We start from the raw sequence: 172,537 nt of genomic DNA on the forward strand, positions 1-172,537 counted from the left end.
CCGGCCGCCGCGTCCCCGGCGCCCACGGCGTGTCCGCCCAGGCGGTCCGCGAGCCGGCCCGCCAGGTCGGGGTCCCCGCACACGACCGCCGTGAACCGCCCGGCCGGGGCCAGCAGTCCCGTCACGGGGTCGTACAGGTCCCCGCCCGGCTCGAGGGCCTGCGCCGGCCCGCCGGCGGCGGGACCCGACGCGTCGTCCGAGCGCGTCAGCGACAGCACCCGGGCCGCCCGCTGCGCGGAGGGCCGCGAGAAGGAGTACGCCATCGCGATCTCCTCGAAGTGCCGCAGCGGATACAGCATCGTGGCCACCGCGCTGAAAGCGGCGACGAGCTCACCGACCGCCAGCCGGCCGTCCAGGACGAGCACGGAGCCGTACCAGACCACCGTCACCATCAGGGCCCCGGGGAGCACCACCTGGACCGCGGCGATCAGCGCCCACATACGGGCACTGCGCACCGCCGCCGCCCGGACCTCCTGCGAGGCCTCGCGGTAGCGGTCGAGGAAGAGTTCCTCGCCGCCGATGCCGCGCAGTACGCGCAGGCCCGCCACGGTGTCGGAGGCCAGCTCCGTGGCCCGGCCCGCCTTCTCGCGCTGTACGTCGGCGCGCCGGGTGGCCCGGGGCAGCAGCGGCAGCACGGACAGCGCGAGCACCGGGACGCCCGCCGCGACCACCACGCCGATCGCGGGCGCGTAGAAGAGCAGCCCGACGCAGATGGCGACGACGGCGAACGCGGCGGCGAGGAAGCGCGAGACCGCCTCGACGAACCAGCCGATCTTCTCCACGTCCCCCGTGGACACGGCCACCACCTCGCCCGCCGCCACCCGACGCGTCAGGGCGGAGCCCAGTTCGGCGGTCTTGCGGGCGAGCAGCTGCTGCACCCGCGCGGCGGCGGTGATCCAGTTGGTGACGGCGGTCCGGTGCAGCATGGCGTCGCCGGTCGCGATGGCGGCGCCGACCAGCAGGAGCAGCCCGCCGACCAGCAGCAGCCGCCCGCCGTCGCGGTCGACGGCCGCCCCGACGCCCAGGCCCACCGCGTACGGCAGCCCGGCGATCCCGCAGAAGTGCACCAGCCCCCAGGCCAGGCTGCGGGCCTGCCCGCCGAGTTGGCCCCGGGCCAGCCACCACAGGAAACGCGGGCCGGAGCGGGCGTCGGGGACCCCGGGATCCGGATACGGAAGGTCGCTGATCTGCATGACGCCCCATCACGGCTCGGTGAGTGCAAACCACGCAAGGTTCGCCTTCCGGTCGCGGCCCCGGCAATCGGTTTTCCGGCCGGGGGGCGCCGCCCGGCGCACACCGTGCGGGCCGGGGGCGCGCACGGCCGGGGGGGCGTGGGAGGGGCGTACGGAGGGGTCAGGGCCGCGTGGCGCGCTCCAGTTCGAGGAGGACCGAGGCGTAGGGGTGCCCGGTGGCCCGTTCCATGCCCACCTCGCACATCCGGTTCGCCGACAGGTACGCGTCGTACGGCCGCGCGGCGACCTCCGCCGCCTCCCGCTCCGTCGCCGAGGCCGTCAGCTCCGGGTGCAGCATCCCCCGGTCGCCGGCGAAGGCGCAGCAGCCCGCGTCGTCCGGGACCACCACCTCCTCGGCACAGGCCCCCGCCACCGCCCGCAGCTGCTCCTCGTCCCCCAGGTGCCGCATGGAGCAGGCCGGATGGAGGACCGCGGACCCGACCGTGCGCCGGACCTCCAGGTGCGGCAGCAGTTCCCCGGCCGCCCAGACGACGGAGTCCACGATCCGCAGCTCCGCGTGCAGGGCCCGGTTGTCCTCGCTCAGGTACGGGACCACCTCCCGGGCCAGCCCCAGGGCGCAGGACGAGGCGTCGACCACGAGCGGCAGGCGGCCCCCGGCCGTCCACCCCCAGGCGGCCGCCACGATCCGGTCGGCCATCAGCCGGTTGCCGGCCTCGTACCCCTTGGAGTGCCAGATCGTCGCGCAGCAGGTGCCCCGGACGTCGCGCGGGATCCACACCGGCCTGCCCGCCCGCTCCGCCAGGGCCACCACCGCCTCCGGCAGCGAGGGCCCGGGACGGTCCCCGGGACCGCCGAAGATCCGGTTGACGCAGGCCGGGTAGTACACGGCGGCCGCGCCCACCCGCCGGGTCGGGGGCAGCCGGCGCGCGGCCGCCCCGGGCATCGGCGGCAGCCACTGCGGCACCAGGTCGGGGCGCACGGCCCTGCGCACGGCCCGGGTGACGGCGGACGGCAGCCGGTCCCCGGCCCGGCCGGCGGCGGCCACGGCCAGCCGGGCGGCGGCCTCCACGGCGGCGAACCGGGCGGCGGCCAGGGCGGCGGCGCGCTCCTCGACCGGGCCGTGCCGGCGCCGGCGGAACTCCCGCATCAGGGCGCCGGTGTCGATGCCGACGGGGCAGGCGAGCGCGCAGGTGGAGTCGCCGGCGCAGGTGTCGACGGCGTCGTGGCCGTAGTCGTCGAGCAGCCGGGCGAGGACGGGGGAGCCGGGTGCCTGGCGCGTCATCTCGCGGCGCAGCGCGATCCGCTGGCGCGGAGTGGTCGTCAGGTCCTCGCTGGGACAGGCCGGTTCGCAGAACCCGCACTCGATGCAGGGGTCGGCCTCCGCCTCCACCCCGGGGATCGTCTTCAGGCCGCGCAGGTGCGCCCGCGGATCGCGGTCGAGGAGGATCCGCGGGGCGAGGATGCCCTCCGGGTCGATCAGCCGCTTGGTGCGCCACATGAGGTCGGTGGCGGCGGGTCCCCACTCCAGTTCCAGGAAGGGGGCCATGTTGCGGCCGGTGGAGTGCTCGGCCTTCAGCGAGCCGTCGAACCGCTCGACCGTGAGCCGGCAGAAGGCCTCCATGAAGGCCGCGTACCGGTCCACGTCCTCGGGCCGGGCGGCGTCGAAGGCCAGCAGGAAGTGCAGGTTGCCGTGGGCCGCGTGCCCCGCGACGGCCGCGTCGAAGCCGTGCTCCGCCTGGAGGGCCAGCAGCGCCTCGCAGGCCTCGGCCAGCCGTGACGGCGGTACGGCGAAGTCCTCGGTGATCAGGGTGGTGCCCGGGGGGCGGGCCCCGCCGACGGCGGTGACGAAGGCCTTGCGGGCCTTCCAGTAGCCGGCGATGACGGCCGGGTCGCCGGTGAAGGCGTTGGTGACGGAGGGGACCGGCGCGACCAGCTCCAGCGAGGGCAGCACGGCGGCCGCCCGGCGCTCGTACTCCGCGCGCCCGGCGGCGTCCGGCGCGCGGAACTCCACCAGCAGCGCCGCCGTGTCCCTGGGCAGCTCCGCCCAGTCGGCGGGCACCCCGGCGACACTGACCGAGGCGCGCAGGGTGTTGCCGTCCATCAGCTCCACGGCGAGCGCCCCGGCCTCGTTGAACAGCGGGACCGCGGCGGCGGCCGCCGGCAGGGAGGGGAAGAACAGCAGCGCGCTGGTGAGCTCGCGGTCGAGCGGCAGGGTGTCGAAGACGACCTCGGCGATGAAGGCGAGGGTGCCCTCGGAGCCGACCGCGAGGCCGCGCAGGATCTCGACGGGCGTGGTGCCGTCGAGGTAGGCGTCGAGCCGGTAGCCGGTGGTGTTCTTGATCTCGTACTTGGCGCGGATCCGCGCGACGAGCGCCGGGTCGGCTTCGATCTCCCGCTTGAGCTCCATGAGCCCGTGGCACAGGGCGGGTTCGGCGCGGGCCAGTTCCTCGTCGGCGAGCGGGTCGGCGGTGTCCACGACGGTGCCGGTCGGCAGGACCAGGGTGAGGGAGGACAGGGTGCGGTACGCGTTCCGCGTGGTGCCGGCCGTCATGCCGGAGGAGTTGTTGGCGACGACCCCGCCCAGGGTGCAGGCGATCGCGCTGGCCGGGTCGGGGCCCAGGATCCGGCCGTGGCGGGCGAGGGCGGCGTTGGCGCGGAAGACGGTGGTGCCGGGCCGGATCCGGGCGCGGCGGCCCTCGTCGAGGACCTCGACGCCCCGCCAGTGGCGGCGTACGTCGACCAGCACGTCCTCGCCCTGGGCCTGGCCGTTCAGCGAGGTCCCGGCGGCGCGGAAGACCACCTCGCGCTGTCTGCCGTGGGCGTAGGAGAGGACGGCGGAGATGTCGTCGACGTCCTCGGCGATCACCACGACCTGCGGGACGAACCGGTACGGGGAGGCGTCGGTGGCGTAGCGGACCAGGTCGGAGACCCGCCACAGCACCTTCTCGGCGCCGAGGAGCGCGGTGAGCTCCTCGCGCAGGGTCCGCGGGGTGCCGGAGGCCGACCGGTCCGGGACCCGGTCGGGGGCGGGGGCGCCGTGGCCGCGTGGGCGCAGGGCGTCCGGCTTCGGTTCGAACAGCGGCATGTGCGACCCCTCGTCCGTGCGGGCGCCCCGGTCCGCCGCACGCGGCGCCCCTCAGGGGGACCGTTTCAGCAGCGGCGCTCCGCCGGGACGTCCGCGAGCGCGTTGAGCAGACCGCCGAGTACCTCGCGCTGTTCGGCGGTCAACGGAGCCAGGATCTCCTCTGCCGCGTCGGTTCGCGCGTTGCGCAGACGGCGCAGCGTGGCGCGACCGGTTTCGGTGAGCTCGATCCGGATCACGCGCCGGTTCGCCGGGTCGGGCGCGCGGCGCACGCAGTCGGCCGCCTCCAGACCGTCGACGAGCGTGGTCACGGCGCGCGGGACGACCTCAAGGCGCGTGGCCAGGTCGGCCATTCGGGGCGGCGTGCCGTCCGCGTAGTGCGCCACGATCCGCAGCAGCCGGCCCTGGGCCGGGGTGATCCCGAGCGGCTCCATGTGGCGTTTCTGGATCCGGTGGAGCCGGCGGGTGAGGCGCAGCAGCTGCTCGGCCAGGACGCCGTCGGTCGAATCGCGGGTGTCGGTGTCGGAACCGGTGCTCATACTGGGAAACAGTAGCAGGACGGAATTCATTGTGAGCATAGGTAACAATGAGCTAGGCTCACCGGAGTCCCCGGCGAAAGGAGGCCCATGCACAGCGACGAGCCGAAGTGGACCCCGTCGAACGAAGCCCTCGACCCCAGCCGGCCGGCCCCCGCCGACCGCCCGCGCGAGCTGCGCCGCATCCTCGGCCTGTTCCGGCCCTACCGAGGCCGCCTGGCCGTCGTCGGCGCGCTGGTCGGCGCGTCCTCGCTGGTCGCCGTCGCCTCGCCGTTCCTGCTCAAGGAGATCCTGGACGTCGCGATCCCCCAGGGCCGGACCGGGCTGCTCAGCCTGCTGGCGCTCGGCATGATCCTGACGGCGGTGGTGACCAGCGTCTTCGGCGTCCTGCAGACGCTGATCTCCACCACGGTCGGCCAGCGCGTCATGCACGACCTGCGCACCGCCGTCTACGCCCAGCTCCAGCGCATGCCGCTGGCCTTCTTCACCCGCACCCGCACCGGCGAGGTGCAGTCCCGCATAGCCAACGACATCGGCGGCATGCAGGCCACCGTCACCTCGACGGCGACCTCCCTCGTGTCGAACCTGACCGCCGTGGTCGCCTCCGTCGTCGCGATGCTCGCGCTCGACTGGCGGCTCACCCTCGTCTCCCTGCTCCTGCTGCCCCTCTTCGTGTGGATCAGCCGCCGCGTCGGCCGGGAGCGCAAGAAGATCACCACCAAGCGGCAGAAGCAGATGGCCGCCATGGCGGCCACGGTCACCGAGTCGCTGTCCGTCAGCGGCATCCTGCTCGGCCGCACCATGGGCCGCTCGGAGTCCCTCACCGCCGCCTTCGCCGAGGAGTCGGAGAAGCTGGTCGGCCTGGAGGTGCGCTCCAGCATGGCCGGGCGCTGGCGGATGTCCACCATCGGCATCGTGATGGCGGCCATGCCCGCGCTCATCTACTGGGCGGCCGGCATCGCCCTCCAGACGGGCGCGCCCTCCCTCTCCGTCGGCACCCTCGTCGCCTTCGTCACCCTCCAGCAGGGCCTGTTCCGGCCCGCCGTGAGCCTGCTGTCGACCGGCGTGCAGATCCAGACCTCGCTCGCCCTCTTCGCCCGGATCTTCGAGTACCTCGACCTGCCGGTGGACATCACCGAGCGCGAGGACCCGGTCCGGCTGGGCCGCGCGAAGGGCGAGATCCGCCTGGAGGACGTGCACTTCGCGTACGAGGCCAAGACCGGCCCCACCCTCACCGGCATCGACATCACCGTCCCGGCGGGTGGCTCCCTGGCGGTGGTCGGCCCGACCGGCTCCGGCAAGAGCACGCTCAGCTACCTGGTGCCCCGGCTCTACGACGTGACCGGCGGACGGGTCTCCCTCGACGGGGTGGACGTACGCGACCTGGACTTCGACTCGCTGGCCCGCTCCATAGGCGTGGTCTCCCAGGAGACCTACCTCTTCCACGCCTCGGTCGCCGACAACCTGCGCTTCGCCAAGCCGGACGCCACCGACGAGGAGATCGCCGAGGCGGCCCGCGCCGCGCAGATCCACGACCACATCCAGTCCCTGCCGGACGGGTACGACACCCTGGTCGGCGAGCGCGGCTACCGCTTCTCCGGAGGCGAGAAACAGCGGCTGGCGATCGCCCGGACCATCCTGCGCGACCCCCCGGTGCTCATCCTGGACGAGGCCACCAGCGCCCTCGACACGCGCACCGAGCACGCCGTGCAGCGGGCCATCGACAACCTCTCCCGGGGCCGCACCACCATCACCATCGCCCACCGCCTCTCCACCATCCGGGACGCCGACCAGATCGTGGTCCTGGACGCCGGCCGCATCGCCGAGCGCGGTACGCACGAGGAGCTGCTCGGGGCCGGTGGCCGCTACGCCGCGCTGGTCCGCCGGGACCGGGACGCGGCGCACGCGCCCCAGCCGGAGCGGGCGCCCGGGCGGGACGAGGGCCGTGACGCGGATGCCGCGCCGACTCCGGTGAACGTGTGATCATACGACCGGAATCGGGTGTGGTGCCCGGAACCTGCACGTACGGGAGCTAGCGTGCCGACATGCCTCATGCGTACCAGCCGCCGCAGCGCCGCTCCCGGCTCACCCGCCGAGGCCGCCTGCTGCTCCTGTTCACCACGCTGCTCGGGATCGGGCTCGGGGCGGCGGTCCTCGTCCCCCTGCTGTCCCGCACGCAGCCACCCGAGACGCCGCGCCCCCTGCTGATCCCCGAGGGGTGGCGCGCCCCGCAGGTCTACGCCGCCGTCGACAAGGAGCTGCGGCTCCCGGCGGGCACCACCGCCTCGGCCGTCGCCACCGCCGGGCTCGCCCTGCCCGCCGAGGCGAAGGGCAACCCGGAGGGCTACCTGTTCCCGGCCACCTACCCGGTGACCTCGAAGACCACCCCGGCCGAACTGCTCGCGACCATGGTGCGGACGGCGAACCAGAAGCTCGCCACCAAGGCCGTCGCCGACGGCGGCCGGGCCCACGGCATGACCCCGTACCAGACGGCCACCCTCGCCAGCATCATCGAGGCCGAGGCCGACAACCCGGCGGACATGGGCAAGGTCGCCCGGGTGGTCCACAACCGGCTCGCGAAGTCGATGCCGCTCCAGATGGACTCCACCCTCAACTACGCGCTGAACCGCAACACCGTGGACGTCAAGGTCAAGGACACCCGCATCGACCACCCCTTCAACACCTACGAGCGCCAGGGCCTGCCGCCCACGCCCATCGACAGCCCCGGCCTCCAGGCCATGGCGGCGGCGGTGGCGCCGACCCCCGGCGACTGGCTGTTCTTCGTCACCGTGAAGCCCGGCGACACCAGGTTCTCCACCACCTACGAGGAACACCGCAAGCACGTGGCGGAGTTCAACCGGCTTCGCGCGGCGCCCTCCGCCAAGCCCGCCGCCACGGCGCCCGGCAGGCCGGCCCGCGCCCAGGCCGGCCCGCCGGCCCGGCCCGCCACCCCGGCGGCCCCCGTGAAATGAGAGGCGACCTCACCGGTACCCGCCTACGATCGGCGGCCGGTGCGGAGTGCGCACGGAGAGCGGGGGCGGGTCGTGCGATGGCCATGGGGCGCGCGAAGGCGCCGGGAAGCGGAGACCGGGGGAGCGCGGGCGGCGGCGGAAGAGGAGGACCCGGGCGACTGGGCGGACTGGCTGGCCCGCTCGCCCGAAGGCCGGGAACTGGTCGCGTGGTGGCGCGACGAGCGCAGCCTCACCGCCCGCTCCGGCGCCGGCCACTACCGTCAACGCCTGGCCGCCTTGCTCTCCCGGGCCGCTCCGCGCGACGTCGCCGCCATGGGCCTGGGCTGCTCCCGGCGCGTGGACCGTCCCTGCCGCGCCCCCGGTGTCTGCGGCCGGGACCCGGACCCCGCCGACGGGATCCGTCTGCGCTCCGGCCCCGTCCCGGGCGCCTGCAGCCGCTTCATCGACTGCTGGACCCCGCACGAGATCCGCGTCCACTTCACCGCCGACGACCGCCACCGCGCGGTGCTCCTGCTGCGCGGCGGGCCCGACGCCGCCCGGCTGTGGGTGGACGGCACGCCCGTCGGTGAGGGGGAGTGGCTCGACAACGGCGGCCACTGGGAGCAGGACCGGTTCTACGTGATCCGCGTCGGCGGCCCGGCGGACCATCCCGCGCAGGGGCTCGGCGACTTCGGGGACTGGCTGTACCGGATCGTCTCGCTCCTCGTCTACGACGCCGAGCGCGCCCTGGCGCACGTCCTCGTACCCGGTCCCGACGAGCACTGGACGGATCCGGTCCTGCGGATCGACGGAGGGACGGCCCACGTGTACGCGACCCCGGCCGCCGAGCAGGCCGCGACCCCCGACCGCCGTTTCCCCGTCGACGGCCCTGGGACGCCCCCCGGGGCCTGACCCCGCCCTCGGGCCCCGGGCCCCCGGGCCGGCCCCCGGCGGGTCAGACCAGGGCCGGGACCGCCGGTCCCCGGGCCAGCAGGCGGCGGATCTCGCGCACGGCGGCCCCGCCCGCCCGGTTGGCCCCGATGGTCGAGGCCGAAGGCCCGTAGCCCACCAGGTGGACGCGCTCGTCGCGGACCGCCCTGGTCCCCTCGATCCGGATCCCGCCGCCCGGCTCGCGCAGCCGCAGCGGGGCCAGGTGGTCGACGGCCGGCCGGAAACCGGTGGCCCACAGGATCACGTCCGCCTCCACCCGCCGCCCGTCCGCCCAGGCCACCCCGGTCGGGGTGACGCGGTCGAAGACCGGCAGCCGGTCCAGTACCCCGGACTCCAGCCCGGCCCGTACGGCCTCGTTCAGCGGCAGGCCGGTCACGCTGACCACGCTCCGCGGGGGCAGCCCCCGGCGCACCCGCTCCTCCACCAGGGCCACCGCCGCCCGGCCCTCGGCCTCCCCGAAGCCCCCGTCGCGGAAGACGGGGGGCCTGCGGGTGACCCAGGTGGTCTCCGCCGCGACCTCGGCGACCTCCAGCAGGTGCTGCACCGCCGAAGTGCCCCCGCCGACCACGATGACCCGGGCCCCGGCGAACTCCCCGGGCCCGGGGTAGTCCGCGGTGTGCAGCTGCCGCCCCCGGAACAGCTCCTGGCCCGGGTAGCGCGGCCAGAACGGCCGGTCCCAGGTGCCGGTGGCGTTGACCAGCGCCCGCGCCGCCCAGTTCCCGGACGCGGACTCCACGAGCAGTCGCCCGCCGCCGCCCTCGCGCACGGCCCGCACGTCCACGGGCCGCCGCACGCGCAGCCCGAACCGCTCCTCGTACGCCGCGAAGTACTCCCCGATCACCTCGGACGAGGGCCGCAGCGGATCGGCGCCGGACAGCTCCCACCCCGGCAGCGCGTGCATCCCGTGCACCTTGCCGTAGGTGAGCGTCGGCCACCGGAACTGCCAGGCGCCGCCCGGCCGCGGGGAGTGGTCCAGTACCACGTGGTCGATGCCCGCCCGGGCCAGGTGGTAGGCACTGGACAGCCCCGCCTGCCCGGCCCCCACGACCACCACGTCCACGTCCACCGCGTCCCGCGCCATTTCGTTCACGGTTCTACCAACTCGCGGGGTGCGCCGGATCTTCCCCCGGGCCTGAGGGCTCAGGCGGCGACCGGTGACAGGGAGCGGAGCTCCTCCAGGCGCAGCCGGGTCTCCTCGTCCAGCGGGACGAACGTCGTCAGGCGCGGGCCGGCCGCCGGGCCCAGCCACAGGCTGGTGTGCTCCAGGCGGAGCAGGCCCACATGGGCGTTGCGGATGTACTTCCTGTTGCTGCCCAGTCCGACCACCTCGTGCCGCGCCCAGATCTCCCGGAACTCCGGCGAGGCCGCCTCCAGCCGGGCCAGCAGGGCCTTCCAGGCCGGTTCGGCCAGATGCCCGGCCATCGACGCGCGGAACTTGGCCGCCAGCAGCCGGTTGACCTCCGGCATGTCGGCCAGCGACGCCCGCCACTCGGCGTTGGTGAAGGCCAGCCACAGACAGTTGCGGTCCTCGCGCGGCAGCCGGTCCAGGTCGCACAGGAGCCGCGCGTAGGTGGCGTTGTAGGCGAGGATGTCGTAGCGGCTGTTCTGCACGCACGCCGGGATCGGGTCCAGCTGGTCGAGCATGGCCCGCAGCGCGGGGGTCACGCTCGCACACCGGGTGTCCGGGGCGGGATCGGTGCTGCCCGCCAGGGCGAAGAGGTGCGCGCGCTCGGTGGAGTCCAGCAGCAGGGCGCGCGCCAGGGCGTCCAGCACCTGGGCGGACACCTGGATCTCGCGTGCCTGCTCCAGCCAGGTGTACCAGGTGACGCCGACGGCGGAGAGCTGGGCGACCTCCTCGCGGCGCAGCCCGGGCGTGCGCCTGCGGCTGCCGCGGGCCAGCCCGACCTGCTCGGGGGTGATCCGCTCGCGGCGGCTGCGCAGGAAGTCGGCCAGCTCGTGCCGGCGCAGGTCGCTCTGGGGGGCCACAGTGGTCATGATTCCAGCCTGCCCTATCGCTCAGCCGGTTTCCAGGTACTGGTGGTACCAGGATAAAGAGACTCTGGTACCAGGCTGAGCGGAGGAGGATCGTCTCTTCCGTGACCGAATCCACCGTACGAACGCCGACCCGTCCGTCCACCGCCGGGGCCGCTCCGGCCGGGGCCGCTCCGGCCGGGGCCGCCCCCGCCGGGATCTCGCCCCTCGGGCTGTTCACCGTCCTGCTGGGCGCGGCCCTCCCGCTCATCGACTTCTTCATCGTCAACGTGGCGCTGCCCGCCATCGACACCGACCTCGCCGCCGGCCCGGCCATGCTGGAACTGGTGGTGGGCGGCTACGGCGTGGCCTACTCGGTGCTGCTGGTGCTGGGCGGCCGCCTCGGTGACACGGCCGGACGGCGCCGGCTCTTCCTGATCGGCATGGCCGCCTTCGGCGTCACCTCCCTCGCCTGCGGCCTGGCCCCCACCGCCTGGACGCTGGTCGGCGCGCGGGTGGCGCAGGGCGCCGCCGCCGCGCTGATGCTGCCGCAGGTGCTCGCCACCATCCAGGCCACCACCCGGGGCCCGCGCCGGGCCCGCGCGATGAGCCTGTACGGGGCCACCGCCGGACTGTCGATGGTCGCCGGGCAGATCCTCGGCGGGGTCCTGGTCGCCGCCGACGTGGCCGGCTCCGGGTGGCGCTCGGTCTTCCTGGTCAACGTCCCGGTGGTGCTCGTCGGACTGGTGCTCACCCTCCGGGCCGTCCCGGAGACCCGCTCCGACCGCCCGGCGTCGGTGGACGTGCCCGGAACGCTGCTGCTGGGCCTGACGCTCGTGTCCCTGCTGCTGCCGCTGACGGAGGGCCGCGCGGCCGGGTGGCCGCTGTGGACCTGGCTCTCGCTGGCCGTCTTCCCGCCGGCCGCCGTGGCCTTCTACCTGGCCGAGCGCCGGGCCGACCGCCTCGGCCGGACCCCGCTGGTGCCGCCGAGCCTGCTGCGGCTGGTGTCGCTGCGCCGCGGGCTCGTGATGCTGCTGCCGTTCTCGATCGGCTTCAGCGGGTTCATGTTCGCCTTCGCCGTCGCGCTCCAGCAGGGCCTGCGCATGGGCCCGGTCGCGGCGGGTCTCGCCCTGGTGCCGATGGCCGTGGCCTTCTTCGCCGCCTCGCTCGCCGGACCCCGCCTGGTCGGGCGCTACGGCAGCCGGGTCGTCACCGCCGGAGGGGTCGTCCAGGCCGTCGGCATCGCCCTGCTGGTGGTCACCGTGTGGCGCGGCTGGCCGGACCTGGGGCTGGCCGCCCTCGCCCCCGGCGTGGCACTCGCGGGCCTGGGGCAGGGCCTCCAGCTGCCGGTGCTGATGCGGCTGATGCTCTCCGACGTGCCGGCCGACCGGGCCGGGGTGGGCAGCGGGGTCATGGTCACCACGCAGCAGTCCTCGCTGGCCCTGGGAGTGGCGACGCTCGGCAGCCTCTTCCTCGCGCTGGACGCCGCGCTCGGCATGCGCGACGCCCTCACCGTCACCCTGCTCGCGCAGCTCGGGCTGATCGCCCTGACCCTCGTCCTCAGCCTGCGCCTCCCGCGCACCATGGGCTGAACCCCCACCGCCGGACGGCAGCCCCCGGCCGCCACGGTCACGCGCCCCCGGCCCACCCGGCACCGAGCGAGCCCAGCCACTCCTCCGCCGCCGCCGCGCTGAACTCCGCCTGGCCGCCCGGGAAGAGCAGGCCCACGCCGGCGAAGGCCGGGTCGGCCGCGCCGTCCGTGACGTACGGGACCGCCAGGCAGGCCATCCCGGCGGCACGGGCCGCGAGCGCCCCCGGCGCCGCGTCCTCGACCACCACGCAGGAGGCGGGCGCGGCGCCGAGCCGACGGGCGGCCTCCAGGAACACGTCCGGCGCGGGCTTTCCCCGTTCGACCTCCTCGGCGGAGACCACCGTGCGCAGCAGGGCCGCCAGCCCGGTGCCCTCCAGTACGGCGTCGATCGCCTCCCGGGAGGATCCGGAGGCCACCGCCATCGGCACCCCCCGCGCGTGCAGTCGCTCCACGAGCGCCCGCATCTCGGGGAAGGCCTCCGTACGGGTCCGGGCCAGCTCCAGATAGGCGGCGTTCTGCTCGGCCAGCAGCTGCTCCACCGGCGGCCGGAGCCCGTAGTGCTCCTTGAGGAGCTCCAGCGTCTCGAGGGTCCCGATGCCGATGAACCGCGCGTGCTGTTCCCAGGTGAAGTCGGGGACGCCGTGCCGTTCCAGGGTGAGCCGCCCGGACTCGTAGTAGTTCGGCTCGCTGTCCACGAGGGTGCCGTCGAGATCGAATATGACGGAGATCATCCGCTGTGCCCGTCCTGCCGGTCGTGTCGCTGTCCGCCCCATCCTGTCAGGGTTTGCGTGCAGCTCGTCCCACGGCCTCGACCAGGGGCAGCAGCCGGTGTGCGACCCGCTCCCGCAAGGCCACCTCCGTCCGGGTGCGGACCACCCCGGGGAGCCGGATCAGCCGCTGGATCACGTCCTCCAGGTGCTCGTTGTCCCGGGCGGCGACCCGGGTCAGCAGGTCCCCGCCGCCGGTGATCGAGAACGCCTCGATGATCTCCGGCACGGCGGCCAGGGCGTCGCCCACGTCGTCCAGGTGCCCCTGGGTGACCTCGATGTGCACGAAGGCCAGCACCGGGTGGCCGAGGGCGGCCGGGGAGAGCACGGGCCCGCTTCCGGTGATCACCCCCGTGCGCTCCAGCCGGTCCAGCCTGGCCTGGAGCGTCCCGCGCGCCACGCCGAGGATCCGGGCGTACTCGCGGACACTGGTGCGCGGCTGCTCGATCAGCAGGCGCAGGATCCGGGTGTCGAGCTCGTCCACCGCCATGCCAGGACTGTACCAATGGTCCGACAAGCCCGGATTGTTGAGATTTCGGATGAGGGAGGCCGGCGCCGTGAAGACCGCCGTGGTCCTGTACACCAGCGACCTGCGCCTGCACGACCACCCGCCGCTGCGCGCCGCCCTCGCCACCTGCGACCGGGTCGTCCCGCTCTTCGTCCACGACCGGGCCGTCGAGCGCGCCGGCTTCGCCGCGCCCAACCGGACGGCCTTCCTCGCCGACTGCCTCGCCGACCTCGACGCCGCACTGCGCGAACGCGGCGGCCGCCTCGTACTGCGCTCCGGGGAGGTGGCCGACGAGGTCGGCGCCCTGGTCCGGGAGGCCGGCGCCGTCGAACTGCACCTCGCCGCCGGGGTCAGCGGCTACGCGCAGGCCCGCGAACGCCGCCTGCGCGAGGCCCTCCGGGGACAGGGGTGCGCCCTGCACGCGCACGACGGCGTGATCACCGCGGTCGCCCCCGGCGCGATCCTCCCCAGCGGCCGGGGCTCCGGCCACTTCGCAGTCTTCACCCCGTACCTGCGCCGCTGGAGCGAACTGCCGCCGCGCCGGGCGGCCGCCGCCCCGCGCGTCGTCCGCGTCCCCGAGGACATCGGATCCGAGGAGCCGCCCCGCCGCTCCGCCGTCACCGGCACCTCCCCCGGCCTGGCGCGCGGCGGCGAGCGCGAGGCCCGCCGGCTGCTGACCCGCTGGCTGCGCTCAGGCCTCGCCCGCTACGAGGACACCCACGACGACCTCGCCGCCGACGCCACCTCCCGCCTCTCCCCGCACCTGCACTTCGGCACCCTCTCGCCCGTCGAGGCCGCCCAGCGGGCCCGCGAGGCCGGCGGACCCGGAGCCGAGGCCTTCGTCCGCCAGCTGTGCTGGCGCGACTTCCACCACCAGGTCCTCGCCGCCCGCCCCGAGACCGCCACCGAGGACTACCGGCCCCGCCACGACCGCTGGCGCACCGGCCGCGACGCCGAGGAGGAGATCCGGGCCTGGAAGGAGGGCCGCACCGGCTACCCCGTCGTCGACGCGGCCATGCGCCAGCTGCGCCACGAGGGCTGGATGCACAACCGGGGCCGGCTGCTCGCCGCCGGCTTCCTCACCAAGACCCTCTACGCGGACTGGCGCACCGGGGCCCGCCACTTCCTCGACCTGCTCGTCGACGGGGACGTGGCGAACAACCAGCTCAACTGGCAGTGGGTGGCCGGCACCGGCACCGACACCCGGCCCAACCGGATCCTCAACCCCGTCCGCCAGGGCCTGCGCTACGACCCCGAGGGCCGCTACGTCCACCGCTGGGTGCCCGAACTCGCCGGCCTGCCCGCGCCCCGCGTCCACGAACCCTGGCGGCTGCCCGCCGCCGAACGGGCCCGGTACGACTACCCCGAGCCGGTGGTGGACCTCGCCGAGGGCCGGGCCCGCTTCCTCGAAGGACGGCGGGACGACGCCCCCTGACCGGTCCGGCACGTCCGGCGGTGACACGCCCGCCCCGCTCCACCGGGCCGACGTGCCGGGCGCGAGGACCGCCCCGTAGGGTCCGGGACATGAGTGATCTGCTGCTGGTGAGGCACGGGGAGACGGCGTGGAGCGCCAACGGGCGGCACACCGGGCTCACCGACGTCCCGCTGACCGCGCGCGGGGCCGACGAGGCCCTCTCGCTGGCCCCCTACTTCCGTGACCGCGACCCCGCCCTGGTGCTGACCAGCCCGCTGAGCCGGGCCGTGGCGACGGCCGAACTCGCGGGGCTGACCGACGGGGTCCCCGACCCCGACCTCCACGAGTGGGACTACGGCGGCTACGAGGGCATCACCACGGCCGAGATCCAGCGGACCCGGCCCGACTGGTCCCTGTGGACCGACGGCGTCCCGCCGGGCGACGCCCGGCACCCGGGGGAGGACGCCGCCCAGGTCGGCGCGCGCGCGGACCGCGTCCTGGCCCGGGCCGCGGAGGTGCTGCGCGCCGGCAAGGGGGACGTGGTCCTCGTCGCCCACGGCCACTTCCTGCGCGTCCTGACCGCCCGCTACCTGGGCCTGCCCCCGGAGGCGGGCCGCCTGTTCCTCCTGCGTACGGGCACGGTCAGCGAACTCTCCACGGAACACGGCCTCCCGGTGATCGCGGGCTGGAACACCCGCCCCTGAGACCCGGCCCGGCGGCCCGCCCCACCCCGCCCCGCCCGCGGCGCGGGCCGCCGCCACCCGGACGCCCCGTGCCGCCTCGCGCGCCACCGCCCCGCGCGTGACGATGCGTACATGGACCAGGGCGACCACGGCCGGCCGGAGGGCACCCTCCCCGGCGCCGACTCCGGCGAGGACACCCTCCAGGCCGGCGCGATCGGCTTCCTCGACGCGCTCGTCATCGGCCTGAACTCGACCTCGCCCGCGTACTCCCTGGCCGCCGTCATCGGCCCCATCGTCGCCATCGCCGGGATCTACGCCCCGGGCGTGATGCTGGCCTCGTTCGTCCCGATGCTGCTCATCGCCGCCGCCTTCTACTACCTCAACAAGGTCGACCAGGACTGCGGCACCACCTTCTCCTGGGTGACCCGCGCGATGGGCCCGTGGGCGGGCTGGCTCGGCGGCTGGGCCATCACCATGACCGGCGTCCTCGTCATCGGCTCCCTCGCCGACGTCGCCGTCCACTTCGGGCTGCTGGCCTTCGGCCTCGACGGCCTGGCGGCCAACACCGTGGTCCGCCAGACCCTCACCGTGGTGCTGATCCTCGCCATGACCGCGGTCTGCGTCATCGGCACCGAGCTGTCGGCCCACTTCCAGGACGTCCTCATCCTCGCCCAGGTCCTCTTCCTCCTGGTCTTCGCCGTCGTCGCCATCTACCGGGTCTACGCCGGCACCAGCACCCTCGACGCCCTCCACCCCTCCGTCACCTGGCTCAACCCCTTCGGCGCCGGCGGCAGCGCCCTCACCGGAGGCCTGCTGCTCGGCGTGTTCATCTACTGGGGCTGGGAGTCGGCCGTCAACCTCACGGAAGAGGTCGAGGACTCCGCCACCGCCCCCGGCAAGGCCGGCATCTGGTCCACCCTGGTGCTGCTCGTCACCTACCTGTCCGTCGGCTTCGCCATCGTCGCCTACGCGGGGACGAAGTTCCTGTCCGAGAACGCCGGCGAGGAGGAGGCGATCTTCGCCGTCCTCGCGCACGAGGTGATGGGCGGCTGGGACTGGATGGTCCTCCTCGCCGTCTGCACCTCCGCCCTCGCCTCCACCCAGACGACGATCATCCCGGCCTCCCGCACCGCCCTGTCCATGGCCCGCCGGCACGCCCTGCCCCCGCAGCTCGCCCACATCCACCACCGCTTCCACACCCCGGACGTCAGCACCTGGTGGGTGGCCGCCATCGCCATCGTCTGGTACCTGGCCGTCAACCAGATCAGCGAGAACGCCCTCCTCGACTCCCTCACCGCGCTCTCCCTGCTCATCGCCTTCTACTACGCCCTCACCGGCCTGGCCTGCGCCGTCTACTACCGCCGCCACCTGCTGGAGAACGCGCACAACCTCCTCCTGATCGGCGTCGGCCCGCTGGTCGGCGCCGGACTGCTGGCCTGGCTGCTGGTGGAGTCCGTCCAGGACATGTCCAACCCGCGGAACTCGGCCAGCGGGGTCTCCTGGTTCGGCCTCGGCCCGCCCCTGGTCATCGGCATCGGCATCGCGGTCGCCGGCGTCCTCCTGATGTGCTTCTGGCGGATCCGCGACGGCAGGTTCTGGCAGGAGCGCCGGGGCGTCGTCGACCCGGCCCTCGTCCGCGGGAAGAACAGAGGAGGCCCCGGATGTCCGTAGTCCTCGGGTACGACGAGTCGCCCGGCGCCGAGCGCGCCCTGCGCGTCGCGCTGGAGGTGGCCACCGCCTTCGGGGAACCACTGGTCCTCGTCTACGGCGCGGCCGCCCCCGGCGCCGCCGGCGAGGAGTACCGGGCTCACCGCGAGGCCGTACTCCAGGCGGGCCGCAGCGCCCTCGCCCGGGCCGTCGAAGCCGCCGACGAGGCGGGGGTCCCCTCGACCGTCGAGGTGATGGACGACAAGCCGGCCCAGGCACTGCTCGCCGCCGCCGCACACCACGACGCCCGGGTCATCATCGTCGGCACCTGGGGCGACAGCCCCATCCGGGGCGCCCTCCTCGGCTCGACCCCGCACAAGCTCCTGCACCTCTCCCCGGTTCCGGTGCTGTGCGTCCCCACCGAGCCGGAGCCGTAGCCGCACCCGTAGCCGTACCCGTCAGGCGAAGACCCCCGCGAGGTATCCGGCCAGCCCCGCGGCCGTCGGCGGGCACAGCCGGGCGCCCAGGTAGCCGTCCGGGCGGACCACGAAGGCCGTCGCCTCCCGCACCCCGTAGCGCAGCGCGAACTCGCCGCGCGCGTCGCGGTACACCGGGAACGGCGTGGCCCCGGCGGGCGCGGTCCCGCCCTCGGTGAGGACCGCGTACGCCGTGAGCCGCCCCGCCGGCAACCCGCCCGTCAGTGCGGCGAGTCGGGGAACGAACGAGTCCCACGCACCGTCGGTGTACACCAGCAGCACGTGCTCGCGGTCCCTCAGCAGGTCGTGGAGCCGCAGCGGATAGGCGGGGATCTCCCCGGCCAGCCCGCCGCAGTCGGGGGCCCGCTCGCCGGGCCCCGGCCCGGAGCCGTCGGCCGGCCTGGAGCCGTCGGCCGGCCCGGAGCCGTCGGCCGTCCCGGGATCCGGAGGCCGGACGACCGGGCTGTCGGGATAGCCCACCAGCAGCTGGGCCTCGCGCAGCAGCGCCGCCGTCTCCCGGCCGGCCGCCCCGGCGGTCAGGCGGGCGTGGCGCACCGTGCGGCCGACGACCTCCTCGCCGACCGGCCGGCGCTCGGCGTCATAACTGGCGAGCAGCCCCGGGTGCGCGCAGCCGCCGACGGCCAGGGCGAGCTTCCAGGCCAGGTTCCAGGCGTCCTGGATGCCGGTGTTCATCCCCTGCGCACCCGTCGGCGGATGGATGTGCGCCGCGTCCCCGGCGACGAAGACCCGCCCCTCGGAGTACCGGTCCACGAGGCGGTGGCTGATCCGGAACACCGACGACCAGCGCATCGCGGAAGCGGTGACCGGCCGGGGCGACATCCGGTCCAGGACCGCCTGGACGTCCCCGAGCGCGGGGGCCCGGGAGCCCTCCAGCCCGTGCCCCACCCCGTCGCCGGCCTCCGGCGCGGCCGCCGCGGAGAGCTCCGGCGGCACCAGCATGGACATCCGGTAGCGGCCGGGACCGGGCAGCGGGATGCAGACCAGCAGGTCGTCGACCTCCCCGCCGGCGTCGTGGTGCACCGCCCGGACGGTGTACCCGTACGGCAGGTCCCAGCCGACCTCGACGTCGGCCAGCATGTACTCCTCGGGGAAGGCCCCGCCCCCGAAGGACAGCCCCAGCCCCTTGCGCACGGTGCTGTGCGCCCCGTCGCAGCCCACCAGGTACCCGCTCCGCAGCTCCTCGCCGCCGTCCGGTCCCGTCAACAGGACGTTCACCCCGCCGTCGTCCTGCGTGAAGGACACCAGCTCGGTGCCGCGCTCGATCCCGGTGCCGAAGCGGGCCAGGAAGGCTTCCAGGATCCGCTCCGTCTCGTACTGCGGCAGCGCCGCGAACCCGTACGGCACCTCCGGCGGCAGCGCCATCCGCAACGTCTCCCGCTCTTCGCCGTCGACGTAGACCAGCTGCCCGCGCAGCGGGACCGCCGTCTCCAGCACGTCCGCGACCAGCCCCATCCGGTCCCACAGCTCCAGCGTGCGCGGCTGGATCCCCACGGCCTTCGCGTACGGCAGCCGCCCCGGCAGCCGGTCCACGATCCGGCAGGACACCCCGCGCCTGCGCAGCTCCACCGCCGCCGTCAGCCCCACCGGGCCCGCACCGACGACGAGCACGTCCACCGCCGCGCCCTTCATGCGTCCATCGTGGCCACCCGCGCCGCCGCCCCGCCACCGGGCGCGTCGGGGGAGCGCCGGGGGGAGCGCCGGGGACACCCCGGCGCGCAGCCGATCCGTTGGCCCGCCGGTGGCCGGAAATGTACGCACAGGGCGGGGCCAATGGCCCAGCGGGAGGAGCCCGCCTTGAGCCAATGCCCCTGCGGATGCTTATCTGTGTCGTATCCATGTACTTTCGGCGCCGCGCGACGCCGGCCGGCAACGACGCCGGACCGGAGCGCGGCGCCTTCGCCGTGCCCGTACGCTGCCCACCACCCCCGGGCGGACACCGGCACGGCGCGCACCACTCCGAGGGGGGCGGCACACCGCCATGAAGAGGATGTTCACGGCTCCGGATCCGGGGCACGCCAGGCTCAGGAACTCGACGCGCGCGGTGATCGGCACCGGGCTGGCCGTCGCCGTCGCCGAAGTGGCCGGGCTCTCGCTGACCGCGTCCATCACCGGCGGGCTCGCGGCCCTGCTCGCGCTGTTCACCGTCCTCGACGCGGACGTCCGGGCCCAGCGGGTGACCACCGCCCTGCTGCCCGTCGCCGGGTTCCCCGTCCTGGTCCTGGCCACCACCCTGCACGGCATGCCGCCCGTGCGCGACGCGGCCTGGCTCGCCGTCGTCTTCGCCGGGGTCTACGCCCGCCGGTGGGGGCCGCGCGGGCACGCCCTCGGCATCTTCGCCTTCATGATGTTCTTCGTCACCCAGTTCCTGCACGCCCGGCCCGCGCAGCTGCCCGAGCTGTTCGCCGCCGTCGCCCTGGCGCTCCTGTCGGCCGGCGCCGTGCGGTTCGTGCTGTGGCCCATCGAGCGCCGGACGCCCCCGGCCGCCGCCCCGCCGCCGCTGCCCGGCACCGGCCTCGCCCGGCCCACCACCCGCCAGGCCTTCCAGGCCACGGCCGCCTGCGGCTTCGCCCTGGCCATCGGCCAGATCCTGTCCGAGGACCGCTGGTACTGGGCCGTCGGCACCGCCTGGTGGATCTTCGTCAACACCGCCTCGCGCGGCGAGACCCTGGTCCGCGGCTTCCGCCGGGTCCTGGGCACCGTCACCGGCATCGCCGCCGGCCTGCTGATCGCCGTACCCCTGCACGGAGCGCCCGCGCCCACCGCCGCGCTGGTCGCCGTCTGCGTCTTCGGCATCTTCTACACGGCCGCCCCCTCGTACTCCTGGATGATGTTCTTCGTCACGGTCATGGCCGGACTGCTCTACGGGCTCCTCGGCGTCCTGCACCCCGGGCTGCTGCTCCTGCGCTTCGAGGAGACCGCCGTCGGCGCCCTGGGCGCGGCCCTCGGCGTCACCCTGATCCTCCCGGTCACCACGCACGCCGCCAACGACGCCTGGATCCAGCGCGCCCTGCACTGCGTACGGGCCTCCACCGCGGCCTCCCTCGACCGCCTCGCGGGCGACCCCGACGCCGACCCCGCCCCGCACGCCGCCGAGCTGGAGCTGCTCCTGGCCCGGGTGCGGATGGCGCTCGCGCCCCTGGTCCACCCGCTGAGCCCGCTGCGCGCCCGCAAGGCCCGCGCCCGCCAGGTCCTGGCCCTGCTCGACGACTGCGCCCGCGAGGTCCGCGGCCTCGTCTCCGTCGCCGCCGACCCCCAGGCCTCCCACGACGCCCGCCTCGCCGCCGCCTGCTGGCGGGTCGAGGCCGCCGTGGAGGCGCTCACCGCCCCGCAGGGCGCCACGGCGAACACCGCCCCCGCCACCCCGGCCGGTCCCGCCGGAGCCGAGCCGGCCCTGGCCCACCTGCACGGCCTGGAGACGGCCCTGGCCGCCCTCGCCACCCCGCTGCGCACCGACCCGCGCGCCCCGCTGGCCGTCACGGCCTGACGCGGACCGCCCCCGCCCGGCGGCGGTCGGGGGTACGGTCGGGGCCATGACCACCCCAGGCGCCCCGACCGTCGAGTTCCGCACCGCCCGCCCCGGGGACCGGGCGGCCATCGAAGCCCTCGACGGCTCCTTCCACACCCGGACCGTCTTCGAAGTGGACTGCTCCGCCACCGGGTTCACCCTCCGCGAGGTGCCGGTGGACCCGCCGCTCCACAAGGTCTTCCCGCCGGACGAGCCGGACGAGCCGGAGGAGCCCGGCGGTCCGGGGGAGCCGGAGGAGGACGGCACCGGGCACGCCCGCACCTTCGTCGCCCTCGACGGCGCCACCCTGTGCGGGTTCGCCGCCGTCCGCTACGCCCCCTGGAACCGGCGCCTGACCATTGAGGACATCGAGGTCGCCCCCGCCCACCGCGGCCGCGGCATCGGCCGGGCCCTGATGGACCGCGCGGCCGGCTTCGCCCGCGAACTCGGCGCCGCGCACCTGTGGCTGGAGGTCAGCTCCGTCAACGCCCCCGCCGTGCACGCCTACCGGCGCATGGGTTTCACCCTCTGCGGCCTGGACACCGCCCTCTACGACGGCACGCCGGCGGCGGGGGAGCGGGCGTTGTTCATGAGCCGCCCCTGTGACTGAGGCCCCGGTTCCGGCGATCCGGGATGCCGGGGATGGTACGCGGCCCCACCGCCCGACCGCAGGCCAACGCTTGAAGATCACTCGGAAGGGTGTTCCGTCCGCGCGAGGAGCCCGGCGCTGACCTGCCGCATGTACAACGGGTGATTGTTCATTGCACATTCATCCGGCAAGTACAGGGTGGATCTGTCCGGACAGGGGGTAACCGCCCGGAATGGAAATTCTGCAGAAGCACTCGAGCGACGCTCAGGTGTGGGAGGAAGCCGAGGAGTTCATCCGGCTCTTCCACCGGGAGAATCCGCAGGCCGGTGATCCGCGCGCCCGGCTCGCCGCCGTTCGGGCCGAACTCGCGGAGACCGGCACCTACCGCCACACCCCCGAGGAGCTGGTCCACGGGGCCCGGGTGGCCTGGCGCAACAGCAACCGCTGCATAGGCCGGCTCTACTGGAACTCGCTGCGCGTGCGCGACCGGCGCGGGCTGACGGACGCCGAGGACATCGCCGCCGAGTGCTTCGAGCACCTGCGCGAGGCGACGAACGGTGGCCGGGTCCGGCCCACCATCACGGTCTTCGCCCCGGACGCCCCGGGCCGGCCGGGCCCGCTGATCTGGAGCGAGCAGCTGGTGCGTTACGCCGGCTACGGGGACCACCCCTCGATAACCGTCGGCGACGCGCGCAACAGACGGCTCACCGAGGCCCTGCTGCGGCTCGGCTGGGAGGGCGGCCCGGGGACCCCCTTCGACCTCCTCCCGCTGGTGGTCCAGGGCGTCGACGACAAGCCCCGCTGGTTCGACACCCCCGCCGACGCCGTGCTGGAGGTGCCGATCCGCCACCCCGACGGGCGGGACGACTGGTCGGACTGGGGGCTGCGCTGGCACGCGGTTCCGGCCATCTCCAACATGTGCTTGGAGGTCGGCGGGATCCACTACCCCGCCGCCCCCTTCAACGGGTGGTACATGGGCACCGAGATCGGCGCCCGCAACCTGGCCGACACCGACCGCTACAACCTCCTCCCGGCCGTCGCCCGCAGGCTCGGACTGGACGTCTCCAGCGACCGCTCGCTCTGGAAGGACCGGGCCCTGGTCGAGCTGAACCGGGCCGTGCTGGACTCCTTCGACCGGGCCGGGGTCACCATCGCCGACCACCACACCGAGTCCCGGCGGTTCCTCTCGCACCTGGAGCGCGAGGAGCGCAAGGGCCGCGAGGTGGGCGCCGACTGGTCCTGGATCGTCCCCCCCATCTCCGGGTCGGCCACCCCCGTCTTCCACCGCACCTACGAGGACCGGCCGAGCGCGACCGCGTACGTCCACCACGAGGGCGCGCAGGAACGGGCCTGGGGGCGGGACTTGGTCTAGACCTTCTGTTACGGTCGGCTCGGAACGGATCCGGGACGACGGAGAGGGGCACCGGTGGACGGCGGCCACAGCACGGACCACGGCGGCGGACACCGGGCCTACATCGGCTCGTTCACCTCGGGGGGCGGCCGCGGTGTCATCACCGCGGCCGTGGATCCGGCCACCGGAGCGCTGACCCCGCTCTCGGCGGAGGGCTCCCTGCCGGACCCCTCGTACCTCGCGCTCGACCCCGCCACCGGCGTGCTCTACGCGGTGAGCGAGACCGAGCGGGGTACGGCGGGCGCCTTCCGCCCCACCGCCGGGGGACTCGTCCCGCTCGGCGCCCCCGTCCCGGTGGGCGGATCGGGCCCGACCCATCTCGCCGTGGCCGGGCGCCGGCTGCTGACCGCCCACTACACCTCCGGCAGCCTCGGCAGCCTGCCGATCGCCGACGACGGCGGCCTCTCCGGCCCCGCGGCCGTCCTCCCGTGCGAGGGCTCCGGCCCCGACCCCGAGCGCCAGGCGGGCCCGCACGCCCACCAGGTGCTGCCCGACCCCACCGGCCGCTGGGTCCTCGGTGTGGACCTCGGCACCGACACCGTACGGGTCTGCCTCCTCGACCCGGCCACCGGTGAACTCCGGGTCCACGCCCGGGCCGTGCTGCGCGCCGGGACCGGTCCGCGCCACCTCGCCTTCCACCCGGCGGGCGAGGTGGTCTACGTACTGCACGAGCTGGAGCCGCTGCTGACCGTCTGCCGCTGGAACGCGGACGCGGGGCTGCTCGACCCGGTCGCGGAGGTGCCCATCGCCCCGGAGGGCCTCCTGGACGGCGTACGGGCCTATCCCTCGGCGATCACGGTCTCGCCCGACGGCCGCTTCCTGTGGGCGGCGGTGCGCGGGGCCGACGCCCTGGTCACCTTCTCGCTCGCCGGCGGGCCCGGGGAGCCGCGCCCCGCCGGCACCGTCGGCTGCGGCGGCCGCTGGCCGCGCGACCTCGCGGCGGACCCCTCGGGCCGCCGCCTCTACGCGGCCAACGAGCGCTCGGGGGACGTCACCTGGTTCGACGTGGACCCGGACACCGGCCGCCTCGTCCGGGCCGGCTCCCTGGCCGCGCCGGCCGCCACCTGCGTGGTCTTCGGCTGAGGCCGGCCGGACACGCGCAAGGGCCCGCCCGGGAACATCCCGGGCGGGCCCTTCCCGAACGCCTTACTGGGCGGGAGCCCCCAGCTGGAGCCCGAGGGCCGCGCTGTACTGGGCGACCGCGAGCTTGCCGAGCGCCGAGTAGGCGCCGAGCACCTCGGCGGTGGCGCAGTCGGCCTCCTTGCAGGCCGTGTCCAGCAGCCCCTCGGCCGCCTCCGGGCCGATCAGGTAGGGCGCCAGCGCCAGCTGGACGGCCCCCGCGCCGCGCAGCTCGGCGGCGACGGCGGCCACCGAGCCCTCCTGGTCCAGGGCGGCGGCCATCACGGGCACCGCGAGCCGGGCGGCGAGCAGCATGCCGGTGATCCCGGCGGCCTGGACGGCCTCCTCGCCACCGGTGGTGGCCAGGATGATGCCGTCGGCGGCGGTGGCCACGGTGAAGAGACGGGCGCGGTCGGCGCGGGCCAGGCCGGCCTCCGAGAGGCGCACGTGCAGGCCCTCGGCCAGCAGCGGGTGCGGGCCGAGGACGTCGGCCAGCTCGGCGGCGGCCGAGGAGTCCATCAGAGCCTGGCGCATCCGGCGCAGCAGGTCGGCGTCCGGACCGGCCAGCAGGGGCACCACCACGGCGTCCGGCCCGGTGGGCGCGGGCACCTCGTGACCGGCGGCGCGGGCGAACTCCGCGCGCACGGTCCGCTCCTCGGCGACGGCGCTCAGCACGCCGGACAGCGAGGGGAACTCGCTCCCCTCGCCGTCCTCGCCCTCCAGGAATCCGATCCGGGCGTCCAGGCCGGGCAGCTCGGAGCGGCCGATGCTGAGGATCTCCTCGGCGAGGCTGCGCGAGGCGGACGAGGGGGCACCGGGCACGGCGAGCACCAGCGCGGGCGCGCCCTCGGGCGCCACCGCGGGCTCGGGCCGGCGGTGCCGTCCGGTCTGGCGGGGTCGCGGCATTCGTACGGGCAGGCCGTTTGCGGGCCCAGTGGGGGAGCTCATGGCGCCGCATGCTACTGGCTTATCGGAACCAGGTGTTCGGGCAGGGCCCGCCCAGGTGGCATCTGTCCTCATTTATCCGTTGAATGTCATACACGGTTCAACCGGATCAACTCACGGACGGCGAGCGGCGGTCGACGGAACGTACCGGTAACGCCCTGTCAGTGTGACCCAGTAGAGTGACGCAGCGTGGCACCACGACCCTTGAACGAACTTGTCGAAGCGGGCTGGGCGAAGGCCCTGGAACCCGTCGCGCACCGCATCGCGGGCATGGGGGACTTCCTCCGCGCCGAGATAGCGGCCGGCCGGACCTACCTGCCCTCCGGGCCGAACGTCCTGCGCGCGTTCCAGCAGCCCTTCGACGACGTCCGCGTGCTGATCGTCGGACAGGACCCCTACCCGACGCCCGGCCACGCCATCGGGCTGAGCTTCTCGGTCGCCCCCGAGGTGAGCCCGGTACCGGGCAGCCTGGAGAACATCTTCCGCGAGATGCACACCGACCTGGGCCTGCCCCGGCCCTCCAACGGGGACCTCACCCCCTGGACCAGGCAGGGCGTGCTGCTGCTCAACCGGGCGCTGACCACCGCCCCGCGCAAGACGGGCGGTCACCGGGGCAAGGGCTGGGAGGAGGTCACCGAGCAGGCCATCCGGGCGCTCGCCGCCCGCGGCAAGCCGCTGGTGTCCATCCTCTGGGGCCGCGACGCCCGCAACCTGCGGCCGCTGCTCGGCAACCTCCCGGCGATCGAGTCGGCGCACCCCTCGCCCATGTCTGCCGACCGCGGCTTCTTCGGCTCCCGCCCCTTCAGCCGGGCCAACGAACTGCTCGTCGGGGGCGGCGCCCAGCCCGTGGACTGGCGCCTGCCTTAAGGTCTCCGCCCGCCGGCCGCCGTCAGCGGACGGCGGCCAGGACGTGGCTCGGGCCGACCTGCCAGACGGCCCCCACGTGCGGGAACCCCGCCTCGCGCAGCAGCGCGACGTGGCCGGAAACCGTGAGGTCGTTGCCCTCGCAGGGGGCCCGCCCGCCCTCGCCGTCGCGCGAGAGCAGGGGGGCCAGCTCCGGGTCACCCGCCGCGCCCGACCACCAGGACTCCCAGTCCTCCTCGTACGCGCACACCGCGTGGCGCTCGGCGTGGCGGCGCCCGACGTCCCGGGCGAGCTCGGACACCCTGGCCGAGTCCGGGCTGATGTGGTCCCCGTTGACCAGGATCCCGCCGGGCCGCAGCAGCCCGGCCAGCTCCCCGTACACCTGCCGCAGCGTTCCCTCGCCCAGGTAGTGCAGGGCGGTCGCCGACACCACGGCGTCCGCCGGGCGGTCCAGCCCCAGCCGGCCGAGCCAGCCGGGCTCGCCGATCATCGCGTTGACGTAGCGCAGCGCCCGGCCGTAGTGGGCGCTGCCGAGCTCCAGCAGCAGCGGGTCCGAGTCGACCGCGACCACCTCCGCGCCCGGCAGCCGGGCGGCCAGCCGGGCGGCCAGGCACCCGGGTCCGCTGCCCAGGTCGAGCACCAGCGGGGCGGGCAGCCCGCCCGCCACCTGCTCGACGAGGTCGGCGATGACCGTGAACCTCTCCTCCCGGTCGACCGCGTACAGCCGCTGCTGGCGCTCCCAGCGCTCCACCCAGCGCGCCGCCGTCCCCGTACTCACACCGCTCACGCCCGCACCCACGCCCATGCCCGCGCCCATGCCCATGCCCATGCCGCTCGCACTGCCTCCGCCACCGAAGCCACGTCCCGCTCATGGAAATCATTGCAGACTGGCGAGGGCCGCGAGGAGTTCCCGTACCTCCTCCGGGGTGTTGTGGACGTGCAGGCTGACGCGCACCGAGCCCTCCCGCCCGTCGTGTCCGGCCTGACAGTGGCCGTCCGTCCGCACCATGAACCCGTGGCTGAAAAGGATGAACCCGAGGTCCCGTGAGTCGATCCCGCGGTGCCGGAAGGTGACCAGGCTGCGGCGCCGCTGGACCCGCGACCCCGCCGCCAGGCTGGTCCGGCAGCCGAGCACCTCGTAGGCGTCCATCCGGTCCAGCCCGTCGGTCAGCAGCGCCGTCAGCGCCACCGTCCAGCGCTCGATCCGGCCGGTGCCGGCGGCGTCCAGCCAGTCCAGCGCCGCCGTCAGGCTGGCGATCCCGGCCGTGTTGGGGGTGCCGCTCCAGCCGCCGGGCCGCAGGCGCGGCCCCCGCAGCCCGCGCGCCCAGACCGCACCGGTCCCGGGCAGCGCCATCGCCTTGTGCCCCGAGAACACCACGAAGTCCACGTCGAGGCCGGCCACCGAGACCGGCAGGTGGCCGACGCTCTGCGCCGCGTCCAGACAGATCGGCACCTGCGGGCCGACCACCTGCCGGATCCGGTGCACGTTCATGTCGACGCCGTAGACGTGGTGGACGTGCGTGGCGGCCACGAAACGGGTCCGCGGCCCGGTGACCGCCGCGAGCGCCCGCGGATCGTAGTCCCCCGAGGCCGCCTGGTACGGCAGCTCCCGGACCCGCACCCGCACCCCCCGGCGGGCCAGCAGGTCACGGGCCTCCAGCCACGGCGACAGGTTCGCCTGGTGGTCGGCGAACGGGACGACGATCTCGTCGCCGTCGACGAGCAGGGCCGGCAGCCAGTCCCGCGCGACGGTCCGCAGCCCCTCCGTGGTCCCGCTGGTGAAGTGGACCGAGGACCGCTCCGGGTCCGGATCGCCCAGGAAGCGCTTGACCCGCTCCCGGGCGTTCTCCACCAGCGCCGTCGTGGTGTTGGCCCAGGGGTAGGAGCCGCGGGCCGCGTTGGCGTTGGAGGTGGTCAGGTACGTCTGCACGGCGTCCAGGACGGGCTGTGGCTTCTGGGAGGTCGCGGCGCTGTCCAGATAGGTGAGACCCGGGTGGCCCTCGATGATCGGGAACTGGGCGCGCAGCGGACGCTGCCAGTCGGCGAGCGCCGCCAGCTCGGTGGCGGGAGCGGCCATGTCAGTCACGCACCAGGGGGGCACCGGCGTCCCGCCAGGCGATGATCCCGCCGGCCAGGCTGCGCACGTCGGGGTGGCCCATGCGGGTCAGCAGGGCCGCGTACCGGGCCGACTTCTCGCCGACCGGGCAGGCCAGCAGGACCGGCCGGCTCCGGCCGAACGGCAGCCCGCCCCGCACGAGTTCGTCGAAGAGCTCGTCCACGATGTTCACCGACCCCTCGATGTGCAGCGCGGCGTACGCGAACGGGCCGCGCAGGTCCACGACCAGCGGGTGCCGTTCCCCGATCCACGCGCGGGCCTCGTCGACGCCGATGACGGCGGCCGAGGCCACCTCGGCCTCGGTCAGCGTGGCGACCGAGTTCCGCACGGGCGGCAGCCCCAGCAGGTCCGGGCGGCGCCGGCGGATGTAGCCGACGTAGCTCTCCACCCGGTCGCAGACGATGAACACGGCCGTCCTGCGCTCCGTCAGCCCGGCGTCGAGCTCCCGCAGATGGCGCACCGCGCCGAAGTACGCGGCCCCGCCGGTCGGGCCGGCCAGCAGCCCGCAGCGGCGCAGCAGCGTCAGCATCCCCTCGATGGCCTCGTCGGAGGTCACCGGCTCCAGGGTGTCGTACGTGGCCGGGTCGAAGATCCCGACCTCCTGCACCTCGTCGATGGTGCGGATGCCCGGGATGAAGTCCGACTTCTCCCCGACCAGGCCGATGACGCGCACCGCCGGGTCGTGGGCGCGCAGCGCCCGCGCCACCCCGGTGGAGGAGCCGGCCGTGCCCACGCAGGCGACGAACCAGTCGGGGGCCCGGCCGTCGAGGTCCGCGATGATCTCCGGGCCGGTCCCGGCGGCGTGCGCCTCGGTGTTGAGGGCGTTGAAGTACTGGTCGGTGTGCAGGTGGGCGCTGCCGGGCAGGTTCAGCTGCCGGTGGAAGAGGGTCAGCGGATCGTCCTCGTCGGCCGGGTCGAGGCACTCGCTGCGGCCGGGGAGTTCCTCGATCTCGGCGCCGAGCAGCAGGAGCAGCTCCTTGACCTCGGGTATCCGCATCCGGTTGGTGACGCTCTTGAACGGCAGCCCGTGCAGGCCGGAGATCAGGGCCAGCGCTTTGGCGGTGTTGCCGCTGGAGAGCTCCACGACCGTCTCGCCCCGCTCGGCGGCACCGGCGAGCCGGTCGCGGGTCATGTTCCAGGCGGCCCGGTCCTTGAGCGAGCCGAAGGGGTTGAGCATCTCCAGCTTGGCGTAGAGGTCGATGTGGCGCAGGCCGTGGACGGCCGGGTCGATGCGGACCAGCGGTGTCCCGCCGATGGCCTCGGTGATGCTGTCGTACCTCATCCCTGAGCTTCCCCCGTACGTGTGAGCGGCCAGTACTGCTCGTCCAGGCACCACTGCCAGGCGCCGTCCTCCTCCCGGTGGACGGCCACCTTCCGTGCGATCGCCTGCCCCTGCGCGCGCGTGGCGCCGAAGTCCATGCAGTACCCGGCGGTGTTGGCGAAGGCGAGCAGGTCGCCGGGGCGCGGCGGCCGGGGCAGGAAGACCGTCCGGCGGGTGATCAGGTCCGATTCCAGGCAGAGGTTGCCCATGAGGTGCACCGCCACCGGGGCGTCCGCCGGCGGCGGGGCGGGGTCGCGGGGCAGGACCACCGGGTCCACGAGGACGCCGTGGTCCTCCAGGCTGACGTCCCCGGCGTTGAGCGCGAGGCGCACCAGCGGCTCCCCGGTGTCGGAGGGCCGCACCTCCAGCACCCTGCCCAGGGTGAGCCCGCACTGGTCGGCCAGGGCGCGGCCGGGTTCGGCGTAGAGGTCGTAGAGGCCCTCCAGGAGCAGGGTGCCCAGCGGGCGGCCCAGTCCCGGTGCCGGGTGCGAGAGGAGTTCGTCGAGGTAGCCGGGACCGGCGGTGGGCCGGTGGGCCGGGTAGAGGCCGAGCGCGCCGCGCAGGGTGCCGTTCTCGGCGCGCAGGCCGTAGCCGTGGCCACCCCAGGTGAGGGGCGGGCGGGCGCCCATGACGGCGCGGGTCAGCTCGGTGGTGTAGCGCTCCCACTGGGCGGCGTGGGCCAGGTAGCCGACGCCGAAGCCGCCGCCCACGTCCACGGCCCTCGGCGTGAAGCCCCGGACCCGTAACTCCTCCATCGCGTGCAGGCAGCCCTCCAGGGCCGCCGCCTTCTCCTCCACGCTGGTGGTGTCCAGGTGGTAGCCGACTCCGACGGGGTCCAGCTCGGCGCGGTGGCGGTCGAGGACGTCGAGCAGGTGGTGCAGGGACTTCACCGAGGTGCCGAAGCGGCTGCGGCGCGAGAGCCGCCGGGCCCCGGGCGCCTCGAACCCGGAGAGCCGCACCAGGACGCGCAGCTGCGGCAGTCCGCGGTCGCGGACGAGGGCCGCCGCCCGCTCCAGTTCGCCGGGGCCGTCGGCGTTGACCAGCGCCCCGGCGCGCGCGGCGAGCCAGAGGAACTCGGGGTCCTTGGGGCCGGTCGCCATGAGGTCGGCCCCGGCGAAGCCGGAACCGAGAGCGTGCTGCAACTCGGCGAGCGAGGCGGCGTCGAGGGCCGCGCCGGTGGTGGTCAGCCGGCGGACGAGGGCGCTGGAGCGGTTCGCCTTGTGCGCGAAGAAGATCCGCCCGGCGAGCTGGTGGCGGGCGAACACCGCGCGGAAGCCGCGGACGTTGTCGGCGATCTGGTCGGGCAGGATCACGTTGAGGGGGGAGCCGAGGGCGTCGACGAGGGTGTGCAGGAACGCCGGCGACCCCAGGAGGGCCGCCGTGCGCGGTGCGAGTCTCGGTTCCAGGTACAAGGGGGGTGACGAGGTGCCGCCGTGCGAAGGGTCGCCGTACGAGGGGTCGTTGCTCATCCCAGCTGTTCCTCTCCGCCGAGGAATGCGTACCGGTGTCGGCAAACGGTCATAAGACCGTAACCCCCGCGGGGCATTTTTGTCAGAGGACGAGGCTCATCAGGATCTCGTCCCGGTCGTCGCCGGGCGCGACCCGCAGGGCGCCCGGCCACCGGCCGACTTCCGTCCAGCCCAGCCGCCGGTAGAACTCCTCCAGGCCGGCGCCGCCCCGGACGGCGATCGCCAGCCGCTCCAGGCCCATCTCCTCGCGCGCGACGGCCGTGGCCCGTTCCATCAGGGCGGTGGCGATCCCGCGGCCGCGCAGCCGGGGCAGGGTCTGCACGTGGTTGACGGCGCCCCGGTGGGCCACGAGCGGGTGGCGGTCGCGGCGGACGACCAGCCAGCCGGCCAGCGCGCCGCCGACGGTGGCGACGAGCATCCGTCCGAGGCCGGGGTCGAGGGCGCGGACCAGCCCGTCGACCACGGGGGCGACGTCGGTCCGGCTCACGGGAGGCAGGGGGAACTCGGCGGCGATGACCGCGCCGCCGGAGTTGACCACCGCCTCCCAGCAGTCGATCAGCTCCTCCCGGAGCCGTGGGGTGACCTCGTCCGGGCGGGTCAACTGCCGCAGCTGCGGCGGCGGGTGGGCGTTCATGCCCGCCAGCCTCCCAGACGCGCGGCCCGCCGGGCGCCGGTCAGGGCAGTACGGCGGCGCGTACGCAGAGCACGTCCGGGAGGTGTCCGGCCAGCAGCCGCCAGGTGTCGCCGTCGTCGTGGCTGGCGTACAGCTCGCCGTTGCGGTTGCCGAAGTAGACGCCCGCCGGGTCGGCGTCGTCCGTGCACAGGGCGTCCCGCAGCACCGTGCCGTAGTGGTCCCCGTCCGGCAGCCCCTTCGCCAGCGGTTCCCAGGTGGCGCCGGCGTCGCGGGTGCGGAAGACGCGGCAGCGGTGCCCGGCCGGGACCCGGTCGGAGTCGGCGTTGAGCGGGAAGACGTAGGCGGTGTCCGGGCGGTGCGGGTGGGCGGCGACGGCGAAGCCGAAGTCGGAGGGCAGGCCGGAGCCGATGTCCGTCCACGCGGCGCCCGCGTCGTCGCTGCGGTAGACCCCCCAGTGGTTCTGGAGGTAGAGCCGGTCGGGGTCCCCGGCGTCCTGGGCGATCTTGTGGACGCACTGGCCGAACTCGGGGTGCGGATCGGGCAGGAACACCGCCGAGACCCCGTGGTTGGACGGGCTCCAGCTGGCGCCGCCGTCCCGGGTGCGGAACACCCCGGCGGTGGAGACCGCGACCGTCACCGCGTCCGGGTCGGCCGGGTCGGTGATCACCGTGTGCAGCCCCTCGCCGCCGCCTCCCGGCACCCACGCGGAGCGGGTGGGGTGCTCCCACAGCGGCCGTACCAGCTCGAAGGACTCGCCCCGGTCGGCCGAGCGGAACAGCGCGGCCGGCTCCGTCCCCGCGTAGACCACGCCGGGGGCCTCCGGGCCGGCCGGGTGCAGCTGCCAGACCCGCTCCAGGGAGGCGCCGGTGTCCTTGGGGAACTTCACGGCGGGCGCGGCGGGCTCCCGCCAGCGCGCGCCCAGGTCGTCGGAGCTGAAGACGGACGGCCCCCAGTGCGAGCTGTCGCCACCGACCAGCAGCCGGGGGGCCGGACCCCGGGTGTCGATGGCGACGGCGGAGACGGCCTGGGCGTTGAAATGCGGCCCGTCGAACTCCCACGGGCCGAAGTCCCGGCGGCGGCCGATGAACAGCCCCTTACGGGTCCCCGCGAGCAGTAGCACGTCGGTCATGGCCGACACCTCCGGACGTCCTTGTCCCGATACGGCGGTTTTCCCGCCAGTCTGCACCCACCCACTGACAACGCCCGCCGAGGCGGGGCCGACGGCCGTCCCACCCTCCCCGCCAAGGCTTGTACGGGAACTCTCGTACTACGAGAAAGTCCGTAGTACGGTGTCTCTCGTACTTAGCGCCGCGCCGACCCCCGGTGCGCGTCCGGTGACGTCTGGAGAACCCCATGAGTGCCGCACCCGCCGCCTTCGCCGCCCTTTTCCAGCCCTACACCCTCCGGTCGGTGACCGTCCCGAACCGGATCTGGATGGCGCCGATGTGCCAGTACAGCGCCGAGGCCTTCGGCCCGAACGCCGGCGTGGCCGGGGAGTGGCACTTCGCGCACTACGCGGCCCGTGCGGTGGGCGGCACCGGCCTGATCATCCAGGAGGCCACCGCCGTCTCCCCGGAGGGCCGGATCAGCCCCTACGACCTCGGCATCTGGAACGACACCCAGGTCGAGGCCCTGCGCCGGATCACCTCCTACGTCAGGTCCCGGGGTGCGGTGCCCGGCATCCAGATCGGCCACGCCGGCCGCAAGGCCTCCACCGACCAGCCCTGGAACGGCGGCGGACCGGTCGGCGAGGAGGCGCACGGCTGGGAGCCCAGCGCCCCCAGCGCGGTGGCGTTCGACGAGGGCCACCCGGTGCCGCACGAGCTGACCGTCGAGGAGATCCACGAGGTCACGGGCCAGTTCGCGGCCGCCGCCGGGCGCGCACGCGCCGCGGGCTACGAGGTGCTCGAGATCCACGGGGCCCACGGCTACCTCATCGGGGAGTTCCTCTCCCCGCACAGCAACCGGCGCACCGACTCCTACGGCGGCTCCTTCGAGAACCGCACCCGCTTCGCCCTCGAGGTCGTCGACGCCGTCCGCGCCGTGTGGCCCGAGGAGCTCCCGCTGTTCTTCCGGATCTCCGCCACGGACTGGCTGGAGGAGGACGGCTGGACCGCCGACGAGACGGTCCGGCTGGCGGCCCTGCTCGTGGAGCACGGCGTGGACCTGCTCGACGTCTCCACCGGCGGGCTCGCCCCCCGCGTGAAGATCCCGACGGGCCCCGGCTACCAGGTGCCCTTCGCGGCCCGCGTCAAGGCCGAGACCACCCTGCCGGTCGCCGCGGTCGGGCTGATCACCGAGCCGGAGCAGGCCGAGAAGATCCTGGCCAACGGCGAGGCCGACGCCGTCCTCCTCGGCCGGGAGCTGCTGCGCGACCCGTACTGGGCCCGCCGCGCGGCCGCGGAGCTGGGCGCGGAGCTCCCGGTGCCCGGGCAGTACCAGCGCGCCTGGTGAACGGCGTGCGGCGCGGTACGGCCGCTCCCGCGCCGCACCCGGCCCGGTCGTACGAAGGTTCTCGTACCATGGGAACCCCGGCCCCACGGCCCGGCCGGAACCCGAAGGAGCGGAGCAGGACATGACGGAACGTGACGCGCCCCGTGCCCTGGCCCACCCCGAGCGCGAGGAGATCCGCCTGGAGGGCGTCCTGCACGCCCTCTCCGACCCGCTGCGGCTCTCCATCGTCCGCGAACTGGCGGACCGGGAGGTCGAGCTGGCGTGCTCGGACTTCGTCCTGCCGGTCACCAAGTCGACGACCACCCACCACTTCCGCGTCCTGCGCGAGAGCGGGGTCGTCCGCCAGACCTACCGCGGCACGGCCAAGATGAACGGCCTGCGCCGCGAGGACCTCCAGTCCCTCTTCCCCGGCCTGCTCGACACCCTCCTGACGGCGGCCGCCGCCCAGGAGTCGAGGCGGGGCGAGCGGGTGGCCCGGGCCGTCGAGGGGGTTCCCGCACGGGGGGAAGGCCGCGCGTGACCCCGTACTCCCTGGCGTTCTACGTGGACGCCGTCACCACCGGCACCGTGCTCGGCCTGGGCCCCGCCGACTCTCCCGAGCGCGTCGCCGAGGTGTTCGGAGCGGACTGCGGGGAGAACGCCGGCCGAGGCGTCCTGTCGCGCGACTACGGGCTCGTGGAGTTCCACTGGCAGCGCTCCCACGGCGGTGACCCGTGGGAGGGGCACCACATCAGCGTCCAGGTGCACCGGCTGGCGTACCGCAGGGGCGCCCTCGTGGACGGTGTCCTGCGCACCCGGTACGGCCGGTTCGCGCCCCGGATCCGGTTCGACAAGCTGCGGCGCCTGCTGGAGAGGCGGGGGGTCCCCCTGGTGGAGATCCCGGAGTACGCGGCGAACACGCCGTACTACCGCACGTACTGGCAGCCCGCCTCCCGGGTGACCGTCTCGGTCATCGGCACGTACGGCGAGTACCGCACGCCCGGCAACCTGCGGGTCGGCGACGTGTACCGCATCCAAGTCCCCGTGACGGCGGAGGAGGTGGCCGCGCGCCGGGCGCGCGCCGCCCGCGTGACCTGAGCCACGGGCGCGCGGCCCTACGCCAGGCCCGCCGCCGTGCGCAGGCCCGGCCAGTCGGGGATCTTGACCGAGCGGCGGCCCAGGGAGCGGCCCAGTTCCGCCTCGGCCGCCTCGATCGAGAGCCAGCCCGGCCATTCCACCGGGCGCAGGCCCGCCGAGCCGAGGGCGTCCAGGGGGTCGCCGGGGAGGTCGCGGCGGGCCAGGACCGCGGCGTCCTGGAGGAGGGAGGAGACCGTCTCCTTGGCGCAGGGGCGGTTGGTGCCGATCACCCCCGTCGGGCCGCGCTTGATCCAGCCCGCCACGTACTCGCCGACCGAGGCCCGCCCGGCGCGGACCACCCGGCCCGCCGCGTGCGGGACGGTGCCGGTGGCCGGGTCGAAGGGCAGGCCGGGGAGGGGGACGCCCCGGTAGCCCACCGAGCGCAGCACCAGTTCGGCCGCCACGTCCTCGTAGGCGCCCGTACCGCTCACCCCGCCCCGGCCGTCCGGCGCGGTCCGCTCGAAGCGCATCCCGCGGACCCGGCCGTCCGGGCCGCCCAGCACCTCCACCGGGCGCAGGTAGAAGCGCAGCGCGATCTCCCGCCCCGCCTCCCCGTCCGGCGGCTCCGCCCCGGCCCAGCCGCGCAGCGCCTCCAGGTTGCGCCGGGCCACCGCCGGCAGGGCCTGCGCCGCGGCCGGGTCGGCGTATGCCGGGTCCAGGGCCAGTTCGGCGGGGTCCGTACGGACGTACACCCCGGGCAGGGTGCCCAGTTCCCGGAGCTCCTTGGTGGTGAACTTGGCCTGCGAGGGGCCGCGCCGGGCGACCATCGCCACCCTGCGCACCCCGCTGCGGGCGAGCGCCCCCAGCGCCGGCTGCGGCATGTCGGTGGGCTCCAGCTCCGGTACGCCCCGGGCCAGGATCCGGGTCACGTCCACCGCGACGTTGCCCGCCCCGACGACCACCGCCGAGCGGACCCCGCCCAGGTCGAAGGAGCCGGCGTCCGGGTGCCCGCTGTACCAGGACACGAAGGCCGTCGCGGAGTGCACCCCGGCCAGTTCCTCGCCCGGGATCCCGAGCGGCCGGTCCCGTGCGGCGCCCACGCAGTACACCACCGCGTGGTACAGCTCCAGCATCCGGGCGGTGGTCAGCGGCTCGCCGCCGACCTCCACGTTCCCCAGGAACCGGATCCGCTCGTCCTCCAGCACCCCGCGCAGGTTTCCGGTCAGCGACTTGATCTTCTCGTGGTCGGGGGCCACCCCGTACCGGACGAGGCCGTACGGAGCCGGCAGCCGGTCCAGCACGTCGACCCGTACGCCCGGGACCTCACGTTGCTCGACCAGTGTCTGTGCGGCGTAGACCCCGCTGGGGCCCGAACCGACGACGGCGACACGAAGCACGGCGGCACTCCTCCCGCAGGTGCTCCCCAGCATGCCACCGGCCCCCGCACCCGTCAGCCCATCGAGCGCATCCGGTGTATCTCGGCGCTCTGGACGGCCACCACCTCGTTCGCCATCTCCTCGACGGCGCCGTTGTTCCCCTGGGCCAGTGCCTCACCCGCCATCGTCACCGCCCCCTCGTGGTGGGCGGTCATCAGCCTGAGGAAGAGCCGGTCGAAGTCGCCGCCGCGGGCGTCCGTCAGCTCCCGCAGCTGCTGTTCGGTGGCCATGCCCGGCATCGCGCCGTGGTCGTGCCCGCCGGATTCCCCGGCCGGCGCCGGGTAGCGGGCCTGCCACTTCTCCATGGCCCCGATCTCGGGCCCCTGCGCGGCGGCGATCCGCTCGGCGAGCCGTTTCACCCCGTCCGACGAGGCCCGTTCAGGGGCCAGGCCGCTCATCGTCAGGGCCTGCCGGTGGTGTTCGATCATGTGCCGGACGTAGGCCCGGTCGGCGGCGTTGGGGCTGTCGTCCGGCCGCCGCTTCGCCGCCTCTCCGGGGGAGAGGGTGCGGGCGTCCTCGCCCGGTCTGCCCGGCGCGACCACGACCGGCGAGCCGGCGCCGGCCGCCCGCGGGCCGTCGTCACCGCTCGTGCAGCCGGCGAGCGGGAGGAGGAGTGAGGCGGCCAGGGCCGCCCCCAGGAATCGGCCGAGTAACGCGTTTGCCATGTCCATGAAAAGGAAGATACTGCCGGGGTCCAGGTTCCGCTTCCCCGCCCGGGAACGGAGCGCAGGGCCCCCACGGGAGGCACAGTGACCTTGCTGCACACCGTCAGAGTGCGCCACCGGAGTCTGGGGGCGGCCCTCGCGGCCGCCGGACTCCTCACTACGCTCCTCGCCACCGCCGGACCGGCGGCCGCCAGTCCCGACCCCGGGGACTCCTCCCCGGGCGCGGGCTCCCGGCTGAGCGCGGACCCCGCGCCGGGCCGGGAACTCGCCCCCGGGGAGATCCCCGGCCAGGACGAGATCGTGCACAGCGCCAACGTCAAACCCCTGGCCAACGTCCCCGACGCCGGCCTCAAGGGCATCAACACCGACCTCGCGTTCCAGGGCGACTACGCCTACGCGGGGAACTACGACGGCTTCACCATCTACGACATCGCCGACCCCAAGACCCCGAAGATCGTCACCCAGGTGCTCTGCCCCGGCGGCCAGAACGACGTCTCGGTCTCCGGCGACCTGCTGTTCCTCTCCACCGACTCCTCCCGCAACGACGACTCCTGCAACAGCGTCTCGCAGCCCGCCACGGAGAAGTCCTCGTGGGAGGGCATCAAGATCTTCGACATCAAGGACAAGAAGAACCCCAAGTACATCAAGTCCGTGGAGACGGCCTGCGGATCGCACACCCACACCCTGGTGCCGGGCGGCCGCGACATCTACCTCTACGTCTCCTCGTACTCGCCCAGCGAGGCCTTCCCCGACTGCCAGCCCCCGCACGACGGCATCTCCGTGGTCAAGGTCCCGAAGAAGGACCCGACCAAGGCCGCCGTCGTCGGCTTCCCGGTGCTCTTCCCGGACGGCGGCAACCCCGGCGCGCCCACCAACCCCGGGGTCTCCAAGACCACCGGCTGCCACGACATCACCGTGCTGCCGTCCGAGGACCTGGCCGCGGGCGCCTGCATGGGCGACGGCATCCTCTTCGACATCAGCGAGCCCGAGCACCCGAGGGTCATCGACCGGGTCCAGGACAACGTGAACTTCGCGTTCTGGCACTCGGCGACCTTCAACGAGGACGCGGACAAGGTGGTGTTCACCGACGAGCTCGGCGGTGGCGGCGCCGCCACCTGCAACGAGGCCACCGGCCCCAACCGGGGCGCCGACGGGATCTACGACATCACCGGCACGGGCGACCAGCGCAAACTGGTCTTCCGGGGCTACTACAAGATCCCCCGTCACCAGGCCGACACCGAGAACTGCGTGGCCCACAACGGCTCCCTGGTCCCCGTCGGCGACGGCCGCGACATCATGGTCCAGGCCTGGTACCAGGGCGGGGTCTCGGTCTGGGACTTCACCGACTCGGCGCAGCCCAGGGAGATCGGCTACTTCGAGCGCGGCCCGCTGACCACCGACCGGCTCGGCCTGGGCGGCTCCTGGTCGGCGTACTACTACAACGGGCACATCTACTCGAACGACATCGTCAAGGGCCTCGACGTGCTCAGGCTCGACGACCGGCGCACCGACAGCGCCAAGCGGGTGCGGATGGACCGGCTCAACGTCCAGACCCAGCCCGAGTACCACTGACCCCGCGCCGGGGCCTCAGGGAGGAAAGGTTCCGCCGGGCGGCCCGCCGTCCGGCGGGAACCCCCGCTCCCACTCCAGCCCGTACCGCTGGAACAGCTCGGCCCGCAGCCGCGACGCCGGCATCGGCGCCCCCGGCAGCAGGACCGCGACCACCGCTCCCATCAGCAGCGCGCGCAGCATCGGGTAGTCGGTGTCCACGTCCGCCGAGCCGTACCGGACGACGGTGTCCCGGAGCAGGTGCGCCAGCCGCTGCTGCTCCGGGCACTGGATGAACCCCTCCGCCTGGAGGATCCCGGCCATGTGGGTCCGCATCAGCCGGGGCTGGTCCCGGGCCAGTCCCAGGATCGCGTCGACCGCCCGGGCCAGCCGCTCCCGGCCGTCGTCGGTGCGCGGCTCGCGCTCCAGGGCCTCGTCCAGGGTCAGGTGCATCAGCCGGTGCACCGCCGACTGGAGCAGCTGCCGCTTGCCGGGGAAGTAGTACGACACCAGGCCGCGGGCCGCTCCGGCCCGGTCGGCGATGTCGCCGAGCTTGGTGGCCTCGTAGCCGCGTTCGGCAACCAGTTCGACCGTAGCCTGCAGCAGCCGCTCCCGGGAACGTCTGCGCAATTCTTCATTGACCGATGCGCTGCGCGGGGACATGCTTACTCCTGCGTTGACTGGCTTCGAGCCAATATACTCAGCGCGAAGCCGTCGGCCCGGGGCGACGCGGGGGATCGCCTCGGGCGGGCGCGTTCAGCGGCCGGGCCCGGTCAGGCCAGTGCGCTCAGTCCCGGTACGAAGGCCACCACCAGCGGAATCGCCGGCAGCAGGGTGGCCAGTGCCGTGAGCCTCAGCCGCCGCCCGGCCGACAGCCGGGGCGTGGCCGACAGCAGCCTCCGTACCCGCTCGGGCACGTGCGCCTGGGCGGAGGCGGGGCCGAAGACACCCCGGTCCTCGTTCAGCCCGACCAGCGCCAGCGCGACCGTCAGCCGCCCGTAGCGACGCGAGGCCACGTCGTCGGCGGCCAGCTCCACCAGCCGGTCCATCTCCGCCTCGAACGCCGCGAACACCGGCACCTGCGGGAACCCCCGCGACAGCGCCCGCGAGCAGTGCAGCAGCCAGTCGTGCCGGGCCGCCACGTGCCCCTGCTCGTGCGCCAGCACCGCGTCCAGCTGACTGCCCTTGAGCCGGCCCAGCGCCGCCGTCGTCACCACCAGCCGGGGCGCCGGACCCGGCTGCCACCAGGCCTCCGGACGCGGCCCCTCCAGCACCACCAGCCGCGCCGCCGCCGGGTCCTCCCCGGGCAGCAGCGGGGCGCGCAGCCGCAGTTCGGCCCCCCGGGCGCGCCGCCGGGCCCGCGCCCGCAGCACCTCCCGCGTCAGCATCGCCCCGGTCCACAGCCCCCCGCAGGCCAGCGCCAGGGCCGTGCCGGCGGCCCAGCGTCCGCCCTCGGGGCCCAGCCCGTACGCGTCCACCACCCCGTGCGGGGCCGCCGCGAACAGCCGCCCCCGCACCGCCTGCCAGGCGGCGGCCGCGCTCAGCAGCATCGACAGCCCCAGGCACAGCAGCGTCGCGCCCACCACACACTGCCAGACCCACAGCGCGACCACGGGTTCCCGCTCGGGCCACCGGGCGCGGGCCAGCAGTCGCGGCGCGAGGAACGCGGTCAGTGCGCCGAGCAGCAGAAGGGCGGCGGGGACCATCATGTCCGCCAGCCTATGAGCGGCGGACTACCTACGGGTAGGGCGGCGGGCATTGGTGACGCAGGACACGTTCCGGCGCGGACCGGGGCCCTGCGGCTCCCGGTCCGGCGGCCCGTCACATGCTCAGCAGCATCGCCAACATCCCCGTCCCCATGGCCAGTCGGCAGGCCCGTACGAGTTCCCCGGCCCCTGCCGCCCCTGCCGCTCCCGGGCCCGCGACGCCGCCCGGGACGGACGCCGGGCCGCCGCCCGTCACCAGCCGCGCCCCGCCCAGCAGGACGTACCCGGCGTAGTAGAGGAGCAGCGCCCCGGTCACGGCCGGCAGGCCCTCCCGGCCGTGACCGTGCCCGGCGGTCATCGCCAGCGCCATGTACGCCATCGCGAGCGTGCCGACCAGGTGGTGGGCGTGGTGCCAGCCGCCGCGCAGCAGCCACAGCGCGTGCGCCGAGGCCGCGCAGCAGACGGCGAGGAGGAGTTGCGGCCCCCACGGGCCCGTCCCCGACGGCACGGCCATCGCCGCCATCCCGAAGCCCATCACGGCCTCGCCGGCGGCCATGCCCCGCGCCCGGCGGTCCGCTCTGCGCGCCCGCAGCAGGCAGTACGCGCCGCTCACGGCGCAGAGCAGGACCAGCAGCCAGGCGGAGGCGGCGGAGGCGGAGAGGGGCGTCGCGGATCCGTGCACGGCGGAACCTCCCGGTTCGTCGGCGTCACCGGAAGGGATGCCCTGCTCACGCCCCCTTCACGCGGGCCCGGGTTAGGCTCTCTGAGAGCCCGGCGGCATGTCATATGCCGCTGATCCGTCGCCGTGGTCCGCGGCGATCCGCCGCCGCACCTCGGGAGCGTCCGATGCCCACCGCCCAGCCCGCCCCCCTCCGCTTCCGCAGCGCCGTGAAGGAGGACGTACCGGCCCTGGTGGCCCTCGTGGAGTCCGCCTACCGCGGGGACGCGAGCCGGGCCGGCTGGACGACGGAGGCCGACATCCTGGACGGCCAGCGCACCGACCCGGACGGGGTCGGCGCGATCATCGCCGACCCGGACAGCACGCTCCTCGTCGCCGAGGGCGCGGACGGGCTCGTCGCCTGCTGCCAGCTCGAACACCGGGGGGACCACGCCTACTTCGGCATGTTCGCGGTCCGCCCCGGACTCCAGGGCGGCGGCGTCGGCAAGGAGGTCATGGCCGAGGCCGAACGCCGCGCCCGCGAGGACTGGAACGTCACGGAGATGCGGATGACCGTGGTGCACGTACGGGAGGAGCTCATCGCCTACTACGAGCGCCGCGGCTACCGGCGCACGGGCGAGATGAGCCCCTTCCCCTACGGCGACGAGCGCTTCGGCGTCCCGCTCCGCGACGACCTGGCCTTCGAGCTGCTGGTCAAGGCGCTCTGACGGCCCGGCCGGCGGCCGCCGGAGCGCGCCCGGCGGTGCTCAGGCCGTGAACCGGCCGGTACTGCGCACCTCGGGGAAGTCCGTGGCGGCGCCGTCCAGTTGGAGGGCGCGCGCCAGTCGCAGCCGGTCCAGGCTGTTGACCGTCCAGCCCGTCACCCGCAGCCCGGCCGCGTGCGCCGCCTCCACCGCCTCCAGGCTGAGCCGGCCGACGTCGACCGCGACGGAGGCGGCCCCCGCGGACCGGGCGAGCGCCACCAGTCCGTCGGGGTCCGCGCCGGGCCGCTCCACGCGCAGCGCCGTCCGGACCCCCGGGACCCGCCGGGCGATCCCGGCCAGCAGCCCCGGGTCGCCCGAGGCCACCTCCACCCGGGCGGCCAGGTCCTCGCGCGCGAGCAGTTCCGCGAGCGCCCCGGCGGCGGCCGGATCCTGTACCGACACCTGGAGCGGGACCCGGACGGCGTCCAGCACCTCGTCCAGGACCGGCACCCGTTCCCCCTGGCCGGCATCCAGTTCGCGCAGCTCGGCGAGGGTCAGGTCGGCGACGGCGCCCGCGCCGTCCGTGGTGCGGTCCACCTCGGCGTCGTGCAGGACGACGAGGGCGCCGTCCTTGCTGAGGCGTACGTCCAGCGCGATGACGTCCATCCCGCAGCGTTCCGCCCGGATGAACGACCGGAGGGTGTTCTCCGGTTCCACACCCATGACCCCGCGGTGACCGATGGTGAGGAAAGTCAAGGTTCTCTCGCTTCCGTCGACGGCGGCTCCCGGCGCGGTCGCGGTGTCCCGACCGGCCGCGCCCGGTGAGGACGCATGCTAGTGCGGACCGCGCGCGATGGGACCGGGCGTGCGGGGGCTCGCGGAAGCCGTCCGCCCGCTTCCCGCCGGGGCCGTGGGTCCTGCGGCGGGTCCGGGACGGCCCGTCGCGTCACCCGGGGGTGGGCGCGTCCCCCGCGGCTTGACGCCCCGCCCGCGCGCTCCGGTCCGCCGCCCGCCTCCCGGCCTCCGCGAGGTCCTCCAGCAGGGCCTCACCCAGCTCCAGTTCGGCCAGGTGCTGGCGCTCGCTCCAGCGCAGGGCGAGGGCGGGGAAGGCCCACTCCGGCACGTCCGCCGCGTGCCCCATCGCCTCCCGTACGGCGGCCAGTTCGGCCCGGGTGCGCTCCAGGTGGGCGGTGACCATCCCGCGCAGCAGCTCCGGCTCCGACAGGTGCCCGAGCCAGATCCGCAGCAGCAGCCCGTGCTTGAGCACCGGCGGCCCCGCCTCGGCGGTGTCCGCCGCCCAGCGGGCCAGGGCCTCGCGGCCCGCCTCCGTGATGGCGTAGCGGCGCTTGGCGCGGGCCTCCTCCGGCCCCGAGCGCGCGGAGGCGGCGTATCCGAGCTCCTCCAGGCGCCGCAGTTCGGCGTAGATCTGGCTGATGGCGGGCGACCAGTAGAAGAAGCGGAGGGAGGAGTCGGCCCACTTCTTCAGCTCGTATCCGGTCCGCTCGCCGGGGAACGACAGCAGACCCAGGACCGCCCACGCGGTCGGCGGGAGGTCTTGCTTCTTCGCGATATGACTACTAGTCATATTTCTAATCGAAGCAAGACCGGGCACAGGACGCATCTCTGGAGGCATTGTGAAATTCTCCGTGATCTTCGAGGCTCAACTGGCCGATCCCACCGTGGAGCGGGAGCACCAGGTCATCCGCGACTGCGTCGAGCAGGCGGTGTTCGCCGAACGCATGGGATTCGACCGGATCTGGGCCGTCGAGCACCACTCGCTGAAGTGGTATGCCCACATGAGCGCACCGGAGGTCTTCCTGAGCTACGTAGCGGCCAGGACGAACACCATACGCATCGGGCACGGCGTCGTGTGCATGCCCTTCGGCTTCAACCACCCGGTGCGGGTGGCCGAACGCGCCGCGATGCTCGACCTGCTGTCCGGCGGGCGCGTGGACCTGGGGGCGGGGCGCGGCGGCACCCTCCAGGAGACCTCCCTGTGCGGGGTCGACCGCGACCGCACCGAGGCGGAGGTGGAGGAGGCGCTGCGGATCATCGGCCGGGCCTGGCGGGGGGAGGAGCTGGAGTACCACGGTGAGCTGATCGACATCGACCCGCACCCGGTCCTGCCGCGCCCGGCCCAGACCCCGCACCCGCCGCTGTTCCTCGCGTGCAGCCGGGCCGAGACCCTGGTGAAGGCCGCCGAGCTGGGGATCGGGGCCCTGGTCATGGGCTTCGCCGGACCGGAGTCCATCGCGGGCATGCGGGCCGTCTACGACGCGGCGCGCGCGGAGCGCGACGGCAGCCGGTTCGTCTCCTCCGCCGTCAACGACCACTTCTCCGTGCTCTGCCCGACCATCGTCCTCGACGATCCCGAGGAGGCCCGCCGGATCGGCATCCGGGGGCAGCGCTTCTTCGCGCAGTCCATCGGGCACTGGTACGGCGGCGCGGGGGTCCCGGACGAGGCGGTCGTGGCGGGCGCCGACGAGGCGGCGGAGCTGCGCCGGGCCGCCGAGCAGGTCGTGGCCCGGCTGCACGAGCAGGACATCCCCGTCCGGCCGGCCTCCACGGCCACGTTCAACGCCGACCACGCCTACGGGAGCGCCGACGAGGCCATCGCGTACGTGGAGCGGCTGCGGGAGGCCGGCGCGGACGAGGTGATGTGCCTGGTCCAGATGGGCACCGTGCCGCAGGAGGCCTGCCTGGAGACCCTGCGCCAATGGGGCGAGAAGGTCATCCCGCACTTCCGGGCGGGGGTGAACCCCCGGTCCGCCGATTAGGCCGGACGCTACGCCGATCACTAGGCGGAGTGGTGGATTCCACCGTGAGTAACGGGAAGACTTCCGGTGGAGTGGGGGGTGTTACAGAAAAATTTCCCGAGTTTCCTCTTGAGCGGGAGAGCCTCGCATGCATACGCTGTCTTAACGCGAGGTTCTCCTGTGGAGGAAGTGACATGACGGAAACTCTTGTGCCGGGCATCGGCGGGGCCGTGATAACCGCCGGGGCGCGGGTGGTGGACCACCCGGCGTGGCCCGAGCTCAAGGCCGCCGTGGAGGAGATCCGCCCTTGGCAGGCCAAGGACGGCTCGATCGACTTCGACGCCGAGGGCGCGCCCGACCGGGTCGAGGTCGAGGCCGTCATCGAGCGCGTCATCGCGGGCGTGGAGACCCTGTCCCCGCTGCTGCCGCACGCCGCCGACTACCACCGTGCGCTCGTCGCCGACCTGCGCAAGTGGGCCGCGGACGGCTTCGCGGTGCCCGACTTCCTCGACTCCCTGCTGGCCTTCCACCCGGCCGCGCAGCGCGAGGACGGCCTCCAGCACCTCGTCGTCTTCCCGATGTACACCCAGAACGGCAACCTCGACCGCAACCTCGAGGCCGTCGTGCTGAAGATGGTGTGGCCGGACTGGCTCTCCGAGCTGGAGCGCACCCGGTACGACAACCCGCTGTTCCTCGGGATCACCTTCGAGGACTTCACCCCGGGCTACGACACCAACTCCGCCGTGCTCTTCCCGGAGACCATCGCCGTCCGCGAGGCCCCCGAGCGCTTCACCTGGGGCGGCATCTTCTGCGACCGCGAGGCCGCGCGCTACCGCAAGGTCACCGAGGCCGCCGTCGACATCCTGGGCATCGAGCTGCCCGAGGACATCGCCCGCATGGTCGAGGACCAGGAGCGCTGCGAGAAGGCCTTCGTCCTGTGGGACATGGTCCACGACCGCACCCACAGCCACGGTGACCTGCCGTTCGACCCCTTCATGATCAAGCAGCGCCAGCCGTTCTGGATGTACGGCCTGGAGGAGCTGCGCTGCGACCTCACCGCCTTCAAGGAGGCCGTGAAGCTGGAGTCCGAGGGCAACGAGCACGGCCGCGACGTCCAGTACGCCGTCCTCTTCGACCGGATGTTCCGCTTCCCGGTCTCCGGCGACCGCAACCGCAACTACGACGGTCTCGGCGGGCAGCTGCTCTTCGCCTACCTCCACAAGCACGACGTCGTGCGCTGGACGGACAACAAGCTGAAGATCGACTGGATGCGCGCCCCGCAGGTCACCAACCAGCTGTGCGCCGAGATCGAGGACCTGTACCGCGCGGGCATCGACCGCCCGAAGCTGGTGCACTGGTTCAAGGCCTACGAGCTCGTCTCCACCTACCTGGCCCCGCACCCGGGCTCCAAGTGGGCCAAGGGCCCCGACGCCCTCGACCTGACGCAGCCGCCGCGCAAGCTCGTGGACGACGTGCTTCCGGACGAGTTTCCGCTCAGCATGTTCTACGAGGCCCTCGCCAAGAAGCTCAAGGGCGTGATCGCCTCGACCAAGGGCATCACCCCGCAGAACGCCGACGACGCCTCGCGGAACGCCGCGTGAGCACTCGCCCTCAGGAGGCTGCACCGATGAACGGCTCCGGGAACGGCCCGCTCCACGGAGCGGTGGTGGCGGTGGCCGGGGCCGGCGGCCCCGCCGGACGCGCCGCGCTGATGCGCCTCGCGGAGGCGGGCGCCACCGTGGTGGCGTCCGACGCCGACGCGGCGCGCCTCGCGGAGTCCGTCGACGCCGCCCGCTACGCCCACGGGGGTGCCACCGTCACCGGTGACACCGTCGACCTGCTCGACCTGGAGGCCGCCAAGGCCTGGGCCGAGCGCACCGAGAAGGAGTTCGGCCGCGTCGACGGCCTGGTCCACCTCGTCGGCGGCTGGCGCGGCAGCAAGACCTTCACGGACGTGGACCTCGCGGACTGGGAGCTCCTGGAGAAGCTCCTGATCCGGACGGTCCAGCACACTTCGCTCGCCTTCCACGACGCGCTGCTGCGCAGCGACCGCGGACGCTACGTCCTGATCAGCCAGTCCGGCGCGCACAAGCCGGTCGCCAACAACGCCGCGTACAACGCGGGCAAGGCGGCCGCCGAGGCGTGGACCCTGGCCATGGCGGACTCGTTCCGCAAGGCCGGCGGCGAGGACGGGCCGACCGCCGCGGCTACGATCCTGGTGATCAAGGCACTGGTGCACGACGCGATGCGCGCCGAGCGCCCGAATGCGAAGTTCGCGGGCTTCACCGACGTCAAGGAGCTGGCCGAGGCCATCGCCGGCGTGTGGGAGCGGCCCGCCCCCGATGTGAACGGACAGCGTCTGTGGCTCACTCCGCAACCGTGAGAACCGAAAACGGCAAGACCGACGCCCGCCGCCACCACGACCCGGCCGTGCGCGGTTTCGCCAGCGACAACTACGCGGGGGTCCACCCGGAGGTGCTCGCGGCCGTCGCCCTCGCCAACGAAGGCCACCAGGTCTCCTACGGCGAGGACGACTACACCGAGCACCTCCAGAAGGTGTTCCGCAGCCACTTCGGTCCGTACGCCGAAGCCTTCCCGGTCTTCAACGGCACGGGCGCCAACGTCGTCGCCCTCCAGGCCATGACCGACCGGTGGGGCGCGGTGATCTGCGCCAAGACCGCCCACATCAACGTGGACGAGGGCGGCGCGCCCGAGCGGATGGCCGGCATCAAGCTGCTGGCCGTGCCCACCCCGGACGGGAAGCTCACCCCCGAGCTGATCGACCAGGAGGCCTGGGGCTTCGAGGACGAGCACCGGGCGATGCCCCAGGTCGTCTCGATCACCCAGAACACCGAGCTCGGTACGGTCTACACCCCGGACGAGATCAGGGCGATCTGCGAGCACGCCCACTCGCTGGGCATGAAGGTGCACCTCGACGGTGCCCGGATAGCCAACGCCGCGGCCTCGCTCGACGTGCCGATGCGGACCTTCACCAACACGGTGGGGGTGGACGTGCTGTCGTACGGCGGCACCAAGAACGGCATGATGTTCGGCGAGGCCGTGGTGGTGATCAACCCGGACGCGGTCCGGCAGATGAAGCACATCCGCAAGATGTCGATGCAGCTCGCGTCGAAGATGCGCTTCGTCTCGGTGCAGCTCGAAGCGCTGCTCGCCAAGGACCTGTGGCTGCGCAACGCCCGCCACGGCAACGCGATGGCCCAGCGGCTCGCCGCGGGCGTGCGCGGGATCGACGGGGTGGAGATCCTCTACCCGGTGCAGGCCAATGCGGTGTTCGCACGGCTGCCGCACGAGGTGACGCGCAGGCTCCAGGAGCGGTACCGCTTCTACTTCTGGGACGAGGCCGCCGGCGACGTCCGCTGGATGTGCAGCTTCGACACGCAGGAGGAAGACGTCGACGGCTTCCTCCAGGCGCTCAAGGAGGAGCTGGCCCGCTAGGAGCGGCCTGCCCCCGAAGAGCTGAATAGTTATGCCTCCGATGGCAAATCTATTGATCTGCGGTCGGAGGCATGCCTATGCTGCCGATCATGCAGCTCATCCAGCAGAACCCAGATATTCACGCATATCTGGCCTCAAGTGAGGCCATCGATCACTGGCATCCCCTGGTCCAGGAGACCGCCGACGTCCTCTGGGCGGCCACAGGTGATGCATATTCATACGCCCAGGCGGCCTTTGAGTTCGTCCGGGACACCATCGCGCACTCCGCCGACTCGGGCGACATGCGGGTCTCCTGGCGCGCCTCCGACGTCCTGAGCACCCGCAACGGCATCTGCTACGCCAAGTCCCACGCGCTCGTCGCGCTGCTGCGCGCCCAGGGCATCCCCGCCGGGCTGTGCTACCAACTCCTCGGGGAGGACGACGGCTCGGGCCTGGTCGTCCACGGCCTCGTCGCCCTGCGGCTGCCCGGCCGGGAGGACTGGTCCCGGGTCGACCCGCGGGGCAACAAGCCCGGAGTTGACGCCCGGTTCAGCCTCGACGTGGAGCGGCTCGCCTTCCCCGTACGGCCGGAGCTCGGCGAGGTCGACCACCCCGGGCTGTACGCCGCCCCGCACCCCGCCACGCTCAAGGCCCTCCAGGAGTCCGCCGACCGGCCGGAGCTGTGGCGGAACCTGCCGGCCTCCCTGTAACCGGGAGCCGCGCCACCCGCCCGCGCGCCGCCACCAGCAGGTGCAGCGCGGCGGCCGCGAGCTGCAGCACGGCGATCCCGAGCAGCAGCGTCCACGGCGGCGCGGCGGCCGCCAGCCCCACCAGAGCGGCCCCCGTGGAAGCCGCCGTCACCTTCAGCCCGGCCCCGAGGGTGAACACCTGGGTCCGTACCGCGGCCGGGGCGTGCTCCGAGCGGATCCGCAGCGTGGCCGTCAGCAGCGGCCCGTCGGCCACCCCCGCCGCCGCGAACGCGGCCGCCGTCAGCGCGACCGACGGGGCGAACGCGGCCGCCACGAGCGCGACGCCCGTCCCCGCCATGCCCCAGCGGGCCAGCCGGCCCGGCGCCACCGACGTCATCCGGCCCAGGGTCAGGGAACCCGCCAGCGCGCCGAGCGCGAAGGCCGTCATCAGCACCCCGCCCGCGCCGGGACTGCCGAGCCCCCGGGCCAGCAGCACCGAGGTGGTGGTCAGGGCCCCGACGCCGACGAAGGCCAGGGTGGTCGCCGAGGTGATCGCCCGCAGTTCCCGGACCCGCCACAGCGCCGCCAGCCCCGCGCCCAGACCGGGCCGGGAGGCCGCGCCACGGTCCCCGTACGCGTCCTCGCGCGGGCTGTGGCTCCCGTACGGCAGGGACGCCGCCAGGGCCGCGGCCAGCGCGGCGGACAGGGCCAGCACCCCCATCGCCGGCCCCGCCGAGAGCGCCGCCCCGGCCAGGCTGACCACCGCGGGGGCCGTGACGGCGGCCGCGTTGTACGTCGAGGCGTCCCAGCCGTACGCCCGGTCCCGCCGGGGCCCCTCCGCCACCAGCCCCGCGACCAGGCTCGACAGCCCGCCCGTCACCACCGGCCCGCAGGACCCGCCCAGCACCGCCACCGCCAGCACCACCGGCACCGGGGCCCGGCCCAGCAGCGCCGCCAGTCCCGCCACGGCCGCCGTGAAACCGGCCAGCGCCCCCGCGTAGAACAGCCGGGGCCGGCGCGCCCGCCCCGCGACGGCGCCCGCCACGGGGGCGGCCAGCACGTGCGGGGCCATCCAGGCCGTCAGCACGAACGCCCCGTGCGCGGCGGAACCGGTCCGCTCCAGGGCCAGCAGGACCACCGCCATGCCCATGCCCTCGGATGCGAAGCGTGCGGCCAGAGCCGCCGCCAGATACCGCCCGAACCCGCCCATCGGCGAACCCCCTCCGCGTTCGGCAACGTGATGCGCGACGAAGACGTTACGCGGGACGGGGGCCCGCCGGAGAAGTGCGGCGGATCAGCCCGCTTCCTTGACCTGCGCCGCCGTCGGCGCGGTCCCCCCGAGGTGGGCCGGCAGCCACCACGAGTCCTCGGTGCCCTGCGGCTTGGCCGGGTAGGCGGCCTGCGCCGCCTCCAGCAGCTCCTGCACGCGCTCGCGCAGCCGGCGGGTGATGGCCCCCGCGTACTGGTCCTTCGGTGCCTCGATCGGCTCGCCGACCCGCATGGTCACGGGGATGTGGCTGCGCTTGAGGTTCTTGGGCCGGCCCTTGGTCCACAGCCGCTGGGTGCCCCACAGCGCCACCGGGATCAGCGGGACCCCGGCCTCCTGCGCCATGCGCGCGGCACCCGACTTGAAGCTCTTGAGGGTGAACGACTGGGAGATCGTCGCCTCCGGGAACACCCCGATGATCTCGCCCGACCGCAGCGACTCCAGGGCGTGCTGGTAGGCGGACTCGCCCTGCTGCCGGTCGACCGGGATGTGCTTCATCGCGCGCATCAGCGGACCGGAGACCTTGTGCCGGAACACCGACTCCTTGGCCATGAAGCGCACCAGCCGCTTCTGCGGCCGCGCCGTCAGGCCGGCGAAGATGAAGTCGAGGTAGCCGATGTGGTTCGACACCAGGACCGCCCCGCCCTTGCGCGGGATGTTCTCGGTGCCCTTCATGTCGATGCGGATGTCCAGCGCGCGGAACAGCGTGTGCGCGGCGCCGATCACCGGGGGGTAGACGAGCTCAGCCATGGGGAGACCCCGCTTTCTGCCTGGGGAGGTGCTCCCGGCCGGAAGTTACGGAAGCGTAGGTACGCGACCATGGGGATGGTGCCCGAAAACGCGGCCCGCTGGCCAGCCCGGACGCCCGCGGGCGAGGAGATCCTCGTCACGCGGGGAATGCGCGGCGTGACGGGGACGCTCGGACGGGGAGAGCCTCCCGGCCGCGGCCGGGGTGGTGCGTACATGGGGACAGGGTAGACAGGAGCGGGTGTGCCCGGACACGAGGAGGCCGCCGGGAAGGCGGCCGCGCAGGGGCGCCTGGGCGCCGCCGAACTGGGGCGGGAGCCCGGGGAGCGGGCCAGCCTGGTGCAGTTCTCCAGCGCCTTCTGCCAGCCCTGCCGGGCCACCCGGCGGATCCTCGCCGAGGTCGCCGAAATGGTGGACGGGGTCGCGCACATCGAGATCGACGCCGAGCGCGAGCTCGGGCTCGTGCGCGCCCTGGGCGTGGAGAAGACCCCGACCGTGTTCGTCCTGGACGGCGCGGGCCGGATCGTCCGGCGGGCCGCCGGGATGCCGAGGAAGGCCGACGTGATCGCGGCGCTCGGGGCGGCGATGTGACGGTCGCGCCGGTGCGCGCCCCCGCACGCAGCGTGACGCACCTGACATCTGGCCGCTGCGGCTTGACTGTGTACACGGGAGATCGCCAGGCTGGCGGCATGCGGTATGAACTCCTGCTTCACCGGCGGGTCCATGTGGACCTCGTCCGGTGTGCGAGTGCGCGCTGTTGGGATCGCTGAACGCCCCCGACCCCCGATCCCCGCCCGCCCAGCCCGCGATCCCCGCGGCAGAAGGAAGGCCCCTCATGACGGCCCCCACGGCCCCGCCCGCCTCCCTCGTCCCCGCCCCCCTCGACGACACCGGCCGCGCCCCGCTGCCCGGCTCGCCCGAGCTGCTCCGCTCCGTCTTCCGCCGGCACGCCGCCGGCGTGGCGGTGATCACGGCGCAGGCCGGCGGCAGCCCGGCGGGCTTCACCGCGACCTCGCTCAACTCGGTCTCCGCCGAACCGCCGATGCTCTCGTTCACCATCGGCACCGGCTCCTCCAGCTGGCCCGCCGTACGGGACGGGGAGTACCTCGGCGTCCACATACTCGGGGAGCACCAGCGGGAGCTGGCCGGGCTCTTCGCGCGCAGCGGGGCCGACCGTTTCGGGCCGGAGACCGACTGGGCGCCGGGACCGCACGGGGTGCCGCTGCTGGGCGGGGTGCCGGCGTGGCTGGTGTGCCGGGTCGTGGCGAGGGTGCCCGCCGGGGCGCACCGTGTGATCATCGCGGAGGCCGTGGTGGGGGACTCCGCCGGGGAGGGCCGGCCCCTGCTGTACCACCAGGGTCGCTTCAACGCGTTGCGCGACTGAATCGTCCCTGCTGGGGCGGGTTCGGGCGGCGTTGGCCAGATCACAGTTCAGTGGCCTTGCAACCGGGGAAGACCCACTGTGTACTGACGAGTAACATTCCCTTCGGAACGGGCGCCGCCCCGACCGGGATCCGCGCCGGAAGGCGCCTATGCTGCCTGCACAAGGCGGTATCAGTAGCGGTATCAGTAAAAGACGATGCGGTAGGAGAGCCGGCGTGAGCCTGAGGATCGTTGTCTGTGTGAAGTACGTGCCCGACGCCACCGGCGACCGGCACTTCGCCGATGACCTGACGGTCGACCGCGACGACGTCGACGGTCTGCTGTCGGAGCTCGACGAGTACGCCGTCGAGCAGGCGCTCCAGATCGCCGACGAGGCCGACGACGCCGAGGTCACCGTCCTGACGGTGGGTCCCGAGGACGCCAAGGACGCGCTGCGCAAGGCGCTGTCGATGGGCGCCGACAAGGCCATCCACGTCGAGGACGACGACCTGCACGGCACCGACGTCATCGGCACCTCGCTGGTGCTGGCGAAGGCCGTCGAGAAGGCCGGCTACGACCTGGTCATCACGGGTATGGCCTCGACCGACGGCACCATGGGCGTCCTGCCGGCGATCCTGGCCGAGCGCCTGGGCGTCCCGCAGGTCACCCTGCTCTCCGAGGTCAAGGTCGAGGACGGCACCGTCACGGGCCGCCGCGACGGCGACTCCGCGAGCGAGCAGCTGGAGGCCTCCCTCCCGGCGCTCGTCTCGGTGACGGACCAGTCGGGCGAGGCCCGCTACCCGTCCTTCAAGGGCATCATGGCGGCCAAGAAGAAGCCGGTGGAGTCCTGGGACCTGTCCGACCTGGACCTGGACGCCGAAGAGGTGGGCCTCGAGGGTGCCTACACCGTGGTCGAGTCCGCGGCGCAGCGCCCGGCCCGTACCGCCGGCACCGTCGTCAAGGACGAGGGCGAGGGCGGCAAGCAGCTGGCCGAGTTCCTGGCCGGCCAGAAGTTCATCTAGGGGCTCCGGCCTCCCCAGTAGCCCCCAGACACCTCGTAAAGCAGGAGAGCAGTCCCATGGCTGAAGTTCTCGTCTACGTCGACCACGTGGACGGTGCCGTCCGCAAGCCCACCCTTGAGCTGCTGACGCTGGCCCGCCGCGTCGGCGAGCCCGTCGCCGTCGCCCTGGGCGCCGGTGCCGAGGCCACCGCCGCCGTCCTCGCCGAGCACGGTGCCGTCAAGGTCCTCACCGCCGACGCCCCCGAGTTCACCGACTACCTCGTCGTCCCGAAGGTCGACGCCCTCCAGGCCGCGTACGACGCCGTCTCCCCGGCCGCCGTGCTCGTCCCGTCCTCCGCCGAGGGCAAGGAGATCGCCGCGCGCCTCGCCGTGCGCATCGGCTCCGGCATCATCACCGACGCCATCGACCTGGAGGCCGGTGACGAGGGTCCGGTCGCGACCCAGGCCGCCTTCGCCGCGTCGTTCACCACCAAGTCCCGTGTCTCCAAGGGCACCCCGGTCATCACCGTGAAGCCGAACTCGGCCCCGGTCGAGGCCGCCCCGGCCGCCGGCGCCGTCGAGGCGCTCGCCGTCACCTTCGGCGCCCTGGCCACCGGCACCAAGGTCGTCTCCCGCACCCCGCGCGAGTCGACGGGCCGCCCGGAGCTGACCGAGGCCGCGATCGTCGTCTCCGGCGGCCGCGGCGTCAACGGCGCGGAGAACTTCCACCTCATCGAGGACCTCGCGGACTCCCTCGGTGCGGCGGTCGGCGCCTCCCGCGCCGCGGTCGACGCCGGCTGGTACCCGCACACCAACCAGGTCGGCCAGACCGGCAAGTCGGTCTCCCCGCAGCTCTACATCGCCACCGGCATCTCCGGCGCGATCCAGCACCGGGCCGGCATGCAGACGTCGAAGACCATCGTCGCCATCAACAAGGACGCCGAGGCCCCGATCTTCGACCTCGTCGACTACGGCGTGGTCGGCGACCTCTTCGAGGTCGTCCCGCAGCTGACGGGCGAGATCAAGGCGCGCAAGGGCTGAAACCCGCCACCCGGTCTCTGACCTGGGCATCTCTTGGCCTCCGGGGCCGTGTGGTGATTCTCACCGCACGGCCCCGAGTCGTTTGTCCCACCCGGTGGAGGGACCATTGACGGGGCGGAAGGCCCATGACTAAATTCTGCTATGCGGATCTAGGCTTCCGTGAAGTGGAAAAGAGGAGAGTGCACGATGGGTCAGCAGGAGAAGGTGGCGACGAGCCTCGCAGGCGCGGTCAGCGAAGGCATCAGCGCCTCCCTGGCGCCGGTGGACGCGGAACTCGCGCGCCACTACCCGGGCGACCCCGGCACCCGCCAGCCCATCCACACCGTCTACGTCCCCGGTGACGTCTTCGACGCCGGCACCATCCGCTCCTGGGGCGACCAGGCCCTCGCGGCCATGGACGAGCACGCCCCCGACGCCGCCACCTTCGCCAAGGTGCTCGGCATCCCCGACGAACTGGCCGTCCCGGTCTACGACCGCGTCCGCGCCAAGCTCGCCTCCGAGCCCGTCGAGGACCTCCGCGTGGACTTCGAGGACGGCTTCGGCGTCCGCTCCGACGAGGAGGAGGACCAGGCCGCGGCCCGCGCCGCCCGCCTCGTCTCGGAGGCCTTCTCCAACGGCACCAACGCCCCGTACATGGGCATCCGCATGAAGTGCATGGAGTCCAACGTCCGCGACCGCGGCATCCGCACCACGGACATCTTCCTCTCCGGCCTCCTCGAGCACGGCGGCCTGCCCGAGGGCCTCGTCCTGACCCTCCCCAAGGTCACCTACGCCGAGCAGGTCAGCGCCTTCGTCAAGCTGCTGGAGGCCTTCGAGACCACCCGCGGCCTGCGCCCGGGCCGGATCGGCTTCGAGATCCAGATCGAGACCAGCCAGTCCATCCTGGCCTCCGACGGCACCGCCACCGTGGCCCGGATGATCGAGGCCTCCAAGGGCCGCGCCACCGGCCTGCACTACGGCACCTTCGACTACAGCGCCTGCGTCGGCGTCTCCGCCGCCTACCAGGCCAGCGACCACCCCGCCGCCGACCACGCGAAGGCGATCATGCAGGTGGCGGCCGCCGGCACCGGCGTACGCGTCTCCGACGGCTCGACGAACGTCAAGCCCGTCGGCACCACCGAGCAGGTCCACGAGGCCTGGCGGCTGCACTACGGCCTGACCCGCCGCGCCCTGGCCCGCGCGTACTACCAGGGCTGGGACATGCACCCGGCGCACCTGCCGACCCGCTACGCGGCCGTCTTCACCTTCTACCGCGAGGGCCTGGAGGCCGCCGCCGCGCGCCTGAAGGCGTACGTGGCGAAGATCGAGGGCGACGTGATGGACGAGCCCGCCACCGCCAAGGCCCTGGCCGGCTACCTGGTCCGCGGCCTCGACTGCGGCGCCGTCGGCACCGAGGAGGTCACCGCCCTGACCGGCCTGACCCGCGCCGAACTGGACGCCTTCGCCATCCCGCGCCGCTCGGCCACCCTGACGGCCACCTCCTGACCCGGACCGCGCCGCCCGCGCGGCGAGTTCGCGGGGGCTCAGCCGGTGAACGGCGGGAGTTCGCCCGAGCCGCGCGGGATCAGGCGGGTCGGCAGGACGGTGCGGGACGGGAGGAGGCCGGTGCCCGCGAGGCGCTGGAAGAGGCGGTCCGTGGCCACGCGGCCCAGGGCCGCCGGGTCCTGGGCCACCACCGTGACGCCGGGGCGCAGCAGGTCGGCCAGTTCGAAGTCGTCGAAGCCGACCAGGGCCACGGGCCGGGGCTGCGCCGCGAGGACCCGTACCGCGGTCACGGTGACCCGGTTGTTGCCGGCGAAGAGGGCCGTGACCGGCTCCGGACCCGCCAGCATCGCCCCGGCCGCCGCCGCCACCCGTTCCGGGGCCGTCGAGCCGAGGGAGACCCAGGACTCGGACACCGGCAGGCCCGCCCGGCCCATCGCCTCGCGGTAGCCGCGCAGGCGCTCCACGGCGGTGTGGATGCGGGGGTGGTCGCCGATGAAGCCGATCCGCCGGTGGCCGGCCGCGATCAGGTGCGCCACCCCGTCGCGGGCGCCGCCGAAGCTGTCCGACAGCACCACGTCCGCCTCGATGCCGCCCGCCGGGCGGTCCACGAACACCGTGGCCACCCCGGCCCGGATCTCCGGTTCCAGGTAGCGGTGGTCGTCCCCGGCCGGGATCACGATCAGGCCGTCCACCCGGCGGGCGCACAGCGCGAGCGCCAACTCCCGCTCCCGGTCCGGGTCCTCGGCGCTGGAGCCGTTGATCAGCAGGGCGCCGTGGGCGCGCGCCACCTCCTCGACGGCCCGGTTCAGCGGTCCGTAGAAGGGGTCGGCGAGGTCCTCCAGGACCAGGCCGACGGTGGCGGTGCGGCCCTTGCGCAGGACGCGGGCGCTGTCGTTGCGCCGGAAACCCAGGGCCTCGATGGCGTCCTGGACCCGCCGCTCGGTGTCCGGGGTCACCCCCGGCTCGCCGTTGACGACCCGGGAGACCGTCTTCAGGCCGACACCCGCCCGGGCCGCCACGTCCTTCATGGTCGGCCGGTTTCCGTAACGGGGCTCGGACGGGCGGCGGTTCTCGGGCACGGCGGGGAAACCTCCTGGGGCGGGACGGCGGTGGGCTCTGGCTCGAGGATATGCACTCGGCCGGAGAGCGGGTTTCCGTGGCAGGGTGGGGCGGGCAAGCCACTGGGGGCTTCGGAGGCGAGCCAATGGGAGAGGGGTAGACGTGATCGTCTGGATCAACGGCGCTTTCGGTGCCGGGAAGACCGGTACGGCCCGCGAACTGGTCGCACTGCTGCCGGACAGCACCCTGTACGACCCGGAGCTCATCGGGGACGCGCTGCGCCGCCTCCTGCCGGGCAAACGCCTCGCGGAGGTCGACGACTACCAGGACCTGCCGAGCTGGCGCAGGCTCGTCGTCGACGCGGCGGCCGCGGTACTGGCCGAGGTGGGCGGGGTGCTGGTCGTCCCGATGACGCTGCTGCGGCAGGAGTACCGGGACGAGGTCTTCGGGGCGCTCGCGGCCCGGCGGATCCCCGTCCGGCACGTGCTGCTCGCCCCGGCGGAAACGATCCTGCGCGAGCGCATAGCCGCCCGCCGTGAACCGGGCGCACCGCAGGAGGTGGACGAACGGGTCCGGCAGTGGTCCTACGGCCACATCCCCGCCTACCGGCAGGCGCTGGGGTGGCTGACCGCCGACGCGCACGTCATCGACAACGGCCGGCTGACGGCGCGGGAGACGGCGCAGCGGATCGCCGAGGCCGTGCGGACGGACACGGCGGCGGTCTGCGACATCGTGCAGACGCCGGAGCCGACGCGGGAGACGGTGGCGGCGGGGGTGCTGCTCTTCGACGACCGGGACCGGGTGCTCCTGGTGGATCCGACGTACAAGCCGGGCTGGGAGTTCCCGGGCGGTGTCGTCGAGGCGGGCGAGGCGCCGGCGCGGGCGGGCGTACGGGAGGTCGCGGAGGAACTCGGCCTGACCCTGGACCGGGTGCCCGGACTGCTGGTGGTCGACTGGGAGCCGCCACGGTCCCCGGCCTACGGGGGGCTGCGGCTGCTGTTCGACGGCGGCCGGCTCTCGGAGCCGGAGGCCGCGCGGCTGCGGCTGCCGGGGCCGGAGCTGCGGGCCTGGCGGTTCGTCACGGAGGAGGAGGCCGCCGGGATGCTGCCGCCGCAACGGTACGAGCGGCTGCGGTGGGCGCTGCGGGCGCGGGAGCGGGGCCGCCCCCTGTACCTGGAGGCGGGGTGCCCGACGCCGTAACCCCGCCGGGCAAGGTCCCCCCTCCCCTGACCCCCCCCGGACGGAGTCCGGGGGGGGCAGGGGACTGCGCCGCAGGCGGTCAGGACGTGGCGGCCGCCGCTTCCCGGAGGGACTTCGCGGTGTCACGCGTCACCGGGTCGCCGTGCCCGAAGCAGGCCACCGAGGGGGCCAGCGCGGCCAGGCGGTGGAAGGAGGCGAGGGCCTGGGCGCGGTCGGTGTTGAACACCCCCAGCATCACCTCGCCCACCCCCGCCACGCAGTCCCCGGTGAACAGCACGCCGTGCTCCGGCAGATGGACGCCGATGCTGCCCGGGGTGTGCCCGGGGGAGTGGACCACCACCGCGCCGCCGCCGAAGGGCAGCACCTCGCCGTCCTCCAGCTCCCGGTCGACCGGCACCGGCGGAGCCTCGGGCACCGTCAGACCGTGCTCGTACAGCGGTACCTCCCAGTCCAGCAGCACCGGCTCGGGCACCGGCGCCTCGCCCCGCACCACCGGGGCGTCCAGCCGGTGGGCCAGCACCTCCGAGCCCAGGCGGGCGGCCAGTTCACCGGCCGATCCGACGTGGTCGCGGTGGCAGTGCGTCAGGACGATCCGCTCCAGCCGCTCGGGCGCGAGCCCGAGGGAACGTATCGCCCCCTCGATCGCGTCGGCGGCGCCGGCCGGTCCGGAGTCGATCAGGGTCAGGGACTCCCCGTCCCGGTCCTGCCAGAGATAGGCCTGACCGATGGGGAAGCGCAGCATGTGCAGCCGGTTCGGGAGTACTTCGACAAGATCCATAAGGCGACCGTAGGCGGCCCGGTCCGCCCCGCGCACCGGAGTTCACCGGGAGCGGAGTACGCCCAGGGCGCACTGCGCCCTGGGCGTACTCCGCTCCGGTCCGCAGGGCGTCAGCCGCGCTTGGACTCCGCGTAGTTCACCAGGAAGAGGGCCTCGGCCACCGAGAGCCGCTCCAGCTCCTGCGGGGACACGCTCTCGTTCACCGCGTGGATCTGCGCCTCCGGCTCGCTCAGGCCGATCAGCAGCATCTCCGCCCGCGGGTACAGCGAGGTCAGCGTGTTGCACAGCGGGATCGAGCCGCCCATGCCGCTGATCTGCATCTCCTGGCCGTCGTACGCCTCACGCAGGGCGGCGGCCATCGACGCGTACGCCGGGCTGGTCGTGTCGGCCTGGAAGGGCTGCCCCTGACCCACGACCTCCAGCTCCAGCTTCGCCTTCCACGGGGTGTGCGCGACCAGGTGCGCCTCCAGCAGCTTGATGGCCTCGGCGGTGTCCACGCCCGGCGGCACGCGCAGGCTGATCAGCGCCCCGGCGCTCGCGTGGACCGAGGGGGTCGCGCCGATCACGGGCGGGCAGTCGATACCGAGCACGGTGACGGCCGGACGGGCCCACAGCCGGTCCGCGATGGTCCCCTCACCGATCAGCTCGACCCCGTCCAGCACCTTCGCGTCGGCGCGGAAGTCCGCCTCGGGGTACTGGAGGCCCTCCCACACCGCGTCGGAGGCCAGGCCGTCCACCGTCGTCGAGCCGTCGGCGGAACGCAGCGAGTCCAGCAGGCGGATCAGCGCGGCCAGGGCGTCGGGGGCGACTCCGCCGAACATGCCGGAGTGCAGGTTGCCGCCCAGCGTGTCGAGCTTGACCTTGATCAGGGTCATGCCGCGCAGGGTCGCCGTCACCGTCGGCAGGCCCAGGCGGAAGTTGCCCGCGTCGCCGATCACGATGGTGTCGGCGGCCAGCAGCTCGGGGTGCGCCTCGGCGTACTGCTGGAGGCCGCCGGTGCCCTGCTCCTCCGAGCCCTCCACGATCACCTTCACGGACACCGGCACGCCGCCGTTGGCCTTCAGCGCCCGCAGCGCCAGCAGGTGCATGATGAACCCGCCCTTGCAGTCCGCCGCGCCGCGCCCGTACCAGCGGCCGTCGCGCTCGGTCAGCTCGAAGGCCGGGGAGATCCAGGCGGCGTCGTCCAGCGGCGGCTGCACGTCGTAGTGCGCGTACAGCAGGACGGTCGGGGCGCCCTCGGGGCCGGGCAGGAACCCGTACACCGACTGGGTGCCGTCGGGGGTGTCGAGCAGGGCCACGTCCTGGAAGCCCTCGGCGCGCAGGGCGTCGGCCACCCAGTTCGCGGCGCCCTCGCTCTCGCTCTTGGGGAACTGCGCCCAGTCCGCGACCGACTGGAACGCCACCAGCTCCGTCAGCTCCGCCTTCGCGCGGGGCATCAGTGAGGCGACGGTCTCGGCGATCGGATTCTGCGACATGGGCACGCTCCTCGTGGGTGCGACGTTGTGAGGTGTGTACGCCGGGGTACGGCGAGGTCCGCTCGATCCTCGCACAGAGGGGCGGGCGGGACGCGCGCCGTAGGATCTTCACGGCATCGGAGCAACGTGTGATCAGGAGCAGCAGCACATCGTGACCAGCGACGACAGCATTGACGGCGGATCCGGCGCGGCGGCGGAGCGGGCGGCCGGGGACGGGGCGGAGGCCCTGGACCGGGCCGGCGAGCGGGCGGGGGAGCAGGCCGCCGAGCAGGCCGGGGAGCAGGGCCGGGACGAGGTTCGGGAGGCGGCGGACGCGGCGGACGGCGGCGCCGGTGAGGTGTGGGACGTCGTCGTGGTCGGTGCCGGGCCGGCCGGGGCGATGGCCGCGTACGCGGCGGCGACCGCGGGGCGGCGCGTCCTGCTGCTGGAGAAGGCCGAACTGCCCCGGTACAAGACCTGCGGCGGCGGCATCATCGGCCCCTCGCGCGACGCCCTCCCGCCGGGCTTCGTGCTGCCGTTCAAGGACCGGATCCACGCGGTGACCTTCTCCCTGGACGGGAAGCTGACCCGCACCCGGCGCTCGAAGCGCATGCTGTTCGGCCTCATCAACCGCCCCGAGTTCGACGCGGCCCTGGTCGCGGAGGCCGAGAAGGCCGGTGCGACCCTGCGTACGGGGACGGCCGTGAACCGGGTCGAGCAGCACGGCGCGTCCGTGCCCGACCGGCGCACGGTGGCCGTGGTGCTCGCGGACGGGGAGACCGTCCTGGCGCGCGCCGTGGTCGGCGCGGACGGCAGCGCGAGCCGGATCGGCGCCCACGTCGGGGTGGAGATGGACCAGGTCGACCTCGGTCTGGAGGCGGAGATCCCGGTTCCCGCGACGGTCGCCGAGGACTGGAAGGGCCGGGTCCTCATCGACTGGGGCCCGCTGCCGGGCAGTTACGGATGGGTCTTCCCCAAGGGTGACACGCTCACCGTCGGGGTCATCTCGGCGAAGGGCGAGGGCGCCGCGACCAAGCGCTACCTGGACGACTTCATCGCCCGGCTGGGGCTGTCCGGCTTCGAGCCGGCCGTCTCCTCCGGGCACCTGACCCGCTGCCGCACGCCCGGGTCGCCGCTGTCGCGCGGACGGGTGCTGGTGGCGGGTGACGCGGCCGGGCTGCTGGAGCCGTGGACCCGGGAGGGGATCTCCTTCGCGCTGCGTTCGGGACGGCTCGCGGGGGAGTGGGCGGCGAAGATCGCCGAGGCGCAGGACGCGGTGGACGCGCGGCGCCAGGCACTGAACTACGCCTTCGCGGTCAAGGCCGGGCTGGGCGTGGAGATGAGCGTCGGCAAGCGGATGCTGACCGTCTTCGAGTCCCGTCCGGGGCTGATGCACGTCGCGCTGACGGGGCTGCGGCCCGCCTGGCAGGCCTTCGCGGGGATCACGCGCGGGTCGACGACGCTGGCCGACATGGTCCGTACGCACCCCCTGGCGCGCAAGGCGCTGCACCTGGTGGACGCCCGTCTGGCGCGGAGCGGCCGGAGCTGAGGCCCGGCGGGGCGGGCGGCCGGGCGGCACGGTTCCCGGGCGGTGGGGCGGCACTGCTCCCGGGCGGCGGGGCCGTCCGGGGTGGTGCCGTCCGGTGGCCGTGTGGTGGCGCCGCGTGTGGGAGCCGCCTGGTGGGGCCGGGGGGGGGAGCCGGGTGGAGCCGCCTGGTGGGGGTCAGCCGGTCACCGCGATGCGGAAGACCGGGTGGTCCCCGGCGGCGGCCTGGAGCTCGGCGTCCGTGGACTTCGCCGTGACGCCGTTGAAGAACCGGTTGACCTCCCAGCCCCACTTCTCCAGGTAGGCGCGCAGCACGGCCGCCTTCTCCGCCGGGTCGGTGAGCTCGGTCACCGTGAAGGCGCGGACCTTGCGGCCCACCCGGAGCTCGCCCCCGCCCGCCGCGCGCATGTTGCGGACCCACTGGGAGTGGCCGCGGGCCGACACCAGGTACTGGGCGCCCTCGTAGGTGTGCGGATTGACCGGGATGCGCTGCATCTTGCCGGAGGTCCGGCCACGCACCGACAGCTCCGCGGTGCCGGCGAGGCTGACGCCGAGGCGGGCGAGCTTTCCGAAGAGGGAGTTGAACCGGGTTTCGAGCGGACCGGCCTTGATGTAGTGCGGGGTGGACGCGTTCACGGTGGCCTCCGGGGCGGTGTCGGGCGGTCGGATCGGCTTCCGAGAGCACTGCTCTCGCTTGAGAACAGTGTGCACGGATCGCCGCGCCAAAACAAGAGCGGTGCTCTCTGAAATGTGCGGCGCTCCGTTTCTTGGGCAGTGCTCCGCTTGTATGCCACACTGATCCGCATGAGCACCGTGCGAGGGGCCAGGGAACGGGCCCGTATCGAGGTCACCGCCGCCATCAAGGACGAGGCGCGCCGCAGGCTCGCGGAAGAGGGGGCCGCGAAACTCTCGCTGCGCGCCGTCGCCCGCGAGCTCGGCATGGTCTCCTCGGCCCTCTACCGCTACTTCCCGAGCCGCGACGACCTGCTCACCGCGCTGATCATCGACGCGTACGACAGCGTGGGCGCCGCCACCGAAGCCGCCGGCGCGGCGGCCCTCGCCGCCGGGGCCCCGCCCCGCGCCCGCTGGGCCGCCGTCTGCGGGGCGTTCCGCTCCTGGGCGCTCGCCCACCCGCACGAGTACGCCCTCATCTACGGCTCCCCCGTCCCCGGCTACAGCGCGCCCCAGGACACCGTCGGCCCCGCCTCCCGCGTGGCCAACGTCCTGATCGGCGTCGTCCGCTCCGCCCACGAAGGCCGCGGGCTCGCCCTGCCGCCCCTGCCCGCCGAACTGCGCCCCGAGGCCGAGCGGATGACGTCCGATTTCGCCCTGGAGCTGCCTCCGGCGGTCACCGCCGCCCTCGTCGCCGCCTGGGCGCAGCTCGTCGGCCTCGTCTCCTTCGAGCTGTTCGGCCAGTTCAACCGGGTCGTCGAGGACCGTGACGCCTTCTTCGCGCACTCCGCCGACCAACTGGCGCACGCGGTGGGCCTGCCGGCGCTCTGACGGCGGCGTCCGCGAGCGGTGGCGCGGGGACGCGTGGAGTTCACGGGATGAGGTGACGAGTCGTTTGTCTGTTCCTCATACGGATGTCGGCGGTTCGGCCCTGCACGACGGAGGGCGCCCCTACTGTTCCTCGGGTCGTCGCCCGCCCCCGCCGCCGGAGGAACCGTCATGGCCCTGGCCCCCGCCCGTGCTCTGAGGGCCCTCTACGCCGTCCTGCTCACCGCGGTGCTCGCCGCGCCCGCGCCGGCCCTGACCGCGTCGGTGCGGCCCCCGCTCTCCATACCGCCCGCCGGGCCACCGGGAAGACCGTCCTCCGGGCCGCCGGCCGCCCCCGGCCCGGCCGCGCCCGCCCTGGCCCGCACCCCCCGCGCCCCCGGGGTGCGCGGCCTGGAGATCGCCGTCCCCGCCTACGTGTGGGCCGACGACCCCGTGCTGGCCGAGCTCACCGCCACCGGCCCCGCCGCCTCCGTCGTCGTCCTCAACCCCGGCAACGGCGACACCCCGTTCGACTCCTCCTGGCGGGCCCGCGCGGACGCCCTGCGCACCGGCGTCACCGCCACGGGCGAACGCGCCAAGGTCCTCGGCTACGTCCACACCGACCACGGCCGGCGCGACCCCGCCGCCGTCCGGGCCTCCGTGGACAACTACCTCAGGACCCCCGACGGCGCGCTCCACGTCGACGGCGTCTTCTTCGACGTCGTCAGCCGCGACTGCGGCCCCGGCAACGCCACCCGCGACCACTACGCCGCCCTGCGCCGCTACGTCCAGGACACCATGCACGCCGTCGACCCGGCCGTACCCGACCTCGTCGTCGACAACCCCGGCACCGCGACGGCCGACTGCTACCTCGAACCAGGGCACCGCACCGCCGACGTCTTCGTCACCTACGAGGGCGGCTACGCGGCGTACACCTCCGGCGGCCGGCCCGGCGGGAACGTCTTCGACGCCTCCGGCGGCTACCGCCCGGGCACCGAACTCGACCCGAGCGGAACGGCCTTCTGGCACCTCGTCCACGACGTCCCGGACGCCGCCGCCATGCGCACCACGCTCGCCACCGCCTTCGCGCGAGGCGCCGGTTACGCCTACGCCACGAGCGCGGCCATGCCCAACCCCTGGGACACGGCCCCCGCGTGGGGCTTCGCGCCCGAGACCGACTACGCGGCCGGCCTCGGCTAGCCGGCCCGGCACCCGCCGACTCCCCGGTGGCCCCGCGTCATATGCGGGCCGTCTCCCGCCACAGCCGGGCCAGCTCCGCGTCGCCGGTCACCCCCGGCCCCGTCAGCGGGACCCGGTTCCACAGGGCCGCGTACAGCCAGGACGCCTCGCCGGTCAGCTCGCAGTCCGCCGGGTCACCCGTGTCCCCGCGCACCGTCCGCGCCGGCTCCTTCGACAGGTGCACCGTCCACACCGCCCCGGTGTCCGCCGCCCGCACCCGGACCAGCTTCGGCTCCTGCGTCCGCACCCGGCTGCGCGGACGGGCGTGGAAGCCGGTCAGCAGCTCGTCCACCCCGTCCTCGGCGAACTCCGGGCTCACCCCGGAGAAGGCGACGCCCCGCGCCGCCTCGGCGTCGAACCGGTGCACGGTCGTCTCGTGCGCCTGGCGCCGGGCCCAGAACGCCAGCGGCGACGGCGCCGCAGTCGGCAGGAACGTCCAGCAGACCAGGTCCTGCGGAGCCTCCGCCAGGGCCCGCACCAGCTCCGTGTGCCCCTCCCGGAACCAGGCCAGGAGCTCGGCCCCCGCCGGCTCGGGCGGCTCGGGGAACGGCACCGGATCCACCAGGCCCTCCCGCACGAACCCCGTCGCCCAGCGGTGCACGGCCCCCGTGTGCCGCAGCAGATCGGTCACCCGCCACTCGGGACAGGTGGGCACCAGGACGTCGGTGCCGGCCCGTTCGGCCTCGTCGGCCAGCAGCTCGCCTTCCCGCGCGAGCGTCTCCACGTACTCGGTGATCTTCATGCCCCCGAGTGTGCCAGCAGCCCCTGACAATGGAGGGGTGGACGGTGAACTCTTCCCGCGCGAGCGGACCGAGGTCGCACCCGGCGCCGTGCACCTGCCCGACTGGCTGGGGCCGCGCCGCCAGCGCGAGCTGCTCGACGCCTGCCGTGCCTGGGCGAGGCCGCCCGCCGGACTGCGCACCGTACGCACCCCCGGCGGCGGGACGATGACCGCCCGGCAGGTGTGCCTCGGGCTGCACTGGTACCCGTACGGATACGCGTCCACCGCCGTCGACGGGGACGGCGCACCGGTCAAACCGATGCCCGCGTGGCTCGCCGAGCTGGGGCGGCGGGCCGTCACCGACGCCTACGGGACGCCGCCGCCTGCCGTCGATGCCTACGACATCGCCCTGGTCAACTTCTACGCCGGCGACTCCCGCATGGGCATGCACCGCGATGCCGAGAAGCGTTCGCCGGCCCCCGTCGTCTCGCTCAGCCTCGGGGACTCCTGCCTCTTCCGCTTCGGCAACACCGCCTCGCGCGGCCGCCCGTACCGGGACGTGGAACTGCGCAGCGGGGACCTGTTCGTCTTCGGCGGCGCGAGCCGGCTCGCCTACCACGGCGTGCCCCGGGTCCTGCCCGGCACCGCCCCGCCCGGACTGGGGCTGACCGGGCGGCTCAACGTCACCCTGCGGGTCGGCGGCCTCGGTCGTCCGTAGCCGCTGCGCCCCGCACCTCCCGATCATGCGAGGATCGCTCCATGAACGGCAACGGCGCCCCGCCGGGGGTGGGGGACGAGACCACGGCCTCCCCGGCTTCGACGGCTTCCGCAGCTCCCACGAAGGGCAAGCTGGAGCGGGGCCGCAGCGCCCTGGGCCCCGCGCTGGAGCTCGTCCACACCGGACGGGCCCCCACGCGCGCGGTCCTGACGGCCGAGCTGGGCGTCACCCGGGCCACCGCCGGGGCCGTGGCCGCCGAGCTCGAGGCCCTGGGCCTGATCCGCGTCGACTCCCGCCCGGGAGGCGCCGGCGGCACCCAGGGCCGTCCCTCGCACCGGCTCGCCGTCGAGGAGAACGGCCCCGTCGCGCTCGCCGCGCAGGTGCACTCGGACGGGTTCCGGGCCGCGCTGGTCGGTCTCGGCGGGCGGATCGTGGCCACCGCGCCCGGCAAGGTCACCGTCTCCGCCGACCCGGCCCAGGTGCTCGGCGCGGTCGTGGGGGCCGGAGCGCGGCTGCTCGCCGAGACGGGGCGGCGCTGCATCGGCGCGGGCCTCGCGGTGCCCTCGGCGGTCGCCGAGCCTGACGGCACGGCCCTCAACCCGCTGCACCTGGCCTGGCCCGCCGGCGCTCCCGTACGGGCCATCTTCGCGGAGTGCGTGAAGGCCGCCGGGATCGACGGACCGGCCCTGACCGGCAACGACGTCAACCTCGCCGCGCTCGCCGAGCACCGCCACGGCGCGGGCCGCAGCGCCCAGCACCTGCTGTGCGTGGCCACCGGCCACCGCGGCGTCGGCGGTGCGCTCGTGCTGGACGGGCGGCTGCACAGCGGCAGCTCCGGCCTGGCCCTGGAGGTCGGCCACCTCACCGTCAACCCCGAGGGGCGCCCCTGCCACTGCGGCAGCCGGGGCTGCCTGGACGTGGAGGCCGACCCGCTGGCCTTCCTCACGGCGGCGGGCCGTACGCCCGGCCCCGAGGTGTCCCTGCTCCAGCAGGCCCGCGACCTGCTGCGCGCGGAGTACGCGCAGCCTTCGGTACGGGCGGCGGCCGAGGAGCTCATCGACCGGCTCGGGCTGGGCCTGGCGGGCCTGGTCAACATCCTGAACCCGGACCGGATCATCCTCGGCGGGCTGCACCGCGAGCTGTTGTACGCGGACCCGGAGCGGCTGCGCGCGGTGGTCGCGGACCGCAGCCTGTGGGGGCGCAGCGGGGGTGTGCCGATCCTGCCGTGCACCCTGGACCACAACAGCCTCGTCGGGGCGGCCGAGCTGGCCTGGCAGCCGGTGCTGGACGACCCGCTGGGGACCTTGGGCGCGGCGGCCTGAACCGCCCGGGCCCGGCGCGGCGGCGGGGCCGGGGGTGCGTCACCCGGGCCCGGTACCGGCCGCGACCGGCGCCGGCACGCCGGTCGGGACGGCCCGCGCGTCCACGGCGGTGAGCACCGCCCGGGCGGGCTCCCGTACGGGCTTCTTCGCACCGATGCGGACCGTGTGCGGCGGCGCCGCCGGGGCGGGGGCGGCCCGCAGGGAGAACCAGACCACCTTGCCGGGTCCGTCCGGCAGGTGGCGGGCCCCCCACGCCTCGCTGACCGCCGCCACGAGCGCCAGCCCGCGACCGCACGTCTCCAGTCCGCCGGTCTCGCGCAGGACGGGCAGCCGCGGATCGCTGTCGTGGACGGAGACGGTGAGCCGCCCGAGGCGGAGTTCGATCTCGACGACGCAGACCTTGTCCGGCTGCGCGTGGCGGTGGACGTTGCTGAGCAGCTCCGTCACGCCGAGCGCAGCCCGGTCTATGAGCGGGTCGAGCTGCCAATGACGCAGTTGGGCGGAGACGATCCTGCGGACCTGGCCGATACGCGCGGGCAGGGCCTGCAGTTCCACGACGCAGTGCCTGCGGGAATGTGTGATCACGGCTGCGACTCCCCGACATGAGTGTTACGGGTGCTGCACCCTCGGTGACGCAATCTCAAGGGTCACCCACCGTCGCGCCGCGTGCAACCGAACGCGACCGAAAGCGATCCGCATAGATACCCAAAGTGACCGTTTGTGCAGGTGAGGGGGGTACATTTCGAAAGGAGGGGGCCCAGGAACCGACAAAGGAGCAAGGCGCATGAGCACCACCGGCACCACCGGTACGACGGCCTCGAACACGGCCGCGAGCCCGGCCGGACGCGTGGCCGCGAGCACGACGGTGAGGACCACCGTCGACGTCGACCGCAGCGACGCCGAATACCGCGCCTGGCTGAAAGAGGCCGTGCGCAAGGTCCAGGCGGACGCCAACCGCAGCGCCGACACCCACCTGCTGCGCTTCCCGCTGCCCGAGGCATGGGGCATCGACCTCTACCTCAAGGACGAGTCCACGCACCCGACGGGCTCGCTGAAGCACCGCCTCGCGCGCTCGCTGTTCCTGTACGCCCTGTGCAACGGCTGGATCCGCCCGGGCCGCCCGGTCATCGAGGCCTCCAGCGGCTCCACCGCCGTCTCCGAGGCCTACTTCGCCAAGCTGATCGGCGTCCCCTTCATCGCCGTCATGCCGCGCACCACCAGCCCGGAGAAGTGCCGGCTCATCGAATTCCACGGCGGCGAATGCCACTTCGTCGACGACTCCATGAAGATGTACGAGGAGTCCGCCGACCTCGCCGCCCGCACCGGCGGCCACTACATGGACCAGTTCACGTACGCGGAGCGGGCCACCGACTGGCGCGGCAACAACAACATCGCCGAGTCGATGTACCAGCAGCTGCGCCTGGAGCGCTACCCCGAGCCCGCGTGGATCGTGGCGACCGCGGGCACCGGCGGCACGTCCGCGACCATCGCCCGCTACGTCCACTACATGCAGCACGACACCCGTATCTGCGTCCCGGACCCGGAGAACTCCTGTTTCTTCGACGGCTGGACGCGCCACGACCCGCACGCGAGCAGCGACTGCGGCTCGCGCATCGAGGGCATCGGCCGGCCCCGCATGGAGCCGAGCTTCGTGCCCGGCGCCATCGACCGCATGATGAAGGTCCCGGACGCGGCGAGCGTCGCCGCCTGCCGCGCCCTCGAACAGGCCATAGGGCGCAAGGCCGGAGGCTCCACGGGCACGGGCCTGTGGAGCGCCCTGAAGATCGTCTCCGAGATGGTGGCCGAGGGCCGCACGGGCAGCGTCGTGACCCTGCTGTGCGACCCGGGCGACCGCTACCTCGACAAGTACTACTCGGACGAGTGGCTGGCGGCGCAGGGCCTCGACATCGCGCCGTACGCGAAGACGATCGAGACCCTCCTGGAGACCGGGGAGTGGCGCGAGCCGCAGGCCTGAGGGGGCGCGGTACGTTGCGGGGCCCCGGCCGCCGCGCTCAGCCCCGGCTCGGGGCCGCGGCGAGCCGGGTGTCGAGCGTGCGCACCGCCGTACGGAAGGAACGGCCGAGCCCCGGCCGGGCGGCGGCCAGCGCCAGACGGAAGGGGGCTGGGCCGTCGGCCGCGAAGGTCCAGCGGACGAGGGTGCCGGGGGAGTGCGGAGCGGCGGCCGGAGCGAGCCGCCACTCCTCCAACAGGGCGTGCAGGCCGGGCGCGTTGGTCGTGTCGACCCGGTAGGCGTAGCGTCGCGGGCCCTCGGCGGCCAGGACGGTTTCCTGGAAACGGACCCCGCCCCGCAGCCTGACCTCCCGTCCGGCGCCGCCCCCGGTGGGCCGGGCCAGCGAGACCGCCCCGAACCACGACGGCCAGCCCGTCACGTCCTCGGCGAGCGCCCGGTACAGGGCCTCGGGCGAGGCCGCCGCCTTGGCCGTGAAGACCAGGCGGGCCGGGGCCCGCTCCAGGAAGTCCAGCCCCACGGGGCGGAGTCGGCGGGTCACGGCGTTACCCCCTGCGGTGTGGTGACGGTCGGCGCGCTGGCCCGCCACGATAGCTGGTCGGACGTCAGATGTCCGCAGCGATACGGGCGTTGACCGAACGGCCGGACCCGGGCCGGTGGTCCCGTCTTCACGCGAACGGGGTCTGGGCAGCGCCGCCCCGGCGCGGGATCCTGGGAACGGCCCGACGCCGCCGCCCGAGCGGACCCGCTCCGCCGCCCGCCCCCGGGGAGGCCCGATGCCGCAGCCCGCCGCCCCCGGCGCCGTTCCGCCGGCGCCCCCGCTCGCCCTCGAACTGTTCGTGCACGGAGTCGCCGGAGCCGCCCCCGGCGAACTGCTCCGCGATCCGCACCCCGTCCGGGTGACGGGTGACTCCACCGCGGCCGTGTTCCGCCGCGCCGAGGACGCCGACGCCGAGGCCCACCCCGAGCGCTACGCCGGGCGGCCCGTCCCCGAGGCCTACTGCTGGTCCCGGCTCACCTCCGGCAACGGGGCCCGGGCGCTGTGGCTGCTGCTCCTGCCGTTCATGGTCGCCAACCTCGCCCACTGGGCCCGGCCCGCCACCGCCCCCGGCGGGCCGCCGCCCCGCGCCGTGCGCGCGTACGGGCTCCTCGTACGGCTCCTCGCGCTCAGCCTCACCGTCCTGCTCGTGGCGGCCGCCTGCGAGGTGGCCCTCGACCTCCTGGCCTGGCAGTGCGCGGGCACCCCCGCCTGCACGGGCACCCGCTCCTGGACCGGCTTCCTGCGGCCCGGCGGCTGGTGGGCCCAGCCGGGCCGGCGCCTCGCGCTCGGCGCCCTCGTCCCGGCCGCGCTCACCGGCCTCCTCTGGTTCCTGTCGGCCCGCACCTGGAGCGCCTACGAGTCCCAGCCGCCCCCCGACGGGGCAGGCGGGTACGGCGGACCGCCCGGCTCCGCCGACGCCTCTGACGGAGCCGCCGGCGCCGGGGACGCCGGCGGGTCCTCCGGGTACGGGGACGCGCCGCTCGGCCGGCCCGGGTTCTGGTACGGGCGGCGGATCGTGGCGCGGCTGCGGGCGGCCCACACCGCCGCCGGACTGCTGACGGTGGCCGTCGCCGTCGCCGCTCCCGCCCTCCGGGAGGACCTCGCCTCCGGCGCCACCGGGCCGGCCGCCGCCGGCCGGGCGGTCGGGGCGCTGCTGGCGGCGGGGGCGGTGACCGTGCTGTGGGTCGTGTGCCGGCGCGGCCGCAGCGAGGCCCGCCCCGACCACCGGCTCGACCGGGCCGCCGTCACCCTGCTGCCCGCCGGAGCCCTCGCGCTGCTGGCCGTCGTGTTCCTCTACGCCGGCTGGTCCCGTCCCGGCTGGGTCTCGACGGGCAGGCTCCCGGGCGACTTCGCCTTCGGGGTGCTGATGCTCGCCCAGGGCTGCTGCGTCCTGGGACTCGCCCTCGTCGCCCGCCGCCTCCACCGCCGGACGCCCACCCCCGGCGCCGCCCTCGGCGGGCTCGGCGGCCCGGCCGCCGGACTGCTCGGCTGCGCCCTCGGCGGGGTCATGTCCGGCGGCGTCGCCCAGCGCGTGGCCGACTGGCTCGACGGGGCCGCCGCCCCCGGCACGCCCGGAGACCCGCTGCCCGGGCCCCCCGTCCTGCTGTCCTGGCAGGCCGCCGTCCTCCCGCCGCTGCTGCTCGCCCTGGCCCTGGTCGCCGCCGCGGCCGCCGTCCGGGCCGCCGCGACGCGCCGTCGGACGGCCGCCGCCGTCGCCGCCGAATACCCCGGGGCCGTCCCCGACCCCGACCGCAGCCGGCGCATCGCCGGTGCCCGGGCGACGGCCGCGCTGACCGACACCGCCCCCTGGTTCATCGGCGCCGTCTGCGTGCTCACCCTGCTGCTCGGCGCCGGGGCCCTCGCCGGGGCCTGGGCCGGCGGGGAGGTTCCCGCCGAGGCCGCCCGGGGCGCCCACCCGCTCGTGGCGGCCGCCGCGCGCCTCGCACAGGACAGCGGATCCTGGCTGATCGGCTTCGGGATGGCCGCCTTCGTCGCCCTGGGCCGCCGCGCCTACCGCGACCCCGCCTCCCGCCGCACCATCGGCATCCTGTGGGACGTCGGCACCTTCTGGCCGCGCGCCGCCCACCCCTTCGCCCCGCCCTGCTACGCCGAGCGGGCCGTACCCGACCTGACCTGGCGGATGACCGGCTGGACCGCCCGCACCGGCGGCCGCCTCGTCATCTCCGGACACTCCCAGGGCAGCGTGCTCGCGGCGGCCGCCGTCTGGCAGCTCCCGCCCGGGACCCGCCGCCGCGTCGCCCTCCTCACGTACGGATCACCGCTGGGCCGCCTCTACGGCCGCTGGTTCCCCGCCTACTTCGGCCCCGGCCCGCTCGCCGCCCTCCACCGAGACCTCGACTGCTGGCGCAACCTGTGGCGGGCCACCGACCCCATCGGCGGACCCGTCACGGACGGCGCCGGCCCCGTACCCGTGGACCGCGGCCCGCTCCCCGACCCCGTCGCCTACGGGCGCGACGCCCTGCACCCGCTCCCCGCGCCCATCCTCCGGCACACCGACTACCAGGCCGACCCGGCCTTCGCCGCCGAACGCGACGCGCTCCTCGAACGCCTCGCCGCCGCAGTCGCGGCGGGGGCCGCAGTCGCTGCGGGGGACGGCGTACGCGAGGACGCCGGGCTGCCCGCCCAGCGGATCAGCAAGGCGCGGGGAGCGCCGGCAGATCCGCCGGGAACAGCAGGGTGAGCTCGTCCGTGCCCGCCTCGGCCAGCTGCGCCACCCGGCTCGCGTGCCGCTCCACCATCGACTCGAAGGTCTGGCGCGCGGTCCGCCCGTTACCGAAGGCCGGGCCCTTGGGCAGCTCCGTGAAGTACTCCAGCAGCGCCCGGGCGGTCCCCTCGCCCAGCCGGTACTCGTGCTCCTCCGCCTGCTGCTCCACGATCCGCAGCAGTTCCCGCGGCCCGTAGTCGCCGAAGGTGATGGTCCGCGAGAACCGCGAGGCCACCCCCGGGTTGACCGTCAGGAACCGCTCCATCTCCTCCGTGTACCCGGCGACGATCACCACCACCGCGTCCCGGTGGTCCTCCATCAGCTTCACCAGCGTGTCGATCGCCTCCCGCCCGAAGTCCCGGCCCGAGTCCTCCGGCGCCAGCGCGTACGCCTCGTCGATGAACAGCACCCCGCCGCGCGCCCGTTCGAAGGCCTCCTGGGTACGGATGGCCGTGGACCCGATGTGCTCGCCGACCAGGTCCACCCGGGACACCTCCACCAGGTGGCCGCGCTCCAGGACGCCCAGGGAGGCGAGGATCTCCCCGTACAGCCGGGCGACCGTGGTCTTGCCCGTGCCCGGCGAGCCCGTGAAGACCAGGTGCCGGCGCACCGAGGCGGCCTTGAGGCCCGCCTGCTGCCGCCTGCGCCCGACCTCGATCATGTCCGTGAGGGCCCGGACCTCGCGCTTGACGCTGTCCAGCCCCACCAGCGCGTCGAGCTGGCCGAGCACCTCGCCCGCACCCCGGCCCGCCCCGGCCGCGGCCTCCCGCGCCCGGGGCTCCGGCACCGGCCCGGGGACGGCGGCCGGCCGTTCCACGACGGCCTGCACGGCCGTCACCGTCCGGACCCCCGGCCGCGCCCCGGCGGGCACGGCGGAACCCGGGCCCGCCTCGGCGGTGAGCCGGGCCTCCGGCCCGTCGCCCGTGCAGCCCTCGGCGAGCGGCCCGTCCTCCGCGAACTCGTACCCCCCGCGCGCGCAGCGCTCGGTGTGGCAGCCGGTGAGCGTGCTGCGGCAGCCGTCGAGCACGTGGAAGCCGAAGCCGGCGCTCCCCGTCACCCGGCAGCCGGTGAAGGTGCCCCGCCCGCCCGCCGACACGTAGAACCCGGCCTCGGCGGGGGAGGTGACCGAGACCCGCTCCAGCACCGGGTCGGCGCCCTTGGTGACGATCACCCCGGTCTGCACCCCGTCCACCGTGCAGTCGCTCAGGGTGCCGCCGCTGCCGTGGTCGCGGAACCACGCCCCGGTGCCCGCCTCCCGGATCCTGCAGTGCTCCAGCCGGGCGGTCGCGCCGTCGCTCACGGAGACGGCGGTGTTGCGCACCTGGACCAGATCGCTGTCCACCACGTCGGCACGCGAACCCCGGTCCAGGACGAACAGGGCGTCCGGCACGTCGTGCAGCCGGCAGGAGTCCAGGGAGGCGGTGGCCCCGTCGCTGACCCACACGGCCGGGTAGTCGCCCGTACTGTCGTGGATCTCGCAGGACTCGGCCTCCACCCTGGTCCCCGGGTCCCACACCGACAGGCCGTTGCGCCCGAACCGGCGGACCGTGGTGCGGCTGAGGGTGAGCACGGACCGGGAACGCAGGTCGACGGCGTTCTCCGGGATGTCGTGGATGTCGCAGCCGGAGAGCGAGAGCACCGCGTCGGTGTCGAGGGTGACCCCGTCTCCCGAAGTGCGGTGCACCGAGCAGTCCGTGAGCCGGGCGGCGGCCCGCGCCGCCACCTGCACCCCGCTGCCCTTGATCTCGTACACCTCGCAGCCCAGCGCCTCCAGCCCCGAGCCCTCGCCGGTCACGGCGATGCCCGCGCCGACGGCATGGTGGACGCGGCAGCGCTCCAGCCGGGGGTGCCCGCCGCGCACCGAGAAACCGGCCTGCCCGGCGGCGACCACCTCGCACTCCTCGAACACCCCGCCCCCGCCGTCCAGGACGGCGATCCCCACCCCGGCCGGGTTCTCCACCGTGCACCGGCGGACCAGGGGACGGGCCCCGCCGCGCACCTCGATGCCCGACGCCGACCGGGTGTGCACGCGCAGGTCGCTGAACTCGGGGGAGCCCTCCTCGACGAGCAGCGCGGGCGCCGCCCGGTCCGCCCCCTCCAGGTAGAGGTCCTGGACCACGGCCGAGGCGCGCACCGTCAGCGCGACCCCGTCCAGCGGGGCGATGCGCACCGATCCGGCCGCCGCGCCCTCGGGCCCGCGCAGGGTGACGGCATGGAGCAGGACCAGGTTCTCCCGGTAGGTCCCGGGGGCGACGGACAGCACGTCGCCGTCGCCCGCGGCTTCGAGGGCCGCGCTCAGCGTCGGATACTCACCTGACCGCCGCCGCCACCGCGAGGCCCCGCCGTGCGTCACCTGGACCGTGCCCTGAGCCATCGTGCTGCCGTGCCCCCACCCTCGTACTCGCGCTGCCGGACCGGCCGGAGCGGCTGAAGCGGCCGCGGCCCTCCCGGCCGCCGAAGCGGCCGGACGGGCCTGCGGATCCACCGTAGCGCGCGCGGGGCCCGGGAGTTGCCAGGTCAGCTGCCCGCATCCGCCCGCCCCCAGTCGGGCCCCGCCGCCGCCCACGCCCGGTCCAGACGGATGTACCGCCGATGCATGAGCCTTCGTACGACGAGGCGGCGGAGCGTCTCCGCGAGCGCGGCCGCCGTGAGCGCGGCGGCCAGCCCTGCCATCGCGGCGTGGAAGGAGGCGGCGCCCGGGTCCAGCGGCTGTCCCACGAGCCGGCCGCGGAGATCGGTCCATATCCGGAACCGGTCGCCCGGAAGGGGCGGTTCCTCCGCCGCCGGGACCGAGCCCTCGTGACGGGTGCCGTCGGGCGCGGTCCACGAGGCCACGATCGTCGTCCGCGCCGGCACCGTCCGCTGCGCCGAGGGATCGGCGGCCGCACCGGCCCGCGCGGCGGCCGCGGCCGAGGGCCGGACCACCACGGCCGGCACGAGGTACCGCTCCTGCCGCTGTTCGCGCGCGGCGCGCTGGAGGATCCCGTCCACCTGGAGGCCGGCGGCCCAGCCGACCGCCGGGGCCACCAGCAGTACGCACACCAGCGCGACGCAGGCCACCCACGCCTCGACGAGGTCGGTCGGCCTGCGCAGCGGATTGCGCCGCCAGCGCCACACACCCATAGCTGTTCGCACGGTCCGGCTCCCCCTGCCCATGCCCAGTCTGCGTCTGTCCGCGCGTCCAAGCCTGGCGCATGTCCCGCGGACGCGCATTCCGGGACGCGCGGGGCGCCCGTCACCCGATCCGGTGTTGGCGCCCCGGCGGGTCTGCGTTCGTCCCGCATGCTCCAACGGCCCCGCGCCGCCCGTTGGTTCCAGTGGGCCCCGGGAGCCCCTCGAAGGTGTCATTCCCCGCGTGCGCCCGTCCGCCGTGGTCGATGGCGGCCGGGCCGGGGGTCACTCCAGGACGCGGACCTCGTCGCCCACGCGCACCGTGCCCGGGACGACCGGCACCAGCAGGCGCCCGAAGGCGAGCGACTTGCCGATGCGCCGGTGGCGGGCCAGCGTCTTCAGGGGCTCGCGCCCGCGCTCGGCCGTGACCTGGTCGGTGGTGGTGACGACGCACCGCCCGCACTCGCGCACCCCCCGGAAGACGGCGTCGCCGATCGCGATGCGCCGCCAGTCGTCCTCGGCCCAGGCTTCGACGGGCCCGCCGACCACCAGGTTGGGGCGGAAGCGGTTCATCGGGAGCGGCCCCTCCTCGGGGTGGTCCCCCGTGGCGATCAGGGCGTTGAGGGCCTCCAGCGAGGCGGTGGTGGCGAGCAGCACCGGATAGCCGTCGGCGAGGCTCACCGTCTCGCCGGGCAGGGCGTAGTCGGGGTCCACGGGCCGGCGGACGGCCGGGTCGTCGAGGTGGACCAGCCGCGCGGGCTGCCCCAGGTAGGCGCTGAACCACTCGGCGGCGGCCGTCGAGGCGACCACCGTGTCGACCTTCTTGCCGAACACGACGATCGGCTCCAGCGGGCCCGGCTCCGGCACCTCCACCACCAGGTCCGCCATACCGGGTGCGGACAGCACGATCCGGCCGTCGGCCAGCGGGCGGGACGAGGCCAGGGCCAGCCGCGCCTGCTGGCGCTGGGTGATGATCGCGCCCGTGGTGTCGACCACGGCCCAGCGGCGGTCGCCGACCGGGCCCCAGGGCTCCATGGCCATCTCGTCGGGAGCGGTCCCCGCTAGCGATTTGACGGGATGGACGTGGAGCGACTGGATGTACAAGTTCGGCATGGGGGCATCTTGCCAGCCGCCCGGGCCCCCTCCCCACGTCGTTTCGCGCAGGGCGCACCGTTCCGGCCGCCGGTTTCCGGCCGCGCCCCGCGCTCCGGGGCCCCCGGCCCCGGAGCGGGTGCGGCCGGGGCGCGGTGCGGTCGGCTCAGTAGCCGCGGCCCTGGTACTGGCCCCCGTACGGGTCCTGGTACGAGGGGACGGCCGCGGCGGCCGGTACGGCCGTCGGCACCGGCGACACCATCTGCATCGGCGCCGTCATCTGCATCGGGGCCGTCATCTGCATCGGCGCCGCCGTCGGCGCGGAGGCCGCCATCGGCATGGGCGCCGTCATCGGACGCGGTGCCGCCGGGCGCATCGCCTCGTACCCGGCCCCCGCCGCGAGCGGGCGCGGCTGCTGCGGCTGGGGCTGGGGGACGTACCCGGCCCGGGGCGGGAGCTGCTGCTGCGGGACGAACGGGGCGGGCGCGTGCTGAAGCGGAACCGGCATCGGGGCCGGCGCGGCCGGCTGCTGCGGGTACCCGTATCCGTACGCGGGGGTCGGTGCCGGCTGCGGGGACGCGGGCGGGAGGGCGGGCATGGAGGAGGCGAGGGCCGGGAGGTATCCACCGCTCGAGTACCCGGCACCGGGGGAGTCGTAGGCGGCCGGAACGCGGATCGGGGCGATCTGCGGAGTCCCGCGTTCTGCGACGAGGGAGTCGTAGATGGGGGTGTCCGGGAAAGAGGGCGCGGAGTAGTAACCGCCGCCATAAGTGGAGCGGGGGGAGGTCATGGGAGACAAGTTAAGCCCACGAATTCACGGGGTCCATAGCCAGGTGCCCCCAACACCGCTCTGACCTGCATATTCCCAGGTCAGAGCCACACCTTTCACATGACGTTCACCTGCACGATTCGCCACATGCGCCCCGCCTTGTTCCCACTCGTACTCGCCGGTTGGCGGATGCACGTATACGGGGCTGACGCTCTGTCATAACGCGGTGACCTCGGGCGACGTGGGCATGACGCCCCGTCAGTCCGGAATTCCTCCGCCCGGGTGGTTTCAGGCGTCACTGGGGCGGGAATAGGTTCGGCCCTTCCAGGCCGCGCCGCGCCCCCGGTAGTGCTGCACGGCCGAGTCGACGGTCATGAACAGGTACAGCAGCGCGGTGAGGGGCAGCAGCGGTGCGAGCGCCGCCGGCTGGCGGTAGTAGCGCAGCATCGGCAGGTAGGTGCCGGCCATCAGCAGCCAGGCCAGCCCTCCGGCCGCGAGGACGGCGGGGCGCCCGCCCGCGAGCCCGGCGAAGAACGCCGCCGGGGGTACCAGGTAGACCAGCGCCAGCCCGGCCACCGTCCCGGCCAGCAGCAGCGGCTGGTGGCGGAGTTGGGCGTACGCGCTGCGCGAGACCATCCGCCACAGGTCGGCCAGGGCCGGATACGGCCGCACGCTGTCCACCCGCTCCGCCAGCCCGAGCCAGATCCGCCCGCCGGAGCGGCGTACCGCCCGGGCGAGGGCGACGTCGTCGATGACGGCCTGGCGGATGGAGTCCGGGATCCCGGCGCGCACGGCCACCTCGGTGCGCAGCAGGACGCAGCCCCCGGCCGCCGCGGCGGTGCGCGCGGCGGGGCGGTTGATCCGGCGGAAGGGGTACAACTGGGCGAAGAAGTACACGAAGGCGGGCACGACGAGCCGCTCCCAGACGCTGACGACGCGCAGGCGGGCCATCTGGGAGACGAGGTCGAGCTCCGCGGAGGTCGCGGCGGCGACCAGCTCGCGCAGGCTGTCCGGTTCGTGCGCGATGTCGGCGTCCGTGAGAAGCAGGTACTCGGGGGCCTGCGGTCCGCCGCCCGAGGTCACGTGGGTGATGCCGTGACGCAGGGCCCAGAGCTTGCCGGTCCAGCCGGGCGGGGGCTCGGAGGGGGTGAGCACGGTGAGGGGCAGGCCGGGCTGCTCGGCGGCCAGGCGGTGGGCGAGGGTCGCGGTGCCGTCGGTGCTGCCGTCGTCGACCAGGACGATGCCGGCCTCGCCGGGGTAGTCCTGGGCGAGGAGGGAGGGCAGGCTGCGGGGCAGCACCTCGGCCTCGTCCCTGGCCGGGACGACGACGGCGACGGACGGCCAGCGGGTGGGGGCGGTGCGCGGGGGGAGGCGGACGTCGGTGCGCCAGAACACGCCCTGGGCGAGGGTGAGCCAGAGCCAGGCGGCGAGGGAGGCGTAGGCGGCGATGAGGAGGCCCATGGCGGCAGTGTCGCCGACCCGGCGGGGGCGTGTCCCGCGTCCGGGCCGCGCGGCGCGGTGCCGGGTCCGGGTGGGGTGCGAGTCCGGCGAATGTGGAGGTCTTTTGTCCGCTTTTGACGCCGTTCGCAGCGGCGGAGTTCGGGCGGTGGGCGGGGGCGTCGACTAAGGTGACCCGGTGAAGATCGCGCTCATGGACTCGGGAATCGGCCTCCTCGCTGCGGCCGCCGCGACGCGTCGGCTGCGGCCCGACGCCGATCTGCTGCTGTCCTCCGACCCCGACGGGATGCCCTGGGGCCCCCGTACCCCCGTCGACCTCACCGAGCGGGCCCGCGCCGTCGCCCGGGCCGCCGCCGAGCTGCGGCCCGACGCCCTGATCGTGGCCTGCAACACCGCCTCCGTGCACTCCCTGGCCACCCTGCGGGCCGACCTTGAGCCCGGGATCCCCGTCATCGGCACCGTCCCGGCGATCAAGCCCGCGGCGGCGGCCGGCGGGCGGGTGGCGATCTGGGCCACCCCCGCCACCACCGGCAGCCCGTACCAGCGCGGCCTGATCCGCGACTTCGCCGCCGGAGCGAGGGTCACCGAGGTGCCCTGCCCCGGCCTCGCCGACGCGGTCGAGTACGGCGACGAGGAGGCCATCGCGCGCACGGTCGCCGCCGCCGCCGAGCTGACCCCGGCCGACGTGACGGACGTGGTCCTCGGCTGCACGCACTACGAACTCGTCGACGACGCCATCCGCACCGCCCTCGCCGCCCGCACCGGCGGGACGCGGCTGCGGTTCCACGGCTCGGCCGAGGCCGTCGCCGTACAGGCCCTGCGCCGGATCGGCGCCGAGCCCGCCCCGGAACTGCCCCGCACCGGCACCCTGACGGTCCTCCACAGCGGCCGCCCGTCCACCCTCCCCCCGGCCGCCCTCGGCTACCGGGAGGGCCGCCTCCTGTCCGGCTCGGACCAGGGCGCGACGGTGGGACGCTAGCGGTCCGCGTCGCGTCTACGCGGCTCCCGCGAGCCGGGCCGTCAGTTCCTCCCCGGACAGGTCCTCCAGGTGCGTGAGGAACACCCACAGGTGGCCCGACGGGTCCCGGAGCACGGCGGTGCGGTCGCCGTGGAACCGGTCGGCCGGTTCCTCGACCAGTTCCGCGCCGGCCGCCACGGCGGTCCGCGTCAGCGCGTCCACGTCGGGGACGTACACGTGCAGGGCGACCGAGGTCCCGCCGAGCGCCTCCGGAGCGGAGAACGGGCCGCCGGGGGCCGCGTCGCCGAGCATCAGGACCGCCTCGCCGATCCTGATCTCGGCGTGCAGGACCGTGCCGTCCGGCCCGTCGAGCCGGAAGTCCTCGACGGCGCCGAAGGCCCGTCCGTAGAAGGAGAGGGCGGCCGCCGCGTCGGCCACCATGATGTGCGGCACCACCGCCGTCCGGTAGCGCCCGGGAATCGTCGGGTCCGTCGTTCCGTAATGCGTCTGCTGAGTCATGGCGGCGACGGTAGGACCTCCAGTTTGGTTGAGGTCAAGGGCGGGCAGGCGCGAGCCCGACGGGACCCGGGGCCGCCCGGGCCCCGGGAGCGGGATGCGCCGAGTGGCGCAGAGGCGGTGGCGGTCATGCGGAACGTGGGTACGCTGCTGCTCATGACGGGTCACCCCCCGGGTCCCCTCTGGACGGGCCGGGCCTCCAACCGCGCGCAGTGGCTCCTCGCGGCCGCCGGCGCCGCCTGCCTCGCGCTCGGTGTCGAGCTGGCCGTCGACAACTCCTGGACCTCCGGATACGTTCCGCTGCTGATGTCCGTGATCGGCTGCCTGGCCGCCGGGCTGCTGATCCTCTACGGCACCCTCGCCTTCGTGTACGTGGCCGTCACCGTCGACGCCGAGGCCATGGAGGTGCGCTGCGGCCACATCGGGCTGCCGCGCCGCAAGATCCGCCTCGCGGAGGTCACCGCCGCCGAGTTCCTCCCCCGGGTCACCCCGCAGCAGTGGGGCGGCTGGGGGTACCGCTGGCGGCCCGAGAAGGGCACGGCGGTGATCGTGCGGCGCGGGGAGGGCGTGGAACTGCGGCTCGGTGACGGCAAGCTGTTCACGGTCACCGTCGACGACGCCGAGAACGCCGTCCGCGTCATCCGCACCCACCTGCGCTCCCTCGCCCGCTGAACCGGGGCCCGGAGCGACCGCCGCGGGGTCCGGCCTTACCGGCCCATGGGGTGCGGCCACGTACACTCCGCCAGATGAGCAGCAGTGTCACCCGGGCCGCCGAGAGCGAGCCCTCGCAGCCCGCCGGACCAGCCGTCGCGGACCCCCCGAGCGCGGCCGCCGAGGGGGCCTCGCCGTCCGCCGGGAAGCGCTGGGCCCTCCGCCTGGCCCGCCCCGCCCTGGCCGTGCTCGCCGGAGTGCTGCTCTACCTCAGCTTCCCGCCCCGCCCGCTGTGGTGGCTGGCCCCCTTCGCGCTCGCCCTGCTGGCCGGCTGCCTGCGCGGCCGCCGTGCCCGGGCCGGCTTCGGGCTCGGCTTCCTCTTCGGCCTCGGCTACCTGCTGCCGCTGCTCGTGTGGACCAGCGAGGGCGTCGGCCCGGTGCCGTGGCTGGCCCTCGTCACCCTGGAGTCCCTCCTCATCGGCCTCGCGGGCCTCGGCATCGCCCTCGTGAGCCGGCTGCCCGCCGCCCCCGTGTGGTCGGCCGCCGTCTGGGTCGCCGTCGAGGCCCTGCGGGCCCGCGCCCCCTTCGGCGGCTTCTCCTGGGGCCGGCTCGCCTACGGGCAGGCCGACGGGATCTTCGTACCGCTGGCCGCCGTCGGCGGGACCCCGCTGCTGTCGTTCGCCGTCGCCCTGTGCGGCTTCGGCCTGTACGGGGCCGCGCGCATCGCCCGCCGGCAGCCCACCCGCACGGCCGCCGCCCTCGCGGCCCTGACCGTCGTCGCCCCCGTCGGCGCGGCCCTCGCCGCCCGTCCGCTGGTCTCCGACGCCGCCGAGGACGGGACCGCCGTCGCCGCCGTCATCCAGGGCAACGTGCCCCGTGCCGGCTTCGACTTCAACGCCCAGCGGCGCCAGGTCCTCGACAACCACGCCAACCGCACCATCCGGCTCGCCGAGGACGTCAGGGCGGGCCGGGTCCCGAAGCCCGACTTCGTCGTGTGGCCGGAGAACTCCTCCGACATCGACCCGTTCACCCAGCCCGACGCCTACACCGTCATCGACAACGCCGTCAGGGCCGTCGGCGTGCCCACCGCCATCGGCTCGGTCCTGGCACCCGAGACCGGCCCGCTGCGCAACACGATGATCCTGTGGGACCCGGCCAAGGGCCCCGTCGACACCTACGACAAGCGCAAGATCCAGCCCTTCGGCGAGCGCATCCCGATGCGCTCCTTCGTCCGGCTCTTCAGCTCCGACGTGGACCGGGTCCGCCGCGACTTCGGCCCCGGCAAGGAGCCCGGGGTCTTCGACATGGCCGGCACCGGCGTCGGCATGGTCACCTGCTACGAGGCCGCCTTCGACGACGCCGTGCGCTCCACCGTCCGGGCCGGGGCCCAGGTCATCGCCGTCCCCAGCAACAACGCCACCTTCGGCCGGACCGAGATGACCTACCAGCAGCTGGCCATGGACCGGATCCGCGCCGTCGAGCACAGCCGCAGCGTCCTCGTGCCCGTCACCAGCGGCGTCAGCGCGGTCATCCGGCCCGACGGCACGGTGGTCAAGCAGACGAAGATGTTCACCGCCGACGCGCTCGTCGACGAGATCCCGCTGCGCTCCACCGAGACCCCGGCCACCCGCCTGGGCCCGCTGCCCGAGTACGCGCTGGTCCTGGTCGCCGCAGGCGGCCTCGTCACCCTCCTGGCCCGCCGCATCCGCGCCCGCCGCCGCACCCCGTAGGGTCGGCGCATGAGCACCCCCGAGTTCATCCGCGAGATCCGGGCGGCCGGCGCCGGCCACCTGCTGCTCCTGCTGCCCGGCGTCACCGCCGTCGTCTTCGACGACGACGGCCGGGTGCTGCTCGGGCGCCGGGCCGACACCGGCCGGTGGTCCGTCGTCGGCGGGATCGCCGAACCCGGCGAACAGCCCGCCGAGACGGCCGTGCGCGAGGTCTACGAGGAGACGGCGGTGCGGTGCGTCCCCGAGCGGGTCGTCCTCGTCCAGATGCTCGAACCGGTCACCTACGCGAACGGCGACCTCTGCCAGTACCAGGACATCACCTTCCGCTGCCGGGCCACCGGCGGCGAGGCCCGCCCGGCCGACGGGGAACTCCTGGAGGTGGCCTGGTTCGCCCCGGACGCGCTGCCGCCGCTGGAGCCCTTCGCCCTGCACCGGATCCGGCGCTCCCTCGCCGAGGAGCCGACCTGGTTCGAGGCGCCGCAGACCGTCTAACGGGCTACTCCCGCCGCCTCGCAGTACAGGGCCATCGCCTCGTCGCCCATCACCGCGCTGTACGACACCTCCGGGACGTCGCCGCCGCCCTGGTACCCGCCGAGGACCCCGGCCAGCGCGTCGCCCGCCAGCCAGGGGCTGCCGCTGGTGCCGCCGCTGAGGTCGGGGCAGTCGATCCGGCGCTGGGTCGGCGAGAACAGGCTCGTCGCGTTGGAGCAGGTCAGCGGGGCGTCCAGGACGCTCGGGTAGCCGAGCACGGTCACCGTCACGTCGGCGGGCTGCGCGGCGGCCACCGGGAAGGCGCCGACCACGTCCTCCACGGCCCGGGTCTCCCCGGCACCGGCCGGCGCGACCGTCGCGAAGGCGACGTCCGCGTCGGGGTCCTGGCCGGCCGTCCAGCCGGGGGCCACGTACACGCGGGTCAGCCGCCACAGCCCGTACGGGGCCTCGCCGTCCCGGTAGCCGGGGGCGAAGACGGTGGTGTCCGGGTGGTCGAGACAGTGCGCGGCGGTGGCGATCAGGTCGTGGCCGGGGCTGCGGACCACGGACGCGGTGCAGAAGTGCCCCCCGTCGAGCCCGCCGGCGAACAGCGCGCCGACCCGCCCCGCCTCCGCCCCCGCCGGGGCCCCGGCGGTCACCCCGAGCGGGGTCGCGGCTCCCGCCTCGGGCAGGTCCAGGCCGAGCAGGGCGCCCATCGCGGTCACCGCGAGCAGGATCCGTGACGCCCGTCGGGCCCGGGCGCGGGGACGGCCGGCCGCCTTGCGGGGGAGGATGCGTTGGATCATGCCTCCGAGCCTTCCCGGGGAAACTGTGGCCCCGGCACGGAATTCCGTATGAATCAGCTGTGAATGCCGGAGCCCGCCGGAGCCCGCCGCAGCCCCGCCCGTCTGTCGGAAGCCATGAACGGACACCGCCCCCCGGGCCGGAGCTTCGGCGGAACCCACCGGTCTATGGACGCCGCGGAGGGGTTCCGGGCCCGCTGTTGTGCACGGCGGTGCGTGATCGACGGGCCCGCCCGCCCCTAGCCTCGCCGCAAGAGCACGAACGAGGGGCGGTACCCGGTGAACTGGCTCATCCACGACTACCGCGAGGGCGACCTCGCGTCGGTGGTCCATCTGATCGACACGACGGCCGAACTCGGCCAGGAGTCGGTCTTCTCGCTCGCCGAGTGCATCAGCGCGCTGACCGGCCGGCAGCCCTGCGTGGTCGCCGTCCACCAGGGCGTCCCCATCGGTGCGGCCCTCGCCTGCGTGACCGGCGAGCGGGCCTGGGTGATGCGCATCGCCATCGCCGCGGGCTGGCGCGGACGGGGCCTCGCCAGCGCCCTCCTCGTGGAGCTGGAGCGCCGCCTGATCGCCGCCCGCGTGGGCCGTATCGCGTACGTCCTGCCCGAGGAGGACCTGCTCGGCGAGGGCCTCCTGAACGCCGGCTACACCCGCCAGCCCGCCGTCGCCTACTTCGAGAAGACCGAGCCGCTGCACGGGCCGGCCGCCGGACTCCTCGACGACCTCGGCGGCCGCTTCCTGCCCAACGACCTGTGGGCCAAGGTCGCCGGCATGGAGAAGGAGAAGGAACTGATCGAACGCCGCGTGGTGCTCCCCCTCGCCGAACCCGAGCGGGCCGCCGCGCACGGGGTGCGCCCGCCGCGCGCCATCGCCCTCTTCGGGCCGCCCGGCACCGGCAAGACCACCTTCGCCCGGGCCATCGCCTCCCGGCTGGGCTGGCCCTTCGTGGAACTGCTGCCCTCGCGCCTGGCCGACGGCGGGAACCTGGCCGCGGCCCTGCGCCAGGCCTTCGCCCGGATCGCCGAGCTGGAACGGGTGCTGGTCTTCATCGACGAGGTCGAGGAGATCGCCCCCGTGCGCACCGAGCCCGCGCAGCCCGGCGGCGCCCACGGAGTCACCAACGAGCTGCTCAAGCTGATACCCGGCTTCCGCGAGGGCGACGAGCGGCTGCTGGTCTGCGCCACCAACTCCATCCGCTCCCTCGACCCGGCGTTCCTGCGGCCCGGCCGGTTCGACTACCTGATCCCGATCGGCACCCCGGACGCCGGGGCCCGTGCCGCGATCTGGTCCCGCTACACCGCCGGGCGCGCGGACGTGGACGTGGCCGCCCTGGTGGCGGCGACGGAGCTGTTCACCCCGGCCGACATCGAGCACGCGGCGCGGACCGCGGCTCAGGTCTCCTTCGAACGGGACCTGGAGGCGGTCGGCGCGCGCGGCGCGGCGGCCCAGCCGGGCGCGACCACGGACGACTACCTGGCGGCCGTCGCCCAGTGCAGGCCGACGGTGACCCCGGCGATGACCGGGGAGTTCCAGGCCGACATCACCGCCCACGCGCGGCTCTGAGACTCCGTCCCCCGGTTGCGGCGGGGGACGGGTACGCGAACGGCCCGCGGCTGCTCCCCAAAGCGGCCGCGGGCCTTCCGCGCGGACCCGGCATCCGAGCGGAAACGGCCGTGCTCCCAGGGGGTGTTGCCGGAGGGAACACGGCACGCAGGGGTGCCTGGGGGCGTCCTGCACGCCCCGGTCGACCCTTCGAGTCAACCACCGCCCCCACCGCCCCCGCCTCGGCCGGACGGCCATACCGCCCCGGCCACAAGGACGACTCAGCGCGGGCAGCGGTAGGTGAACTCCGTGGCCGCCGTGAGGGGGGTGGGGGAGAGCAGTCGCAGTTCCGCGCGGGCCGGGTAGCTGCCCGTGCCCTTGAAGGTCCACATCAGGTGGAGGGTGGCCTCCTCGCGGCCGGCGGGGACCCGTTCGGTCAGCTCCTCCGACCGGGTGCCGTCGCTGCGGACCCACTGGTACGTGAGGGTTCCGGGGCGGCCGTTGGTCGCCACGGCGGCCACCACGTCCGCCGTCGCGTCGCAGCCCGGGCCCTGCGGATCGGTGCTCACGGCGACCTCGCGGACCTCGACGGCCGGCCCGAACCGCTGCCAGCCCAGGTACGCGAGCACCCCGGCCAGCACCACGGCGGCGAGGGTGTACCGGCGCCAGCCGCCGCCACGCCCGGACGGCGGGGGGACGGGCGCGGGTGCGGGCCCTACGGGGAAGGGCGCGGGCAGGGCCGCCGTCACCCCCGGGCCGAAGCGCAGTACGGCGCCCTCGACCCGGTCGGGGGCCGCGTCCCGTGGGGGCGGCGGCCCGCTGAACCAGTGGCTGCCGAGGACGGTGGCGCTGTAGTCCTCGTCCTGCGGGGCGTGCGGATCGTTCATCGCGGGGGCTCCAGGTCCGTGCAGCGCACCAGCGGCTGGGAGTCGGACGCCGGGGCGCCGGCGGCGGGCTTGGTGGTGACCCGGACGCCGGCGTAGCAGCCGCGCCCCCGGGGGAAGGTGTGGGACTGGACGACGGTGGCCGGCGCGCCCGCCTGGACCACCAGGGTGTCGGTGCCGTCGGGGACGGAGTAGGCCCCCTGGGAGCCGCCCAGGAACCACTGGACGACGATGGTGACCGGCCCGCTGCCCTGGGTCGCCAGGGAGACGGCGGCGTCGGCCCGGTAGGCCCCGGTCTTGAGCGAGACGTCCAGCTTCGTCACGCGCGGGGTGGGGCTCGGCGTCGGCGTGGGCGACCAGGTGACCGTCGGCCGGGCCGTCGGGGTCCAGGTGGGGCTCGCGCCGGTGGAGGGCCAGGCCGTCGGGGTGGGCGTCGGCTCCGGCGTGGAGGCCGAGGGCGTGGGCGTGGGCGCCGGGCTGCCCGTGGGCGTCGGGGAGGGGGACGCGGACGGGCCCGCCGGTGACGGGCCGGGCGCGGGCGGGGCGGAGGGGGCGGCCGGGCTCGTGGTGGCGAAGTCGCTCAGCGCGGAGGGTCCCGGCGGGGCGCCGGACGCGTCCGTGGTGAACACCAGGACGGCCCCGAGCACCAGCGCCAGGCCCGTCGCGAGCCAGCCGCCGCGCCCGGGGGCCCAGCCGGAACCGATCGAGGTGGTGGCCACCGCCGTGGTACCCGCGGCGGCGCCGCCCGCCGACGGGAACAGCAGCGGCAGCAGGGCCGCCAGCGCGGCCAGCTTGCGCTGCCCGCGCTCCTCCCACTGGGGTCCGTACGCGGCGACCGCCACCGCCTCGAGTTCGGCGACGAAGGCCTCGGCGTTCTCCGGCCGCTGCTCCGGCAGCTTGGCCAGGCCCCGGCGGATCAGCGGCCGGACGGGTTCGGGGGCCTCGGTCTCCGGGATCGGCGCCTCGATGTGCTGGACGGCGAGCTCGGCGAAGTTGGCGCCGTCGTAGGGCTTGCGGCCGGTCAGGCACTCGAAGAAGGTCGCGGTGGCCGCGTACACGTCGGCGGTCGGCGAGGCCGGCCGCCCCTGCCACTGCTCGGGGGCCATGTAGGCGGGGGTTCCCGCGACCCCGGGGGTGGTGCCGCGGCCGGCGGCGATCCCGAAGTCCACCAGCTTGGAGGAGCCGTCGGCCGCGACCAGCACGTTCTCCGGCTTGTAGTCACGGTGGACCACACCGGCCCGGTGCGCGGCGGCCAGCCCGAGCAGGGAGCCCTTGAGGACCGCCAGCGCGGCCTCGGGCTCCGTGCGCCCGGACTCCAGCAGCACGGAGCGCAGGGAGACCCCGTCGACGAGCTCCATGACGATCACGGCCCCGTCCGGCGCCTCCACGTACTCGTAGAACCGCGTCACGTACGGGGAGACCAGGCCGCCCAGCAGCCGGGCCTCGGCCCGGAACTCGCGGACGAAGGCCGGGTCCTCGCGCATCCGGTCGCTGAGGTACTTCACCGCGACCGCGGTGCCGGTGGCGTCGTGGACCGCGAGCACGACCCGGCCGCTGCCGCCCGAGCCGAGCTCACGCACCTCGGTGTATCCGGGTACCGTCCACCCGTTGCTCATCCCCGCCCCCCTCCGTGACATCGCCGGCTCCCGGAGCCGGACCGGTCGGTTCCGACCGGCCACCCCCAGGGACACCATTGAGCCACGGCCGGTTCCCGGCCATCCGGCCCGTCCGGTCCGTGGACGGGGAGCGCTCGGGGGCGCGCGGGGGCATGCGCGGGGGCGCGCCCTGGTCAGGCGGCGGCCGACACCGCGCCGATCATGGCGTGCAGCCGATCCGCCGCCGCCCGCCCGAAGGCCGGATCGTTGATGTGGGTGTCGTAGTCGTAGAGCCGCGCGGCGCTGCCCCGCAGGCCCTCGCGCAGCGCCGAGAACAGCGCCCCGTCCGCCTCCGGATCGTGGTACGGGCCGCCCGGCGCGCCCAGGGTGGACAGTCCGCGCAGCGGCAGGCAGACCGCCGTCGGCCCGGTCGCCAGGCGCAGCTTGGAGGCCACCCGCCGCCCGAGTTCGGCGCACTCGGACTCCGTCGTGCGGATCACCGTGATCGACGGGTTGTGGACCCGCACCCGGCGGTAGCGGGCCCGCTCCGGCAGGGACTCCAGCGGCCCGAACTTCACCATGTCCAGCGCGCCCAGGCTCACCACCTGCGGGATCCCGGCCCGCCCGGCCGCGCTGAGCCGGTCGGGGCCGGCGGTGAGGATGCCGCCGCACAGGTCGTCGGCGATCTCGCTGAGGGTCAGGTCCAGCACGCCCGCGAAGACCCCCTGGCCGGCCAGCTTCTCCAGGGTGCGCCCGCCGCTGCCGCTGACGTGGAAGACCAGCACCTCGTAGCCGAGCTCGGTCAGCCGTTCGCGGGCCGCGTCCACACCGGTCGTGGTCACCCCCGCCATGCTCGCGGCCACCAGCGGCCGCGATCCGCTGCCGAGCCGGGCGGGGCGGCGGCGGTCCAGGGCGGAGCGCGCGTAGCCCTTGGCCATCCCGGCGACCGCCTCCGCCGCGTTGGCCAGCACCGGCGCCGAGACGCTGTTGATCCCGGCGATGTCCACCACGCTGTACATCATGGTGATGTCCGAGGAGCCGACGTAGGGGGAGACGTCCCCCGAGGCCATCGACGAGACCATCACCTTCGGCAGGCCCAGCGGCAGGGCCCGCATCGCCCGGGTGGCGATGGAGGTGCCGCCGCTGCCCCCGATCGCGAGCACCCCGTGCATCCGGCCCTCCGCGTGCAGCCGTAAGAGGGTGGCCTCCGCGCCTTCGGCCATCGTGGTCACGGCCGCGCCCCGGTCGGCGGCCGTGCGCAGTTGTGAGAGGTCGGCTCCCGCGGCCCGCGCCACCTCTTCGCGCGGCACGTCCGCGGGAACCCGGGGTTCACCCATGATCCCCGTGTCGACCAGTACCACCTCGACGCCGGCGCGCAGCAGCCTCTCGCGCAGCCAGCCGTACTCGACACCCTTGGTGTCCAGGGTTCCCACCAGCACGACGTTCGTCATATGTGCAATGTCCATGCAGGTGAGGTTTGTTGGCAAGTAAAGGTCAGGTCAATCCGCCAGGAGGGTCAACAATCGCTCCAGGAACGGCAGCTGACCGGCCATCAATTTGTTTCTGGCCAACGTCGGCCGGAACCAGGCCACTTGGTCCAGCTCCGGGAACTCGTGCTCGGTCCCGGAGTGCGGCGGCCACTCCATGGTGAAGGTCCCGGGCACCATCAGCGCGGGGTCGAGGTCAGCCTCCACCGCCCAGACCGTCACCAGCTTCCCGGAGCTCAGCCGGACTTCGCCCAGCGGCAGGTACTCGCCCTCCGGCGGGGGCAGCCCCAGCTCCTCGGTGAACTCCCGGCGGGCCGCGTCGCGCGGGGTCTCGTCCGGGCCGTACTCGCCCTTCGGGATCGCCCAGCCCCCGGCGTCCCGGCCCGCCCACAGCGGGCCGCCCATATGGCCGAGCAGCACCTCGACCCCGTCCGCGCCGCCGTCCCCGCCGCGCCGGAACAGCAGCAGGCCGGCGCTCCGCTTGTACCTCTTCGACTGTGTCACGGTCCCATACATGCCCCGCCCCGGCCCCGGTCAGTGACCGGAACCGGGGCGGGATGTTCCGCAAGGCCGCAGGGCCGCAAGGCCGCAAGGGCCGCAGGCCGCTCAGTGGTCGTGCGGGCCCGAGCGGTGGACCGGGCCGTGCGCGTCCGCGCAGTGCGGGTCGGCGGCCTCGGCCACCTCGCCCGCCCGGCCGACCGAGAGCAGGTCGTCCTGGACGTGGTCCACCTGGAGGGTGGTGTGGGTGATCCCGTACTCCTTCGCCAGCAGCGCCTCCAGGTCGCGCCGTACGGCGTGGCAGTCGCCCTCCTCCTCCACCAGCACGTGCGCCGACAGGGCCGCCTGCCCCGAGGTGATCGTCCAGATGTGCAGGTCGTGCACCTCCGTCACCGGCGGGTGCCCCACGAGGCGGTCGCCCACCGCGTCCGGGTCCAGATGGGCCGGGGCCGCCTCCAGGAAGATCCGGCCGGACTCGCGCACCAGCCCGTACCCCGCCTTGACCATCAGCACCACCACCACGAGCGAGGCGATCGCGTCCGCCTGCACGAAACCGGTGGTGAGCACGATCAGGCCGGCCACGGCCGTCCCGATGAAGGCGAACAGGTCGTTGAGGATGTGCTGGTAGGCGCCCTCCACGGCGAGCGAGGAGCGGTTCGCCTTCGAGATGCACCAGGCCGCCGCCACGTTCACCACGATCCCCGCCAGCGCCGTCACCAGCACCAGCCCGCCCTCCACCGGCGGCGGGTCCAGCAGCCGGCGCACGGCCTCGTACGCCAGCCAGACCGCCAGCAGCAGCAGCGTCAGGCCGTTGGCCTGGGCCGAGAGTATCTCCGCGCGCTTGAGCCCGAACGTGAACCCGCCGCGCGCCGGCCGGGCCGCCAGCCGCATCGCGACCAGCGCGAGGACGATCGAGACGGCGTCCGTGAGCATGTGCGCGGCGTCGGAGATCAGCGCCAGCGAGTGGGCCAGCACGCCGACGACCACCTCGACGGCCATGAAGCCGCCGATCAGGGCGAGCGCGATCGCCAGCCAGCGGCGGTCGGCGTCCGGGTCCACCCCGTGGCTGTGCCCGGCGTGCCCGTGGCCGTGCCCGTGGGCGTGGCCCTGTGCGGGACCGTGCTCGTGCTCGTGCTCGTGAGCATGGTCGTGTCCGAGGCCGCGGCTGTCGCGTCCGGTCATGGCTTCCCCCGTCTGTTCGGTTCCGACGCGTGAAGTGAAGCGCACCCGGGCGTATAGGGCAAAGGCTGCAACGGGGACCGTTGTCATTACCCATAAGACCCGCTTGACCTGCGCTTATGCCGGGATCGACGGATCGTGCGAAAATCTGGTCATGGTCCAGCGCCCCGGTGTGCCGACCGCGCCCGAACTCGTCCTGGAAACCGCCCGAGGCTCCACGGAGATGAGCCCCGGCAGGACCTATCACGTCGGACGCGACCCCCTCTGCGAGATCTGCCTCGACGACGCCCGCGTCTCCTGGCACCATGCCGTCCTGCGCCCCGACGGGGACCACTGGACCGTCGTGGACGAGAACAGCACCAACGGAACCTGGGCCGCCGACGGCCACCGCGTCCGCGTCGAGAGCGTCGGCCCCGGCAGCGAACTGCGCTTCGGCAACGCCGTCGACGGCCCCCGCGCCCTCCTCGTCGGCCGGACGCCGGTTCGCGCCGCCGCGGGCCGCCCCTCCTCCGTCACCAACCCCGCCATGACCAGCACGTTCCGCCAGCCCACCAGCGTCCGGCAGGTGCCCGCGCGCACCGCCCTGCGCATCGGCCGGGACCCCGGCAACGACCTGGTCATCGACAACCTCGTCGTCTCCCGCAGACACGCCGAGCTGCGCGCCCTCGCCGACGGCGGCTACGAGATCGCCGACCTCGGCAGCCACAACGGCACCTACCTCAACGGCGCCCCCGTCACCCGGGCCCGGATCTCCGAGGGCGACATCGTCGGCATCGGCCACTCGGCCTTCTGCCTGATCGGCGACCAGCTCCAGGAGTTCACCGACACCGGCGAGGTCTCCCTCGACGTGCAGGGCCTCGGCGTCACCGTCGACCACGGCCGCAAGACCCTCATGGAAGGGGTCACCTTCCCGGTGGGCGCCAAGTGCCTGCTCGCCGTCGTGGGACCCAGCGGCGCCGGCAAGTCCACCCTCCTCGGCGCGCTCACGGGCCTGCGCCCCGCCGACACCGGAAGCGTCCTCTACGACGGCCGCGACCTCTACCACGACTACGCCGAGCTGCGCAGCCGCATCGGCCTGGTGCCCCAGGACGACATCCTGCACGCCCAGCTCACCGTCCGCCGCGCCCTGGTGTACGCCGCCGAACTGCGCTTCCCGCAGGACACCAGCCGGGCCGAGCGCGAGGCCCGCGTCGACGAGGTGATCCGCGAGCTCGGCCTCGTCCAGCGGGCCGACCAGGCCATCCACAGCCTCTCCGGAGGCCAGCGCAAACGGGTGTCCGTCGCCCTCGAACTCCTCACCAAGCCCTCGCTGCTCTTCCTCGACGAGCCCACCTCCGGCCTCGACCCCGGCATGGACCGCTCCGTCATGCACATGCTGCGCGGCCTCGCCGACGACGGCCGGACCGTCATCGTCGTCACGCACAGCGTGCTCAGCCTCGACGTCTGCGACCGGCTGCTGTTCCTCGCCCCCGGAGGGCGCGTCGCCTACTTCGGCCCGCCCGACGAGGCCCTCGGATTCTTCGGCTTCGCCGAGTGGCCGGAGGCCTTCGAGGTCTTCGAGAACGACCGGGAACGGGACTGGGCGGGCGCCTTCCGGGGCTCGCCGGTCCACCGGCGTTACGTCGAGCTGACCGCCCACGGCCCGGCGCCCGTACCGCTCACCGCTCAGGCGGCCGAGGCGGCGGCGCCGCCGCCCGCGCCACCGCCCAAGGCGCAGAGCTGGGGCTCCCAGCTGTCCACCCTGGTCCGCCGGTACGCGGCCGTGCTCAGCGCCGACCGCACCTTCCTCGTCATCATGGTCGCGCTGCCGTTCATGATGGGCGCCATGGCCCGCGCCCTCGCCGGGAACGTCCTCGACGTCGAGACGTCGCTGAACGCCCTGCTCATCCTCACCATCGGCGGAGTGCTCACCGGCGCCGCCAACGCCGTCCGCGAACTGGTCAAGGAACGCGTGATCTACCAGCGTGAACGCGCCGTCGGGCTGTCGCGCTCCGCCTACCTGATGTCGAAGGTGGTGGTGCTGGGGACGATCACCGTCGCCCAGGCCGTGGTCCTGACCCTGATCGCCCTCGCCGGAGTGGACCTGAACGCCCCGGGCGGCAAGGGCGTGCTCATGCCCCCGCTGATCGAGATCACCCTCGCGGTCGCCCTGCTGTCCTTCACCGCGATGATGCTCGGCCTGATGATCTCCGCCCTGGTCAAGAAGGAGGAGGTCACCATGCCGCTGCTGGTCCTCCTCGCCATCGTCCAGGTCGTCTTCTGCGGCACCCTGCTGAAGCTCTACGGCGTCCCCGTCCTCGAACAGGTGGCGTGGCTGGCGCCCTCCCGGTGGGCGATGGGCGCCATGGGCGCCACCATCGAACTCGGCCGGATCGTCCCCGGGAAGCTCACCCAGGACCCGATCTACCACCACGAGGCGCACGGATGGGTGGTGTGCATCGCCGCGCTGCTCGTGCTGTCGGCGGTCTTCGGCGTGGTGGTGGCCCGGCTGCTGCGCCGCCAGGAGCCGGCCGTCATGCGGAAGCAGCCGCGCAAATGACCTTCACCGACCCGATCCCCGAGTTCCACCCCACCCACGTCGTCCCGCAGGAGGGCCTGCCCGCCTGGGAGGCCCCCGACGTGGCCCGGCCGACCGCGCCCCTGGACCCCTTCCTGCCCGTGCAGCTGCTCTCGCGGCGCGGGGAGTGGACGGAGATCCTCTGCGCCAACGGCTGGTCCGCCTGGGTGGACGGACGGCTGCTGGTGGCGGTCCCGCAGCCGCCGCCCACCTCCGGCCGGCCCCTCGCGCGGACCGAGGACCCCGCACCGCTGCTGGGCCGCGCCGCCGAGGCCCTGGAGCGCTACCGGCGGGCCGTCCGCGAGCACGCCGAGGGAACGGCGGGCGGTGAGGACTTCGGGCGGGCCGTCCGGGGGCTGCGGGTCGGGATCGTGATCGACGGGGAGTCCGCGTGGCTCTACGACGAGACCTCGCGGCGGTGGATGTACGCCGACGGGAACCGCATGGCGACCTACGCGGTCGTCTCGGGGCCGGGTGCCGCCGCGCCGGCGCCGGAGCCGGCACCCGAGCCCGCCTCGCCGGCCGCGGAGGCCGAGACCGCGGCGGGTGCCCCCGTACCGCCCGGCCAGGGGCATGAGCCGACCCGCGTCGTGGACCAGCCCGGGGCCGGAGGGCCGTGATGGGGGCCGCCGACTCGCTGGGCGGCCGGCCCTCGGGGCTGCTGGGCAAGCAGATCGCCGGGTACCTGGTGGAGAGCGAGATCGGCCGGGGCGGGATGGCCGTCGTCTACCGCGCCCGCGACCTGCGGCTGGACCGCACGGTGGCGCTGAAGCTGCTGGCCCCCGAACTCGCCCGCAACGACACCTTCCGCAAGCGCTTCGCGCACGAGTCGAAGGTGGCGGCGGCCATCGACCACCCGCATATCGTGCCCGTCTTCGAGGCGGGGGAGACGGACGGGCTCCTCTACATCGCCATGCGGTTCGTCGCCGGGCAGGACCTGCGGGCCCTGCTGGACCGGACGGGTCCGCTGCCGGTGGAGACGGCCGCCCGGATCGCCGGCCAGGTCGCCTCCGCGCTCGACGCGGCCCACGACCACGACCTCGTTCACCGGGACGTCAAACCCGGCAACATCCTCGTCGCGGACGGCACGGACAGCGAACACCCCGAGCACGTCTACCTGACGGACTTCGGACTCACCAAGAAGTCGCTGTCGCTGACCGGGTTCACCAGCGTCGGGCAGTTCGTCGGGACCCTGGACTACGTGGCGCCCGAGCAGATCGCCGGCAAGCCGGTGGACGGCCGCTGCGACGTGTACAGCCTGGGGTGCGTGGTCCACGAGATGCTCACCGGCGGGCCGCCGTTCCAGCGGGACGACGACATGGCCCTGCTGTGGGCCCACCAGTTCGACCCGCCGCCCCCGCCGTCCTCACGGCGGCCGCAGCTGCCGCCGGCGGTGGACGAGGTCCTGGCCAGGGCCCTGGCGAAGACGCCGGAGGACCGCTGGGGGAGCTGCCTGGAGTTCACCGGGGCCCTGCGCAAGGCGGGTACCGCCGCGGCCGCCGTCCCGGTGGCCGGCGCCGTCGCCGGAGCCGCCGCCGACGCGGGGGCGCTCGCCCAGGCGGCCGGACCGCCGCCCCCGCCCCCGCCGCCCCGGTGGGCGCTGCCGGTGTTCCGGGGGCGGGCCTGAACCAGGGCCCGAACCGGGGCCTGAACCGGGGCTGGGGCGGCCGGAACCGGGGCTGAAACGCTAACGCTCTGGCCGGCGCGAGCTAGCGCGCGGCGGGTTCGTCCACCCGGCCGGGGTGGCGCAGGGGGCGGGCCAGCAGGGCGCCGAGGAACCCGGCCACCGCGCCCCACACCAGGCCGAGGCCGGTCGTACGCCACAGCGACGGCGTGAGCTCGACCTTGCCGCCGAGCCCCGAGTCGTCCCCGATGCCCAGCAGGGAGAGCCCGAACTGGGCCTGGATCCGGCCCAGCAGACAGACCGTCAGCGTGGCCAGCGCGAGCGCCACCCCCAGGTGCAGGGCGTGCTGCCAGGGCCGGACACCCGCCGGGGAGCGCACGGCGGCCAGGACGCCCGTGCCGAGCAGCGCGACGGCGGCCACCGCGACCAGCCACCACGCCCGGCCGTCGTGCCGGGCGAGCGAGGACACGTCGACGGTGGAGAGGTCGGGCCCGCGCAGCACCCGGTCCAGCAGCTGGGGCATCGGCAGCCCGAACGGGCCCTCGGCCCGCCCCTGCCAGGCGCCCCCGAAGCCGAGGGTCAGGGCCGGCCAGGCGAGGTTGGGCAGGCCGAGCAGGAGCACGGCCAGGGTCCGCGGGGCGTGCCCCTGGGTGGCGGCGGCGACCAGGCCGACGGCCAGGCCGAGCACCACGTACCCGACGAGCAGCGCGGCGGTGGCGAACGCGGCCGGGCGCACCGCCGTGTGGAAGCGGAGCAGACGGGCCGGCAGCGGCGCGCGGCGGGAGACCAGCAGGGCGATCAGCAACAGGCCCAGGATCCACACCAGTCCGAACAGCAGGGTCGCGGGCAGATCGGCCCGGAAGCCCGCCGTCGGGGTGGAGTCGAGGAGGTCGCCGAGGTCCTCCAGCGGGGAGTCGCCGTTCAGCAGGCGGAACGTGTGGTGCGCGAAGAGCGCGAAGAGGGCGAGCGGGACCAGCCACAGCAGCGCCGATCGCGCCCCCCGGGCGAGCAGTTCGCGCGGCCGGGCCACCGCGCGGTGGCGCAGCGGGCGCAGGAACAGGTACCCGGTGGTCAGGGCGCCGGCCAGGCTCACCGACAGCGGGAGCACGGACAGTCCGGCGTGGGCGCCGCCCAGTACTCCGGCGTCGCCCGTGATGCCCACCTCACCGCCCGCCGCCATCACGACGACGGCGGCGACCACATGGGGGAACGCCCCGCCCGGCAGGTCGGCGGCCCCGGCGCAGGCCAGCCCGGCCGCGGCCACCGCGGTCATCACCGCGAAGCCCGCCACGACTGCGACGAGGGCGTCTCGCCACGCCCTCGCTGAGGTACCGATCACCCTGCCACCGTGGCACCCCCGGCTTGCGGCCACCACTCGGACCACGCACACAATGGGCGGCAGGAGTGCCGGAAATCCGGCAGATGTCCGGAATCCTCTCGTTCGGTGCTCGGGAAGAAGGGCCCGTGACCACTCAGCCGTCCGGTGGGCAGCCGCCCCCGTTCTCCTCGCAGCCGCCGTCCTCGGAGCGTCCCACCGGTCCCCCTTCCGGGCCCCTCTCGGGCGGGGACCGGGGGTCGGTGCCGCCGCCACCCGCGCCCCCCGGAGGGTCCTCCGGGGGCGGCGGGGAGCCGCCCCCGCGCCCCTGGTGGCGTTCGGTGCCCCGGCTGGCCACGGCGGTCGTGGCGGCGGCGGTCGTCGCCGCCCTGGCCGTGGTGCTGACCCGCCCCGGCGGCTCCTCGGGCCAGGCGGGGGGCGAGCTGTTCCTCCAGCCGGCCGCCGCCTCCGGCCCCGACCCCTTCACCGAGTCCACGGCCGCCCGGCAGGCCACCCCGCCGCCGCGGAGCCCGGCCCCCAGCCCGAGCACGGCTTCGGCCACGGCCTCCGCCGTGACGGGCACCCGCAGCGTCAGCGGCTCCGCGCCCGGCCTCTACGGGGGCACGCGGGACGTGGCCAGCTGCGACGTCGAGAAGCAGATCGCCGCCCTGAACGGACAGCCCGCCAAGAACGGCGCCTTCGCCTCCGCCCTCGGCGTCGAACCGGCCGCCGTACCCGGCTACCTGCGCGGGCTCACCGCCGTCCAGTTGCGCCTGGACACCCGGGTCACCAACCACGGCTTCCGCGACGGCGCCCCCACCGCCTACCAGGCGGTGCTCCAGGCCGGGACGGCGGTGCTGGTGGACGACCGGGGGCTGCCCAGGGTGCGCTGCGCGTGCGGCAACCCCCTGAGCCCGCCGGTGGCGCTGAAGGCCAACCCGAAGCGCAGCGGGGAGTCCTGGGGCGCGTACGAACCGTCGAAGGTGGTGGTCATCGCGCCGTCGGAGACCACCGTGAACGCCTTCGTCATCTACGACCACCAGGACCGCCGCTGGCTCGAACGCGGGCGCGGGGCCACCCCGAAGCCCGACAAGCCGGTCCCGCCCCCGCCCGTCCCGACCCCGGTGGCCACCGTCAGCCCGACCGGCACGCAGCCCGCCCCGTCCCCGTCCACGGCCGCGACGACCGGCCCGGTGACGCCGAAGCCCACCGGAACGGCGAAGGAGACCCCGTCCACCGCGCCGCCGTCCACCGCGCCGCCGTCCACCCCGTCCGAACCGCCCTCGGAGACCGCCACCGCGCCGTACCCGAGCTCCCCGGCCGCGACGAAGCCCGCCCCGGTCCCGCCCCCGCCCGCCCCGGCGACCACCCCGCCGGCCTATCCCCCGGAGAACCCCTACTAGGCGCGTGCCGGCCCCCGGCCCCCGCCGCGCCGCGGAGGGGGGCGGGGGCCTAGCGGCTACGAGCCGCCCGCCGTCGCGGCCGGTCCGGCCGGGTCGGCGCAGACCGTGCCGGTCTCGTAGATCGTGCCGACGTCATCGGGCTCCGGCAGCGTGGTCGGCAGCTCCGTCGGCACCCCGGTCGGCAGCTCCGTCGGGAGGCCGGTGGGCACTTCCGTCGGGAGCCCCGTGGGTTCCTCCGCCGACAGGACGGCCACCTCGACGGCCGCGCAGTAGCGCACGCCCGGGCGGATCCCGGCGTCCAGCTTCTTGGTGACGGTCTTGCCGGTGCCGGGCACCTCGTCGGACAGGATCACGCGCAGCGTCTCCCCGCCGCCCTGCGGCCGCAGCACCAGCACGTTGCTCTTGTCGTGCGCTTCCGTGTCGAGGAACGAGACCGTCACGTAGGGGGCGTCCAGCTTCAGGCTCAGCAGCTTCGACGCCGCCGTGGACGGGGTCGCCAGACCCACCGCCAGCCCGCATGCCAGCACCGTCCCGACCGGGGCCCGGTACGTCCAGCTCAGGCGCCTCATGGGTGTTTCCCTTCGCAGACAGAGGGACGATCCGATCGTCTGCCCGCCCGCCGGACCCGGCAAATCGCGGGCCCACGACCCGTGCGCTGCCGGGGGCGGGGAAGAGTGAGACCCTGGCAGCATGGACCAGCGGGGACGCACCCCGGCGGTCGACTGGCCCGCGCGGCCCGATCTGAGCCTGGCGCTCAACCGCATGGGCACCTTCGACTGGGACCTCGACAGCGGCCGCATGCACCTGGACGCCACCGCCCTCGAGGTCCTCGACCTGCGCCCGGAGCGGTTCGACGGCACCCCCGCCGGACTGCGCGCCCGGATCGTCCCCGGCGACGAGGCACGCCTCGACCACCGGGTCGCGCAGGCCCTGGCGGACGGCCGCAGCCATTACGGGGCCTACTTCCGCACCCTGCGCGAGGACGGCACGACCACCTGGACCCACCTCCAGGGCCACGTCCTGCGCGAGCCCTCCGGCCGCCCGTACAGGATCATCGGGATCCTCCGCGACGCCGCCCAGGACCCCTCGGAGCCCGGCGCGGAGGGAGAACGCGACGAAGGCAGGCGCCGGATGACCGGGGTCGTCGAGCGGACCGCCGCGATCCTCGCGCACGCCCGCACCGTCAACGACGTCACCGACATCCTCAAGGACCCCGAGGGCCTGGGCCACCTCGGCGCCGTCAGCGTCATGCTCGGCATCGTCGACGGCGGCCGGATCCACCTGGTCGCCGAGGGACAACTGGGCGCGTACGTACCCGAGATCGAGTACACCCGCATCGACGCCCGGCTCCCCATGAGCGAGGCCGTGCGCACCCTCCAGCCCGTCTACCTCTCCTCGCGCGAGGAGTTCCGCGGGCGCTACCCCGAACTGTGGCCGTACATCGAGCCGCTGGCCGTGCGCAGCGGCGTCTACCTGCCGCTCATCGCCCAGGGGCGCCCCGTCGGCGCGCTCGGGCTGCTCTACGCCCGCGACGGCGACTTCACCGCCGAGGAACGCAACCTGCTCGTGGCGCTCGGCAGCGGGATCGCGCAGAGCCTCCAGCGGGCCATCCTCTTCGAGCAGGAGCACGACCTCGCCGAGGGCCTCCAGCGGGCCATGCTGCCCCGCCGGATCCCGGAGGTGGCCGGCGCGCGGATCGCCGTACGGTACCGGGCGGCCCGGATCGGACGGGACATCGGCGGCGACTGGTACGACGTCATACCGCTCGGCGAGGGCCGCGTCGGGGTGATGATCGGCGACGTCGAGGGCCACGACACGGACGCGGCGGCCGTCATGGGCCAGCTGCGCATCGTCCTGCGCGCCTACGTCCTGGAGGGCCACACCCCCGGGACGGCCATGGCCCGGGCCTCCGCCTTCCTGCGCGACCTCGCCACCGAACGCTTCGCCACCTGCACCTACGCCGAGGCGGACCTGAACACCGGGATGCTGCACCTGGTCCGGGCCGGCCACCTCGACCCGGTGGTGCGGCGCGGGGACGGCTCCTGTCACCGCGTCCAGGTCGCGGGCGGCCTCCCGCTCGGTCTGCCCCCGCGCGAGCCGTCCGGCACCGGCTGCGGCTACCCCGTCACCACCATGGAACTGCACCCCGGGGACACCCTGCTGCTGTGCACCGACGGCCTGATCGAGCGGCCCGGCGCAGACTCCGAGACCGGGATGCGGGAGTTCATGGACGCCGCCTGTGAGGGCCCGGCCGACGTCGAGGAACTCGCCGACGTGCTGTGCGACCTCGTCGGGGACGCGGGCGGCGGGGACGACATGGCCCTCCTCGTACTGCGCCGGCGAGGGACCCCCGCCCCGCGCGGCGGCGGCCCGCTGCGCCAGCACCTGACTCCCGGCGACACGGACGGCCCGGCTCTGGCCCGCCACCTGATCCGGGCGGCGGCCGCCGCCTGGGGCGCCCGGGAGCGGGCGGACGAGATCGAACTGGCCGCCGACGAGCTGATGACCAACGCCCTCGTGCACACCGAGGGCGGCGGTGAGGTCGGCATGCGGCTGACCGCCGAGGGCCGGATCAGGATCGAGGTCGAGGACTCCAGCAGCGCCCTGCCGCGCCGTCGCGAGGCGGACGACTGGGCGGTGTCGGGCCGGGGCCTGATGCTCGTGGACCGCCTCGCGGACGACTGGGGCGTCGAGCCCCGGGGGAACGGCAAGTGCGTGTGGTGCGAGTTCGCCGTCGCGGCGGCGGTGTGAGCCCCGGCGGACGCGGGCGGGCGGGCCCGGGGCGCGGGCGCGGCGACGTGTGGCCGGCCCGTCGTCCGTACGGTGGCGGAAAGGGTCCGAACGGCTGAACCCGCCGGTCCACGCGGTGCGCCCATGGTCTGATGGTCGTACAGTACGGCGATCCTGCCGGGGTGATGAGCCTCCGTCCGCTGCTGCCCCTCCTGTTGAGCGCCGCCCTCCTGGGCCCCGCGCCCGCGTACGCCGCCGCGGCGGGCCCCGGCGACGGCATCGAGACCGCCCGGACCACCCGGCAGCTCGCCCCCGGGATCCGGCTGGAGTCCTACGACCGGCTGGAGACCGACCGCTGGCTGCGGATCGACGAGCTGGTGGCCGACCTCGACCCGCGCGGCGGCGTACGGGCCGAATACCTGGGCACCGGCGGGGGCACCGGCCCCGTCACCCTCGGCGAGGCCGTCGCCCGCTACCGGCCCGGACCCGGGCGGCGCGTGGTCGCCGCCGTCAACGGCGACTTCTTCGACATCAAGGGCACCGGAGCCCCCCTCGGCCCCGGCGTCGGCGCCGGCCGGCTCCTGCACTCCGCCTCGCCCGGGCCCGGCGGCGGAGCGGCCGTCGGCTTCGGCCCGGACGGGACCGGCCGCCTCCTGCGCCTCGGCCTCGACGGGACGGTGACCCTGCCCGGCGGGCGCGCGTACCCCCTGGCCGGGTACAACGCCGCCAAGCCGCCCGCCGAGGGCTTCACCGCCTACACCGCCGACTGGGGCGGTAAACGGCTCCCGCCGCTGGGACCCGGCCCGGCCGTGGAGCTGCGGGACGGGAAGGTCGCCGCCACCGGCCCCGCCCCGGCGGCGCGGCCTGCCCCGGGCACCACCCTGCTCACCGCCCGGGGCACCGCCCCGGCGGCCGCCCTCGCCGCCCTGCGCCCGGGGGACGAGGTGGCCGTCACCGCCCGGCCGCTGCCCTCGTCCGGGCCCGCCCCGGTGACGGCGCTCGGCGGGCGCGCGACCCTGGTCGCCGCCGGTACCCCGCTGAACCACGACGGCGAGGCCAACGACGCCGCCGCCCCGCGGACCGCCGTGGGGCTCTCCCGGGACGGCCGCCGGCTGAGCCTGGTCACCGTCGACGGCCGCCAGCGCGACAGCGGCGGCCTGACCCTCACGGGACTCGGCGCGCTCATGCACCGGCTCGGCGCGTACGAGGCCCTCAACCTCGACGGCGGCGGCTCCGCCACCCTGCTCGCCGCCCACGCCGGGGCCACAGCCCCCACGCTGGAGAACTCCCCGTCCGACGGGCACCAACGCCCGGTGCCCAACGGCCTCGTCCTGACCGCCCCGGCCGTACCCGGCCCGCTCGCCGGGTTCCGCGTGGAGCCCGCCGGCGGCGCCGCCCGGCTCTTCCCCGGCCTGACCCGCACCCTCACCGCCACCGCCCACGACGCCGCCCTCGCCCCTGCCGCCGCGACCCCGCGCTGGACCGCCGACCGGGGCCGGATCGGCCCCGACGGGGTCTACCGCGCCGACCGCCCGGGCCCCGCCGTGGTCCGGGTCTCCGCGGCCTCCGGGCCGGCCGGGGCGGGCGCGCCCGAAGGGGTCCAGCGGCTCGACGTGCTCGGGCCGCTCTCCGGGATCCGGGCCGTGCCCGCCCGGATCGGGCTCGAACGGCGCGGGGACAGCGCCGGGTTCACGCTGGACGGGTACGACGCCCAGGGCGCCGCCGCGCCCGTCGAACCCCGGGACCTGACCCTGAGCTACGACCACACCCGCTGGCGGGTCGCCGAGGACGGCCGGGGCGGCTTCACCGTCACCGCCCTCGTCCCGCAGGCCGCCGGGCGGCTCTCCGCCACCGTCAAGGCCACCGGCGCCACCACCGAACTCGCCCTCGGCGCCGGCTCCCTGACCGCGCCCCTGGCCGGCTTCGAGGACGCCGGCGCCTGGACCGGGCCGGGCGCCGCCCCCGCCGAGGGCCACCCCGGCCCCGGGCTCGCCCTGGAGGCCCGCGCCGGCGCGGCCGCCACCCCGCCCCGGCCGCTGCCCGTACCGGAGCTGACCCGCGCCCTGAACCTGTGGGTCGGCGGGGACGGTTCGGGAGCCCGGCCCGCCGTGGAGCTGGCCGGGGCCGACGGGGTGCCCCTCACCCTGCGCGGGCCCGCCGTCGACTGGACCGGCTGGCGGGAGGTCCGGCTGCCGGTCCCGGCCACCGCCGAGCAGCCCCTGCGCGTCACCCGTCTCACGGCGGCCCCGGGCGCCCGGGCCGGCCGGCTGCTGCTGGACACCCTGACCGCCACGACCCCGCCCACCGGGCCCGCCGCCCCCGCCGCCGCCCGGCCCGACCCGGTGGTGGCGACCGCCGCGCAGGCCGCGGCCCGGCCCTGGAGGTTCGCCGCCGGCGGGGCCGCCGGGGGCGCGGAGCTCGTACTGACCGGCGCCGAGCGGGCGCCGTTCCCGCACCGCGGGGTGCGCTTCGTACCGCTTGACACCGGCCGCCGCACCCTCGACCGGGGCGCCGGACTGGCCCGGATGCGGGTCCTGCGCGACGCCCTGGACGCCGCCGCCCGGGAGCCGGGCACGGGCGCGGTGGCCGTCGTCCTGCCGTACGCGCCGCAGGCCCTGGACCGCAAGGAGGCCGCCCTGCTGGTGCGGCGGCTCGCGGAGTTCCGCCGTACGACCGGGAAGAGGGCCGCGGTGATCACCGTCGGCGCACCCGGGTTCACGGCCGGACGCGACGAGGGCGTGCTGACCGTCGCGGCCCCGCGCACGGGCCGGACCCTGTTCGGCGCCGACCCCCACGCGGCCCCCGGCCGCGACTGGCTGTCGGTGGTGCCTCCGGCCTAGAGCTCCACCAGCGTGACCTCGGTGGCCTTCACGCTCGTCCAGACCGCCGCGCCGTCGGCCACGCCCAGTTCGGCGGCGGCCTCGGGGGTGATCTCCGCGACCAGGTCGGGGGCCTCGGCCGAGCCGACGAGCACGCGCAGCCGGCTGCCGACCGCGGTGACCTCCCGCACCGTGCCGGGCCAGACGTTGCGGGGGCTGCCCCCGGGCCGGTCCCGGTGAACGGACACCGCCTCCGGGGCGATGATCGCGAGGGCCCGCGCCCCCTGCGGCAGCGCCTCGGCCACCACCAGCCGCCCGCCGCCGGCCAGGGCGAGCCCGTCGGCGGTGGCGGTGCCCGCCCAGGCGTTGCGGCCCAGCATCCGGGCCACCCACGGGGAGCGCGGATGCCGGGTGACCTCGGCGGGCGGGGCGTCCTGGAGGGTCTCGCCGTCGGCCAGGACCAGGACCCGGTCGGCCAGCGACACCGCCTCGACGGGGTCGTGCGTGACGATCAGGCACACCCCGCCGAAGCCCGCCAGGTGCGTCCGCAGGGTGTGCCGCACGTGCGCCCGGGTGGTCTGGTCGAGGGCGGCGAGCGGCTCGTCGAGCAGCAGCAGCCGGGGCCGGGCGGCCAGCGCCCGGGCCAGGGCCACGCGCTGCGCCTGCCCGCCCGACAGCTGCGCGGGCCTGCGCTGGGCGAGGTGGCCCACGCCGAGCCGGTCCAGCCAGGCCTGCGCCTCGCGGCGGGCCTCGGCGCGCGGCACCCGGCGGGCGCGCAGCCCGTACGCGGTGTTGGCGAGGGCGCTCAGGTGGGGGAACAGCGCCCCGTCCTGCGGGACCCAGGCCACCTGGCGGCGGTGCGGGGGCAGGGCGGTGACGTCGGTGTCGCCGAGCCGCAGGGCGGCGTGCGCGCGCGGGGTCAGGCCGAGCAGGGCCCGCAGCAGGGTGGTCTTGCCCGCGCCGTTCTCGCCGACGACGGCGATGGTGGTGCCCGGTGCGGCGTCGAGGGTCAGCCGGTTGAAGCCGGTGACCTCGGCGTGCAGGGGCCAGCGCCCGCCGTCGGCGGCGGCCGGCCCGTCCTCCCGGTGCGGGACGCCGCGGCGCTCGGACGGGGGCTCCTCGGCGGCGCCCGGCCCGGCCGGGGCCGCCTTGCGGGCGGCCGGGGTGCCCGCCCAGCGGCCGCGCAGGGCGATGAGGACGGCCATGGCGATGGCGAGCAGCAGCAGCGACACCGAGGTGGCCGCCTCGGGCCGGTCCTGGAGCAGCAGGTACACCTGCAGCGGCAGCGTCTGGGTGGTGCCGGGCAGGTTCCCGGCGAAGGTGATGGTCGCGCCGAACTCGCCCAGCGCCCGGGCCCAGGTGAGGGCCGCGCCCGCGATCAGGCCGGGGGCCACCATGGGCAGGGTCACGGTGAAGAACACCCGGACCGGCCGGGCGCCGAGGGAGGCGGCGGTCTCCTCGTAGCTCTGCCTGAGGCCGCCGAGCGCCCCCTCCAGGCTGATCACCAGGAAGGGCATGGCGACGAACGTGGCCGCGACGACGGCGCCGGAGGTGTGGAACGGCAGGGTCACGCCGAAGGTGCCCTCCAGCCAGGGCCCGAGCAGCCCGCGCCGCCCGAAGCCCAGCAGCAGCGCGACACCGCCGACGGTGGGCGGCAGCACCATCGGAAGCAGCACCAGGGAGCGGACGAAGGCCTTGCCCTTGAACTCGACCCGGGCCAGCAGCCAGGCGAGCGGCACCCCGAGCAGGAGGGAGAGGCCGAGCGCCCAGGCGGAGACCACCAGTGAGAGCCGCAGGGCCTCGACGACACCGGGGCTGGTGAGGTGGTCGGCCAGGTCGCCCCACTGGGTGCGGGTGAGGATGCCGACCAGCGGCAGCAGCAGGAACGCGACGGCGAGCAGCGCGGGGAGCGCCAGTGTCACGGGGGGCCGGGTACGGGTGCGGAGTCTGCTCATGGGGTTCCTGGTCGGAGGCTGCGGCCGGCTGGAGGGGAAGCGTACGGAGCCTATGGGGCGTGGCGCCCGCGGTCGGCGTCGGCGTCTGCGTCTGCGTCGGCGTCGGCGGGAGCATGCCGAAGGGGCTGCCCGTCCCCCCGGACCGGGCAGCCCCCTCGGAGCGTGGGTGTCACGGCTTCTGGAAACCGGCGTCCTGGAGGATCTTCTGCGCCTCCGGGGTGCTCAGCCAGGCCACGAACGCGGCGGCGGCCTCGGCGTTCTTGGACTGCTTGAGCGTGGCGGCCGGGTAGGACGCGACGGCGTTCTGGTCGTCGGGGATGTCGACGGTGACGACCTTGTCGCCGGACTTGGCGGAGTCCGTCTTGTAGACCAGGCCGGCGTCGGCCTCGCCCAGTTCGACCTTGCTCAGGACGGCGCGGACGTTGGGCTCCTGGGAGACCGGCTTCACCTCGATCTTCTGGGCGTCCAGGATCTGCTTGCTGTACCGGCCGACGGGGACCTCGGGCGCCGCGAGGACGACCTTGATCTTGGTGTCGGCGAGGTCCTTCAGCTCGGCGATCTTGAAGGGGTTGCCCTTGCCGGCGGCGATGACCAGGCGGTTCTTCGCGATGACCGTGGCGTCGTTGGTGTCGGCCCTGAGGCCGTCCATGGTCTTGGTGTCGGCGGTCACCAGCGCGTCGGCCGGGGAACCCTGCTTGACCTGGGCGGCGAGCTCCTGCGAGCCGGCGAAGGAGAAGGTCACCTTCGTGCCCGGGTGGGACTTCTCGTAGGCCGCGCCGGCCGTCTTGAAGACGTCGGTGAGGGACGAGGCGGCGAGCACGGTGAGGTTCGCGGGCTTGGCCCCGGCGGAGGCGGAGGCCGGGGCGGACGGGGCGGCGGCCGCGTCGTCCTTCTTGTCGCCGTCGCCGCCGTTGCCGCCGCAGGCGGACAGCGGGACGAGCAGGGCGGCGGTCAGGGCGGCGGCGGCCGCGCGGCGGCGGTTCAGGATCGCGTGCACGGGAGGGCTCCTCGGTCGGGTCCGCGGCCGGCCGGATGCCGGGCCGCGCGGTGTGACCCGCGCCGTGACGGGCGGAGCGGGTGGGGACGGGCGCGGGGTGCGCCGTGGGCGCTCGTGGTACGCGGTGAGCGGGGCGGCCGCGTGCCGCGCCGGGACGGTGTCAGGTGCGGTCGATGTGCACGCTGGTCGACTTCACGCGGGCGGTGGCCCGCATGCCGACCTCCAGTCCCAGTTCCTCGACGGCCTCGCGGGTCAGCAGGGAGACCAGCCGGTGGGGACCCGCCTGGATCTCGACCTGGGCGGCGACGTCGCCGAGCCTGACGGCCGTGACGATGCCGGGGAAGGCGTTGCGCGCCGAGGTGTACGGCTCCCCGTCCTCGGTGTGGGCGCCCTGCCCCACCTCGACGGAGAAGGCCGCCAGGTCACGGCCGTCGATCAGGCGACGGCCCGCCTCGTCGCGATGGGTCGCGACCCGGCCGGCGTCGGCCCAGCGGCGCGCGGTGTCCGGGCTGACGCCCAGGAGACGCGCCGCCTGTCCGATGGTGTAGGACTGCATGTGCGACAAGGTAGGGCCACTCGGCCCGCATGTGCAATTCGTTTGGCTCGTTCTCTATCGCATATGCCATGCCTCTTGTGGTATCCGCCAAAATGAGTTCCGCCGCGGGGCCGCCGGATCGATAGGCTCGGCGCATGGCTGATACGAAGAACACGGGCGGAGCGGCCGGTACGGGCGCGGGTCCGCTGGAGGCGGGCACCGCGCGGGTGGACGCCTGGATCTGGTCGGTCCGGCTCACCAAGACCCGGTCCGTCGCGGCGACCGCCTGCCGGGCGGGACACGTCAAGGTCAACGGGGAGCGCGCGAAGCCGGCGCAGCAGGTGCGGGCCGGGGACGAGGTGCGGCTGTTCCACGCGGGGCGGGAGCGGGTCGTGGTGGTGCGCAGGCCCGTGACCAAGCGGGTGGGTGCGCCGGTGGCCGTGGAGTGCTTCGTCGACAACAGCCCTCCGGTGCCGACGGCCGTGGAGGCGGCCGTCGTCGGGATCCGGGACCGGGGCGCCGGGCGCCCCACCAAGCGGGAACGGCGGGAGTTCGACACCCTGCGGGGGCGGTAGCCGGCCGGGGGTCCCGGGGCTCCGCCCCCGGACCCCCGCACCTTGAGCCGGAGCCGGGCCGTCAGGCCTTGCGGTAGTCGTACGCCTCGGTGGCCGCCGCCGCCACGGCCTCCAGGGAGGCGCCCGCCGAGGCGGCGACCACCGCCGCCACCGCGCCCTCCAGGAACGGGGCGTCCACGAGGACGGAGTGCGGTGGGAGGTCGCCGTCCTCCAGGAGCGCCTTCACCGTCAGGACGGAGCTGCCCAAGTCCGTCAGCAGGGCGACCCCGGCCCCCTGGTCCACCGAGGCCGCCGCCGCGAGGATCAGCTCCGCGCTCGTGCCCAGGCCCCCGTCGGGGCTGCCGCCCGCCGGTGCCACCGGGGCCACCGCGCCGCCCGCCGCCAGGCCCTGGGCCAGCCGCGCCACCGACTCCGCGACCTGCGCGCTGTGCGAGACCAGGACGATGCCGACCGGGGTCATGCGCCGGCCCCTTCCGCCGTGTCGGCCAGGGCGGCCAGCAGGAGGGCCGAGGAGGTGGCGCCCGGGTCCTGGTGGCCGACGCTGCGTTCGCCCAGGTAGCTGGCCCGGCCCTTGCGGGCCACTATCGGCACCGTCGCGAGGGCCCCCGCCTCCGCCGCCGCCCCGGCCGCCGCGTACGAGGTGCCCAGGGCCGCGACCCCCGGGACCAGGGCGTCCAGCATCGTCTTGTCGCCCGGCGCCGCCCCGCCCAGCTGGGACACCGCGCCCACCCCCGCCTCCAGGGCCTGGTGCAGCGCGGTGTCCTCGACCTCGGGGGCGTCCCCGAGTTCCTTGCCCGTGCGGCGCAGCAGCGTGCCGTACAGGGGGCCGGACGCGCCGCCGACCGTGGAGATCAGGGTGCGGCCCGCCAGCTGGAGGAGGGCGCCGGGCGCCGTGGCGGGGTCCGCCCCGGCGAGGGCGGCGCGGACGGCCGTGAAGCCCCGCAGGAGGTTGGCCCCGTGGTCGGCGTCGCCGATGGGGGAGTCGAGCTCGGTCAGCCGGTCCGCCTCCCGCTCCACCGCCGCCGCGGCGGCCTCCAGCCAGCGCCGGAAGAACTCTGCGTCACGCACCGCGATCCTTTCGTTCGTCCATCGTCGTGTGTCCGGCCGTCCGCGCCCCGCCCGCTCAGCGGCCCCAGCGCAGGGCCGGGGTCTGGACCGGGGCGTCCCAGAGCCTCAGCAGCTCCTCGTCCGCCCGGCACAGCGTCACCGAACAGCCCGCCATGTCGAGGGAGGTGACGTAGTTCCCGACCAGGGCGCGGGCCACCGTGACCCCGCGCGCCGTCAGGAGCCGGGACACCTCGGCGTGGAACCCGTACAGCTCCAGCAGCGGCGTCGCGCCCATCCCGTTGACCAGGGCCAGGACGGGACCGTCCGCCGGACCGCCCGTCTGCGCGAGGTCGTCGAGGACCGCGCCCACCGCCACCTCCGCGATCTCCCGTGAGGTCATCATGGCCCGCCGCTCCCGGCCCGGTTCCCCGTGGATGCCGATCCCCAGCTCCAGCTCCCCGTCCGGGAGTTCGAAGGTCGGGCTGCCCTTGGCGGGGGTGGTGCAGGCGCTGAGCGCGACGCCGAAGCTGCGGGAGCTCTCGTTGACCCGCCGGGCCAGCGCCGCGACCCGGTCCAGCGGCGCACCCTCCTCGGCGGCCGCCCCGGCGATCTTCTCCACGAACAGGGTGGCGCCCGTACCGCGCCGTCCGGCCGTGTACAGGCTGTCCGTGACGGCGACGTCGTCGTTGACGAGGACGCTCTCCACGCGCAGCCCGTCCTCCTCGGCGAGCTCGGCCGCCATCTGGAAGTTGAGCACGTCCCCGGTGTAGTTCTTGACGACGAACAGGACGCCCTGCCCGGCGTCGACCGCGCCGGCCGCGTGCAGCATCTGGTTCGGCACGGGGCTGGTGAACACCTCGCCGGGGCAGGCGGCCGAGAGCATCCCGTACCCCACGAACCCGCCGTGCAGCGGCTCGTGCCCGGAGCCGCCGCCGGAGACCAGGCCGACCCGGCCGCCGCTCTTCGCGTCGCGCCGTACGACCACCCGCCGCTCCACGTCCACGTCGAGGTCGGGATGGGCGGCCGCCATCCCGTGCAGCGCGTCGGCGACTACGGTGTCCGCGGAGTTGATGAGCATCCTCAAAACTGCCTCCCAGGTGGCGCGGCCGTCCGGCCCCGTTGGCGGCCGGGGTCTCGAAGTCAACCACGGCCGGACGCCGGATCAGGGGAGGAACGGCCAGGAGGACGGCGGATCGGCCGTGCGTACCGGGAGCCCGGTGTCAGCCGTCCCGCTCGCGCAGCCGGCGGCTGACCTCGCCGAGGCCCTCGGCCAGCGCGTCGAGCTGCTCGGGGGTGAGCACGTCGACGAGGGCCGCCCGGACGGCCGTCACGTGGCCGGGCGCCGCCGCCTCCAGCCGGGCCCGGCCCGCGTCGGTGAGGACGGCGAAGACCCCGCGCACGTCGGAGGGGCAGCTGCGGCGGCGGACCAGCCCGGCCTTCTCCATCTGGGTGACCTGGTAGGTGAGCCCGCTCTTGGAGTTGATCAGTCCGTTGGCGAGTTCCGTCATGCGCAGCTCGCCGCCGGGCGCGGCGGCGAGCCGCACGAGGATCTCGTACTGGGGGTGGGAGAGTCCGGAATCGTCCTTGAGCTGCTGATCGAGATGCCGGTTCACCAGGGCGGAAGCGGCCAGGAAGCCCCTCCAGGCCCGCATCTCGCGCTCGTCGAGCCATCTCGTGCCGTCCATGCCGCCAGGGTACACGAGTTGTTCGAATTTGAATCACTGGTTAGTCTCGGCGTCGGCGGTTCGAATTTGAACAACCAGCTCGCCGAACCACTCCCCGGGCCGCCCCGACCGGAAGGAAACCCCCATGACCAGCGCCTCCGCCACCGCGACGAAGGCCCCGGCCACGGCACTGGCCGTCTCCGCCACCCCCGCCCCCTCCACGGCGGGCCGCGACGCCGGCCTGCTCCTGCTGCGCCTCGTCCTCGGCCTTACCGTCGCCGGCCACGGCGTCCAGAAGCTCTTCGGCTGGTTCGGCGGCGGCGGGATCAGCGGCACCGGCCAGTTCTTCACCTCCGTCGGCTACCCGGCGGGCGACGCCATGGCCGCCCTCGCCGGCCTGACCGAGACCCTGGGCGGCCTCGGCCTCGCCGCCGGCCTGCTCACCCCGCTCGCCGGCGCCGCCGTCACCGGCACGATGATCAACGCCCTCGCCGTCCACGGCGCCGGGGCCTTCTTCGCCCCCAAGGGCATGGAGTACGAACTCCTCCTCGCGGCGGCCGCCGCGGCCCTCACCCTCACCGGCCCCGGCCGCTACGCCCTGGACCGCGCCCTGCCGCTGCCGGCGCTGCGCGACCCCCGCCCGTCGGTGGGCGCCTCGGCCCTCGCCCTCGGCCTGGTCCTCGCCGCCGTCACCCTCCTCGTGCGGAGCTGACCGCCCCGGCCGTCCCCGCCCCGGCGGCGGGGACGGCCCGCGCCGCCACCCCGTTCCGGCCGGCTGATTGACCCCGGGAAATCGGGGGAACAGCGGAGGAATGACACAACCCATCGAAGACTACGCACTCATCGGCGACCTCATGACCAGCGCACTGGTAGGCCGCGACGGGTCCATCGACTGGCTGTGCCTGCCCCGCTTCGACTCCGCCGCCTGCTTCGCCGCCCTCCTCGGCGACCGGGAGAACGGCCACTGGACGATCGCCCCGGCCGGCGCCGCCGACGGCGAGCGCTGCACCCGCCGGGCGTACGCCGACGGCTCACTGGTCCTGGAGTCCTTCTGGGAGACCGGCGAGGGCACCGTCAAGGTCACCGACTTCATGCCCCAGCGCGACACCGCCCCCGACGTCATGCGCGTCGTCGAGGGGATCTCCGGCCACGTCACCGTCCGCAGCACCCTGCGCCTGCGCTTCGACTACGGCCACGTCGTCCCCTGGGTCCGGCGCAGCGAGGGCGACCGCGTCGCCGTCGCCGGACCGGACTCGGTCTGGTTCCGCAGCGAGCCCGCCGTCCGCACCTGGGGCGAGGCCAACAGCACCCGCTCCGAGTTCACCGTCGGCCCCGGCGAGAAGGTCGCCTTCGTCCTCACCTGGCACCCCTCGCACGAACCGCGCCCCGCGCGCGTCGACCCGTACGAGGCCCTGGAGCAGAGCCTCGCCGACTGGCGGGACTGGTCCGCCCAGTGCGGCTACCGCGGCCCCTACGAGGAGGCCGTCACCCGCTCCCTCATCACCCTCAAGGCCCTCACCTACGCCCCCACCGGCGGCATCGCCGCGGCCGCCACCACCTCCCTGCCCGAGGAACTCGGCGGCGTCCGCAACTGGGACTACCGCTACTGCTGGCTCCGCGACGCCACCCTGACCCTCGGCGCCCTGCTGAGCACCGGCTTCCGCGACGAGGCCCGGGCCTGGCGCGGCTGGCTGCTGCGCGCCGTCGCCGGCGACCCGGCCGACCTCCAGATCATGTACGGGATCGGCGGCGAGCGCCGCATCCCCGAGACGGAACTGCCCTGGCTGCGCGGGTACGAGGGCTCCGCGCCCGTCCGCGTGGGCAACGCCGCCGTGGACCAGCTCCAGCTCGACGTCTACGGCGAGGTCCTCGACTCCCTGTACCTGGCCCGGTCCACCGGACTGGCCTCGGAACGGCACGCCTGGAAGATCCAGCTCGCCCTGCTCGACTTCCTGGAGGACAACTGGCGCCGCCCCGACGAGGGCCTGTGGGAGGTGCGCGGCCCGCGCCGCCACTTCACCCACTCCAAGGTGATGGCCTGGGTGGCCGCCGACCGGGCCGTACGGACCCTGGAGGCCGCCCCCCACATGCCCGGCGACGTGGAGCGCTGGCGGACCATGCGCGAGGAGGTCCACCGCGACGTCTGCGAGCACGGCTACGACCCCGTCCGGGGCACCTTCACCCAGTACTACGGATCGCGCGAACTGGACGCGGCGACCCTGCTCATCCCCCGCGTCGGCTTCCTGCCCCCCGACGACCCGCGCGTGATCGGCACCGTCGACGCCGTACGGGCCGAGCTCGGCAGCAGCGGCCTGGTCCGCCGCTACAGCACCGAGGGCCCCTCCGTCGACGGACTGCCCGGCGACGAAGGGGCCTTCCTGGCCTGCTCCTTCTGGCTGGCGGACGCCCTCCACCTCACCGGCCGTACCAAAGAGGCCCGCGCCCTCTTCGAACGCCTCCTGGACGTCCGCAACGACGTGGGGCTGCTAGCCGAGGAGTACGACCCCGCGAGCGGCCGCCAGCTCGGCAACTTCCCCCAGGCCTTCAGCCACATCGGCCTGGTGAACACCGCCCTCACCCTCGGCGCGGGCGACGCCTGACCCCGGGGAACGCCCGTGGGGCCGCCGCACGGTGCGACGGCCCCACGGGGCGCTGGTCCGGGCCGGCGGTTACGCCTGCTCCGGCTCCTCGGCGTCCTCCGGGATGCTGACCAGCCAGCGCGTGTCCTTGCGCGGCCGCAGGTACAGGGCCCAGTAGAGGGTGGCGACGGCGGTGATGCCGCCGGTCCACAGCAGGTACTCGGTCTCCTGCTGGGTCAGGATGTACGCCAGGACGGCGATCAGCGCGATCGGCACGGCCGGCCACAGCGGCATCCGCCAGGCGGCCGCCTCACGGTGCGCCCCGCGCCGGCTGAACAGCGCCGCCACCGCGACCAGCAGGTACATGCCGGTCACCGACACGCCGGTCACCCCGTACAGGGTGTCCAGGTTGACGAAGCACATCGCCGCGCCCGGCAGGCCCACCAGCAGGGTGGCCACCCACGGGGAGCCGAAGCGGCCGAGCCGGGACAGGCCGCGGTTGACCGGCTCGGGCCAGGCCTTGTCGCGGGCGGAGGCGAAGAGCACCCGGGAGTTCTGGATGACCATGACGATGCCCGCGTTGATGATGGCGAGGGCCACGCAGAGGCTGACGAAGGTGCCGACGGCCGAGTTCGACCAGGCGGTCACCATCGCGCCGAGGTCGCCGGAGGTCAGCGCGTCCAGGTCCGGGGCGCCCAGGGTGATCGCGATGACCGGGACCAGGATGACGGCGGTGGAGATGGCGAGCGTGGCGAGCACGGTCCGAGGGACGTTGCGGCGCGGCTTCTCCAGCTCCTCCGAGAGGTAGACGGCCGTGGAGAAGCCCTGGGTGATGAACAGCGCGATCGCCAGCCCGGAGACCACCATCATCGCCGTCACCGTGGAGGTGCCGCCGCCCTCGGCGGCCACCGTGCCGTGCACCAGCGCGCCGGCGCCCCGCTCGCCGTGGGCGAAGCCCAGTACGGCCACGAGTGCGGCCGCGACCACCTCGAGGACGAGGAAGATGCCGGTGATCCAGGCGTTGGCCCGCAGGTCCAGCAGACCGGCGAGGGTCGCGAGCAGCATCACCGCGCCGCCGGCCACCGGGGCCGGTATGTGCACCACGGGGGCCAGGTAGTCGGCGGTGCCCATGGCGATCACCGGGGGCACGATCATCACCACGAGCAGGGACAGTACGAACACCAGCCAGCCCGCGAGCCGGCCCGCGAGGGTGGAGACCATCGCGTACTCGCCGCCCGCGCTGGGGATCAGGGTGCCCAGCTCCGAGTAGCAGAACGCCACGCCGATACAGAGCAGCGAGCCGATCGCGATCGTCAGGGCGGTCCAGGTGCCGAGGCTGGAGAAGAGATCGGGCACGACGACGAACAGGGTCGAGGCGGGCGTCACGCACGACAGCGTGAGCAGGGTTCCTCCGACGACGCCGATGGAGCGCTTGAGCTTCTGGGGGGTGGGCCCGGTGGCGGGGGCGAGCGCCTGGGGAGCGCTGATCGTTTCAGTCATCGGTGCGGCAATTCCGATCGGCAGTTGCGAAGAGGGGGTGCGGGAGCGGTATCGCCTCCGGGGCGGTGGTGGGCACTTCTGCTGGGTGGCTCCCGTGGCCGATATGGAAACTCGACGACATCCGCAGGTCAATAGATGTCCACCTGCGGATTCCATCGTGCGCGGGGCCTCGGTGCCGCCGATCCGAGTGTTAAGGCCGCGTAAACGCTGACCGTTCGAGCGGTGCGGGAACCGAAGGGAGATCGAATGAATTTCCTTCCGCTTTGCACGATGTCAAGACGTCCCAGGGGTGGAGATACGTCTGCTCCTGCGGGCGTATGTGCCAAGCGCCGGGATCGTCCGTCCGGACGATGGGGGCCCGCGCCCGCCCCGACAGAATCGAGCCCACAAGATCACTTGGCGGCCCCTGACCGGCCGCCCGACCCGGGGGAGACCCACGTGCAGTTCGCGCAGCAGCACCGCAACCGCCGCTTACGGGGAGCCGCGGCCGCCGCGGCCGTCACCCTGGCCCTGCTCGCCGGCGCTCCGGCACAGGCGGCCACCGTGCCCCCCGCGGAGTCCTCCGCCGCCGCCGACGGCATCGACCGCGCCGCCCTCGCCAAGGCGCTGGACGCCGTGCACGAGGCCGGCGTCTACGGGGCGTACGCCACCGTCCGCGACGGGCGCGCCCGCTGGAACGGGGCCACCGGCGTCGCCGACCGGGACACCGGCCGCCCCACCACCCCGGGCATGCGCCACCGGGTCGGCAGCATCACCAAGTCCTTCACCGCCGTCGCCGTACTCCAGCAGAGCGCCCGGGGCCGCATCGGGCTCGACCGGCCCGTCGCCGACTACGTCCCCGGCCTGCTGCCGGGGGAGCGCGGCCACAAGGTCACCGTGCGGATGCTGCTGAACCACACCAGCGGGATCGCCGACTACGCCGCCGAGGCCTTCCCGTCCCTCAAGGAGGGCTCGACGAGGAGCCTGGACGAGTTCCGTTACCGCAGCATCACCCCCGGCCGGCTCATCGCCCTGGGCACGTCCCAGCCGCAGCTCTTCGAGCCGGGCTCGGACTGGTCGTACTCGAACACCAACTACGTGCTGCTGGGCGAGGTGTTGCGCCAGGTCACCGGGGAGGACCCCGAGAAGGTCATCACCCGGGACGTGATCCGCCGGGCCGGGCTGCGGGACACCTACTTCCCCGGCACCGAGGCGCGGATCAAGGGCCCCCACGCCCGGATGTACGAGAACTGGTACGGGCTCATCGACCCGCCGCGTGATTACGCCGACTACAACATGACCTGGGCCGGAACGGCCGGCGCGCTCGTCTCCACCACGGACGACCTGACCGCCTTCTACCGGGCCCTGTTCCAGGGCCGCCTGCTGCCCGCGGAACAGCTGGACCAGATGCGGACCACCGTGCCGGTCAAGGACGAGACCGGCGCCGTCGCCATGCGCTACGGGCTGGGCGTGTTCTCCGTGGAAACGCCCTGCGGGCCGGCCTGGGGCCACAACGGGGCCGTCTTCGGCGCCGGCACCGAAGCCATGACCACCGCCGACGGCACCCGGCAGTACGCGGCGGGCCACAACCTGATGAAGTACGAGCGTTTCGACGCCGAGGGGAAGCCGGTCCCGCACCCCGCCGACGCCGCCCGGGGCGCCTTCGCGATCCGCGCCCTGTGCCCGGCCGCCGACGCCGCCCGCACGGCCGCCGCCCCGCGGCCCCTCCCCGAGCCCCTGGACTCCCTCCCCTTCAGGGGGCTCCACCGCTAGCCGGTGTCCGCGGTGCCCGTGCGGGAGGCCAGCAGGAGGGCGATGTCGTCCGGGCGGTCGGCCTGGCCGCCCGCCACCGCCACCAGACGGTCGGCCGTCTCCGTCAGCGGGGCCGGCCGGGCGGCGGCCAGGGCGGCCCGCAGCCGCTCCACGCCCTCGTCGATGTCCGCGCCCGGCACCTCCACCAGCCCGTCGGTGTACAGGGCCAGCACCCCGCCCGGCTCCAGCAGCAGCTCCGTCTGCGGGTAGGCGGCCCCCGGATCGACGCCCAGGACTACCCCGCCCGTCAGGTCCAGCACCTCGGCGCGGCCGTCCGCGCGGCGCAGCAGCGGCTGCGGATGCCCGGCGCGGGCCGCCAGGGCACGGCCCGTCGCCGGGTCGAGCAGGACGTAGCAGCAACTGGCGAACTGACCCGGGTCCAGGTCGATCAGCAGCCGGTTCGTGCCCCGCACCACCTGCTCCGGGGTGTTCCCGCCGAGCGCGAACGCCCGTACCGCGCTGCGCAGCTGGCCCATGGTCGCGGCCGCCGCCACCCCGTGCCCCTGGACGTCCCCGATGACCAGGGCCAGCCGGCCCGGAGCCGTCTCGATGACGTCGTACCAGTCGCCGCCCACGTCCATCCCGGCCGAACCGGGCAGGTAACGGCCCACCGTGGCCACCCGCCCCGTCGCCGGCAGCCGGTGCGGCAGCAGCGCCGCCTGGAGCCCCCGGGCCAGCGCCGCCTCGCTGTCGTAGCGCTGAGCCCGGGCCAGGGCCTGCGCGATCAGCCCGGCCAGCGCGGTGAGGACCGTACGCTCCTCCCGGCTGAATCCGCGCGGCGCGTCGAAGCCGAGGATGCAGGAGCCCACCGGGCGGCCCGAGGCGATCAGCGGCAGGAAGGCGCGGGCGCCCACGTCGGCGTCCAGCGGGATCCCCGGATACGCCGACGCCAGGTGCTGCATGGACTCGAAGAACAGCGGCCGCCCCGAGGTCAGCGTCTCCACGCCCGGCAGCCGCACGTCCAGCGAGACCCCGTCGAAGCGGTCCAGGAACCCCTGCGGGAACCCGGTCTCCCAGGCCAGGTGCAGGTGCCGCTCGTCCAGCAGGTAGATCGCCAGCTGCCGGCCCCCGAACGCCGGCAGCAGCTCCTCCGTGACCACCGCCGACACCTGGCGGGCCGTCATCGCCTCGGTCAGCGCGATCGCCAGGGCCACCGGCCGGTACAGGGCCGAGGCCCGGTCGGCCGGCTCCCCGGGCCCGCCCCCGGGCCCCGCCGCCTCACCCGCCGGGTACACGGGCCGCCCGGCCCCCTCCAGGGTCACCGTCACCCCCGACGGCCCCGGATACAGGACCACCGACAGCGCCGCCGGATCCGCGTCCGCCGCGCGCCGGGCGTCGAAGCGGACCGGCTCCCCGGACAGGAACGCCCCCCGGAAGTGGTCCTCGTACGCGGGGTGTCCCAGCCACGGCAGAGCCTCCCACAGCACCCGCCCCGGCAGCCGCCCCGCGGGCAGCCCCGCCAGCGTTCCCGCAGCCGCGTTCGCGAAGCCGATGACGCCCTGCCGGTCCACGGACAGCACCCCCAGCGACAGCCGCTCCGCCGCCTCCGCACCGCCCCCGCCCGCCACCGGCCAGGGCACGCACAGCGGATCATCCTCCCAGCACACCGGATCCCCGGCGGCCGTCAGTCCGGCCAGCTCCCGCCCCAGATCCCCGGCGGCCTCCCGCATCCGCGCCCGGTCGGCCGCCCCGACCGGGACGCCGGGGGTCGCCGGACGCACCACCAGCAGCACCCCGAACCGCTGTTCCCCGCAGCCCACCGGCTCGTACAGCGACCCGAACGGGAACGGCAGCCCCGCCATCAGCTGCGGGAAGCGCCGCACGGTGCTCTCCCCGTCCGGCAGGTGGACGGCCTGCCCGCTGCGGAACGCCTCCGCCACCGGGTAGGGGCGGTTCACCTGGATCCGCCACCAGGGCCGGAACAGCGCCCCCGGCAGACCCGTCACCGCCGCCATCCGCAGCAGCCCCTCGGTGCCCGAGCGCAGGTAGACCCCGCCCGCGTACCCGCCGAGGGCCCGCACGGCACCCGCCGTCGCCCGCGCGAGCACCCGGCCCGCGGCGTCGGACGCCGGGCCGCCGCCGTCCGGTCTGGCCGTCATACGGTCAGGATGCTCCCTGGCCCCCGGCCGCTGCACTCCGGCGTTCGCGCGGCTCCCGGAAGCCGGACACCACCGCCGCCGAGGCGACCAGCAGGACCGCCGCGACCGTACGCAGCGCCACCCCCATGGCGTCGGTGAAGCCGGCCGCGTGCACGGCGCCCGCCGCCGGGCCGCCGTGGAGCCGGGAGGCCAGCACGGTGCCGACCACCGCCACGCCCAGCGCCGCGCCGATCTCCCGGGCGGCCGTGTTCAGCCCCGACCCCAGCCCCGCCTGGTGCGCCGGCAGGGCCGACACCACCGTCATCGTCAGCGAGGGGGCGCACAGCCCGGTCCCCACGGACATGACCAGCAGGTAGCAGGCGTACACCGGGTACGGGGTCCGCGCGCCGACGGTGGACACCAGCAGCAGACCGCACGCGATCAGCACCAGCCCCAGACCCACCGGCAGCCGGGGCCCGGTCCGCTGCTGCAGCCGGGCGCCGAAGCGCGGCACCAGCGCCATGCCCACCGTCAGCGGGACGATCGCGAAGCCGGTCTGGGCGGGCGAGAAGCCCTTCGCGTACTGCAGGTACTGGGCGTTGACGAAGAACAGCGAGAAGAGCCCGAAGAACGCGGCCCCGATCCCCAGCGCCCCCGCGCGCAGCCTGCGCGAGGCGAAGATCCGCGGGTCGAGGAGCGGGCGGGCCGCCCGCAGGGCGTACCCGGCGAACGCCGCCAGCAGCGCCGCCCCGGCCCCGAAGGCGATCAGGACCTGCGCCGAGGACCAGCCGTACGCGGGCCCCTCGATGATCCCGTAGACCACCGAGAACAGCGCCCCCGCGAGGATCAGCGCGCCCAGCGGATCGACGGCCGCGTCCGGGCGCGGAGCCGTACGGGGCACCGCGCGGGCCACCGCGAGGGCGAGCAGCGCCGCCAGCGGGACGACCGCCCAGAACAGGGCCCGCCAGGTCAGGAACTCCCCGGCCAGACCACCGCCGACGTTGCCCGCCAGGCCCCCGAGGCCGGCGGAGAGCGTCCAGGTGGCCAGCGCCTGCGGGCGCCGCGCGGGCGGGGTCAGGTGGACCAGTACGGACATCGTGGCCGGCATGATCAGCGCGGCCCCCGCCCCGCACAGCCCGCGCCCGGCGATCAGCACCGCCGGGTCCCGGGCCGGCGCGCTGAGCGCCGCGCCCGCGGCGAACAGGGCGAGCCCGGACAGCAGGGCGCCCTTGCGGCCGTAGCGGTCGCCGAGGGCCCCGGCCGGGATCAGCAGGGCGGCGAAGACGATCACGTAGGCGTCGACGGCCCACAGCAGCTCGCCGGGGCTCGGGTGCAGGGCGGAGGCGGCCAGCTGCGGGATCAGCAGGTTGACCGCGGCGACCATCCCCTGGGCGATGAGCACGCACGTGTAGAGCACGAGCCGGGCGGCAGCGGACAGTCCCGGAGCGGAACCTCCCCCGGCAGCGGGGGCCGCGGCGGACGGACCGCCGGGTCCGGTCCGGGCCGGCGGGCGGGCATGGCGGAGCACGGCTCCTCCTCGGAGTCGGTGGACGGTGGTGGTGACCGGGGGAGATCAACCCCCGCACGACCACCGTAGAGTTGGCCCGACCTGCTTTCCAGTGCAACTTCCGCAAGGGATGAATGCGTGTGACGCAATCCGGATCCACCGGCCTGGACCTGAACCTGCTCCTCGCCCTCGACGTCCTCCTGGAGGAGTCGAGCGTCTCCCGGGCCGCCGCCCGCCTCCACCTCTCCGAGCCCGCCATGAGCCGCACCCTCGGCCGCATCCGCAAGGCCCTCGGAGACCCCGTCCTGGTCCGGGCCGGCCGCACCATGGTCCCCACCCCCCACGCCCTCTCCCTCCAGGGCGAGGTCCGCTCCGTCGTCGAACGGGCCCGGGCCCTGTTCCTCACCGGCGGCGAGGTCGACCTCAGGACCCTGGAGCGCAGCTTCACCGTCCTGGCCCACGACTCCTTCGCCGCCTCCTACGGCGCCACCCTCTTTAGGCGGATGGCCGCCGAGGCGCCCGGCGTCAGGCTCCGGTTCCTCTCGGAGAGCCACATCGACGTGCCCGCCCTGCGCGAAGGGGTCGCGGACCTGGAAATCGGCGTCATCGACAACCGTTCACCCGAGGTACGCGTCGAGCACCTCTTCGACGAGCGGATGCTCGGCGTCGTCCGCCCCGGACACCCGCTCCTGAGCGGCCGCCTCACCGCCCGCCGGTTCGCCGCCGGGGAGCACCTGATCGTCTCGCGGCGCGGCAGGCTGGAAGGGCCCGTGGACACCGCCCTCGCCGAACGGGGCCTGTCCCGGCGTGTCGTGGGCAGCATCGGCTCCTACCCCGCCTCGCTGTTCGTCCTGCGCGATACCGGCCTGATCGGCCTGATCGCCACCCGGACCGTCCCCCAGGCCGAAGCGCTCGGCCTGGTCACCTTCGAGATCCCCCTGGACCTCCCGCCGCTCCCGTTCGGCCTCGCCTGGCACCCCCGCCACGACGCCGACCCCGCGCACGCCTGGCTGCGCGCCCGCGCCCGCGAACTCGTCACCGCGAAGCCGTGACCGCGAAGCCGTGACCGCCCGACGGGAACGTCCCCCGGCCCCGCACCACCCGCCGCACTGACCCGAACGCGTCCCCCGTACGGGGGACGCACCCGCCGCACCGGCCGTCACCCGTGCCCCCGCCGGGGAGGCATGGCGGCATGCACGACGACACGACCGGCCACCCCGCGCCCCGGGCCGCCTTCACCGCGGCCGACGCCTACACCCTGCGCACCGCCCTCGACGCCCTCGGCGGGGTCCGCGACCTCGACACCCTCGACGTGGCCTGCGGACACGGAGGCACCGCCGCACTCCTCGCCGGCGGCGGCGCCCGGCGGACCGTCGGCGTCGACAACTGCCCCGACCGCGTCCGCCGCGCCCGCGAGCGCCAGCACGGCGACCGGGACGGACGCACGGCCGCCGTCGAGTACGTCGTCGCCGACGCCGCCGACCTGCCCCCGCTCGGCCCCTTCGACCTGGTCACCGCCGTCTACCCGTTCAGCCACGCCCCCGACCGCGCCGCCCTGCACGCCATGTTCCGCGGCATCCGCGCCAACCTGCGCCCGGGCGGCCGGCTGCTGTCCCTCGTCCGCAACCCCGGCGCCTATCCGCGCGTCGACTGGTCTCCGTACGGGATGCGCATCCTCGACCGGGTACCGGACGGCGACGCACCCCTGCTCAAGGCCCAGTTCCTGACCGAGCCGCCGCTCCACTTCGAGTACCGCGAATGGGCGCACGCCGACTTCGCCGAAGCCGCCGTCGACGCCGGGTTCTCCACCGTCGCCTGGCAGCCCAGCCGCACCCCGCCCGCCGACGCGGCGCGCGACGAGGCCTACTGGACCGCCTACCGCGCGGCGCCCGTCAGCACCCTCATGACCTGCACGGCATAGGGCCCGGCCCCCGGTGGCCCGGGCTCACTCCTCGTCGGCCGTCGCCCGCACCAGCTCCACGATCCGGTCCCGGGCCGCCCGGCCCTCCGGCACCGGCAGCAGCGGGTACCCGTGCGGCAGGCCCGGCTCCTCGTGCCACTCCACCTCCCCGCCGGCCTCCCGCGCCCGGCGCAGCAGCTCCCGGCTGTCGGTGGTCAGCACGTCCCGGGTCCCGGTGAACACCGTCAGCGGCGCCAGCCCCGCGAACGACCCGTGCAGCGGGCTCACCCGCGGATCGTCCGCCGTCAGCGTGCCCGCGTACAGCCGGCCCGCCTCCGCCAGCCCCGGCCGGGCCAGCACCGGGTCCGCCGCCTCGATCGCCGCCTGCCCGGGATGGCTCATGCTCACGTCCAGCCAGGGCGAGATCAGCACGATCCGCGACGGCTGCGCACCGGTCCGCTCCCGCAGCCGCTGCGCGGCGGCCAGCGCCATCCCGGCCCCCGCGGAGTCCCCGAGCAGCACCGTGCCGCCCGCGCCACCGCTCGCGATCAGCCCGCTCAGCAGGTCCGTGGCGACCGGCACCGTCCGGTCGGCCGTCCCGCGCGGGGCCAGCACGTACGCCGGTACGACCACCCGGGCGCGGGCCCGCGTGACCAGGGTGCGGATCAGCGACCAGTGCGGCCGCACCAGCTCGTTGATGAACGCGCCGCCGTGCACGTACAGCACCCGCGCCACGGGCTCCTGCCCCAGCGGCGCGACGTCGTACACCGGCCAGGCGCCCACGAAGGTCCGCGACACCTCGGCGACCCGCCCCAGCGAACGCGGCGGCAGGTGCGAGGCGGGCCTGCGGGCCGCCTGCGCGACCGTCGCCCGTACCGCCTCCGCGGTGGCGAACCGTCTTCGCCGGCCCGTCGCGACCAGTGCGGCCGACAAAGCCCTGCTGCGCAGACTCGGCACGCCGCTCACCTCCCCTTTCACCCCGGCCCCGGACCGCTCACGCGATCCCCGGCCGGGCCCTACCCCGTTCCAGGGAGGAGCATAGGCGTGAAGCTGCGCTGTCGACCCGCTTAAGAAAGTCTCGATGGACTGATCACCGCACCGATCGGCAGATTGGTGCCCGTCACACGCCGCTCGCGCACCAGCGGGCCCGGCGACCCCTCCTTCCGCACGCCTGGAGCCACCCCCATGAAGGCACTCGTCAAGCACAAAGCCGAACCCGGCCTGTGGCTCATGGACGTCCCCGAGCCCGAGTACGGCCCCGGCGATGTGCTCATCAAGGTGCTGCGCACCGGAATCTGCGGGACCGACCTCCACATCCGAGCCTGGGACGGCTGGGCGCAGGGCGCCGTCAAGACCCCGCTCGTCCTCGGCCACGAGTTCGTCGGCGAGGTCGCGGCGCTCGGCTCCGACGTCCGCGACATCGAGGTCGGCGCCCTGGTCAGCGGCGAGGGCCACCTGGTGTGCGGCAAGTGCCGCAACTGCCTGGCCGGCCGCCGCCACCTGTGCCGCTCCACCATCGGGCTCGGAGTCGGACGCGACGGCGCCTTCGCCGAGTACGTGGTCCTGCCCGCGCAGAACGTCTGGGTGCACCGCACCCCGGTCGACCTCGACGTGGCCGCCATCTTCGACCCCTTCGGCAACGCCGTGCACACCGCGCTGTCCTTCCCGCTGGTCGGCGAGGACGTCCTGATCACCGGCGCGGGCCCGATCGGCATCATGGCGGCGGCCGTCGCCAAGCACGCCGGCGCGCGCAACGTGGTCATCACCGACGTCAGCCCCGAGCGCCTGGAGATCGCCCGCAAGGCGGGCGCCACCCTCGCGGTCAACGTCGCCGAGTCCTCCATCGCCGAGGCGCAGACCCGCCTGGGCCTGCGCGAGGGCTTCGACGTCGGCCTGGAGATGTCCGGGCGCGCCGAGGCGATGCGCGACATGATCGACAACATGACGCACGGCGGCAAGATCGCGATGCTGGGCCTGCCGGCGCAGGAGTTCGCGGTCGACTGGGCCAAGGTCGTCACCTCGATGATCACCATCAAGGGAATCTACGGCCGGGAGATGTTCGAGACCTGGTACGCGATGACCGTGCTGCTGGAGGGCGGGCTCGACCTGACCCCCGTCATCACCGGCCGCTACTCGCACACCGACTTCCAGGCCGCCTTCGACGAGGCCTCCACGGCCCGCAGCGGCAAGATCATCCTGGACTGGACGAAGTAGGACCACGTAGGCCCCCGGCGGCGGGCGCACGCTCCGCACGGCCCCGGCCGGCGCCCGCCGGGCGGGCCCGGGCGGGCGGCCGCCACGGCCGGGGCCGGCCCGGGCGCGGCACCTGCGCCGCCCCTCCGGACGCCGCCACACCCCTGCTCCGCCCGCCGCCGCGCGTGTCGCGGCGGCGCGCAACGGGCAGCCACACGACCATCTCCCTCGGGCCGGGCCCCGCACACCCTCCCCCCTCCGCGGGGCCCGGCCCCCTCCTACCGTCCGCCGGACGGCATACCGCACAAGGAGAACCGACCATGTTCGAGTCCGTCCGCGAGGACCTCCGAGCCACCCTCGCCGAGATCCGCGCCGCCGGCCTGCACAAGCCCGAGCGCGTCATCGGCACCCCGCAGAACGCCGCCGTCGCGGTCACCGCGGGCGGCGCCCCCGGCGAGGTCCTGAACTTCTGCGCCAACAACTACCTCGGCCTCGCCGACCACCCCGAGGTCGTCGCCGCCGCCAAGGACGCCCTCGACCGCTGGGGCTACGGCATGGCCTCGGTCCGCTTCATCTGCGGCACCCAGGAGGTCCACAAGGAGCTCGAGGCGCGCCTGTCGGCCTTCCTCGGCCAGGAGGACACGATCCTCTACTCCTCCTGCTTCGACGCCAACGGCGGCGTCTTCGAGACCCTCCTCGGCGCCGAGGACGCGGTGATCTCCGACGCCCTCAACCACGCCTCGATCATCGACGGCATCCGCCTCTCCAAGGCCCGCCGCTTCCGCTACGCCAACCGCGACATGGCGGACCTGGAAGCCCAGCTCAAGACCGCCACCGAGGGCGGCGCCCGCCGCAAGCTCATCGTCACCGACGGCGTCTTCTCCATGGACGGCTACGTCGCCCCCCTCGCCGAGATCTGCGACCTCGCCGAGCGCTACGACGCCATGGTCATGGTCGACGACTCCCACGCCGTCGGCTTCGTCGGCCCCGGCGGCCGCGGCACCCCCGAGCTGCACGGCGTCATGGACCGGATCGACATCATCACCGGCACCCTCGGCAAGGCCCTCGGCGGCGCCTCCGGCGGCTACGTCGCCGCCCGCGCCGAGATCGTCGAGCTGCTGCGCCAGCGCTCGCGCCCGTACCTCTTCTCCAACTCCCTCGCCCCGGTCATCGCCGCCGCCTCCCTCAAGGTCCTCGACCTGCTGGAGTCCGCGGGCGACCTGCGCGACCGCCTCGCGGCCAACACCGCGCTGTTCCGCGCGAAGATGACCGAGGCCGGCTTCCAGATCCTGCCCGGCGACCACGCCATCGCCCCCGTCATGATCGGCGACGCCGCCGAGGCGGCGCGCATGGCGGAGCTGCTCCTGGAGCGCGGGGTGTACGTGATCGGCTTCTCCTACCCCGTCGTGCCCATGGGCCAGGCCCGCATCCGCGTCCAGCTCTCGGCGGCCCACTCGACGGCCGACGTGGAGCGCGCGGTGGCCGCCTTCGTGGACGCCCGCGCGGCGCTTTCCGCTGCTCAGGGCTGACATCATGGAGGGGTGATCGACCCCCGCCGGCTGCGCGTCCTGCGGGCCGTGGCGGACCACCGTACGGTGACCGCCGCGGCCGCAGCCCTGTACCTCACCCCCTCCGCCGTCTCCCAGCAGCTCGCCGCTCTGGAACAGGAGACCGGCCACACCCTGCTCCACCGCAGCGGCCGGGGGGTACGGCTCACCGCGGCGGGGGAGATCCTCCTCGGCCACACCCACGAGGTACTGGCCCAGCTGGAGCGTGCCGAGGCCGAACTCGCCGCCTACGCGGGCGGCGCGGCCGGCGAGGTCACGGTGGCCGCCTTCGCCACCGGCATCGCCGAGGTACTGGCCCCCGCCATCGCCCGCCTCGCGCGGGAGCACCCGGGCATCAGGCTCCGCGTCCGCGACGCCGAGGGCGACCAGAGCCTGCTCCAGCTGCTCGACGGGGAGGCGGACCTGGCCCTCGCGGTCGAGTACCGGGGCGCGCCGGGCGCCGACGACGGCCGCCTGTCGGTGATCCCGCTGTACGCGGAGCCCTTCGACGCGGTCCTGCCGGCGGGACACCCGCTGGCCGACCTGCCCGCCGTGGCCCTGGCGGACCTGTCCGACGCGGAGTGGGTGGGCCAGTACCCGGGCAACCCGTGCCACGACGTGACCCTGCTGGCCTGTGAACTGGCGGGCTTCCAGCCCCGGTTCGTGCACTCGTCCGACGACTTCCGCGCGGTGACCGCCCTGGTCGGCGCGGGCGCCGGGGTGGCCCTGGTCCCGCGCTCGGCCCTGCGCGGCATGGACCTCAAGGAGGTCCGCGTCCACCCGGTCTCGGGCCCCTCCGCCACCCGCCGCGTCTTCGCCGCCACCCGCCGCGGCGCGGAGTCCCACCCCCTGATCGCCCCGGTCCTGGCGGCCCTGTCCCGTGAGGGGGAGCGGGTCCCGGGCCGCTAGGGGTGTTGTGAAAGTCCCGCACGGCACCCACGGCCCGCCGCCCGGTGCCGTCCCGCCGGGATGCCTCCGCGCGCGGGGACCGGCTACACCCGCAGCACCCCCACGCCCGCCCCTTCGAAGGCCGCCGCCAGGGGGGCCGGGAGGGCGGTGTCCGTGACCAGGGTGTGGACCGTGGTGGTGGGGCAGATGCGGGCGAAGGCGCGGACGCCCAGTTTCGTGGAGTCCGCCGCGACCACCACGCGGCGCGCCCGCTCGCAGAGCAGGGCGTTGACGGCCGCCTCGTCCTCGTGGCGGGTGGCCGCGCCGTCCGCCGGGTCGAAGGCGTCGACGCCGACCACCGCCGTGTCCACCGTGAGCCGTCCGAGCGTCTGCTGGGCCAGCGGGCCGGTCAGCTCGTAGGACTGGGGGCGGGCCACCCCACCCGTCAGCACGATCTTGAACTGGGGCCGGATCACCAGTTCGCCCGCGATGTTCAGGGCGTTGGTGACCACCGTCAGCGCGGGGGAGCCGCCGGCCAGGTCGGGCCGGGCCGCGAGGGCGCGGGCCACTTCCGTCGTGGTGGTGCCGCCGGTCAGGCCGACCACCTCGCCCGGGGTGATCAGCGCGGCGACCGCCTCGCTGATCCGCCGCTTCTCGGCCGCCCGCCGCGAGGTCCGGTAGCGCAGGGGGAGTTCGTACGAGACCCCGTGCGGTACGGCCCCGCCGCGCGTGCGCACCAGGAGCTGCTGCTCGGCCAGCTGGTCGAGGTCGCGGCGGATGGTCGCGGCGGACACCCCGAGGGCCTCCGCCGCCGGTTCCACCTCCAGCCCGTCCCGCTCCACCAGCAGGTCCAGCAGTCTCTGCCAGCGCTCCGTACGGGTCATGGCACCCCTCCCGTGTCGTCCCCGGAACCCTTCCCCGGCCCCGCCGTTGAGATTAGCCGAGGCCAACACCCTGTGGATGCTTGAAGTTGCGCGAAACGGCCCGCTACCTTGCAGGAACACGCAGCAACAGCACGCAGGAACCGCCAGGATGACGCATCCAACGCGCAGGGAGCCCGCATGAGTCACGTCGCGTACGAGTTGGCCACGCAGCCCGAGAGCTGGGAACGGGCCGCCGAACTGGCCCCGGCCCACCGGGCGGTGCTGCCGAGGCCGGGGGAGCGTACCGCGATCGTCGGGTGCGGGACCTCGTACTACATGGCCCAGGCCGCCGCCGCCCTGCGGGAGGAGGCCGGGCAGGGCGAGACGGACGCCTTCCCCGCCTCGGAGTTCCCCCGCCACCGCCGCTACGACCGGGTGGTGGCGCTGACCCGGTCCGGGACCACCACCGAGGTGCTCGACCTGCTGTCCGGGCTGCGGGAGGCCGGGATCCCGGCCACGGCCGTCGTCGGGGACCCGGCGACCCCCGTGACCACGCTGGCGAACGAGCTGGTGGTGCTGGACTTCGCCGACGAGCGGTCCGTCGTCCAGACCCGCTTCGCCACCACCGCCCTCACCCTGCTCCGGGCCCACGTGGGCGCGCACACCCCGGCCGTGGTCGCCGACGCCCGCGCCGCGCTGGCCGAGCCGCTGCCCGCCGGGCTGGAGGCCCGGGGGCAGTTCACCTTCCTCGGGCGGGGCTGGAGCGTGGGCCTCGCCCACGAGGCCGCCCTGAAGATGCGCGAGGCCTCCCTGTCGTGGGCGGAGGCCTATCCGGCGATGGAGTACCGGCACGGGCCGGTCAGCGTCACCGGCCCGGGCTCCGTGACCTGGTCGCTGGGCGGCACTCCCGCGGGCATCGCCGAGCAGGTCCTGGGCACGGGCGCCGAGTGGGTGGACGGAACGCTCGACCCGCTCGCCGAACTGGTACGGGTACACCGGCTGGCCGTGGCGGTCGCCGGCGTGCGGCAGCTGGACCCGGACGCGCCCCGCAACCTCACCCGGTCCGTGATCCTCACCAGCGGTGAGGAGGCGGTCCGATGAGCCTCGCCCCCGCCGGGGTCCTCGTCGCGCGGGCGGCCGCCGCCGGACGGGCCGTCGCCGCCTTCAACGTGATCACCCTGGAGCACGCCGAAGCCGTGGTCGAGGGGGCCGAGCGGGCCGGTCTGCCGGTCATCCTCCAACTCAGCGAGAACGCCGTGCGGTTCCGGGGCGGGGCCCTGCTGCCCATCACCCGGGCCGCGGCCGCCTGCGCCGAGGCCGCCCGGGTGCCCGTGGGTCTGCACCTCGACCACGTCAAGAGCCCGGACCTGCTGCGGCAGGCGGCCGACGCCGGGTACGGCTCCGTGATGTACGACGCCGCGCACCTGCCCTACGCCGAGAACCTGGAGGCCACCCGGTCCGCCGCCGACTGGGCCCACGCGAACGGGCTGTGGATCGAGGCGGAGCTCGGCGAGGTCGGCGGCAAGAACGGGGCCGCGCCGCCGGACCCGCACGCGCCCGGCGCCCGTACCGACCCGGACGAGGCCCGGCGGTTCGTCGCGGATTCCGGGGTGGACGCCCTGGCCGTGGCCATCGGCAGCACCCACGCCATGACCAGCAGGACCGCCTCCCTCGACCACGCCCTGCTGGCGCGGCTGGCCAAGACGGTGGAGGTGCCGCTGGTGCTGCACGGCTCCTCCGGACTGCCGGACGGGGAACTCGCGGCGGCGGTCGCCGGGGGCATCCGCAAGGTCAACATCGGCACCGCGCTCAACGTGGCGATGACCGAGGCCATCCGCACCCATCTGACGAAGGCCGACCCCCGCCCCTACCTCACCGCCGCCCGGGCGGCGATGGCGGCGACGGCCGAGGCCATGATCGCCGCACTGAACTGACCCTCCGCCCCCTCACGCCCCCTCCCGCGCGGCGGACCGACACCGGCCGCCCCCTGCCGGACCGTCGTCCGGCAGGAGGCGGGCCCGCCCCTTCCCTATTCCTGTAACGGGTTCTACTCTGACCGCCGCCGTCCCAGCGACCGGCTGGACCGCGAGGATCCCGGAGGGGCCGTGCACCTCGAATACACGCCCGAGCAGCAGCAGTTGCGCGCCGAGCTGCGTGCCTACTTCGCCGAGCTCGTCCCGCAGGACGTCTACGCCCGCTACGAGGACCCGGCCGCGCAGAAGCGCTTCTACCGCGAGACCATCCGCCGTCTCGGCGCGGACGGCTGGCTCGGCGTCGGCTGGCCGAAGGAGTACGGCGGGCGCGGCATGTCCCCGATGGACCAGTTCATCTTCTTCGACGAGGCCGCGCAGGCCGTCGTCCCGCTGCCGCTGATGGCGCTCAACACGGTCGGTCCGACCCTGATGCAGTTCGGCACCGACGAGCAGAAGGCGTACTTCCTCCCGAGGATCCTCTCCGGCGAGATCGACTTCGCCATCGGCTACAGCGAGCCCGACGCCGGCACCGACCTCGCGGCCCTGCGGTGCAAGGCCGCCCGCGAGGGCGACGAGGAGAGCGGCACCTACGTCGTCAACGGCCAGAAGATCTGGACCACCAACGGCGACACCGCCGACTGGGTCTGGCTCGCCGTCCGCACCGACCCGGACGCCCCCGCGCACAAGGGCATCACCATGCTCCTGGTCCCGACCTCGGACCCCGGCTACTCCTGCACCCTTATCAACACCCTGGCCTCGCACGACACCACCGCCAGCCACTACGAGGACATCCGCGTCCCCGCGAACCGCCGCGTCGGGCGGGAGAACCAGGGCTGGCGCCTGATCACCAACCAGCTCAACCACGAACGCGTCACCCTGGCCGCCCACGGCACGATGGCCATCCGCGCACTCCACGACGTCCAGCGCTGGGCCGCGGAGACCAAGCTCGCCGACGGCCGCCGCGTCATCGACCTGTCCTGGGTCCGCGGCCGCCTGGCCCGCACCCACGCCCGGCTGGACGCGATGAAACTCCTCAACTGGCAGATGGTGAACGCCGTCCAGTCCGCCACCCTCACCCCCCAGGACGCCTCCGCCGTCAAGGTCTACGGCTCCGAGGCCCGCCGCGACGCGTACGCCTGGCTGATGGAGGTCGTCGGCGCCGCGGGAGCCCTCAAGGACGGCTCGGCGGGCGCGGTCCTCCACGGCGAACTGGAGCGCGGCTACCGCAGCGCCGTCATCTTCACCTTCGGCGGCGGCAACAACGAGATCCAGCGCGAGATCATCTCCTGGATCGGCCTGGGCATGCCGAGGGTCCGCCGCTGACGCACCCTCACGGGGAGCCCGGGCGGACCGCCTCCAGGTCCTCGATGCTGCCGGCCATCACGGTGCGGACGTGCCGGGTGAGGTGGTCGAGGGGCCAGTCCCACCAGGCCAGGGCCAGGAGGCGGGCGACGTCGGGCGCGCTGTGGCGGGTGCGGATCAGGCGGGCCGGGTTGCCGCCCGCGATGCCGTAGTCGGGGACGTCGTCCACCACGACCGAGCCGGCGGCGACGATCGCGCCGTGGCCGATGCGCACCCCTGGCATGACCGTGACCCCGTGCCCGAACCAGACGTCGTGGCCGACGACCGTGTCGCCGCGCCCGGGCAGCCCCGTGATCAGGTCGACGTGCCGGGCCCAGTCGCCGCCCATGATGGGGAACGGGAAGGTGGAGGGGCCGTCCATGCGGTGGTTGGCGCCGTTCATGATGAACCGGACGCCGGTCCCCAGGGCACAGAACTTCCCGATGACCAGTTTCTCCGGCCCGTAGTGGTACAGCACGTTGCGGGTCTCGAAGGCGGTCGGGTCGTCCGGGTCGTCGTAGTACGAGTACGCGCCGACCTCGATCAGCGGTGACGTCACCAGCGGGGCCAGCAGGACCACCCGGGGCTGCCCGGGTACGGGGTGCGGCACGGAGGCGTCGGGGATCTCGGGGACTTCTGGGGTCTCGGGGACTTCGGGAAGCACGTCGGCACCACTCCGGAGGATGTGCGGGGACCACGGGGACGGGGGTCCCCATGATCCCGGACCGCCCGCGCCGGGCAGCCGTGGCGGGGCCCGATCCGGGGTGGTTCCATGGAAGGGCGGAAAGAGTCCTTTACGAGGATGCGGAGAAGCGGTCCCCGTGCCGCGCACCGCACAATCGGGATCCGCGAGAAGCGGACGGACTCTTTCCGCGCTGCGGCGCGCCCGGGCCCGCGGGGGATGCGGATCGCGACGGCGAGATCGACGGGGAGATCAAGGGCGCGTCAAGGATCGGTGAACAAACGGAAGGAACACGTCAAGGGGGTCATGGGGGCGCCTGCGACGGCAGCAGACTGGAGGGGCGACGGAGCGGAATGGCAGTTCCGCGGCGCACAGCCGACGGCGGGGCATCGCACCCGTCCGAGGGCGCGGCATCCGGCCCGTGGGGGGCCCGGATCGAGGCGATCGAGCGCCGGTACCCGTCGCACACCACATGAGCCGTCCGGCCCCCGGTGTGGGGATGCCGGGACCGGACGGCTCACGTGCCCCCGGCGGAGTGCGGCGGCTCAGCCGCCCAGGTCCCGGCTCCGGAAGTCCTCCAGCGTCTCGCGCCTCACCAGCACCCGGGCCGTGCCCTCGTGGACGGCGACCACCGGCGGCCGGCCGACCATGTTGTAGCCGGAGGCCATGGACAGCTGGTAGGCGCCGGCCACCGGGACGGCCAGCAGGTCGCCCGGATGGACGTCGGCCGGAAGCTCGGCGTCGGCCGCCAGGACGTCCCCCGCCTCGCAGTGCCGCCCGACGACCGTGGCCGTACAGGAGCCCGCCGCCGAGCGCCGCCCCACCAGCCGGGGCGCGTAGCGCACCCCGTACAGGGCCGGACGGGGGTTGTCGCTCATCCCGCCGTCCACCGCCACGAACACCCTCCCGCCGGAGTGCTTGACGGAGAGCACCCGGTACAGGGCCACCCCCGCCGGCCCGGCGATCGCCCGCCCGGGCTCGACCGTCAGCCGGGGCACCGGCAGCCCGGCGGCCGCGCAGCGCCCCGCCAGCGCGGCACGCAACTCCCGCGCCAGCGCGGTCAGATCGAGGGCCGGCTCGCCGGGCCGGTAGGCGATGCCGTGCCCGCCGCCCAGATCCAGCTCGGGCAGGACGACCCCGTGCGCCTCGTGCACGGCGGCCATCAGCTCCACCATGCGGCCCAGCGCCACCAGGTAGGGGTCCACGGTGGTGATCTGGGAGCCGATGTGGCAGTGCAGGCCCGCGAGTTCGAGCCGGGGCTGGCCCAGGATCCGGGCTATGGCCTCCTGGGCGCTCCCGTCCACGGCGGACAGCCCGAACTTCTGGCCCTCCGTACCGGTACGGATCTTCTCGTGGCCGCCCGCGTCGACGCCCGGCACCACCCGCACCAGCACCCGCTGGCGCCCCTCGGGGCCCACGGCCGCCGCGATCCGGGCGATTTCCGAGGTGCCGTCGATGACGATCCGCCCCACCCCGAGCCGTAGCGCGCAGGCGATGTCCCGGGGGGACTTGGCGTTGCCGTGCAAGACGATGCGCTCGGGCGGGAACCCCGAGGTGACGGCCAGCTCCAGCTCCCCGGCGGAGCACACGTCCAGGCCCAGCCCCTCCTCTCGTACCCAGCGCGCCATCGCGCGGGAGAGGAACGCCTTGGCGGCGTAGAGCACCTCGGCGTCGGGGAGGGCGTCCCGGTAGGTGCGGCAGCGGCCGCGCACCTCGCCCTCGTCCAGCACGTAGACGGGGGTGTCGAACCGCTGGGCTACCTCCGCCAGCGACACCCCGCCGACGGCGAGGCCGCCGTGCGGGAGCCGGGCGGTGGAGGCGGGCCAGACGCAGAGGTCGTCGGCACCGGCCGCGACCTCGGGGAGTACTTCGACGGTCATGACGGTCCCTCCCCCTTCAGACGGCCTTGAAGGCCTCGGCGGCCCCGGTCACCCCTGCGGCCCCGGCGGCCCCGGTGGCTGTGACGGCCCGGACGGCGCCGGCGCCGTCGGCGCGCGTGACGTCCCCGGCACGGCCCCCGGAATCCCCCGAGGGCGCAGGCGCGGTCAGCGTCGGGTCGACGGTCAGCGGCGTCGCCCCCAGCGGCTCGGCCAGCGCGCGCAGCGCCGGTTCGGAGAGCCGGATCCAGGGGTGCCCCGCCCCGAGGACGGCGGCCAGCCGTTCGGCGCGGGTGAAGCCGACGGCGGTACGAGCGCCCAGCGGCGTGCGGAACAGCCGCAGCGCCACCTCACCGGCACCCGGCCGGACCGGGACGTACAGGAGTCCGGCCGGGACGCGTTCCTCGGGCTCGGGGTCGTCGTCGTACTGGAACAAACACATGGGGCCCTCCCAGGGGAACCACGGATGACGTACGGGCTCGGGCGCCCCGGGCTGCGGGGAGGCGGTCCGGGGCGCGCCACCGAAGCTATCCCCGCCACCGGACGCCCGCCGACGGCCCCTGACGGGACCTTGACGCCGTCCGGCCCGGTCCTGACGCACCGCTGACGCCCCGCCCGCCGCCGCCCGGCGGTTTCACGCCGCGCCGCGCCGGGACGGTCGGACCCGCGCCCGGCTGGGTAGGCTCCCCGCGGGAGGCGGGCGATGAGCGGAGCTCCGTACGACGGCGCCGACCCGGGACTGTACGGGCCCGGGTCCGTCACCTGGCACTGCCACGGCGACCCGGTCATGTGGATCGCCGGGGTCCGCGCGCTCTACCTCCAGGCCCTGCACCCGCGCGCCGTCCGCGGGGTCCTGGAGAACTCCTCCTTCGCGGACGACGCCTGGGGGCGGCTGCTGCGCACCGCCGACTTCGTCGGCACCCTCACCTACGGCACCACCGGGGCCGCCGAGCGGGCCGGCGCCCACGTCCGCGCCGTCCACCGCCGGCTGTCCGCCACCGACCCGGACACGGGCGAGCGGTTCCCCGTGGACGACCCCGAACTGCTCCTGTGGGTGCACTGCGCCCAGATCGACAGTTTCCTGCACGTACTGCGCCGGTCCGGCGTTCCCCTCACTCCCGCCCAGGCCGACCGGTATGTGGACGAGAACCGCGTCAACGCCCGGCTCGTGGGCCTCGACCCGGCCACCGCGCCCGGCGACACCGCCGCCCTGGCCGCCTACTTCGAGCGGGTCCGGCCCCGGCTCGCCGCCGGGTCCGACGCCCGGGCCGTCGACGCCTTCCTGCGCTCACCACCCGTTCCCCCGCTGCTCGTTCCTGGCCGAAACCTGCTGTGGCGGCCCCTCGCCGGGCTCGCCTACGCGACCCTCCCCGGCTGGGCGCACCAGCTGTACGGCCGGCCCGCACCTCCCTCACGCACGGTCACCCGGCGCCTGCGCCTCACGGGTCGCGTGCTGCGCAGCATTCCCGCAGGTCTACGCTGGCAGCTGCCTCCAGGTCACATCTTGAGAGCGATGCGCCGACTGGGCCCCGGGAGCCGCCCCTCCGCGTACACACTGCGTAAGTCAGCGGCCATACTGGACCGGCTGGGGAGGGCGCGATACGACGACGGGCACGACGACGGGGGCGGCTTTAAGACATGGCGGAGTCCAGACTGATCCAGGGCCGGTACCGGTCACTCGATCTGATCGGGCGCGGCGGCATGGGCGAGGTGTGGCGCGCCCGCGACGAGTCGCTGGGCCGGCAGGTCGCCGTGAAGTGCCTCAAGCCGGTCGGCGCCGAACAGGACGCGCACTTCACGCAGGTGCTGCGCGAGCGCTTCCGCCGCGAGGCGCGCGTCGCCGCCTCGCTCCAGCACCGGGGCGTCACCGTCGTGCACGACTTCGGCGACGACAGCGCCGCCGGCGGGCCCCTCTACCTGGTCATGGAGCTCCTCGAAGGCCGCAACCTCAGCCAGCTGATGGAGGAGAACGAGGCGCGCCCGCTCCCCGTCGACGTGGTCCTCGACATCGCCGAGCAGATGGCCGCCGCCCTCGGCTACACCCATGATCAGGGCGTCGTCCACCGCGACCTGAAGCCCGCCAACATCATGCGGCTCACCGACGGCACGGTGAAGATCTGCGACTTCGGCATCGCCCGCCTGGCCCACGACATCGGTTTCACCGCCAAGCTCACCGGCGGCGGCATGGCCATGGGCACCCCGCACTACATGTCGCCCGAGCAGATCGCGGGCGGTGAGGTCGACCACCGCAGCGACCTCTACTCGCTGGGCTGCGTCCTCTACGAGATCGCCACCGGGGCCCCGCCGTTCGACCTCGGCGACTCCTGGTCCGTGCTGGTCGGCCACCGGGACACCGCGCCGGTGCCGCCGCGCGACCACCGGCCGGAGCTGCCCGAGTACTTCGAGCGGATCGTCCTCGACCTGCTGGCCAAGCGCCCCGATGAGCGGCCCGGGGACGCCCGCCACCTGCACCGGCGGCTGGTCGACGCACGCTTCGGCCCCGGCGCGTCCCGCGAGCGGGGCCCGCTGCCCGCCTGGGCCGCGGGGATGACCGCCGGGCGCAAGGCGGGCATCGACGCCCGGCCGGCCAGTGGCGAGTGGGCGGTCCTCACCGGCTCGTGGACGGCCCCCCGCCGCCCGGCCGGCGCGCATTCCCCGGCCGGGACCGGCCACCCGCACCCGCCGGGCGCTCACCCCGGCGGCGGGCGGCCGGCGGGCGGCCCGGTCCCCGGCACGGCGACGGCCCCCGCGTCCGGCACGGCCTCCCTGCCGCTGTCCGGTCACCCGTCCGCTTCGGGTCACCCCGGTGTGTTCCCGTCCGGTCACGCGGGCGCCCCGGAGTCCGCCGGCACCGGCACGGCCGGCACCGGTCACGCCACCGTCCCCGGGCCGCGGTACGCCGACGGGACCGGTACCGGCCACCCCGGCGTGCCCGGGCCGGGTCACCCCGGCGTGCCCGGGCCGGGTCACCTCGGCGTGCCCGGGCCGGGCCACCTCGCCGTACCCGGGCCGGGTCACACCGGCGGCTTCGCCCCGGACGGGTACCCCGGGCCCGGCTCCCCGTCCGGCGAGCAGCGGATCCTGCGGCCCGCCCCCGCCGACGACCCCCGGCTGACCACCGCCTACGGAACGGCGGTGGTCCGTACGCACGCCCCGACCGATCCGGGCCGGCCCGACTCCCTCGACGCCGGGCACATCCGCGCCTTCGCCCTCAGCCGGGCCGGCCGGCCCGAGGAGGCCCTCGCCGTGTACGCGGCCGTGGCGGAGGGCCGGGCGCGCGTGCTCGGCCCCGACCACGCCGACACCCTGGCCGCCCGCCAGGAGGAGGCGTACGAACTCGGCCGCCTCGGCCGCCACGGCGAGGCGTACGAGATGTACCGGACGGTGCTCGCCGCCCGCGTCCGCACCACCGGCCCGCTCCACCCCGACACCCTGCGCTGCCGCCACAACCTGGCCTGCGCCCTCGGCGCCCTCGGGCGGCACGCCGAGGCGCACGAGGCCGCCGCCGAGGTCGCGGCCGACCGCACCGCCGTACTCGGCCCCGAGCACGTCGACACGCTCCTGACCCGCTACGAGGTCGGCTACGCCCTCGGCCGGCTCGGCCGCTGGAACGAGGCGCTGACGGTGTTCCGCCAGGTCGCCGCCGCCCGCGAGCGCGTCCTGGGCCGGGACCACCCCGACGCCCTCGCCGCCCGCTACGAGACCGGCATCGCGCTCGGCCGCACCGGCCGCGCCGCCGAGGCCCTCGACCTGTTCCGGTCCCTGGTCCGCGACCGCACCCGGGCCTACGGGGCGGCCGACCCGGAGACCCTGCGGGCCCGGCACGTGCTCGGCGTCAACCTGGGCCGCCTCGACCGCTGGGAGGAGGCGGTGGCCGAGGCCCGCGAGGTGGGCGCGGCCCGCGCCAAGGCGCTCGGCGCGGAGCACCCGGACACCCTGGTCAGCCGCCGGGAACTGGCCGTCGGCCTCGGCCGGCTCGGCCGCTGGGACCAGGCGCTGCCCGTCTACCGGGAGCTGTCCGGGATCCGCGAGCGCTCCCTCGGCGACGAGCACCCGGACACCGTCCTGGCCCACGCCGACGAGGCCCACTGTCTGGAGCGGCTCGGTCAGGTGTGTTACCAAGAGCCATGACCGCTGACGCAGGCTCCCGGGGTTTCGCGCACGACGTGTACGACGCGGTGATCGTCGGAGGCGGCCACAACGGCCTCGTCGCCGCCGCCTACCTGGCCCGCGCGGGCCGTTCCGTCCTGGTCCTGGAGCGGCTCGGGCACACCGGCGGCGCCGCCGTCTCCACCCGGCCCTTCGCCGGGATCGACGCCCGGCTCTCGCGCTACTCCTACCTCGTGTCCCTGCTCCCGGAGAAGATCGTCCGCGATCTGGGGCTGCGCTTCCGGGTACGGCGGCGGACGGTGTCCTCGTACACGCCCTTCGAACGCGGCGGCCGCCCCGGCGGACTCCTCGTCGGCGGCGGGGAGGACCGTACCCGGGAGTCCTTCGCCCGGCTCACCGGCTCCGACCGCGAGTACGAGGCCTGGCGCGCCTTCTACGCCACCACCGGCCGCCTCGCCGGACGCGTCTTCCCCACCCTCACCGAACCGCTGCCCACCCGTGAGGAGCTGCGGGCGCGGATCGACGACGAGCAGGCCTGGCGGATGCTGTTCGAGGAGCCGATCGGACGGGCGGTGGAGGAGCGCTTCGCCGACGACCTGGTCCGGGGCGTGGTCCTCACCGACGCCCTGATCGGCACCTTCGCCGACGCCCACGACCCCTCCCTCGCCCAGAACCGCTGCTTCCTCTACCACGTCATCGGCGGCGGCACCGGTGACTGGAACGTGCCCGTCGGCGGCATGGGAGCGCTCACGGACGCGCTGGCCGACGCCGCCCGTGCGGGCGGCGCGGAGATCGCCACCGGTCACGAGGCGCTGCGGATCCACACCGACGGCACCTCCCCGGCCGAGGTCGTCTTCCGGACGGCGGGGGGCGAGGGCACGGTCGTCGGACGCACCGTCCTGGTCAACGCCTCCCCGAGGGCGCTGGCCGAACTCCTCGGGGAGAGCCCGGACCCGGTGCTGCGGGCCCCCGAGGGCGCCCAGTTCAAGGTGAACATGCTGCTGCGCCGGCTGCCCCGGCTGCGCGACACCTCGGTGGACCCCCGCGAGGCCTTCGCCGGCACCTTCCACATCGCCGAGGGCTACGAGGAGCTCCGGCGCGCCCACGCCGAGGCGGCGGCCGGGGAGCTGCCGTCCGTACCGCCCTCGGAGATCTACTGCCACTCGCTGACCGACCCCACGATCCTCGGGCCGGAACTCACCGAGCAGGGCTGCCAGACCCTCACCCTCTTCGGACTGCACACCCCGGCCCGGCTGTTCGAGAAGGACAACCGGCAGGCGCGCGAGGTCCTGCTCACCGCCACCCTGGCCCAGCTCGACGCCCACCTCGCCGAACCGCTCACCGACTGCCTGGCCTTCGACGCCGACGGCCGTCCCTGCATCGAGGCGAAGACCCCGCTCGACCTGGAGCAGGAACTGCGCCTGCCCGGCGGGCACATCTTCCACCGCGACCTGTCCTGGCCGTACGGGCGAGCGGGCCGGTGGGGCGTGGAGACCGAGCACGCCAACGTCCTGCTGTGCGGGGCGGGTGCGGTCCGCGGCGGCGGGGTCAGCGGCATCCCGGGCCACAACGCGGCGATGGCGCTGCTGACCGCTGACCGCTGACCTCCGGCCGCCTACCCCCGCCCGGGGCCGGGCTTCGCCCGACCTCAGCCGGCCCGGTCCGGCTCGATCACCACGATCGGGATGGCCCGGTCCGTCTGCGCCTGGTACTCGTCGTACGCGGGCCACTCGCCGACCATCACCGGCCAGTACGCGCGCTGTTCCTCGGCGGTGGCGGTGCGCGCCGTGCCCTGCATGACCTCGGGGCCGACCTGGATGCGCACCTCCGGGTGGGCGGTGAGGTTCCGGTACCACAGCGGGTGTTCGGGGGCACCGCCCTTCGACGCGACCAGCAGGTAGCGGCCGTCGGCCTCGCCGTAGATGAGCGGGGTCCGCACGGGCCTGCCGGAGACCCGGCCCACCGTGGTGAGCAGGAGGGTCCGGGTACCGCGCCACGCGTGGCCGTCGGCGCCGTCCGACGCGACGTACCGGCGGAGGTGGTCGAGCTGCCAGCTGCCCGGCTTGGGGTCGGCGGGGTGGTCCCAGTCGATGTCGCTCGTCATGCCGTTCTCCCTGTGTTCGATCGCACGGTCAACACCCTCGACAGCGAGTCCCAACGCCCCCGGGCACGGCGGGCATTCCGCCCCGCCCCGTTCGGCCCTACCCGGCCCGGCCGGGCAGGGTGAAGCCGTTGAACAGGTCGTCCAGGGCGCGCAGCGAGGCGCGGGCGGGCAGGGCGCGGAAGGCGAGGTCGCGGGCGGTGGCGGCCAGCGGGTTCCCCAGGGCCGCGACCCGGCCGGCCCGGCGTGCGCGGACCCGGATGGCGTCCGTACGGGCGAGCCGCGCCCGGGTGTAGGCCGCCAGCGCGGCCGGGACGTCCGGGCCGGCCAGCAGATGCGCCAGGACGACGGCGTCCTCGACCGCCTGGCAGCCGCCCTGCCCGAGGTTGGGGGTCATGGCGTGGGCGGCGTCGCCGATCCAGGCGATGCGTCCGTGGTGCAGCCGGGGGAGCGGGGCGGCCAGGTCGTAGAGGTCGTGCCGGAGCACCCGGGCGGGGTCGATCCGCTCCAGCAGGGCGGGGACCGGGTGGTGCCAGGTGCCGAAGCGGCGCAGGAGTTCGGCGCGGACGTCGGCGGGCCGGTACCCCTCGGGGACGACGGCGGTGGCGTACGCGTACAGTGCCCCGTCGGCGAGCGGGACCGTACCGAAGCGCTGACCGCGCCCCCAGGTCTCGGCGGCCTCGATGCCGGCGGGCGCCGTCCCGGCGGGCAGCACGGTGCGCCAGGCGGTCTCGCCGCTGTAGCGCAGGCCGGGGTGGCGGGGGAAGCGGCTGCGGCGCAGCGGGCTGTGGATGCCGTCCGCCGCGATCACCACGTCGGCGGTGAGGTCCCCGGCGGCGGTACGGACCACCGCGCGCCCGTCGGCCTCGTCCACGGCGGTGACGGCGGCCCCGTACCGCAGGGCGCCCTGCGGCAGCTCGGCGGCGAGCGCGGCGGTGAGCGCGGACCGGTGCAGGGCGAGCGGGGTCCGGCCGTAGCGGGCGGTGAGGGCGGCGGGGTCGGCGCGGTTGAGCCAGCGCCCGCCGGGGCGGCGCAGTCCCATGGCCGTCGGGGTGGGGCGGGCGGCCTCGGGGGCGGGGTCGAAGCCGATGGCGTCGAAGGCGCGCAGGGCGTTGGGAGCGAGGACGATGCCCGCGCCGGCGGCGGTGGGCCCGTCCGCCCGCTCGCACACGGTGACCTTCCAGCCCTGGCGGCTCAGGGCGAGGGCGGCGGTGAGCCCGCCGATCCCGGCTCCGGCGACGACGGCGTGGCGCTGGCGTACGGGCATGGCACGGCCTCCTGCGTTCGCGAACGATCCTCTACATCCGTAGAGGGCTCACCGCTCACTCTACAGCTGTAGAGTGGCTCCATGTCCACCCAGGAACCCGCCACCACCCCCGGACCCGCCCCGGACCGCCGCACCCTGATCGCTGACACCGCGATCGGCCTCGTCGCCTCCGCCGGTCTGCGCGGCCTCACGCACCGCGCCGTCGACGGCGCCGCCGGGCTCCCGGCGGGCAGCACCTCGTACTACTTCCGCACCCGGACCGCCCTGATCGCCGCCTGCTACCGGCGGCTGGCCGAGCTGAACGTCGCCGACGGCCCGGCGAGCCCGCCGGCCGACCGGGACGAGGCGGCACGGGCACTCGGCGCCCTGCTGCACCACTGGCTGACGGCCGGCCGCGCACGCCAGCTGGCCCGCTTCGAGCTGAGCCTGGAGGCCGCGCGGAACCCGGAACTGGAACCCGACCTGCGCGAGGCGGGCCTCGCCGTCCGGGCGCGCGGCGTGGCGGTCCTGGCGGCGCTGGGCGCGCGGGAGCCGCAGGAGTCCGCCGAACTGCTGGCCGCCTGGGCCGACGGCCTGCTCTACGACCGCCTCGCGGGCGCCCTCGCCCACTCCCGCCCCGCCCCCGACCCGGCCGAACTCACCGCCACCGTCCGCCGCATGCTCGACGCGGTACTGGACGCCCCGGCCCCGGGCTGATCCCCGCGAGGCGGCGCCGGCTCAGGTCCGCGGGCCCTCGAAGTACCGCAGCAGGAGGTTCTGGACGCCCTGGAGGAGCGTGGTGTTCGTCTTGATCTGGGCGAGCCGTGCCGCCGCCGAGACCGCGTAACCCGCGTCCTCCTCCACCGCCGAGGCGAGGAGGAACCCGCCCAGCACGTCCACCCCGGTGGCGGTCTCGGCGAACTGCCCGACGGGCACCAGCCGGCGGTCCAGCGGCACCGTGTCATCGGTGATCACCCCGACCACCGCCGAAGGCTGCCACTTCTCCGCGTTGACGAGCGAGTGATGGGTGTCGAACCGCACCGCGACCGGCTCGCCGGCGGCGACCGCCACGGCGTAGTACCCGTCCTCGTCGGTGTAGACGTGGTCGATGAGCGTCAGATCGGGCCGGTAGACACTGACCTTGATCATGGCGATGGGCTCGTCGTCGCTGATGCTGCGCACATGCCCGTACATGACACTCTCCCGCGTCGGCCACCCCCGCGTTTCCACGGTATGCCCGCCGGACGGCGCCCGCCATCTAAGCTCTCCCGTCATGATCGCCGAAATGCAGTGCGTGGTACTCGACTGCCCCGACCCCCTCGAACTCGCCCGCTTCTACCAGGCGTTGCTGGGCGGAGAGGTCAACCGCCCCGACCGGCGCTGGTCCTGCGACGACCACTGGGCCACCCTCCACACCCCCGCCGGCGCGGTCCTCGCCTTCCAGCGGGTCCCCGGCCACCTGCCGCCGCGCTGGCCCGACCCCGCCCACCCCCAGCAGGCCCATCTGGACTTCGCCGTCGCGGACCTGGACGAAGCCGAGACCCACGCCCTGGCAGCGGGCGCCACCCTCCTGGACGCCACCCCGGACGCCCGGGGCTGGCGCGTCTACGCCGACCCGGCCGGCCACCCGTTCTGCCTGATCCGGGAATCCGCCTGACCTACTCACCGCGGCCCGCCGGGGCCTTGAGTACGCGTACTCATGTGCGCCCCGGAGGCGCCCCGGCAGGGTGACGGCATGACACACGTTCCCGCCGAAGCCCCGCGCCGCCGCCACCGGCCCTGGTCCCACCGGACCTCGACCGGTGCGGACGTCACCGTCGCCGTCCTGCTGTTGCTCCTCGAAGCCGTCGTGATCGTGCTCGGTCTCTTCGGGCACGGCATGGAGGGGTGGGCCGCCCAGGGGGACCGGGAGCGGATCGAGGCGGCCGAGCTCGCGGGGCGGGTGTGGCTGTCGCGGTGCCTCGTCGCCGTGCTGGTCCTCGCCGTGGTCGCGATGGTCTCGCGGGCCCGCTGGACGGTGGTGGCCCACCTCCTGCTCGCCGCCGGGGTCGCCGCCCTGCTCGTCCTCGACCAGCACGACCGCGACCGCTCCCACCCCACTCCCGAGCCCCGCCCCCGCCTGGAGTTCACGCTCTGCCTCAGCGGCGACAGGTGCGACTGACCGGTTGGACGTTCCGCCGAAGCGGCCCGTCCCCGATGGTCGCCACGGCGCATTGCCCGGTCCGGGGGAGGGCGGCTTGGCTGGGCGGGACCAACGGGGAGGGGTAGGAACGTGACATCGCTGCTCGACGGCTGTACGCCCTGGCCGGAGGAGTTCGTCGACCACTACTGGGCCTCCGGCCACTGGCGGGGCAACACCCTGGACAACCTGCTGCGCGGCTGGGCCCTCCAGTACGGGCCGCGCACCGCGCTCGTCCACGGTGACACCCGGCTCACGTACGCGCAGCTGAACCGGCGCGCGGACCGCATGGCCGCCGGGTTCCGGGGGCGCGGGCTGCGGCCCGGGATGCGGGTGGTCGTCCAGCTGCCGAACGTCCCCGAGTTCGTCGTCACCGCCTTCGCGCTGATGCGCGCCGGGCTCGTCCCCGTGTTCTGCCCGCCCTCTTGCCGTGAGCCCGAGGTGCCCGAACTCGTCCGGGCCGCCCAGGCCGTCGGCTACGTCGGCCCCTCGACGTACCGGGGCTTCGACCACACGGCGATGGCCGCGGACATCGCCGCCCGGTGGCCCTTCCTGCGCAGGGTGTTCACCTACGAGGCACCCGGCACCGAGTCCCCGTACGGCGGCCTGACCACCGACCCGTCGAACTGCCAGTACGCCCCGCTGGGCTCCCTCGACGCCCCGCCCGAGCCGGCGCTCCCGCTCGGCGCGGGGCAGGTCGCCTTCCTGCTGGTCGCCGACGGCACGGTGCTCGTCCCGCGGACCCACGACGACTTCGCGTACCAGGCGACGGCCGCCGCCGCACTGCTGTCGCTCACCGAGGAGGACGTGTACCTCGCCGCGCTGCCCGCCGCGTCCGACCTCGTCCTCGGCAGCCCGGGCATCATCGGAACCCTCTCGGCCGGAGGGACCGTCGTCCTGGCCGACGGACCGGACCCCGCCGCCTGCCTGCCGCTCCTCGACCGGGAACGGGTGACCGTCACCGCCCTGACCACCGAAGCCGCCGCGCACTGGCTCGACGCCGGGCCGGCCCCCGCCGCCCTGCGCCTCGCGCAGCTCACCGGGACACCCCCGGACCGGGCGACCGCCGAACGCCTCGGCGCCGCCCTGGGCTGCCGCGTCCAGCAGGTCTTCGGCACGCCCGAGGGCTTCCTCACCCTCACCCGCCCCTGCGACCCCGGCGCGGACGCCCTCGCCACCCACGGCCGCCCGCTCTCGCCCGACGACCAGATCCGCCTGGTGGACGCCGGGGGTGACCCCGTACCCGACGGCACCACGGGCGAACTCCTCGCCAGGGGCCCGCACACGGTCCGCGGCTACTACCGCGCCCCCGACCGCGACGCCCGCTCCTTCACCCCCGACGGCTACCTCCGCACGGGCCGGCTCGCCCACCGCACCCCCGACGGCGACCTGGTGGTGACGGGCCGCCGCGCCGGGAGGGCCTAGGTTCAGCGGCCGGGCGGGGTGACTAGTCCGACGAGCGGGTCCAGCCCGTGGGTTCGAGGCGGGCGGCGTCCCGGGGGCGGTCTTCGGAGAAGAGGAGGGCGCGGGGTTCGGAGACCCGGATGACGTCCACGTACACGCCCCGGCCCACGTAGCGGCCCGTCGACGCGTGGCGGAAGCGGAGTCTGACCTCTCGGCCCGCCCAGGTGGGGAGGGGGGCCTCCAGACGGTGCCAGATGCGGCCCGACCAGCCGCTCGCCGAGCCGTCGGGCCACTGCTCCGGGGTACCGCCCGTGGTGCGGACCGTCGAGAAGGGGACGGGCTGCCAGGTGGTGCCGTCCGGTGAGGCCTCCAGGTGGAAGGCCCCGGCGCCGGGGACGGTGTCCCACCAGACGGCGCAGCGCAGGCGGGCCCCGTCGGTGGCGGGGGTCAGCGGGGGGAGGGTCAGGGTGCCCGAGCCGCCGGTGTCCATCCCGGAGAACCAGGCAGGGCCGCCGTGCTTCGTACGGACGGGTACGGCCCGGGCGAAGCGGTTGCCGGTGGCCACACGGGGTGCGCTGCCGGCCCGCCAGGTGCGGACGGGGTGCACGGAGTTGCCGAGGAGGACGAGGAAGGAGTCGGTGGAGGGGTCGAGGACCAGGGAGGTCCCGGTGAAGCCGGTGTGGCCGGCCGAGTGGGGGGTGGCCAGGGCGCCCATGTACCAGTGCTGGTAGAGCTCGAAGCCGAGGCCGTGGTCGTCGCCGGGGAAGGCGGTGTTGTAGTCGGTGAAGAGCAGTTCGACCGAGGCGGGGCTCAGGATGCGCCGGCCCGCGTAGACCCCGCCGTCGAGCAGGGCGCGGGAGAGGACGGCCAGGTCCCAGGCGGTGCCGAAGACGCCGGCGTGGCCCGCGACCCCGCCGAGGGCGTACGCGTTCTCGTCGTGGACCTCGCCCCACACCAGCCCCCGGTCCAGGCCCGACCACGGGGGGCGCTGCACCTCGGTGGCGGCGATGGACCGGCGCCAGGCGCGCGGGGGGTTGTAGCGCGTGCGGTGCATCCCGAGCGGAGCGGTGATCTCGTCGTGGATCAGGGTGTCCAGAGTGCGACCGGTGATCCGTTCCAGGAGCAGCTGGAGCGCGATGAGGTTCAGGTCCGAGTACCGGTACACCGTCCCGGGGGTGTCCTGCGGCCGCACCGACCACAGCAGCCTCAACTGCCCCTCGCGGGTGGACTCCTGGTAGAAGGGCGCCCACGAGCGCAGCCCCGAGGTGTGCGTCAGCAGCTGCCGGACGGTGACGGCTTCCTTGCCGCCTCCGGTGAACTCCGGCAGGTACCGGTCCACCGGGGCCTCCAGCTCCAGCCGGCCCCGCTCCATCTGCTGCACGGCGATGATGGAGGTGAACAGCTTGCTGAGGGAGGCCAGGTCGAAGACGGTGTCCTCGGCCATGGCGATCCGGTCGGCGGCCGGGAACTCCCGGGGCCGGTCGGTGCGCCCGTCGTAGTCCGCGTACCGGACGGCGTCCCCCATCGCCCGGTGCAGGGCGACCGTGCGGCCGCGCCCCGCGAGGACCACGGCCCCGGCGTAGTAGGGGTGTTCGGGGGAGGGGCCGAGGAAGCGCCGGGCCTCCTCCGCCACCCCCTCCAGGTGCCGCTCCAGCAGCCCGGCCTGCCGCGCGGACCCGTACCGCAGGCGCAGCCCCTGGAGGGCGCGCCGCTCGGACGGCCCGCCCGCGGCCGCCGCGGACCCGCCCGGCAGGGCCGCGTGCAGCACGAGCACCCCGCCGAGCGCCAGCAACCGCGCCCCAACCCCCCGCCGACTCGGCCCCCGCCCGCACCCCGGCTCCCCACCGACCCCGGCCCCGGCAAAGTCCCTCGTCGCCGTCGCCGTCGCCGTCTCCCCGGCCCCGTCCCGGGCCCCGGCCTCCTCCATCAGCCCGGCTGTGTCCCTCGCCCGGGCCCCGGACGCGTCCCTGCCTCCGGCCCCGGCCTCGGCCCTCGCTCCGGCCGTCGTCGTGCAGGCCCCCGTGCATTCCGTCATGATCGGTCCTCCTCTCCCTCTCCCAACCGCCCCGTCGTGCGCCCTTCGCCGACGCCGACGCCGACGCCGTCCTCGTGCGCCCCCGGCTCCCGGCCGCCGGCCGTCCGTATGCGCGCCCGTGGCGCCCGGGCCGGGAGCCCGTGTCCTGCGCGGCCCGCCGCAGGCGTTCCGCACGCTACTGGGTATCTGCCCGTCCGCCACGTACCCTCCGCACGGGCCGGGCCGCAAGAATCTGACACTGCATCAGAAAACCTCTTCCCTCGGCCGCCCCGCTGCGGCATCCTCACGCCCATGGAGACGGAGCTCAGCAGGAAACTCGGAGTCGAGCACGCCATCTTCGGCTTCACGCCCTTTCCGGCGGTCGCCGCGGCCATCACCCGCGCGGGCGGGTTCGGCGTCCTCGGGGCGGTCCGCTACACCGCGCCCGACGACCTCAAACGCGACCTCGACTGGATGCAGGTGCACACCGACGGCAAGCCGTACGGCCTCGACGTCGTCATGCCCGCCAAGAAGGCCGTAGACGGCATCTCCGAAGCCGACATCGAGGCGATGATCCCGCCCGGGCACCGCGACTTCGTCCGCGACAAGCTCGCCGAGCACCGGGTACCCGAGCTCCCCGAAGGAGAGGCCTCCGGCTGGCGGATCACCGGCTGGATGGAGCAGGTCGCCCGCAACCAGCTCGACGTCGCCTTCGACTACCCCATCAAACTCCTGGCGAACGCCCTCGGTTCCCCGCCCGCCGACGTCATCGCGCGCGCCCACGACCACGGGATCCTCGTCGCCGCCCTCGCCGGAAGCGCCAAGCACGCCCGCCGCCACGCCGAAGCGGGCATCGACGTCGTCGTCGCCCAGGGCTACGAGGCCGGCGGCCACACCGGGGACATCGCCACCATGGTCCTGGTCCCCGAGATCGCCGAGGCCGTCGCCCCGCTCCCCGTCCTCGCCGCCGGCGGCATCGGCAGCGGCGAGCAGATCGCCGCCGGGCTGGCCCTCGGCGCCCAGGGCGTCTGGCTCGGCTCCCTCTGGCTGACCACCACCGAGGCCGAACTCCACTCCCGCGCCCTCACCGAGAAGCTCCTCGCCGCCGGCTCCGGCGACACCGTCCGCTCCCGCGCCCTCACCGGAAAGCCCGCCCGCCAGCTGCGCACCGAGTGGACCGACGCCTGGGACGACCCGGCCGGACCCGGCGCCCTGCCCATGCCCCTCCAGGGGCTGCTGGTCGCGGAGGCCGTCTCCCGGATCCAGAAGTACGAGGTCGGCCCGCTGCTCGGCACCCCCGTCGGCCAGATCGTCGGCCGGATGAACGAGGAGCGCGCCGTCCAGGACGTCTTCGACGAGCTCACCCGCGGCTTCGAGCGTGCCATCGACCGCGTCAACCGCATCGCCGGCCGTCCCCGAGAGGTGTGATCAGCATGAGTGACCAGCCCCCCAACGGCTTCTGGGCGCAGGCCACCGCCGACCCGGGGCGCACCGTCCTCGTCACCCCCGAGGGCGAGGAGTGGTCCGCCGGACGGCTGCACGCCGACGTCAACCGCCTGGTCCACGGGCTGCGCGCGGCCGGGATGGAGAAGGGGGACGCCTTCGCCGTCGTCCTGCCCAACGGCGTCGAGTTCATCACCGCCTACCTCGCCGCCTCCCAGGCGGGGTTCTACCTCGTCCCGGTCAACCACCACCTCGTCGGCCCCGAGATCGCCTGGATCGTCTCGGACTCCGGCGCCAAGGTCCTCATCGCCCACGAGCGCTTCGCCGGGGCGGCGACCGCCGCCGCCGACGAGGCGGGACTGCCCGCCGACCGCCGCTACGCCGTCGGAGCCGTCCCGGGCTTCCGCCCGTACGCCGGCCTCCTCGACGGGCAGAACCCCGGGCCCCCGGACGGCCGCACCCTGGGCTGGGTCATGAACTACACCTCCGGCACCACGGGGCGCCCGCGCGGGATCCGCCGTCCCCTGCCCGGCAAACCCCCGGAGGAGACGTACCTCGGCGGGTTCCTCGCCATCTTCGGCATCCGCCCCTTCGACGACAACGTCCACCTCGTCTGCTCGCCGCTGTACCACACGGCGGTGCTCCAGTTCGCGGGCGCGTCCCTGCACATCGGGCACCCGCTGGTCCTGATGGACAAGTGGGGCCCGGAGGAGATGCTGCGCCTCATCGACCGGCACGCCTGCACGCACACCCACATGGTGCCGACCCAGTTCCACCGCCTCCTCGCCCTGCCGCAGGAGACGAAGGACGCCTACGACGTCTCCTCCATGCGGCACGCCATCCACGGCGCCGCCCCCTGCCCCGACCACGTCAAACGGGCGATGATCGACTGGTGGGGCCGGTGCGTGGAGGAGTACTACGCGGCCAGCGAGGGAGGCGGGGCCTTCGCCACCGCCGAGGACTGGCTGAAGAAGCCGGGAACCGTCGGCAGGGCCTGGCCGATCAGCGAGCTCGCCGTCTTCGACGACGACGGCAACCGGCTGCCGCCCGGCGAACTCGGCACCGTCTACCTGAAGATGAACACCGGCGGCTTCAGCTACCACAAGGACGAGGGCAAGACCCGCAAGAACCGGATCGGCGACTTCTTCACCGTCGGCGACCTCGGCCTGCTCGACGAGGAGGGGTACCTCTTCCTCCGCGACCGCAAGATCGACATGATCATCTCGGGCGGGGTGAACATCTACCCGGCCGAGATCGAGTCGGCCCTCCTCACCCATCCGGCGGTCGCGGACGCCGCGGCCTTCGGCATCCCGCACGAGGGCTGGGGCGAGGAGGTCAAGGCCGTCGTGGAACCGGCCGAGGGGTACGAGGCGGGTGATGGGCTGGCCGCCGAGATCCTGCGCCACTGCGAAGGGCGGCTGGCCGGCTACAAGCGCCCGAAGTCGGTCGACTTCATCGAGACGATGCCCCGCGACCCCAACGGGAAGCTCTACAAGCGGCGTCTGCGCGACCCCTACTGGGAGGGGCGTGAGCGCGCGGTGTGACGGGTCCCTCCGGTCACATGCCGACGGTCCCGTCGATCCGCTCCCGCAGCAGGTCGGCGTGGCCGTTGTGGCGCGCGTACTCCTCGATCATGTGGATCAGGACCCACCGCAGCGACACCTTCCCCCGCCACGGTGACTCGCCCTCGACGTCCAGACCGGGCGCCCCGGCGGCGAACCGTTCCGCGAACTCCACCTCCTCGCGCCAGGCCGCCCAGGCCTCCTCCGCCGCCCCCGGACCGGACACCGCGCCGTCGAAGTCCCCGTCCGGATCGGCCGCCGAGGAGAAGCGCGGCGCCACCTCCTGCCCGTCCAGCACCCGCCGGAACCACTGCCGCTCCATATCGGCGAGGTGGCGGACCAGGCCCAGCAGCGAGAGCGTCGACGGCTCCACCGACCGCCGGGACAACTCCTCGTCCAGCCCTGCGCACTTGAGCTCCAGCGTCGTGCGCTGGGCCGCCAGCATGGACAGCAGCATCGGCCGCTCGTCCCCCGTCGCCGGGCCCGCGAACCGGGCCTCGCCCCCAGCCGCCTCGATCAGTTCCACCCGTCTCGTACGGTCGCTCGTCATGTACCGATCATGAGTCATCCGGGGGGCCGTCCGGAAGCTCCGGAAGCCCCGGAGGGCCTGCCGGAGGGGGCCGGCCCCGTACCCGGAGCAGGTCCGATATTTCGTGAGAAGTACCACTCGGGGGGCCCGGGCGCGCGCCTTGCGCCGCACCGGGGCGGCCGGTCTGGCAACTTGGCTGACATGAGTACGGCAACGCGCAGATCCCCCCTGACCGACTGGACCGTCGTGGTCCCCGTGGTGGCGCTCGCGGCGCTCGCCCTCAGCTGGGGCCGCGACCTGCCCGGACCACTGGTGGGCCTGGTCGCGCTCTGCCTCGCGGGCGCGGTCCTCGCGGCCGTCCACCACGCCGAGGTCGTCGCCCACCGGGTCGGCGAACCCTTCGGCTCCCTCGTCCTCGCCGTCGCCGTCACCGTCATCGAAGTGGCCCTCATCGTCACCCTGATGGCCGATGGCGGAGACAAGACCGCCTCACTCGCCCGCGACACCGTCTTCGCCGCCGTCATGATCACCTGCAACGGGATCGTCGGCCTGTCCCTGCTCGTGGGCGCCCTGCGCAACCGGGTCGCCGTGTTCAACGCGGAGGGCTCCGGCGCCGCCCTGGCCACCGTCGCGACCCTCGCCACGCTCAGCCTGGTCCTGCCGACGTTCACCACCAGCAAGCCCGGCCCCGAGTTCTCCAGCGCCCAGCTGACCTTCGCCGCCGTCGCCTCCCTCGCGCTCTACGGGCTCTTCATCGCCGTCCAGACCGTCCGCCACCGGGACTACTTCCTGCCCGTGCCGACGGGCACTCCCGCCGGAGGCGAGGACCACGCCGAGCCGCCCACCGCCCGCGCCGCCCTGACCAGCCTCGGCCTGCTGCTGGCCGCCCTCGTCGCGGTCGTCGGCGACGCCAAGTCCGTCTCCCCGACCATCGAGAGGGGCGTCGCCGACGCCGGCCTGCCCCAGGCGGTCGTCGGCGTGATCATCGCCCTGCTCGTGCTGCTCCCCGAGACCCTCGCCGCCGTCCGCGCCGCCCGCCGCGACCGCGTCCAGACCAGCCTCAACCTGGGCTACGGCTCCGCCATCGCCAGCATCGGCCTGACCATCCCGGCCATCGCCCTCGCCTCCGTCTGGCTCGAGGGGCCGCTCCTGCTGGGCCTCGGCCCGATCCACATGGTGCTGCTCACCCTGACGGTGGTCGTCGGCGCCCTCACGGTCGTCCCCGGCCGGGCCACCCTCCTCCAGGGCGGGGTCCACCTCGTCCTGCTGGCCGCCTACCTCTTCCTCGCCGTCAGCCCCTAGCCTCGCCGTGACGGACGGGGTTGGCCGAGGCCGAAGATCGCCGTCTCAGCGCCGCCGTGGCGGGTGCCCACGGGGTGCGGCGGGCCGCCGGGCTGACGGCCGGTGGCTCCGGCGTCGACGGCCGCCGCGAACTCGGCGCGGGCGGAGGTGCGCTGCAGGTCCTCGGGCATCTTGTCCTGTACGTCGCCGCCGGGCCTCCCTTTCGGGTCGTACGGCTGCGTCTCCCAGGGCTTGGTCACCCCCGAGAGCGCGGTACCGGTGTCGAAGCCGTCCCCCTTCAGGCTGCTGCCGGCGCTCTCGCTTGCCGCGTCCGGGTGCTTCCCCGCAGGTCCCTGGCCGTTGAGGAGGCCTTTGGCGGCGTGGCCGATCTCGCCGAGATCGTCGTCCTCGACGACGTAGTCGGCCGAGCCCGGCGCCGACGCGGAGCCGCCCGTACTGTCCGCTTTGTTTCATCGCATGATTACGGCCGTCTTGTCTGCGGCCCACTCGTCGTCGAACGACATCGCAGCAGCCGCCAAGTCCCACGGCCGACGACGTCTGCCTCGTGAATCCCCGGCCCTGGCTTCGCGCTGGTCGTCATCGGCCTTTCCTGCCTGCCCACGGGCATGGTGATGCCGGGTTCTGGGCCAGGCGCCGTTGAGAGCGGCCTCTCCGGCCGGATTCCGGCGCCGAGAACGGCCTGCCGTCCGGACGCCGTTGTCGCCCTCGACGTGGAAGAGGACGCCGCGAACGCAGCCGCTGCCGTCGGCGACGAGGCCATGCCGGACCCCTCCGGCCCTGGCCGTCAGGCTGTCAGGCCGGGCACGACGTCCCGTACGACCATCATCCCGGCCAGGGCCAGGAACAGCACCGCGGAGACCGCGGTCAGAAGGCCTTGGCCGCGGGTTCCGATGCGGCGGCCCGAGCGGGCCACGACGAAGGCGATCACGGCTTCGAGGCCCGAGGCCACCACGAACCAGACGACGGTGAAGACGACCAGTCCCCAGGTCCCTTCGAGCGTCTGGGCGCGCAGCATCGTCGGCGTACCGGTCGCGAGCCAGAAGGTCCAGGTCAGCGGATTCACCAGGTTGCCCACAACGCCTTTCCAGAATGCCCAGCCCCCCGGGTGCTCGACCGGCTCCTTGGCCTTCCACAACCGCCGGGCATCACGGAACGCGAGCAGGCCGAGGAAGGTGAAGACGGCTGCGCCGACGATCGCCACCCAGAGGTTCGCGTCGGCGAGGGTCGCGATGATCCACGTGAACGCGAGCGCAGGGAGCAGAAGGATCAGGTCGGCGACGGCTGAGCCGAGGATCACCTTGAAGCTCGCGGCGAAGCCCCGGGTGACCGCCTCGTGGAGGATCGTGACGAAGATCGGACCCACGGAAACGGCCGCTCCGCAGCCGAACAGCACGCCCAGCCAGACAATCTCGCCCATGGTGCGGGCTCCTTTCAGTGTTTCGAACGGTGTCGAACGAGGTGAAGCAGGTGGGGCGCCTGATGGGCGCCCCACCTGCGACGGGATCAGCCTTGGATGAAGACCAGATCGGTCGGGATCGCCGAGAACAGGTCCTCGTACGTCCGCGCGACCTCGCGGCCCGCAGTCGACGCCGCCGCGAGCCGTGCCACGTCCTGCGCCGACGCGCCCTCCACCCACAGCACGCGGTGCAGGGTGCGTGCCAGTTCGGCCAGTGCGTCGGCCCCCTTGTCGAGCCAGAGCGGCAGCGACGCGGGCAGTTCGATGCCCGCTTCCGCGAGCCAGCCGATCCCGACCGTGGCGGCGACGGTGTCCGCGAAGCGGCGGGAGTCGCGCGACAGGTAGCGGATCAGCTCGACGTTGTACGCCGCGGAGAGGTCGCCTCCGTCGACCAAGCGGGCGGCGCACAGCAGGCCGAGCGTGTCGGCGTACGTCTCCTCGAGCGACATGCACTCGAAGGGCGTCAGCCCGTTGTCCCCGACCCAGGTCTTGCCGGCGTCACGCGAGGCTCGCCAGAAGTGCCCGAAGTCGTGGCAGCGGAACCACGCCAGCGAAGCCGCCAGCAGGCGGTCCACCGACGGGACGGGCTCGATGGCCCGGTCCCCGAGCGCGGCTTCGAACAAGGGGAGGGAGCAGCGCTCGATGCGTGCCCGGTGGACGTTCGTGAAGACCACGGTGAAGTCATCGCCCGCGACCTGGCCCTCGGGGCTCTCCAGCGGGAAGAAGTGGGCGAAGTTCTTGTGCCCGAAGCTCGTCTCCCCGCCGCCGAGCAGCAGGTCCATGGTGCGCATCGCGGGGCGCGCGTCGATGAAGACGGGCGCGACGCCGTGCGCTGCGGCGACCGTCGCGGTGACGGTCTCGAACTCCGCGTCCACCGCGTCGATGTGGACCTGCAGGTCCAGGTCCTCGACCGCGATCAGAAGGCCGACCGGCACCTTCGTGGTGCGCGAACCCCAGGTGTTCAGCGGGCCGCAGTAGAGCCAAGGCTCGCCCTGCACGGGCTCGTGCACGGTGTGCGTGGCCCACTCGCCCGTCTGCGCGTACGCGGTGAACAGCCGGCCGGCTTCGGCCGCGGCGGCCGCCAGCGCCGGGCGACCGCCCGGCTGACGTTCCGCCGACGCGATCTCCTCGAACTCCCGGGCGACCCGGCCGGTCAGCTCGCGCGTGTACTCCGCGTGCTGCTCGGTGCCGAATCCCTCGTGGCTGTCGGAAAGCGCGAGGGCGTCGAGGTAAGACTTCGCCTTGACGAGATTCGTCCACGTCTGCGGAAATTCTTCTTTCAGCCGCGTGTACGACGGATCCAGGTGGAACGCCGTTAGCTGCGGTTCGCTCCGGTGCCAGTAGGGGAGGGTGCTGTCTCCCACGGTCCTGGCGTAAGGGAGCAGAGACATACGAGCGGGTCCTTTCCTCGCCAACGACAGGCACGCCAGTGAAGAGCCTGCGCGCACGTGGGTGCTCTCCGAATGAGGAATTGGCGCGGCCAAAACCAGAACTGGCGCACCTGTGTTGAAATGTCCGACCCAAGAGCCGGCCATACGGCATCGGGCCGAATGGCGGTGTGAAGGGCTCGGGGTGGCTGCGCTCCTCGATTCTCTGGCGCAAACACACCCGGGTGCCAGGAAATGGCCTGTCCGGAACCGGAACTGGCCGGTGCCGGAAGCCGCCGTATATACCTGCTCGGATGTGTCACATGCTGAGATGGGACGGCATTGCGGTCGGTACGAGGGGGGCCTGTGCCCCGATGGTGCCGGAGGCGAGGACCGGGGCTTAGAGCCACCCCTTGCGCACCGCGTTGACGCCTGCCTGGAACCGGCTGTCCGCGCCGAGCTGCTCCAGGAGCTCGGCCACCAGCCGCCGGACCGTCCGCTCGGACACGCCCAGCCGGCGGCTGATCACGTCGTCGGTGCTGCCCGCGCTGAGCAGCCGCAGAAGCTCCTGGTGGCGGCCGGTCGGCTGCCACGGTTCGGCGTCGGCGCCGGAGGATTCCTCGGCTGCCTCTGCCATGGGCAGCAATTGCAGGCCCCGGTCCCAGCTGTGCTCGTACAGCAGCTCCAGGATGCGCACGATGCGCCTGTCCCTGATGAGGAGGGCCGAGGAGTTGTCGCCGACACCGTCGGAGGCGGCGGTGGGAGCCGGGACGAAGGCCAGGTCGTCATCGATGATGATCATGCGCAAGGGCAGGGTGTGAAGGGTGCGCACCTGTCCGCCGATCGCCGACAGCCGGCGCAGGTAGTTCGTCATGTGCGGGACGGCCGCGGTCGACGCCATGTGGATGGTCCGCAGCTCGATGCCCCGGGAGAGTACCCGGGCGTCCCGCTCGAGACCGTCGTTGACCATCGACGCGGGCAGTGGGCGCCCCGGGTGCATGGACAGCACGCGGCGGCGGGCACCGTGCGCGGCGTCCTCCAGGGCGGCCCCGATGTTGGCGGCACCGACGATGGTCTGTACCTGGAAGCCGGACGGCGATTCCTGGAGGCGGGGAAGGTGGTCCCGCAGCCCCTTGATGGTCTCCTGGGCGCGGGCGGCCTCGTCGAGAGCCTCCAGGGCCAGCCGCGATGTCTGGCGCAGAAGCTGGTACTCGGCGGTCTCCGGCGACAGCGCGTACCAGCCGCTGGGAGTACTGGACGAGGGCACGATCAAATGCAGGTCGGTCAGCACCCGCACGGCTTCATCGTATTCGGCGCGATTCCACCCGAACTGCTCAATCACCTCGTGTGGGTGCCAATCGGCATCCGCCAGAGCGCGGCTGTACACCGCTCTCACGATGTCCTGCTGGTTCGTCTTCATGAAGTCCCCCACTTCTTCCTTCCGTTTTACGGCGAAAGGAGGCCGCCTGGCGGACTGCATGGTGAGAGGAGGCAGGTCCAATATTTGAGATGCAAGACCGTCAGGAATTCCACTCCAACTCTAACAGTCGGTTTCCAGCCCGTGTCCGCTTCCGGACGCTTCCGATTGCGGACACGAATTTCCCTGGATCGGGCAGGCGGTTTCGGGTCATGATCGAGAAGTGCCGGAGGAACGCTCCACCGGCCGTGCCGAGCGGTCCGCCGAAGTACCGCATCCCGAGCAGCGATCCCGCTGGTTCCCGGACGCCGGTCCATCGCCGGACGCCCCGTCACCCGGATGCGCCGCCGCTCTCCACTCCAGCAGCCCCGTAGGGCCAAGGGCGTCGTCCGCCCCGCCCCGCTCCTTGGAAGGTCCCCATGTCTTCTCTCGCCGGCCACCGCTCCGCCCTGTTCGTCGTACTCTCCGCCGTGGCACTCGTCTCCGCGTGGGCCGGAACCAGCCTCCCGGGGTCCTCCGCCGGCTGGGGGGTCGTCGCGGCCGGCCCGGTGGCCTCATCGGTTTCCGACGAGAGCACCCCGACCGTCGCCCGGCCCTTCTCCCTGCTGTGGCCCTGAGCTGGCTCGCCGCCGAACCGATGAGCAGGAACTCGTCGTTGCGCTCTCCCGCCGTCATCGTGGACCCCTTCTCCTCGGGTGACGAATGGGCCCCGGCCTTCTCCTTGCGCGGAGTGCCGGCCGTCGCGGTCATCTCCTCCCCGGGGGCCCAGGCCGCGTTCACCTCGCGCGGCCTGCGGCCCGCCGATTTCGCCGCAGTGCACCCCTGGTCGCCCGACCTCGAGCACCGTCTGCGCCCCTTGCGTCCCCTGTGCGTACTGCCCGGAACCGAATCCGGTGTCGAGACCGCCGACCGGCTCGCCGCCGCCCTCACTCCGCTGCACGCCAACGCACCCGGCCTGTCCACGGCCCGCCGCGACAAGGGGCTGATGCAGGAGGCGGTGGCCCGCGCGGGACTGCCGGTCATCCGCACCCTCGCCACCGAGGATCCCGCGCGGGTCGCCGACTGGCTGCGCGAGACGGGTCTGGAGGGACACGCCCTCGTACTCAAGCCCCCGGCGTCCGCGGGGACGGACGGGGTCACCCTGGTCGAGCCCGGCCACGACTGGCGGCCCGCCTTCGACGCCCTCCTGGGGCGGGTCAACCGCCTCGGCGAGGTGAACGACACCGTGGTGGTCCAGGAGTTCGTCTCCGGGACCGAATTCGTCGTGGACACCGTGAGCTACGCCGGGCAGCACACCCTCTGCACGATCGCGCGCTACACGAAGCGCCGGATCAACGGGCGCATGGCCATGTACGACAGCGTCGAGTTCGTCCCCTACGACCGGCAGGGGCACGCCTCGCTCGTGACGTACACCCACGGAGTGCTGGACGCGCTCGGTGTCCGCTGGGGCGCCGGGCACACAGAGATCATCATGACCCCGGCCGGACCGCGCCTGGTGGAGTGCGGAACACGTCTCCACGGCGGCGGACAGCCCGAACTCGCCCGCCTGGCAACCGGAAGCAGCCAGGTGGACCGGCTCGCCGACGTCTTCGTCTCCGGCGGCCGCCGGATGGCCGGCGACTACCAGCAGACCCGTACGGTCCTGTCGGTCTTCCTCTCGGCCCGCGCCGACGGCGTACTGGAGAACACCGGCGCGCTGGCCGGAGTCGACGCACTGGCCAGCCACTACCGCACTCGCTTCCCCCACTCCGACGGAGACGCGGTGGTCCACACGACAGATCTGTTCTCCGTCCTCGGGCTCGTCGTCCTCGCACACGAGGACCGGGCCCAGGTCATGGCCGACTACGCAACCGTCCGCTCGCTGGAACGCCAGGTGCGGATCCACGCCCTCGACCCCGCAGGAAGCACTCCCCGTGACTGACGACATCCTCAAGACCGCCCGAGCCGCAGCCGAGGAAGCACCGCCCGTCGGCGACCCCCGCTACGCGCGCTACACCGCGGCGCTCGCGGACGGGCTCGCGGAAGCGGCTGACCGGCTCCGCGCCGCGGCCGACGCCGACGCCGCCGCCGCGCGGGAGCGCGGCATGCCTGGCTCGCAGGCCGAGCTCCTGCGCTTCCCGGAGGCCGAGACCGCCCGGCTCACGGATCTGGCGGCCCAGATCCGCACGATGCTGCCGGAGGTCTCCCGTGCCGGCGAGCCCGTGCCACTGGCCGGCTGGGGCACGCTGCGGACCGTACCCAAACCCCTCGGCGTGGTCCTGATGGTGCACGAGGCACGCCCCTGGCTGACGTTCGAGGCCGCCCTGCTGCCGGTGTCGGTCGGCAACGCCGTGGTCGTCCACGGCGGCACCGAGAACCGGTCGGCCAACGCCGTGCTCGCCGAAGTCGCCGAGGCCGCCCTGCGCGCCGCGGACCTGCCCACCGGGCTGGTCACCGTGGCCGAGGCCGCCGACCGGCGGTTGCTGCGGGCCCTGCTGGCCCGTCGCGACGCCGTGGACGCGGTACTGCCCCGTGAGAGCCGGGCGCTCATCGACTACTGCCGCAACACCAGCACGGCCCCGGTGATCGCCAGCGGTCGTGGATTCAACCACCTGTACGTCCACCGGACCGCCGACCTGGTCACCGCCGCGGGCATCGCACTGGACAGCAAGGTGCCCAACCCGGTCATGTGCAACAGCCTGCAGACGGTTCTGGTCGACCGGGCCGTCGCCCCGGCCTTCACCGCCGCCCTGCTGGCCGCGGCCGCACACTGCGGGCCGGTGACACTGCGCCTGGACCCCGAACTGGGAGAGATCCCCCGCACCAGCGGTGACCTCCGCATCGAGCTGCTGGAGAGCCACGACCTGGGGCGGGAGTTCCTCAACGCCGCCTTCGGCGTGCTCGTCGTGGATGACGCCGATGCCGCGATCACCCACATCCGGACCTATGGATCCGCGCACACCGAGGGTGTTCTCACCGAGGACCCGACCACGGCCGAGGAATTCACGCGCCGCGTGGACGCCGCCACGATCGTCGTCAACGGATCACTCCGGCTGCACGACGGACCGACGCTCGGCATGGGGCCTGAACTCACCCTGAGCAGCGGCCGGATGCACAGCCGCGGCCCGGTCACCATCGCCGCGCTGCTCACCCACAGCTGGGTCGTCCAGGGCACGGGAACGACCCGGGTCGTCACCGACTCCCTGCGCTGAAGTCCGGCGCCCGCCGGGCCGCGCCCGGCCCGCCCCGGTGCCGTCCCTCCCGCCGCCCTTCGGCCGGCCGTCCGCGCCCCGTCCCGCTGCCCGTCGCGCTTCGCGACACGCCCCGCCCCACCCCGTATCGCCAAACATAGGGAACAGTCATGCCTGTTGTGCCCGCTGCGCTGGACGCCGCGACCGTCGACACCGCCGTCAAGCGTCTGGTGATCGCCGAGTCCCGGCTGTCCGTCCCCGTCGAGAGAGTCGCGGACGACGAACTCCTGGACGGCCCGCTGCTCACGGTCAGCTCCTTCGGGCTCGTGGGCATGCTGATGTCCCTGGAGGACGAGCTGGGCACGGAGCTGCCCGACGACATCTTCCTGGGCCGCCCGCTGAAGACCGTGGCAGACCTGGTCGAAGCGGTGCTCGGAGCGTCCACGGTCGTTACGGACCCGCGGTGACCGCTCCCACCACACCGGTGGCCGCCGCCGCGTTCCGGGAAGTCGGGATCGGGACCGCCGAGCAGGTGCACTCGGCCGAACTGGACTGCGTGCAGGCCAATCTGGCCGTACTCGCCGACCACCACCACGGCCCCGCCACGCACCTGCGGATGGGGGCCGAGACCGTCTTTCGGCCACGTTCGTCCGGTACGGGCGGGCTCCCCACCGTCGAGCCGACCCTCGACGCCCACCTCGCCACCGCTGCCCGTGTGCTCGGGCTGGCCGTGCACGCGTACACCGTCGGGGCCGACGCGGCGGAGATCCTGGAGCAGGCAGAGCGCACGGGCGAGACCGTCTACGTCGTCGCCGATGCCTTCCACCTCCCCTGGGTGCCGTACCACCGCCGGCAGCACATGTCCCACAGCTTCCTGCTCTCCTTCGACGGCACGTCCGTGCTGGTGACCGACGCCTATCGGAACGTGACCCCGTGGGGTGAAGCCCAGCCCGGCCAGTGGCGGATGACCCCGGCCGAGTTCGCCGCCACCCTGCCCGACGCGGCTGTGGCCGTGCTGCTGCGCCCCGTCGCCCTGCCCGCGGCTCCCGCGCCGTCGGCGACCCACGGCGGTCCCGCCGAAGTGGGCCTCTACATGTCCCGGTACGCGAGCCACCCGGACCGCGTCGAGGCCCTGCGCCGGCTCTGCCTCGAAACCTGGCTGCTGGCCCGGACCCGGAAGCTGGCGGTCCGCTACCGCGCGGCCGCAGGTCTGCCCGAGCGGCCGGGGACCCGGGAATGGCTGCGCTCCTGGGACGCCCTCTGCGAACAGGTGTTCCTGGCCTGCCGCCGGGTCGAGCGGGGCCGCGCCGAACCGGTGGGCGCCCTGGACCGGCTGGCCGGGCTGCTCGCCGCGGAGCCCGGCCATGTGGCAGGGCCCGCCGGGGGGCGCGAGGAGCACACGGAGCACGAGGAGGGCCGCAGGGAGCACGACGAGGCCGGTGACGGTGTCGGCACGGCGCTGTACGACCTGGTCGCGCGGACCGCCGCCACGTTGCTGGGCACCGACGTCCGGACGCTGTCGGACAGCACGTCCCTGGACACGCTGCCCGGGTTCACCTCCTTCCTGGCGGTGGAGCTGGTCGAGCGGCTCGAAACGGACCTCGGCATCGAGTTCGATGCCGCCGACCTGGTGCCCGAAGTCATCTGCAGGCTCGACGGCCTGGTCGCCGCCGTGCGCCGCAGCGGACCAGCGACGAGGAAGGATCCCGCATGACCACCGCACCCGCCACCACGGGCACTCCTGCCACCACGGCGACCACGGCCAGTCCGGTCGCCCCGGCCACTCCGGCCGACCTGACCGCCGCGACCGCCGCGGCCGACGGCGCAGCCGTACTGCTGCACGACCTCCTCGACCGGGCCGCCGCGCTCCGGCCGGACCTGCCCGCGGTCTCCGGCGGAGCCGACCGCCTCACGCACGCCGCGCTCGCCCACCACTCCCGCCGTCTGGCCGGCCGGCTGCACGGCCTCGGTGTGCGTCCCGGCGACCGCGTCGTGATCGTCGCACCGTCCGACACCCTGATCCCCGTGCTGTGCCACGCGGTGTCCCGGCTCGGCGCCGCGTTCTCCGTACTCCACGAGCAGACCACCGGCCGCCCCCTGGAGCACGTGCTCGCGGATTGCACTCCGGCCCTCCTCGTCGCCGAGGACCCCGGGGCCCTCGCCACCGCGGAGGCCCGCGGGATCCGCGTACTGCCGGCTGCCGAGGCCCGCGACACGGCCGCCCACGACGGACCGCCGGCCGCCTACCCGGAGCGACGCGCCGACCCTTCCGACGTGGCCTGCCTCGTGTACACCTCCGGCAGCACGGCACTGCCCAAGGCCGTCGTCAGCACCCACGCGCAGATGCTCTTCGCGGCGCGGGCCATCCAGACGGAACTGGCCTACCGCCCGGACGACATCGTCTACTGCCCGGTGCCGCTCTCCTTCGACTACGGCCTCTACCAGCTCTTCCTCGGCTCGCTCAGCGGCGCTCACGTACATCTGGGCCGGCCCGCGGAGGCCGGCCCCGGCCTCGCCGGGCACCTCACACGCACAGGTGCCACCGTGCTCGCCGCCGTGCCCTCGGTGGCCGAGAACCTGGCCCGGCTGCTCGGCCGGAGCACCACCCCCCGCCCCCTGGACCTGCGTCTGCTCACCAGCACCGGCGCGGCGATGAACGCCGGGACGCTGGTGGCCCTGCGCGCGGCACTGCCCGCCCTGCGGGTGCAGCTGATGTACGGGCTGACCGAGTGCAAGCGGGTCTCGATCATGCCCCCGGACGGGGATCTGTCCAGGCCCGGCGCCAGCGGCCGTGCCCTGCCCGGTACCGAGGTGCACGTCGAGGACGCCACCGGGCGGCGGCTGCCGCCCGGGGAGAGCGGCGAGTTCGTCGTCTCCGGGCCGCACGTCATGTCCGGCTACTGGGGGCAGGAGGAGCTCACCGAGGCCCGCTTCACCCGCGAGGCCGGCGGACCGCCGCGACTGCGCACAGGTGACTTCGGCCATCTGGACGCGGAAGGCTATCTCTACTTCTCCGGCCGGGGGGACGACCTCTACAAGGAGCGCGGCTTCCGGGTCAGCGGCATCGAGGTCGAGACCGCCGCGTGCCGCGTCCCCGGCGTGGAGGCGGCGGCGCTGCTCCCCCCGCGCGACGGCACGGACGCCGTCCTGGTCGTCGTGGGTCCCCTCACGGCCGCCGAGGTGCTGGCCGCCCTGCGCGGGGAGATCGAGGAGTTCAAGATTCCCCGCACCTGCCTGGTACGCGGGCCGCTGCCGCTGACGGCCAACGGCAAGATCGACCGGGCCGCCGTGCGCGCCTGGGCGCGGGAGCAACCGGTCACGGCGGCGCACGGAGCGTCTCGATGAGCCGGCCCGCGGGGACCCCCGCCCTGCCCGCCGTGTCCCCGCTCTCCGCCGTGGCCCTGCTTCCCGGCTCCGTCGAGACACCGGCGTACGTGTACGACCTCGCCGAGGTACGGGCCAACGCGGACCGTCTGCTCACGGCGCTCCCCGGCAACCGCGACCTGTACTACTCCCTCAAGGCGAATCCGCATCCCGCCGTCCTGCGCACGCTGCGCGCCGCCGGGGCACGGCCCGAGGTGTGCTCGCCCGGGGAGCTCGAAGCCGCTCTGGAGGCCGGCTGGTCCGCCGGGACGGTCCTCTACACGGGTCCGGGCAAGCGGGACCGCGACGTGGCCGCCGCGCTGGCGGCCGGCGTGCGCGAGTTCTCGGTGGACTCACCGACGGCGCTCGACCAGCTCGACCGCCTGTGCGCCGAACAAGGGGTCCGTGCCCGCTGCCTGGTGCGGGTCAACGACGACCAGCCCGTTCCGGGACAGGCGCTGGTGATGACCGGTGTGCCGTCGCCCTTCGGGGCCGACGCCGACTGGATCCGCGAGGAGCCCGCGCTCTTCGCGAACCGGCCGCACACCGAGATCATCGGCCTGCACCTGTACATGGGCACCAACCTCGGTACCGTCGAGGCGCTGCTGGCCCAGTTCACCCGGGCGGCGCAGACCTTCCGGGACCTCGCGCAGGTGCTGCGGGGGGAAGGCGTGGAGCTGCGCGTCCTCGACCTCGGCGGCGGTTTCGGCGCCCCCTTCGCCACCGCCGGCGAGCCCCTGGACCTCACGGGGCTCGCCCGCCCTCTCGCTGCCATGCTGGATGCCGAACTCCCGGGCTGGCGCAGCGACGCCCCGCGCCTCGCCTTCGAGTCGGGCCGCTACCTGGTCGGCACCGCGGGCACCCTGCTCACCACCGTGCTGGATGCCAAGCGCTCGCAGGGCAAGGAGATCGTCGTCCTCGACTGCGGCATCAACCACCTCGGCGGCATGTCGGGGCTGCGCAGGCTGCCCCCGCTGACTCCGCACCTCGACACGGCCGCCCGTCCTGCCGAGGCCGAGGCCGAGGCTGAAGCCGAGGGAGAAGAGACCGTCGAGACCATGGTCTGCGGCCCGCTGTGTACCCCGCTCGACACCTGGGACCGCCGCGCCCGGCTGCCGCGACTGGTGCCGGGCGACCGTCTGACCGTGCCCAACGTGGGTGCGTACGGACTGTACGCAAGCCTCGTCGCCTTCCTCGGGCATCCGCTGCCCGTCGAAGCCGCCGTCGACACCGACCGGCCGGGCGAGGCCCCCGTCCATCTCTCCCGTGTCGCGCTCGTGCGCGGCTCCCACTGAAAGGAGTGTCCCGTGTCCGTGGACACCAGGCTCATCGAACTGCTCCCCCCCTTCCTCAAGTTCATCGGTGACCACGAGCTGACGGCCGCTTCCGACCTGCGCAGCCTCGGCCTCGACTCGATGCAGGCCATCGAGCTGCTGTTCGCCATCGAAGACACCTTCGGAGTCGTCCTGGACGACGAGGACCTGACGGAGGCGACCTTCGCGACGGTCGAGGGCCTGTGGAGCTCCGTCGACCGTGCCCGGGAGGCCCAGGGGGTGGGCGCGTGACCGCGGCTCTGGACGAAGCCCCCGCCCTTCCTGGCGGCGGCCGGGCAGGGGCGGGGGAGGCCGGCTGGGCGGGAGCGGTCGAAGAGGTAGCCGCCGTCGTCGCCGAGCACGGCCGGCGCAACGACGAGCTGGCCTCGTTCCCCGTCGAGGCGCTGTCCGCGCTGCGCGCGTCGGGTCTGATGGGACTGCTGGTCCCGGCCGCCTACGGCGGACTCGGCGGCGGTGTCCGGGAGATGAGCGAGGTCACCCAGCGGCTCGGTCGCGCGGACATGTCCGTCGCGATGATCTTCACCATGCACTGCCAGCAGGTGGCCGCACTGGCGCGGTACGCCGGCCAGGACCTCCGGGACGAACTGCTCCCCGAGATCGCTGCCGGGCGGATCTACCTCGCGTCCGTCACCACCGAGGCGGGCAAGGGCGGGCACCTGCTCAGCTCAGGGTCTCCGCTGGAGAGCGACGAGGCCGGCCGTACGCTCATGGTCGACCGCTTCGCGCCCATCGTCACCGGTGGTCTGCACGCGGACGGCTTCCTTATCACGATGCGCAGCCCGTACTCCGACTCGCCCAGTGACGTCTCGCTGGTCTACGCTCCGCGCGAGCTGTTGGAGATCACGCCCTCCGGGGACTGGCAGCCCCTGGGCATGCGAGCGAGCCACAGCGTCGGTCTGCGGCTGACGGGCCAGGTCCCCGGGCACTACGTGGTGGGCGAGCACGGCCGGTTCCGTGACGTCGCGAGCGGCGTCTTCGCACCCCTCGCGCACATCGGCTGGTCGGCGGCCTGGCTCGGCACGGCCTGCGGAGCGCTCTCGCGCGTGGTCGCCCTGCTGCGCAGTCCGGCCGAACGCGGCCGCTACGACCTGTCCTCGGAACTGCTGCTCACCCGGCTCGCGACCGCCCGCCGGCGGCTGGACACGGTGCACGCGCTGCTGCTGCGCACCGTGGACATGACGGCCACGGCCGAGGACCTCACCACCCCCGCCTGCCAGTTGCTGCTGAACGCGCTGAAGGTGACGGCCTCCGAGGAGTGCCACGCGGCCGTCCAGGACCTGGTCGACCTGCTCGGACTGCGCCACGGCTACCTGCGCGACTCGCCCACCGGGCTCGAGAGGGCCCTGCGCGACCTGCGGTCTGCCGCGCTCAATTACAGCAACGACCGGCTGCGGCTCGCCGCCGGGCGGCTTGCGCTGCTGGACTCGGAGGTCCGTCTTGTCCGTTGAGGGACTCTCGGCCGACGCTGCGTTCAGGGAGTCCGTCGCCCTGGCACTCAAGGAACTCCCCGCCGATGCCTCCGGCGCGGCCGTGTGGACCGCACTCGGCAGCTTCGGCGTGCTGCGGGAGCTGTACGCCCGCACGGACGGGGCCCCGGCCGCCTACGACCCGGGCCGGCTCGCCGTCCTGCTCGCGGCCCTCGACGAAGGCGTGTCCTTCGGGGCCGCCCTGCACGTGTGCGTCGGGTCCGCGGCGGCCGTCCCCCTCCTCGCGGCGGCGACGGCCGCCGAGGCCCCGCAGGCCGGGAACACCCACCAGGGCCGCGTGGTGCGGGACGCCCTCGACGGGCGGACCGGTGTGGCGCTCGCCGCCACCGAGGACGGAGTCGGCAGTGATCTCGCCGCTCTCACCACCACCGTGGACCTGGAGGGTCCTGGCGGCACGATCGTCCTCGACGGGACCAAGCGGTGGGTGACCGGCGCCGGCGCCGGTCACTTGCTGGTCCTCGCCAGGCACCGGCCCGGCCGCCACTTCACCTCGTTCACCTGGGCCCTCGTACCGGCGGACGCCGAGGGTGTCAAGATCTCTCCCGAGGACAGCGTCATCCATCCGGGCGCGGACATCGGCCGGGTCTCCTTCGACGGTGTCAGGCTGCCCCGCGAAGCCGTCGTCGGGCGTGCCGGCCTTGGCCTGGCCCTGTTCGCCCGCCACATGGCCGGTGAACGGCTTGCGGGCGCCCTGTGGGCGGTGGCCCTGTGCCGAAGGGTCCTGGCCGACACCGAACAGCGCCTGTCCGTACGCGAGTCGGACGGACGGCCCCTGCTGCACCGGGACAACGTCCGCCAGCGCCTGGCCGGTGCACTGGTCAGGGCCCAGCAGCTACGAGCCCTGTGCGAGCGGCTGGCCCCCCGGGTCGCCGCGACGTACGACACCTCGGCCGCCGCGGTCCTCAAGGCCGCCGCCGGGGACACCGTGGAAGCGGTGCTCGCGGACTGCCTCCGGCTGCGCGGCGCCGACGGGTTCACCACGGGCGGCCTGCAGGAACTCCGCTCCCAGGCCGCGGTGTTCGCAGTCGGCGGCGGCACCACCGATGTGGTGCTGAGCGCCGTCGCGGACCAGGCCCGCCACCACATCGGCGACCTCGTATGGTGACGCTCGGGCCCGCACGGGTGGCGCCCGGAGTCTGGCTGGTCTGCTCCGCGCGCCGCGGGGCCGCACCCTCCCGGCACCCCGCCGACCTGGAGGCCGGGGCAGCGCTGTCCGGCCGCCGCGCTGTGGAGTTCCTCTCCGGCCGCGGTCTGCTGCGCTCCCTCGTCGACGCCGTCGCCCCCGAAGCCCGGGACGCCGCCGTGCTCCCCGGGCCCAAGGGCCGGCCGGTCGTGGCCGGCTTCCCCCGGCTCGGGGTCAGCATCTCCCACGACGGAGACCTGGTGGCCGCAGCCGTGGCGGCCGGCCAAGTCGTCGGGGTGGACGTGCAGTACCCCCAGGAACGCGTCGATCCCGGGATGCTCCGCCGCTGTCTGCACGAGCACGCCGACGCCGTATCGCACCTGGCGGTGCGCGACCAGGCAGAAGAGATGGCCTGGGTCTGGGCCGTCCAGGAGTCCTGCGTGAAGGCGCAGGGCAGCGGGCTGAGCGGGCGGCCCTGGCGGATCCCCGTCCGGCCCGGCAGCCGGGGCGGCAAGTGGCACGGCTACTCGTGGCTGAGCCTGCGCGACCTCTCGACTGTCCCCTTGGCCTGTGCGTTCGCCGACGCGTCGGCCGCGGATCCGGTGGAAGGAACTCCATGACACACCCCCTCGGCGGTCCTGGCGACGGAGGGCCCGAGCTCAGCTGCTACACCGCCAACCTCGTCGCCTTGCTGGATTCCGTGCGCCCCGGCTTCCCCGAACGCTTCGCCTCCGCCGTCCACCTGGCGGTCCGCCCCCTCGCCACCGGGGCAACCGAGTCCCCGGAGACCGCCGCGCTCCCGGCCGCCGCCGGGGAAGCCGGGGGAGCGGGCGCCACGCGCGCAGGTACGGCCCTGATCGCCTTCTCCCACCACCCGCGCCTCGACGTGCTCGACGACGGGGAATCCGGCCACCGGGAACTCGGCTACCGGCACGCGTCCGACTGGATCGGGGCCCGTGCCGGGCTCCGCGCCGAGCTGGACCGCTTCGGCCAGGTGCTGGCCGTCGCGAACTCCGCCCTGCTGCCGTGGGCTCCGGCCGGTCCGTCCGCCGTACCCCACTGGGTCCGGCTGCTGGACGCCGGCCGGGACGGCTGGCTCGTCGAAGACCGCTTCGCCGCGCTCCTGCCGCACGGCCCCCAGCCGTCCTTCCACGGCCGCCTCGGTGAACCGGAGCTCGCCCGGATGCTGACCCCGGTGAGCCCGCGTCGGGCCGAGGTGCGGCTGCGGGACGAACTGGCCCTGGGCACCTACGTGCCGGTTCCGATGGACGCCGCCTACAGCTGGCTGGCCTTCGGACCGGCGCGGCCTCCCCACGCGGCCCGTGCCGCGGACCCGGCCGACGGCTGGATCACCGCGCCGGACGAAGTGTTCGGCGTGCTCGCGGAGCTGCTGGCGGACGACGCCTCGCTTCTGGGCCGGCATCTGGAGGACCTGTGGGCCGCCTCGCGCCACCAGCTGTTCCGGCTGGGGTCCGCCGGTGTGCGCGCGCAGATGGGCGAGGAGGCGGCTGACCGGGCGGCGGCCGCCTGGTCCGAACTTCCGATGGTCCTGCGGTTCGCGTCCGCGTCTGCCCGGCGCGGGAAGCCCCGTGCCGGGCTGGTCCGGAAGGCCTTCGCGCAGCTCGCCGAGGCCACTGCGGACGCCCCGGGGGCCGGCCTGCCGGTCGAGGCGGTGACCCGATGAGCACGCCGATCACCCTCTACGACTGGTTCGCACGGTCGGTCGACGGCGGCGGGACCGCGGTGGCGGCTCCCGACGCGACCCTCTCCTACGCCGAACTCGACGCGGCTGCGGGCCGGCTGGCGGGCCGCATCACCGCCCTGCTGGGCAGGGTCCCGCGCCGGGTGGGGCTGCTCGCCGGCGGCAGCGCCGCCGCCTGCACGGGATATCTCGCCGTTCTGCGGCTCGGCGCGGCGGTGGTACCCCTGCACCCGGACGCACCGCAGGCCCGCAACGCGCGCATCGTCCGGCAGGCGGGCCTCGACCTCGTGCTCACGGGACGAGAGGGCCCGGACCCCGGTCTCGGCGTGCCCGTCCTGCCGCTGGCCGCCCGGGAGGAAGAGGCGGCGGGCCCCGGACCGGTCGTGCCCGCCGTCGTGGCCGCGGGGCCGGACGACATCGCGTACATCCTGTTCACCTCGGGGTCGACCGGCAGTCCCAAGGGCGTGCCGGTGCCGCACCGCGCGGTCGGCGCCTTCCTCACGCACGTCATCGACCGCTATGCCATCGCCCCGGGGGACCGGATCGCCCAGACCTTCGACCTCACCTTCGACCCTTCCGTCTTCGGCCTGTTCGCGGCTTGGGGCGGCGGTGCGACGGCGGTGCTGCCGGACCGGTCCGACCTGATGGCCCCGGTCCGGTTCGTCAACCGGGCGGCCATCACCCACTGGATCTCGGTCCCGTCGGTGGCGGCCCTCGCCCGGCGGCTGCGCCAGCTCGTCCCGGGCGGCATGCCCGGTCTGCGCTGGAGCCTGTTCTGCGGCGAGCCGCTGCCGGAGGCACTGGCCCGCACCTGGGCCCGGTCCGCCCCGGCCGGTGAAGTGGAGAACCTGTACGGGCCCACCGAGCTGACCGTGACCTGCATGGAGCACCGGCTCTCAGAGGCGGACCCGCATACGGCCAACGGCACCGTTCCGGTCGGAAGCGTCTACCCCCACCTGGAGCACCTGGTGCTGGACGCGGACGGCCACCCGGCCGAGGACGGCGAACTCTGCCTGCGCGGCCCGCAGCGATTCCCCGGCTACCTCGACCCCGCCGACAACGCGGGACGCTTCCTGGCCCTGGACCTGTACCCGGACGAGGACGGGCAGCCGGTCCGCGCCGCACGGCCGGTGGCGGAACCCGGGCCGGAGCACTGGTACCGCACGGGTGACCGGGTGGCCCGGGTGGACGGGGTCCTGGTCCACCTCGGCCGGCTCGACCACCAGGTGAAGGTCCGTGGATACCGCGTCGAACTGGGCGAACTGGAGGCCTCGCTGCTCACCCAGCCCGGAGTGCTGGAGTCGGCGGCGGTGGCCGTCGAGGGCCCGGCGGGCACGGTGCTGCGCCTCTTCTACGTCGGCGGGGCAGGCGAAACCGGGCCGCTGCTGGACGGGCTGCGCGACCGGCTGCCCCCGTACATGGTGCCGGCCGAACTGATCCGGCTGGAAGCACTCCCCCTGAACGGCAACGGGAAGGTCGACCGCAAGGCTCTCGCCTCGGTCGCGACGAACGGTACGAACGAGATGAACGGTGGGACCAATGGACGGAACTGAGCCGAACGGGGCTGGGCCGAACGGAGCCGGGCCCTCGTGGGGCCACCACGGGGACGACGGAATGCTCGATGTCCTCGGCATAGGATTCGGCCCGGCGAACGTCGCCCTGGCGGCCGCGCTGTCCGAGCTCCCGGCCACGGCGGGCATGCGCGTCCGGTTCTTCGAGAAGCAGCCGGAGTTCGGCTGGCACCGGAGCATGCTGATCGAGGGTGCCACGCTGCAGGTCGCCTTCCTCAAGGACCTGGTGACGCTGCGGAACCCGGTGAGTCCGCTGAGCTTCGTCTCCTACCTGACCGCGAAGGGGCGGCTGGTGGACTTCATCAATCACAAGACGCTGTACCCGACCCGGCTGGAGTTCCACGACTACCTGGAATGGGCGGCAGGCCACTTCGGCGACCAGGTCGCCTACGGGGCCGAGGTGGTGTCCGCCCAGCCGCACGTGGAGGACGGCCGGATCACCCACTTCACGGTGCAGGTCCACCACGCTCCGACGGACCGCATGGCCGTCTACCGGGCGCGCAACGTCGTCGTCGCCCCGGGCCTGAGCCCCTACCTGCCGGACGGGGTCTCACCGGACGAGCGGGTGTGGCACAGCTCCGAGCTGCTGGGCCGGCTGGCCCGGTTGCCCTCGGACGCCGCCCCGCGCCGCTTCGTCGTCGTGGGCGCAGGGCAGAGCGCGGCGGAGATCACCGACCACCTGCACCGGAGCTATCCGACGGCCGAGGTCTGCTCGGTCTTCGGGGGTTTCGGCTACAGTCCCGCCGACGACAGCCCGTTCGTCAACCAGGTCTTCGACCCGGCCACGGTGGACCTCTTCCACGGGGCGCCCGCCGAGGCCCGCCGCACCGTCTTCGACCGGCACCGTTCCACCAACTACTCGGTTGCGGACCTGGATCTGATCGAGGAGCTGTACCGGCGGGCCTACGAGGAGAAGGTGGCCGGCGTGAACCGGCTGCGGTTCCTGCGCGGGTCCCGTGTCGTAACGAGCACGTCCCGCCCCGACGCGGTGGACGTGACGGTCGCCTCGCTGCTCGACGGCGCCGGCGGACCGCAGACGCTGACCGCCGACGCCGTCGTCTACGCCACGGGCTACCGGCCCGCGGACCTGCGCTCGCTGCTCGGCGACGTCTCACCGCTGCTGGAGCGTGACGCGCAGGGCGAGTTGGTGGTGGCACGCGACTATCGGGCCGCCCTCCACCTGGACTGTGCGGGAGGCGTGTACCTCCAGGGCGGTACGGAGCACACTCACGGGATCAGCTCCTCGCTGCTGTCCAACGCGGCGGTGCGCGCGGGGGAGATCGCCGCCTCCGTCGCCGAGCGGTCCGCGGCCGCGCAGGTCCCGGCTCTCGCCACCGCAGACCCAGGCCCCGGCCGGTGACCGGGGCCACGACTCTGCCGGTCCGCACCGCCGCGTCGCGGCTGCTGCGGCCCAGCGTGCTCGGCCCGCTGCTGGTCCTGACGTACTGTCTGGTCAACGCGGGCAAGTCCGTACTGGAGGGGGCACTGCTCCAGCGGATGACCCCGGAGTTCCTGGCCTTCAACGCATTCCTCCTGGCACAGGTGTGGTCGCTGTGCACCGTGCGCGACCGACGGGCCCTGGTGCGCGCCGTGCGGAGATCGCTGCGCGACGTCCTGCTGTACAACGTCGCTACGGCCTGCAGCTGGCTGGCGGTGCTGTACGCGCTCACCTATCTCGAGCCGGCGGTCGCCAACTCGCTGATCGTGGGCATCGTCCCGGCCGGGACGATTCTGATCGGCATGTGGCTGCGGCCGGAGAGCCGCACCTTGTTCCGGGAGAAGGCCGCCGCGTGCGGGGTGCTGGGGGCGATGGCCTGGCTGTCCTGGCTGGCCTGGTGCGCGCGGGAGGACTCCGAGGTTACGACGGGCGGCTTCGCGATCGGGCTGGCCGCCTGCGTGGTCACCGCGGCGAGCGTCGCGGCGAGCACACACTTCACCAAACGGCTGAGCAAGGCGGGCTTCACCGTCGGCCAGATGATGGCCTCCCGGTTCGGCCTGCTGCTGACAGCCTGTATGGCCGTGCTGTGGCTGCGCGGCGATCTCGCGCTGTACCAGGACCACGCGCTGCTCCCCGCGGCGCTCGGCTGCGGCGCCGTCACCCTCGCGGCCCTGTGGCTCCTGCAGCAGGGCATCGTACGAACCGAGCCGGTCACGGTCTCCTTCCTGCTGGCGGCGAACCTGCTCGTGACGTACGCCGCGCAGTTGCTGGACCCACGCCTGCGCCCGACCCTGCCCACGCTGCTCGCCATCGTGCTGCTGACGGCCTTCGTCGTGATCGGCGTACTGGCCCGGCGGCGACCGGCGCAATGACCTCCACCATGCACACACCCTCAGCAACACGTCTCCTTGGAAAGGGGTATTCGGAAATGTCCGCGGTGAAGCCCTTCGGCGAGAACCTGACCGCCATGATCACTCCCTTCGAGGCCGACGGCCGCCTGGCCACGGACCGTGCGGTGGCCCTTGCCGAGAGGCTCCTCGACGGCGGCTGCGACGGCCTGGTGCTCTGTGGCACGACGGGCGAGTCGCCGACCATGTCGGCGGGGGAGAAGAGCGAACTGGTCCGCGAGGTGGTCCAGGCCGTCGGCCACCGGGCAGTGATCATGGTGGGCGTGGGTACGTACGACACCGAGGAGTCGGTACGGCTGGCCCGCCAGGCAGAACGGGACGGGGCGCACGGTCTGCTCGTCGTCACGCCCTACTACTCCCGCCCCGCCCAGGACGGTCTGGTAGCGCACTTCACCGCGGTCGCCGACGCCTCAGGGCTGCCGGTGTGCCTGTACGACATCCCCGGGCGCTCGGTCATATCGATCGACTTCTCGACGTACGTCCGCCTCGCCGAGCACCCGCGGATCGTCGCCGTGAAGGACGCCCGGGGCGACCTGCAGTTCGCCTCGGAGGTGATGGCCGCCACGGGGCTGGCCTACTACTCCGGGGACGACCCCCTCAACCTGGCCTGGATGTCCATCGGGGCCGTCGGGTTCATCAGTGTGGCCGGGCACGTCGTCCCCGGCCGGCTCCGCGACCTGATCCGCGCCTACGAGGACGGTGACGTCTTCGGGGCCCGCAGGATTCACGAGGAACTGCTGCCCCTGTACCGCTCGGTCTGCCAGGTCGGCGGAGTCGCCTGGAGCAAGGCCGCGCTGCGGATCACGGGCTTCGAAGCCGGGAACCCGCGGCTGCCGCACGTACCCGCGGACGCCGTCCTGACCAGCGAGATCGCCCATGTCCTCAAGCAGTACGTCTGACGGTCCCGGCCCAGCCCGGCCGTCCAAGGGAATCGGAGTCCACCATGCCAGAGCCGGATCGACCGAGCGGCGGCGTCCCGCCGGAGCTCAGGGCGGCGCCCCCGGGCGTGGGCCTTGTCGTGCAGAAGTACGGAGGCTCCTCCGTAGCCGATGCCGAGGGCATCAAGCGCGTCGCCAAGCGGATCGTGGATGCCAAGAAGA

The 172,537-nt window shown here is 74.5% G+C and carries 154 protein-coding genes; 85 read left to right on the plus strand and 69 right to left on the minus strand.

Going from position 1 to position 172,537, the window contains the following annotated elements:
* From ABT403_RS20430 to ABT403_RS20440, 3 genes are all read right to left on the minus strand, one after another.
* Positions 1-1,193 (minus strand): ABC transporter transmembrane domain-containing protein (locus tag ABT403_RS20430; RefSeq protein WP_351649479.1); only part of this gene is annotated, 1,193 nt, incomplete at its 3' end.
* A 160-nt stretch (positions 1,194-1,353) separates the two neighbouring features.
* A complete protein-coding gene (locus tag ABT403_RS20435) occupies positions 1,354-4,278 on the minus strand; it encodes an FAD-binding and (Fe-S)-binding domain-containing protein (RefSeq protein ID WP_344150486.1) in 2,925 nt (974 codons plus the stop codon).
* Positions 4,279-4,343: 65 nt separating this feature from the next.
* Positions 4,344-4,814 carry a MarR family winged helix-turn-helix transcriptional regulator gene (locus ABT403_RS20440; RefSeq protein WP_344150489.1) on the minus strand — a complete coding sequence of 157 codons (471 nt, stop codon included), beginning with the start codon at positions 4,812-4,814 and terminating at the stop codon, positions 4,344-4,346.
* Between the two features lie 87 nt (positions 4,815-4,901).
* Here ABT403_RS20440 and ABT403_RS20445 point away from each other — a divergent pair, with 87 nt between their 5' ends.
* The 3 genes from ABT403_RS20445 (at position 4,902) to ABT403_RS20455 (ending at position 8,674) form a co-directional block, all read left to right on the plus strand.
* A complete protein-coding gene (locus ABT403_RS20445) occupies positions 4,902-6,794 on the plus strand; it encodes an ABC transporter ATP-binding protein (protein ID WP_344150492.1) in 1,893 nt (630 codons plus the stop codon).
* 62 nt (positions 6,795-6,856) lie between these two features.
* The gene (gene mltG / locus ABT403_RS20450) at positions 6,857-7,783 is read left to right on the plus strand and encodes an endolytic transglycosylase MltG (protein WP_344150495.1); all 927 of its coding nucleotides are present in this window, start codon (positions 6,857-6,859) and stop codon (positions 7,781-7,783) included.
* A gap of 72 nt (positions 7,784-7,855) precedes the next feature.
* Complete coding sequence (locus ABT403_RS20455; RefSeq protein WP_344150498.1) at positions 7,856-8,674, plus strand: hypothetical protein; 819 nt, start codon at positions 7,856-7,858, stop codon at positions 8,672-8,674.
* A 43-nt stretch (positions 8,675-8,717) separates the two neighbouring features.
* Here ABT403_RS20455 and ABT403_RS20460 read toward each other — a convergent pair whose 3' ends face one another.
* Together ABT403_RS20460 and ABT403_RS20465 are read right to left on the minus strand one after the other, a co-directional pair.
* The gene (locus ABT403_RS20460; protein WP_344150944.1) at positions 8,718-9,794 is read right to left on the minus strand and encodes an FAD-dependent oxidoreductase; all 1,077 of its coding nucleotides are present in this window, start codon (positions 9,792-9,794) and stop codon (positions 8,718-8,720) included.
* Between the two features lie 59 nt (positions 9,795-9,853).
* On the minus strand, positions 9,854-10,708 hold the full coding sequence (locus tag ABT403_RS20465; RefSeq protein WP_344150501.1) for an MmyB family transcriptional regulator: 855 nt from the start codon (positions 10,706-10,708) through the stop codon (positions 9,854-9,856).
* 101 nt (positions 10,709-10,809) lie between these two features.
* Here ABT403_RS20465 and ABT403_RS20470 point away from each other — a divergent pair, with 101 nt between their 5' ends.
* A complete protein-coding gene (locus ABT403_RS20470; protein WP_425580091.1) occupies positions 10,810-12,276 on the plus strand; it encodes an MFS transporter in 1,467 nt (488 codons plus the stop codon).
* Positions 12,277-12,313: 37 nt separating this feature from the next.
* Here ABT403_RS20470 and ABT403_RS20475 read toward each other — a convergent pair whose 3' ends face one another.
* Both ABT403_RS20475 and ABT403_RS20480 read right to left on the minus strand, forming a co-directional pair.
* Positions 12,314-13,006 carry an HAD family hydrolase gene (locus ABT403_RS20475; RefSeq protein WP_344150504.1) on the minus strand — a complete coding sequence of 231 codons (693 nt, stop codon included), beginning with the start codon at positions 13,004-13,006 and terminating at the stop codon, positions 12,314-12,316.
* Positions 13,007-13,052: 46 nt separating this feature from the next.
* Positions 13,053-13,532 (minus strand): Lrp/AsnC family transcriptional regulator, encoded by a 480-nt coding sequence (locus tag ABT403_RS20480; protein ID WP_344150507.1) that lies wholly within the window; start codon positions 13,530-13,532, stop codon positions 13,053-13,055.
* Positions 13,533-13,599: 67 nt separating this feature from the next.
* Here ABT403_RS20480 and ABT403_RS20485 point away from each other — a divergent pair, with 67 nt between their 5' ends.
* From ABT403_RS20485 to ABT403_RS20500, 4 genes are all read left to right on the plus strand, one after another.
* A complete protein-coding gene (locus ABT403_RS20485; RefSeq protein WP_344150510.1) occupies positions 13,600-14,985 on the plus strand; it encodes a cryptochrome/photolyase family protein in 1,386 nt (461 codons plus the stop codon).
* 89 nt (positions 14,986-15,074) lie between these two features.
* Positions 15,075-15,668: a histidine phosphatase family protein gene (locus ABT403_RS20490; RefSeq protein WP_344150513.1), complete on the plus strand. Its 594-nt coding sequence runs from the start codon at positions 15,075-15,077 to the stop codon at positions 15,666-15,668.
* A 111-nt stretch (positions 15,669-15,779) separates the two neighbouring features.
* Complete coding sequence (locus tag ABT403_RS20495; RefSeq protein WP_344150516.1) at positions 15,780-17,318, plus strand: APC family permease; 1,539 nt, start codon at positions 15,780-15,782, stop codon at positions 17,316-17,318.
* Positions 17,309-17,731 (plus strand): universal stress protein, encoded by a 423-nt coding sequence (locus ABT403_RS20500; RefSeq protein WP_344150519.1) that lies wholly within the window; start codon positions 17,309-17,311, stop codon positions 17,729-17,731. Before ABT403_RS20495 ends, ABT403_RS20500 begins: the two co-directional genes overlap by 10 nt.
* Before the next feature lie 21 nt (positions 17,732-17,752).
* Here the strand turns inward: ABT403_RS20500 and ABT403_RS20505 are convergent, their stop codons facing one another.
* Positions 17,753-19,420, minus strand: coding sequence for an FAD-dependent monooxygenase (locus ABT403_RS20505; protein WP_344150522.1), 1,668 nt, complete (start codon positions 19,418-19,420; stop codon positions 17,753-17,755).
* 349 nt (positions 19,421-19,769) lie between these two features.
* On the opposite strand from ABT403_RS20505, the gene ABT403_RS20510 reads away from it, so the two are divergent.
* From ABT403_RS20510 to ABT403_RS20525, 4 genes are all read left to right on the plus strand, one after another.
* Positions 19,770-21,275, plus strand: coding sequence for an FUSC family protein (locus ABT403_RS20510; protein WP_344150525.1), 1,506 nt, complete (start codon positions 19,770-19,772; stop codon positions 21,273-21,275).
* Between the two features lie 46 nt (positions 21,276-21,321).
* A complete protein-coding gene (locus tag ABT403_RS20515) occupies positions 21,322-21,906 on the plus strand; it encodes a GNAT family N-acetyltransferase (RefSeq protein WP_344150528.1) in 585 nt (194 codons plus the stop codon).
* A 211-nt stretch (positions 21,907-22,117) separates the two neighbouring features.
* Positions 22,118-23,257 carry a nitric oxide synthase oxygenase gene (locus ABT403_RS20520; protein WP_344150531.1) on the plus strand — a complete coding sequence of 380 codons (1,140 nt, stop codon included), beginning with the start codon at positions 22,118-22,120 and terminating at the stop codon, positions 23,255-23,257.
* Positions 23,258-23,311: 54 nt separating this feature from the next.
* Complete coding sequence (locus tag ABT403_RS20525; protein WP_344150534.1) at positions 23,312-24,379, plus strand: lactonase family protein; 1,068 nt, start codon at positions 23,312-23,314, stop codon at positions 24,377-24,379.
* Between the two features lie 63 nt (positions 24,380-24,442).
* Here ABT403_RS20525 and ABT403_RS20530 read toward each other — a convergent pair whose 3' ends face one another.
* Positions 24,443-25,363, minus strand: coding sequence for a sirohydrochlorin chelatase (locus ABT403_RS20530; protein ID WP_344150537.1), 921 nt, complete (start codon positions 25,361-25,363; stop codon positions 24,443-24,445).
* A 186-nt stretch (positions 25,364-25,549) separates the two neighbouring features.
* Between ABT403_RS20530 and ABT403_RS20535 the strand changes: the two genes are divergently transcribed.
* Complete coding sequence (locus ABT403_RS20535) at positions 25,550-26,227, plus strand: uracil-DNA glycosylase (RefSeq protein ID WP_344150541.1); 678 nt, start codon at positions 25,550-25,552, stop codon at positions 26,225-26,227.
* Positions 26,228-26,249: 22 nt separating this feature from the next.
* On the opposite strand, the gene ABT403_RS20540 is transcribed toward ABT403_RS20535, so the two are convergent.
* The 6 genes from ABT403_RS20540 to ABT403_RS20565 all read right to left on the minus strand — a co-directional run bounded on the left by ABT403_RS20540 (position 26,250) and on the right by ABT403_RS20565 (position 32,893).
* Positions 26,250-27,047 (minus strand): class I SAM-dependent methyltransferase, encoded by a 798-nt coding sequence (locus ABT403_RS20540; RefSeq protein ID WP_344150950.1) that lies wholly within the window; start codon positions 27,045-27,047, stop codon positions 26,250-26,252.
* Between the two features lie 54 nt (positions 27,048-27,101).
* Entirely contained in the window at positions 27,102-28,301 is a 1,200-nt protein-coding gene (locus tag ABT403_RS20545) for an aminotransferase class V-fold PLP-dependent enzyme (protein WP_344150544.1), read from the minus strand.
* Between the two features lies 1 nt (position 28,302).
* Positions 28,303-29,622, minus strand: coding sequence for a pyridoxal-phosphate dependent enzyme (locus ABT403_RS20550; protein WP_344150547.1), 1,320 nt, complete (start codon positions 29,620-29,622; stop codon positions 28,303-28,305).
* Complete coding sequence (locus tag ABT403_RS20555; protein ID WP_344150550.1) at positions 29,619-31,130, minus strand: type III PLP-dependent enzyme domain-containing protein; 1,512 nt, start codon at positions 31,128-31,130, stop codon at positions 29,619-29,621. Before ABT403_RS20555 ends, ABT403_RS20550 begins: the two co-directional genes overlap by 4 nt.
* An 82-nt stretch (positions 31,131-31,212) precedes the next feature.
* Positions 31,213-31,764 carry a GNAT family N-acetyltransferase gene (locus ABT403_RS20560; RefSeq protein ID WP_344150553.1) on the minus strand — a complete coding sequence of 184 codons (552 nt, stop codon included), beginning with the start codon at positions 31,762-31,764 and terminating at the stop codon, positions 31,213-31,215.
* Positions 31,765-31,804: 40 nt separating this feature from the next.
* Positions 31,805-32,893, minus strand: coding sequence for a WD40/YVTN/BNR-like repeat-containing protein (locus tag ABT403_RS20565; RefSeq protein WP_344150556.1), 1,089 nt, complete (start codon positions 32,891-32,893; stop codon positions 31,805-31,807).
* A 224-nt stretch (positions 32,894-33,117) separates the two neighbouring features.
* Between ABT403_RS20565 and ABT403_RS20570 the strand changes: the two genes are divergently transcribed.
* From ABT403_RS20570 to ABT403_RS20580, 3 genes are all read left to right on the plus strand, one after another.
* Entirely contained in the window at positions 33,118-34,218 is a 1,101-nt protein-coding gene (locus ABT403_RS20570) for an NADH:flavin oxidoreductase/NADH oxidase (protein WP_344150559.1), read from the plus strand.
* 121 nt (positions 34,219-34,339) lie between these two features.
* The gene (locus tag ABT403_RS20575) at positions 34,340-34,738 is read left to right on the plus strand and encodes an ArsR/SmtB family transcription factor (protein ID WP_344150562.1); all 399 of its coding nucleotides are present in this window, start codon (positions 34,340-34,342) and stop codon (positions 34,736-34,738) included.
* Positions 34,735-35,295, plus strand: a complete 561-nt coding sequence (locus tag ABT403_RS20580; protein ID WP_344150565.1) for a hypothetical protein — start codon at positions 34,735-34,737, stop codon at positions 35,293-35,295. Before ABT403_RS20575 ends, ABT403_RS20580 begins: the two co-directional genes overlap by 4 nt.
* A 17-nt stretch (positions 35,296-35,312) precedes the next feature.
* Here the strand turns inward: ABT403_RS20580 and ABT403_RS20585 are convergent, their stop codons facing one another.
* Positions 35,313-36,671, minus strand: a complete 1,359-nt coding sequence (locus ABT403_RS20585; RefSeq protein WP_344150568.1) for an FAD-dependent oxidoreductase — start codon at positions 36,669-36,671, stop codon at positions 35,313-35,315.
* A 53-nt stretch (positions 36,672-36,724) separates the two neighbouring features.
* Entirely contained in the window at positions 36,725-37,381 is a 657-nt protein-coding gene (locus ABT403_RS20590) for a DUF305 domain-containing protein (RefSeq protein ID WP_344150571.1), read from the minus strand.
* Between the two features lie 78 nt (positions 37,382-37,459).
* On the opposite strand from ABT403_RS20590, the gene ABT403_RS20595 reads away from it, so the two are divergent.
* Positions 37,460-38,947, plus strand: coding sequence for an LVIVD repeat-containing protein (locus ABT403_RS20595; protein ID WP_344150574.1), 1,488 nt, complete (start codon positions 37,460-37,462; stop codon positions 38,945-38,947).
* Positions 38,948-38,962: 15 nt separating this feature from the next.
* Here the strand turns inward: ABT403_RS20595 and ABT403_RS20600 are convergent, their stop codons facing one another.
* From ABT403_RS20600 to ABT403_RS20610, 3 genes are all read right to left on the minus strand, one after another.
* Positions 38,963-39,586: a TetR/AcrR family transcriptional regulator gene (locus ABT403_RS20600; RefSeq protein WP_344150577.1), complete on the minus strand. Its 624-nt coding sequence runs from the start codon at positions 39,584-39,586 to the stop codon at positions 38,963-38,965.
* 110 nt (positions 39,587-39,696) lie between these two features.
* Positions 39,697-40,632, minus strand: coding sequence for a M56 family metallopeptidase (locus ABT403_RS20605; RefSeq protein ID WP_344150580.1), 936 nt, complete (start codon positions 40,630-40,632; stop codon positions 39,697-39,699).
* Between the two features lie 112 nt (positions 40,633-40,744).
* The gene (locus tag ABT403_RS20610; protein WP_344150583.1) at positions 40,745-41,311 is read right to left on the minus strand and encodes a DUF5134 domain-containing protein; all 567 of its coding nucleotides are present in this window, start codon (positions 41,309-41,311) and stop codon (positions 40,745-40,747) included.
* Positions 41,312-41,475: 164 nt separating this feature from the next.
* Here ABT403_RS20610 and ABT403_RS20615 point away from each other — a divergent pair, with 164 nt between their 5' ends.
* A complete protein-coding gene (locus tag ABT403_RS20615; protein ID WP_344150586.1) occupies positions 41,476-42,015 on the plus strand; it encodes a GNAT family N-acetyltransferase in 540 nt (179 codons plus the stop codon).
* 39 nt (positions 42,016-42,054) lie between these two features.
* Here ABT403_RS20615 and ABT403_RS20620 read toward each other — a convergent pair whose 3' ends face one another.
* A complete protein-coding gene (locus ABT403_RS20620; protein WP_344150589.1) occupies positions 42,055-42,747 on the minus strand; it encodes a glycerophosphodiester phosphodiesterase in 693 nt (230 codons plus the stop codon).
* 190 nt (positions 42,748-42,937) lie between these two features.
* Entirely contained in the window at positions 42,938-43,576 is a 639-nt protein-coding gene (locus ABT403_RS20625) for a PadR family transcriptional regulator (protein ID WP_344150592.1), read from the minus strand.
* 49 nt (positions 43,577-43,625) lie between these two features.
* Between ABT403_RS20625 and ABT403_RS20630 the strand changes: the two genes are divergently transcribed.
* From ABT403_RS20630 to ABT403_RS20650, 5 genes are all read left to right on the plus strand, one after another.
* A complete protein-coding gene (locus ABT403_RS20630) occupies positions 43,626-44,768 on the plus strand; it encodes an LLM class flavin-dependent oxidoreductase (protein WP_344150595.1) in 1,143 nt (380 codons plus the stop codon).
* A gap of 173 nt (positions 44,769-44,941) precedes the next feature.
* Positions 44,942-46,348, plus strand: coding sequence for a DUF6421 family protein (locus ABT403_RS20635; protein WP_344150598.1), 1,407 nt, complete (start codon positions 44,942-44,944; stop codon positions 46,346-46,348).
* A gap of 26 nt (positions 46,349-46,374) precedes the next feature.
* A complete protein-coding gene (locus ABT403_RS20640) occupies positions 46,375-47,130 on the plus strand; it encodes an SDR family NAD(P)-dependent oxidoreductase (protein WP_344150601.1) in 756 nt (251 codons plus the stop codon).
* Positions 47,109-48,203 (plus strand): threonine aldolase family protein, encoded by a 1,095-nt coding sequence (locus ABT403_RS20645; RefSeq protein WP_425580092.1) that lies wholly within the window; start codon positions 47,109-47,111, stop codon positions 48,201-48,203. The genes ABT403_RS20640 and ABT403_RS20645 overlap by 22 nt, the downstream gene beginning before the upstream one ends.
* 89 nt (positions 48,204-48,292) lie before the next feature.
* A complete protein-coding gene (locus ABT403_RS20650) occupies positions 48,293-48,892 on the plus strand; it encodes a transglutaminase-like domain-containing protein (RefSeq protein ID WP_344150607.1) in 600 nt (199 codons plus the stop codon).
* Here ABT403_RS20650 and ABT403_RS20655 read toward each other — a convergent pair.
* The gene (locus tag ABT403_RS20655; RefSeq protein ID WP_344150609.1) at positions 48,828-50,081 is read right to left on the minus strand and encodes an MFS transporter; all 1,254 of its coding nucleotides are present in this window, start codon (positions 50,079-50,081) and stop codon (positions 48,828-48,830) included. The genes ABT403_RS20650 and ABT403_RS20655 overlap by 65 nt on opposite strands.
* An 84-nt stretch (positions 50,082-50,165) precedes the next feature.
* A complete protein-coding gene (locus tag ABT403_RS20660; RefSeq protein ID WP_344150611.1) occupies positions 50,166-50,888 on the minus strand; it encodes a lysophospholipid acyltransferase family protein in 723 nt (240 codons plus the stop codon).
* Between the two features lie 240 nt (positions 50,889-51,128).
* Between ABT403_RS20660 and ABT403_RS20665 the strand changes: the two genes are divergently transcribed.
* The 5 genes from ABT403_RS20665 (at position 51,129) to ABT403_RS20685 (ending at position 55,773) form a co-directional block, all read left to right on the plus strand.
* Complete coding sequence (locus ABT403_RS20665) at positions 51,129-51,476, plus strand: TlpA family protein disulfide reductase (protein WP_344150613.1); 348 nt, start codon at positions 51,129-51,131, stop codon at positions 51,474-51,476.
* A 244-nt stretch (positions 51,477-51,720) separates the two neighbouring features.
* The gene (locus tag ABT403_RS20670) at positions 51,721-52,269 is read left to right on the plus strand and encodes a flavin reductase family protein (protein ID WP_425580093.1); all 549 of its coding nucleotides are present in this window, start codon (positions 51,721-51,723) and stop codon (positions 52,267-52,269) included.
* Positions 52,270-52,483: 214 nt separating this feature from the next.
* The gene (locus ABT403_RS20675) at positions 52,484-53,269 is read left to right on the plus strand and encodes an electron transfer flavoprotein subunit beta/FixA family protein (protein ID WP_344150615.1); all 786 of its coding nucleotides are present in this window, start codon (positions 52,484-52,486) and stop codon (positions 53,267-53,269) included.
* A gap of 56 nt (positions 53,270-53,325) precedes the next feature.
* Positions 53,326-54,288, plus strand: coding sequence for an electron transfer flavoprotein subunit alpha/FixB family protein (locus ABT403_RS20680; RefSeq protein WP_344150618.1), 963 nt, complete (start codon positions 53,326-53,328; stop codon positions 54,286-54,288).
* A gap of 186 nt (positions 54,289-54,474) precedes the next feature.
* Positions 54,475-55,773 (plus strand): DUF6986 family protein, encoded by a 1,299-nt coding sequence (locus ABT403_RS20685; RefSeq protein ID WP_344150621.1) that lies wholly within the window; start codon positions 54,475-54,477, stop codon positions 55,771-55,773.
* Positions 55,774-55,811: 38 nt separating this feature from the next.
* On the opposite strand, the gene ABT403_RS20690 is transcribed toward ABT403_RS20685, so the two are convergent.
* Complete coding sequence (locus ABT403_RS20690) at positions 55,812-56,801, minus strand: LacI family DNA-binding transcriptional regulator (protein WP_344150956.1); 990 nt, start codon at positions 56,799-56,801, stop codon at positions 55,812-55,814.
* Between the two features lie 193 nt (positions 56,802-56,994).
* Between ABT403_RS20690 and ABT403_RS20695 the strand changes: the two genes are divergently transcribed.
* Positions 56,995-58,032: an NUDIX hydrolase gene (locus ABT403_RS20695; RefSeq protein ID WP_344150624.1), complete on the plus strand. Its 1,038-nt coding sequence runs from the start codon at positions 56,995-56,997 to the stop codon at positions 58,030-58,032.
* A 79-nt stretch (positions 58,033-58,111) separates the two neighbouring features.
* Here ABT403_RS20695 and ABT403_RS20700 read toward each other — a convergent pair whose 3' ends face one another.
* Both ABT403_RS20700 and ABT403_RS20705 read right to left on the minus strand, forming a co-directional pair.
* The gene (locus ABT403_RS20700; protein ID WP_344150627.1) at positions 58,112-58,810 is read right to left on the minus strand and encodes an MBL fold metallo-hydrolase; all 699 of its coding nucleotides are present in this window, start codon (positions 58,808-58,810) and stop codon (positions 58,112-58,114) included.
* Between the two features lie 110 nt (positions 58,811-58,920).
* Positions 58,921-60,285 carry a dipeptidase gene (locus ABT403_RS20705; RefSeq protein WP_344150630.1) on the minus strand — a complete coding sequence of 455 codons (1,365 nt, stop codon included), beginning with the start codon at positions 60,283-60,285 and terminating at the stop codon, positions 58,921-58,923.
* A gap of 337 nt (positions 60,286-60,622) precedes the next feature.
* Here ABT403_RS20705 and ABT403_RS20710 point away from each other — a divergent pair, with 337 nt between their 5' ends.
* Positions 60,623-61,813 (plus strand): geranylgeranyl reductase family protein, encoded by a 1,191-nt coding sequence (locus tag ABT403_RS20710; protein WP_344150959.1) that lies wholly within the window; start codon positions 60,623-60,625, stop codon positions 61,811-61,813.
* Positions 61,814-61,987: 174 nt separating this feature from the next.
* Here ABT403_RS20710 and ABT403_RS20715 read toward each other — a convergent pair whose 3' ends face one another.
* Positions 61,988-62,446, minus strand: coding sequence for a nitroreductase/quinone reductase family protein (locus tag ABT403_RS20715; RefSeq protein ID WP_344150633.1), 459 nt, complete (start codon positions 62,444-62,446; stop codon positions 61,988-61,990).
* A gap of 168 nt (positions 62,447-62,614) precedes the next feature.
* On the opposite strand from ABT403_RS20715, the gene ABT403_RS20720 reads away from it, so the two are divergent.
* A complete protein-coding gene (locus ABT403_RS20720) occupies positions 62,615-63,313 on the plus strand; it encodes a TetR/AcrR family transcriptional regulator (RefSeq protein WP_344150636.1) in 699 nt (232 codons plus the stop codon).
* Between the two features lie 168 nt (positions 63,314-63,481).
* Positions 63,482-64,489, plus strand: a complete 1,008-nt coding sequence (locus tag ABT403_RS20725; protein WP_344150639.1) for a spherulation-specific family 4 protein — start codon at positions 63,482-63,484, stop codon at positions 64,487-64,489.
* A 37-nt stretch (positions 64,490-64,526) separates the two neighbouring features.
* On the opposite strand, the gene ABT403_RS20730 is transcribed toward ABT403_RS20725, so the two are convergent.
* A complete protein-coding gene (locus ABT403_RS20730; protein WP_344150642.1) occupies positions 64,527-65,270 on the minus strand; it encodes a maleylpyruvate isomerase family mycothiol-dependent enzyme in 744 nt (247 codons plus the stop codon).
* A 37-nt stretch (positions 65,271-65,307) separates the two neighbouring features.
* Here ABT403_RS20730 and ABT403_RS20735 point away from each other — a divergent pair, with 37 nt between their 5' ends.
* Positions 65,308-65,967 (plus strand): alpha-ketoglutarate-dependent dioxygenase AlkB family protein, encoded by a 660-nt coding sequence (locus ABT403_RS20735; protein WP_344150645.1) that lies wholly within the window; start codon positions 65,308-65,310, stop codon positions 65,965-65,967.
* A gap of 41 nt (positions 65,968-66,008) precedes the next feature.
* Positions 66,009-67,289 (plus strand): ROK family protein, encoded by a 1,281-nt coding sequence (locus ABT403_RS20740; RefSeq protein ID WP_344150648.1) that lies wholly within the window; start codon positions 66,009-66,011, stop codon positions 67,287-67,289.
* A 39-nt stretch (positions 67,290-67,328) separates the two neighbouring features.
* Here ABT403_RS20740 and ABT403_RS20745 read toward each other — a convergent pair whose 3' ends face one another.
* Positions 67,329-67,874, minus strand: a complete 546-nt coding sequence (locus tag ABT403_RS20745) for an ATP-binding protein (protein ID WP_344150651.1) — start codon at positions 67,872-67,874, stop codon at positions 67,329-67,331.
* 199 nt (positions 67,875-68,073) lie between these two features.
* Here ABT403_RS20745 and cds1 point away from each other — a divergent pair, with 199 nt between their 5' ends.
* A complete protein-coding gene (gene cds1 / locus ABT403_RS20750; RefSeq protein WP_344150654.1) occupies positions 68,074-69,264 on the plus strand; it encodes an L-cysteine desulfhydrase Cds1 in 1,191 nt (396 codons plus the stop codon).
* Positions 69,265-69,301: 37 nt separating this feature from the next.
* On the opposite strand, the gene ABT403_RS20755 is transcribed toward cds1, so the two are convergent.
* Complete coding sequence (locus ABT403_RS20755) at positions 69,302-69,799, minus strand: SRPBCC family protein (RefSeq protein ID WP_344150657.1); 498 nt, start codon at positions 69,797-69,799, stop codon at positions 69,302-69,304.
* 235 nt (positions 69,800-70,034) lie between these two features.
* On the opposite strand from ABT403_RS20755, the gene ABT403_RS20760 reads away from it, so the two are divergent.
* Positions 70,035-72,500, plus strand: a complete 2,466-nt coding sequence (locus tag ABT403_RS20760; protein WP_344150660.1) for a hypothetical protein — start codon at positions 70,035-70,037, stop codon at positions 72,498-72,500.
* On the opposite strand, the gene ABT403_RS20765 is transcribed toward ABT403_RS20760, so the two are convergent.
* The 5 genes from ABT403_RS20765 to ABT403_RS20785 form a co-directional block, all read right to left on the minus strand.
* Positions 72,451-74,898, minus strand: a complete 2,448-nt coding sequence (locus ABT403_RS20765) for a right-handed parallel beta-helix repeat-containing protein (protein ID WP_344150663.1) — start codon at positions 74,896-74,898, stop codon at positions 72,451-72,453. The two genes, ABT403_RS20760 and ABT403_RS20765, sit on opposite strands and share 50 nt — an antisense overlap.
* Positions 74,899-75,041: 143 nt before the next feature.
* Entirely contained in the window at positions 75,042-75,659 is a 618-nt protein-coding gene (locus tag ABT403_RS20770; RefSeq protein WP_344150666.1) for an Rv1733c family protein, read from the minus strand.
* Positions 75,660-75,920: 261 nt separating this feature from the next.
* Positions 75,921-76,748, minus strand: coding sequence for an MOSC domain-containing protein (locus ABT403_RS20775; RefSeq protein WP_344150669.1), 828 nt, complete (start codon positions 76,746-76,748; stop codon positions 75,921-75,923).
* A gap of 145 nt (positions 76,749-76,893) precedes the next feature.
* Positions 76,894-77,517 (minus strand): DUF6643 family protein, encoded by a 624-nt coding sequence (locus tag ABT403_RS20780; RefSeq protein ID WP_344150672.1) that lies wholly within the window; start codon positions 77,515-77,517, stop codon positions 76,894-76,896.
* Between the two features lie 267 nt (positions 77,518-77,784).
* Entirely contained in the window at positions 77,785-78,957 is a 1,173-nt protein-coding gene (locus tag ABT403_RS20785) for a glycosyltransferase (RefSeq protein WP_344150675.1), read from the minus strand.
* 175 nt (positions 78,958-79,132) lie between these two features.
* Here ABT403_RS20785 and ABT403_RS20790 point away from each other — a divergent pair, with 175 nt between their 5' ends.
* Entirely contained in the window at positions 79,133-79,933 is an 801-nt protein-coding gene (locus ABT403_RS20790) for a glutamate racemase (protein ID WP_344150678.1), read from the plus strand.
* A gap of 15 nt (positions 79,934-79,948) precedes the next feature.
* Here ABT403_RS20790 and ABT403_RS20795 read toward each other — a convergent pair whose 3' ends face one another.
* Entirely contained in the window at positions 79,949-80,431 is a 483-nt protein-coding gene (locus tag ABT403_RS20795; RefSeq protein ID WP_344150681.1) for a VOC family protein, read from the minus strand.
* A 153-nt stretch (positions 80,432-80,584) separates the two neighbouring features.
* Between ABT403_RS20795 and ABT403_RS20800 the strand changes: the two genes are divergently transcribed.
* The 3 genes from ABT403_RS20800 (at position 80,585) to ABT403_RS20810 (ending at position 83,301) form a co-directional block, all read left to right on the plus strand.
* Positions 80,585-81,100: a hypothetical protein gene (locus ABT403_RS20800; RefSeq protein ID WP_344150684.1), complete on the plus strand. Its 516-nt coding sequence runs from the start codon at positions 80,585-80,587 to the stop codon at positions 81,098-81,100.
* A gap of 74 nt (positions 81,101-81,174) precedes the next feature.
* Entirely contained in the window at positions 81,175-82,809 is a 1,635-nt protein-coding gene (gene lnt / locus ABT403_RS20805; RefSeq protein WP_344150687.1) for an apolipoprotein N-acyltransferase, read from the plus strand.
* Positions 82,810-82,818: 9 nt separating this feature from the next.
* Positions 82,819-83,301 (plus strand): NUDIX hydrolase, encoded by a 483-nt coding sequence (locus tag ABT403_RS20810; RefSeq protein ID WP_344150690.1) that lies wholly within the window; start codon positions 82,819-82,821, stop codon positions 83,299-83,301.
* On the opposite strand, the gene ABT403_RS20815 is transcribed toward ABT403_RS20810, so the two are convergent.
* The gene (locus ABT403_RS20815) at positions 83,298-84,086 is read right to left on the minus strand and encodes a trypsin-like serine peptidase (protein ID WP_344150693.1); all 789 of its coding nucleotides are present in this window, start codon (positions 84,084-84,086) and stop codon (positions 83,298-83,300) included. The two genes, ABT403_RS20810 and ABT403_RS20815, sit on opposite strands and share 4 nt — an antisense overlap.
* A gap of 276 nt (positions 84,087-84,362) precedes the next feature.
* Between ABT403_RS20815 and ABT403_RS20820 the strand changes: the two genes are divergently transcribed.
* Positions 84,363-85,649, plus strand: a complete 1,287-nt coding sequence (locus ABT403_RS20820) for an ATP-binding protein (protein ID WP_344150696.1) — start codon at positions 84,363-84,365, stop codon at positions 85,647-85,649.
* A 260-nt stretch (positions 85,650-85,909) separates the two neighbouring features.
* Here the strand turns inward: ABT403_RS20820 and ABT403_RS20825 are convergent, their stop codons facing one another.
* The 5 genes from ABT403_RS20825 to ABT403_RS20845 form a co-directional block, all read right to left on the minus strand.
* Complete coding sequence (locus tag ABT403_RS20825; RefSeq protein WP_344150699.1) at positions 85,910-86,515, minus strand: hypothetical protein; 606 nt, start codon at positions 86,513-86,515, stop codon at positions 85,910-85,912.
* Complete coding sequence (locus ABT403_RS20830; RefSeq protein WP_344150701.1) at positions 86,512-88,128, minus strand: serine/threonine-protein kinase; 1,617 nt, start codon at positions 88,126-88,128, stop codon at positions 86,512-86,514. Before ABT403_RS20830 ends, ABT403_RS20825 begins: the two co-directional genes overlap by 4 nt.
* 173 nt (positions 88,129-88,301) lie before the next feature.
* On the minus strand, positions 88,302-89,558 hold the full coding sequence (locus ABT403_RS20835) for a Tm-1-like ATP-binding domain-containing protein (protein ID WP_344150962.1): 1,257 nt from the start codon (positions 89,556-89,558) through the stop codon (positions 88,302-88,304).
* A 48-nt stretch (positions 89,559-89,606) separates the two neighbouring features.
* Positions 89,607-90,098: an NUDIX hydrolase gene (locus ABT403_RS20840; RefSeq protein ID WP_344150704.1), complete on the minus strand. Its 492-nt coding sequence runs from the start codon at positions 90,096-90,098 to the stop codon at positions 89,607-89,609.
* A 102-nt stretch (positions 90,099-90,200) separates the two neighbouring features.
* On the minus strand, positions 90,201-91,274 hold the full coding sequence (locus ABT403_RS20845; protein WP_344150707.1) for a cation diffusion facilitator family transporter: 1,074 nt from the start codon (positions 91,272-91,274) through the stop codon (positions 90,201-90,203).
* Between the two features lie 151 nt (positions 91,275-91,425).
* On the opposite strand from ABT403_RS20845, the gene ABT403_RS20850 reads away from it, so the two are divergent.
* From ABT403_RS20850 to ABT403_RS20860, 3 genes are read left to right on the plus strand one after another with little or no spacing between them, the layout of a single operon-like run.
* Positions 91,426-93,810, plus strand: coding sequence for an FHA domain-containing protein (locus tag ABT403_RS20850; RefSeq protein WP_344150710.1), 2,385 nt, complete (start codon positions 91,426-91,428; stop codon positions 93,808-93,810).
* Entirely contained in the window at positions 93,807-94,448 is a 642-nt protein-coding gene (locus ABT403_RS20855; RefSeq protein WP_344150713.1) for an SH3 domain-containing protein, read from the plus strand. The genes ABT403_RS20850 and ABT403_RS20855 overlap by 4 nt, the downstream gene beginning before the upstream one ends.
* Entirely contained in the window at positions 94,448-95,455 is a 1,008-nt protein-coding gene (locus tag ABT403_RS20860) for a serine/threonine-protein kinase (RefSeq protein ID WP_344150716.1), read from the plus strand. Before ABT403_RS20855 ends, ABT403_RS20860 begins: the two co-directional genes overlap by 1 nt.
* An 82-nt stretch (positions 95,456-95,537) precedes the next feature.
* Here ABT403_RS20860 and ABT403_RS20865 read toward each other — a convergent pair whose 3' ends face one another.
* Complete coding sequence (locus ABT403_RS20865; RefSeq protein WP_344150719.1) at positions 95,538-96,791, minus strand: streptophobe family protein; 1,254 nt, start codon at positions 96,789-96,791, stop codon at positions 95,538-95,540.
* Between the two features lie 317 nt (positions 96,792-97,108).
* On the opposite strand from ABT403_RS20865, the gene ABT403_RS20870 reads away from it, so the two are divergent.
* On the plus strand, positions 97,109-98,170 hold the full coding sequence (locus ABT403_RS20870) for a DUF6777 domain-containing protein (RefSeq protein ID WP_344150722.1): 1,062 nt from the start codon (positions 97,109-97,111) through the stop codon (positions 98,168-98,170).
* Positions 98,171-98,226: 56 nt separating this feature from the next.
* Here ABT403_RS20870 and ABT403_RS20875 read toward each other — a convergent pair whose 3' ends face one another.
* Entirely contained in the window at positions 98,227-98,739 is a 513-nt protein-coding gene (locus tag ABT403_RS20875) for a hypothetical protein (RefSeq protein ID WP_344150725.1), read from the minus strand.
* 121 nt (positions 98,740-98,860) lie between these two features.
* Between ABT403_RS20875 and ABT403_RS20880 the strand changes: the two genes are divergently transcribed.
* Together ABT403_RS20880 and ABT403_RS20885 are read left to right on the plus strand one after the other, a co-directional pair.
* Positions 98,861-100,921: a SpoIIE family protein phosphatase gene (locus ABT403_RS20880; protein WP_344150728.1), complete on the plus strand. Its 2,061-nt coding sequence runs from the start codon at positions 98,861-98,863 to the stop codon at positions 100,919-100,921.
* 164 nt (positions 100,922-101,085) lie between these two features.
* Entirely contained in the window at positions 101,086-103,740 is a 2,655-nt protein-coding gene (locus ABT403_RS20885) for a phosphodiester glycosidase family protein (protein WP_344150731.1), read from the plus strand.
* Here ABT403_RS20885 and ABT403_RS20890 read toward each other — a convergent pair.
* From ABT403_RS20890 to ABT403_RS20900, 3 genes are all read right to left on the minus strand, one after another.
* Complete coding sequence (locus tag ABT403_RS20890) at positions 103,737-105,674, minus strand: ABC transporter permease (RefSeq protein ID WP_344150734.1); 1,938 nt, start codon at positions 105,672-105,674, stop codon at positions 103,737-103,739. The two genes, ABT403_RS20885 and ABT403_RS20890, sit on opposite strands and share 4 nt — an antisense overlap.
* Positions 105,675-105,843: 169 nt before the next feature.
* On the minus strand, positions 105,844-106,671 hold the full coding sequence (gene modA, locus ABT403_RS20895; protein ID WP_344150737.1) for a molybdate ABC transporter substrate-binding protein: 828 nt from the start codon (positions 106,669-106,671) through the stop codon (positions 105,844-105,846).
* Between the two features lie 160 nt (positions 106,672-106,831).
* Positions 106,832-107,227, minus strand: coding sequence for a TOBE domain-containing protein (locus tag ABT403_RS20900; protein WP_344150740.1), 396 nt, complete (start codon positions 107,225-107,227; stop codon positions 106,832-106,834).
* A gap of 134 nt (positions 107,228-107,361) precedes the next feature.
* Between ABT403_RS20900 and ABT403_RS20905 the strand changes: the two genes are divergently transcribed.
* Positions 107,362-107,781 carry an RNA-binding S4 domain-containing protein gene (locus tag ABT403_RS20905; protein ID WP_344150743.1) on the plus strand — a complete coding sequence of 140 codons (420 nt, stop codon included), beginning with the start codon at positions 107,362-107,364 and terminating at the stop codon, positions 107,779-107,781.
* A 61-nt stretch (positions 107,782-107,842) separates the two neighbouring features.
* On the opposite strand, the gene ABT403_RS20910 is transcribed toward ABT403_RS20905, so the two are convergent.
* From ABT403_RS20910 to ABT403_RS20925, 4 genes are all read right to left on the minus strand, one after another.
* Complete coding sequence (locus ABT403_RS20910; protein WP_344150746.1) at positions 107,843-108,241, minus strand: PTS-dependent dihydroxyacetone kinase phosphotransferase subunit DhaM; 399 nt, start codon at positions 108,239-108,241, stop codon at positions 107,843-107,845.
* On the minus strand, positions 108,238-108,849 hold the full coding sequence (gene dhaL / locus ABT403_RS20915; RefSeq protein WP_344150749.1) for a dihydroxyacetone kinase subunit DhaL: 612 nt from the start codon (positions 108,847-108,849) through the stop codon (positions 108,238-108,240). Before dhaL ends, ABT403_RS20910 begins: the two co-directional genes overlap by 4 nt.
* A gap of 55 nt (positions 108,850-108,904) precedes the next feature.
* Positions 108,905-109,912: a dihydroxyacetone kinase subunit DhaK gene (dhaK, locus tag ABT403_RS20920; protein WP_344150752.1), complete on the minus strand. Its 1,008-nt coding sequence runs from the start codon at positions 109,910-109,912 to the stop codon at positions 108,905-108,907.
* A gap of 136 nt (positions 109,913-110,048) precedes the next feature.
* A complete protein-coding gene (locus ABT403_RS20925) occupies positions 110,049-110,513 on the minus strand; it encodes a MarR family winged helix-turn-helix transcriptional regulator (protein WP_344150755.1) in 465 nt (154 codons plus the stop codon).
* 124 nt (positions 110,514-110,637) lie between these two features.
* Between ABT403_RS20925 and ABT403_RS20930 the strand changes: the two genes are divergently transcribed.
* Together ABT403_RS20930 and ABT403_RS20935 are read left to right on the plus strand one after the other, a co-directional pair.
* Positions 110,638-111,204, plus strand: coding sequence for a DoxX family protein (locus tag ABT403_RS20930; RefSeq protein WP_344150758.1), 567 nt, complete (start codon positions 110,638-110,640; stop codon positions 111,202-111,204).
* A 100-nt stretch (positions 111,205-111,304) separates the two neighbouring features.
* Complete coding sequence (locus tag ABT403_RS20935) at positions 111,305-113,092, plus strand: glycoside hydrolase family 15 protein (protein WP_344150761.1); 1,788 nt, start codon at positions 111,305-111,307, stop codon at positions 113,090-113,092.
* Positions 113,093-113,161: 69 nt separating this feature from the next.
* Here the strand turns inward: ABT403_RS20935 and ABT403_RS20940 are convergent, their stop codons facing one another.
* The gene (locus ABT403_RS20940) at positions 113,162-114,571 is read right to left on the minus strand and encodes an APC family permease (RefSeq protein ID WP_344150764.1); all 1,410 of its coding nucleotides are present in this window, start codon (positions 114,569-114,571) and stop codon (positions 113,162-113,164) included.
* A gap of 438 nt (positions 114,572-115,009) precedes the next feature.
* Here ABT403_RS20940 and ABT403_RS20945 point away from each other — a divergent pair, with 438 nt between their 5' ends.
* Positions 115,010-116,323, plus strand: a complete 1,314-nt coding sequence (locus tag ABT403_RS20945; RefSeq protein ID WP_344150767.1) for a serine hydrolase domain-containing protein — start codon at positions 115,010-115,012, stop codon at positions 116,321-116,323.
* On the opposite strand, the gene ABT403_RS20950 is transcribed toward ABT403_RS20945, so the two are convergent.
* Both ABT403_RS20950 and ABT403_RS20955 read right to left on the minus strand, forming a co-directional pair.
* Complete coding sequence (locus tag ABT403_RS20950) at positions 116,320-118,461, minus strand: PP2C family protein-serine/threonine phosphatase (protein ID WP_344150770.1); 2,142 nt, start codon at positions 118,459-118,461, stop codon at positions 116,320-116,322. The genes ABT403_RS20945 and ABT403_RS20950 overlap by 4 nt on opposite strands.
* 4 nt (positions 118,462-118,465) lie before the next feature.
* Positions 118,466-119,878: an MFS transporter gene (locus tag ABT403_RS20955; protein ID WP_425580096.1), complete on the minus strand. Its 1,413-nt coding sequence runs from the start codon at positions 119,876-119,878 to the stop codon at positions 118,466-118,468.
* A gap of 203 nt (positions 119,879-120,081) precedes the next feature.
* Between ABT403_RS20955 and ABT403_RS20960 the strand changes: the two genes are divergently transcribed.
* Together ABT403_RS20960 and ABT403_RS20965 are read left to right on the plus strand one after the other, a co-directional pair.
* On the plus strand, positions 120,082-120,999 hold the full coding sequence (locus tag ABT403_RS20960) for a LysR family transcriptional regulator (protein ID WP_344150773.1): 918 nt from the start codon (positions 120,082-120,084) through the stop codon (positions 120,997-120,999).
* Between the two features lie 140 nt (positions 121,000-121,139).
* Positions 121,140-121,868, plus strand: coding sequence for a class I SAM-dependent methyltransferase (locus tag ABT403_RS20965; protein ID WP_344150776.1), 729 nt, complete (start codon positions 121,140-121,142; stop codon positions 121,866-121,868).
* Between the two features lie 24 nt (positions 121,869-121,892).
* Here ABT403_RS20965 and ABT403_RS20970 read toward each other — a convergent pair whose 3' ends face one another.
* Complete coding sequence (locus ABT403_RS20970) at positions 121,893-122,804, minus strand: alpha/beta hydrolase fold domain-containing protein (protein WP_344150779.1); 912 nt, start codon at positions 122,802-122,804, stop codon at positions 121,893-121,895.
* A 228-nt stretch (positions 122,805-123,032) separates the two neighbouring features.
* Between ABT403_RS20970 and tdh the strand changes: the two genes are divergently transcribed.
* The 3 genes from tdh to ABT403_RS20985 all read left to right on the plus strand — a co-directional run bounded on the left by tdh (position 123,033) and on the right by ABT403_RS20985 (position 126,496).
* Positions 123,033-124,061, plus strand: coding sequence for an L-threonine 3-dehydrogenase (gene tdh, locus ABT403_RS20975; RefSeq protein WP_344150785.1), 1,029 nt, complete (start codon positions 123,033-123,035; stop codon positions 124,059-124,061).
* Between the two features lie 299 nt (positions 124,062-124,360).
* Positions 124,361-125,569, plus strand: coding sequence for a glycine C-acetyltransferase (locus tag ABT403_RS20980; RefSeq protein ID WP_344150788.1), 1,209 nt, complete (start codon positions 124,361-124,363; stop codon positions 125,567-125,569).
* 12 nt (positions 125,570-125,581) lie between these two features.
* Positions 125,582-126,496 carry a LysR family transcriptional regulator gene (locus ABT403_RS20985; RefSeq protein WP_344150790.1) on the plus strand — a complete coding sequence of 305 codons (915 nt, stop codon included), beginning with the start codon at positions 125,582-125,584 and terminating at the stop codon, positions 126,494-126,496.
* An 83-nt stretch (positions 126,497-126,579) separates the two neighbouring features.
* Here ABT403_RS20985 and ABT403_RS20990 read toward each other — a convergent pair whose 3' ends face one another.
* Entirely contained in the window at positions 126,580-127,359 is a 780-nt protein-coding gene (locus ABT403_RS20990) for a DeoR/GlpR family DNA-binding transcription regulator (protein WP_344150793.1), read from the minus strand.
* Positions 127,360-127,536: 177 nt separating this feature from the next.
* Between ABT403_RS20990 and ABT403_RS20995 the strand changes: the two genes are divergently transcribed.
* The 3 genes from ABT403_RS20995 (at position 127,537) to ABT403_RS21005 (ending at position 130,634) form a co-directional block, all read left to right on the plus strand.
* The gene (locus tag ABT403_RS20995) at positions 127,537-128,439 is read left to right on the plus strand and encodes an SIS domain-containing protein (RefSeq protein WP_344150796.1); all 903 of its coding nucleotides are present in this window, start codon (positions 127,537-127,539) and stop codon (positions 128,437-128,439) included.
* Positions 128,436-129,272, plus strand: a complete 837-nt coding sequence (locus ABT403_RS21000; RefSeq protein WP_344150799.1) for a class II fructose-bisphosphate aldolase — start codon at positions 128,436-128,438, stop codon at positions 129,270-129,272. Before ABT403_RS20995 ends, ABT403_RS21000 begins: the two co-directional genes overlap by 4 nt.
* Before the next feature lie 171 nt (positions 129,273-129,443).
* Positions 129,444-130,634 (plus strand): acyl-CoA dehydrogenase family protein, encoded by a 1,191-nt coding sequence (locus tag ABT403_RS21005; protein ID WP_344150802.1) that lies wholly within the window; start codon positions 129,444-129,446, stop codon positions 130,632-130,634.
* Between the two features lie 7 nt (positions 130,635-130,641).
* Here the strand turns inward: ABT403_RS21005 and ABT403_RS21010 are convergent, their stop codons facing one another.
* The 3 genes from ABT403_RS21010 to ABT403_RS21020 all read right to left on the minus strand — a co-directional run bounded on the left by ABT403_RS21010 (position 130,642) and on the right by ABT403_RS21020 (position 133,653).
* Positions 130,642-131,277 (minus strand): CatB-related O-acetyltransferase, encoded by a 636-nt coding sequence (locus ABT403_RS21010; protein ID WP_425580097.1) that lies wholly within the window; start codon positions 131,275-131,277, stop codon positions 130,642-130,644.
* Between the two features lie 602 nt (positions 131,278-131,879).
* Positions 131,880-133,214 carry a diaminopimelate decarboxylase gene (gene lysA, locus ABT403_RS21015; RefSeq protein ID WP_344150808.1) on the minus strand — a complete coding sequence of 445 codons (1,335 nt, stop codon included), beginning with the start codon at positions 133,212-133,214 and terminating at the stop codon, positions 131,880-131,882.
* Positions 133,215-133,230: 16 nt separating this feature from the next.
* The gene (locus tag ABT403_RS21020; RefSeq protein ID WP_344150811.1) at positions 133,231-133,653 is read right to left on the minus strand and encodes an SAV_915 family protein; all 423 of its coding nucleotides are present in this window, start codon (positions 133,651-133,653) and stop codon (positions 133,231-133,233) included.
* A gap of 261 nt (positions 133,654-133,914) precedes the next feature.
* On the opposite strand from ABT403_RS21020, the gene ABT403_RS21025 reads away from it, so the two are divergent.
* From ABT403_RS21025 to ABT403_RS21035, 3 genes are read left to right on the plus strand one after another with little or no spacing between them, the layout of a single operon-like run.
* Positions 133,915-134,868 carry an oxygenase MpaB family protein gene (locus ABT403_RS21025; RefSeq protein WP_344150814.1) on the plus strand — a complete coding sequence of 318 codons (954 nt, stop codon included), beginning with the start codon at positions 133,915-133,917 and terminating at the stop codon, positions 134,866-134,868.
* A complete protein-coding gene (locus ABT403_RS21030) occupies positions 134,850-137,342 on the plus strand; it encodes a serine/threonine-protein kinase (protein ID WP_344150817.1) in 2,493 nt (830 codons plus the stop codon). The genes ABT403_RS21025 and ABT403_RS21030 overlap by 19 nt, the downstream gene beginning before the upstream one ends.
* Positions 137,339-138,925 (plus strand): phytoene desaturase family protein, encoded by a 1,587-nt coding sequence (locus tag ABT403_RS21035; protein WP_344150820.1) that lies wholly within the window; start codon positions 137,339-137,341, stop codon positions 138,923-138,925. Before ABT403_RS21030 ends, ABT403_RS21035 begins: the two co-directional genes overlap by 4 nt.
* Positions 138,926-138,969: 44 nt before the next feature.
* On the opposite strand, the gene ABT403_RS21040 is transcribed toward ABT403_RS21035, so the two are convergent.
* Both ABT403_RS21040 and ABT403_RS21045 read right to left on the minus strand, forming a co-directional pair.
* The gene (locus tag ABT403_RS21040) at positions 138,970-139,425 is read right to left on the minus strand and encodes a nitroreductase family deazaflavin-dependent oxidoreductase (protein WP_344150823.1); all 456 of its coding nucleotides are present in this window, start codon (positions 139,423-139,425) and stop codon (positions 138,970-138,972) included.
* Positions 139,426-139,522: 97 nt separating this feature from the next.
* The gene (locus ABT403_RS21045) at positions 139,523-140,689 is read right to left on the minus strand and encodes an FAD-dependent monooxygenase (RefSeq protein WP_344150826.1); all 1,167 of its coding nucleotides are present in this window, start codon (positions 140,687-140,689) and stop codon (positions 139,523-139,525) included.
* An 81-nt stretch (positions 140,690-140,770) separates the two neighbouring features.
* Between ABT403_RS21045 and ABT403_RS21050 the strand changes: the two genes are divergently transcribed.
* Positions 140,771-141,385, plus strand: coding sequence for a TetR/AcrR family transcriptional regulator (locus ABT403_RS21050; protein ID WP_344150829.1), 615 nt, complete (start codon positions 140,771-140,773; stop codon positions 141,383-141,385).
* A 21-nt stretch (positions 141,386-141,406) separates the two neighbouring features.
* Here the strand turns inward: ABT403_RS21050 and ABT403_RS21055 are convergent, their stop codons facing one another.
* Positions 141,407-141,862, minus strand: coding sequence for a carboxypeptidase regulatory-like domain-containing protein (locus ABT403_RS21055; RefSeq protein ID WP_344150832.1), 456 nt, complete (start codon positions 141,860-141,862; stop codon positions 141,407-141,409).
* A 79-nt stretch (positions 141,863-141,941) separates the two neighbouring features.
* Between ABT403_RS21055 and ABT403_RS21060 the strand changes: the two genes are divergently transcribed.
* The 3 genes from ABT403_RS21060 (at position 141,942) to ABT403_RS21070 (ending at position 144,272) form a co-directional block, all read left to right on the plus strand.
* The gene (locus ABT403_RS21060) at positions 141,942-142,325 is read left to right on the plus strand and encodes a VOC family protein (RefSeq protein ID WP_344150835.1); all 384 of its coding nucleotides are present in this window, start codon (positions 141,942-141,944) and stop codon (positions 142,323-142,325) included.
* 78 nt (positions 142,326-142,403) lie between these two features.
* On the plus strand, positions 142,404-142,829 hold the full coding sequence (locus ABT403_RS21065) for a DUF6234 family protein (RefSeq protein WP_344150838.1): 426 nt from the start codon (positions 142,404-142,406) through the stop codon (positions 142,827-142,829).
* Between the two features lie 111 nt (positions 142,830-142,940).
* Positions 142,941-144,272: an AMP-binding protein gene (locus ABT403_RS21070; RefSeq protein WP_344150841.1), complete on the plus strand. Its 1,332-nt coding sequence runs from the start codon at positions 142,941-142,943 to the stop codon at positions 144,270-144,272.
* A 22-nt stretch (positions 144,273-144,294) separates the two neighbouring features.
* On the opposite strand, the gene ABT403_RS21075 is transcribed toward ABT403_RS21070, so the two are convergent.
* A complete protein-coding gene (locus ABT403_RS21075; protein ID WP_425580098.1) occupies positions 144,295-146,178 on the minus strand; it encodes a serine hydrolase domain-containing protein in 1,884 nt (627 codons plus the stop codon).
* A 399-nt stretch (positions 146,179-146,577) separates the two neighbouring features.
* Between ABT403_RS21075 and ABT403_RS21080 the strand changes: the two genes are divergently transcribed.
* A complete protein-coding gene (locus tag ABT403_RS21080) occupies positions 146,578-147,693 on the plus strand; it encodes an NAD(P)H-dependent flavin oxidoreductase (protein ID WP_344150847.1) in 1,116 nt (371 codons plus the stop codon).
* A gap of 5 nt (positions 147,694-147,698) precedes the next feature.
* On the plus strand, positions 147,699-149,252 hold the full coding sequence (locus ABT403_RS21085; RefSeq protein WP_344150850.1) for an acyl-CoA synthetase: 1,554 nt from the start codon (positions 147,699-147,701) through the stop codon (positions 149,250-149,252).
* Between the two features lie 13 nt (positions 149,253-149,265).
* Here the strand turns inward: ABT403_RS21085 and ABT403_RS21090 are convergent, their stop codons facing one another.
* Positions 149,266-149,820: a DinB family protein gene (locus tag ABT403_RS21090; protein WP_344150853.1), complete on the minus strand. Its 555-nt coding sequence runs from the start codon at positions 149,818-149,820 to the stop codon at positions 149,266-149,268.
* Between the two features lie 180 nt (positions 149,821-150,000).
* On the opposite strand from ABT403_RS21090, the gene ABT403_RS21095 reads away from it, so the two are divergent.
* Positions 150,001-151,101 (plus strand): calcium:cation antiporter, encoded by a 1,101-nt coding sequence (locus ABT403_RS21095; RefSeq protein WP_344150856.1) that lies wholly within the window; start codon positions 150,001-150,003, stop codon positions 151,099-151,101.
* Here ABT403_RS21095 and ABT403_RS21100 read toward each other — a convergent pair.
* From ABT403_RS21100 to ABT403_RS21115, 4 genes are all read right to left on the minus strand, one after another.
* Positions 151,098-151,340 carry a hypothetical protein gene (locus tag ABT403_RS21100; protein ID WP_344150859.1) on the minus strand — a complete coding sequence of 81 codons (243 nt, stop codon included), beginning with the start codon at positions 151,338-151,340 and terminating at the stop codon, positions 151,098-151,100. The two genes, ABT403_RS21095 and ABT403_RS21100, sit on opposite strands and share 4 nt — an antisense overlap.
* 545 nt (positions 151,341-151,885) lie before the next feature.
* Entirely contained in the window at positions 151,886-152,518 is a 633-nt protein-coding gene (locus ABT403_RS21105; RefSeq protein ID WP_344150862.1) for a LysE family translocator, read from the minus strand.
* Between the two features lie 86 nt (positions 152,519-152,604).
* Complete coding sequence (locus ABT403_RS21110) at positions 152,605-153,948, minus strand: DUF8614 domain-containing protein (RefSeq protein WP_344150865.1); 1,344 nt, start codon at positions 153,946-153,948, stop codon at positions 152,605-152,607.
* 376 nt (positions 153,949-154,324) lie between these two features.
* Positions 154,325-155,344, minus strand: coding sequence for a LuxR C-terminal-related transcriptional regulator (locus tag ABT403_RS21115; RefSeq protein WP_344150868.1), 1,020 nt, complete (start codon positions 155,342-155,344; stop codon positions 154,325-154,327).
* A 416-nt stretch (positions 155,345-155,760) separates the two neighbouring features.
* On the opposite strand from ABT403_RS21115, the gene ABT403_RS21120 reads away from it, so the two are divergent.
* The 16 genes from ABT403_RS21120 (at position 155,761) to dapA (ending at position 172,336) form a co-directional block, all read left to right on the plus strand.
* Positions 155,761-155,958, plus strand: coding sequence for a hypothetical protein (locus tag ABT403_RS21120; protein WP_344150871.1), 198 nt, complete (start codon positions 155,761-155,763; stop codon positions 155,956-155,958).
* A gap of 38 nt (positions 155,959-155,996) precedes the next feature.
* Entirely contained in the window at positions 155,997-157,262 is a 1,266-nt protein-coding gene (locus ABT403_RS21125; protein ID WP_344150874.1) for an ATP-grasp domain-containing protein, read from the plus strand.
* Positions 157,255-158,532 carry a glutamate-5-semialdehyde dehydrogenase gene (locus tag ABT403_RS21130; protein ID WP_344150877.1) on the plus strand — a complete coding sequence of 426 codons (1,278 nt, stop codon included), beginning with the start codon at positions 157,255-157,257 and terminating at the stop codon, positions 158,530-158,532. Before ABT403_RS21125 ends, ABT403_RS21130 begins: the two co-directional genes overlap by 8 nt.
* Positions 158,533-158,681: 149 nt before the next feature.
* Positions 158,682-158,978: a phosphopantetheine-binding protein gene (locus ABT403_RS21135; protein WP_344150880.1), complete on the plus strand. Its 297-nt coding sequence runs from the start codon at positions 158,682-158,684 to the stop codon at positions 158,976-158,978.
* Positions 158,975-160,225: an acyl carrier protein gene (locus ABT403_RS21140; protein ID WP_344150883.1), complete on the plus strand. Its 1,251-nt coding sequence runs from the start codon at positions 158,975-158,977 to the stop codon at positions 160,223-160,225. The genes ABT403_RS21135 and ABT403_RS21140 overlap by 4 nt, the downstream gene beginning before the upstream one ends.
* A complete protein-coding gene (locus ABT403_RS21145) occupies positions 160,222-161,856 on the plus strand; it encodes a class I adenylate-forming enzyme family protein (RefSeq protein WP_344150886.1) in 1,635 nt (544 codons plus the stop codon). The genes ABT403_RS21140 and ABT403_RS21145 overlap by 4 nt, the downstream gene beginning before the upstream one ends.
* A complete protein-coding gene (locus ABT403_RS21150; RefSeq protein ID WP_344150889.1) occupies positions 161,853-163,169 on the plus strand; it encodes an alanine racemase in 1,317 nt (438 codons plus the stop codon). The genes ABT403_RS21145 and ABT403_RS21150 overlap by 4 nt, the downstream gene beginning before the upstream one ends.
* A gap of 12 nt (positions 163,170-163,181) precedes the next feature.
* Positions 163,182-163,439, plus strand: a complete 258-nt coding sequence (locus ABT403_RS21155) for an acyl carrier protein (protein WP_344150892.1) — start codon at positions 163,182-163,184, stop codon at positions 163,437-163,439.
* Complete coding sequence (locus ABT403_RS21160; protein ID WP_344150895.1) at positions 163,436-164,656, plus strand: acyl-CoA dehydrogenase family protein; 1,221 nt, start codon at positions 163,436-163,438, stop codon at positions 164,654-164,656. The genes ABT403_RS21155 and ABT403_RS21160 overlap by 4 nt, the downstream gene beginning before the upstream one ends.
* On the plus strand, positions 164,646-165,800 hold the full coding sequence (locus tag ABT403_RS21165; RefSeq protein WP_344150898.1) for an acyl-CoA dehydrogenase family protein: 1,155 nt from the start codon (positions 164,646-164,648) through the stop codon (positions 165,798-165,800). Before ABT403_RS21160 ends, ABT403_RS21165 begins: the two co-directional genes overlap by 11 nt.
* Positions 165,794-166,438, plus strand: a complete 645-nt coding sequence (locus ABT403_RS21170; RefSeq protein ID WP_344150901.1) for a 4'-phosphopantetheinyl transferase family protein — start codon at positions 165,794-165,796, stop codon at positions 166,436-166,438. The genes ABT403_RS21165 and ABT403_RS21170 overlap by 7 nt, the downstream gene beginning before the upstream one ends.
* Positions 166,435-167,502, plus strand: coding sequence for a hypothetical protein (locus ABT403_RS21175; RefSeq protein WP_344150904.1), 1,068 nt, complete (start codon positions 166,435-166,437; stop codon positions 167,500-167,502). Before ABT403_RS21170 ends, ABT403_RS21175 begins: the two co-directional genes overlap by 4 nt.
* Positions 167,499-169,073, plus strand: coding sequence for an AMP-binding protein (locus ABT403_RS21180; RefSeq protein WP_344150907.1), 1,575 nt, complete (start codon positions 167,499-167,501; stop codon positions 169,071-169,073). The genes ABT403_RS21175 and ABT403_RS21180 overlap by 4 nt, the downstream gene beginning before the upstream one ends.
* A gap of 61 nt (positions 169,074-169,134) precedes the next feature.
* Positions 169,135-170,451: a lysine N(6)-hydroxylase/L-ornithine N(5)-oxygenase family protein gene (locus ABT403_RS21185; protein WP_344150910.1), complete on the plus strand. Its 1,317-nt coding sequence runs from the start codon at positions 169,135-169,137 to the stop codon at positions 170,449-170,451.
* Entirely contained in the window at positions 170,448-171,401 is a 954-nt protein-coding gene (locus ABT403_RS21190; RefSeq protein ID WP_344150913.1) for a DMT family transporter, read from the plus strand. Before ABT403_RS21185 ends, ABT403_RS21190 begins: the two co-directional genes overlap by 4 nt.
* 56 nt (positions 171,402-171,457) lie before the next feature.
* A complete protein-coding gene (gene dapA / locus ABT403_RS21195; protein WP_344150916.1) occupies positions 171,458-172,336 on the plus strand; it encodes a 4-hydroxy-tetrahydrodipicolinate synthase in 879 nt (292 codons plus the stop codon).
* Positions 172,337-172,537 lie beyond the last annotated feature (201 nt).

It is taken from the genome of Streptomyces sp. NPDC000075, assembly GCF_040301925.1.
GTDB classification, from domain to species: Bacteria; Actinomycetota; Actinomycetes; order Streptomycetales; family Streptomycetaceae; genus Streptomyces; species Streptomyces polychromogenes.

Bases quoted from the DNA above. Each gene is read 5' to 3' on its own strand.
- ABT403_RS20495 (WP_344150516.1), top strand. From the start codon at position 15,780: ATGGACCAGGGCGACCACGGCCGGCCGGAGGGCACCCTCCCCGGCGCC.
- ABT403_RS20935 (WP_344150761.1), top strand. From the start codon at position 111,305: ATGACACAACCCATCGAAGACTACGCACTCATCGGCGACCTCATGACC.
- ABT403_RS20910 (WP_344150746.1), bottom strand. From the start codon at position 108,241: ATGACCCCGGTCGGCATCGTCCTGGTCTCGCACAGCGCGCAGGTCGCG.
- ABT403_RS20775 (WP_344150669.1), bottom strand. From the start codon at position 76,748: ATGCCGAACTTGTACATCCAGTCGCTCCACGTCCATCCCGTCAAATCG.
- ABT403_RS20650 (WP_344150607.1), top strand. From the start codon at position 48,293: ATGCAGCTCATCCAGCAGAACCCAGATATTCACGCATATCTGGCCTCA.
- ABT403_RS20830 (WP_344150701.1), bottom strand. From the start codon at position 88,128: ATGAGCAACGGGTGGACGGTACCCGGATACACCGAGGTGCGTGAGCTC.
- ABT403_RS20980 (WP_344150788.1), top strand. From the start codon at position 124,361: ATGTTCGAGTCCGTCCGCGAGGACCTCCGAGCCACCCTCGCCGAGATC.
- ABT403_RS21055 (WP_344150832.1), bottom strand. From the start codon at position 141,862: ATGTACGGGCATGTGCGCAGCATCAGCGACGACGAGCCCATCGCCATG.
- ABT403_RS21145 (WP_344150886.1), top strand. From the start codon at position 160,222: ATGACCACCGCACCCGCCACCACGGGCACTCCTGCCACCACGGCGACC.
- ABT403_RS20705 (WP_344150630.1), bottom strand. From the start codon at position 60,285: ATGTCGCAGAATCCGATCGCCGAGACCGTCGCCTCACTGATGCCCCGC.
- ABT403_RS20835 (WP_344150962.1), bottom strand. From the start codon at position 89,558: ATGACGAACGTCGTGCTGGTGGGAACCCTGGACACCAAGGGTGTCGAG.
- ABT403_RS20460 (WP_344150944.1), bottom strand. From the start codon at position 9,794: ATGGCGCGGGACGCGGTGGACGTGGACGTGGTGGTCGTGGGGGCCGGG.
- ABT403_RS20615 (WP_344150586.1), top strand. From the start codon at position 41,476: ATGCCCACCGCCCAGCCCGCCCCCCTCCGCTTCCGCAGCGCCGTGAAG.
- ABT403_RS21045 (WP_344150826.1), bottom strand. From the start codon at position 140,689: ATGCCCGTACGCCAGCGCCACGCCGTCGTCGCCGGAGCCGGGATCGGC.
- ABT403_RS20860 (WP_344150716.1), top strand. From the start codon at position 94,448: ATGGGGGCCGCCGACTCGCTGGGCGGCCGGCCCTCGGGGCTGCTGGGC.
- ABT403_RS20765 (WP_344150663.1), bottom strand. From the start codon at position 74,898: ATGGCTCAGGGCACGGTCCAGGTGACGCACGGCGGGGCCTCGCGGTGG.
- ABT403_RS20890 (WP_344150734.1), bottom strand. From the start codon at position 105,674: ATGAGCAGACTCCGCACCCGTACCCGGCCCCCCGTGACACTGGCGCTC.
- ABT403_RS20810 (WP_344150690.1), top strand. From the start codon at position 82,819: ATGAGCACCCCCGAGTTCATCCGCGAGATCCGGGCGGCCGGCGCCGGC.
- ABT403_RS21170 (WP_344150901.1), top strand. From the start codon at position 165,794: ATGGTGACGCTCGGGCCCGCACGGGTGGCGCCCGGAGTCTGGCTGGTC.
- ABT403_RS20555 (WP_344150550.1), bottom strand. From the start codon at position 31,130: ATGAGCAACGACCCCTCGTACGGCGACCCTTCGCACGGCGGCACCTCG.
- ABT403_RS20940 (WP_344150764.1), bottom strand. From the start codon at position 114,571: ATGACTGAAACGATCAGCGCTCCCCAGGCGCTCGCCCCCGCCACCGGG.
- ABT403_RS20875 (WP_344150725.1), bottom strand. From the start codon at position 98,739: ATGAGGCGCCTGAGCTGGACGTACCGGGCCCCGGTCGGGACGGTGCTG.
- ABT403_RS20730 (WP_344150642.1), bottom strand. From the start codon at position 65,270: ATGAAGATCACCGAGTACGTGGAGACGCTCGCGCGGGAAGGCGAGCTG.
- ABT403_RS20465 (WP_344150501.1), bottom strand. From the start codon at position 10,708: ATGACCACTGTGGCCCCCCAGAGCGACCTGCGCCGGCACGAGCTGGCC.
- ABT403_RS20600 (WP_344150577.1), bottom strand. From the start codon at position 39,586: ATGTCCCCGCGCAGCGCATCGGTCAATGAAGAATTGCGCAGACGTTCC.
- ABT403_RS21135 (WP_344150880.1), top strand. From the start codon at position 158,682: ATGCCTGTTGTGCCCGCTGCGCTGGACGCCGCGACCGTCGACACCGCC.
- ABT403_RS20440 (WP_344150489.1), bottom strand. From the start codon at position 4,814: ATGAGCACCGGTTCCGACACCGACACCCGCGATTCGACCGACGGCGTC.
- ABT403_RS20685 (WP_344150621.1), top strand. From the start codon at position 54,475: ATGGGTCAGCAGGAGAAGGTGGCGACGAGCCTCGCAGGCGCGGTCAGC.
- ABT403_RS20590 (WP_344150571.1), bottom strand. From the start codon at position 37,381: ATGGACATGGCAAACGCGTTACTCGGCCGATTCCTGGGGGCGGCCCTG.
- ABT403_RS20925 (WP_344150755.1), bottom strand. From the start codon at position 110,513: ATGGACGGCACGAGATGGCTCGACGAGCGCGAGATGCGGGCCTGGAGG.
- ABT403_RS20880 (WP_344150728.1), top strand. From the start codon at position 98,861: ATGGACCAGCGGGGACGCACCCCGGCGGTCGACTGGCCCGCGCGGCCC.
- ABT403_RS20960 (WP_344150773.1), top strand. From the start codon at position 120,082: ATGCGTGTGACGCAATCCGGATCCACCGGCCTGGACCTGAACCTGCTC.
- ABT403_RS20490 (WP_344150513.1), top strand. From the start codon at position 15,075: ATGAGTGATCTGCTGCTGGTGAGGCACGGGGAGACGGCGTGGAGCGCC.
- ABT403_RS20850 (WP_344150710.1), top strand. From the start codon at position 91,426: ATGGTCCAGCGCCCCGGTGTGCCGACCGCGCCCGAACTCGTCCTGGAA.
- ABT403_RS20760 (WP_344150660.1), top strand. From the start codon at position 70,035: ATGCCGCAGCCCGCCGCCCCCGGCGCCGTTCCGCCGGCGCCCCCGCTC.
- ABT403_RS20550 (WP_344150547.1), bottom strand. From the start codon at position 29,622: ATGAGGTACGACAGCATCACCGAGGCCATCGGCGGGACACCGCTGGTC.
- ABT403_RS20740 (WP_344150648.1), top strand. From the start codon at position 66,009: ATGAACGGCAACGGCGCCCCGCCGGGGGTGGGGGACGAGACCACGGCC.
- ABT403_RS21000 (WP_344150799.1), top strand. From the start codon at position 128,436: ATGAGCCTCGCCCCCGCCGGGGTCCTCGTCGCGCGGGCGGCCGCCGCC.
- lysA (WP_344150808.1), bottom strand. From the start codon at position 133,214: ATGACCGTCGAAGTACTCCCCGAGGTCGCGGCCGGTGCCGACGACCTC.
- ABT403_RS20795 (WP_344150681.1), bottom strand. From the start codon at position 80,431: ATGACTCAGCAGACGCATTACGGAACGACGGACCCGACGATTCCCGGG.
- ABT403_RS21025 (WP_344150814.1), top strand. From the start codon at position 133,915: ATGAGCGGAGCTCCGTACGACGGCGCCGACCCGGGACTGTACGGGCCC.
- ABT403_RS20900 (WP_344150740.1), bottom strand. From the start codon at position 107,227: ATGCAGTCCTACACCATCGGACAGGCGGCGCGTCTCCTGGGCGTCAGC.
- ABT403_RS20435 (WP_344150486.1), bottom strand. From the start codon at position 4,278: ATGCCGCTGTTCGAACCGAAGCCGGACGCCCTGCGCCCACGCGGCCAC.
- ABT403_RS21105 (WP_344150862.1), bottom strand. From the start codon at position 152,518: ATGGGCGAGATTGTCTGGCTGGGCGTGCTGTTCGGCTGCGGAGCGGCC.
- tdh (WP_344150785.1), top strand. From the start codon at position 123,033: ATGAAGGCACTCGTCAAGCACAAAGCCGAACCCGGCCTGTGGCTCATG.
- ABT403_RS20990 (WP_344150793.1), bottom strand. From the start codon at position 127,359: ATGACCCGTACGGAGCGCTGGCAGAGACTGCTGGACCTGCTGGTGGAG.
- ABT403_RS21090 (WP_344150853.1), bottom strand. From the start codon at position 149,820: ATGACGAGCGACCGTACGAGACGGGTGGAACTGATCGAGGCGGCTGGG.
- ABT403_RS21110 (WP_344150865.1), bottom strand. From the start codon at position 153,948: ATGTCTCTGCTCCCTTACGCCAGGACCGTGGGAGACAGCACCCTCCCC.
- ABT403_RS20540 (WP_344150950.1), bottom strand. From the start codon at position 27,047: ATGGGCATGGGCGCGGGCATGGGCGTGGGTGCGGGCGTGAGCGGTGTG.
- ABT403_RS20520 (WP_344150531.1), top strand. From the start codon at position 22,118: ATGGAAATTCTGCAGAAGCACTCGAGCGACGCTCAGGTGTGGGAGGAA.
- ABT403_RS20655 (WP_344150609.1), bottom strand. From the start codon at position 50,081: ATGGGCGGGTTCGGGCGGTATCTGGCGGCGGCTCTGGCCGCACGCTTC.
- ABT403_RS20605 (WP_344150580.1), bottom strand. From the start codon at position 40,632: ATGATGGTCCCCGCCGCCCTTCTGCTGCTCGGCGCACTGACCGCGTTC.
- ABT403_RS20480 (WP_344150507.1), bottom strand. From the start codon at position 13,532: ATGGCGGTGGACGAGCTCGACACCCGGATCCTGCGCCTGCTGATCGAG.
- ABT403_RS20565 (WP_344150556.1), bottom strand. From the start codon at position 32,893: ATGACCGACGTGCTACTGCTCGCGGGGACCCGTAAGGGGCTGTTCATC.
- ABT403_RS20545 (WP_344150544.1), bottom strand. From the start codon at position 28,301: ATGGCCGCTCCCGCCACCGAGCTGGCGGCGCTCGCCGACTGGCAGCGT.
- ABT403_RS20575 (WP_344150562.1), top strand. From the start codon at position 34,340: ATGACGGAACGTGACGCGCCCCGTGCCCTGGCCCACCCCGAGCGCGAG.
- ABT403_RS20445 (WP_344150492.1), top strand. From the start codon at position 4,902: ATGCACAGCGACGAGCCGAAGTGGACCCCGTCGAACGAAGCCCTCGAC.
- ABT403_RS20845 (WP_344150707.1), bottom strand. From the start codon at position 91,274: ATGACCGGACGCGACAGCCGCGGCCTCGGACACGACCATGCTCACGAG.
- ABT403_RS21065 (WP_344150838.1), top strand. From the start codon at position 142,404: ATGACACACGTTCCCGCCGAAGCCCCGCGCCGCCGCCACCGGCCCTGG.
- ABT403_RS20855 (WP_344150713.1), top strand. From the start codon at position 93,807: ATGACCTTCACCGACCCGATCCCCGAGTTCCACCCCACCCACGTCGTC.
- ABT403_RS21185 (WP_344150910.1), top strand. From the start codon at position 169,135: ATGCTCGATGTCCTCGGCATAGGATTCGGCCCGGCGAACGTCGCCCTG.
- ABT403_RS21020 (WP_344150811.1), bottom strand. From the start codon at position 133,653: ATGTGTTTGTTCCAGTACGACGACGACCCCGAGCCCGAGGAACGCGTC.
- ABT403_RS21150 (WP_344150889.1), top strand. From the start codon at position 161,853: ATGAGCCGGCCCGCGGGGACCCCCGCCCTGCCCGCCGTGTCCCCGCTC.
- ABT403_RS21075 (WP_425580098.1), bottom strand. From the start codon at position 146,178: ATGGAGGAGGCCGGGGCCCGGGACGGGGCCGGGGAGACGGCGACGGCG.
- lnt (WP_344150687.1), top strand. From the start codon at position 81,175: ATGAGCAGCAGTGTCACCCGGGCCGCCGAGAGCGAGCCCTCGCAGCCC.
- ABT403_RS21040 (WP_344150823.1), bottom strand. From the start codon at position 139,425: ATGACGAGCGACATCGACTGGGACCACCCCGCCGACCCCAAGCCGGGC.
- ABT403_RS20800 (WP_344150684.1), top strand. From the start codon at position 80,585: ATGACGGGTCACCCCCCGGGTCCCCTCTGGACGGGCCGGGCCTCCAAC.
- cds1 (WP_344150654.1), top strand. From the start codon at position 68,074: ATGAGCACCACCGGCACCACCGGTACGACGGCCTCGAACACGGCCGCG.
- ABT403_RS20930 (WP_344150758.1), top strand. From the start codon at position 110,638: ATGACCAGCGCCTCCGCCACCGCGACGAAGGCCCCGGCCACGGCACTG.
- ABT403_RS20780 (WP_344150672.1), bottom strand. From the start codon at position 77,517: ATGACCTCCCCCCGCTCCACTTATGGCGGCGGTTACTACTCCGCGCCC.
- ABT403_RS20640 (WP_344150601.1), top strand. From the start codon at position 46,375: ATGAACGGCTCCGGGAACGGCCCGCTCCACGGAGCGGTGGTGGCGGTG.
- ABT403_RS20660 (WP_344150611.1), bottom strand. From the start codon at position 50,888: ATGGCTGAGCTCGTCTACCCCCCGGTGATCGGCGCCGCGCACACGCTG.
- ABT403_RS20885 (WP_344150731.1), top strand. From the start codon at position 101,086: ATGAGCCTCCGTCCGCTGCTGCCCCTCCTGTTGAGCGCCGCCCTCCTG.
- ABT403_RS21060 (WP_344150835.1), top strand. From the start codon at position 141,942: ATGATCGCCGAAATGCAGTGCGTGGTACTCGACTGCCCCGACCCCCTC.
- ABT403_RS20530 (WP_344150537.1), bottom strand. From the start codon at position 25,363: ATGAGCTCCCCCACTGGGCCCGCAAACGGCCTGCCCGTACGAATGCCG.
- ABT403_RS20965 (WP_344150776.1), top strand. From the start codon at position 121,140: ATGCACGACGACACGACCGGCCACCCCGCGCCCCGGGCCGCCTTCACC.
- ABT403_RS21115 (WP_344150868.1), bottom strand. From the start codon at position 155,344: ATGAAGACGAACCAGCAGGACATCGTGAGAGCGGTGTACAGCCGCGCT.
- ABT403_RS20500 (WP_344150519.1), top strand. From the start codon at position 17,309: ATGTCCGTAGTCCTCGGGTACGACGAGTCGCCCGGCGCCGAGCGCGCC.
- ABT403_RS20700 (WP_344150627.1), bottom strand. From the start codon at position 58,810: ATGGATCTTGTCGAAGTACTCCCGAACCGGCTGCACATGCTGCGCTTC.
- ABT403_RS21085 (WP_344150850.1), top strand. From the start codon at position 147,699: ATGAGTGACCAGCCCCCCAACGGCTTCTGGGCGCAGGCCACCGCCGAC.
- ABT403_RS21030 (WP_344150817.1), top strand. From the start codon at position 134,850: ATGGCGGAGTCCAGACTGATCCAGGGCCGGTACCGGTCACTCGATCTG.
- ABT403_RS20560 (WP_344150553.1), bottom strand. From the start codon at position 31,764: ATGAACGCCCACCCGCCGCCGCAGCTGCGGCAGTTGACCCGCCCGGAC.
- ABT403_RS20825 (WP_344150699.1), bottom strand. From the start codon at position 86,515: ATGAACGATCCGCACGCCCCGCAGGACGAGGACTACAGCGCCACCGTC.
- ABT403_RS21120 (WP_344150871.1), top strand. From the start codon at position 155,761: ATGTCTTCTCTCGCCGGCCACCGCTCCGCCCTGTTCGTCGTACTCTCC.
- ABT403_RS20785 (WP_344150675.1), bottom strand. From the start codon at position 78,957: ATGGGCCTCCTCATCGCCGCCTACGCCTCCCTCGCCGCCTGGCTCTGG.
- dapA (WP_344150916.1), top strand. From the start codon at position 171,458: ATGTCCGCGGTGAAGCCCTTCGGCGAGAACCTGACCGCCATGATCACT.
- ABT403_RS20690 (WP_344150956.1), bottom strand. From the start codon at position 56,801: ATGAAGGACGTGGCGGCCCGGGCGGGTGTCGGCCTGAAGACGGTCTCC.
- ABT403_RS20995 (WP_344150796.1), top strand. From the start codon at position 127,537: ATGAGTCACGTCGCGTACGAGTTGGCCACGCAGCCCGAGAGCTGGGAA.
- ABT403_RS20475 (WP_344150504.1), bottom strand. From the start codon at position 13,006: ATGATCTCCGTCATATTCGATCTCGACGGCACCCTCGTGGACAGCGAG.
- ABT403_RS20670 (WP_425580093.1), top strand. From the start codon at position 51,721: ATGACGGCCCCCACGGCCCCGCCCGCCTCCCTCGTCCCCGCCCCCCTC.
- ABT403_RS20510 (WP_344150525.1), top strand. From the start codon at position 19,770: ATGAAGAGGATGTTCACGGCTCCGGATCCGGGGCACGCCAGGCTCAGG.
- ABT403_RS20815 (WP_344150693.1), bottom strand. From the start codon at position 84,086: ATGATCCAACGCATCCTCCCCCGCAAGGCGGCCGGCCGTCCCCGCGCC.
- ABT403_RS21035 (WP_344150820.1), top strand. From the start codon at position 137,339: ATGACCGCTGACGCAGGCTCCCGGGGTTTCGCGCACGACGTGTACGAC.
- ABT403_RS21095 (WP_344150856.1), top strand. From the start codon at position 150,001: ATGAGTACGGCAACGCGCAGATCCCCCCTGACCGACTGGACCGTCGTG.
- ABT403_RS20725 (WP_344150639.1), top strand. From the start codon at position 63,482: ATGGCCCTGGCCCCCGCCCGTGCTCTGAGGGCCCTCTACGCCGTCCTG.
- ABT403_RS20570 (WP_344150559.1), top strand. From the start codon at position 33,118: ATGAGTGCCGCACCCGCCGCCTTCGCCGCCCTTTTCCAGCCCTACACC.
- ABT403_RS21080 (WP_344150847.1), top strand. From the start codon at position 146,578: ATGGAGACGGAGCTCAGCAGGAAACTCGGAGTCGAGCACGCCATCTTC.
- ABT403_RS21180 (WP_344150907.1), top strand. From the start codon at position 167,499: ATGAGCACGCCGATCACCCTCTACGACTGGTTCGCACGGTCGGTCGAC.
- ABT403_RS20905 (WP_344150743.1), top strand. From the start codon at position 107,362: ATGGCTGATACGAAGAACACGGGCGGAGCGGCCGGTACGGGCGCGGGT.
- ABT403_RS21175 (WP_344150904.1), top strand. From the start codon at position 166,435: ATGACACACCCCCTCGGCGGTCCTGGCGACGGAGGGCCCGAGCTCAGC.
- ABT403_RS21050 (WP_344150829.1), top strand. From the start codon at position 140,771: ATGTCCACCCAGGAACCCGCCACCACCCCCGGACCCGCCCCGGACCGC.
- ABT403_RS20515 (WP_344150528.1), top strand. From the start codon at position 21,322: ATGACCACCCCAGGCGCCCCGACCGTCGAGTTCCGCACCGCCCGCCCC.
- ABT403_RS20635 (WP_344150598.1), top strand. From the start codon at position 44,942: ATGACGGAAACTCTTGTGCCGGGCATCGGCGGGGCCGTGATAACCGCC.
- ABT403_RS20720 (WP_344150636.1), top strand. From the start codon at position 62,615: ATGAGCACCGTGCGAGGGGCCAGGGAACGGGCCCGTATCGAGGTCACC.
- ABT403_RS20950 (WP_344150770.1), bottom strand. From the start codon at position 118,461: ATGACGGCCAGACCGGACGGCGGCGGCCCGGCGTCCGACGCCGCGGGC.
- ABT403_RS20625 (WP_344150592.1), bottom strand. From the start codon at position 43,576: ATGACTAGTAGTCATATCGCGAAGAAGCAAGACCTCCCGCCGACCGCG.
- ABT403_RS20505 (WP_344150522.1), bottom strand. From the start codon at position 19,420: ATGAAGGGCGCGGCGGTGGACGTGCTCGTCGTCGGTGCGGGCCCGGTG.
- ABT403_RS20680 (WP_344150618.1), top strand. From the start codon at position 53,326: ATGGCTGAAGTTCTCGTCTACGTCGACCACGTGGACGGTGCCGTCCGC.
- mltG (WP_344150495.1), top strand. From the start codon at position 6,857: ATGCCTCATGCGTACCAGCCGCCGCAGCGCCGCTCCCGGCTCACCCGC.